The sequence below is a fragment of the Leifsonia sp. NPDC058230 genome, assembly GCF_042882245.1.
Lineage (GTDB): Bacteria > Actinomycetota > Actinomycetes > Actinomycetales > Microbacteriaceae > Leifsonia.
In genome coordinates this window covers 55,746-272,336 of record NZ_JBHVWM010000003.1, presented here as the reverse complement: position 1 = coordinate 272,336, position 216,591 = coordinate 55,746, and the positions used below count along the sequence as shown (strand labels likewise).

The following is a 216,591-nucleotide window of genomic DNA, read 5'->3' as shown; positions in this document are numbered from 1 at the left end:
GATGACCTCCGCGTGGGGGCAGGGGGGCGCCGGCGCGGCCCCCCCCCCCCCCCCCCCCGCCCCCCCCCCCCGCCCCCCCCCCCCGCCCCCCCCCCCCCCCCCCCCCCCCCCCGCCCCCCCCCCCCCCCCCGCGACTCGCGGCGCTGACCGGCTAGCGCGCCAGCGCGATCGCCGTCCAGGAGACGGGCGGAAGGGTCACCGTGAGGGTGCCGTCGGAGAGCTCGGCCGTCGCATCCTTCAGGCCCACCCGGTGCTGATCGGCGAGAGTGTTCTTCGCGTACACGTCGTCGTCGTGCAACGACACCGCCTCAGCCACGCGGGTGGCCTCGAAGCTGCGCGCGTCCACGGTCACGGTGATCGACTCGGTCTGGCTGCGGTTCACGAGGAACACCGCGCCGCGGCCGGACTCCTCGTCGAACGTCGCCACGGAGTCGACGAGATCGGCCGTTCCGTAGACCTCGGTCTCATAGGTCCCGGATGCGATCGACGGCTTGATCACGACGCCCTCTGCCAGGCGGCTGGTCACCGAGAAGGGGAAGAAGGTCGTCTGGCGCCAGGCGTCGCCACCCGGCTCCGTCATGATCGGCGCGATCACGTTGACGAGCTGCGCGAGGCTCGCCGAGGTGACGCGGTCGCTGTTCTTCAGGAGCGTGATCAGCAGGTTGCCCAGCACCACCGCATCCGCCACCGAGTAGACGTCCTCGAGCTGCCGCGGGGCGAGACGCCACTCGTCGTTGACCTCGTCGGAGGCCTGGTGCTCGTCCAGGTACCAGATGTTCCACTCGTCGAAGGAGAGGTTGATCGTCTTCTTGCTCTTGAGCTTGTGCTTCACATGGTCGGCGGTCGCGACGACCGTCTCGATGAAGTACTGCATGTCGAGCGACGACGCCAGGTAGGAGCCGAGGTCGCCCTTGCGCTCCTGGTAGTAGGCGTGGCACGAGACGAAGTCGACGTTCTCGTAGGTGTGCTCGAGCACGACCCGCTCCCACTCGCCGAAGGTCGGCATGCCCGAACCCGAGGAGCCGCAGACCACGAGCTCGAGGTCGGCGTCGGCCATCTTCATCGCGGCGGCCGTTCCGGCGGCCTTCTTGCCGTAGTCCTCGGCGCTCAGATGACCGAGCTGCCAGGGTCCGTCCATCTCGTTGCCGAGGCACCACATCCGGATGTCGTACGGCTCGGGCGAGCCGTTCGCGACTCGCAGGTCGCTGAGCGCCGTGCCCGAGGGGTGGTTCGTGTACTCCAGGAGGTCGAGCGCCTCGGCGATGCCGCGCGTTCCGAGGTTGACCGCCATCATCAGCTCGGAGCCGGTGAGCTTGCACCACCGGGCGAACTCGTCGACGCCCACCTGGTTCGACTCGAGCGAGTGCCAGGCGAGGTCGCGGCGCACGGGGCGGTTCTCGCGCGGTCCGATGCCGTCCTCCCACTTGTAGCCGGAGACGAAGTTGCCCCCGGGGTACCGGATGGTCGTCGACCCGAGCTCGCGCACGAGGTCGACGACGTCGCGGCGAAAGCCGTCGGCGTCGGCGGTCGGGTGTCCGGGCTCGTAGATCCCGTCGTAGACGCAGCGGCCGAGGTGCTCGACGAACGAGCCGAACAGCCGGCGGTTGACGGGGGCGACGACGGCGCCGCGATCGAGGGCGACGGAGGCGTTTGGCATGGAGATGGTTCCTAACTTCTTCGTGTGTTCGTGTGTTCGTGTGTTGTGTTGACTGTGATGCGGGCTACTTGACGCTGCCGAGCGACAGGCCGCCCTGCCAGTACCGCTGCAGGGTGAGGAACGAGACGACGAGCGGGATGATCGACAGCAGTGCGCCGGTGATCACCAGGTTCCACAGCGACTGACCACCCGTGTTGACCTGCGCCTGGGCCTGCAGGGCGCCCAGACCGACCGTCACCGGGAAGAGCTGCGGGTTCGAGAACATCACCAGCGGCAGGAAGAAGTTGTTCCACGTGCCCACGATGGACAGCAGCAGCACTGTGACGAGGGCCGGGCGCAGCAGCGGCAGCGCGACGCGGAAGAAGATGCGGATCTCCCCCGCGCCGTCGACCCGTGCGGCGTCGAGCATCTCGGTGGGGATCGCGTCCTGCGCATACACCTTCATCAGGTACACCGCGAACGGGTTGAGCATCGAGGGCAGGATGACCGCCCAGATCGTGTTGGTGAGGTGCGCGCCGCTCATCAGGACGAACAGTGGGATGACCAGCGCCGTCGCGGGAACCATCACCGAACCGAGCACGATCGCGAAGAACACCGAGCGACCGCGGAACGCGTATTGCGCGAAACCGTAGCCCGCGAGCACCGAGATCACTGTGGCCCCGAGGCCGCCCGTCAGTGCGTAGAGGAACGAGTTGCCCAGCCAGCGGGCGTACAGACCGCCCGAGTAGGTGAACAGCGACCCGATGTTCGAGAACAGGTCGAAATGCCCGGAGAACCAGAGGGGGCTCGTCGACCCGTCGAAGAGACTTTGCTGACTCTTGGTGCTCGCCACGATCAGCCACCAGAACGGCAGCGCGAAGTAGATGATGAACGCGGCGAGGATCAGGTGGGGAACGAGCGTGCGACCCGTGCGCCCGCCCTTCACGCGTCCGCTTGTCGTCGTCGTCGGCGCCGCTTCGCGCCGAGTCGCTGCGATGGTCATGACAGTAATCCACTTCTCTTGCGGGTCGCGACCATGAAGATGTACGACCCGATGAAGACGACGAGCCCCAGCGCGAAGGAGATCGCGGAGGCGTAGTTGAACTGGTGGTACGAGAACGCCAGCGTGTACGCGTAGATGTTCGGCGTGTAGCTGGCGGTGATCGACCCGGAGGCGAGCCCGCGCAGAATCTGCGGCTCGGTGAAGAACTGCAACGTTCCGATCAGGGCGAAGACCAGGATGAGCACCAGCGCCGACGAGATCATCGGGATCTTGATGCGCACCGCGGTCTGCCAGGCGTTGGCGCCGTCGACGCGAGCCGCCTCGTAGATCGAGGGATCGACCCCCTGAAGTGCTGCGTAGAGGATGATCATGTAGTAGCCGGCCCACTGCCAGGTGACGATGTTCACCAGGCTTCCGAAGATGTTGCCGTCGGAGAAGAAGTCGGGCGCCTGGAGCCCGAGCCAGCCGAAGACCTCCTGCGCCGGCCCGAAGCTCGGGCTGTAGAGGAAGCCCCACATGAGGGCGCCGATCACGGCGGGCACCGCGTACGGCACGAAGATCATCAGTCGCGAGAAGCGTGCGAACCGCGTCGTGATCGCGTCCAGCAGCAGGGCCGCGACGAGCGACACGAGCATCTGGATGGGGATGAGCACCAGCGAGAACCCGACCACCAGCCCGACGCCCTGCAGGAACAGCGGATCGGTGAACGCCTTCGCGTAGTTGTCGAACCACACCCAGTGGGTGCCGGTGGCGACCGTCTTGTTCTGCATGCTGAGTACGAAGGCGTACACCAGCGGCACGAGCAGGAAGAGGGTGAGGAAGACGCCGAACGGGGCGACGAAGAACCAGCCCCAGCGGGCGCGCCGCCGGGCGACGGGGTCGCGGCGTCGGTTGCGCGTGATGAGCGGGCGGGCGCCGGCCGGGGCCGGCGCGAAAGTCGTATCAGCCATGAGGTTTCCTTTCCGTGCGCGGGCGGGGCTGCCGGAGCCTGCCCCGCCCGCGCATCCGGGATGCGGCTACTGGGAGACCGTGTAGCCCTGGCCCTTGGCGTAATCGACGACGGCCTTCTGGTAGTCGTCGAGCGCTGCGGACGGCGTGGACTTGCCCTTGTTCGTGGCGTTGATCGCCACCGTGAGCTTGTCGTAGGCGAGGTTCTGGAACGGGCTGAACTGGAAGCCCTTGTAGTCCGTCGCGGCGGTGAGGAAGACGTCGTTGTTGATCTGCTGACCACCGAAGAACGGGTACTCGAGGTTCTTGAAGTAGTCGGAGGTCAGGATGGGCTTCCACAGCGGGAAGAGGGCCGCCTTCTCGATGCCGAGCTTCCAGGCCTCTTCCGTTCCGAAGATCCCCGTCGCCACTTCGGCCGCGGCCTTCTTGTCCTTCGCCTGGGTGCTCACCGCGAAGGCCGACCCGCCGATGTTGACCTGGGTCGCGTCGGAGCCCGACCACTGGGGCAGCGGGGCCGCGCGCCAGACCGCATCCTTGTCGGCGCCGGTGAAGCCCTTGAGGTAGCCGGGCAGCCAGGCCGCCGCGATCACGCTGGCGTAGGTTCCGTCGACGAGGTGGGTGTTGTAGTCGGTCGTGGAGGCGTCTTCGGTGCCGACGAGCTTCTTCTGCACCAGGTCGTTCCAGTAGGTCAGCACTTTGTTGCTCGGCTCGTCGTTCAGCTTGACGGTGACGTCGGTCTTGCTGGAGACCGTGTACGGCTGCGAACCGGCCTGGGCGAAGAGGGCCTGCTGGTAGGAGCGGCCGTTTCCGGGGAAGTTCGTCATCTTCGACTTCGAGCCGGCGTCCTTCAGCTTCTGCGCGTCGGCCGCGTACTCCTCCCAGGTGGTCGGGACGCTGAGACCGTACTTGTCGAAGATGTCCTGGCGGTACAGCATGCCCACCGGTCCACCGTCGACCGGGATGGCGTAGACGGAGCCGTTGCTCGACTCGTCCGACCATGCGCCCTCGGAGTAGTTGTCCTTGACCTTGTCGGCGCCGAGCTTGGAGAGGTTCTCGATCGCGCCCTGGGCGATGTAGCTCGGAACCACCTCGGTCTCGAGCATGACCACATCCGGTGCGCCCGATCCTGCTTCGGAGGCCGTCGAGAACTTGGTGTACTCGTCGTTGCCCGCACCCGCGTTCGTCCAGCAGATCTGCACGTCGGTGTGGTTCTTGTTGAAGAGGTCGACGACGGGCTCGAATTCGGGGTACCACGCCCACATCGTCACCTGGGTGGCGTCGGGGTTGACGATCTTGTTCTGACAGCTGGATGCTGCGGCGCCCGAGCATCCGGTGAGCCCGACGGCGGCCGCGGCGATGACCAGGCCGGCTGCGAGGAGCTTTTTCATGGAGTTCCTTTCGCGGTGTGCAGGACACCTTTGTCTGCTTCGCGCGGTGAGGGCCGGCGCGATTACAACGTTGTAGGTAAACGTTGTAGCTACATAATGCGGGCCACCGCGACTGCTGTCAAGGCGCGGGCGCTCAGCGCGCGGAGAACCCCGTCGATTCGCGCTCGACCACTCGGAAGCCCGCCTCGAACTCGCGCGGCGGCAGCGCCGCGGCGGGGTCGGCGATGCGCTCGATGAGCACCGAGACCGCGGTGCGCGCGATCTCCTCGCGGCCGGGGTCGATCGTCGACAGCGACGGCAACGAGTACCGAGTCTCGTCGATGTCGTCGAACCCGATCACCGCCACCTCGTCGGGCACCCGGATGCCCTTCTCCTGCAGCACCCGCATCGCACCGAGCGCGATCGAGTCGTTGAAGGCCACCACGGCGTCGAACTCCAGTCCGCTGTCCAGGGCCGCCCGCATCGCCTCGGCACCGTCGGAGCGATGCCAATTGCCCACGTTCACGATCAGCCGCTCGTCGACGGGACGGCCGGCGGCCTCCAGAGCCTGCCGGTAGCCGGTCAGCCGCAGCCCGGCCGAGCCGATGACTTCGTGCTCGTGGGCACCGAACGCGAGGATGCGCCGGCGTCCGAGCTCGATCATGTGCTCAGTCGCCGCCCGCGACGCCGCGACGTTCTGCATCGTGACGTGATCGGCGGGCCCGTTGAAGATCCGCTCGCCGAGCAGCACGAGCGGTGTGGGGATGTCGAGCAGCGCGGCATCCTCCTGCCCGAGCGCGAGAACGCTGAACAGGATCCCGTCGACCATGCGCATCCTCGGACCGTGCAGCACCTCGAGCTCGCGCTCGCGGATACCCCCGCTCTGCTGGATCATCACGACCAGGTCGTGTTCTGCGGCGGCGCGCATCACCGCGTCCGAGAGTTCGGCGAAGTAGGCGTTCTTGAGGTCGGGGATGATCAGGCTGATCACGCCGGTCCGTCCCGACCGCAGACCACGCGCGGACAGGTTCGGCTGATACCCGAGTTCACGGATCGCTTCGAGCACCCGGGCCTTGGTGCTCTCCCGGATGTGCGGATAGTCGTTGATCACGTTCGACACGGTCTTGATCGAGACCCCGGCGGCCCGTGCGACGTCGTGCAGCGTTACGGCCACCAACCCCTCCTCCAGCGGCAGGTCGTCGGGTCCGTGCTCGCTCAGTAGGAACCCTACAACGATGCAGACGGCGGTCGGCGATGTCGCCGACGTGTTCCAACTCGCCGCCGCATGTCCACCCCACGTTCAGATTCGCCTGCTGGGATGTGAGTCATGAGCACGCAGGCGCAGGCCACGCGAATCGCAGAGTACCCTCGGCCGAGCCATTTCCTGGTCCATCTGAGCGACACCCACCTCATCACCGGCGACGGACTCCTCTACGACGCGGTCGACGCGGACGCCCACCTCCGGCAGATCTTCGACGAATTCGAGGCGGCGGGCGCGCATCCCGAGGCCATCGTGCTGACCGGCGATCTCGCCGACAAGGGCGACCCGGCGGCCTACGCCAAGCTGCGCCGGATCGTCGAGCCGGCGGCGGCACGGATGGGCGCCGAGATCATCTGGGTCATGGGAAACCACGACAACCGCGCGGCCTTCCGCTCTGAACTGCTCGACCTCCCGCCGTCGATGCAGACGGTCGACCGCGTGCACGACGTGAACGGCCTGCGCGTCATCGCGCTCGACTCGACCGTGCCGGGCGCGCACCACGGTGAGGTCACGAGCGCCCAGCTCGACTGGCTGGCCGCGGAGCTCTCCACACCGGCGCCGCACGGCACGATCCTCGCCATGCACCACCCGCCCGTCCCGAGTGTGCTCGACCTGGCCGTCGCCGTGGAGCTGCGCGACCAGTGGGCCCTCAGCGAGGTGCTCGAGGGGTCGGATGTGCGCAGCATCATCGCCGGGCACCTCCACTACTCCACGAACGCGACCTTCGCCGGCATCCCCGTGTCCGTCGCCTCGGCCACCTGCTACACGCAGGACCTCAACGTTCCCGTCGGCGGCACGCGCGGCCGCGATGGCGCGCAGGCGTTCAATCTGGTGCACGTCTACGGGACCACGGTGCTGCACTCGGTCGTCCCGATCGGAACCTACCCGACCGTCGGCACGCGGGTGACGGCGAACGAGTCGGCTGCGATGCTGCGCGAATCGAACGTGCTCGTGCCGCCGGCCGACTTCGGCAAGCGCGTCCCTGCAGACGCCTACAACCCGCCGACCGAGCCGCTGGACATTCTCGCGGGCGTCTGACGCCGGGAGCACATCGGCGTCACTCCGCCCCTGCGGCCTTCTCCCACGGGGCGCGGATCGGGAAGTACCGTTCCAGGAACTCGACGACGATCGACGCGCGTTCCTCGGCGGAGACCTCCGGAAAGCTGCCGTCGTTGAGGCAGAACAGGTCGAACTCGCGCTTCTTGAGCATCCCGGGCAGCGAGTTCAGCGCCGAGCGTGCCGTGGTGTCGACGTAGCGCACGGTGGCGTTGTCCTGCTGCACAGCGCGGCCCGTCAGGAGCGCGTAGTAGTGGTAGAGCGAGTTGGTGACCGAGATGTCCGTCGCCGAGCGGAACTGGCTGCGCTGCGTGCGTGCGAAATCCTTGGGGAACTCCCGCTCCAGCTCGAGTAGCACGCTCTTGCGAAGCGGGGCGGCCGCGTGCTCGAGATGCCGCGTGATGAGCCGGTCGAACCGCTCCATCAGCAGACTCCGGTTGACGCGTGCGGCGTTCTCGAAACCGCTGCGCCCCGGATCGCTCTCTCCGAGCCCGATGCGCGTCTGCGCCTCGATGAACTTGGTCACGCCGCCCGGCGAGAAGAACATGCTCGGCTGCACCGGCCGGCCGAAGAACATGTCGTCGTTCGAGTAGAGGAAGTGCTCGCTGAGCCCCTCGATGTGCTGCAGCTGACTCTCGACGGCCTGCGAGTTGTGGGTCGGCAGCGCCTCCGGGTCGGTGAAGAACTCCTCGCTCCGCACCACCTGAACCGACGGATGCTCGTCGAGCCACGCCGGCCGCGGCGAGTCGGTCACGATGAAGATCTTGCGCACCCACGGCGCGAACAGGTACACGGAGCGCAGCGCGTACTTCAGCTCGTCGATCTGTCGGAAGCGCGCCTCGGAGTCGTCGCCCTCCCCCACGACGTAGCTGCGCATCCGCTTCGCGCGGGCCCGCTGGAATTCGATGTCGGCGCCGTCGACCCAGGAGAAGACGATGTCGATGTCGAAACGGACGTCGGAGGCGTGGGGATCGAACATGCCGCGCAGGGTGTTCCAGGAGCGGCCGTAGAGGTCGACCGTCGTTCGCACATCCTCGGAGCGCGGCAGGAGCCGACGGGTCAGGGAGTTCTCGACCGGGCAGTCGATGAAGTCGTCGCCGAAGCGCCAGAGCTGCAGTTCGACTCCGGTGGAGGCGCCGTAGCTCAGACCGCCGATCGGTTCGGTGCGCGGCCGGTACAGGCGGAAGATGCGTGCTTTGCGCTTGGGCGACAGCTCCCCCGAGTTGACGAGCACCGGCCCCGCCTTGCTGTCGATCGTCTTCGAGTACATGGGCTCGTCCTCGCAGGCGCGGGCGAGCACGTCCGTCAGCTTCGATTTGAGGCTCTGGTCGACGGCGATCACCGGCCGCTCGTCGTTGCCGCGCACGAGGAGGAACTCGATGCCCGCGTCGTTCAGCACGTCGCCGATGAAGAGGAGGTCTTCGACGAGCGCCTGGTGGGGCGTCAGTGTCGCGTTGACCAGGCGGGCGACGCCCTTGCGCACCACGACATCGGGTCGCTTGTGCGTGTTCGGCCACGACCTCGGAACGGCACCGATCCCTTCCGCCGGGCCGAACTCGCCCTCCGGTTCGGAGGCAGGCTCGAGCGAAAGGTTGTGGGTTGCGGCGCTCCCAGTTGTCATGGTCCCCCATCGAAGTCAGGCGCGGCCCTGGCAGCCACCCCAGAAGAGTACGGCAAGCGGCTGCGAATACGTGCAATATCAGGCGTCCGCACCGGCTAGGGTGCCAACGAGGGATCCACCCGCACGGAGGAACGAGGTGCACCGGCGATGACAGACACGACCGAGCGCACGCACACGGGCCGAACGGTCTGGTCGGGCAGCTTCGCCGGGCAGGTCAGCAGCTTTCTCCGTACGGAGTCCGGGAGCTCGGGGGTGCTCGTCGCGGCGATCGTCGCTGCTCTGATCTGGGCGAACGTTCCCGGCGGAACCTACGAGGCGGTCTGGGAGGCGCCCCTCTCGTTCGACTTCAACGGGCTGCCGCTCACCATGGACCTGCGCGAGTGGGTCAGCAGCGGGCTGATGACGTTCTTCTTCCTCGTCGTCGGGCTCGAAGCGCGGAGAGAGCTCGACCTCGGGAGCCTGCGTGACCGCAAGCAGTTCCTCATCCCGTTCGCCGCGGGCCTCACCGGCATGGTGATCCCGGTGCTGATCTTCCTGCTCATCAACCTCGGCGGTCCGGGTGCGCACGGCTGGGGCGTCGCGATGTCGACGGATACGGCACTCGCGCTCGGCCTGCTCACTCTCGTCGGCCGCCACCTGCCGGAACGGGTGCGCGGTTTCCTGCTGACCGTGTTCATCGTGGACGACCTCGTCGCGCTCCTGGTCATCGCGGTCGTATACAGCACGAACATCCAGTTCGTGCCGCTCGTCGTCGCGGTGCTCGCCTTCGCGACGATCCCGATCATGCATCGGTGGGGGCGCCTGCCCGCCGTGTTCTTCGTGATCGCCGGCGTCGTCTGCTGGGGCGCCCTGCTGTTCAGCGGCGTCGATCCGGTCGTCGCCGGCCTCGCGATCGGTCTCGCGGCCCCGGCATTCTCGCCCCGACGGGAGAACCTCCAGGAGACGAGCCTCCGCTTCCGCCAGTTCCGGGAGCAGCCGACAGCGGGAACCGGGAAGTCCGTGGTCGTCGCCATCCTCAGCACGACGTCGCCCAACGAGCGCCTGCAGGAGATCCTCCACCCGTGGACGAGCTTCGTGATCGTCCCGCTGTTCGCGCTGGCCAACGCGGGCATCCACATCAACGCCGACTTCCTCGCCGCGGCGTTCACGTCGCCCATCACGCTCGGCATCGTGTTCGGGTACGTGATCGGCAAGCCGGTCGCCGTGCTCGGCGCATCCTGGCTGATCGCCATGATCACGCGCGGCCGCGTGCGACCCCCGGTGGGCTGGGCGTCCGTGGCCGGAAGCGGCACCATCGCGGGCGTCGGGTTCACGGTGGCCGTGCTGATCGCCGGGCTGGCCTTCCAGGGCGAGCAGCTCGATCAGGCCAAAGTCGGCGTGCTCGCGGCCGCGCTCATCGCCTCGATCATCACCTGGCTGGTGTTCCAGGTCACCGCGACGCTGCCGCCCGCGATGCGCGCCCGTGCCATCCTGGGCGAGCCCACCGAACTGCTCGATCTCGCGCGACCCGTGGATCCGCGCCGGGACCACGTGCGCGGCCCGCGCAACGCATCCGTCACCGTGGTCGAGTACGGCGATTTCCAGTGCCCGTACTGCGGCCGCGCCGAGCCGGCGGTGCGCGAGCTGATGGAGGATGCGGACATCCGTTTCGTCTGGCGGCACCTCCCGATCTCCGAAGTGCACCCGCACGCGCAGCAGGCCGCCGAAGCCTCCGAGGCGGCGGCGTCGCAGAGCGCGTTCTGGGAGCTGCACGACCTCATGCTGACGCGCCAGGATCACCTGCGGGTGACCGAGCTCACCACCTACGCGGACGAACTCGGCCTGGACTCCCGGCGCTTCCAGATGGAACTGAACTCGGGCGTCTACGCATCACGCGTGGACGAGGACATCGAGTCCGCCGACCTGAGCGGCGCATCCGGCACCCCCACCTTCTTCATCAACGGCCGTCGGCACTACGGCGCCTACGACGCCGCGTCGCTGCAGATCGCCGTCGCCGAGGCCCGGGATGTTGCGCGCGGCCGGTCCCGCTCGGCCGGCCCCGAGACGCGGAAAGGGCGCGAAGCCTGATGCTTCGCGCCCTTCCGTTCCGCTCAGCCCTGGCGGGCCTTCATGCGCGGGTTCTTCTTGTTGATGACGAATGTACGTCCCCGACGGCGCACGATCTGCGCCCCGGACATCTGCTTGAGCGAGCTCAAAGAGTTGCGGACCTTCATGGCGACCTCCCGTATTGACAACTATTCTCAACAACAACGAGTGGCCGGGTTTTATTCTCGCGGCGCGCAGGTTGCCCAACTCTCCGAGGCAGCGGCGTGAGACTGGGCCGCCGAGCCGGCATCTGGGCGCTCGACTACCTCTACGCCGCCTGGCACCAGGTGCGAGCCGCATTCAGCCGCGACCGGCCAGAGTCGCTTCTCACCGGCTCCGGCTCCCTCGCCCCGGTCGTGCTGATCCCCGGCATCTTCGAGACCTGGCGCTTTCTGCTTCCGCTCGCCCGTCACGTGCACCGCCTCGGGCATCCGGTGCACGTCGTCGCCGCGCTCGGACTCAACCGGACGACCCTGAGCGAGGGCGCCGACCTCGTCGCGACGTACCTCGAGACGCACGACCTGCGGGAGGTGGCGATCATCGCCCACAGCAAAGGCGGGCTCATCGCCAAGCACCTGTTGTCGACGCCGGAGGGCGCGAGCCGCGTCGGACTCGTCATCGCGGTCAGCACCCCGTTCGGCGGCTCGGCCTACGCCCGGTACTTTCCCGTGCGGAGCGTGCGCGCCCTCGCACCGACGGACGCCGCCCTGCTGAGGCTCGCCGGCGATCGTGCAGTCAACGAGAGGATCGTGTCCGTGTACGGATGGTTCGACCCTCACATCCCGGGCGGCAGCGAGCTGATCGGCGCACGCAACGTCCGGGTGCCTGTGGGCGGCCACTTCCGCATCCTCGGGTCGCGGCCGCTGCTCGACGTCATCGACGACTGCCTGAGCCCCAGCCGTCGACCGTCCGGATGATCGGGCGCCAGACGCAATAGCGCGGCGACCGGATGGGGGAATCCGGCCGCCGCATCACCGGGGCTGCAGTTGCGTCGACCGACTCCTGCGGTTCGAGTCCGAACTCTCGGTACGACCTGCCATCCGGGATGAGGCCCAAGCTATCGGACAGGCCGCACATGTCAATCCCCCAGCGTCGACGGGCCCTGACGGATCGAGAAGGAGTTGTCGTCGGTGACCAGCAGCAGCTCCAAGCCCTGATCGTGCCGCAGGACGACGAGCGACGACTCGTCCGACTCGATCACCCGCTCCACCTGGCGGAGGAAGATCTGGGCCATCTCATCGGAGACGACGAACTCCCGTCCGAGAGCGTGCACGATGAAGCAGGGCGCTGCCGAACCGGGAGTGCCGACGTGGGTCTCCGTACGGAATTCGGCGACACGGCCGATGTCGACGGCGTGCGATGAGCGGTGGATCCGGTCGGATGTCTGAAGGGACACAGGTGACCTCCCTCGAGTGTGTGCTCCCGAGGGTACGGACGGAAGGTGCCCGGGGACAGGGGCTTGACTTCCGCCGTGTTCGCCGCATCCCGTTCGCCGCGCCCTACCTCCCGCGCCGCCGCAGCAGAACCGGCACCACGATCCACAGCACCAGGACCAGCACGAAGATCGCTGCGCCCGCGATCACCCCCGCCGGCCAGGAGAGCAGGAAGTCGAAGATGAACAGCACGATGCCGGTGAACAGCAGCGAGCTCGCTCCCAGGCAGACCATGAGGATCGTGTTCGAGGTCTTCACGAGCTGTTCCTTGGCGCCCCGACGGAAGAGGAGGCGATGCAGGCTGACCGGGGCCAGCGCGAGCAGCGTCACGATGACGGCGATGACGACGAGCACCAGGTAGACCCCGACGTCGAACGGCTCGAGCTCGGTGAAGCGTTGCTGGAACGGCAGCGTGAGAAGGAACCCGGCGAGGATCTGCGTGCCGGTCTGCAGTACCCGGAACTCCTGCAGCAGCTCGTTCCAGTTGCGGTCGTAGCGCTCGTTCGCGGTCTCTTGACGGCCGTCCCCTGGGAGCGCGTCCACGAACGCGTCGGACGGGGCTTCTCCACTCATACCCGGAATTTACGCCGTCGCGCCCTCCGGACAAACCCGTCGCGTTCGCCTTCTTGTCCGCGAACCTTGCCGCGGGTGCACCCGGGGGCGTAGTTTCGGGCCATCGGGGAAGGCACGCCGATCGCCGCGACCGGATCCCCGCGACCAAAGAAGGCCCGGCATGAAAACAGGCATCGCTCTCGTCATCTCGCTCGTGCTCTTCCTCGGCGGCCTCTACCTGATGGGCCTCGCCGTCGAGTTGCCCGCCTGGCAGGCACTGGTCTTCTTCTCGGGGATCATCGCGGTCGCGCTGTCGTTCGCGATCCCCATCCATGTGCTGCCAGCATTCGACTAGCGCGCGCCTGAGAAGACCCGAGAACGCCCGAGGGAGGTCCATCGTGACCACGACAAGAGATCCTCGTACCGGCAATGCTCCGAAGGGGCGACGCAGGCTGGCAGCCGCCGGCTCCCTCATCCTGGGCGCCGCGCTCCTCGCCGGGCTGACCGGATGCGACCTGTACGCCCCGCAGGAGACCCTGAAGATCAAGGAGGCGGCCGACGGCGTCAACGGCAGCGTCGGTGACATCACGGTCGGCAACGCCGTTCTGATCTCGAGTAACGGGAACACCGCCAACCTCGTCGTGACGTTCGTCAACGGGGGCGACGACAGTCGCAGCGTGCAGGTCGAGAAGGGGAGCGGATCGCCGCAGACGCACTCGGTGACGGTTCCTCCCGGCGCCCCCGTCGTCGTCGGGGTGCCCGGGAGTCAGCTCATCATCTTCACCGGTCTCGACGTCATCCCGGGTGCCCTGTTCCCCGTGTACTTCACGAGCGAGGGCGAGACGGGCGATCTGCTCGACGTTCCGGTGCTCGACGGCGCGCTGCCGCAATACGCAGACCTCACCCCCGCGAAGGTCACGGAGGCGAGCCAGGAGTCGGACGTTCCCTAGCCCCCGGATTCACACTTCGACACATGACTGGCGGTGACGCCCCTCGGGAGAGAGGGTTGTCGCATGACCGGCATCGAGGCGCGTCCCCTCGCGGACCTGCGAGCGCGCAGAACCAGCATCAAGTGGCACCGCTTCCCCGCGGACGTGCTGCCGATGTCGGTCGCCGAGATGGACTTCGAGATCGCCCCTGCTATCGCTCAGACCGCCATCGACCACCTGCTGCGTTCGGACACCGGATACCTCGACTCGCCCGGCCCGCTGGCCGCCGCGTTCGCCGACTTCGCCCTCAGCGCCTGGGGATGGCAGGTCGACGAATCCCGCGTGCACCTCGCCACCGATGTGACCGTGGGGGTGCTTGAGACCCTTCGGCTGGCCCTCCCGCACCTGGGCGGCCGGGTGGTGCTCACACCGCCGGTCTACGCTCCGTTCTACGAGATGGTCGGCGAGGCCCGCGCGGAGGCGATCGAGGTTCCGCTCCGCGAAGACGCAGGCTGGTCGCTCGATCTGGCCGCGCTCGAAACGGCCTTCGCCTCCGGTGCGGATGCGATCCTGCTCTGCAATCCGCACAACCCGACGGGGCGCTCCCATGGTCGTGACAGCCTGGAGGAGCTCGCCCGCCTGGCCGCCCGTTACGACGTGCTGGTGATCAGCGACGAGGTGCACGCCCCGCTCACGCATCCGGGTTCGACGTTCACTCCGTTCGGGATCGTCGCCCGCGAGGCCTCGGCCCGGTCGGTGACGGTGACGTCCGCCAGCAAGGGCTGGAACCTCGCCGCGCTCAAATGCGCGATCGCGATCGCGAACGACGCGGCGACGGCCGCGATGCTCACCCGGTTTCCCGAGGAGCTCGCGGCACGCACCAGCATCATCGGACTCCACGCGAACATCGCGGCGTTCTCCTGTCAGGCGTGGCTGAACGACACGGTCGACCGGATCGCCGACAACTACCGCCTGCTCACCCGCGAGTTGAGCATCCATCTCCCCGACGTGCACGCGCTGAGACCGGACGCCGGATACCTGGTCTGGCTCGACCTGCGATCACTCGGCTGGGGCGACGACCCCGCTGCAGAACTGCTGTCGCGAGCGCGGGTGGCTGTGAACTCGGGGCCGTCGTTCGGCCCGGGCGGTCACGGATTCGCGCGGATGAACATCGCCTGCGACCCGGCGACGATCAGCGAGGCCGTGCGCCGGATCGCCGCGGCCGTCCGTTCCGGTGAGTCGCAGCGCGAAGCGGCCGCGCTCGAACCCGCCGCGCCTCAACCCGCCGCCCTCGTCGCTGCCCGGGTCGGCTGACCCCGCCCCTCACGCCTCCGCCGCGGCGCGAAGCGCGCGCGACAGATCGGCGATGATGTCCCGCGCGCTCTCCAGCCCGATCGAGAGCCGGATGAGCCCGGGAGTGATGCCCGCATCGAGCCGCTCCTGCTCGGTGAGCTTGGCGTGGATGGTGCTGCCGAGGTGGATCGCCAGCGTGCGCACGTCCCCGATGTGCGTCATCGGGCTGACGAGTTCGAGGGCGTCGATGAAGCGGCGCGCGGCCGGCCTGCCCCCGTCGAGTTCGATCGTGACGACCGCTCCCGCGCCACGCGGGAGGTAGCGCTGTGCCCGTGCGTAGAACGGATCCGACGGGAGGCCCGGATACGACAGGGCGGCCACCTCCGGCTGGACGGCCAGCCATCGCGCGACCTCGAGCGCGTTCGCGACGTGCTTGTCCATCCGCAATGACAGCGTCTCGATGCCGTGGAGCAGGAGGAACGTACTGGTGGGCGGCACCGTCGGCCCGTATTCGAGCACGGTCACCGTGCGCAGATAGCCCAGGTACGCCGACGCCCCGAACCGCTCCACGAACGACGGGACGCCGGGCCGGGGCGGCTGCACGAGGTGCGGGAACCTGTCGCCGTTCGCCGCCCAGTCGAACCTGCCACCGTCGACGATCGCACCTCCGATCACGGAGCCGTGCCCGGCCAGCCACTTGGACGTCGAGTGGATGACGATGTCGGCGCCCCACTCGATCGGCCGGCACAGATACGGAGTCGCGACCGTGCTGTCGACCACCAGTGGGACCCCGGCGGCGTGCGCGATGCCGGCAAGCCGTTCGAGGTCGACGACCTGGTTGAGCGGATTGGGGATGGTCTCGGTGTAGATCGCCCTGGTCCGGTCGGTGACGCGCGACGCCCACTCGGATTCGTCGGCGTCGTCCGGGACGTACTCGACCTCCAGTCCCTGCCTCCGAAGCGCTCCACGGAACATCTCCCGCGTGCCCTCGTACAGCGACCTCGTGGCCAGGATGTGGTCCCCCGCACGAGCGAGCGCGAACAGGGCCGCAGCGATCGCCGCCTGCCCGCTGCTCACGACGATCCCGTCGACGCCGCCCTCGAGATTGGCGAGCCGCTGACCGGCGACGGCATTCGTGGGGTTCTCGTTCCTGGAGTACGCGCGAAACCCGCTCCGGCCGGCGAACCGCTCCTCGCCGTCGTCGAAGTCGGAGAACACGTAGCCGGCGGTCTGGTAGATCGGGGTGACCCGCGCGTTCGTCTGTGCGTCGATCACAGCACCCGCGTGGATCTGCCGCGTCTCGAAATCCTGGTCTCCATCAGCTTGGGACATGAAGAGACTGTAGAACCTGGGCCCGGCCGGCCGCTGCCTTTCGGGAAACACAAGGTCTCACGAACCGCGTCAGGAATCGATGGAAATTGCCTCTTGCGCGGTCACTATTCGGTGTTACTATCTAGTGGTAGTCAGCAACACTGAGTAGTCGAAAGGAGGGTTCCATGAGCAAGCAGATGACCGAGATGCTGAAGGGCACGCTCGAGGGCGTCGTCCTCGCGATCCTGGCGGTGCAGCCTGCATACGGATACGAGATCACGGCACGGCTGCGCGAGCAGGGCTTCTCCGACATCGTCGAAGGCACCGTCTACGCGCTGCTGGTCAGGATCGAGCAGCGGGGCTTCGTGGACGTCACGAAGGTCCCGTCCGAGAAGGGGCCGCCGCGCAAGGTCTACTCGCTGAACGCACAGGGCGGCGAGTACCTCGAAGAGTTCTGGAGGAGCTGGAGCTTCCTCGCTGAACGGATCGAACAGCTCCACCAACACACCGAACACCCGCAGCAAGAAGGAGAGTAATCATGGCCGCCAAGTGGATCGAGACCCTCACCGGGTCCCTTGAGCAGAAGAAGCAGTACAAGCAGGACAAGGCCCGCATCGACGCGCTCCCCGAGCCGTACGGAACGGCAGCGAAGGCGATGCACCGGTACTTCATGTACTACGGCGGGATCACCGACGGCGACACCCTCATCACGATGTTCGGCGACCTGGCCGACCTGTGGGAGCGGGCCGCCGTCGACGGGACGCCCGTTCGCGACATCGTCGGCGACGACCCGGTCGAATTCGCCGAGACCTTCGCGCAGGCCTACACCGGCACGCAGTGGATCGACAAGGAGCGCGCTCGCCTGACCAAGGCGATCGAGGACGCTGAGCGAGAGGAGCAGAAATGACCACCGAACCCGCGATCCGGGTGCAGGGCATCCGAAAATTATTCAAAGATCTGAACGTGCTGCAGGGCGTCGAATTCGACGTCGCGGCCGGGAGCATCTTCGCGCTGCTCGGCTCGAACGGCGCAGGCAAGACCACGCTGGTGCGCATCCTGTCGACACTGCTGAAGTCGGACGCCGGCACCGCGACCGTGCACGGCTTCGACGTCGCCGCCCAGCCGGGCGACGTGCGCCAGTCGATCAGCCTGACAGGCCAGTTCGCTGCGGTCGACGAAGTACTCACCGGCCGGGAGAACCTGGTGCTGGTCGCCCGGTTGCGTCACCTGAAGAACCCGGGTGCGATCGCCGACGAACTCCTCACCCGCTTCTCGCTCACCGACGCGGGCAACCGCAAGGCGTCGACGTACTCGGGTGGCATGCGACGCCGGCTCGACATCGCGATGAGCCTGATCGGCAACCCGCCGATCATCTTCCTCGACGAGCCGACGACAGGGCTCGATCCGCAGGCGCGCATCGAGGTCTGGCAGACCGTCAAGAAGCTCGCCGGGCAGGGGACGACCGTGCTCCTCACGACGCAGTACCTCGACGAGGCCGAGCAGCTCGCCGACCGCATCGCGATCCTGCACAAGGGCACGATCATCCAGAACGGAACCCTCTCCGAGCTCAAGCAGCTCCTCCCGCCGGCCAAGGTCGAATACGTCGAGAAGCAGCCCTCGCTCGAGGACGTCTTCCTCGCCCTCGTCGGCGAGACCGGCGAGACCGACGAGACCAACGAGTCCGGCACCTCCGACGACGACCGCACCGACAGCGCGGTCCCCGAACGAAAGGCATCCCGATGACCACCAACGTCCTCGGCGACACCGGCGTCCTCACCGGCCGCTCACTGCGCCACATCCTCCGCAGCCCCGACACGATCATCACCACCGCGGTCACCCCGATCGCGCTGATGCTCCTGTTCGTGTACGTTCTGGGCGGCGCGATCAACACCGGTTCCGACGAGTCGTACGTCGACTACATGCTCCCCGGAATCCTGCTCATCACGATCGCATCCGGCATCGCGTACACCGCCTACCGGCTGTTCCTCGACCTGCAGGGCGGGATCTTCGAACGATTCCAGTCCATGCCGATCGCGAGGTCGAGCGTGCTGTGGGCGCACGTGCTCACCTCCCTCGCGGCGAACCTGGTCTCGGTCGCGATCGTCATCGGCGTCGCGCTGATCATGGGGTTCCGTACCGGGGCATCGGTCGGCGTCTGGCTCGCGGTCGCCGGCATCCTGATCCTGTTCACCCTCGCCCTGACCTGGCTCGCGGTCATCGCCGGCCTCACTGCCAAGACCGTCGACGGCGCGAGCGCCTTCAGCTACCCGCTGATCTTCCTGCCGTTCATCAGCTCGGCGTTCGTGCCCACTGATTCGATGCCCGCTCCGGTGGCCTGGTTCGCCGAGAACCAGCCCGTGACCTCGATCGTGAACACCATCCGGGCGCTGTTCGCCGAGGAGCCGGTCGGGAACGACATCTGGATCGCCCTCGCCTGGCTCGTCGGCATCCTGGTCGTCGCGTACGCCTTCGCGATCGCCGCCTACCGCCGCAAGATCAGCTGAGGCCGCCCGCACGACGACGCCCGCCTTCCCTTCACGGGGAGGCGGGCGTCGTCGTCTGCGCGTGTTAGCCGGCGAGCGGGTAGGCGACGATCGCGATGCGCTCGCCCGCCGGATCCCAGCTCGGCACGTTCATGGTGCCCTGACCGCCGAAGACCGCGGCGAGGTCGCGGATCGCGCCGGTCTCATCCTTCAACCGCACGATCACATCGAGGTCGGCCGGGTGCCCCTCCGTTCCGGGAGGGAAGCTGACGTAGGCGATCGACCGGCCGTCCGGCGAGACGTGCGGGAACCAGTTCACGCGTTCGTCGTGGGTCAGTTGCTCCGGCTCACCACCGGCGACGGGGATACGGAAGAGCTGCGCGTGCCCTGCGGCCGTCGACCCGCGCTCGGAGTTGAAGTAGATCCACTCCCCGTCGGGGGAGAACTCGGAGCCGTCGTCGTGAAACGCGTCGTCCGTCACGTGGGAGTCGGCCCCGCCCGCGGTCGGGATCGTGTAGACGTTCGTCGTCGCCACGCCGGCTTCGTCGATCTCGAGGCCGATGTAGGCGAGCGTCAGCCCGTCGGGCGAGACTCCGTGCAGGTAGTGCCGGAAGCCCTCGCCGTTGTCGTTGGTCACACGGCGCGTAGCGCCACCCTCCATCGGCACGGCATAGATGTGGCCGTCGTCGCTCGAGACGTAGGCCGTCCCGCCGTCGGGGCTGAGCACGTGGTCGTTGTTGATCGGTGCGATGCCGTCGAGGTCGATCTCTTCGAGCCCACCGGAGTCGACCCCGATACGGAACAGGCCGCCGTCGCCGTTGATCACGAGTGAGCGCCCGTCGGGGCTCCAGTTGGGCGCCTCGAAGAGCAGTTGGTTCGAGGTGAACCGCAGCGTGGCCTCGCCCGAGCGGACATCGATCACATACAGTTCGGCACGCTGGCCTTCGCGCAGTTGTCGGGGCATAGAGGTGGTTCCTTCTGTGTAGAGGTGGGGCAGAGTGCGGCGCGCGGCGCCGCGGATCATTATTTGAGCGCGCCGGCCGAGAGCCCGCGCTCGAACAGACCCTGCAGGCAGAGATACGCGATGACCTCGGGAATGGCGGTGATCACAGCAGAGGCGAGCACCTTCGTCTGGTCGTTGCTGAACTGTCCGACGAAGAACTGCGGCAGCTGCGTGATGGTCTGCGTCGACGGATCGACGAGGAACACGAGCGGGAACAGGTAGTCGTTCCAGGCGCCGATCAGGGTGAACACGATAATCGCCGCCGCAATGGGCTTGGTCAGCGGCAGCACGATGTACCAGAAGCCCTTCAGCGTGCCTGCGCCGTCGATCCGGGATGCATCGATCAGCTCATCCGGGATGCCGTCGATGAAGTTGCGCGTGAGCAGCACGGCGAACGGCACCTGCAGCGCCGCGAGAGGCAGGATGACCGCCCAGTAGGTGTTGTAGACGTTGAGGGCGGTCGTCGTCGCGAACAACGGCGTCAGCAGCACCACACCCGGCAGGGTCAGCGTGGCCAGCAGCATCCAGAAGATGACGTTCTTGCCCCGGATGTGCAGCTTCGAGAACCCGAAGGCCGCGAGCATCGTGAGCACGTAGACGATGACGATCGTCGCCACGGCGATGATCACGCTGTTGCGGAAGAACAGGGGCAGTTCGGGCACACCGAGCACCGTGGTGTAGTTCTTCCAGCCCGCTCCTGCGAGCGAGCCCTGCACCATCGCGATGAGTGGGAACAGGAACGGCAGCACCATGAGCGTCAGCACGATCTGGAGAGTCAGTCGGCCACGCCACGTTCGAGCGCGAAGCATCAGCGCGTCGCCTCCTTCTTCTCTCGACGCCGGACATTGAGCAGGATGCCCATCACGAGCGCGATCACGACGAGGGTCACCGACAGCGCGGCACCGTAGCCGACCTGGCCGAGCGGGATGCTGGTGCGGTAGATCATCGTGCCGAGGAACTCGGTCGCGAAGTTCGGGCCGCCCACCGTGACGAGGTACGGGATGTCGAAGGTCTTCAGAGACCCGATCGCGCTGAGCGTGGCGAGCGCGATCGTCGTCCCCCGCACACCCGGCCAGATGATGCTGACCAGTTTGCGGAGATTGCCCGCGCCGTCCATCTCGGCGGCTTCGAGGATCTCAGGCTCGATCTGGCTCATCGCGGCGAAGTACAGGATCATCGTCATCCCGGTCCACTGCCAGATCGTGATCGACATGATCACCCAGAGCGCCGTGCTCGGCTGCGCCAGCCACGGCTGTGCGAGGAAGCCCAGCCCGACATGGTGGAGCAGCCAGTTGAACTGACCGTCGTTCGAGAACATCTGACGGAAGACCGGGGCGGTGATCGCCGGGGCGAGCACGACCGGCACGAACAGGATCACCTTGTACCCCACGCCGAACCACGGCTTGGAGTGCAGCATGGCGGCGAACACGATGCCGAGCACCGTCTGCGCCACGAAGGTGACCACGAAGAACAGGAGTGTGTGCTGGATCGCCATCCAGAACACCGGGTCGGCGAACAGCTTGGCGTAGTTCGCCAGCCCCACGCTGGCGGGGTCGGGGGCCGTCCCGTTCCAGTCGAGGGTCGAGATGTACCCGGTGTACCCGATGCAGTAGTAGATCAGGCCGACGGACAGGATGAGCGCCGGCAGCACCCAGGTGTAGCCCTGCGGCGCAAGGAACCGCCGTCTCTTGGCGGCGGCCCCCGCCGGCACGCCCAGAGGGCGAGCCGCGGTGCGCGGTTCCCTCCGGGACGTGCCGGCCGATGCAGCTTCGCGGGTCATGTCAGTTGCCGCCCGCAGACGACTGGAGGGTGGCGAGGGCCTTGGCCGGGGTGGCCTGACCGGCTGCGACGGATCCCGTCGCCACTCCGATCGCCTGGCCGAGCTCGGTGCCGATGTCGCCCAGGCGCGGCTCGGTGGTGTCGGCTGCGCTCTTGATGAGCGTGTCCAGCGTCGACTGCTGCTGGCCGGCATCCACCAGCTTGATGTCGCTCCACTGCGGAGAGACGTTCGTCAGCGCCGAGATGTCGTTGAGCGCGTTGGCGACGACCTGCTGCGCCTTCTCGTCGGTGGCGAGCCAGGTGACGAACGTCTGAGCCGCCTTCTGGTGCTTGGACTTGCTGTTGACCGCGAGACCGTAGTCGGCGTCTCCGAAGAGGGGCACCGGGTTGTTCGCCGCGGTGACGGCCGGGAACGGGATCGAGACGATCGGGAAGGGCTTGGCGTTCGCGACTCCGGATGCGGACACGGCCGCATCCGCGCCGGCCACGGTCGAGTACTGCATGTACCAGGTGCCCATCATGACCATTGCGGCCTTGCCGCCCATGAAGTCGTTGTTGACGTCGGGGTACTGCTGGGCTCCCTGCGCGCCCTTCTGGATGATCCCGTTGTGGAACATGTCCTCGAACGTGGTCATGGCCTGGACGAGCTTGGGGTTCGTCCACTTCGCCTTGCCCGCGACCGCGTCCGACCAGAGGCCGGGCTGGATGCTGTCGGCGATGGCGTGGAGCAGATCCTGGTTGAACCCGTTGTCACCGGCACCCTGCTCGAAGCAGGTCGCGCCCTGGGCGGCGAACTGCTTGCACACATCCACCCACTCGTCGAAGGTCTTCGGCGGGGTGAGGCCGTACTTGGCGAAGAGGTCGGGGTTGATCCAGATCGGGCCGGCGAAGGTGGAGCCGACGGACAGGGCGGCGAGTTTGCCGTCCTTGGTCGTCAGACCCGCGGGGCCGATCGCTGCGACCTTCGACTTCCAGTCGGAGCCGAGCGCCTTCGTGATCGCCGGGGTCAGGTCGATCGCCGAGCCCTGGTAGGCCTGGATCGAGCCGATTCCGCCGCCCGGTGCCATGTTGAACACGTCGGGGCCGACGGAGGAGGCCAGGGCCGGCCGGATCGCGGAGTCGTAGCTGGCCGTCGCGACCTGCTTGTAGGTCACCTTGATGTTCGGGTAGACCTTGTTGAACTCCTGGATGTACTGCTTGCCGACGCCGATCTCGGGCGTCCAGCCCCACCAGGTGATGGATCCGGATGTGGCCGAGTCGGTGGTGCTGCCACCGCCCGATCCGCTGCACCCGGTGAGGGCGAGGGCGAGGGCCGCGACAGCGGCGGCAGTCGCGATCGCTCCCTTCCGACGGCGCGCGGCGCTGAAACGCTCAAACATCTTTGTTCTCCTTGGTGAGGTCGGCGCTCCTGCGCCTTGGCTGTGATGCAATCGGCTCCGACTCGTCCGCGGGGTGTCTTCCGGGCGGGATGGTCGGGTGGACCGGTCGGATTTTGCCAACGCTAGGCGGGACGATCGAGCGTCGTCAAGTTTTTTAGAAATATCCGAAAGTTTTCGAAGAAATGAGCCTCGAAAATCACAGGAAGCCCTAGGATGATGCGCATGCCGACAGACTCCCCGGTCACCCCGCACCTGCCCCGCGCGACACTCGAAGCCGTCGCGCTCGAGGCTGCCGTGTCGGTGGCCACCGCATCCAAAGTGCTGAACGACCGCCCCGGCGTCGCCGCAGAGACGCGCGAGCGCGTCATGCACGCACTACGCCGGAACGGGTACCGCAAACGCGGGACCGAGCGAACGTACGCGCCGCAGATCGAGCTCGTCTGCGAGTCGCTCGACGGCGAGTGGGCGATCGAACTCGTTCGGGGCGCTGTTCGCATCGCCCACGAGCACGACCTCACGGTGGCGGTGTCGGAGAGCGGCGTGCGGCACGGGGTCGCACCGGGGTGGGCCAAGGCGGTGTCCCTGCGGCAGCCGGCCGGCGTCATCCTGGTGGCCTCGGACATGCCGCCGAGCGACAAGTTCGAGCTCCGCGCCCGCAACGTGCCCTTCGTGATCGTCGACCCGGCGGGCGATCCGGCGCCGGATGTCCCCTCCATCGGGTCGACCAACTGGTCGGGCGGCATGGCCGCCGCTCGTCACCTGATCGAGCTCGGGCACACCAGGATCGGCGTGATCGCCGGGCCCGACGACCTCATGGCCACGCAGGCGCGGGTCGACGGATTCCGCTCTGCGATGCGCGCTGCGAACCTCCCGGTCGACGATGCCCTGATCATCGCCCAGGAGTTCCCGATGGAGGCGAGCCCGGAGCCCGGCCGCCTGCTGCTCGACCGCGCCGACCGGCCGACCGCGATCTTCGCGACGAGCGACATCAAGGCGCTCGGAGCCTACGAGGCGGCGCGCGAGCTCGGGATCAGCATCCCGGAGGAGCTCTCGATCGTCGGTTACGACGACCTCCCGCTCGCCCGCTGGGCGGGGCCGCCGCTCACGACGATCCGGCAGCCGCTCCAGGAGATGGCCAAGGAGGCAGCGAAGCTGGTGGTCCGGCTCCGTCAGGAGCCGAGCCTGACCGTGGACAGGCTCGAGCTCATGACGTCACTGGTGGTGCGCGGCAGTACGGCCGCGCCTCGCGGCTAGACCGCGACGGGCACGGCCGGCGAGTGCCAGTTCGTGGCGCCTTCGATCTCGACGATCGAGACGAGCAGCGTGTCCTGCCGGATGCCGATCGCCGCCATGTTCTCGACCATCGACGCGTACATCCGCTGTTTCAGCTCGGGGGTGTAGCCGTAGGAGGCGAGCACCTGGATGAAGATGATGTCGTCGCGGTCCGCCTCCGGGAAGGTGCGGCTGAAGACCAGCTCGCCGGTCTCGTGGAGCGTGAAGATCTGGAAGAGGTCGTCGCTCGGCATGTCCAGACCGTCGACGAGGCTCTGGTGCAATGCATCCGAGATCTGCGCCATGCGCGGGCGGTGGGAGGTGTGCATATCGACGCGGATGTGAGGCATTGACTCGGCTTTCTGACTGACTGTTTGGGGAACGATTGCCCACGCTAACGTCGCTCGATCGCCGGAGTCAAGATTTACACGCTTTTGCGAAACTTTTCTATGACCGGCTCCCGTTCTGCTGCGCCAGAAACGCCTCGATGCGGTCGAATGCGCCGACCCACACCTGGCTCTGGAAGAAGTCGCGCACCTCGGGCACCGGGAAGCCGGACTGGACGACCGTCACCAGGGTGCCGCTCCCCTGCGGCTCGAAAGTCAGCTCGATACGGGTGGTCATCGTCATGCCGTCGGGACCCGACCCGGACGATTCCGTGACGAGGCGGTTCGGACGGTCGATCTCGAGAAAGGTCTGCGTCTCGCGGAACAGCGAATTCTCGTCCGGTCCCCAGACGGCCGTCTGCTGCCCGCCGACCCGCAGGTCGGTGGTGATCTCGACGATGCCGGGTTTCGTGTCGAGGATGCTGAACCAGATCTTCTGCTTCTCGGCGTCCGTGTATGCGTCGAACACCTCTTCCGGGGTCGCGGCGATGAGGCGCGTCATCCGCATGGCGATGGTGTCCGCATCCGGATTCGCGCTGTCTTCGGTCATTCCGGGATTCCTTTCGTGAGAGTGAAGTAGGCGTCGAGGCCGTCGAGGCGGCGCTCCCAGACCCGCTGGTAGAAGCTGATCCACGCCATGGCGTCGTCCAATCGCTCCGTGCCGAGCCGGCACTGACGCGACCGCCCGACCTTCTCGGTGATGACGAGTCCGGCGACTTCGAGCACCTGGATGTGCTTCTTCATGCCGGTCAGGGTCATCCCGGCGGGTTCGGCGAGCTCTCCCACCGTCGCCGGCCCTTCGCCGAGGCGCGCGAGGATCTGGCGCCGCGTGGAGTCGGAGAGGGCGGCGAACGCCCGGTCGAGAACGTCTTGGTGAACCATATGGTTCACAATAGAACACTGAACCGAAAAGTTCAATGAATTGTCGGGGCCGCTTTCGTGCGTGCCTTTCGCTTGGACAGCGCATCCATGCCGCCACGCACCATCAGGTACCCGGAGTAGCCGAGGAGCCCGACCCCCACGACGGGGAGGACCCAGGAACGTCGACCCTGGTCGAGCGCGCTGTTCGCATAGCCGAGCAGCGGGACGCTGTACCAGACGACCCCGCGCACCTGGGCAGGGATGACGGGAGCGTCCGCGTGCGCGTTGCTGTCGCCCTTGGTGATGAACGTGAGCGCACCGGAGGTCGACCGGGCGATGGCGGTCACGCGGTGCGAGATCACGGCCGGTTCGCCCGAGCGGAGCTGGTAGGTGATGACGTCGCCGACACGCACATCCCGAACCGGCCCCGGCTTCACGACGACCAGCGTGCCGGGCGGAAGCGTCGGCTCCATCGAGCCCGTCAGGATCGTCACCGGGGTCGCGCCCGCGATCCTGGGCACGACGATCACGGCGAGGGCGAGCAGGATGACGAGACCGAGGAGTCCCGCGCTCACACCGATCGCGATGTACTCGAGAAGCGTCTTGGACCTATGGCGGGCGCGGCGGCGCGGAGCCTCGGGTGCATCCTGTCGCCCCCTGTCCACTCCCTGCCTCGAGACGCTCATGGTTCGACCGTGTCGACGAGCGAGTCGACGAAGCTCTGGGACGCCGTGGTCGTGGCGACGGCCGACCAGGTGGTGCCCGCGGACACTCTCGTGGTGAAGGAGAGACTCACGAGCGATCCGCTCGTGATGCCGGCGGCCGCGGCGACGTTCATGGTCGACCGGAGGCAGTAGGCGAAGGATGCGCCCGGAGCGAGGGTGCCGGTCAGAGCGCCGGCGCCGGTCGCGGCGACCACGGAACTCCATGTGCCGGTGTATGCGTCCGACGGGACGGCCGCGCCGGTGGTACAGGATGCGGTGTTCGCGGTGGGCCACGCGACGAGCGAGATCGCGGCGGCCAGGGGGGCCGAGCTTCCAGGCACGAGCGTCACGGCGGAGGTGAAGGTCGTGGCGACCGTGCTCGTGTTGGTGACGAGCACCCCGCCGGTGCTCGTGGTGCGGCCGGACGTGAACACGACGTCGAGGGACGGCGTGACCGTCTCGGCGACCGCGACGGTTCCCGCGGTGACGGTCCCCGCATCCGTCACGGCGGCACCGTTCCACAGCGCGTAGCTGCCTGTTCCTGGCAGCAGCGCGACCGTGGTGAGGATGCCCGTCACAGCGGCCACGACCAGGCCGGAGGAGCCCAGGATGCGAGCCGGTCCGGCCATGATCGAAGCGCCTGCTCTCAGTACTCGGCAGCCGGCTCTACTGCTGAGCCAGCGTGAAGGCCAGTTTGGACAGGTCGATCGTGCCGCCCTGCGCCGTGGTGCCGGAGGTCGTCGAATCGAACGCAGAGGACGCGACGACCGTGAGGGTCTTGGTGCCCAGCGCGCCGGAGACCTTGTACGTGTTCGCGACCGGGCCCGCGACGATGCCGGCCGGAAGGACGCCCGGGATCGTCACGGTCATACCCTGCGCGAAGGCCGTCGCGAGCTCCCTGCTCGCGGTCGTGTTGCCGATGGTGACCGACAGCGGGTCGATGCTCAGGATCGCCGAGAGGTTGTCGCCGGTGGCCGTGATGTCGATCTTCTGCGTGAGCGTGAGAACGTCGCCGGGCACGGCGCGGAAGGTGTTGATCGACGCGATGCTCGTCGTGGTCGAGCCGTGCGTGACCGTCCACGACGGGCTCGAGCCCGGGGTGGTGGCGATCGTCATCGTTCCGGACTGGACGGTGCCGGCGGCCGCGGTGGCGGTGCCGTTCCAGAGGGCGAAGGATCCGGCGCCGCTGAGGAGGAGGGCGATGCCGGCGGCACCGGCGATGGCGCCTTTGGCAAACCTGTTCATGGCATGTGCTCACAATCTGTTCGGGTCAGATCCGGCAGTCGCAACGGGCGCGCTCTCGCAAAAGGGCGCGCCGGATGACGCGTTGTCGGGTCAACGTTCGACGCTGTGCCCCCAGGGTCAGGGCGTGGCGCGCAAGAGGACGGGTTCCTCTCGAAGGCCACCCGCGACCGATTGTCGGGTAGGTCGCGTCAGCCTTAGCGAGAGACTACGTGTCCGCATTATGGAGGACAAGACCGGTCTGTACACCCAGAACAGGGGTGAGCCTGTCGATGGGTTCCACAGGGCTAGAAATGATATCCACAGGACACTAAGCTGTGTCGTGAAGACATCGACAGGCCGCATTTCGCCGCCGGAATGTCCGATCCCGCGTTCGAAGGAGAACCCCCATGCCGATGGACGACTTCCGCCGCCCCCTCGAGAACCCGCCCATCGAGTTCCGACCCGAGCTTCGGTGGTGGCTCGCCGAAGGGCTCCACACGGATGAGACGCTGCGGTACGAGATCGACACGGCCGCGCGTCTGGGGTTCGGCGGGATGGAGTTCCTCGCGATGGACGAGGGCGACATCGACCACGCCCGCTACGGGTGGGGCTCCGAGGAATGGGTCCACGACTCGCAGATCGTCGTCGAAGAGACGACCGCGCGCGGCATGTCGGTGAGCTTCACCTCGGGCACGAACTGGTCGAACGCGAACCTCCCCACGATCGATCCCGACCATCCTGCGGCTTCCAAGGAGCTCAACGTCGTCAGCGAAGACCTCGCAGCCGGAGCGACGCGCGAGGGCGCGCTGCCGCGGATCGACCTCGACGGACTCGTGGCAGAGGGCATCCTCCCCGGCCACCGTGGCGAGGTGCACGACCAGACCTTTGTGGCCGCCATCGCCGTCAGGGTTCTGGAACCGACCGTGACCGGCGCGATCCTCGATGCCGACTCCGTCGTCGATCTCACCGGTCGGGTGCGCGACGGCGACCTCGACTGGACAGCCCCCGACGACGGAACGTGGCGGCTCTTCAGCTACTGGATGCACGGCACCGGCCAGACCGCGTCGCCGTCGGCCTCGGTGAACTACACGATCAACTACCTCGACCCCGACGGCATCGAAGCACTGACCGACTACTGGCACACGGTCGTGCTCACCCCGGCCCTGCAGGAGCAGATCGCGAAGAACCCGCGGGCGCAGATGTACATGGACTCGCTCGAACTGTCGACGTTCGGCGCGGCCGGGCTGTTCTGGGGTCGTACGGTCGCCGACGAGTTCCGCGCTCGTCGCGGGTACGACATCCTTCCTTGGCTGCCCTTCCTGACGCGGAGTGTGCTGATGATGGCCGCCGGTACGACCTACCACAACGAGCCGCTCGAAGCGCAGCAGCTCACGGTGGAGAAGGTGCGTTTCGACTACGTCCGCACGCTGACCGACCTCTACATCGAGAACATGCTCCGCCCGTTCGCGACGTTCCTGCACGAGAACGGATTGACCCTCCGTGCCGAGATCAGCTACGGCCTGCCGTTCGAGCTCACGCGACCGGGGCCCGAGGTCGACGGGATCGAGACCGAGTCCCTCGAGTTCGCCTCGCAGATCGACGCGTACCGGTTGCTCGCGGGACCGGCGCATCTCTTCGGCAAGCAGTACTCGTCCGAGACCGGTGCGACCACCCGCAACCACATCCTCGACCACCGGTTCTACGATCAGATCATCGCGACGCAACTCGCTGCGGGCATCACGAAGACCGTGCTCCACGGCTGGGCCAGCCCCGCTGGAGCGGAGGGCGTCACCGAATGGCCCGGGCACGAAGGCATGTGGCCGATGTTCTCGGAGCGCTTCGACACGCGGCAGCCGGCAGCCGAGTTCTATCCCCTGTGGAACGACGCGATCGGCCGCTACCAGTACGTGCTCCGGCAGGGGCGACCGAGAATCGACATCGGCATCCTGCGCACCGACCACTTCACCGACAACATGTCCGGTTTCGCCTTCAGCGACGGTCGGGGCCACCGCATCCCCGATGAAGACGCCTACGGGCGCCTCTGGATGCGCAACCGGGAGAACCACTGGTGGCAGGACCTCGGCATGCAGGACGCCGGCTGGAGCTACGAGTTCTTCGACGGCTCACTGCTGCTCCGCGACGAGGTGTCGTTCGGCGACGGTCTCGTGCAGCCCACGGGCCCCGGCTACCAGGCTCTCATCGTCTATCAGAGCGCCTTGGATCCGGATGCGGCGGCTCAACTTCTGGCGTGGGCGCGAGAGGGTTTGAAGGTCCTCTTCGTGCACGGCGCGCGCGAACTCGAGTTCCTCCTCGACGGCCGATACGCCACGCATGATCGCGCGGCGGCGCGCACTCCTGGGCTCGACGGGCGGGACGAGGAACTCGCCGCGACCGTCGCCGAGCTGCTCTCCCTGCCGACCGTGTCGGCCATCGACGACCCCGCACGCACCGTCGGGGCGCTGCGCACCCTCGGGGTGGTCGGCCGTGCCGAGTTCGCGGGCGTGAACCGCAGCGTGCTCACGCACCTCCGCGAAGACGGGGATCTCCTCCACCTGTACCTCTATCACTTCCTCTACGAGACCGGTGGGCCGACCGAGGTGGAGGTCGCACTGGCGGGGGCCGGGCAGGTGCATCGGATCGACGCGTGGTCCGGGACGGTTCGCCCGCAGGCAGGGGTGCGTCGCGATGGGGACCGGACGCTGGTGACTGTCGCCCTCGCGCCGGGTGAGACGGCCCTGCTCACGTTCGACAGGTCCTCCGGGGCCGCACTCGATTCTCCGACGCCGACAGAGACCGTCGCCGAGCTCTCGGACTGGGCGATCGCGGTCGAGAGCTGGGATGCCGGAGAGCCGCGACTCATCGCCGAAGACCGCGGTCTCGGCTACGAGACGCGCGAAGTGCGTCCGACCACCGCGATCACCCGACTCGAGGCGGGCACCGGTCCGCTCCGATCGTGGAAGGACATCCCCGAAGTCGGTCCCGAGGTGTCCGGCGTGGGCGAGTACACCGCATCCTTCACGCTCGACGGCGAGCTCGGAGCCGGAGACCGCTACGTCCTCGATCTCGGCTCGACGGCGGGTGGCCTCGGCTCCCTGCGGGTGAACGGCGGCGACGCCCGGGGCTTCGACACCTCGCGCCCGCGCGTCGACATCACCGAAGGGATGCGAGCCGGGGAGAATACGGTGACCGTCCGGGTGGCGAGCTCGCTCAACAACCGTCTGCTGGCGCGCGGGTACTACGACAAGGTGGTGGACATCGCGATGTCCATCTTCGACGGAGAGAGCACGCTCACTCAGCGCACCGACGTGCACGACCACGGCCTGCTCGGCCCGGTGCGCCTCGTCCGGGAGCGCCACCAACCGGAGTCCGGTTCGATCAAGGAAGGGTGACCATGGCACGTCCCGGGCAGGATCGGCTGGACACCAGCGGGTCGATCGACCTCTCCCCCGTCATCGACGCAGACCCACTCGATCTGCGGGTCTCACTGGCCTCCATCGTGCACTGGGCGGACAGCGACGAAGTGCGGCGCCGCCTCATGGACGCGATCGACTTCCCGGTCGACGACATGGCCATGTTCCTGATCGTCAACCAGCTCTCGTACCGCGGAGCGATGCGTCCGAGCGATCTGGCACTGGTCCTCGGGACCGGTCGGGCCAACCTCACCAAGATCGCGCATCGCCTGACCGAGCACGGTCTCGCCGTGCGCGCGCCGGCACCGGGGGACGACCGGGGCGTGCTGATCGCGCTGACGCCGGCAGGCCGCGAACTCGGTGAACGCATCATGGAGACGAACCGACGGTCCCTCGCGTCCGTTTTCGCCGCGTGGAGCGACGACGACCTCGCGACGCTCAGGCAGATGCTCGCGCGTCTGGCCCGTGATGCGGCGTGGGACCTCCGAGGGAAGCCGTAGCCTCCGCGCCCCTCGCGCGGCCGTCCCTATCCCTGCGGCGCAGGCACCAGGTTCTCCTGCACCGGGATCAGCCGCCGCAGCTGGGTGACATGCTTCGGGGTCAGCTCGTCGAGCGAGCGGACCTCGAGCAGCTGCATCGTGCGTACGATCTGGTCCGTGAGGATCTCGATCGTGCGGTCCACTCCGGCGCGGCCTCCGGCCATGAGCCCGTAGAGGTAGGCGCGCCCGATGAGGGTGAACTTCGCCCCGAGGGCGTAGGCGGCGACGATGTCGGCCCCGTTCATGATCCCCGTGTCGATCGCGATCTCGGTGTGCGCACCCACTTCCGTGACCACCTGCGGCAAGAGGTGGAACGGGATCGGCGCGCGGTCGAGCTGGCGGCCTCCGTGGTTGGAGAGCACGATGCCGTCGACACCGAGATCGACGAGACGGCGGGAGTCCTCGACGTTCTGCACGCCTTTGACCACGATCTTGCCCGGCCACATCCCGCGGATGACGTCGAGGTCGTCGAAGCTGATCGAAGGGTCCATCGCCGCATTGAGCAGGTCCCCGACCGTTCCGCCGGTGTCGGACAGGGAGGCGAACTCGAGCTTGGGGGTCGTGAGGAAGTCGTACCACCACCAGGGACGCGGGATGGCGTTGATGATCGTGCCGACGGTGAGCTGGGGCGGGATGGAGAACCCGTTGCGCTTGTCGCGCAGCCGCGCACCGGCGACCGGCGTGTCCACGGTGAAGAACAGGGTGTCGAAGTCGTTCGCGGCGGCCCGGCGGACGAGCTCGTATGAGATCTCCCGGTCGCGCATCACGTAGAGCTGGAACCAGTTGCGTCCGCTCGGGTTCGCCTCTTTGACGCCCTCGATCGAGGTGGTCCCGAGAGTGGAGAGAGTGAACGGGATGCCCGCCGCCGCGGCCGCACCGGCGCCGGCGGTCTCTCCCTCGGTCTGCATCAAGCGGGTGAAGCCCGTCGGAGCGATCCCGAAGGGCAGAGCCGAGTGTCCGCCGAAGATCTCGCAACCCGTGTCGACCGTCGAGACGTCGCGCAGGATCGACGGGTGGAATTCGATGTCCTGGAACGCCTGCCGGGCGCGCGACAGCGAGATCTCCCCCTCGGCCGCTCCCTCGGTGTAGTCGAACGCCGCCTTGGGGGTGCGACGCTTGGCGATCGTGCGGAGGTCCTCGATGGTCAGGGCGCCCTGGAGCCGGCGCTTCTTCGCGTCGAGCTCCGGCTTCTTGAACTTCATGAGATCGAGCAGCTCTGCCGGCTTCGGAAGTTGACGAGTGACCATTCGTGACACCTAACGGGAGGGGTGGGCGGAGGTGGAGGGCAGGAAGGCAGCATCGCGGTAGTAGCCGCTGATGTGGTCGTGGATCCGGGTGCGTGCCGCAACCGGGTCGCCGTCGGCGATCGCCGCGAGCACACCCCGGTGCTCGGCGCGCAGCCGCGTCGCCATCGACGGCCAGTCGGCGATGCCGGCGAGACCGGCGACGACGTAGCCCTCGATCGCGCTGCGGAGTCCGGCCATCGTCGCCGAGATGACCGTGTTTCCGGAGGCGTTCGCGAGCGAGAGATGAAACTGCGCATCCAGTGCGAGGAACTCCACCGGCGTGAGAGCAGGGTCGTCCATGGCGTCGAGCAGATCGTTTGCGTCGCTCACATCGACCGAGGACGCGCGATCGGCCAGGTCGCCGGCGACCGACGACTCGAGCAGCAGACGGGCGCTCACCACGTCTTCGACCGGGAATCCGCTGGCGGCGACCTGAAGTCTCATCAGCACCTGCATCCCACCGACCGGACGCGCCACGATGATGGCTCCCGATGTGGGACCGGAGCCGGTCTGGGTGCGTACGAGTCCCATCACCTCGAGGACGCGGATCGCCTCCCGAACGCTCGACCTCGCGACACCGAGGTCGACCGCGAGAGCGCGCTCGGCGGGCAGGTGATCCCCCGGACGCAGCGTGCCGTCAACAAGGAGCGCCTCGATGTGGGCGAGCACACTCTCCCACGCTCTCGGCTCCGAACCCATCGTGACTCCTCGGCGGTCGGGGATGTGGTCCGACCATGTGGTCCGGCCACACTACCACGACGGGTCGACGGGGCGCTCCGCCTACTTCTTGCTCGGGTCGGGCCCGCCTGGGCGGGCATTCGCGTCGTCGCGGATGTCGATGCGTTTCGTGCCGGCATCGGTTTCGGAGACCTCGATGCGTGGCTTGGCATCGGCTTCGGTCGACTTGGGCGCCGTGGTCAGCTGGTCCTCACGCTTCTCGTCGTGCGACATGTCTTCAGCGCTCTGCTGCTCGGTCATGGTCGGGTTCTCCTTCTGCGGACGGTATCGGTCTGGCCGCCGAGCTCGCCGGTCAGTTCTGAGAGCGCGGCGACTCCTCCCCTGGCGAAAGCCTGCCGCTGTCGTGTCGCACCGTTGCCTGTGCTCAGGATGCGATCGACGGTCGACTCGACCAGTTCCGTGTCGCCGTGTTCGGCCAACCCGCGTGCGGCCTCATCCAGCAGCGTCGCCACGACGACGGCGGCAGGCTGCAGCCGTCCGGTGCACGGTTGCAGAAGTTCGCCGCTCAATCCGTTCCTGGCCGCGTGCCACAAGGCCGAGTCGAGAAGCTCCGGATCCGCGAGCGGAGGCTCTGTTCGGGGCTCCGTGACGACGAGACCGCGGACAAGCGCCGCCAGGGCGACGCTCGAGACCGCATCCAGCTGGGCGTCGAACACCCGCACCTCGACTGTCGGATACCGTGCGGATGGCCGAACGACCCAGTTGAGGGTTCCGGCATCCGACGTGCCGCCCACGCCGTGCAGCGCGGAAATGCGTCGGTCGTAGTCGGCGGCGTCGTGGAAGGGCGGCGGTACGCCGTAGGTCGTCCAGCGCCTGCTGTGGATAGCGCGCCAACTGTCGAAGCCCGTGTCGGCCGCCTGCCAGAACGGCGAGTTGGCCGATAGCGCGAGCAGGGACGGCAGCCAGGGCCGCAGACGATTCAGGGCGCGGATGGCCCGTTCCCGGCTGTCCACGCCGACGTGAACGTGGAGGCCGTTGATCTGGTGATCCGGAACGATCAGGCCGAAATGCGAGGCGATGTCACGGTATCGCTCCCCACCGGTGACATGGGCGTCGGAGAGGACACGGTACGGCATCCCGACGCCGGCGGCCTGGAGTCCGGCTCCCGCTGCCCACCCCGCCAGATCGCTGCGGAACTCTCGAAGCGAGTCGAGTGCTTCAGCGGTCGTCGTGCAGACCGGAGAGGCGTACTCGATCTGTGACAGGAAGAACTCCCCGGTGACCGTGCCCGGGCGATCGCGTCGCCGACCCAGTTCGTCACGGGCGTCCTCGGCACGCTCGACCGGCGTCAACGTTGCCGGGTCGAGCAGCACGAACTCCTCCTCGACCCCGATCGTCGTCGGCATGCACCGCCCCCTTTCACGCTCCGCCGCACACGGTACGCATGAAAAGGCGTGTCCCACAACGGCTTGACTCGACCCGTTGTTCGGCAGACCGTCGAAGCATGACACCACCGATCACCGCCCGCGGTCCTGTCAGCGCACAGCTGATGGACGCGCTCTCGTCCCCAGTGGAGACCGGCGCGTCCGCCATGGCGCGCGCTCTCGACCTGACCCGCGAATCCTTGGACGCCGACCCGGATGTCGTCACCGACGACGACCTCCAGCTCGCACTCCTGCTCAGCTACGGACTCTCCTACGGAGGGTTCACCGAGAGCGACGACCTGTGGGAGTGGGACCCTGAACAGGTCGCGCTTCGCACATCCATCGAGCGCCGATTCGAGGAACAGCTCCGGGACAGGATCGGCCCGGCCGACCTCCCCGACGCCGACGCCGAGTCGGTCGCCGCGTACCTCTTCGACCTCACGTCCGCCGACAGCGGCCCCAGTCTCTCCCGGTACTTCGCCAAGAAGGCGACCGAGGATCAGGCGAGAGAGTTCGTCGTGCAGCGCTCCATCTACACGCTGAAGGAAGCAGACCCGCACTCGTGGGCGATCCCCCGGCTCACCGGCCGCGCGAAGGCGGCCCTCGTCGAAGTCCAATCGGACGAGTACGGCGGGGGCAGGCCCGAGCGGATGCACTCGGCGATCTTCGCCCGCACGATGCGCGCCCTCGGGCTGGATGACACCTACGGCGCCTATGTCGACCGGGTGCCGGCGGTGACCCTGGCGTCGTTCACCATGATGTCCATGTTCGGCCTGAACCGCCGGCTCCGCGGCGCGATCGTGGGTCACCTGGCCGCCTTCGAGATGACGTCGTCGATCCCGAACCGTCTCTACGGCAACGGGTTCCGCCGCCTCGGCTACGGCGAGGACGTCACGCGGTATTTCGACGAGCACGTCGAAGCGGATGCGGTGCACGAGCAGATCGCGGGTCGTGACCTCGCGGGCGGACTCGCAGAGCAGCATCCCGAACTGCTGCCCGACATCGTGTTCGGGGCTCGTGCCTGCCTCTACATCGACGGGCTCGCCGGGCAGCACCTCCTCGACAGCTGGCAGTCCGGCCGCAGTTCGTTGCGCGAGTCCGCGGGGATGCGCGCATGACCCGCGCACGCGAGGATCGGCCCGTCATCGTCGCGTGCACTGACGGTCCACTCCTCGTGCGTGGTCCGGTCACGCTCGTCTCGGCCGATGGCGAGGAGATCGAACAGAGTCGGCGCACGGTCGCCCTGTGCCGCTGCGGAGTGTCCACGATCAAGCCCTTCTGCGACGGGACGCACAAACTGATCCACTTCAAGACCAGCCCGCAGCTGGAAGAGTGACCGTCACACCCGCGTGTCCGGTGCGGTTCCGCGTGCCAGGTCCAGCGCGCTTCGCCGCGACATCTCGCGTCCCCGCTCGCGTGCCGCCTCGAAGTCGGCGGCCCTCTCTGAGGCGAGCATCCGTTCGATGAAGGGCTGGAAGGTGATGTACGAACGCTGTTCGATCATCCCGGTGCGTTTCCGTGCGGTCTCCGCGGCACCGAGGAGGACACCGGCGCGGTCGGCATCGCCGAGGAGGGCTGCGCAGGCGGCCAGTCCCTCGAACGCGTAGCCGACGCCGTCCTCGTTCCCGATCTGCAGCGAGAGTTCCAGGTGGCGCGCGAACAGCTCAGGGCACGCCTCACCGAGCGCGAGCCGCGCCCATCCGGCGTTGGTGAGCGCGATGCTCTCGACGAAGCGGTCGCCGATGCGGATCGCATCCTCGAGCACGGCGTCGAAGATCGCGAGGGCGTCTGCCGCCCGCCCGCGGAACAGCTCGACGCTGCCGAGCGAGCCGCGGAAGAGACCCTGAAAGGTCGGGCGATCGTGCACGAGTTCGATCGCACGCCGCTGGGACTCCTCGGCGCGGTCGAGCTCGGGCGGGGACGCCGCTGTGCAGGCGATGCAGAGAACGGTGAGCGCGCAGGCTTCACCGAAGTCGTCGCCCGCGTCGTGGAACAGGGCCACGCTCTCCTCGATCGGCCTCGGATCGGCGACGGTTCCCGGTTGCGACAGTGCGACCCAGGACGAGAAGGCGAGGGCGATCGCGCGGGAGCGGTCCGCCAAAGGCACCCCCGCAGCGAGGATGCCCTCCGCCCAGGCCCTCGCCTCGGGAAGGAGGTCGCGAATCCACCAGTAGAGGAGCAGACGCCACACGGCGTCGGCGACGACGTCCACCTCGCCGATCGAGATCAGGTGACGGAAACCGGCTCGCAGGTTCTGACGCTCCGCCTCGAGCCGCCGGAGAGCGGCCAGCTGCGTGGCCCCGACCAGCAGAGGCTCGGCGTCCATGGCGAGGGTGACGTAGTAGTCGGCGTGTCTGCGGCGGGCCGCCGTCGCATCCGGACCCTGCTCGAATCGTGCGGTCGCGATCTCGCGCACAGGGGCGAGCATCGAGAACAAGGGCAGGCCGTCGGCGTCGTGCTGGCGCACGAGGCTTCCGTCGACGAGTTCGAGCAGCGTACCCAGCAGGTCCGCGGCCCACGGGGCGTCCGCAGCCACCGCCTCGACCGCATCGAGGCTGCAGTCGCCGGCGAACACGCCGAGGCGAGTGAACAGGGCGCGCGCGTCGGGGCTGAGCAGATCGATGCTCCACTCGACCGTCGACTCGATCGTCCGCTGGCGTTCCGGCACATCCCGGGCGGCCGTCACCAGCAGGGGCAGCACACGATCGAGCTTCGCGAGCATGGTGGCGGGGGTGAGTGCCCGGATGCGCGCCGCCGCGAGCTCGATGGCCAGCGGCACACCCTCCAGCGCCTGGCAGATGCGCGCCACGTCCTCGGCGTTGCCGGTCGTCACGTCGAATCGCGGGTCGGCTGCGCGCGCACGGTCTCGGAACAATTGCACCGATGGCGCGTCGAGAACCTCTTCCAGGGATGCCCTGGCCGGATCCGTGGGCACACTCAGCGGCTCGACATCGAAGACGTGCTCCCCGCGCACCCGCAACCGCGCCCGGCTGGTCACGAGGAGAGTCGCGCCGGGCAGCTCGGTGAGAAGCGACACAACGAGCGGGGCGGCGGCGATGACCTGCTCGAAGTTGTCCAGCACGATCAGGTCGCGGCGGCCGGAGCGCGCGATCCCGAGCAGGTCCAGCAGTGAGCGGTCGCCGCCCTCGCGCACGCCGAGCTCGCGCGCGATCGCCGGCAGCACATCGTGGGCGGCGCGAACGTGCTCCAGCGCCACGAACGTCACCCGGTCGAAACGGTCGCCGGCCAACTGGGCGACCTCGATGGCGAGCCGGCTCTTGCCGATTCCGCCGGGACCGGCGAGCGTGACCAGCCGCCGCGCATCCTCGCCGAGCCAGGCGAGTACCGTCGCCACCTCGCGCTCCCGGCCGACGACCTCCGTGTAGGGAGCAGGTAGGCGACCTGACGCCGGGTCCTCTTCAGGACTCGAAACGGTCGGCTGCCGCGACGCGTCGAACCGCTCCGCGAGCAGGGTCGCCAGGTCGGCTTCGATCAGTTCCGCCAGTTCCTCGACGGTCGAGAACGACTTGTACGAGGCCGTGTCGTCGTCCCGGATGCGCATCATCAGTCCGTCGAGTCGTTCGTCGCGCTGAGCCGGCTGCTTCACATAGATGAGCTTCGGCATCTCGCGACGCGCGAGCCGATACTCATCCTCGAGACCCGAGAACTCCTCACCGGGGGCGATCCAGCCGTACTGCTGCCAGTAGACGCCGACGAACACGTCACTCTGCTCGAGGTACGCCCGGTAGAGCTCCCGCGGCGGATGCGGCCGCGCACCGAGCTCGAACATCACGGGCGCGAGCCGCAGCCGCTCGATCGCCCCACGCGCCGCCCGCCGTTCGGGTTCGAGTTCGCGGAGCGTCGAGCTCACGAAGACGCGGAGACGCTGGTCGGGCGTGCGGATGAGCGGCGCGTCGGTGAGACCGCTCACGACGGCCCCTCGATCCTTCGGGTGCATCCGGGTGTGCGCCGCATGCTGCCATTCTCTGGCTCCGGATGGGCGCCGTCCACCCCGAGCAGCGTCCGCGGCTACCTGGCCGAGGCGGACAGCCAATCCTCGAAGGTCGTGTCGGAGCGGATGGCGTCGTCTCCCGGAATGAGCTCGCTGTCGCTCAGCCGCGCCCCGAAGTACGTCGCGTCGGGATCGGCGATCACCTCGCGCGGATCGTCGTGAGCGGCGAGACCGCGGCGGATGAGCTCATCCAGCCGGAATTGCTCCGGTCCGACGATCTCACGCCTGCCGTTGAGGGGCTCACCGACCGAGACGCTCGCGACCGCCGTGGCGACGTCGTCGGCAGCCATCGGCTCGATCTTCACCGGGGCGAGCCGGACGGTGGTGCCGACGGTGGCGGCATCGGCGATCGAATTCACGAACTCGTAGAACTGGGTAGCGTGCACGATCGAGTACGGCACCCCGGATTCTTCGATGAGCCGCTCCTGCGCGACCTTCGCTCGGAAGTATCCACTGTCGGCCAGACGCTCGGTGCCCACCACCGACAGCGCGACGTGGTGGTTCACGCTGGCGGCCTTCTCGGCATCCAGGAGGTTCCGGGTGGAGGTGGTGAAGAAGTCCATCACGGCGTCGGCTTCGAAGGACGGGGAGTTGGAGACGTCGAGAACCACGGATGCTCCCGCGAGCGCCTCGGCGAGTCCTTCGCCGGTGAGGGTGTTGACGCCGGACTTCGGCGATGCTGCCACCGCCTCGTGCCCCTGCGCGGTGAGTTTGGCGACGACCTTGGACCCGATGAGTCCGGAGCCGCCGATGACGACGATCTTCATTGTGAGCCTTTCGTTGGTTGCCGGGCATCCGTTGCTCCGGTCACCAGCTATGACCGGACGCGTCGGGCCATTGTGACAGGTGGGCTGAGATCATCTCCGGCCGGAACCGGCCGCTGATCGCCGGTGCCGAGCAGGCGCAGGCGCTCGTCCTCGTCGAGCGGCTGGTGGACCTCGACGTACTCGCCGCCCGGAAGGCGCACGATGCGGCCGGTCTCGTATCCGTGGAGGAGGATCTCGCGGTCCTTCCTCTGCAGTCCGAGGCACACTCGGCGGGTGACCACGAACGCGATGATCGGCCCGATCACCACCGCCACCTGGTAGAACGCGACGACGGCCTCCACTCCGAGGTGGAAGTGGGTCGCCACGAGGTCGGCGCTTCCCGCTCCCCACAGGCCGGCGTAGAAGGTCATCCCCGCGACACCGACACCCGTGCGCGTCGGGGTGTTGCGCGGACGATCGAGCAGATTGTGGTCGCGCGTGTCCCCGGTGATCCTCTCCTCGAGAAACGGGTACAGCACGACGGCTGCGAGATACGCACCGACCACGGCGAGCGGCACCACGACGGCGAGCGTCCAGGTGTGACCCAGCCAGACGAACTCCCAGCCCGGCGGAACGAGACGGAGCGCACCGTCGAGGAACCCGGTGTACCAGTCTGGCTGGCTGCCGGCGGATGCATCCCCGCCCGATGACGGTCCGTAAAGCCAGATCGGGCTGACCGTGACGGTCGCCGAGACCAGGAAGAGCAGACCTGTCACGATGAGGAACAGACCGCCGGCGCGGACAGCGGCATTCGGAAGCACCGGCACGCCGACGACGTTCTCCTCGGTTCGCCCCGACGCGGCGAACTGCGCGGGCTTCTGCAGATAGCCGACCCGGATGCGCAGTGCCAGCAGCGCGATCAGGACCACCGGGACGACGACCACGTGCACGGGATAAAGATGTTCGATGATCTCACCGGGGAACTCGCCGCCGAACAACAGCATCGACAGCCACGTCCCGATGACCGGGATGCCGAGGACGATCCCCTCCACGATGCGGAGGCCCGTGCCGGAGAGCATGTCGTCGGGAAGCGCGTAGCCGCTCCATCCCCCAACGAGAGCAGTGATGAGGATCAGGAAGAGCAGCACCCAGCCGAGGCGGCGGGGTCTGCGGAACGCGCCCGTGAAGAACGTCGTCAGCAGCTGGAGGATCACGGCGGCAGGAAGCAGGAGAGCGGCCCAGTGATGCGCCTGCCGAAGGAGGAGCCCCCCTCGCACGTCGAACGAGATCGCCAAGGTCGACTGCATCGCCTTCGACATCGTGGCTCCGTCGAGCGGGGTGTACGCGCCGTGGTATCCGACCGGCGTGCTCGACGGTGAGTAGAAGAACATCAGGAAGACGCCGGTGACGACGATGACCGCGATGCAGGCGAGGGAGACGACGCCGAACAGGTTCGACCAGTGCAGTGGCACCCGCCGGTGTTCGAGCTCGGCGGCCAGAGTCGCCACCTTCCGGCCCGCCGCGGTTCTGCCGAGCCGCCGTGCCGCCCGGTCGGTCAACGACGTCGCTGCGCCGCTGCCGCTGGATTGCCCCCGAACCTTTCGCACGATGTCCTCCTGTCTCACTCACTAAGACCGGATTCGAGGCGAATTTGTGACAGTCAGCCCGCGATCAGAGGGACGCGCGTGAGCTTTTCGGGGTTCATGACCCACAGCACCTGGTCGATTCCCTGCGCGGTGAAGGTGACGGTCGCCACGGCGAGCACCGCGCCGTCGCGCACCAGAGAGATCGCCGGCAGACCATTGAGCTCGATGGGCCGCAGGGCGACGCCCACCCAGAACCGGTTCGCGAACGCGTGGTAATACTTGGCGACGGTCGTCCGTCCGTGTACGGGGATGCGCGAAGCGCGCGCCAGGCCTCCGCCATCGGAGTAGCTGACGACGTCGGCCGCGAAAACGTCCTCCAGCCGGCCGACGTCCCCGGATCTCGCGGCTGCGACGAAAGCGTCGAGCACCCGGCGCTGCTCGATCGGGTCGACGGCTCCGACGGGGCGCTCGGCTGCCAGATGCTTGCGGGCCCGGCTCACCAGCTGCCGCGCGTTCGCCTCGCCGACCTCGAGGATCTCGGCGATCCGCGGGTACGGGTAGTCGAACGCCTCACGCAGCACGTAGGCCGCGCGTTCCGCCGGGGGGAGCTTCTCCATGAGGAGAAGCACGGCGAATTCGAGTGCTTCTGCGCGCTCAGCGCCGAGGGTCGGGTCGGCGCTCGTGTCGACGGGCTCCGGCAGCCACGGGCCGATGTAGGTCTCGCGCCGCACTCGAGCGGACTGCGCGAAGTTGATCGCGAGCCGCGTCGTCGTCGTGGCGAGGAAGGCGCGCGGCTCCTCCACCGACGATCGATCGGCGCCCTGCCAGCGCAGCCAGGCGTCCTGCACGATGTCCTCCGCGTCGGAGGCGCTGCCGAGCATCCGGTAGGCGATCCCGAACAGCCGCGGCCTCACTTGGAGGAACACCTCGGCAGCATCGTCGAGATCGGTTCCCCGCGACGGCTGACCAGGCATGCATCGATGCTACCGAGCTATGCGGACCGCGACAGTCGCCGGAAGAACTCCGCCAGGCCGCTCGTGTCCGCCAGTGGAAGCACGTTCGCCACATACTGGTCCGGACGGACGACGACGATCGCGCCCGCACGGCTCACACCCCGCGCCTCGAAGATGTCATCGCGAGGGTCGGCCGCGTAGACCTTCTCGTAGTCGCGTAGCCGGAACGGACCGGTCTCGGGCCAGAAGACGAGCGGAACCGACGGGATGTCGATGTCGTTGTGCGGCTCCTGATAGACGACCTTGACGTCGAACCACGCGTCGAAATCGACCCCGTCCGGCACCGCTTTCAGCGGCGACGCGGGGTCTGAGCCGAGCCACTCTGCGAGACGCGCGGCCTCACCGTCGACGTCGGCGAAGACGTAGATGCGCCAACGACCGTCCGCGCGCGCATGATGACCGAGCTGGACCGGAATCCCGTCGCACACCCGCATGACGGGCGCCGATCGGAAGCGCTTGCCGATGCCGAATCCCGTCGCGAGCTGCTGGTGCGTCGCTTCGGCCGTGATCATCGACGGGGCGTACTCGGTCATGAACCCGGCGGGGAACTCGGCGGTGCGCACGTAGAACTCCTCGAGCTCGGAGGGGTCGGCCAGGTCCTCCGGTCTGGTGGCCATCAGGGTCGACCACTTCCTGTCGAAGTCGATGAGGTTCTTTGCCACGACCTGCCGCTCGGCCGAGTACGTCGCGAGCAGCTCCTCCGGAGACCGGCCCTCGAGCACGTGTCCGAGCTTCCAGCCGAGGTTGAAGCCGTCTTGAAGGGAGACGTTCATGCCCTGTCCCGCCTTCGCGCTGTGGGTGTGGCACGCATCCCCAGCGATGAAGACCCGCGGTGTGCGGGAGCCGCCGTCGTCGACCACCACGTCGTCGAAGCGGTCCGTGAGCCGGTGACCGACCTCGTACACGCTGTGCCACGCGACGTTCTTCACGTCCAGCCGATAGGGGTTGAGGATCTCGCGTGCCTTGGCGATGATCTCCTCGATCGTCGTCGCCCGCACCGCGCCGCTGTCGTGGGGGTCCACCTCGCCGAGGTCGACGTACATCCGGAAAAGATGTCCGCCCTCGCGCGGAATGAGCAGGATGTTGCCCGCCTCCGACTGGATCGAGCACTTCGTGCGGATGTCCGGGAAGTCGGTGACGGCCAGGGTGTCCATGACCCCCCAGGCGTGGTTGGCCCGATCGCCTGCCATGGTGCAGCCGATCGAATCCCTGACTCGGCTGTGGGCACCGTCTGCGCCCAGAACGTATCGGGCGCGGACCGTGCGTTCCTCGTCACCGTGCTTCAGCCAGACGACGACCGGATGCTCGCCCGCCTCCTCGATCTCGAGGTCGGTGAACTCGTAGCCGTAGTCGGGCCGGAGCCGCGCCGGCCCGTCGGCCATGTATTCGGCGAAGTAGTCGAGCACCCGGGCCTGGTTCACGATGAGATGCGGGAACTCGCTGATCCCGGTCGGATCATCGACGGCCACCGAAGCCCGATGGATGCGACTGACGTCGGCGGGGTCGGGCTTCCAGAACGCCATCTCCGTGATGCGGTACGCCTCCTGGGTGATGCGCTCCGCGAATCCGAAGGCCTGGAACGTCTCCACGCTGCGCGCTTGGATCCCGTCGGCCTGGCCGATGACGAGGCGCCCCTCCCGTCGCTCGATGATCCGGGTGCTGATGCCGGGGAACTGGGACAGCTGGGCGGCCGCGATCATGCCGGCCGGCCCGGTTCCCACGATGAGCACGTCGACCTCGTCCGGAAGCTCCTCCGGACGGTGGACACCGAGACCGGCCGCGGGCTGGATTCGCGGGTCTCCGGATACATAACCGTGGTCGTGGAACTGCACGAGTGTCCTCACATCTTTGTGGCCTTGACGACTGTGGCTGATTGTATATCATTTCAGATACGCACCGCGAGACGAGGAAGTCATGGCAGGTTTGGCCCCGGGCAAGATCATCGCTCTCCACCTGAACTACCCGTCGCGCATCGCACAACGGGGTCGCACGCCGGCCCAGCCCTCCTACTTCCTGAAGCCCGGCACGTCCGTCGCCGCCTCCGGCGCTCCGCTCGAACAGCCGGCGGGCACCGAGCTCCTCGCGTTCGAGGGCGAGATCGCGATCGTCATCGGGCGCGAAGCACGCCGGGTACCCCCTGCGGACGGCTGGTCCTACGTGAGCCACGTGACCGCTGCGAACGACTTCGGTCTCTACGACCTGCGGTCGGCCGACAAGGGCTCCAACCTCCGGTCGAAGGGGGGAGACGGATTCACGCCCCTCGGCCCCGACCTCATCCCGGCCGCCGGCCTCGACCCGTCGGCCCTCCGGGTGCGGACGTGGGTCAACGGTGAACTCGTGCAGGACGACACCACGGCTGAACTGGTCTTCCCGTTCGGCCGGCTGGTCGCAGACCTCTCGCAGTTGATCACACTCGAACCCGGCGACGTGATCCTCACCGGCACACCCGCCGGCTCTTCCGTGGTGGGCCCCGGCGATATCGTCGAAGTCGAGGTCGATGCGCCGACGGCACCGGGCGCGCCCAGCTCCGGACGCCTCGTGACGCCGATCGTGCAGGGCACGGTCGCGTTCGGCGACTTCGGCGCGACGCCCGCGGTCGACGATTTACAGCGTGCTGAAGCCTGGGGATCGCGGGAGGCGGCCGGACTCGCGCCGCGCGCCGACATCCTCACCGAAGACCTCAAGGCGCGAATCGGTTCCGTGGGCACCGCGACGTTGAGTGCCCAGTTGCGCAAGCACGGGTACAACAATGTGTCGATCGACGGCCTGCAGTCGACGCGACCGGGCACCCGCTTGCTCGGCGTCGCCCGCACCCTGCGATTCATCCCCAACCGCGAGGACCTCTTCGAGTCCCACGGGGGCGGATACAACGCGCAGAAGCGCGCGTTCGACACCCTCGGCGTCGACGAGGTGCTCGTCATCGAGGCACGCGGTGAAACCGGCACGGGCACGGTGGGCGACATCCTCGCGCTGCGCGCTCAGGTGCGCGGTGCTGCGGGAATCGTGACCGACGGTGGCGTGCGCGACGTGGTGGCCGTCGCCGCTCTCGACATCCCGACGTACTACGCCAACGCGCATCCGGCGGTGCTCGGCCGCCGGCATGTGCCGTGGGACACGGACCTGACGATCGCGTGCGGCGGCGCCGCGGTTCAGGTGGGCGACATCATCGTGGGCGATGCCGACGGTCTGCTCGTCATCCCGCCGGGCCTCGTCGAGTCCGTGGTCGATGGCGCGATCGAGCAGGAGCGCCAGGAGACCTTCATAGCGGAGATGGTCGCGGCCGGGGAGAGCGTCGACGGGCTGTACCCGCTCGCAGGCGAGTGGAAGGACCGGTACGCCGCGTGGTCTCCGAAGAAGTGACCGTCAGCAAATCGCAGCTGGCCTACGACTGGCTCAAAGCGCGCATCAGCGATGGCACCTTCGTGCCCGGATACCGTCTCGTGCTGGGTCAGATCGCGAAGGAGCTCGGCGTGAGCGTCGTTCCCGTCCGCGAGGCGATCCGTCTGCTCGAGGCGGAGGGACTCGTCACGTTCGAACGCAACATCGGTGCGCAGGTCGCCCTCATCGAGGAGACCGAGTACCTGCACACCATGCAGACCCTCGCCGTCGTCGAAGGCGTCGCGACCGCGCTCTCGGCTCCGTTCATCACACCGGACGACATCGCACGGGCGCGAGCGATCAACGCGGAGATGATCGCCTGCCTCGACCATTTCGACCCTCCGCGTTTCACACAGCTCAACCTCGACTTCCACTCCGTGCTGTTCGAGCACTGCCCCAACCCCCACCTCCTCGATCTCGTGCACCGTGGGTGGAACCGGATGAAGGTGCTGCGCGACTCGACGTTCAGCTTCGTGCCCGGCCGGGCCCGCGAATCCGTCGCCGAACACGAGGCGCTGCTCCGCCTGATCGAAGCCGACGCGGGCGAGCTCGAGATCGAGCTGGCCGCGCGCTCGCACCGAACTGCGACCCTCGACGCCTTCCTCGCCTACCAGTCCGAGAAGAAAGCAGGACGAGTATGAGATTCCGTTCCGACCCGCGCCTGATCGCGGGCTCCATCGCTCCGCTCATGACACCGTTTCTGCCGACGGGCGAGGTCGATCACGAGAGCCTCACGAACCTGGTGCACTGGCAGCTCGCGAACGGCACGCACGGGATCTCGCTCGGCGGATCCACGGGCGAGCCGAGTTCCCAGTCCATCCAGGAACGCGCAGCCGCGATCCGCACGGTCGCGACGGCGATCGACGACCGGGTCCCGTTCATGCCCGGGACCGGCACGGAGAAGCTCGACGAGACGCTCGAGCTGACGTCGGCCGCGAAGGAGGCCGGCGCCGACGCCGTGCTGATCATCACGCCGTACTACGCACGCCCCACGCAGGAGGCGCTCTACGTCTGGTACCGGACCGTGGCACGCGAGTTCCCCGATCTGCCCATCGTCGCGTACAACGTGCCGAGCCGCACGGCGGTGGACATCGCGCCGGAGACGGTTGCGCGCCTCTTCCGCGACGTCGACAACTTCGTCGGCATCAAGGAGACCACGAAGGACTTCGAGCACTTCTCGCGAGTACTCCAGCAGTGCGGCGACGAGCTGCTCGTCTGGAGCGGGATCGAACTGCTGTGCCTCCCCCTGCTCGCGCTCGGGGGTATCGGATTCATCAGCGCGACGTCGAACATCGCGCCGCGCGCGCACGCCGACCTGTACGAGGCGTGGGTGGCGGGCGACATCGACCGGGCCCGCGCCATCCACTTCGGACTCCACCCGCTCGTCGACCTGCTGTTCGTCGAGACCAACCCGGCGCCCGGCAAGTGGGTGCTGGAACAGCGTGGGCTCGTGACGTCGGGCTTCGTCCGGCCGCCGCTGATCACCCCAACCGACGGCGGTATCGCGAAGATCCGGGCGCACCTGGCCGAGGGCGAGCAGTGGCTCAGCCCGGTCGGCGACTTCACCATGAGAGCCGCCTGACATGGCCGCCCACACCCCCGTCGATCTCCCGTCCCGCCTCCAGCACTATATCGGCGGCGCGTTCGTTGACAGCATCTCAGGCGCGACCTTCGACGTGCTCGAGCCCGCGGGAAACACGGTCTACGCGACCGCCGCCGCCGGGCAGAAGGAGGACATCGACCGCGCCGTCGCTGCGGCGACCGAGGCCTTCGTCCACGGACCGTGGCCGCGCATGGTGCCCCGCGCCCGCTCGCGGGTGCTCAACAGAGTCGCCGACCTCGTCGAGGCCCAGGACGCCCGTCTCGCCGAACTCGAGACCTACGACACCGGCCTTCCGATCACCCAGGCCCTGGGCCAGGCTCAGCGCGCCGCGGAGAATTTCCGCTTCTTCGCGGGTCTCATCGTCGCGCAGGCCGACGACACCTACAAGGTTCCCGGTCGGCAGGTGAACTACGTCAACCGCAAGCCGGTGGGCGTCGCCGGCTTGATCACACCGTGGAACACGCCGTTCATGCTCGAGAGCTGGAAGCTGGCGCCCGCACTCGCATCCGGATGCACGGTCGTGCTCAAACCCGCCGAGTTCACACCGTTGTCCGCCAGCCTGTGGGCCCAGATCTTCCGGGAGGCCGGCGTCCCCGACGGCGTCTTCAACCTCGTCAACGGGCTCGGCGAGGAGGCGGGGGATGCTCTGGTCAAGCACCCGGGCGCCCCGCTCATCTCGTTCACCGGCGAGACCACGACGGGTCAGACCATCTTCCGCAACTGCGCGACGAACCTCAAAGGCATGTCGATGGAGCTGGGCGGCAAATCGCCCGCCGTTGTCTTCGCCGACGCAGACCTCGACGCCGCCATCGACTCCACACTGTTCGGGGTGTTCTCCCTCAACGGCGAGCGCTGCACCGCCGGCTCCCGCATCCTCGTCGAGCGTCCGATTTACGACGAGTTCATCGAGCGCTACGCCGCGCGTGCGAGGAACATCGTCGTCGGAGACCCGAACGACCCGAAGACCGAGGTCGGCGCCCTCGTGCACCCGGAGCATTTCGCGAAGGTGATGAGCTACATCGAGCTCGGCAGGACCGAGGGTCGTCTCCTGGCGGGTGGCGGCCGTCCCCCGGCTTTTCCCGACGGCAACTACGTGCAGCCCACCGTGTTCGTGGACGTGCCACCGGATGCGCGCATCTTCCAGGAGGAGATCTTCGGTCCCGTCGTGGCCATCACCCCGTTCGACACCGACGAGGAAGCCCTCGAACTCGCCAACGGCGTCAAATACGGGCTCGCGGCCTACATCTGGACCTCGAACCTCGAGCGGGCGCACACGTTCGCACACGCTGTGGAATCGGGCATGGTCTGGCTGAACTCGCACAACGTCCGAGACCTGCGCACGCCTTTCGGCGGAGTCAAGGCCTCGGGCCTCGGCCACGAGGGCGGCTATCGCTCCATCGACTTCTACACCGACCAGCAGGCCGTCCACATCAGCCTGGGCGCCGTGCACACCGCGCGATTCGGAGCAGCATCATGAGCCTTCCTCCCATCCCCACCCCCTCGGTGACTCCGCCCGACATCGTGCGCAGCGCCTACATGGATGTCGTGGTCACCGACCTGGCGGCATCGCGCGCCTTCTACGTCGACGTGCTGGGCCTCGTCGTCACCGAGGAGAGCGACACCGAGATCTACCTGCGCACCTTCGAGGAGTTCATCCACCACAACCTCGTGCTGCGGCAGGGGCCGGTCGCGGCGGTCGCGGCACTCGCCTACCGCGTCCGGACGCCGGAGGACGTCGATCGCGCCCAGGCGTACTACGAGGCGATGGGGTGCCGCACGGAACGGCGTGAGAGCGGGTTCGTGCGCGGAGTCGGCGACACCGTGCGCGTTGAGGATCCGCTCGGCTTCCCCTACGAGTTCTTCCACCGGGTGGATCACGTCGAACGTCTCGCCTGGCGCTACGACCTCCACAACCCCGGCGCGCTCGTGCGACTCGACCATTTCAACCAGGTGACCCCCGACGTCCCCCGCGGACTGGCGTACCTGGAGGCTCTCGGCTTCCGCGTGACGGAGGACATCGAGGACGAGGACGGCATCGTCTACGCCGTGTGGATGCGCCGCAAGGACACCGTGCACGACACCGCCCTCACCGGCGGGAACGGCCCGCGCGTGCACCACCTCGCGTTCGCGACCCACGAGCAGCACAACATCATCCACATCTGCGACAAGCTCGGCGCGCTCCGGATGTCCGATCGAATCGAACGCGGACCCGGCCGTCACGGCGTCTCGAACGCGTTCTACTTGTACATCCTCGATCCCGACGGACACCGGGTCGAGATCTACACGCAGGACTATTACACGGGCGACCCCGACAACCCCGTGGTCCGGTGGGACGTGCACGACAACCAGCGCAGAGACTGGTGGGGCAACCCGGTGGTGCCGAGCTGGTACACCGAAGCCTCCCCCGTGCTCGACCTGGGCGGCAACGTGCGGGAGATCGAGCTGCGCGAGGAGCCGACCGAACAGGCGGTCACGGTCGGCGCGGACGGCTTCTCCTACACCCGCGAGGGCGACAGGGAGCAGGGCTTCAAGCTCGGGAACACCCTGTAGCCCGGACGGGCGCGGAGCGGGCGTGCCAACCTGAACGTCCGCCGCATGCTTTTTCCGCGCAATGGGCGTACCTTGGCCGAAACGCGATACATCGCGTTACCCGGTGCACACCACGAGCCGACCGACGAAAGCGGACAGATGGACGTGAACAAGGCGTACTGCTCCCCGACCGAACACGCCCGACACCGGGCACGACCGCGAGGAGGACGACGATGAGCGTTCTCGCCGGAGTACTGATCGGACTTCTGGTCATCGCGCTGCTAGGGATCCTCACGGGCGTTCTCATCGTGCGTGCGATCTACAAGCGCATCCGACGCAACCGAGGCGTGAACAGAGCCGTGCTGCGCACCCGCGCCACCTTCGCCTGGGGGCCGCAGCAGCAGGTGCTCAGGCTCCGGATGCGCCTCAACGACTCGCTCGACAGCGGCAGGTCCGCGGTCGACCTGTCCCTGCGCAGCGCCGGCCCGCGGGGCGAACTCGTTCGGCTGTTCCGCCGCGTCCAGGAGGAGGGCGCGACGCTCGAAACGCAGCTGCGGCTCATGGAGAGCGAGACCGACACGACCGTTCTCACCGCGGAACTCCCCACCGTCCGCGACCGGGTCGAGCAGGTTGAAGCGCTGGTGCGCCGGCTCCGCGCGGCCGTCGCATCCGGAATCGGGGCACTCAGCGACGACACCCTGGCCGCACTGCGATCCGACGTCGATCGCGAGGTCGCCGCCCTGCACGCCGGAGTGCAGGAGCTTCACACACTCAACTCCTACGACGGCCTGCCCGAGCCTCGCCGCCAGCCATCCACCAACCGCATCTCCAGGGGGAACGAATCGTGAGCAACAGCAACAGCAACGGCAGCAGCAACACGGCACGGATGCGCGACCTCTTCCGCATCAAGACCTCGCGCGCGCTCGACCGGATGGAAGACCCGCGCGACGCACTCGACGACAGCTACGACCAGCAGGTCCGGATGCTGCAGCAGGTGCGCCAGGGACTGGCCGAGGTCGCGACCGCGAGAAAGCGGATCGAGCTGCAGGGCCAGGAGATGGGAGCGCGCTATCAGCGTCTCGCGCAGCAGGCTCAGGAGGCGCTGAACCAGGATCGCGAGGACCTCGCCCGCACAGCACTGGAGCGCCGCTCGCTCCTCGAAGGCCAGGTCGCCGCGCTCCGCGAGCAGCACGCGGCACTGCAGAAGCAGCAGTCGCAGTTGCAGGAGAACGAACGGCGTCTCGCCGAGCGCATCGAGGCCTTCCGCGTCGAGAAGGAGACGATGAAGGCGACGTACACCGCGTCGCAGGCGCAGGCCAGAGCGAATGAGGTGGCGGCCGGGATCAGCACTCAGATGAACGCGGCGGGGGCCAGTCTCGACCGGGCGAAAGACAAGATCGCCCAGATGCAGGCCCGAGCGGCCGCCACGGAGGAGCTGCTCGCGAGCGGGGCGCTCAACGACCTGACCGCCCCGGCCGATTCGGACCTCGAACGGCAGCTGGCGGCAGGAGCGACCAGAGCGGACATCGAACGTCAACTGCAGTCGATGAAGGATGCCGGCGGCACGGCGAGCTCCCGGGCCGACGATCCCGACGGCTGGCTGAGCATCGGTCGCGGCCCGGCCGCGCCCTGACCCCATCCCGAAGCCGTCGTATCAGGAGCTCAGGTCGCTCCGGGTCCCCTGGTGGTAGAGCACGATCCACCTCTCGCCCTTGCGTTGCCAGAGCGTTGACCGGCGGGAGAATGCATCGGCCTGGGTGAGCAGATACGTCGCCAGGTAGATCGGATCCGCTAGCTCGTGGACCTCGAACTCGTCGACGGTCCACGCGTCGTCGTCCGGCTCGAGCCCGTTCGCGTAGCGGGAGGAGACGATATCGATCACGAAGCGGCGGCCGTACCGTTTTCCGGATGCGCCGACTTCGAAGAACTCCGGCGCGGCGACGCGATCCACCGCGGCGCGATCGGAACCGGTCGGCAGCCGATGGAAGAGGGGTTCTCGTGCGAGGAGCTGAGCTACGCGGGCGTCGGAACGGTCGAGGAGCTTCATTCCCGCGCGGTCGCGTTCTCGTAGAGGGTCAGGGCCACGTGCTGCGTGTCGAAATACTCGCGGACTTTCGCAATGCGTCCGTACTCGATCACGAAGACTCCGCAGTACGCGTTGTCGTACGCCGATCCTGTCGCGGTTCCGATGCCCGTTACGGTCCACTCGAGCACAGCGACGTCGTTCTCCACCACGAGGTCGCCCAGCTCGAACCGTTGCGTGCCCGCTGAATACAAGCTGCCGGCGCTGATCAGGAACTTCATGATCGCGCTCCGACCGCGGTATTCACCGGAGAGCGGCAGCGTGCCATGAATCGTCCACGTGGCATCCTCCGCGAAACTGTCGGCGATCGTCGGCAGATCGCCCGAGAGGAGGGCGTCGAGGTAGCGCTGCATGGTCGTACGCGTGTTGGTCGAGTTCGTCATTTCGTTTCCTCCGCCGTATGAGGGTCTGCCATGAAGTCGTAGCGCCGCTCCACCCGGCACACCTCGATCTCGTAGCGCGAGTACCACCGTTCTCGCCCCAGCTTCTGCGCCTCTCGGTGCTCGTCGTGCCGATACCAGGATCGGATGGACTCCTCGTCGCGGTAGTAGAAGATCGAGACTTCTCGGCCCTCGCCGCCGGACATCGAAGCGTTGCCGAGATAGCCGGGCTGCGCCGCTCCCAGCTCAGCCATCCGGCGCGCCATCGCCGCATAGCCTTCGTCATCGCCCGACGACTCCGTCGTGATGATGACGGCGTAATAGGGCGTGTCTATCGCCTGGTGCGCGAACATGATCCGATTTTGGCTGATTGACAGGATCCTGTCAATCCGGCTAATCGATTATGTACCCCCGCTTCAGTTGCGCGCCGGAAGCGAGAATCGCGACGGCCGCCAGCGGGAGATGTCGATCTCGCTGGTGCCGTCGGCGCCCAGTTCGGCGAGGATTCGGCCGATGACCGGTGCCATCTTGAAGCCGCGCCCCGAGAAGCCGGCGGCGACGAAGATCCGGCCGCCGTCGTCGATCGGGCCGATGAGCGGCTGACCGTCCGGGGTGTAGGCGTCGAGGTGCGTTCCGGTCCGGACGACGGTCGGAACCAACCCGGGGATGAGGTCGGCGACGAGCCTCTGGATCGCGTCGATCTCGTGTCGAGGCACGATGGAGCGCTCCAGGATGTCGGGGTCGGCGAATCGGGATCGGGGCCCGGCGAAGCCCACACGGGCCGTACTCGACCAGAGACTCGGAAGGCCGTAGATCACCACGCCGTCGATGTCCCGGGTGAAGGTCGGGTAACGATCCGGCGAGAAGGCCGCGTCGTCCCTCGTGGGGAACCAGGTCAGCAGCAACCGGCCGAGGTCGCCGCCGGGTACCAGAGTCCGGGGTAGGAGACGCCAGATCCACGGGCCCGCCGTGACGATCGCGCGCCGCACCCGCCAGGAACCCCCCTCGGACCGGATCACGACATGGTCGTCGTGCGGTTCGAGTTCGGTGATCGCGCATCCCTCGACGATCTCGGCGCCCATCGCGCGCGCCGTCGTGCTGGCAGCGGCGACCGAGATCTCGGGGCGGATGAACCCGGAACGATCGTTCCAGAGCACGACATCGTCCTCGCGGAGAACATGCTGGGGATACCGGTCGTGCATCTCGGAACGGCCGAGGAACCGGGCGTCATCGCCCGCTGCTGCCATGCGTGAGGTGAGCTCCCTGATCACCGGCGAATCCTCGGCGCCGATCGTCAGTCCCCCGGTCAGCGTGAGGAGCGACAGACCGCTTTCCTCCTCGAGCTCACGGTATTCGTTCTCCGCGTGCGTCATGATCTCGCGCACGTCGTCTTCGAGATAGTTCGCCCGAAACTGCCGGGCCTCGCCGACGCCGGCGCCGAGTTCGTGACCGACCCGGAACTGTTCGAAGCCGATCGCGGGGATCCCCCGCCGCGCCAGCTGCCAGAGCGCCATGCTCCCCATCGTCCCCACACCGACGACGCCGACCTGTGCATCCAGTTCCATCACGGTTCCCTTCCTTCGATGAAGCGCGAGCCCTGCCGCCGACGCAACTCAGCTGGCGGCGGTTCGCGCCGCGATGACGGAGAAGTCGTCGTCACCGTGGCCCGCGTCGCGTGCCGCCGTCAATGCTGCGTATGCGGCGACGAGTGCGGGGAGTGGACGGTCGACCGCGCCCAGCATCAAGCCGATGTCCTTGACCAGCAGATCCGTGGAGAACTGTGTCGCGCCGAAACCCCTCGAACGAATCGTCTGGCCCTTCATCCCGGCGATCATGCCGAGACCGGTCCCGGTCAGCGTCGTCAGTACCTCCTCCGTACTCAGCCCGGAGGCGTGCCCCAGGTCGAGGGCTTCGACGAGGCCCTGCATCGAGACAGCGAGCGCGAGGTTGGCGACCAGCTTGCCGGCCGCGGCCTTCCCGGGTGCGTCGAACTGCCAGAGGCGCGACGGGTCAGCCCAGAGCGAGACGATCGGGAGCACGACCTCTCGGTTCTCCGGGTCGCCGCCGACGAGCACCCCTAGCGAGCGGTTCGCCGCTGGTGCGAGCGAACCGATGACCGGCGAGTGGACATAGCGCACACCGGCAGCGCGCGCCCACGCCGCGAACGCACCGGCGTCGTCGGGCGAGACGGTGGTGATGTCGACCCAGACCGTGTCCGGGCCGAACGGCAGCTCGCCCCCGATCACCACTTCGCGCACGGCGGCGGGACCGAAGAGTGCGGTGACGACCACGTCGGCGCCGGCCACGGCATCCTTCGCCGTTGTCGCGAATCGGGCGCCGGCCTCGACCAGCTCGTCGGCGTTCGACGGAGTGCGGTTCCACACCGTGAGGTCGTGGCCCGCATCGATGATGTGCGTGGCGAGTACCCGGCCCATGCGGCCGAGCCCGAGGAAGGAGACGTTCACGAGATTTCCGTTCGTTGGTGAGTAGTAGCTCAGGAGGTCACGCCGTGACGAGCGGAGTCTGCTCAGCGTCGTCGGCGAACCGCCCGATGGCGGGGGTCTGGAGGTAGAACCGTTCGGGGCGCGCCGCGGCCAGCTCCGGCACGTCCTCCCCCTGCAGCAGTTCGCGCACAGCCAGGTCTGCCCAGACGGGCCCCCAGCCGATGCCCCCGTGGGAGAGCACATGGTAGAGCCCGGGCGTCCACGGGAGTTCGCCCACCACGGGTCCGCCGGGCGGGATCGGCCGCACACCGACGCTGGTGCGCGCGACTCCGACCTGCTCGAGGGCCGGCAGCGTCGTGGCGATGTCGGCGAGGATGCGCTCAGCCGACCACCCGTTGGCTCCGTGGACCTTGGACATGCCCTCACCGCGCCAGTGGATGGCGAGACCGCCCGAAGGGTCGGGTCGGCTGAGCCAGGTCGGCGCGTCCAGCACGCATCCGGGGACCGCCGCCGGGTCGATCGGGTCGGTGTAGATCATCAGACCCGGCACGAGGTCGAGCGGGATGGCGACCCCGGCGAGCGCCGCGAGGTGGCTCCCCCAGCTCCCTGTCGCGTTCACCACCACATCCGCCTCGATGGTCTCGCCCTGGCCGGTCACGACACCGCGCACCGCATCGCCGGAGCGTACGAGTTCGACGACCGAGGAGTTCCGCCGCAGCGAACCTCCCTGTGCCTGGAACCGGGCGAGCAGGCGGTCGATCAGCGCGGGCGCGTCCACCCAACCGCTGTCCGACTCGAAGACGAACTCGTCATCGTCGTCGACACGGAGTCCCGGAAACCGCCCTCCGACCACGGCCGCATCGAGAAGGTCGAGGTCCACGCCGCGCTCGCGGCAGGTGAGGGCGGACTCGCGCAGCGCAACGCGTTCTTCAGGCGCACCCCAGGTGAGCGTGCCGACCCAATGGATCCAGTCTCCGCCGAGCTCGCTGCTGAGTTCGTGGAAGCGCGGATGGACGGTGCGTCGCAGCGCAGCGCGCCCCGGCTCCTCCGACCAGCTCATCTGCGGAAACGACGAAAGCCAGGCGAAGGACGACGAACTCGTTCCGCCTGCCGGCGCCCCCGCCTCGACGAGCACCACGTCGGCACCGTGCTCCCGCAAGCGGTAAGCGACGTTGGCGCCGATCGAGCCCGCGCCGACGACGACGATTCTCACGAAGCGTCCCGGAACACGGCCGGCGAGAGCTCGGCGATCCGGGAGACCCCGAGATGGCCGAGTGTGGTCCACAGCTCCTGCTGAAGCAGCTCGAGGGTGCGGAGTACTCCCCGCTCGCCATCGGCTGCCAGCCCGAGGGCCACGAGACGACCGAGGGCGACCGCGTCCGCGCCGAGCGCAATGGCCGTGGCGATGTCGCTGCCGCGCCGGATGCCGGAGTCGAGGATGATCGGCACGTTCGGACCGGCCGCAGCCCGGACCTCGGGGAGGATGTCGATCGTGGCAGCGGTGCGATCGATCGTGCGCCCGCCGTAGTTGGAGACGTAGAGTCCGACCGCGCCGGCGTCGAGGGATGCGCGTGCGTCTTTGGCGCTCTGCACGCCCTTGACGATGCACGGAAGCGGGGAGCGTGCGATCGCGCGCTGCGCCTGCTCCCAGGTCCAGCGCGGCTGCGTGAAGTCGAGGAGCTCGACCAAGGGCGCGGGGTTGGATCCGCCCGGCCCGAAGTTCGACTCGGCGAGGTTCGTTCGCGGTGAGAACCGGTCTTCGAGCAGGCGCTCGCGCCACTGACGGATCGGTGAGTACGTCACACAGATGTACTGGTATCCGGCCTCGGCCGCACGGTGCATCATCTCGACGACCTGGTCTTCCTCGCCCACGAACGTCATCTGGAAGATGGAGGCCGCACCCGAAGCCGCAGCCACATCCTCGAGCGAATACGAAGCCGCGACGGGGACCATCTGCCGGATGCCTGCCGCCTCCGCCGCTCGGCCGATCGCGGGGTGCCCGCCGAGGTGGAAGGTCGCCTCCCCACCGAAGGGCGCGATGAACGCGGGGAAGCTGAGGTCGTAGCCGAGCACGGAGGTGCTCGTGTCCGGGTTCTCGATGCCGGCGAAGAGGGGGGTGTCGAAGAGACGCCGGTCGAAGGCTGCAGTGTTCTCATCGACCGTGCGTTCGTCGCCGGTGCCGCTCCAGAGGTAGTTCCAGGCCGCCTTCGACAGCTGCCGTTTGGCCTCGCGGCGAATGCCACGCAGCGTGGTGAATCTCTCCGCCGACGCGAACCGGTCGTCTATCGTGGTGCCGACCCGGCCGGTCGGCGTGCCCACCATCAGGCTGCCGCCTCTTCGGATATGAAGGCGGCCACGATCTCGGCCACCGTACGTACGCGGCCGATGTACGGGAAGACATTCGCCAGCGATCCTTCGTGCATCGTCAGTGACGACGTGCCCATCGCATCCTCTGCGAAGACGACGTCGTATCCGTGGTTGTACGCAGTGCGCGCCGTGCCTTCCACACCGAAGTTCGTCGAGATGCCGGCGATGACGATCGTGTCGATGCCGTGACGGCGCAGCTGCAGGTCCAGATCGGAGCCGTAGAAGGCGTCGAAGCTGCGTTTGGTGATCACCGGTTCGGTGGCGAGCGGCTGCATCTCTGGGACGAGCTGATCCCAACCTGCCGGGCGCACCGGCTTCGCGGGGCGGGACACGTCCAACTTGGGGTGCAGAGCATCCGACTCATCCGGGAGGAAGCTCGTGCGCACGTAGACGACGAGGCCGCCGCCGATACGGGTGGCGTCCACCAGCTCGGAGACGCGCGCGATCACATCCTTCGCGGAGTTCGGCACGGAATCGTGCGAGGCCACTCCGTTCTGCATGTCGATGGAGATGAAGGCGGTTCGGGCGGGGTCGAAGAGACGGTCGGCCATGGTGCGGTTTACTCCTTGCGATGGGACTCGATTGACGACTCGAATTGTGCGGGTGGCGGCGTGCACAGTTCGCCGCCACCCGGGTTCTGGTTACTTCTCGGTGATGTGGTCGACCCACTGCTCCGAGTAGTACATGCCGTTGTAGTTGCTGTACTGGTACGGAGAACGGATCGCCATCAGGGTGCTCGGCCAGTAGAGGTTGACGTTCGGCACGTCCTTCGCCACGGTCTGCAGGATCGAGGTCATGAGCTTCACGCGCTCGGCCGAGTCGGTCGACGCGAGTTCGCTGTCGATCATCGCGTCGACCTCGGGATTCTTGTAGTTGGAGAGGTTGTACTGGTTGGGCACGGCGTGGCTCGACGGGTACTGGCTCAGGATGAAGTCGCTCGGGTCCGGGTAGTCCGGGTTCCACTGGGCGATCTGGATGGTGAGGTTGTCGTGGCTGCCGCTGATCAGGGTGACCCACTGCTGGTACGGGATCTCCTTGACGTTCAGTGTGATGCCGATCGACTTCAGGTTCTCTGCCAGCACCTGAAGCGCTTGTCCGAGCTCGGGGCGCGAGTCCGGGTAGCTGATGGAGGTGGTGAAGCCGTCGGGCACGCTCGACTTGGCCAGCTCAGCCTTCGCGGCCTTCAGGTCGAACGGGATGGTCGGGATGGAGTCGTAGATTTTCGCCACCTCGTCCTTGTCCGCCAGGTTGGTCCAGAATCCAGGCGAAGCGATCGCGTTCGCCGGCTTGGCATAGCCGCCGAGGACGTTCTTCGTGAAGCTCGCAGCATCCCAGGCGGAAGCGATCGCCTTGCGCACGTGGATGTCGTCGAACGGCTTGGTCTGCACGTCGAACATGAGCGAAGCGGTGGCCAGCCCCTCACCCTGAACGATGCTGACACCCGAGACGTTCTTGAATTGAGACACCTTCGACAGGGGGACGCCGAAGAAGCCGTCGACGTCACCGGAGCGCAGGGCCAGAGAGAGGGCGCTGGGGTCGGCGATGTAGCTGAAATCGATCGAAGCGACGGCCGGCTTCTTGCCCCAGTACTTGTCGTTGCGTTTCAGTGTGATGCCCGTGGATGCGTCGAACGACGTCACTGTGTACGGGCCGGAACCGACGATGGTCGTGCCCGGAGCACCGTACTCGGCGCCGGCCTCCTCCACGACGCTCTTCTCGACGATCGGAGCGAACAGCGGGTCGTAGATCCAGGTGGCGTCGGGCTTGGTGAGCTCGATCGTGACCTCGTCCTTGCCCGTGACGGTCGCCTCCTTGAGCGTCTTCAGGTGCGAGACGCTCGCCGAGGTGGAGCCCTCGGCGATGTGCCGATTGAACGAGTATGCGACGTCGTCGGCGGTCACGGGGTTGCCATCGGAGAAGGTGGCGTCGTCGCGCAAGGTGTAGACGTAGGTGGTCGGAGTCTTGGCGACCCACTTGGTGGCGATCGACGGCTCGAGCTTGAGGTTGTCCAACTTGACGAGGGACTCGTAGACGAGGCTGTCGACGACATTCGCGTTGGAGCTGAAGTCGGCGTACATGTCGATACCGCGCGGTGCGGCGGCGAGCGCCCATTTGAGATTGATGTCGTGGGAGCCTGCTGCGGCATCCTTCGACCCTCCCTGCGAGCAGGAGGTCAGTGCGAGGGCGGCCGTGACCGCGACTGCCGCGGCGGCGAGGATCGTCCTTCGACGGGATGTGGTCATGCGACGTTCACTTTCTCGAGGGGGAATGGTGCGGACTAGGGCAGGGCGACGGCGTTCTGCGGCACAGAGGCCACGAGCGACCGGGTGTACTCCTCTCGTGGTTCGTCGAGCACCCGACCGGTGGGGCCGTGCTCGACCAGTCGACCGCGGTGGAGTACATAGACACGGTCGGTGATCTGGCGCACGACCGCGAGGTCGTGCGTGATGAAGACGTACCCGACGCCGAGTTCGGCGCGCAGCCGGTTGAGGAGATTGAGGATCTGCGCCTGCACGGACACGTCGAGCGCGGACACGATCTCATCGCACACGATCAGTCGGGGCTTACGGGCGAGAGCACGGGCGAGAGCGACCCGTTGACGTTCGCCTCCCGACAGCGCGGCCGGCTTGCGGCGGGCATACGATCCCGGCAGGCCGACGAGTTCGAGCAACTCGACCACATCGCCGGCGGAGGCGGACCGATCGTCGAGCCGCAGTGCTTCGCGAAGCACGGAGCCGATCGCCCGGGCGGGGCTCAGTGTCGAGTACGGGTCCTGGAACGCCATCTGCACGTCCGAGCGCAGCTCGGCGACCTGGGCACGTCCGAGTGCCTCATAGTCGGATGCGTCGACACCGCCGATGCGGATGCTGCCGGCTGTCGGCGTCTCGAGGCCGACGATGCTGCGGCCGAGAGTGGTCTTGCCCGAGCCGGATTCGCCGACGATCCCCACGCTTTCGCCCTCCGCGACCTCGATCGAGACACCGTCGAGCGCCACGACCGTGCGCCCCCCGCGGGTGAACTCCTTGCGGAGGCCCTCCACCGCGAGAAAGGCGCCCGCACTCGGCAGCTCTGCGCGCCCCTGCACGACTGCGGTGGCTGTCGAGGGAGTCGAGGCCGCAGCGACCTGGGGGCGGATCTCCTCGATCCGGATGCACGCGGAGAGCCGGCCCGGCTCACCCCCGACCTCGCGAAGCGCCGTCGCCTCCGAGCGGCACGAGTCGGTCACCCACGCGCAGCGGTCGGCGAACGGGCAGCGGTGAAGGACGCTCGACGCTTGAGGAACCGAGCCCGGCATCGAGTGCAGCGTCGTCGCGCGATAGCCGAGCGGCGGGTCGGATTCGAGAAGTCCGCGCGTGTAGGGATGGAGCGGCTCGGCAAGCATCCGAGAGCTCTGCGCCTGCTCCAGCACCTGCCCTGCGTACAACACGTAGACGCGGTCGGCCATCGAGAACGCAACGCTCAGGTCGTGGGTGATCAGGATCATCCCGATGTTCCGGGCGCGCTGAACGCTCTTGAGGAGTTGCAGGATCTCGGCCTGGGTGGTGACGTCGAGGGCGGTGGTCACCTCGTCGGCGATCAGCACCGTCGGGTTCGAGGCGAGTGTCGCCGCGATTCCGACGCGCTGCCGCATCCCGCCGGAGAGCTCGAACGGATAGCGCGTCGCGACACTGGGGTCCAGGATGCCCACCTCGGCGAGGCGCTCGAGCTCGATCGCGCGCGCGGCGGCCCCGCGGAGACGCCGGCCTTTCGCGTCGCGCAACGTCTCGCTGATATGCCGGCCGCTGGGCATCAGCGGATTGAGCATCGTGAACGGGTCCTGGAAGACCATCGCGAAATCGTCGTGCAGACGTCGTCCGCGACCGCCGGGGAGGAGTTCGCTGCCGCGGTAGCGCACGCTCCCTTCCGTGGTGACTCCCGGGGGCAGCAGACCCATCAGTGCGCGGGCCGTCATGGACTTGCCCGAGCCGGACTCGCCGACGATCGCGATCGTCTCACCCGCGGCGACGCTCAGGTTGATGCCAGACACGAGAGTGCGCTGCTCTCCGTCGACCGAAGCAGTGACCCGCAGGTCTGTGACCTCGAGGAGCGGTTGGGTTGCAGCCGTCATGCTCGTGCCTTTCCCCGGGCGCCGAGCCGCTCGAGCAGCCAGTCGCCGACGATGTTCATACTCGCCGCCGTGAGGGCGATGGCGAGACCGGGTCCGACGGCTGCCCACGGGTTGACCGCGACGAGATCACGGCCTTCTGCGAGCATCCGTCCCCAGTCGGCCGCGCCCGGGGCGACGCCGAGACCCAAGAACGAGAGTGAGGCCAGTGTCACGATGCTGGTCGCGAAGTTGAGGAACGTCTGGGCGACGGTGAGCGGCATCAGCGTCGGCCAGACATGACCGACCAGGATGCGCCGGGAGGGCACGCCCACCACCCGCAGCGCCTCGACATAGGGGAGGTTGCGCTGTGCCACCGTTGCGCCGCGAAGCAGCCGGGTGTCCGCAGGCGCCGTCAGAACGATCAGCACGAGCACTGCCTCCCAATACGTGCCCTGGAGCACGCCGACCACGACGATCGCGATCAGCAGTTGCGGAACGGCGAACATGAGGTCGACCCAGCGCATGACGAGCGTCTGATACCAGCCGCCCCGATACCCGGCGGTGAGTCCGAGCACGGTGCCGATCAGCATTGCGCCGAACGCGATGATGACGGGCCCGATGAGTGCCGAGCGGGCGCCGACGATGATGCGGGAGAACACATCCCTGCCGAGGTCGTCGGTGCCGAGCAGGTGAGCGAGCGACGGCCCCGCGAGCGTTTCGTTCAGGTTCTGGGCTCCGGCGGGGTACGGCGCGATGAGCTGCCCGAACAGCGCGCAGAGCACGACGAGCCCGACGACCACGAGGGAGAACCCGACGAGAACGGAGCGCTTGCCACGTCTGGTTTTGACGAGGCCCTCAGGGACGGCGGCGAGTGCGGTCATGCGAGCGCTCCCCTCATTCTCACGCGCGGATCGATGACGAAGTAGCTCAGGTCGACCAGGAGGTTCACGACGACCACCAGCACGGCGATGAGCATGGTCGTGCCTTGCACCACGGGGATGTCCTTGTTGTTGATCGAGGAGATGAGCAGTGAGCCGATCCCCTGCAGGCTGAAGGTCTGTTCGATGAGCACCGATCCGGTCAGGGTCGTCGCGATCACCAGCCCCGCTGCTGTGACGATGGGGATGAGAGAGTTGCGCAAGCCGTAGGCGAAGAGGATGCGCATCCCGCCGACCCCACGGCTGCGCGCGAAGTTGATGTAGTCCTGGTCGAGACTCTCGATCAGGGCGGCTCTCGTCATCTTGGTCATGAGGGCCGTTCCCGTGATACCGAGAGCCAGGGCCGGAAGGCTGAGGTGCCAGAAGCGGTCGCCGAATTCCGCGTCACCGGCACCGATGACCGGGAACCAGCCGAGCTGGATGGCGAACACCCAGAGCAGGATGAGCCCGGTCGCGAACGTGGGCGCGCTGACACCGAAGATCGCGATGCCCACCGCTCCCCGATCGGTGGCGGTTCCTCGCTTGAGAGCGGCGGCGGTCCCCAGCACCAAGCCTGCGACGGCCGCGACGATGAACCCGTAGATGCTGAGAAAGAGAGTGACCGACATGCGTGCCGCGATCGCGGTGGTGACCGGCTGGTTGAGCATGATCGACCGGCCGAAGTCGAAATGGACCGCGTTGCCGAGCCAGATGAGGTACTGCACGAAGAACGGGTCGTCGAGGTGGTACTGCTGGCGGATCGACGCGACGACCTCGGGCGATTTCTCGCCGAGACCGAGGAGCACGTCCACCAGGTTGCCGGGCGCGAGGTAGATCAGCGAGAAGACCAGGAACGAGATGATCAGCAGCAGCACCACGAGGCCGAGCAGTCTCCGGGCGATGAATACGCCGACGACGCGGATGTCCATACTTTCGTCCTTTCGGAGCTCGTGGATGAGTTGTGATTTGTATGGACAGTAGTGCGAGACAGATTTGTGCGTCAATACTGGACGGCATTTGTTTACATGGCTGTGATATTGGCACCGAAGCCAGGTTCGTGTCCAGTATTGACGATGGAATCTGTGCAGAATATGCTCGTGCCAACAACGCGACGATCTGGTTGACCATCCGGTTGAATGGAGCCGTTCGTCGCCGATGAACACCGCACGTCCGAAGGTTAGGAGGAACCCGTGACGATCGACACCGGCGCGACAGGCGTCTCCATCGAAGACGAGCACTTCGCATTGCCCGACGATGCCGCTGACAGCGACGAGAGGTTCGCGTCCTCGCTGGTCGCCGTCGGTTCGCGCCTCCGTGACATCCGCCGGGAGGCCAAGCTGTCGCTCCGCGACCTGGCCACCGAGTCGGGGCTGTCGCCGAGCTTCCTCTCCCTGGTCGAACGCGGTGAGTGCTCGCTGTCGTTGACCTCGCTGTTCTCGATCGCGCACGCCCTGAAAATCGACCCGAGCGCGGTGCTCAACGCGGCCTCGACCCCGCCGCAGCCGAAAGCCGAGTACGGCCTCTGGCGCGGAGTCCAGCGATCGGTGAAGCATACGGTCGTCGGCGAACGTGAATACTTCCCCTTCGCCGCGGACATCGCGGGCGGAACGATGAACCCGATGTACTTCCGGATGCAGCCCACCTCGACGATCGCGCCCGCCGCGGTGCACGAGGGCGAAGAAGTGGCGTATGTCGTCTCCGGAACCCTGTGGATTCGTCTGCGCGAAGACGAGATCGACCTGGGCCCGGGCGATGCGATCCACTTCTCGTCGATGACACCCCACTCGATCGCAAACCGCACGAGCCAGGTGGTCGAGGCCCTCTGGCTCACCACCAACAGGTCGGACACCGCCCAGCACCACCGTTCCTGAAACCGCTCGACACCGACGAACTCTCGATCCAGCCCGCCGGGGACCACCGGTCCGGGCCATTCGACCATGCTGAGGCGACGCGATCCGTCGCCGGAATGAGGAAGAACCATGCCCGCCAGAACTGCGATCGTCATCGGAACCGGCGTTGCCGGCGCCGGCACTGCATTCGCTCTCGCCCGACGCGGCATCGCCGTCACGATGGTCGAAGCGGATCTCGTCGGCAGTGCGACAGCGGCCGGCGCCGGCATCATCCAGCCATGGAGCTCATCGGTCGATGGCGAGTTCTACCGCCTGTACGCAGCCGGGGCCGACTACTACGACGAACTGATCGGTCAGCTCGCCGCGACCGGCGTCCACGACATCGGCTACCGCCGGGCCGGCGCCCTCGTCGTCAACCAGGACAGCGAGCTGCTCGACGCGGTCGAGGCCCGTGTCGCATCCCGAGCCTCGGACGCCCGCGCAATGGGCGAGGTCTCGCGGATCTCCAATGAGCGCGCCCGAGAGCTGTTCCCACCGCTCGGTCCCGGATTCAGGGCTCTTCACATCGAAGGCGGAGCACGAGTGGATGGCCGCTCTCTCCGCGCCGGGCTCCTCGCCGGGGCGCAGACGCTGGGAGCGGTCGTGCTGCCGGGCACCGCATCCGTCGTCGGCACGGACTCGGGTGACTGGGCCGTCAGGCTCGATGGCGCCGACGGCCGCGAACTGACCGCGGACATTCTCGTGATCGCCGCCGGTGCCTGGACGAACCAGGTGCTCGAACCACTCGGACGCCGAATTCCGATCGAGCCGCAGCGCGGCCAGATCACACACCTGCGCGTCGGCACCGCCGACACCACATACTGGCCCTCGGTGCATCCGATCGCCAGCCACTACATGGTCGCCTTCGACGACTCGAGGGTCGTCGTCGGGGCGACGCGAGAGTTCGGCTCCGGTTTCGACCCTCGGGTCACCGCGGCAGGCCAGCGGCAGGTTCTCGACAACGCCCTCTCGGTCGCACCTGGGCTCGCGGATGCGACCCTCATCGAAACGCGGGTCGGCTTGCGACCGCTCCCCGACGGCGAGTTGCCGAGCGTCGGGCCTCTCGAGGGGATGCCGGGCGTCTACCTCAACGCGGGCTTCGGCGCGGCCGGGCTGACGATGGGACCGTTCATCGGAGAACTCCTCGCGACCCTCATCGCCGATGAGACGACGGCCCCGTCAACGGGATTCCTCTCACCCATCGCTTGAGCCGGCGATAGCGGGGAACTGCTCAAGCCAGAGAAACCGTGCTCGCGCCAAATCCGAGCCTCAGAGCCGCCGCACATAGGTTTGCGAGAACGCACCGCTAAGGCTATGCGGTGCCGGCCGCCCCAGCGGATGCCATCCGTGCTCTCTGTACAGCCGTACCGCCCTGACGTTCGACAACAGGACATGAAGTACGAGCATCCGATGACCAGCCGTGCGCGCCCTCGCAGTGACGTCATCGAGCAGTAGCGAACCCAGACCGGCGCTCTGACGTTCCGGCGATACGGCGACCATCGCCAAATACGCTGCCTCCGGGGGATCTTCAGGCACGCCAGAACCAGGAACGGTCACCAGCGCGAACCCTGCCGGGCCGGGCCCACTGTCAGCGACAGCGAAAGCGACGTGCGTGCGCTCGAACTTCTCACGCGCTCGCTCACCAGTCCCCTCGGGCGCCGACCGTTCATCCCGGGCTGACACGGCCGCGACCCACAAGCCAACGCACGTGTCGATATCCGAAGGGGTGCCCGGTCGGATGCCGCGAGCAGGATCATCCAGGACCACGGCTCCCACCCTCTCGTTCCAATGTCCAAGGAGATCTGTATCTGTGGCGTTTGCACAACAGTCGCCACTGTGTTGCTTTCCGCGGCTTCTCGCGGATCAGAAGAGCCGGCCACGGGACTCGAACCCGTAACCTTCGCTTTACAAGAGCGGTGCGCTACCAATTGCGCCAGGCCGGCCGAAGACGGCAGGGCCGTCTCGCCCCACCATCCTAGAGGATGCTCCGCCGGTGGCTCAGCCCGCCGACGGGGACGGCGACGGGGTCGATGTCGAGTACGAGTCGCCCTGCGCCTGCAGCACGAACGCCTTGAAGTCGGATGCGCTCTTGAGCGAGCCCGTGTACTGCTTGCCATTGACCAGCACCAGCGGCGCGATGGTCAGCTTGCTCACGCTCGAGTTCGGGATGGGTCCCGCGAGGGCGCGGTCGCTCGCATCGGTCACCCAGTTCTTGTAGGTGCCGTCGTCGATGCACGAGCCGATCGAGGTGGTCTCCTTCGCACCCGCGGAGGCCACGCGGTCTTTCAACTGCGCATCCGTCAGACCGCTCCCGCCCTCCTTCGGCTGGTCCTCGAAGAGCGAGTTGTTGAAGTTCCAGAAGCTGTTGGGCGAGTAGTTCGCCACGCAGGCGGCCGCGTTCGCCGCCCGCAGCGAGTATCGGGTGCCGTTGGAGTGGCTGGTCAGAATGGCGATCGGGTGCACTTCCATGGTCACCGCGCCGTCTTTCACGAGCGGCTCCAGCTGGTCGGCGTTGGTGCGCTGGAAGTCGCCGCAGAGGGCGCAGAGGTAGTCCACGTACACCCGGATGTTGACCACGCTTCCGCTCGGATCCGGCGTCGAAGCGACGGGTGCCGCATCCGCCGCCAGAGACGGGGTGGTCTGAACCTTCAGGCCTGCGCCGATGACGACACCGTCGCTGGCCATGTTCTTCGGACCGGGAACGGTCGGGCGGATGGCGGTGACGATGATGACGGCGACGACGGCGATGATCGCGAGCGCTCCGACGACGATGCCTCCGGAGAGGAGAAACTTGTTGCGACGATCCTTCCGCTGCTGCGACGTACGCAGCTGAAGGGCCTTCTCCCTCGCTGCAGCACGCCGTTCGTTCTCGGGGCGGCTGTCTTCGGGACCGTCGGTCATGGATGTCACTTTCGGGGGTTGCTCGTCTCGCTGCCGGGGGTGCAGCTCAGGGGTCGTGCGCTGACGCACCGAAGAAGCGTATTTCGCCAGTCTGGGAATCCCCTAACCAGCGGCTGAACGCTGCGGGTGGCGTGGGTGATGAGCTGTGGTCACGACCCTCTCGCCGATGCCATACTATGGGGTCGTGGTCGCTGTCGCCCTCGGCGGTGGCACCGCATCATCCATCACTACGGATCGTCCGGCACGTACCTGCCGGTGAAGGAGTAAGAAAACCATGGCTACGGTCACCTATGACAAGGCAACCCGTCTGTACCCGGGTTCCACTCGCCCCGCTGTCGACCAGCTCGACCTCGACATCGCAGACGGCGAATTCCTCGTTCTCGTCGGCCCCTCCGGCTGCGGAAAGTCCACCTCGCTGCGCATGCTCGCCGGCCTCGAAGAGGTCAACGACGGCAACATCTTCATCGGAGAGCGCAACGTCACCGACGTTCCCCCGAAGGACCGCGACATCGCGATGGTCTTCCAGAACTACGCGCTGTACCCGCACATGACCGTGGCCGAGAACATGGGCTTCGCGCTCAAGATCGCCGGCGTCAACAAGGACGAGCGCGCCACCCGCGTTCTCGAGGCCGCCAAGCTCCTCGACCTCGAGCCGTACCTCGGCCGCAAGCCGAAGGCCCTCTCCGGTGGTCAGCGTCAGCGCGTCGCGATGGGCCGCGCCATCGTGCGCAGCCCCCAGGTGTTCCTCATGGACGAGCCGCTGTCGAACCTCGACGCCAAGCTCCGCGTGCAGACCCGCACCCAGATCGCATCGCTGACCCGCCGTCTCGGCGTCACCACGGTGTACGTCACGCACGACCAGACCGAGGCGCTGACCATGGGCGACCGCATCGCGGTGCTCAAGGATGGCGTGCTCCAGCAGGTCGGCACCCCGCGCGATCTCTACGCACAGCCGAACAACGTGTTCGTCGCCGGCTTCATCGGCAGCCCGGCCATGAACCTGTTCTCGGCCGACGTCACCGACGGCGGCGTCAAGTTCGGCACCTCGGTCGTCCCGATCGAGCGCGAGATCATCGCGAACGCCGGCTCGTCCGTCACGATCGGCGTTCGCCCGGAAGACGTCGTCGTCTCCACCAGCGAGGGAACCGGCCTCAAGGTCACAGTCGACCTCGTCGAGGAGCTCGGCGCCGACGGCTACCTGTACGGCCACTCCGAGATCGACGGCAAGCGCACCGACATCGTCGGTCGCGTCGACGGTCGCATCCACCCGAACGCGGGCGACACCGTGTACATCACCCCGAAGCCGGGCCACGTCCACGTCTTCCACGCGGAGAACGGCGAGCGCCTCGGCGGTGCCGTCATCGACTGATCCGTCGAGACAACAGTTCCTCACTCTGCCGCAGTCCGGTCCCGGGCTGCGGCAGAGTGCTTTCACGATAGGTTTTCCTCATGGCCGGCTCCCTGAACATCACTGCGGCAACCGTCGATCCTGCACTCCTCGACCTCCCCTGGAATCTCCCCCTCGACGAGTGGTCGAACGAGCACATCGCGATCCTCCCCAAAGGCATCTCACGCCACCTGGTGCGTTTCGCCAACCTCTCCGGCTACGTCATCGCCATCAAGGAGACCACCGCTGAGATGGCGAAGCGCGAGTACGAGATGCTCCGCACCCTGCAGCGCATGGACATCCCCTGCGTCGACCCTGTCGCCGTGATCACCAACCGCACCGACGACGAGGGCGATGCGCTCAAGGCGGTGCTGGTGACACGGCACCTCAAGTTCTCGCTCCCCTACCGCGCGCTGTTCTCCCAGACCCTCCGGCCCGACACCGCGACCCGCCTGGTGGACGCACTCGCGGTGCTGCTGGTCCGCCTCCACATCGTCGGATTCTTCTGGGGTGACGTCTCGCTGTCGAACACCCTCTTCCGGCGCGATGCCGGATCGTTCGCCGCCTATCTCGTGGATGCGGAGACCGGCCAGCTCTACGAGGGCGGCCTCTCCAACGGCCAGCGCGAGAACGACCTCGAGATCGCCCGCGTCAACATCGCCGGCGAGCTGATGGACTTGGAGGCCGGCGGCAGAATCGACGAGGAGCTCGACCCGATCAAGGTCTCGAACGGCATCGTCGCGGCCTATCGCTCGCTCTGGAAGGAACTGACCGGCAGTGAATCGTTCTCCTCATCGGAGCGCTGGCGTATCAGCCGTCGCGTCGACCGTCTGAACGAGCTCGGTTTCGATATCGAGGAGCTGGCCATCAAGACCTCGGATGAGGGGACGACCGTGCGCATCCAGCCGAAGGTCGTCGACGCCGGTCACCACCAGCGGCGCCTCTTGCGTCTGACCGGACTCGACACCGGGGAGAACCAGGCCCGCCGCCTGCTCAACGACCTCGACTCGTACTCGGCCACCCTCGGCAAGCAGGGTCTCGACGAGGAGGCGATGGCCCACGAGTGGCTCATGCGCGTCTTCGAGCCCGTCGTGCGCGCCATCCCCGCCGATCTGAAGGGCAAGCTCGAGCCCGCCGAGGTGTTCCACCAGTTGCTCGAGCACCGCTGGTTCATGTCCCAGGCGGAGGACCGGGATGTGCCCCTCGCCGAAGCGCTGACGTCGTACATCAACGACATCCTGCGACACCGCCGCGACGAGGCGACCGTCATCGATCCGCCGACCGAGACCATCAGCATCCCCGTGCTGGCCTCCGAGGCCGGCACCGCCGCGCCCGACGACTCGGACGAGGACGACTGGCGCTCGAAGGTCTGACGGCGGCGCGCTACTTCTTCGCTTCGGCCCGGAGTTTGGCGATCTCGTAGAGCGTCACGCTCGTCGCGATGCCCGCGTTGAGCGACTCCGTGGTGGCGGTGATCGGAATGGAGACGATCGCGTCACAGGTGTCGGTCACCAGACGGGAGAGTCCTTTGCCTTCGCTGCCGACGACCACCACGACGGGGCGGTCGGCGAACGACAGACCGGGAAGCTGCACGTCGCCACCGCCGTCGAGCCCGAGCACGAAGACTCCTGCCTCTTTGAAGGTCTTGAGGGTCTGCGTAAGGTTCGCGGCCATCGCGACGGGAGTGCGTGCAGCCGCGCCGGCCGAGGTCTTCCAGGCCGATGCGGTCATGCCGACCGAGCGGCGCTGCGGGATGATCACACCGTGGCCACCGAACGCCGCGGTCGATCGGATGATCGCGCCGAGGTTGCGCGGGTCGGTGATGCCGTCGAGCGCGACGAACAGCGGTGTCTGCCCCTTGCGCAGGGTGAGCTCGAGCAGGTCGACCGGATGCGCGTACTCGTACGGCGGAACCTTCAGCGCCACGCCCTGGTGCACCGAGTCGCGTCCGGCGAGACGGTCGAGCTCCGGCCTCATCACCTCGAGGATCGGGATGCCCTTGCCGGTCGCGATCGTCAGGATCTCCTTGACCCGCTCATCCACTTCGACCCGGGCTGCGATGTAGAGCGCAGTGGTGGGGATGTTCGCGCGCAGCGCTTCGAGCACCGAGTTGCGGCCGGTGACCACCTCGGTCTCGTCGCCGCTCTTCGGACGCCGCGAGGCCCCGGATGCGCCCCGGCCCGTGTCGCCACCGGCGCGGCTGGGCGCCCGCCCGTAGCCGTCGTCCCGCCGCTGCTGCGCAGGCTTGCCCTTTCCACCGGCGGCCGCGTATCGCTCGCGGGCGGCCTTGGCCTTGCCCGCGGGGTGATATGGCCGGTCCTCGGCCTTCGGCGTCGGCTTCTTGCCCTCGAGCGCCTGTCGCCCCTGACCGCCCGACCCGACCTGGGGTCCCTTGCGGCTTTTGCGCACGGCCCCGGCACGGGGCTTTCCACCCGAGTTCTTCATTGTTCAATGCTCCAATGCGACCCCGTCGGGGTGTCTTCGATAGTGATTCCCGCGCTCGTGAGTTCGTCGCGGATGCGATCGGCGGCCCCGAAATCGCGGCCCGCCCGCGCGGCTTGCCGATCGGCGAGGAGCCGATCGACGAGTTCTGCGAGTGCCGCGTCGGCCGCCGACGATCCGGCGGACTTCCACTGCGGGGACAACGGGTTGATTCCGAGCACCTCGGTCATCGCGAGCGCGTGCCCGCGAGCCGTGGCTGCGGCTTCCAAGTCTTCCGCATCGAGTGCCGCGTTTCCTGTACGTATCGTGTCGTGCAGCACGGCGAGGGCCTGTGGGACGGCGAGGTCGTCGTCCATCGCCTCCTCGAACGCCTCCGGCACCACCTCGACGCCGCTCCCCGCGAAGCGTGTCGATGCAAGCCGGCGGTCGACGCGCTCGAAGAAGCCGGCGATGCGATCGAGGGCCGCCTCGGCCTCGGCGAGCGAGGTACTGGTGAAGTCGATGGTCGAGCGGTAGTGGGCGGAGCCCAGGTAGTACCGCACGACGAGCGGACGCGCTGCGCCGAGCAGGTCGGATGCGTAGACGGAGTTGCCGAGCGATTTGCTCATCTTCTGGCCGTTCACGTTCACGAGGCCGTTGTGCACCCAGTAGTTGGCGAACGCATCCCCGGCCGCCGTCGACTGGGCGATCTCGTTCTCATGGTGCGGAAACCGCAGGTCGAGTCCGCCGCCGTGGATGTCGAACTGGGCGCCCAGGTACCGACGCGACATGGCCGAGCACTCGATGTGCCAGCCCGGGCGGCCGTCGCCCCACGGCGAGGCGAAGGATGCCGACTCCGGCTCTTCGACTTTGCGCCCCTTCCAGAGCGCGAAGTCGCGCGCATCGCGTTTGGCCCGCGGATCGGCGTCGGCCGCCGCCTCCATGTTCTCGATGCTCTGCCGGGTGAGCTCGCCGTAGGCCGGCCAGCTGCGGACGTCGAAGTACACGTCGCCCGATCCGTCTGGTGCGGGATAGGCGTGCCCGCGTTCGATCAGCCGGGCGATGATCTCCTGCATCTGCGGGATGCTCGCGGTCGCGCGCGGCTCGTACGTGGGCGCCTGGATGCCCAGCGCCGTGTATCCCGCGGTGAACTCGAGTTCGACCCGGTAGGCGAGCGCCCACCACTCCTCGGAGCTGTGTTCCAGCTGGGCGGCGTTCAGGATCTTGTCGTCGATGTCGGTGACATTGCGCACGAGCGTGACGGTGTAGCCGCGATAGCTCAGCCAACGTCGCAGCTGATCGTAGACCAGCGCCGAACGCAGATGCCCGATGTGCGGCGACGACTGCACGGTGGGACCGCAGACGTACATGCCGACTTCGCGTTCGCGCAGCGGGATGAAGTCTCGAAGGGCGGCGGCCTTCGTGTCGTAGAGTCGCACAGTCACGGCATACAGCCTACGGGCCGAGCCCCGTCCTGCGGCGCGCCTCCTCGATGATGTCAGTAACTCGGGCTGTGGAAGACGAGCGCCGTCGCGACCGCCGCGATCCCCTCGCCGCGCCCCGTGAACCCCAAGCCGTCCGTCGTCGTCGCGGTCAGCGAGACCGGGGCGCCGAGGATGCTCGTGAGCAGCACCTCGGCCTCCGCGCGCCGCGGCGAGAACCGGGGCCGGTTGCCGACGATCTGCACCGAGACATTCCCGATGCGGAATCCTGCCTCCTCGACGCGTCGCCGCGTCTCCGTGAGGAATACCTCGCCGTGTGCGCCGACGAACCGCGGATCGCTCGTGCCGAACACGCTGCCGATGTCGCCGAGCCCGCACGCCGAGAGCAGCGCATCCGTGATCGCGTGCGCGACCGCATCCCCGTCGCTGTGGCCGGCCAGACCGACCTCCTCCGGCCAGTGGAGGCCGGCGAGCCAGAGCTCGGTCGACGGATCGAAGCCGTGTGTGTCCGTTCCGATCCCGATGCGCGGGAGGGGTGCGTCGTTCGTACCGCTCTCATCGAGCAGAACGAGCTCGGCACGGCGGAGATCGGCGGGTGTGGTGACCTTGAAAGCGAGCTCGTGACCCGGGATGACCGACACGTCCAAGCCGAGTGCGGTCACGAGTCCGGCGTCGTCCGTCTCCTCAGAGGTCGCTGCCGCATAGGCGGCGACGAGATCGGTGCGGGGGAAGCCTTGTGGGGTCTGGACGGCCGACAGCACGGAGCGGTCGACGGTCTCGTGGATGTCTCCGGCGGCACCGACCCGCTTGATCGTGTCGCTGACAGCAAGTCCCGGGATGACGCCGTGACCCCGCGCGTCCACTTCGTCGACGACGGCGTCGAAGAGTGCGCTTGGAGTGAGCGCCCGCGCGGCATCGTGGACGAGCACGACCTCGACGGAGTCGGCCACCGCGGCCAGACCGCGTGCCACCGATTGCTGGCGGGTCTCGCCGCCGGGCACGACCGTCGCCCCGCCGCCGAACGCGGCGGACGCGAGAGCAGTCGCTTCAGAGACCAGGGGTTCTGGCGCCACCACGATCAGCTGTGCACGCTCGCGCATACCGGCGACGGCATGCAGCGATCGTTCGAGCAGCGTCGAGCCGCCGAGCGCGACGAACGCCTTGGGCACCTCAGCGCCCAGGCGTGTGCCGCTGCCGGCGGCCACGACGATCACCGAAACCCGTGGCACAGCGTTCGACGTCATGCCACGAGATTACGGGAGTCAGGAAGCGAGTACCTCGTCGAGCAGGCTGGAAGCCTTCTCGTCGTCGGTCTTCTCTGCCAGTGCCAGCTCGGAGATGAGGATCTGGCGTGCCTTCGCAAGCATGCGCTTCTCACCCGCGGAGAGTCCGCGATCCTGGTCGCGGCGCCACAGGTCGCGAACGACCTCGGAGACCTTGATCACATCGCCGGAGGCGAGTTTCTCGAGGTTCGCCTTGTAGCGACGGGACCAGTTGGTGGGCTCCTCGGTGAACGGAGCGCGAAGCACCTCGAAGACGCGGTCGAGCCCCTCTTTACCGATGACATCGCGAACGCCGACCAGGTCGACGTTCTCAGCCGGAACCTCGATGGTGAGGTCGCCCTGCGTCACGTTGAGCTTGAGGTATAGCTTCTCTTCACCCTTGATGATTCGTTTCTTGACTTCGGTGATCGTTGCCGCCCCGTGGTGCGGGTAAACGACGGTTTCGCCAACCTCGAAAAGCATAGATTGATGTCCCTTCAGCAACTACTAGGATACCACACGAGGCACGTGCTAAGGTTCGCCCTCACGCGCCTGGGCCCTCGCGCGCATACGCTAAACTCGAAGCGCATTCCGCTCCTCTCACGGCTGATTCGGCCAGCGGAACGATCTGGAGGGTCATCAGTGAAAGCTCGCGTCGCGGCAACCATCGTCCTTGCTTTGGCAGTCGCGTTCGGAACCACGGGCTGCGGGCTGTTCGCCCCGCAAGCCACCACGAAGCACTACGACGCGAGTGACGGAGTGAGCGGGAACGTCGGGCAGATCGACGTGCGCAACGCCATCATCATCACCGACGGCGCAGACGGCGAGGTCGGCAACCTGGTCGTGACGCTCGTGAACAACGACTCGAAGAGCCACCGCCTGTCGATCAAGGCCGGCGACAACACCACCTCGACCGCAGCGGTCACCGTGCAGCCCGGCCAGGTCAAGCTCGTCGGGCAGAACCCGAAGGCCGCGAGCGGCAACGTCTTCCTCCCCGACTTCAGCGCGCAGCCGGGCAGCCTCTACAAGGTCTACTTCCAGTACGGCGACGAGACCGGGCTGCAACTGCAGGTCCCCGTGCTCGACGGCCAGCTGCCCGAGTACTCGGCGCTCGTTCCGCCGGCGATCATTCCCGAGACCCGCTAGACCACGCCGACAGGCATACACGAGAGGGCCGGCATTCGCGATGGATGCCGGCCCTCTCTCATGCGTCTGCTCCCAGGCGGCAGACGTCAGCCGTTGAACCGGTAGCCGAGCCCGCGGACCGTCACCAGCATCGTCGGGTCGGAGGGACTCTCCTCGATGCGCGACCGGATGCGCTTGATGTGCACATCCAGCGTCTTGGTGTCGCCGAAGTAGTCGCTCCCCCACACCCGGTCGATCAACTGTCCACGCGTGAGCACGCGACCGGCATTGCGCAGGAGCAGCTCCAGCAGTTCGAATTCCTTCAGCGGCATGGAGATCTCACCGCCGTTGACGGCCACCGTGTGACGGTCGACGTCCATCCGCACCGTCCCGGCTTCGAGGATGCCGTCGTCCAGCGACTCCTCCGCCTCGACCCGGCGACGCATCACGGCCCGGATGCGCGCGAGCAGCTCGCGCGACGAGTACGGCTTGGTCACGTAGTCGTCGGCGCCGAGTTCGAGCCCGACCACGATGTCCACCTCGGAATCCTTCGCCGTGAGCATGATGATCGGCACCGATGAGCGGGTGCGGATCTCACGGCAGACCTCTGTTCCCGGAATCCCCGGCAGCATCAGGTCGAGCAGCACGAGGTCGAAGCCGCCCTTCTCGAATTCGCCGAGCGCGGTCGGGCCGTCTTCTGCCACGGTCACGTCGTAGCCCTCGCGCTTCAGAAGGTAGGCGAGCGGCTCGCTCAGAGCGGCTTCATCCTCGACGAGCAGGATGGATGTCACTTGGGTTCTCCTATCGGGGGGCGGGACACGGTTGATGCTTCGGGAAGTCTGATGGTGAAGGTCGATCCGCGGCCGGGCTGCGACCAGACGCGCACATCGCCGCCGTGGTTCTGCACAGCGTGCTTGACGATCGCGAGGCCGAGGCCCGTGCCGCCGGTGTGCCGCGACCTGGCCTGGTCGACACGGAAGAACCGCTCGAACACGCGGTCGAGATCGTCCTCTGGGATGCCCTCCCCCTGATCCGTGATCGCGATCTCGACCACTCCGTCGATGGAGCGCACGCCGATCCCCACGCGCGAATCGTCGGGCGAGTACTGGATGGCGTTGGAGATCAGGTTGTGCACGGCGGTCACGAGCAGGGCCTCGCTGCCGATCACCTGGGCTCCCTTCTCCCCGCGCATCGCCAGCTCGATGTGCCGCGCCTCGGCGGCGACCTTGTTCTGATCGATGGCTGCGGTGACCACCTTGTTGGCCGAGAGGCGCGCGGGGTTGCTCAGCGCATCCGCCGCCTGCAGCCTGCTGAGCTCGATGATGTCCTGGGTGATGCGCGCGAGCCGGTGCGCCTCTTCGCTGAGTCTGGCTGCGAACCGTCGCACCTGAGCCGGGTCGTCGGATGCGTCGTCCAGCGCCTCGGCGAGCAGCCCGACCGCGCCGATCGGCGTTTTGAGCTCGTGGCTGATGTTGGCGACGAAGTCGCGCCGCACGGTCTCCAGCCGGAACGACTCCGTGCGGTCCTCGGCCAGCAGCAGGATGTAGCGGGTTCCCAGCCGCGCGACCCGCACGCTCAAGTTGATGTTCGCATCCCCGAACGGTCCTCGAGCGAGCTCGGCGTCCTCGGTGACCGGCTCACCTGTGCGGCGAACCTGGTCGACGAGCTCGACCAGATGCGGATGCACGAGAGCGCCGTTCCAGACCAGGCCGATCGCATGCGCCCCCGGGGATGCTTTGATCACGTTGTTCGACGGGTCGAGCACGACACCCGCGGATTCGAGTGCGTCGAGCACCTGATCGACTCCGTCGGGCACGGTCGGACTCGCCACCTGAACGGCGTGGTCGCCACGGCGAGCGGCGATATGAAGGAGCCAGACGAAACCGGCCCCGACCAAGAGGCCGAGTGCCAGAGACAGCAGCACCAACCAGGTGGAGTCCATGATTCCAAGAGTACGCACGCGCGCAACATGAACACGACCTGAACGAACCGTTGGCCGCGCAGTTTCGCGGGTACTTTAGACAGTGTTCAGGCTGCGGGCACCAACCGTTAACCTGTTGAAGGGAACATGCTGAGCGTGGCCAGACGGCCGCGCATCTCGCGTGCGCACGCACGCCAGGAAGGACCTACCCCCATGCGCGAAGTATTCCAGCAGGAGCTGAAGGAAGTTCAGGACCGTCTCGTCGAGATCGCCGAACTTGTCGTCATCTCCATCCAGAATGCGACGCAGGCTTTCAACAAGTCCGATGTCACCCTCGCCGAAGAGGTCATCGCCAACGACAACAAGATCGACGAGCTCACGGTGCTGCTCGACGAGTTGTCCATCCAGATCCTCGCCCGACAGCAGCCGGTCGCCCGCGACCTGCGCATCGTCGTCAGCGCGCTGCGCATCAGCGCGTCGCTGGAGCGGATGGGCGACATGGCCGAGCACATCGCCCAGCTCGCCCGCTACCGCTTTCCCGACAAGGTCGTCCCGAAGAGCCTCCGCAGCACCTTCGCGGAGATGGGCCGCCTCGACGTGCTGATCGCCACGAAGCTCGCTGAGCTCCTGCGCACCCAAGACCTCGCCCTCGCGGACGAGATCCGCAACGAGGACGACGAGATCGACGAGCTGCACGTGAGCGTGTTCGACAAGGTGCTCGGCGAGACCTGGAAGGGCGAAGCCGTCGACACCGTCGACGCCACGCTCGCCAGCCGCTACCACGAGCGCTTCGCCGACCACGCCGTCTCCATCGCCAAGAAGGTCCAGTACCTCGGCACCGGCGACTGGGCTCCCGAGCTCGCCTCCTGACGTCCTGACGCCCGCGCGCGCGCAACGCAATCGAGTCCAGCCGAAGTCCCCTCATCCGCTTGTCGGAAGGGGGATTTCGGCTGGACTCGATTGCGTTTCAGCGCAGCGGGATGAGCGCGGCGATCCGGCGCGAGCCGGGAAGGCCCGCCGGTGCGCGATCGACGAGCGCCAGCGAGTCGACCACGACCGAGTCTCCGGCGCGTAAGCGGGCCGAGCCCTGAACGGTCGCGTGCGGGCGGTAGCCCCCGCGGATGTGCTTCTGATCCCGGATGCGCGCCCCGGCCTCCTCGAGGGCGTCCACCAGGGCGTCGTGCAGCTCCGACAGCACTGTCGAGGGTCGGATGAGCGTCACCGGCACCGATCGCCGCGGGCCGAAGAGCGCTTCGTCACCTGCGCTCACCGTGAACGGCCCGAGGTCGATCTCGAACGGCGGCACCACAGTCAGGTGAAGGGGCCAGTCGGACGCCGGAAACACGTCGTCGCCGCGCTCGGTCAGGAACGCGACGACGACGAAACGGTTGGACGTCGTTACTTCTTTCCCTGCGCGGCGACCGCGGCGGCGCCGGCGGCGGCCGCCTCGGGGTCGAGGTAGCGCGCCGGCTCGGTCGGCTTGAAGTCGGCGTCGAGCTTGTAGACGAGCGGGATGCCGGTCGGGATGTTCAGCTCGGCGATGTCGTCGTCGGAGATGCCGTCGAGGTGCTTCACCAGGGCGCGCAGGGAGTTGCCGTGCGCGGTGACGAGCACGGTCTTGCCGGCCGCGAGGTCGACGGTGATGTCGGACTCCCAGTAGGGCAGCATCCGCGCGATCACGTCTTTCAGGCACTCGGTGCGCGGGAGGAGGTCGCCGAGACCGGCGTAGCGCGGGTCGCCCGCCTGCGAGTAGGGGCTGTCGTCGTCGATGGGCGGCGGCGGGACGTCGAACGAGCGGCGCCACAGCTGGAACTGCTCGGGGCCGTACTTCTCCAGCGTCTCCGCCTTGTCGAGGCCCTGCAGCGCACCGTAGTGACGTTCGTTGAGGCGCCAGGAACGCTTGACGTCGATCCAGAGCCGGTCGGCCACGTCGAGGGCGATGTCGGCGGTCTGGATGGCACGGGTGAGCACCGACGTGTACAGGATGTCGGGCGTGAGTCCCGACTCCGCGATCAGTTCACCGGCGCGCGTCGCCTCGGCGACACCCTGCTCGCTCAGCCGGACGTCCACCCATCCGGTGAACAGGTTCTTCTGGTTCCACTCACTGTTGCCGTGGCGGAGGAGGATCAGTGTGTAAGGCGCGGCCATGCCTCCAATCTACCGGTCGTTCACAGCTGGCTTGAAACGTGCACCACTGCACGTTTGGCACACTGGATGCATGGCAGCGAGCGGCACGATCGGCACAGTGACCCGCGGCACCACCAACACGAACCGCCTTCGCCGTGTCGATCGCTGGATCGGAACGCTTCCCGCACTCCGTCGCACGGCTGACCCGCTCGTCGTCGATCTCGGCTACGGCGCCAGCGGTGTGACGGCCTTGGAGCTGCACCAGCGGCTGGCGAAGACGCGCCGGGATGTCGAAATCCTCGGGCTGGAGATCGAGCCGGGTCGGGTGCTCACGGCACTCGACCAGCTGGCCGTCGTGCGTGCGGGCGGCACCGGATTCGCCGCGGATGCGCGCATCGGCTTCGCGCTCGGCGGGTTCGAGGTTCCGACGCCGGGCGCACGCCGGCCCGCGGTCATCAGAGCGTTCAACGTGCTGCGCCAGTACGACGAGTCCGAAGTGGTGCCGGCCTGGCGGCGTCTCGTCGATCGCCTGCAGCCCGGCGGCGTCCTCATCGACGGCACCTGTGACGAGATCGGCCGCATCGCCAGCTGGGTGGATGTGACCGCCGAGGGGCCGCAGCACCTCACGATCTCCCTGCGCCTCACCGCACTCGAGTCGCCGTCGATCGTGGCGGAGCGGTTGCCGAAGGCGCTCATCCACCGCAACGTCCCGGGCGAGCGCGTGAACGACCTGATGCGCGACCTCGACCGGCTGTGGCGCATCCACTCGCCCCTCGCCGCGTACGGTCCCACCCAGCGCTGGATCGCGGTCGCGAACGGGTTGCGCGACGCCGGGTGGCCGGTGCGCGCGGACAAGTCGCGCTGGCGCCTCGGCGAGCTCACCGTCGACTGGGCGTCAGTCGCTCCCTCCGGCTTCGTCTGGTCGTAGCCCGCAGGTCAGCGGCTACGCGCGTGGCTGCCGCGTGACCGCTCCGAGTCGCGGCAGGCGCGGCACGTGGGCCTCGGCGCCGGCCTCCGGGGGCACGACGACCTCCTGTGCGGCCGCGACCACGGTGCCGTCGGCGTCGACCGTGAGGGTCGCCGCCGCATCCGCGGAACGCTTCACCACCGCGAGTGCGATCGGGCCCAACTCGTAGTGCAGCGCACTCGAGGTGACGAGCCCGATCTCGCGCCCGTCGAGGGAGACGACGCTTCCGCGTACCGGATGCACGCCCTCCGAGCCGTCGAGGTGCAGCATGACGAGTCGGCGCGGCGGATGCCCGAGGTTGTGCACCTTGGCGACCGTCTCCTGGCCGCGGTAGCAGCCTTTGGTGAGGTGCACGGCGGTGCGGAGCCAGTCGAGCTCGTGCGGAATCGTCTTCTCGTCGACCTCGGTGGCGAAGCGCGGACGCCATGCGGCGATGCGGAGCGCCTCGACCGCGAGCAGGCCGGCGACGGGGAACTCTCCTGCGGTGACGCGCGCCACGATCGACGGAAGCGCATCCCGCGGCACCAGTCGCTCGCTCCACGACCAGGACGCTCCCGGATGCTCGCCCTGCGCATACTGGTGACCGCCGGCTGTCACTGCGTGCCAGGGGTCGCGCCAGATGAGGGGAACGCCGTTGGGGGCCGCGATCGGAAGCGCGGGCTCGCCGAGCGTGCCGATCGTAGCGAGGTCGTCCGAGCGATCGGCGAGTTCGACCCGCAGCATGAAGCGCATCTTCTGCAGCCAGGCGAGCAGCCCCTCCGCCTCGTCGTGCTCGACGAGCAACCAGAGGGTCTCGCCGTCCTCGATCAGACGGACGGCGTACTCGAGGCGGCCGTTGACGTCGAGCAGCAGCGTCTCCGACGACTCCCCCGGCTGCAGCCCGGTGACGCTCTGGCTGGTGATCGAGTTGATCCAGCTGAGCCTGTCGGGGCCGGTGATGCTGAGCACGGCGCGGTCGGAGAGGTCGACGATCGCCCGACCCTCGGCGAGCGCGCGCTGCTCCCCCAGCGGATTGCCGTAGTGAGCGGGGATGCCCGCGTCGTGCCCCGCACCGAGGCTCGACACATCGACCGCCGCGGGCAAGGAGAGGAACGGTGAGTCGGCTGCCATCAGTCGACCTTCGCGAGCCGGCCGGACGCGTGGGTTCGCAGTTCCTGGCCGAGTGCGGCGATGTCCCACGCCCACAGCAGGTGGTTCTCGACGAGGCCGTAGAGACGGGTGGCGGCCGTGTACTCCTTGGCGCCCGCGGTGCGGACCACCGCATCCGTCGCCAGGTCGATGCGGGGGCCGGCCACCTGGCCGACGTAGACCTCGGCGACGCCGTCGGGATGCAGGATCGAGACGTCGAGGTCGAACCCGCCGTGCGAGTTGCGGAGGGCCTCGACGGACTGTGCCGTGGTGAAGGGCTGAGCGCCTACGCCCGGCAGCATCGCCGGGCCCTGGTCGCCTTCGATCAGCTTGCGGCTGAGCCGCCAGTAGCCGGTCTCAGTGGCGAGCGGGGTGTGGGTCTCGTCGAGCTTCCAGCTGAACGAGGTGTAGCTGAGGTACGGCAGCCCGTCGTGGCTGAAGCTGATGCGCTGCCCGAACTCGAGCTGCGTGTGCTCCTCGCCGATCGCATAGTCGAGCACGCCGGTGCCCTCCCACACTCCGATCAACCAGGAGAGCGGGACCAGTTCGGCGGGCAGGTCGGTGGGGATCTCGATCAAGGCCACTCCGATCTCGATGATGTCTGCGAGGTCTTAGCGCTGCCCTCGGAAGAGGTTGTAGACGACGACCACGGAGACTCCCGCGATGGCCAGCGTGGCCAGACCGAGGAGTCCGACGAAGAAGAGTTCGAGGGCAACCAGCATGAGACGAGTCTAACGCCGGGATCAGCGCGCTGCGGCGACGATGGCGAGGACCGCCCCGGCGATGCCGAGGATCACGAACGCGCCCGACACGCTCGCCGCCAGCCGATTGACGAAACCGTCCTTCTGCTGGGTGGCCAGCTGGGCGCACATGCTCGCGACCACGCACGCCGCGAGTGCCAGGGACAGCCAGGATGCGTACTGGCCGCTCGGCGATATCGTGCCGATCACGATGGAGAAGACCAGCGCGAGCACCCAGATCGACCCGACGCTCAGAAAGCGGGCGCCGCGGCTCAGTCCGGTGCCGGACTCGGAAGGGGTCGTCGCATCGCTCACGTCTCCATTGTGCCCCGACGGGAGGAGGAAAGGCGACGATTGCATTTCGGGTAGCATTGCGGCACAGCACGTTCAGGAGGCTTGAGTGGCGCAGTTGTTGATCCTCACCTCTTCGCCAGACGCGGAGGTGCTGCCGTCGCTCGCGTTGCTCAGCCACCGAACGCGCCAGATCCCCGCGGAGCCGGCCTCTCTGGTCAACGCACCGAGCTGCGATCTGATCTTCGTCGACGCGCGCCGCGACCTCGCGAGCGCCAAGTCGCTGTGCAAGATCCTGACGACGACGGGCATCACCGTTCCGCTGCTGCTGGTGCTCACCGAGGGCGGCCTGACCGCGGTCAGCGCCGACTGGGGCGTGAACGACGTCGTGCTCGAAACGGCCGGGCCGGCCGAGGTGGATGCCCGGGTGCGGCTCGCGATCGGCCGTCAGGCCCAGGAGCACTCGCAGACGAAGATCCAGGCCTCCGGCGTCACCATCGACGAGGCCAGCTACTCGGCCAAAGCGCACGGCCGTCAGCTCGACCTGACCTTCAAGGAGTTCGAGCTCCTCCGCTTCTTCGCCACGCACCCGTCGCGGGTGTTCACGCGCGAGCAGCTGCTGAGCGAGGTGTGGGGGTACGACTACTTCGGCGGTACGCGAACCGTCGACGTGCACGTGAGGCGCCTGCGGGCAAAGCTGGGCGACCTCGAGTCCCTCATCGGAACGGTCCGCAATGTCGGCTACCGCTTCAACGTGTACGAAGAGGACAATGAGCGACTCCCTTCGCCTCTCCGTCCCTGACTTCGGCGACCCGGCGCAGCGCGCATCCTTCTTCGACGTGGCGGCAGCCGCGATCGACGTCGACGGCTACGACCCGTTCAACGAGCAGGCGCGGCTCGACGTCGAGTCGGGCCGCCGCTCCCCGATCGTCGTGCGACTCACCACGGGCGACGCGACGGAGCCGCTGGAGCGGCCGGTCGGTGCGGCGATACTCGGGCGTGGAGAGCTCGACTTCGTGATCGACCCGCTCTTCCGCGGCAAGGGATACGGCGAGCAGTCGGTGCGCGGACTGCTCGCAACCGCGCGCGGCACATTGACGGCGTGGTCTCACGGCGACCATCCGGCCGCGCGCCGGCTGGCCGAGCGCCACGGCTTCGCACTGGTCCGCACGCTGCTTCACCTGGTCGCGCCCCTCGATGCCGGTGACAATGCGGCCGGGCACGCGTACGCGCTGCCGGGCGGATTCACGCTCGGACCCATGCGCCCGGGCGACGAGGAGGAATGGGTCGAGCTCAACGCCCGCATCTTCGACCGGCATCCGGAGCAGGGCAGGCTGACCGTCGACGATCTGCGGGCGCGGCAGGCCGAGCCGTGGTTCGACGCGGGCGATGTGCTGATGCTGCGTGACGCATCCGGTCGCCTCGTCGGCTATGACTGGGTGAAGGTCGAGCCGGACTCCCCCGAGGGCGAGATCTACGTGCTCGGCGTGGATGCGGCGCTCGCGGGCCGCGGGCTCGGCCGGCTGCTGCTGCGCGCCGGTCTCGAGCGACTCGCGGCCCGAGGACGCACGCACGCGGGACTGTACGTCGAAGCGGACAACGAGACGGCTGTGCACCTCTACCGTTCGGCGGGGTTTCTGGAACACACGGTGGATGTGCAGTACCGGCGCGCGATCGAGTCCACAGATCCGTTTATCCACAGTTAACCGCTGACGGTTCTCCCCTCCGCCGCCGGGTGCGATGATGTTGGGATGGACGGCGACAACATCCTTCTCGACAACGGGCTGAGCGGCAGTTTCGGCAGCGACTTCGACGACGACTTCGCGCCGTTCGTCTACGAACCCGATCCGACCATGCCCGAGAACCGCTACCTCGACCGCGAACTCAGCTGGCTGGCCTTCAACCAGCGGGTGCTCGAGTTGGCCGAAGACCCGATGCTGCCGACGCTCGAACGCGCCAACTTCCTCGCCATCTTCGCGACGAACCTCGACGAATTCTTCATGGTGCGCGTCGCCGGGCTGAAACGGCGCATCCTCACCGGTCTCGCCGTGCCGACCAACGTGGGCCGGGCGCCGACGGATGTGCTGGCCGACATCTCCGAGAAGGCGCACGAACTCCAGACCCGCCATGCCGCCGTCTACCGCGACCAGGTGCTCCCTGCGCTCGAGAAGGCCGGCATCACGGTGGCACGCTGGGAGGAGCTCGACGAGGCCGATCGCGCGCAGATGCGCGAGATCTTCTCTCAGCAGATCTTTCCGGTACTGATGCCGCTGGCCGTCGACCCGGCGCATCCGTTCCCCTATATCTCCGGCCTTTCGCTCAACCTGTCGGTGCGCGTGCGCAACTCGCGCACGGGCAAAGAGCAGTTCGCGCGCCTCAAGGTGCCGCAGATGCTGCCGCGCTTCGTGCGCATCGACCAGCGCGAGACGGTCGACCAGATGCGGTTCATCGCGCTCGAAGACCTCATCGCGAACCACCTCGGCGATCTCTTCCCCGGCATGGAGATTCTCGACCACCACGTCTTCCGGGTCACCCGCAACGAAGATGTCGAGGTCGACGAAGACGAGACGGAGAACCTGATCCAGGCGCTCGAACGCGAGCTCCTGCGCCGCCGCTTCGGTCCGCCCATCCGGCTCGAAGTCACCGACGACATGGACGACGTGACGCTCGGACTGCTCGTCCGCGAGCTCGACGTGACCGAGCAGGAGGTCTACCGGCTGCCGTCGCCCCTCGACCTCGGCGGCCTGTTCGTGCTCGCCAAGATCGACCGGCCCGATCTGCACTACCCGAACCACGTTCCGACCACCCCGCCGCAGCTCATGCCGAACGAGCCCAACGCCAAGCCCGACATCTTCGCAGCGGTCGCCCGGCAAGACGTGCTGCTGCACCACCCGTACGAGTCGTTCGCCACGAGTGTGCAGGCTTTCCTCGAGCAGGCAGCTGCCGACCCGCACGTGCTCGCCATCAAGCAGACGCTCTACCGCACCTCCGGCGACAGTCCCATCGTCGAGGCTCTCATCGACGCGGCCGAATCGGGCAAGCAGGTGCTCGCGCTGGTCGAGATCAAGGCACGATTCGACGAGCAGAACAACATCTCGTGGGCGCGCAAACTCGAGAAGGCCGGCGTGCACGTGGTCTACGGTCTCGTCGGGCTGAAGACCCATTGCAAGCTCGCGCTCGTCGTGCGCCAGGAGAAGGGCGTGCTCAAGCACTACAGCCACATCGGCACGGGCAACTACAACCCGAAGACCTCGCGCATCTACGAAGACCTGGGGCTGCTGACCGCCGACGACCAGGTGGGCAAAGACCTCACCCGGTTGTTCAACGAGCTGTCCGGTTACGCCATCGAGAAGAAGTTCAAGCGGCTGCTCGTCGCTCCTCTTCACCTGCGCAAGGGACTGCTCAAGCTGATCAAGACCGAGACGGCGAACGCGGCGGCCGGCAAGCCGTCGGGCATCCGCATCAAGCTCAACTCGATCGTCGACGAGGCGATCATCGACGCGCTCTACCGGGCGAGCGAGGCCGGCGTTCCCGTCGACCTCTGGGTGCGGGGCATCTGCGGCCTGAAGCCGGGACAGCCGGGACTGTCGTCGAACATCCGGGTGCGCTCCATCCTCGGCCGCTACCTGGAGCACTCTCGCATCTTCTCGTTCGTCAACGACGGCGACCCGCAGGTCTACATCGGCAGCGCGGACATGATGCACCGCAACCTCGACCGCCGTGTCGAAGCGCTCGTACGACTCGTCGATCCGGAACACCTCACCGAGCTCGACTCACTCTTCGACCGCGCGTTCGACGACCGCACCTCGGCGTGGACGCTCGACGAGAACGGGGTCTGGACCAGGCACCACCTCGACGAGAACGGCAACCCGCTCGACGACCTGCAGAATAGGCTCATGCAGCAGCTCAGCCACCGTCCGCGCACGACCCGCACAGGCACGAGGCGGTGAACTCGGCCATCTACGCCGCGGGTGCCGTCTGCTGGCGCATCGTGGACGAGAAGATCGTCGTGCTCGTGGTGCACCGGGCGAAGTACGGCGATGTGACCATCCCCAAGGGAAAGGTCGACCCGGGCGAGACCCTGCCCCAGACGGCCGTGCGGGAGATCGCCGAGGAGACCGGGCTGCGCATCGCGCTCGGGGTTCCGCTCGGCGTCTCGACCTACCCGCTTGCGAGCGGCCGCGACAAGATCGTGCACTACTGGGCGGGCGAGGTCACCGACGACGCCATCGCCCGCTCCACGTTCGTGCCCAACAGTGAGATCGCCGCGATCGAGTGGGTCACGCTCAAGAAGGCTCGCGGCTACCTCACCTATGAGCGCGACCTCGAGATCCTCGAGGCCTTCGCCAAACTCGTCGCTGAAGGGGTCACCACCACCTTCGCGATCATCGCCCTGCGCCACGGAAAGGCGGCCCCCCGCGGTACCTGGAGCGGCGATGACGCCTCGCGCCCTCTCACTGCGCGGGGTGTGAAGCAGGCAGCGACGGATGTGCCCACCATCGAGGCCTGGCGCCCGCGCCGCATTGTCACCAGCGACGCCGTGCGCTGTGTCGCCACCGTCGCTCCGCTGGCCGCGTCCACCGGCATCAAGGCGCGGCGCGACGAGGGGATCAGCCAGGACGCATACGAAGCGGGCCAAGGCCGGGTCAGGGAGATCATCGGCAAGCGCGTGCGCTCCCGCAAGACAGCGGTGCTGTGCACCCACGGTCCCGTTCTGCCCGAGATCATGCGCGAGATCGCGCTCGCCACCGGCACGATGCCGGGCGCGTACCTCAGCGACGCCGCCGACCTCGACACCGGCGGCTTCTCCGTCGTACATCTCTCTGCGACCAACCCCAGCTCGGGGATCATCGCGATCGAGACCTACGAACCCGTCGCCTGACGAATCCCGAATCCCCCGTATCCACTTGCCGGGTTCACAGCCTTCCACCCCAAGAGCACACCCCTCGTTAACCTCCCGTTTACCGCTGCGGGGGACTCTGGTCAGACACCGGGAATAGCGTCGCACGCGGGTCGCACCGACCCCGTCCTGTTGTTACTGATCCCCGGAAGGGACAACTGTGAAACTCAAGCGTCTTGGCGCTCCTCTGGCCATCCTGGCCGCAGCTGCCATCTCTCTCACGGCGTGTGCGTCGAACGAGGGCAGCACCCCGTCGACCACGACGGCCGCCCCGTCGAACCTCTCCGGCACCCTGAACGGCATCGGCTCGTCGGCGCAGGGCGCCGCACAGACCACCTGGATCGCCGGCTTCCAGCAGGAGAACCCCAAGGTCACCGTCAACTACGACCCGCAGGGTTCGGGCGCGGGCCGCACCAGCTTCATCTCCGGTGCAGCCGACTTCGCCGGCTCGGACGCCGCCCTCAAGGACACCGAGCTCGCGGGCGACTTCGCCCTGTGCGCCGCCGGGACCAAGGGCATCGACCTCCCCGTCTACATCTCCCCGATCGCCATCGCGTACAACGTCGACGGCGTCAAGGACCTGAAGCTCGACGCCGCGACCATCGCCGGCATCTTCAGCGGCAAGATCACGACCTGGAACGACCCGAAGATCGCGGCACTGAACTCCGGCGCCACGCTCCCCTCGGACGCCATCACGGTCGTGCACCGCTCCGACGACTCGGGCACCACGCAGAACTTCACCGAGTACCTCTCGGCCAACGCCCCCGACGTCTGGACGGCCCCGTCCGGACAGACCTTCCCGTTCCAGGTCGGTGACGCTGCGAAGGGCACCTCTGGTGTCGCAGACGCCACGAAGAACGCGAAGAACTCGATTACCTACATCGACGAGTCCGGTTCCGCCGGCCTCAGCATCGCGCAGCTCAAGGTCGGAGACAACTTCGAGAAGATCAGCGCCGACGGTGCTGCCGCTGTCGTCGCCGCGTCGCCGATCGCCTCGGGCCGCGAGGCCAACGACCTGGCCATCCAGATCAACCGCAAGGACACCTCCAAGGGTGCCTGGCCGCTGGTGCTCGTCAGCTACGTGATCGCCTGCCAGGAGTACCAGGACTCGGCCAAGGCCGACCTGGTCAAGGGCTACGTCAACTACATCGTGACGGAAGCCGCTCAGAAGGCTGCCGCCGAGCAGGCCGGTTCGGCTCCGCTGTCGACCGACCTCGCCTCGAAGGTCACCAAGGCTGTCGCTAGCATCAAGTAGCACTCCCTGACCGCTCGGCTCGGGATGCGTGAGCACCCCGAGCCGAGCGGCGCATCAGCCCCACTCCTCCCACACCCGATGAGAGAAAGCAAGGAATGACTGCCGGAACCGCAGGTGCCATCAAGCCGAAGGCGAAGATCCGCCTCGGTGACCGCGTCTTCTCCACCAGCACCGTCGTCGCAGGCTCGCTGATCCTCGCAGTGCTCGCCGCTGTCGCAGTCTTCCTCATCGTCCAGAGCATCCCCGCCCTGACGGCCAAGCCCGGCGAGCTCCCCAACGATGCGCCCAACTTCTGGACCTACGTCTGGCCGCTCGTCTTCGGAACCATCTGGGCCGCCCTCATCGCCCTGATCATCGCGACGCCGCTCTCGATCGGCATCGCGCTCTTCATCTCGCACTACGCGCCCCGCCGCGTCGCCCAGACGCTCGGCTACATCATCGACCTGCTCGCCGCGGTGCCGTCGGTCGTGTTCGGCCTGTGGGGCATCGCGACCCTCGCGACCTTCGTGCAGCCGTTCTACGTCTGGCTCGGCGAGAACCTCGGCTGGATCCCCTTCTTCGCACCGCCCGTGTCCGGCACGGGCCGCACCATCCTCACCGCCGCCATCGTGCTGGCCGTGATGGTCATCCCGATCATGACCGCGATCTGCCGCGAAGTCTTCCTGCAGACCCCGCGACTGCACGAGGAGGCCGCGCTCGCGCTCGGCGCCACCCGCTGGGAGATGGTGAGGATGGCGGTGCTGCCGTTCGCCCGCTCGGGCATCATCTCCGCCATCATGCTCGGCCTCGGCCGGGCGCTGGGTGAGACACTCGCCATCGCGATGGTGCTCTCGCCCGCCCTCATCGTGAAGTTCGCCGTACTCCAGGCGCAGAGCCCCAACACGATCGCTGCCAACATCGCGCTGCAGTTCCCTGAAGCCACCGGGATCTCCACCAACGCGCTCATCGCATCCGGTCTCGTGCTGTTCGTGGTCACCCTGCTGATCAACATGCTCGCCCGCTACATCGTCAACCGCCGCAAGGCCTTCTCGGGAGCGAACTGATGACCACCGCGACGTTGAACCGCCCGATGACCAACTCGTTGACAACGGGCAAGCTTCCCCGCGGCTCCGCGTGGATGATGCTGGTCGGGTCCTGGATCGTGTTCGGCGCGGTCTTCGCCATCCTGGCCGCCAGCGGCGCGACCAAGGACTTCAACATCGTCGGCGCGATCTTCTTCGGGACCGTGCTGTTCGACGTCGTGATCTTCTGCACCTCCCTGCTGGTCGAGGGTTCGCGCAAGGCGAAGGACCGCCTGGTCACCTCGCTCGTCGCGACGGCCTTCATCATCGCGCTCCTGCCGTTGATCTCGCTCATGTACACCGTGATCGCCAGCGGTCTCGCGCGATTCGACATCACGTTCTTCTCGGAGTCGATGCGCAACGTCATCGGCGACGGCGGCGGCGCGCTCCACGCGATCGTCGGAACCCTCCTGGTCACCCTGATGGCCGCGATCATCTCGGTGCCGATCGGTCTGCTCACCTCGATCTACCTGGTCGAGTACGGTCGCGGGATGCTCGCCCGCGGAATCACCTTCTTCGTCGACGTGATGACGGGCATCCCCTCGATCGTCGCCGGCCTGTTCGCGTACGCGCTGTTCGCGCTCTTCTTCGGCCCGGGCATCCGGAGCGGTTTCATGGGATCCATCGCACTGTCGGTGCTGATGATCCCCGTGGTCGTGCGCTCGAGCGAGGAGATCCTGCGACTCGTCCCGAACGAGCTGCGGGAGGCCTCGTACGCGCTGGGCGTGCCCAAGTGGCTGACCGTCCTGAAGATCGTGCTGCCGACCTCCCTCGCCGGCCTGACCACGGGCATCATGCTCTCGATCGCCCGCGTCATCGGTGAGACCGCCCCGCTGCTCATCGTCGCCGGCTTCACCACCAGCATGAACTACGACCTCTTCTCCGACCGGATGATGACCCTTCCGGTGTTCGTCTACACCCAGTACACCCAGGCGGCCGGCCTGCACGCGCAAGCGTCCATCGACCGCGCCTGGACGGGCGCCCTCACCCTCATCATCATCGTGATGCTGCTGAACCTCATCGCCCGCATCATCGCCAAGATCTTCGCCCCCAAGTACGGCCGCTGACCCCCGCACCGTCCTGCCAAACCCAAGGAACCCATAGTGTCCAAGCGCATCGAAGTCTCCGACCTCAACGTCTACTACGGCAACTTCAAGGCCGTCGAGGATGTCTCCCTCAAGATCGAACCCCGCACGGTCACCGCGTTCATCGGGCCGAGCGGATGCGGCAAGTCCACCTTCCTGCGCACGCTCAACCGCATGCACGAGGTGATCCCCGGCGCGTACGTCGAGGGCGAGGTCAACATCGACGGCAACAACCTGTACGGCCCCGGCGTCGACCCGGTGCTCGTGCGCCGTCAGGTCGGGATGGTCTTCCAGCGTCCCAATCCGTTCCCCACGATGTCGATCCGCGACAACGTGCTCGCCGGCGTGAAGCTCAACAACCGTCGCATGTCGAAGAACGAGTCCGACGAGCTCGTCGAGGCGTCGCTGCAGGGTGCGAACCTCTGGAACGAGGTCAAGGACCGTCTCGCGCTCCCCGGCTCGGGGCTCTCGGGCGGGCAGCAGCAGCGCCTCTGCATCGCGCGCGCCATCGCCGTCTCCCCCGATGTGCTGCTGATGGACGAGCCGTGCTCGGCGCTCGACCCGATCTCGACCCTCGCCATCGAGGACCTGATCGAAGAGCTCAAGAACGACTACACGATCGTGATCGTCACGCACAACATGCAGCAGGCGTCGCGCGTCTCCGACCGCACCGCCTTCTTCAACATCGCGGGCACCGGCAAGCCGGGCAAGCTCATCGAGTACAACGACACCAACCTGATCTTCTCGAACCCGTCGGTGCAGGCGACCGAGGACTACGTGTCCGGCCGCTTCGGCTGATCCACTCCCCCGGCCTGGAACGCTGTCAGGAGTCGATGGCCACGATGGGCTGGGTGGTCGGCTGCTCGGAGCCGCCGCGCGGTTCGACGGTGACGCCGACGGTGTCGCCGTCGGAGATCGTTCCGTCGAGGACCCGCCAGGTGGCCGAGTCGCCGGAGGTGGGAGTCATGGTTCCGGCCGCGGTGGCCTTGCCGTCCCGGATGTACCAGAGTTCGTAGGTCTTGTCGCTCGGCAGGCTGGGCAGGTCCTTCGCGATCAGCGCGGACCGGCCGAGACTCCCCGACCAGACGAGCGTCGCCGTTCCGCCGCCCGCGACGTCCGCGGTCGTGCGCTGCGCATCCGGAGCGGCATTGATCGCGGCGAGCGCGGACGCCTGCTGCACCTCGAAGGAGTTGTTGCCGGCGATCGTGCTGCCGAGAAGTGCTCCACCGATGAAGATCACGACCGCAGCTGCTGCGGCGGCCACGATCGCGATCGGACGGGTGAACCAGCGCGCGCGGGCCGTGGCTTCGGCGGGGCGCGCATCCGGGGCGGCTTCACCGTTCGTCGCCTCGTCAGTCGCGTCGATCGGCGCGAGTTGCGGGGTCGAGGCGAGCTTCGCGAACAGGTCCGCCTTGAGCGACGCGGGCGGCGTCACCGGATCGGCACGGAGCCCGAGTTCGGACGCGGTCGCTTCGAAGTCGCGGGCCTCGTCGTCGTCGTGCGCGCCGAGCTCGTAGCCGAGGCGCGGCGAGCGGCCGTCTCGATCGGTCATCTCGTCACCCCCAGCTCTTTTCTCAGCCGTATCATCGCATCGCGCAGCCGTGTTTTCGCTGTACCCAGCGGGATGCCGAGTCTGTCTGCGACCTCGCTCTGGCTGTAGCCGCCGAAGTAGGCGAGGGTGACCGCGTCGCGCTGGGCGTCCGACAGCGTCGCCATGGCCTCCTCCACCCTCTCGTGCTCGACGCGCACCTCGACGGTCTCGGCGACCTGGTCGTACGCCGTGGGGAGATCACGGAGTCCGACGACCCTGTCCCGGTTCCGCGAGGCCTGCGCTGAACGGATGCGGTCGATCGCGCGTCGATGGGCCATCGTCATGATCCACGTCAGCGCTCGTCCCTTATTCGGATCGAACCGCGCAGCGGATTGCCAGACCTCCAGGAACACCTCCTGGGCGACCTCCTCCGACTGTGCGGCGTCGATCATCACACGGCGGATGAGGCCGAGAACCCGAGCCGCCGTGTTGTCGTAGAGCTCGGAGAAGGCGGCCTGGTCGCCCGTGGCCGTCTGCATGAGAAGACCGTCGAGATCGACAGCGATGGTGTCATCCACGTCGTCTCCGTCCTCTTCGCGCACGGCACCAGCATTGCAGTCCGCGGATGCTTCGGAGTGAAACGCCCCGGGCAAAGGAAAAGCCGGGCCGCAGAACGCCTCTCGGCGCGAGGCCGCTCGAAGCGGCTGATTTTGGAGCCCGGGGTTACTGCGGCCCGGCAGTCAATAAGTTTACCCGAGCGCAGCACCGATCACGCGGCGTGGCGTTCGCGGGCCGAGAACATGGCTGCGTCCGCCCGGGCTTGACGTCGGCTCACGCCGGGTCGCCCGCTCACCTCAGTCGAGCGATTCGTGCCGCCACAGCCGGGCGCACGATGTCAGCTCCTCCGCGGTGCGCGAGAACCGCAGTGCGCGTGTCGTCAGCTCGCTCGCCCGCTCGGGCTGGGTCGTGTCCTGGTCGTCGGCGACGGATGCGCATCCCGCCGCCGTCACCCGGCAGAACGCGGCCGCGCGGTCGAGCGCGACGGCGAAGTCGCCCTCGAACAGCCCCCTCAGGATGCGGTCGGCCAGCTCGGTGATCTCCGCCGGCCCGGTCGGCGCCGAGGCTCCCGCGACCACGGGGTCGATCGTGGAGACGACCTCAGTGCCCCGCTGGAACAGGTAGCTCGTGCCCTCGGCATCCTGCCGGATCAGCAGCCGCAACAGGTAGATGCGCCACAGGGCACCCGGCAGGCTTTTCGCGTTGGAGCGCGACCAGAGTTCCGCGATCGCGTCGATGCCGTGCGTATCCGTGAAGGAGACGAGTTTGTCGACCACGTCGGAGTCGGGGTCTTCACGCACCCGCGACAGCAGCGCGTGCGCGGTCTCGTGCGCCACCCGGCTGATCTGCGCCGGATCCTCCCCACCCATGAACGCCTCGAACATCCCGCTCGGGAAGTTGGTCGGCTTGTGGAAATGCTCGGTCATGTGTCCATTCTCCGCCCGGCACGGCGGTAACCAAATCCACGATAGATTAGACACGTATGGGCCTGTAGCTCAGTTGGCAGAGCATCGGACTTTTAATCCGCGGGTCGTGGGTTCGAGCCCCACCGGGCCCACCTAGTGAACGCTCGCCGTCCCACTCGTCGCAGGTGTCCGACTTTGGTGCGATCGTCGCCGCCCAATGGTCGGAACATACGTTGAGATGCAGGCGCGTAGGCGGCAGCGCCTCTACTGTCGCAGCATGCGCTCTGTTCGTTTCCGAGTCTCGGATTGGCTCCCATTCGCGGTTGCGGCCGCGTTCCTAGCAGCATGGTGGTGCTTGGCGGGAAAGGTGGTTGATGTCGTTCCGTTGCGCACGGAGACATTCGACACGAATCCGTACGCCGTGCTGATCGCGATCGGTATCGCCATCGCAATCGCCATCGCGAGAATCACCGCGTCGACCTCTCTCGTTCTGGTGACTCTCCTGCTTGCGCTGCAGCTGTTGTTCTGGCCGACTCGCTTCTCCCAAATCAGCTGGGTCGCCTACCTCGGGCTGCTCCTCGTCGCAGCAGGCCTTTTCGCGTCGAATCGATCACAGGTTCGACTCGTCGGCCTCGTTGCAGCATGCGTCTGGGCTGTCGCAGCCGCCGCGCTTCTCACGTGGCCATCGCTGTCGCTGTCCGGGATCTGGGGCACCATCAATGGGAAGACCGCAGAATCACCGGAAGTGTCGCAGGGGTTCGCCATCTGGAGTGTCGTCGGCCTGCTTGCGACAGGCTATCTGTGGTTCTTGTCTCATAGAATCCGCGCCAGACGTGCACGTGTCGGCAATTCCACGACCGAGGCGGCCGCTACGACTGCGCCGGTGCCTCGCCCAGACGCCGCCGCCTCGTTCGGTCGGCTGTCAAGCCGCGAGCAAGACATCTTCGAGCTCGTGGTGCGCGGAATGAGCAACGCCGAAGTTGCTCGCTCAGCCCACATCGAAGAATCGACGGTGAAGACGCACCTCACGAGCATTCTGTCGAAGCTGGGCCTCAGCTCGCGGGTCCAGCTGGTGGTCTACGCGTACGAGCACGGCCTTCGCGCCCCTCTCGGGACCCCGAGCGAGTGAACGGCTAGGGCTGCGGGGTCAGCGCGATCCGTCTCGTCGAGGTGCGCGCATCCGCCCACGCCTGTTCGACGGCTGCGAGGGGCACCGGATGCGCGTCGACGGTGAACGTACCCGCCGTGATCGCCTGCGTCAGGGCGGGCAGTTCCGCCAGGATCTCGCGCGCGGTGACCGAGCCCTGGCCGCTGCCCGCGAGTTGGAGACGAGCGGCCCGCAGAGCTGCCGAGCAGGTCGACCTGCGCGCCCTGCTGGAGCGGATGCTCGGCCCGCGCGCCTCCTGAGGCCGGGAGCGCGCATCCGGAAGCCGGGGTCAGCCGGCGATGGCGTTCAGCTCGTCGACCGCATCCGCCGGCAACTCGAGCGCTGCGCCGGCGACGTTCTCGCGCAGGTGCGCCACCGACGAGGTGCCCGGGATCAGCAGGATGTTCGGCGAACGCTGCAGCAGCCAGGCCAGGGCGACCGACATCGGTGACGATCCGAGCCGCGCAGCCACGCGGGTGAGGGTGTCGGACTGGAGCGGGGAGAAGCCGCCGAGCGGGAAGTACGGGACGTAGGCGATCCCCTGCGCAGCGAGCGAATCGATCAGGGCGTCGTCCTGGCGGTTGGCGATGTTGTAGAAGTTCTGCACGGTCACGATCGGAGCGATCGCCTGCGCTTCGGCCACCTGCTCCGCGTCGACCGTGCTGATTCCGAGGTGCTTGACGAGCCCCTCCCGCTGCAGTTCGGCGAGGATGGTGAAGGGCTCGGCGATCGACCCGGGGGTCGGGCGCTCGAAACCGCCGACGCGCAGGTTCACCACGTCGAGGGCGTCCACGCCGAGGTTGACGAGGTTGTCGAGCACGCTCTGCCGCAGGGACTCACGGGTGAGGGTCTGCACCCAGTTGCCCTCGTCGTCGCGCACCGAGCCGATCTTGGTCACGATCCGAACGTCTTCGGGATACGGATGCAACGCCTCACGGATGATCTGGTTCGTCACGTGCGGGCCGTAGAAGTCGGCGGTGTCGATGTGGGTGATGCCGAGCTCGACCGCCTCGCGCAGCACGGCCACAGCCGCGGCGCGATCGGCGGGCGGGCCGAAGACGTGCGGGCCGGCCAGCTGCATCGCGCCGTAGCCGATGCGGGTCAGAGCGAGGTCATCGGTGAGGGAGAAGGTGCCCCCGGCAAGAGCTGTAGATTCCATGCCTCCACTCTGCTGCTGCTTCGCCCGCGGCGGGAGTACCCCGTCGTTCCTAGGAGTGAGAGGGCCAGGCATCCTCGGCGCAGGCGGGTTAGCGTAGGGATATGGCGGATGCGAACGCACTGGGCGACTACCTCAAGGCCCGCCGCGAGCTGGTGCAGCCGGAAGATGTGGGCATCCCGGTCGCGGGCATCCGCCGGGTCGCGGGGCTACGGCGCGAAGAGGTGGCCATGCTCGCCGGGATCAGCTCCGACTACTACCTGCGCCTCGAACAGGGCCGCGACCGCAACCCCTCGCTCCAGGTCGTCGAGGCGATAGCGCACGTGCTCCAGCTCGACGCGGCCGCGACGGGGTACCTCGTCAGCCTGGTGCAGGCGCACCCGCGAACGCCGTCCGGGCAGCGCCGCGAGGTCGTTCCGACCGGGATCCTGCAGCTGCTGAACACCATCGACCTTCCGGCCTTCGTCGAGGGGCGGTACTTCGACGTTCTCGCCTCCAACCGGCTTGCGGTCGCGCTCTCGCCCGCTCTCGCCGTCGGAACGAACCGCCTCCGGTCGATCTTCCTGGATGAGGCGGAACGCGCCCTCTACCCTGAATGGGACCAGGCCACGGCCGGCCTGGTCGCCGGTTTTCGCACGTCGGTCGGAACCGACACCAAAGACCCCGGATTCGTACAGCTGGTCGGCGAGCTCTCCCTGGAGAGCGAGCGGTTCCGGCAACTCTGGGCACGCCACGACGTCCAGTCCCACGAAGGCGCGCCCGTGCTCATCCATCACCCGGAGGTCGGCGACCTCCGGCTACGGCGGGAGAAACTCGCCATCGGAGGAACGGACGGCCAGCTCCTCGCGATCTATCACGCCGAGCGCGGCTCGGACGCGGCCGGACTGCTCGCCCTGCTGGGGTCGGCCGCAGAATCCGGGATGGGCCCGGCCGGCTCGAGGCCGCGCTCAGCCGATCGGCAGGCCTGACGCTCTCGGCCGATTGCCGTCCGAGTCACTTGCCGCCTTTGCCCTTGTCTTTGCCTGGACCCTTGCCGGGATCTTTACCGGGATCTTTGCCGGGCCCCGAATCCGCGGTTGGAGCGACGACCGGGACGGGAGCCGACGACACGGTCGGCGTCGGCCGTGGCGGTTCAGAGCCCACCGGCGCGACGGGCACGCTCGTCTGCGAAGGGGCGGGAGTGGGATCGCTCTGGTGGCTGGGTGCGTTGGCCGCGACAGCAGCGACGACGATGACTCCGGCAACACCGAGAACCGTCACCGTCGACACCACCGTGACGAGCATCCGCCTCTTGCGCACCTCACGAGGTTGCTCGAACCGAGCCGTCAGCGCACGAGTCGGAGTCGCATCCGCTGCACGTGGAGACGTCCACCCGGCGAGTTCGCCCGCGTGTTCGCGGGCACTCAGCGCCACGGCAAGGGCGTCCGGCCGGGCTTCCGGGTCGCGCGCGGTCATGTCCGCGAGCAACCGCGCCCAGGCGTCGGGAAGACCGGCGGGGATGGACGCATCCTGAACCAGCCGGGCCCCGATCGCCTCCGCAGGAGTCCCGACGAACGCGCGCTCACCGGTGAGCGCCTCGATGAGGATGAGGCCGAGCGCGTAGATGTCCGAGGGCGCACCGGGCTCGACGCCGCGAGCCTGCTCCGGGCTCAGGTAGGCGGCGGTTCCGATGACGACGCCGTCGGTCGTGATCCGTTCGGAGCCGACCAGGTGCGCGATACCGAAGTCCGCGAGTTTGCCGCGGTACGGCTGCGAAGGCAGGCCGGTGAGGGCCAGAAGGATGTTCGCGGGCTTCAGATCGCGGTGCACGATGCCGGCCGCGTGAACCGCGACGAGCGCCTCCGCCAGCTCGGCGGTGAGCACGGCGACCTCCTCGGCGGGGAGAGGCCCGCGGTCGAGCTCATCGCGCAGGCTCGGCCCATCCACCAGTTCCATCACGATGTAACTGGGGTCGGCGGAGCCGGGCGCGGCGAGGTGGGCGTCGAAGAGGGTGACGAGGTTCGGGTGATTCAGGCGGGCGAGCGTCTGCGCTTCGGCCTCGCGACGCGCGTCGTCGCTCGCCTCGCCCGCCGCGAAGACCTTGACCGCCACGATCCGATCGAGTTGTGTGTCACGCGCCCGGTAGACCGCTGCCATTCCGCCGCGTCCGATGACGTGGAGGAGCTCGAACCGGTCGCCGAGGGTGATCCCGTCCAGGTCGTCGATGGTGTGCTCCTCTCGGGTCGGAATGCCTCAGCAACAGTAGCCGCCTTGCCCGAACCTGGCCACCCGCCGAGAATGCCTAGATTAACTAGGGAATTGGTGGTCTGAATGGATGCTATGAGCGACTCCCCAGCAGACGCCGACGCGGGAACGCGCAGCGTGCTCGACGCCCTGCGCGCCTACCGGGCCGCCGAGGCGGCGATGCGCCGCCGACGCGGGGTCGCGATGAACATTACGGAGAACGACTTTCTCGCGCTCCGGTACATTCTCGCCAACGACGACGCCGGTCGCGTGACGAACGCCAAGGACATCGCCCACTATCTCGGCATCTCGAGCGCATCCACGACAACCCTGATCGGCCGGCTGGTGCGCGACGGCTATGTGCAGAAGCGCGCGAGCACGACGGATCGCCGCTCGATCGAGATCGTGCCGTTGCGCCTGTCGGAGCCGCCCATCCGCGAAGCCGTCGGCGACACCCACGAGCTCGTCATCCAGGCCGCTGCGTCGCTCAGCCCGGAAGAGCGGCTGACGGTCGCCGGCTTTCTGAAGCGGCTGCAGTCGGCGGTCGACGGGATCGATCAGCAGGGCGACGGGCACGCCACGCGCGAATAGCGCTTACTCCTCAATTTCCCGCAATTCAACGGTCCGACCCCGTTGCTAGTTCGGTGAACTAGTTGTTGTGTGGAAGCCGCCAAGGGTTCGCAACCGCGATCCCCATCCCAAAAGGAGCACCATCACATGAACATCCTGCTGATCGTCATTGCGATCATCGCCATCATCCTGCTGCTCACCGGCGGGTTCGTGCAGTCGCTCAACTTCTTGCTGTGGGTTGGAATCGTGCTGCTGGTCATCGCCGTCATCGTCTGGCTGGTACGGATGCTGTCAGGCAGCCGCCGAGCCTGACACCGCGACAACGACAAGGAAGGACAACACACCATGAGCTTGGGAACCGGAATCGTCCTGTTCGTCATCGGCGCGATCCTCGCCTTCGCCGTCAACGTTCAGCTCGAATGGGTCGACCTGCACATGATCGGGTACATCCTGATGGTCGCCGGAGTCGTCGGCATCATTCTCGGGATCGTGCTACTGACTCGGCGTCGCACGTCGGTCTCGACCAGCCGCACAGCGGTCGACCCCGCAACGGGCGAGCGCGTCAGCCGCCGTGAGAGCGACATCGACGAGCCGCGGGTCTGATCCGCCACGCACCACCGGTGGGGGAGGGAGCGGCCAGGCGCCACCCCTCCCCCACCGCCTCTTCTCCGCCAACCCCTCCCACGTACGAATCCGAGAGCGTGATGACCGATACCGCAGCTGACGCGTCGCAGGACCCCCAGCCCACCACCGTCCCCGAGCCGGACCCCGAGTACTCCTACGGCGGGTTCACCGTGAGCATCGAGCCGATCGCGGGCACCGAACGACGCTGGCGGGTCTCCGCCGACGATCAGTACTTCGGCCAGCTCGCGACAGCGGATCCCGTCAACGGCGATCCAGGGATCCACTTCGCCAGTCACTTTCCCGGCGAGGAGGACATCCCGCCCACCACTGTCGACGGCGACTGGACCAAAGCCGTCCGGTTCCTCATCGACGCGAAAGACTGAAGGGCTCCAGCGGCGGCCGGCGCTCAGACGGTCGTCACCGTTTGGCTGCCGGGGTGCGGTTCTCCGCGCCGACCATCCACGCGTATTGCTCGAGCGTGGCGATGATCTCGTGCAGGATGTCTGCGGAGGTCGGATCTTCTTCGTCGACCTGATCGTGAACCTCGCGCATCGTAGCCACGACGGCTTCGAGGCGCTCGGTGATCAGGTCCACCGTCTCCGCGGTGTCGACCTCGCCGTTCGGGTACTCGGGCAGGCTGGTGCTCTTCGCGACCGTGGCACTGCGCCCATCCGGCGTCGCGTGCAGGGCGCGGAGGCGCTCGGCGACCACATCGCTGAACTCGCGGGCCGACTCGACGATCTCGTCGAGCTGGAGGTGCAGGTCTCGGAAGTTCTTCCCGACGACGTTCCAGTGCGCCTGCTTGCCCTGGAGGTGCAGTTCGACCAGGTCGACGTGCACGCGCTGCATGCTCTGCGCCAGATCGGGCGAGGCGACGAAGCCGTGCTCCGCTCGCTCGCGGCGGGTCGTAGCGACGCCGGAGGACCTGGTTGTCGAGCTGCGGGTCGGCGCACTCTTTCTCGTGGTGGACTTGGCGGTTGCTGCCATTGCCATCGTGTTCCTTTCGCTGAGTGACTGAACCCCGCACAGTAGGCCCGTATTGGATACGGGGCGCGGGGTTGACAGCGAAATCGAGCGGGCTACCGACTCGGGCGGGTCAGGCCGCGTTGGCTCGGGGCTCGGCCTCGCGCGCCTGAAGCTCGCCGATCAGCGCGCGATACTGCTGCGGCTCGAGCCCGAAGGTGCGGCGGATGGCCTCATCTTTGACGACGGCATCGCCCGTCTCCGGATGCTCGGCCTCGAAGAGGAGGAGGAGTCTCTCGCGCGGCGTCGGCATGCCGCCATCCTGTCGCATGCCACCGACATCGCGGCCCGCGCCTGGCCGGTCGGCGCAAAGCCGACGAGAAGTCGCTGCGGAGCTCCGGGCCAGATCAGAGGCCGGTCAGGGTGCGGTGAGCGCGGAGACCTGGAGCAGCGTGGGCGCCGCCGGGTTCGTGCACGCCGTGACCGTCGCATCCTTGACGAAGAGGGACTCCTTCGACCCGGGAGGGTACACGCGGAAGCCGTCGGCCTGTTTGGGCAGGCAGTCCGCATCCGGGTAGTTGAGAGCGTCCGTGATCAGCAGAGCCGCCTGCGCGGTGCCGCCGGGAGCCAGAGTGACGGTCGGATGCGGCGTCGAGCGGTCGAAGTCCGCCGGCTTGCCCAGCTGGGTGCCGTTGCCGTCGCCGACGAACGAGACGCCGGGCCAGCCCTGCAACGCGCACTCGGAGGTGCCGTTGTTGGTGAGCACCAGGGTCACCCCGACGCTGCCTGCCGCTCCGCCCGTTCCCTGGGCGATCGTGCCGGTGAGGGAGGAGGTGACGCACTGCCCCTCGATCGGCACGGCCGTGCTGGTGCCGGTCGGTCGCGGCGAGCTCGAGGCGGTCGTGGAGGACGACGAGGTCGGGGAGGCGGAGGACGATCCCGAACCGCCGGCGCATCCGGTCAGCACGAGGGCTGCGGAGGCGACGAGGGCTGCGGAGGCGACGAGCAGTGACAGTCTGACGGGTCGAGTGGTGGCCATGCCCCTATCTGACCATCAACGGAACGCGAATGACCATACTGAAACACGTTTCCAGGCGAACCGTTACCGGCGGAGAGGACTGGAAGGATGGGGATATGAAAGCCGTCGCCGCCTGGTCCGTCCGTTTCTGGCCGATCGTCGTTCCCGTTGTCGGCATCGTGCTCCTGGTGGCGGTGTGGAACGTGCCGTTCGGCCCCGTGCTGATCACCGTCGTGTCGATCGTGCTGGCGGGCACCGTGCTCGCCGCGGTGCAGCACGCGGAAGTCGTGGCGCACAAGGTCGGTGAGCCGTTCGGATCGCTCGTTCTCGCGGTCGCGGTCACCGTCATCGAGGTCGCCCTCATCGTGACCCTGATGACGAGCGGCAAGGATGCGGGAACGCTTGCCCGCGACACCGTCTTCTCCGCCGTGATGATCACGATGAACGGGATCGTCGGGCTGTCGCTGCTGCTCGGCGCCTCCCGCCGGGGAACGACCAGCTTCAACGCCGAAGGCACCGGCGCCGCCCTCGCCACCGTGACCGCCCTCGCAACACTGACCCTCGTTCTGCCGACCTTCACCGAGACGGCGGGACCGCAATTCTCCCCCGGGCAGCTCGTGTTCGCGGCCATCGCATCCGTCGCCCTCTATGCGATGTTCGTGTTCACCCAGACGGTCGCGCATCGCGACTTCTTCCTGCCCGTCAAGTCGAACGGCAGGCCTCACGACGAGGACAGCCACGCGGAGGCGCCCTCGACCCGCACGGCGGTGGTCAGCGTCGTTCTGCTGCTCGTCGCCCTCGTCGCGGTGGTCGGGCTTTCGAAACTCGAATCGCCCTCGATTGAGCGGGGGATCGCCGCGATCGGGTTCCCGCAGTCGTTCGTCGGTGTCGTGATCGCTCTGCTGGTGCTGCTGCCCGAGGGGATCTCGGCCGCGAAGGCGGCAGCGCGCAACCGCGTTCAGACCAGCCTCAACCTGGCTCTCGGCTCAGCGATGGCCAGCATCGGCCTGACGATCCCGTCGATCGCGATCGCGTCGATCTGGCTGACCGGCCCCCTGCTGCTCGGCCTCGGCGCGAGTCAGATCGTGCTGCTCATCCTCACCGTGATCGTCAGTGTGCTGACCGTCGTGCCCGGACGCGCGACCCGCTTGCAGGGCGGCGTGCACCTCGTGCTGTTCGCCGCGTTCATCTTCCTGGCGATCGTGCCGTAGGGGCCCTGTTCAGCGTCCCGCTCCGGTCGTAGGGTGAACCATGTCCTACGCCGAGGATCCACGCGTCGACGACTACCTGGCGGGCCTGCCCGACTGGCAGCGCGAGCTGTTCGGCGAACTGCGGGAGCTCATCCACGAGGCCGATCCCGACATCCAGGAGACCATCAAGCGCAGCGTGCAGCCGTACTTCGTGCTCGACGGCAACGTCTGCGCGTTTCTGGCGGCGAAGGACCACATCAACCTGTTCGTCTACGACGGCGCCATCGTGCCCGACCCGGCCGGTCTGATCACCGCCGGGAGCGGCAACCAGACCGCCCGCACGATCGGGTTCGAGCGGGGAGACGCGATCGACCGGCCGGCTCTGCTGGCATTCCTGCGCCGGATCGTAGCGAACAATCGGGCCGGCGGGTGGCGCAAGCTCAAGGAGTCGGCGCAAGCTGGACGTGGAGGTGATAGCGATGACCACAGAACGTGAGCCGATCGAGTACCCGGATCGCGCGGGCTACCCGGACGGAAAGGGTTTTCTCGACGAGGGCACCGAGGCGGACGACGGGCCGCAGGCTCCGCCGTTGGACGACCTCGAGGAGTTCGCGATGAGCGACGCGGAGGACGACGAGTCCAACCTCTGAGCCGCGGGGGATGTCACGCGCGGTTCTGGGCGGCCTTCGCGACGGCGGCGTCGAAGAGCGTCTCCGCCGCGAGTCTCGCCGCCGGGGATGTTCCCCCGCGCATAGCCGCGCCGGCAGCGGCTCCGTCGAACAGCATCGTCAACTGCACGGCTAGCACGTCCGGCGACGCCGCGCCCGCGGCGACCGCCTGACGCTCGAAGAAGTCGGTGAGCTGCTGCTTGAAGTCCTGCGCGACCACGGCGGCCGGATGCGCGCGGTCACGTAGCTCCGTGGCCACGTTCACGAAGGGGCAGCCGAAGAAGTCGCCCGCCTCGGCGTCGGCGTGGAGCGCGTCGTAGACGTGCAGCACGCGCTCACGCGGAGCGAGGTCGCCGCTCGTCTCGAAGTATGCGGCGACCACGTGCGGACCGTATTCGCGCAGCATCTGGGCAACGATCGCATCCTTGCCCTCGAAGTGCTGGTAGATCGAGCGCTTCGAGACGCCGGCCTCGACCGCGAGCCGGTCGACGCCGACCGCGTGGATGCCGTCGCGGAGGAACAGTTCTGCCGCCGCCCCGAGCACCCGCTCGCGCGGCTTCAGCTTGGGCTGCGGCTGTGATCCGGGGTGCGCTCCCGACGTCGCGGAGGCCGATGCGGTGGTTGTCATGAACCGATTCTAGGAACTGTCTTGCAAAAAGTAAACCGATCTGTGTATTGTCGGGTAAACAGATCGGTTTACATCCTTTGGAAGGAATCTCCCATGACTGACATCACCGGACAGGTCGCCCTCGTCACCGGCGCCAACCGCGGACTCGGAGCGGCCTTCGTCGCCGGTCTGCTCGAGCGCGGCGCCAGCAAGGTCTATGCGGCCGCTCGCAATCCCGAAACGGTCGAGGTGACCGATCCCCGCATCGTTCCGATCGCGCTGGACGTGACGGACGAGGCGAGCATCGCGGCCGCGGCTGCGGCGGCCGGCGACGTCACCGTCGTCGTGAACAATGCCGGCGTCTGGGCCAACGATTCGCTGGTGACCGGCGACCTCGCGACGGCCCGCGGCGAATTCGACACCAACTTCTGGGGGCCCGTGCTCGTCACGCGCGCGTTCGCATCGGCCATCGCCGCGAACGGCGGAGGTGCCGTCATCAACATGCACTCGGCCCTGAGCTGGTACGGAATCGGCTCGTACAGCGCCACCAAGGCAGCGCTCTGGTCGGCCACCAACTCGGCCCGCGTCGAGCTCGCTCCCCAGAACATCCAGGTGGTCGGGGTGCACGTCGGCTGGGTCGACACCGACATGGCAGCCCATGTCACCGATCCCAAGGTCGCGCCCGAGCAGGTCGTCGCCGAGGCCCTCGATGTCACCGAAGCAGGCGGCGCCGAAGCAGTCGTCGGAGACTTCGCGCAGCACGTCAAGTCGAAGCTCGACCAGGACGTGCGGGTGCTCTACCCGCAGCTGGCGACCGCCTGACGACAGGATGTCGACGCCTCGGGCTCCGCCAACCTGACTCTCAGGGCGTCGGGGCTCCGGGCTCCGGCGACTCGAGTTCGGGAGCCGCATGGCGGCCTCGGGGGCGATGGGGTGCGAGCAGGTGGCCGTCGTGGAGTTCGAGCACGCGGTCGGCTCGTGCCATGAGGAGCGGGTCGTGCGTGGTGATGACGGCCGCGACCCCGGTGCCGTGCACCAGGTGGACGAGCAGGTCCATCATGGCGGCACCGGTCACACTGTCGAGCTGGCCGGTCGGCTCGTCGGCGAAGAGGATGCGCGGGCGGGCGGCGAGCGCCCGCGCGATCCCGACGCGCTGCTGCTGACCGCCGGAGAGCTCGGTCGGGCGCTGCTTGGCGTGGCCCGTGAGACCGACGGATTCGAGCAGCTCGGCGACCCGCGCATCCCGTTCGCCGGGCGGTGTGCCGAGCAGGCGGAGCGGAACCTCGACGTTCTCGGCCGCGGAGAGCACGGGCACCAGACCGAACGCCTGGAAGACGAAGCCGATCCTCGATCGGCGTAACGACACCAGTTCGGCCTCGCTCGCGGCCGTCAGCTCGACGTCCTCCAGCCAGACGCGCCCCTCGGAGGGCGCGTCGAGTCCCCCGAGGATGTTCAGCAGCGTCGTCTTGCCGGAGCCCGAACGTCCCTTGATGACGAGCAGCTCCCCCGGATGCACGTCGAGCGTCACCCCGGACACCGCCGTGACCGCGCCCGCGGCCGACTCGAACACCCGGGTGACACCCTCGGCGCGCAAGATCGCCGCCGCGGCACCCTCGTCGCGAACGCCGGAGGTGTCTTCATCCGCAGCGCCTGCCGCCTCCGTCGTGTCAGCGAGCGTCATCGTGTTCCTCCTCCTCGTGCGGCCAGACCCCGACGTGATCGTTCTCGAGTGCGAGGCGCACGCGGTCGCGCATCCGGAGGCTGGTCAGGTACTCCGGCGGCAGCTGCAGTCGACCGACCCGGTCGAGCACCGCGAACTCCTCGGCGATCGTGTGTTCGTCTCCGCTCTCGCTGATGCCGGTGCGGCGCAGGACCTCGGTCGACGTGCGTCCGTCGCGGATCTGCACGGTGCGGGCGACGTGCTCCGACACCGCAGGGTCGTGGGTGACGATGAGCGTGGTGACCCCGAGCTCCCGGTTCACGCCGCGCATCGCCTCCAGAACCTGCGCCGAGGTCGCCTCGTCGAGCTCACCGGTGGGCTCGTCGGCGAGCAGCACGCGCGGGTCGTTGGCGAGCCCGACCGCGATGGCGACGCGCTGCTGCTCGCCGCCGGACATCTCGTCGGGCCGGCGGTCGGCGCAGTGCGACACCTCGAGCAGGTCGAGAAGCTCTGTCGAGCGACGCTGGCGGCCCGGCGTTCCGGCAAGCGACATCGTCAGGGCGATGTTCTCCCGTGCGGTCAGATAGGGCAGAAGGTTGCGTGAGGTCTGCTGCCAGACGAAGCCGACGGTGTGCCGCCGGTAGTCGACCCGCTGTTTGGCCGTCAGAGCGAGCAGGTCGCGTCCGGCGACGCTCGCCGATCCCGCGGTCGGCTTGTCGAGACCGGAGAGGATGCCGAGCAGTGTCGATTTGCCCGACCCTGAGGCGCCGACGATCGCCACGAGCTCGCCCGTGCGAACGCGGAGGTTGAGCCCCTGCAGCGCTTGCACCTCGACGCCTTCTGCGGTGAAGATCCGCACCAGGTCTGAGCACAGGATGCTCGCATCCGGTCTCGGTGCCGCCGCGGCCGGCTGCGCCCCGACCTGCGCGGCCACGACCTCCCGCACCGTTCCGGTCTGGTCTGCTGTCTGGGTCATTCCTGTCCTCCTGCCCGGAGCACGGTGGCCGGCGATCTGCGCCGTGCGCCCGTGAGTGCGATGAGTGTAGCGACGACGGTGACGGCCGCGAAACCCGCAGCGGCGAACGCGATCAGCAACGGGTCGACGACGATGGCCGGCTTGACGGGCCCGCCGGTGAATCCGCTGAGGTCGACGGGCGCGAGCACGACGGCCGGGAGAGCGATGCCGACGAGGATGCCGGCGACGAGCCCGACGACCAGGATCGGCCCCAGCTCCCACGCCAGCAACCCGCCCGTCTGCCGCGCAGTGAACCCGATCGTGCGGAGCGTGGCGACGAGGCGGGTGCGGGCCGCCGTGTTCATGACGAGAGTCAGCAGCAGCGCGCCGACGCACATGAGTGCCGCGAGCGCGATCGACACGAGGGCCAGCAGTTCCAGTCCGGAGACGAGTGGTGCCTGTCGCAGCGCGGCCTGTTCCTCGACGGCGTCGCCGACGATCGCGCCGTCGCCACCGATCCGGGCGAGCGCGTCGTGGACGGCCCGCGCATCCGCCCCCGGCGCCAGAGCCACGAGCACGGTGGCGGGCTGCCCGGTGACCTGCGCCGACGCCGGCAGGGTCGTCTTGTCGATGATCGCCCACTGCTCGTCGCGGATGTAGACGCCCGGCGCGTAGTCGAACTGCGTCACGGCGAGATGCACGTTGGACTGGGCGGTGAGGATCGCGCTGGTGATCGGGATCTCGGTGTTCCACCCGCCGATGACCGCCCCGGTGCGGTTCGGCAGCCCCGACGTCAGTGCGGTCGAGACACGTGCCTGCTCCGGGATGCCCTGCTGAACCTCCGCAAGCTCCTTCGGGTCGACCAGATAGCTCGACAGGTCACCGCCCTGGGTGCCGCCCTGGATCCGCAGGCCGCCCGCCCACTCCACGACGGCCGAATGCGCTACTCCTGGGACGTCGCGCAGTTGCGCGACCTGCTCGTCGCTGAAGTGCGTGGCGGCGGTCACGCTGAGGTCCGCGCCGACCTGGGCGCGTGCGCCCTCCGCGATTCCGGCGCGTTCGGTCGTGAGCACACTCACCGAGAACACGGTGATACTGACTCCGACGACGATGGCGAACACGGGCCAGAGCCCGCCGGCACGCGACCGCACGGCGCTCACAGCACCCACGTAGGCCACCGGGCCCGGGCGCCCGTGCAGGGTCCGCGCCAGCAGACCGAGTGGGAAGGCGTAGATCCGGAGGACGATCAGGCAGGCCGCCAGGGCGATCAGGATGGGCGTGACGGCGAGCAGCGGATCCACGCCGAGCCCCGCATCCCGAGGCGCGAGCCCCCGCTGGAAGAGCGCGACGACCCCGACCACGGCCAGACCGACCACGAGCACTTCGACCACCCAGCCCCAGCGGCGGCGGGCCAGACTCTCGCCACGGAGATCATCGCGCGGGCCGAGTGCGCCGGCCGCGATGGCGAGCACAACGGGCGGCGCGAGCGCGCAGAGCACCGCCAGAACGGTCGCCGTGCCCGTCGACCCACCCCGCGGGGTCAGGAGAAGGGCCGCGATGAGACCGAGTGCAGCCGCCGGTACGGAGACGATCGCCCCCTCGAGCGCGAGTCCCGTGCGCAGCCGGCTCGCGGATCCGCCGCGCGCGGCCATGAGCGCCAGGGCGTCACGCCGGCGACCGAGAACGAGACGCACGCCCAGGATGAGCACCGCGAGTGCGACCCCGAGGGGTCCGGCAGCGAGGATCGCGAAGAGCGTGTTCGCCGGCTGCGCCCGGCTGAGGAAATCGTCGAACGTGCGCGCGAGCGCAGTGCTGAAGCGCATGGCCGTCGGCGTGCCGTCGAGGGAGATGGTCGGGGCGGTGGCGAGGAAGTTGGCCAACGCGCCCTGCACGGCCGGCAACTCTTCGACCGTGACGCTCGACGGATCCACGGGGAACCAGCCCGCCGTCGTGGTGAAGTCCATGTTCTGGGCCGCTCGAGGCCACGATCCGGGGTCGAGCCACGCGACCGCACCGGAGACCGTGCCCCCGTCGCCGTTGTCCTCGAAGTGACCGCGCTCTCGCGTGGCATCGAGGTTCCAGAAGTCCGCGTCTCCGTCGCGCGGATGCACGGTGCCGGCCAGTTCGAGCCGCACCGGAACGCCGAGGGATCCGCCGCGGAACTGTCCGACCTTCCAGCCGAGCAGCTCCGCCGCCGTCGTGGAGAGCACGACCTGGACGGTCGCCCCGTCGGCGAGGGTCGGCGGCAGGGGCGACGGCCAGGTGCCCGCGTCCAGCACCGACACCTCCCGAAGGCGGTTGTACGCCTCATACCGCACCTGGTACCGGCTGTTGCTGAGGGCACCCGCCGGCTGCTGGATCCCGTAGTCGGCACTGCTGGCGGAGAAGTCCCCCGGCTCGGTGACCGCACGCAGCGGCGGCTTCATCCCGGCCCGCACGCTCTTCAGGGCTGCGGGCATCGCCGTCCAGGCCGCCTCCGGTGCGACCGGCGCGACGGAGTACACCCCGAAACCGGCGTTGACCGTGGTGAGCAGGTCGCGGTTGACCGCGTTCGCATTCGTGACCCGGTACTGAAGGTCGTCGGTCAGCAGGGTGCTCGAGAAGCGCGGCCAGGCGGCGAGCGCGGTCGTGGCGACGAGCACGACCACGCCGAGCAGGATGAGCCCGCCGCGGAAGGCGGACATCGCCCGGAGAGCGAGCCCGGCCGACGTGAGGGACGACGCGCGTGGGCTCACCGCGTCTCCTCCCGGTATGCGGTGTCCGCCACCTGGCGGCGCACGGCTGCGCCGTAGAACCAGAGCACGAGGCCGATCGCGACACCGACAGCACCCAGAGCCGCCGACAGTCCGGCCAGATCGACCCGGCCCTGCACCGCCAGCGTGCTCGGTGCCGTGACGACCGAGAGACGCGCCAGCGCGTTTCCCGCGAGCAGGAAGACCGTCACCCCACCGGCGAGGCCGAAGACGGCGGCGGCCAGAACGACCCCGAGCACCTCGACCCGGCGGCCTCGCGCCTGCTCGCGGCCGCCCATCCCGACCGCTCTGAGCACCATGACCTCGCCGCGCCGTCGTCGCAACAGGGCGGCGATCGCCGCGCCGAGAGCGACCAGGGCGAGCGCTGCGCAGCCGGCCGTGCCCAGCCACAGGCTCACGACCGCGCTCGACATGAAGCGGGAGACGAAGGTTCCGGATGCCGTGGTCACCACCGCATCCGGGCCCGCCGTCTGCCGCGCGGCCGTCGCCGCCCGCTCGGTGTCGCCCGCGGCGATCCACACCGTGCCCAGCCGCGGTGCGTTCGGGGACGTCCGGAGCACCTGGTTGTCGAGCGAGCGCAGGTCGACGAGGGCAGCGGTCTCTTCGTCGGTTCCGGGGATGGCCGGCACCGTTCCGACGACCTTCGCCTCGAGGTCGACCCAGGCGCCCTCCAGCTGGATGCTCTGACCGGCCTCCAGCGCACTGCCGTCGGCTGCCGCCCGGGTGAAGACCACGGGGACGCTCGTATCGCCACCGGCCATGAACCGCACGGCGTTGTCCGCCCCGGCCGGAATCAGCGCTGCGCGGTAGCCGATCGTTTCGTCGGCGAGCGCGTCCAGGGCGAAGGTGTCGCCGAACGCGGCACGAGACGGCGCCCAGTCCTGCGCGGCGGGGAGCTCGACGGGAGTGAGCTCGGCTCCCGGCGCCGAGCGGGTCGCGATCGACTGGACGGCGATGTCGGCGGCAGTGGCGGTCTCCGCGGTGTCGACGTGGGTGTCGACGGCCACGAGCGTCCACGGACCGCCGGCGGGAAGGTCGGCCGCGATCATGCCACCGGCCGCAGGCGAGGCCGCAGGCGAGGCCGCCGCGACGAGGGGGATCAGCTCGCCCTGCGCATCCGCGACCCAGAAGGTCACGGCGAGTTCCGGAGGGGCTGCGCCCTCGGGCACGACGACCGACGCCTGGGCCACGAGGGACTTCGCGTTCGTAGGAAGCTCCGCGCCGCGAAGCGTCCCTCCGGCGCGCAACTGCTTCGACACCTCCTGCGCGTCGAACATGTACCCGCCGACGCGGGTGAGGTCTGTCAGCCGTCGCGCATCCACGCCGATCAGGCCGATCGTGCCCTGGCCCAGGCCGACCTCCGTGTCGAGCACCGGGGCAGCAGCGGAGACCGACGGGATGCGCGCGAACCCCGGGACGCCGGCCGCATCCCCGGTACCGCGCACGGTGCCGGCCACCCCGAGGTCGACGCGCACGTCCGAACCGTTCACGAGCTGCGACGAGTCGCGCAAGAATCCGCTCCAGGTGCCGACGTAGCCGGCCGCGAAGGTGGCGGCACCGACCGTCAGCACGACCAACGCGACGGGTGCGGCGAAGAGCGCCAACCCGCGGCCGACCTGTCGCGCCGGAAGAACGGCGGCCAGCCCGCGGCCCCGAGCCGCCAGTCCTTCCACACCGCCCGCGGCCGGCCCGAACAAGAGCAATCCGAGCATCGCGATCGCGCACAGCACGGCCGCGGGGGCGATCACGCCGACGGGGTCGATTCGCCCGTCGGCGGCGACGGGCGAGCCGAACGCGACGAACCGCCACACGGTCACGCCGGCCGCCGCGAAGGCGATGACCGCGAGCCCGCCCGATACGGCGGAACGGCCGCGTCCCGCTTCGACCGCCCCGGGTGCTCCGGTCGCAGAGCGGGCGGAGAGTCCGCCGATGAGCAGGGCGGCTGCGACCGAGGCGAGCACCACGATGAGCGCAGGAACGGCGACCTCGACCGCTCCCGTCGGGGCCCCCACCGTGGCGAGCAGCACGGCCTGTGCGGCCGCGAGTCCGATCGACGCGCCGGCTACTGCGACCGCGGCCGACTCGACGGCGCCGGCCGCGAGCAGGTCTCCGACGGTCGCGCCGCGAGCGCGGAGCAGCCGCGTCTCGACGAGCCGCGAGCGGGCGAGCAACTGGGCGAGCAGGATGAACGCGATCGCCGAGCAGACCGCCAGCACCGCGAGCGGCACCGGAACGACCGCCGTGAGCGCGCCGACCGACTGCTGCATGGCGACCACTGTCGCGGCCGCACCCCCGAGGGACGAGAACGGCGACGGCGATGCGGCGTCGTCTTCGGTGAGGGCGTCGGTGATGCCGGTGAAGGCCGCGTGGAGCCTGGCGAGCTGACCGGCCGTGGTGCGCTGCGCATCCGGTGCCACCACCCATTGCGCCGCCGGCGTGGTCGACAGCGCTTCGAGTGCCGCGGGGGCGATCACGAGCCGGCCGTCGGTGCCGCCCGCTCCCGCGGTCACCCCGAGCCAGGCCGGGGAGGAGGGATGCGCGGCGCGCCACACGCCCGAGACCGTCAGACTCACGGCGCCCTCCGCTCCGGCGACCGTGAACGACTGTCCCGGTGTCAGAGCGAGAGCGTCGGCGAGCTCGCGGTCGACGGCGACCGGGAACGGCGAGTCTGCTGTTCCGGACCCCGTGGCGGTCGGCCAGTCGCCGGACGTCAACGCGATGCGGGACTCCAGCGCATCGTCGGCGGCGAGGGCGAGCACGGATCGTTCAGCCGCTGCTTCGCCCGCCCCGCCCACCGCGACGCTGGGCACGAACGCCGTACGGTCGACGCCGACAACAGTGCCCGCGAACCGTTTCGCGATGATCGACCGCACGGTGCGATCCTGCTCCCGGGTGTCGGACGCGAGCGATGCCTGCAGCGCCAGCGATACCGACGAGGCGGGGCCGGCCGCGATGCTCTGCCGCACGGCCACGGTCGGGGAGCGCATGGCGAGCCCGACCATCGCGCTCGCCAGGAAGGTGACGACGAGGACCGTCACCGCCGTCGCGGCGAGCACACCGGCCTGAGCCCGGGAACGGACCGGCCAGAACGCGCGGGATCGACTCTCCGACCCGTCCCCTGCACGCATTTGTCGACTGTACCAACCACCGCCCCGCAACCCGGTCACTCAGCGGGGTCGGGTCGTCAGACGGCGAAGCCCTCGTGCCGGATGCCCCACGCGACACTCCAGCTCGCGCCCGGCTCCAGCCAGCGCAGCCCGCGCCCGGTGTTCAGCGCGTTGGCCGGAGCGGTCATCGGCTCGACGGCGATCGCCACGTCCGACGACGTGTCGGTGGCGAATGTCCTCGAGGTGTACACCTGCACGTACGCGAAGGCCTCGTCGCCCCAGACGATCACGCGCCGCCCGTCGGGCGCCGCGAGAACGTGCGCCGCACGCCCGTCGGCGACGGCCACATCCGCGAACCCGTCGTCGAGTTCGAGCTCGCCCACCACGCGACCCGCCCTCAGATCGAACCGCGTGCCGTCCACCGGCGACTCGCCCACGACGTTCAGCCGCTCGTCGACATCGAGGTGTGTCGCGGCGGCCACAGTCACGGTCAGCTCGCCGGTCGGCACGCCACCGATCTTGGGGTACGGATGCGAGCCGATCGCCACCGGCGCAGCCGCGTCCCCCACATTCTCGATGGTGTGCGTGACGGTCAGTCCCTCGGCGTCGACTTCGCGCCTCACCGTCGTGCGCAGCTCGAACGGATACCCGAGCTCGGGGAAGATCGACGCCGCTTGCGTCACGGACGACCCGGTGAGTTCGACCAGCTCGTACGGCCGGTACCGGAGCAGGCCGTGAATGGCGTTCGCCCGCGCGGGCTCGGTGAGCGCGAGCTGCCGGATCGCGCCGTCGTGCGGCCACGCGCCGTCCTTCACCCGGTTCGGCCACGGGACAAGGACGATGCCGCAGCCCGACGGCGGAGTCGCATCCGCGGGAAAGGGCTCGACGATGTCGACTCCGCCGACCCGCAGGGTGCGCAGCCCGGCGCCGACTTCCGTGACCGTGGCGCTCACTGCGTCGGACGAGAGCTCGTACTGTTCTCCGGTGGGTGCTCGCATGGCCTCAAGAGTATTGCGCAAGGCCCTGGACCCGCGAGCACACTACCCGGCGACGACGACGGCGAGACCGGCGGCGCGCAGCTCCGCGACGTCGGACTCGGGCGCGGACGCACCGGTGATCAGCCCGTCGACCTCGTCGAGCGAGGCGATGCGGCCGAGGTGGGTGCGGCCCAGCTTCGAGCCGTCGGCCACCACGATCGCACGCGTCGCGGCGCCGACCATGACGCGCTTGAGGTCGGCCTCGGGCAGGTTGACGTTCGTGATGCCGCCCGCGGGATGCACGCCCGTGCAACCGACGAAGGCGACGTCGGCGTGCATCCGGTCGAGCAGAACGGAGGCGAGAGGCTCGACCAGCGAGTGCTGGAGCGGGCGGAGCGTGCCCCCCGTCACGATCACCTCGAAGCGCGGGATGGCACGCTCCAGCTCCAGGGCGATGGTCAGCCCGTTGGTGATCACGGTGACGTCGTCGAGGTCGGTCCGCTCCACCAGGGCCCTCGCGATCGCGGTCGTGGTCGTGCCGACGTCGAGGATGACGCTCGCACCCGATTCGATCGAGGCCGCGGCCGCCAGTGCGATGCTGCGCTTCTCGTCAGCGGACGCTTCGAGCGCCTCCTCGAAGCTCGGCTCGCGGATCCCGCTCCCGCGCAGCACCGCTCCCCCGTGCACACGGCGGATGCTCTGCTGCTGGTCGAGCAGGTCGAGGTCGCTGCGAACGGTGACGTCGGAGACCTGGAACGCTTCGCTGAGGTCGCCGACGCGGACGAACCCGTGACGCCCGATGAGGTCGAGCATCCGGTCGCGCCGGACGGCGGCTGGCAGCGGTTCGGTCATGCGGCAATCGTCCGCCGCTTGCGTTTACTTGTCAATACGAAAGGCAACGGCTACATTTGCTTTCGAAAACGAAAGGTGGCCATGTCTTCGATAACGAAGCGCGAGTACCGGCTCTCCGATGGGCGCGAGCTGCTGTACTACGACGACGCGGACACCACGCTCGAGCCCGAGCGCGCTCCCGACCTCCGCGAACCGGCGCCGCGCCCGGCCACGGCTACGATGCGGCAAGACCCGCTGACCGGCGAGTGGGTGTCCATCGCTGCCGCACGTCAGAACCGCGTCTTCCTCCCGCCGGCCGAACTCGATCCGCTCGCCCCTGCGACACCGGGCAACCCGTCCGAGGTGCCGAGCCTGTACGACGTCGCCGTCTTCGAGAACAAGTCACCGTCGTTCGGGCCGCTCCTGCTCGACGAGAACGCGCCGAGCGGACTCGAGGACCTCGCGGCGATCGGGCTGGGCCGCACCCGCACATCCGTCGGCCGCTGCGAAGTCGTCTGCTTCAGCCCCGAGCACACCGGATCCTTCGGCAGCCTCGCTCCATCCCGCGCGCGCACGGTCATCGAAGCCTGGGCCGACCGCACCGCAGCACTCTCGGCGATGCCGGGCGTGCGCCAGGTCTTCCCGTTCGAGAACCGCGGCGAGGCCATCGGCGTGACCCTGCACCACCCGCACGGACAGATCTACGCGTACCCGTACGTGACTCCGCGAACGAGCGCGCTCATCCGCTCGCTCGAAAACTACGGGCCCACGCTGTTCGCCGACATCCTCGACCGCGAGCGCACCTCTGAGCGCGTCGTGCTGGCCGGCGAGCACTGGACGGCGTTCGTGCCGTTCGCTGCGCGCTGGCCGGTAGAGATCCACATCCTCCCCCACCGGCACGTCGCCGACCTCGCCGAGACCTCGGCCGAGGAACGCGACGAACTCGCCACGCTCTACCTGCGGGTGCTGCGGGGCGTGGACGCGCTCTACGACTCCCCGACGCCGTACATCGCCGCCTGGCACCAGGCACCGGTGGGCATCCGCCGCGACGAGATCCGCCTCATGCTGCAGCTCACCTCGCCCCGCCGGGCCGCCGATAAGCTGAAGTACCTCGCCGGGTCGGAGTCGGCCATGGGCGCCTGGATCGGCGACATCCCACCCGAGCTCGCCGCCGACCGGATGCGCGACGCCATCGCCCGCGCCGCCGCGGAGAACCCCGTCGGGGAGCTGCCGACCGGGCTGCTCGGCCTGAACGGAATGGCCTGACGCGGCTCCGACGTTGCCCCCGATAACACTGAAACCGCAACATCCCCGAAAGGCCCACCGATGACCGACCTCCGCACGGACACCCTCGACAGTTTCGCCGAGGTCTTCGGCCGCCCCGCCGACGGACTCTGGTCCGCCCCCGGCCGGGTGAATCTCATCGGCGAGCACACCGACTACAACGAGGGATTCGTCTTCCCCTTCGCCATCAACCGCCGAACGGTCGTCGCCCTCGGTCTGCGCGACGACCGCACGGCACGGGTCGGCAGCTCGTTCGCCGACGAGCTCGTCGAGATCGACCTCGACGACCTGACCCCCGAGGCGCTCGGCGGCTGGGCGGCCTACCCGCTCGGGGTCGCGTGGGCGCTCAGCGAGTTCGGCGCCGACCTGGATGCGGTGCCCGGCTTCGACATCCTGATCGACTCGAACGTGCCGGTCGGCGCAGGGCTGTCGTCGTCCGCGGCGATCGAGAGCGCCGTCGCGGTCGCCCTCAACGACGTCTGGCAACTCGGTCTCGACCGCCGCACGCTGGCCCGGGTCGGACAGCGGGCGGAGAACGTCGCCGTCGGCGCCCCGACCGGCATCATGGACCAGTCCGCCTCCCTGCTCGGCGAGAGCGACGCGGCGGTCTTCCTCGACTGCCGCTCCCTCGAGGCGCAGATCGTGCCCCTCGGGCTCGAGGCCGCGGGGCTGGAGATCGTGATCATCGACACCGGGGTGGAGCACTCCCATGCGACCGGCGGGTATGCCGAGCGCCGCGCATCCTGTGAGGCCGGCGCCAGGGCCCTCGGCGTCGAGTCCCTGCGCGACGTGAGCGTGGACGACCTCCCGCGCGCACGCGAGCTTCTCGACGACGTGACCTTCCGCCGCGTGCGGCACGTCGTCACCGAGGACCAGCGCGTCCTCGACACCGTGCGCACACTGCGCGAGCACGGACCGACCGCGATCGGCGAGCTGCTCGACGCCTCGCACCGGTCGATGCGCGACGACTTCGAGATCTCGGTTCCCGAACTCGACCTCGCCGTCGAGACCGCGCAGGCCAACGGGGCGATCGGCGCACGGATGACGGGCGGCGGCTTCGGCGGCTCGGCGATCGCACTCGTGCCGAGCCACGCAGTCTCCCGTGTGCTGGTCGCGCTCGACGGAGCGTTCGCCGAGAACGGATTCGGTCAGCCCGATCTCTTCACCGTCTCCCCGTCGGAGGGCGCGAAGCGAGAGAATTGACGGCATGACCGCTGCCGAAGTGACCTGGCTCGACGACGACACCGTTCAGATCCGTCAGCCGAAGTCGTCGCACTGGGAGGCGCCGTTCCTCTTCCTGTTCTTCGGGAGCGAGCGGGCGATGCTCCTCGACACGGGTGCAACCGGTGACGAGGCGGTCTTCCCCCTGCGCGGAACGATCGACCACCTGATCGAGAACTGGCTGCGGCGGCATCCCGCGCTGTTCACTCGGCCGTACGAGCTGGTCGTCGCGCACACGCACGGACACGGCGACCACAAGGCCGGCGACGCCCTCCTCGCCGACCGCCCGGGAACCACGGTCGTCGGCACGACGCCCGCCGAGGTCATCGCCTTCTTCGGCTTCCGGAACTGGCCCGACGAAGTGGTCGAGGTCGACCTCGGCGGACGCGTTCTCGACGCCATCGGCGCACCCGGCCACGAGGCCTCGGCGGTCACGTTCTTCGACCGGGCGACGGGCATCCTGTTCACCGGGGACACGGTGTGTCCCGGCAACCTGTACGTGCGCGACCGGGTCGAGTTCGTGCGCACCATCGACCGGCTCATCCGGTTTCGGGATTCACACCCCAAGCGTGTGCGCAGCATCCTCGGCGCCCACATCGAGATGTCGAAGAAGAAGGGCGTGGACTACCCGCCCGGAACGGTGCATCAGCCGCACGAGGCGCCGCTCGCGCTTCCGCCGAAGATCCTCGACGAGGTGCGGTCGGCGCTGGACGAACCCGGCAAGCGAGTCGTCCACGACCGCTTCATCGTGGCGAACGAGGGCTGAGGCGCCGTGACTAGGCTGGCGGGATGAGCATCCTGCCCCTCGCCGACGGCACCGCCCCGACCGTCGCACCCACCGCCTGGGTCGCTCCCGGCGCGGTCGTCGTCGGCCGCGTGCACCTGCTCGACCGCGTCAGCGTCTGGTACAACGCGGTGCTGCGCGCCGAGGCCTCAGACATCGTGATCGGCGAGCGCAGCAACATCCAGGACAATGTGTCGTGCCACGTCGACCGCGGCTTCCCGCTCACGCTCGGCGCCGACGTCTCGGTCGGCCACAACGCCGTGCTGCACGGGTGCACGATCGAAGACGGCGTGCTGGTCGGGATGCACGCCACCGTCCTCAACGGCGCAATCGTCGGCGCCGGCTCACTGCTCGCCGCCGGCACGGTCGTGCTCGAAGGCGCGGTCATCCCGCCCGGCTCGCTCGTCGCGGGTGTTCCCGGCAAGGTGCGACGCGAGCTGACGGCGGAGGAGCGTGCGGGCATCCGCGCGAACGCCGCCGGTTACCTCACCCACACGACCGAGCACCGCGGCAGCTGACCCTCGGCCCTCCCCGACGGAACAGCTAGACCTCGGAGGGTTCCACCGGTGTCGGCTCGCCGCCGGTGAGCCGCACCAGCTCGTCGAACGTGGTGGGGAAGACCGTGTGGGCGTGGCCCGCGGCCGCCCAGATCTCCGGGAAGCCGGCGAGCGCCACATCCACCACCGTGCGGATGGGGGCCGGATGACCGACCGGCGCGACCCCGCCGATCGTCTGCCCGGTCGCGGCCTTCACGGTGTCGGCGTCGGCACGGCGGATGCGCCCGCCGAGCCGGGCGCCGAGAAATGCGGTGTCGACCCGGTGCGCGCCCGAGGTCATGACCAGCAGCGGCTCGCCGTCGATCGTGAACACCAGCGAGTTGGCGATCGCGCCGACCTCGACCCCGAGTTCGGCGGCGGCAGATACCGCGGTCGGTGTCGCTGTCTCGAACCACCGGATGCGCGGCTCGACGCCTCCCGCCACCAGCACGTCCTTCACCCGCTCGACGGCACCGTGCGTCCGCACGCCCTGCCCGCCCTGCTCACCTTCGCCCGACCCGCTCACCTCGCCCACCTCTCCGAATCTGCCGAGTCGCGGCGAATCGACGTTCCCGAGCTCTGGGAAGGTCGATCTGCCGCGACTCGGCGCCTGCTTACTCTGCCAGAGCCCGCTCGGCCGACTCCACCACGTTCTGCAGGAGCAGCGCGCGCGTCATCGGGCCGACACCGCCCGGGTTGGGCGAGATCCAGGATGCGACCTCCGCCACATCCGCAGCCACATCCCCCGCGACCCGGCTCTTGCCGGTGACCGGGTCCTCGATGCGGCTCACACCGACATCGAGCACGATCGCACCCGGCTTGACGTTCGCAGCAGTGACGAGACCGGCCACCCCCGCGGCGGCGACGATCACGTCGGCGCGACGCAGGTGCGCATCCAGGTCGACGGTGCCGGTGTGGGTCAGCGTGACGGTCGCATTGACGTCGCGGCGGGTGAGCAACGAGCCGATCGCACGGCCGACGGTGACGCCGCGGCCGACGACCACCACATCCTTGCCGTTCAGGTCGATGCCGTGTCGCTGCATCAGGTCGATCACTCCGCGCGGCGTGCACGGCAGCGGCGTGGTGATCGGCCGGTTGACGTTGAGCACGAGGCGGCCGAGGTTCGTCGGGTGCAGGCCGTCCGCATCCTTCGCCGGATCCACCAGCTCGAGGATCGCATCGGTGTCGATGTGCGGGGGCAGCGGCAGTTGCACGATGAACCCGGTGCAGTCCGGGTCGCCGTTCAGCTCCTCGATCACGGCCTCCAGCTCGGCCTGCGAGACGTCCGCCGGCAGGTCGCGGCGGATCGACGAGATGCCGACCTCCGCACAGTCGCGGTGCTTGCCTGCGACGTACCACTGCGAGCCGGGGTCGTCACCGACGAGCACCGTGCCGAGGCCGGGCACGACGCCGCGCTCGCGCAGATCGTCCACCCGCACCTTCAGTTCGGCCTTGATCTCCCCGGCCGTCTTCTTCCCATCCAAAATTCGCGCGGTCATACTCTCCCTCTCCCTCACTCTTCCCAGCTCTCCCAGCTCTCCCAGCTCTCCGAGCTCTCCCAATCCCCATGCCATCCGCCGAGTCCACGAATTGTCCGTGTACTCGAGCCGTTTCAGGCGAGTTCGCGCGTACTCGGCGAGTACTTCTCGCGGACTCGACTGCGGCAGAGCGGTCAGATCGAGGAGGGGAGCTCGACCTCGAACGCGTCCTGGCCAGACGGGGTCAGCCCGGGGTAGAGCGGGAAGGCGCCCGTGAGGGTCGCGACGCGCGCGCGCAGTCCCGCGGTGTCGGCACCCGGCTGCAGCGCAGCGGCGATGATCTCGGCGACCTCGACGAACTCGGCGTCGCCGAACCCGCGGGTCGCGAGCGCCGGCGTGCCGATGCGCAGACCCGACGTGACCATCGGCGGGCGGGGATCGAACGGGACCGCGTTGCGGTTGACGGTGATGCCGACCTCGTGCAGCACGTCTTCCGCCTGCTTGCCGTCGAGCTGCGAGTTGCGCAGGTCGGCGAGCACGAGGTGCACGTCGGTTCCGCCGGTGAGCACATCCACGCCGCCCGCGCGCGAGTCGTCTGCGGTGAGGCGGTCGGCGAGGATCTGGGCGCCCCGGATGGTGCGCTCCTGCCGGTCGCGGAACTCGTCTGTCGCTGCGAGCTTGAACGCGGTCGCCTTGGCGGCGATCACGTGCATGAGCGGGCCGCCCTGCTGACCCGGGAACACGTTGGAGTTGAGCTTCTTGGCGAGCTCGGTGTCACGCGCCACGATGAAGCCCGAGCGGGGTCCGCCGATGGTCTTGTGCACGGTCGAGCTGACGACATCGGCGAAGGGGACGGGCGAGGGATGCAGTCCAGCAGCCACGAGACCGGCGAAGTGCGCCATGTCCACCCACAGCTTCGCGCCCACCTCGTCGGCGATGGCGCGGAAGGCGGCGAAGTCGAGGTGCCGCGAGTATGCCGACCAGCCGGCGATGATGACCTGCGGCTTGTGCTCGAGCGCCTTGTCGCGCACGACGTTCATGTCGACGAGGAAGGACTCGGGGTCGACTCCGTACGACACGGCGTTGTAGAGCTTGCCCGAGAAGTTGAGCTTCATGCCGTGGGTCAGGTGGCCGCCGTGGGCGAGCTCGAGACCGAGGATGGTGTCGCCCGGCGTGGCGATCGCCGACAGCACGGCCGCGTTGGCGCTCGCGCCGGAGTGCGGCTGAACGTTCGCGTACTCGGCGTTGAACAGGCTCTTCGCCCGGTCGATGGCGAGCTGCTCGGCGATGTCCACATACTCGCAGCCGCCGTAGTAGCGGCGGCCGGGGTAGCCCTCGGCGTACTTGTTGGTCAGCACCGAGCCGACCGATTCGAGCACCGCGCGCGGTACGAAGTTCTCGGATGCGATCATCTCGAGGTAGTCGCGCTGACGGCCGAGCTCGAGCTGCAGCACCTCGGCGATCTCGGGATCGACCTCCGCGAGGGGAGCGGTGAAGCTGGAGGGAAGAGTGTCAGTCAAAACTGGCTCCTTAATGACAGGGATGGGAACAGGATTCCATGTCGACCCAGGCGCGCGGCCGAATCCGCCCCCGCTGATCAAAGGCTTTTGTCGCTCCCCAATGGTGACCATTTGAGCGCCAGTCGCGACGCGGCCCAGCTTAGCAAAGGCCGCTGCCCGGTCTAGACCTTGCTCATTAGTTAGGAGCCCTGCAATACTCGCTCTTGGCCGTCCCGCGGGCGGGCAGCGTCGGCCTCCTACCCCCAAGCTCTTACCCAGCAGAAGGAGAACGCGTGTCCGCGAACGACGATGTCCCGGTGATTCCGCGGCCGGTGGAGGCTGAACGACTGGACGGGGCGCCATTCACTCTCGCCCCCGGCGCGCGCGTGAGCGTTGCCGGTGCGGGTGCCGCCGACGTGGCCGAGCTGCTCGTCGCCGAGCTCGCATCCGACTGCCGGCGCGACCTGTCGATCGTCCACGAGCCGCCCGCCTACGGCGACATCGCGATCGTGATCGCCCCCGACGAGACCCCCGAGCCGCACCGGGCCGAGGGCTACAGCCTCGCAGTCACCGCGGAGGGTGTGAGGATCGGCGCGGCCAGCGCGGCCGGTGCCTTCTGGGGCGTGCAGACCCTTCGCCAGCTCGTTCCGGTGGAGTGCGCATCCGATCCGCTGACGATCGCGCCCGTGAGCATCCACGACCATCCCCGCTTCGGCTACCGCGGCGCCATGCTCGACGTCGCCCGCCACTTCTTCACCCCGGATGAGGTCAAGCGCTTCATCGACGCCATCGTGCTCCTCAAGGTGAACCACCTGCACCTGCACCTGACCGACGACCAGGGCTGGCGCATCCACATCGAGAGCTGGCCGAACCTCACGGCGCACGGCGCCTCAACCGGCAGTGACGGCAGCGCGGGCGGGTTCTACACGCAGGACGAATTCCGCGACCTGGTCGCCTACGCCGCGGCACGCCAGGTGACCATCGTTCCCGAGCTGGACATGCCCGGCCACACGAACGCGGCACTCGCGTCGTATCCCGAGCTGAACGCATCCGGTATCGCGCCCTTGCTCTACACGGGCTCGAAGGTCGGCTTCAGCACCCTGCTGAGCGACGACGAGACCACGAAGCGCTTTCTCGCCGACGTCATCGGCGAGGTCGCGGCGCTGACGCCTGGCCCGTACCTGCACATCGGCGGAGACGAGTGCCTGAGCACCTCGCCCGCCGACTTCCTGACGTTCATCGCGCACGCCGCAGCACTCGTCGCCGCCACCGGCAAGACGCCCGCAGGCTGGCACGAGATGGGCACGAGCGACCAGCTTCCCGAGGGAACGGTCGGCCAGTACTGGGACTTCGTCGTTCCCCGCGGCTCGTCCGCCGACGAGACGCTGTCGTTCGTGCGCCAGGGCGGCGCCGTGATCATGTCCCCCGCCGACGTCGCCTACCTCGACATCGTGTACGAAGACGGTGACCGGCTCGGCCAGGACTGGGCCGACGGCCCGACCACCGTGCGCGGAGCCTACGTCTGGGACCCGGCGCGCATCGTTCCCGGGCTCGGGGATGCGCACATCCTCGGCGTCGAGGCCCCCGTCTGGACCGAGACCCTCGCTACCATCGACGACGTCGAGGAGATGGTCTTCCCCCGCCTGGCCGCCGTGGCCGAGGTGGGCTGGTCGACCGCCCCCACCGACACCGAGAGCGTGGAGACGGCCCGCGACTTCGACGCGTTCGCGCCGCGGCTCGCCGCCCTCGGCCAGCACTGGGCCGCTGCGGGGACGAACTTCCGGCGCGTGCCGGAGGTCCCCTGGCGCGAGTCCGTCACGGTCTAGCCGACGGCGCGCCCGACCCCGGACAGCGTTGGGGCCCGGCGCGATCAGGCACCGATTTAACTGGTAGTGGCGCTACCGGTAGTGTTACTATCAGTGCGTGATCATCTCCGAACTCGCCTCCACGTCGGGCACCCCCGCCGCCACCATCAAGTTCTACGTGCGCGAGGGCCTCCTGCCCGCCGGCGAGCGCGTCGGCGGCAACCGCACCGAATACACCGAGGAGCACGCACACCGATTGCGGCTCATCCGCGCGATGCTCGAGGTCGGCAGGTTGTCCATCGGCTCGATCGGCCAGGTGCTCGCAGCACTCGATCGACCGGATGCGCCCATCGCCGAGACCTTCGAGGTCGCGCAGCGGGCCCTCGCCCGCAGCACGGCCTCCGACACCTCCGCGCCGTCCGCCCGCGCGCTCGATCGGGTCGACGCGCTCATCGACCGCGTCGGCTGGGCAGCGGACTGCCACGACAATGTCGGCCGCGGCATCGCCGCCCAGGCCGTCGATGCCTTCGCCAACGCCGGCTACGAACTCCCCGACTCCTACCTCGACGCGTATGCGGATGCGGCCCAGCGCGTGGCCTCCGCCGACCTGACCGCGGTCGGCGAGCTCGCCGACCCGTCCGACATGGCCGAGCTCATGGTGGTCGGCACCGTGCTCGGCGACTCCCTCTCCCTCGGCCTGCGACGGATCGCGCAGGCCCACGTCACTTCTGAAAGGCGACTCCCATGAAGACCGTCTTCGCCTGGCACCGTCCTCTGATGACGGTCGCCGCGCTCATGGTGCTCTGCACCGTCATCTGCCTCGTCGGCGTCGCCGTCGACCACCGGCAGGTCACGGGCGTCGACACCTGGCTCAAGCCGCTCAAGTTCTCGCTGTCGATCTTCCTCTACTGCATCACGTGGGCCTGGCTCATCGCGCACCTGCCGAAGTGGCGCCGCGTCGCACACGTCACGGGCACGGTCGTCGCGGTCGCCCTGATCGTCGAGCAGGCCCTGATCGTCGGCGCCGCCGCGGCCGGCACGACCAGCCACTTCAACGTCTCCAGCGGGTTCGCGACGACGGTCTGGGCCGTCATGGCGGTCTCGATCACGGTGCTCTACGTGTGCACGTTCCTCACGACCGTCCTCGTCTTCTTCCTGCGCCTGCCGACCCCGTCGCTGACGTTCGCCGTGCGCGCCGGCGCCCTGATCGCGCTCGCCGGAATGGGGCTCGCGTACCTGATGACCGGCCCGACCGCGGCCCAGCTGGCCGACTTCCGGGGAATCGCCGGCGCGCACACGGTGGGCCTCGACGACGGCGGTCCGGGTCTGCCCCTCCTCGGCTGGAGCACCGTCGGAGGCGACCTGCGCATCCCCCACTTCATCGGGATGCACGCCCTGCAGCTGCTGCCCCTCTTCGCCATCCTGCTCGGCTGGCTCGGCCGGCGCTGGAGGGTGCTTGCCGACGACCGCACCCGGTTCGCCCTCGTCGTCGTCGCGACCGCGACCTACGCGGCGGTCCTCGTCCTGGTGACCTTCCAAGCCCTCGCCGGCCAGTCGATCGTGCACCCCGACGGCGTCTTCCTGGTCGCGGGATGCGCAATCGCGGCCTCAGCGCTCGCCGCGGTCATCGCCGTCCCGGCGACCACTACCCGACTCCGTCGCCGCGAGCCCGCGATTCAGGGGTAGCCGAGGTACCAGAGCAGCAGGAGCGCGACCGGCTGCAACGCGATCCCGCAGATCAGCACGATCATCCGTGCCCTCCGGTTGTGCGTCAGCCCGGGCGCACCGCCGAGCGGGGCCAGCGGCATCAGCAGCCGGAACAGGCTCTGCTGCGGCAGGAAGACGGCGAACAGGTACAGGGCATAGCTCGCCGAGAACGCGATGACTTCGACTCCGAGGGCGCGAACGGACGGCCGGGTCAGCATCCACACGAACGCCGCGATCACGACGGCGACCAGCAAGGCACCGAACACCCCCGCGTACTTCCAGGTGAACAGCAGCCAGGGCGTCAGCGGCACGAACTCGACCCGACCGACGAAGCCTGTCCACCACGACAACTCGGTCTTGACGTACGCATCCGGAAAGCCGGTGACAGCGGTGGCGATGACCGGCCAGGCGAACCCCGCCACTGCGGTCACGACACCCGCCACGATCATCGCCGCCCGCTCGCGCCCGGGGAAGGGGATGCGCGCCCGGCGCCACTGGACGAACCGCACCACGAAGACCACGGCGAGCGCGAGCGGCAGCGCCAGCTCCCCCGGCTTCGTGAACGCTGCAGCGACACCGAGCGGGATGATCCACCAGTAGCGGCGGGACATCATCGCCCAGAGGGCGGAGAACATGAGGAAGAAGAACAGACTCTCGGCGTACGCCACCTGCAGCACGAACGAGAGCGGTCCGAAGCTGAACAGGAGCACGGCCCAGAGTCCGCTTGTCGGCCCGACGCGCGATGCGACGAGCCGGTAGAGCACCAGCGTCGCTGCGGCGCCGAACACGGTCGCGACGATCACCGCCGCCGGGTAGAACCCGAGCCCCGTGACGAACGTCAGCCCGCGGATGATCCAGGGGAACAGCGGCAGGAACGCCCAGGCGTTCTGCACCACGTTCCCGTCGGCGTCGGTGGGGATGACCGTCGGATAGCCGTGCTCGGCGATGCGGCGGTAGTACGACGCATCCCACGAGCCGGAGAACGTGAAGAAGCTCGGATCCGCGCGCGAGCTCTCGAAATGCCAGTGCCCCGCCGAGGCTGCGACGAACAGCGTGAGCATGAGCGTAGTGGTGAACACCCGCGAGGCCGCGAACACGACCAGCACGACGACCCACCAGCGGTACTCGCGTCCGGCGACCCGGATGCGCGCCCGAGTGGCCACGACCCCCTCAGTGAGCACGCCGATCCGTTCCTTCACACCCATTCGACTCAGTCTGCCAAGACTTGCGCGTTCATTCCAACGCGATCGTACGCCCGTCGCGCGCGCTCGCCGCGCGGAATCGGATCCGGGGTGCCGCATCGCGCCACGCGAGCCGGCACCCCGTATCCAGCTTGATCGGCTCCCGGCCTACTTGACGCTGCCCTGCGTGAGTCCGCCGACCAGGCGCTTCTCGATGAGCATGAACAGCACCACGACCGGGATGACCGCGACCACGGACACGGCGAACACGTACTGCCAGGCCGCGTCGTACTGGCCGACGAACTTGGTGAGGGCCACCGAGAGCGGCTGGTTCCCATCGGTCGACAGGATCACGAGGCTCGCCGCGAACTCGTTCCACGACGCGACGAACGTGTAGATGATCGCGGTGACGATTCCCGGCCAGACCAGCGGGAGCTGCACACGGAACAGCACGGTCCACTTGCCGGCGCCGTCGAGCTGAGCCGCCTCGTCGATCTCTTTCGGCACTCCGGCGAAGAAGTTGTGCATGATCCAGATCGCGAACGCCAGGTTGAACGCGGCGTTGATCAGGATCATCGCGAGCCAGGTGTCGTTGAGTCCGAGCGCGACCATCTCCTTGAAGAGACCGGTCGCCAGCACGGTCGGCTGCAGCATCTGCGTCACGATCACCAGGAAGAGGAACACTCCCCGCCCGGGAAAGCGGAACCGGGCCGTGTAGTACGCGGCGGGCACGCAGACCAGCAGCACGAGCGCCGTCGCGAACACCGAGATGACGATGGTCGAGATCAGGTTCTGGGGCAGCGGCGTCTCGGGTGTCGACCACATCGTGATGTAGTTCTCCGGATGCCACTCGGTCGGCCAGTACGTCGGCGGCACCGTCAGGATGTTGAACCGGCTCTTGAACGAGCCGATCAGCATGATCAGGTACGGGATGACGAAGATGAGCGCGATGATCAGCCCGGCGACCATCCGGCCGACGACGCGGCCCGTGATGCGGGAGTCGCTCGGCCGGCGCGTACGCGGCTCGCGCTGGACCGGGGCGATGAGCGTGGGGGCGGGCGCGGTCACGCGACCTCCTTCATCGGCTTGACGACCCAGAGGTAGAGGGCGACGACCACGAGCACGATCACGAAGTTGATCACGCTGAGCGCGCTCGAGAGGTCGATCCGCTGTTCGCCCTGCAACAGCTTGAACACGTAGGTCGTCGTCGTGTCCGCCTTGTAGCCCGGGATCGAGCCGGTCATCAGTTTGAGGATCGGCAGGGAGTTGAACACGTTGATGATGTTGATCAGGCTGGCGAGCGCGATCGCGCCGCGAAGGTTCGGCAGGGTGACGCCGAAGTAGGTGCGCGCGGCGCCCGCCCCGTCGACTTTCGCCGCCTCGAGCATGTCCCCCGAGATGCCCGCAAGCCCCGCGAGCAGCGTGTACGTCGTGAACGGCAGCGATACGAACACCGCGATCGCGATGGACGACAGGAACGCCGGCACCGGCTCCTTCGTGAACCCGAACGGCTCGGCGAGGATGTGCACATCCACCAGGAACTTGTTGATGATGCCGTAGAACGGGTCGAGGCCGTACACGAACACCGTGGTGGTCATCACGACGCTCGCTGCCCAAGGGATCAGGATCGCCATGCGCACCCACTGCCGGCCCGGGAAGTTCTTGTTGAGGAACTGCGCGAGCGCGAGCGAGATCACCACGGTGATCACGACCACGGACACGACCCAGAGCAGCGTGTTGAACAGGATGCCCGGAAGCTCCGGGCGCGAGAGCACGGTCGCGTAGTTGGCGAAGCCGACCGAGCCGTGGTCGACGCCGGCCACCGAGATGCGCCTGGTCGAGTTGAAGATCATGTAGCCGGCCGGGAAGAGCACGACACCGAAGATCAGGATGAGCGCGGGCAGTGTCCACGGAACGGCACGGAAGAGGTCGGACGCTGCTGCGCCCGGTGGGCGGTGGGCCCGAGGGCCGCCGCGCGCCCCGGAGCGGAGGCGGCTGTCCGCCGCCTCCGCTGGGGTCGATGCTGGATCGATGGTCTGACTCATACTGTGCGGACTACTGACCGTCGGCCTTCGCCTGGATCGCCTTCAGCAGTTCCGCCGGACTCGCTCCCTGGCCCAGCTGACCGATCTGGGTCTGGATGGCGCCCTGTGCGGCCGTCCAGTTCGGGTTCGTCGACGGGTAGAACTTCGCATCCGGAAGCAGGTCGAGGAACGGCTTGAGGGTCTCGTTCGAGGCCATCGCCTCCGCTCCCGACTTGGTGGTCGGCAGGAAGCCCTCGGCCGTGACCCACTTGCTGTAGACGTCGCTCGAGTAGAAGTAGTCCAGGAACTTCTTGATCGATGCCGTCTTGTCGGTCTTGTTCTTGAAGGCCATCAGGTGGTCGGCGACACCGAGGGTGAAGGCCGAACCGTCCTTGGTGGGGATGGGCGCGATGCCGTAGTTGAGGCTCGCGTTCTTGTCCTTGATCTGACCGACGGTCGGCGGGAGGCCGACCTGCATGCCGATCTGGCCCTGCACGAACACGTTGAGCAGCGGAGTGCGGTCGGTCGAGCCGGGGTTCTGCTCGGTGAGACCGCCGGTGATCAGCTTCTGCATCTCGGTGGCGCCCTCGAGGTTCTCGGGGGTGTCGATCGTCAGCTTGCTCGCGTCGCCGTAGCCGCCGCCGGCTCCGTAGAACCAGATCGCGGTCTCGGCCTGAGCTTCCTCACTGCCGAGCGGCATGCCGTAGCCGATCGCGCCGGAGGCCTTGATCTTGGCGGCCGCGGCTTCGAGCTCGGCCCAGGTCTTCGGCGGAGCCGAGACACCGGCCTTGGCGAAGATGTCCTTGTTGTAGAACAGCGCGCGGGCGGATGCGATGAACGGCAGGCCGTACTGGGTGCCGTCGATGCTCGCGTTCTTCGCGAACGCCGGCTGGAAGTCGTCGAGAGTCTTCGCCGAGACGATGTCCTTCGCCGGGTACAGCAGGTCATCGGATGCGAATCCGGCGAACGCGTCGATGTTGAGGATGTCGGGCTGCTTTCCCGCCTGCACCCGCGTCTTGATGACGTCGTTGATGTCGTTCCAGGACTGGACGTCGAGGCTGACCTTGATGTCGCTGTTCTTGGCCTCGAAGTCCTTGATGATCTGCTGCCACTCGGACTTGGTGTTGTCGGAGTAGCTGGCGACCATCAGGGTGAGCGACTTGTCGTCGCCGGACGAGTTGCTCGAGCCGCCCCCGAACCCGCAGGACGCGAGCGTCATCGTGGCGACCGTTGCGGTCGCGACCGCCGCGCCCCATCGCAGAGACTTCTTCATTGACTTCCTCACTCTCGGATGAAACGAACCGTCACTTCAAGGAGGTGCATTCTGCGCGACGGTGCGTCAGGGATGATGCTTTGTGATTGATTTATGAACGTAGCGAACACTTGCATTCAATCGATGATCGAATCATTGCGCGCTCGCCCGCATCCGTCAAGCAGGGGCGACAAGATCGTTACACGGCGTTTACACGCGGACGACCTGGCGGACATACAACGCCGATCAACGATTGAAGATGATCACTAGACAGGCGTATCGCTCATAAGCAATCATTGACACATCACCACGAGACAGGAGACGAATCAGTGACGGATCGATCACACCTCGGCGCACACATGGAGGCCGAACTGCGCTCGCAGCCCGAGACCTGGGCGCGCGCCGTCGAACTCCGCACTGAGCAGGCGTTGCTCCCGGCCGCCGGCGAGCGCATCGCCGTCGTCGGCTGCGGCACCTCCTGGTTCATGGCCCAGTCGTACGCCGCGCTGCGCGAGACCGCCGGCGTCGGCATCACCGACGCGTTCGCCGCCTCCGAGGCCTTCGTCGACCGTGACTACGACGCGATCGTCGCCATCACCCGCTCCGGCACCACGACCGAGGTGCTCGAGCTGCTCGACCAGGTTCGCGCATCCGGGAGCCGCGCCCGCACGGTCGGGATCGTCGGCGATCCGCAGACCCCGCTCGTCGACCTCGTCGACGACGTCGTGAAGCTCCCGTTCGCCGACGAGCGATCGGTCGTGCAGACCCGGTTCGCCACGACCGCGCTCGCGTTCGTGCGCGCCGCGCTCGGGGAGAACCTCGACGGCGCGATCGCGGATGCGGCTGCGGCCGTCGACGAGGAACTCCCCGACACACTCGTCTCGGCCGACCAGTACAGCTTTCTCGGCACGAACTGGACCGTCGGGCTCGCCCACGAGGCCGCACTGAAGATGCGCGAGGCCTCCCAGTCGTGGACCGAGTCGTATCCGGCCAAGGAGTACCGCCACGGTCCCATCGCGATCGCTGCTCCCGGCCGCGTCACCTGGATGTTCGGAGAAGCCCCCGAGGGCCTGGCCGGCGACGTCGCGACCACCGGAGCGCACTTCGAGAACTCCTCGCTCGACGGCCTCGCCGACCTCGTGCGCGCACAGCGTGTGGCCCTCGCCCGCGCCCGCCGGTTCGATCTCGACCCGGACCACCCCCGCAATCTCACGCGATCTGTCATTCTGGCCTCGTGAGTTCACTGTCGTCGACCGCTGCCGGTGCCGTTCTCGGTGCCGGCGGCGCCGTGCTGGCCTTCGATGTCGGCGGCACGGATATGAAGGCCGCGCTGATCGACGGCGAAGGGCGCATCCGTGCCCTTGAACGCCGGCCCACCCCGCATGACGGCGATCGCACGGCGGATGCCGTGGTCGCGGCGGTCGGCGAGCTGGCGGCCCGGTTCCGCGCCGCGCATCCGGACGTCGAGCCCCTGGCCGCCGGTCTGCTCGTCCCCGGGCATGTCGACGACGAGGCCGGCATCGGCGTGTTCTCCGAGAACCTCGACTGGCGCGACTACCCGTTCCGCGACAATGTTGAGGCCGTGATCGGCCTGCCCGTCTCGTTCAGCCACGACGTCCGCGGCGCGGGCGAGGCCGAGCATCGCCTCGGCGCAGCGGCTCCCTTCGACGACGTCGTCGTCATGGCGATCGGAACCGGCATCGCGGGTGCCATCTTCATCGGCGGCAGGTTGCACGCCGGTGGAGGCATGGCCGGCGAGATGGGCCACTCCCGAGTGGCGGACGGCCCCGAGTGCGCGTGCGGCGGCTTCGGCTGCCTCGAAGCCGTGGCCTCGGCGGCAGCGATCGCCCGCCGCTACACGGCCCTCACGGGCAACCCTGTCGCGGGCGCCAAGGACGTGCTCGACCGTGCCCGCGCCGGCGACGAGCACGCGGCCGCCATCTGGGAGAGCGCCCTCGACGCGCTCGCACTCGACCTCTCGCACACCGTCGCGCTGCTCGCCCCCGAGGCGATCGTGATCGGCGGCGGCCTCTCCCAGGCCGGTCCCGCGCTCTTCGAGCCACTGGCCGCCAAGCTGGACGCGATCCTCACCTTCCACCGCCGGCCTCTGCTCCTCCCCGCCAGCATCGGCGAGGACGCCGGCGTCATCGGCGCGGCCCTCCGCGCTCGCGACCTCCTCGCCGCGGGCGGGCGCGCCGCCCACGCGGCGGACTCGACTCACCCGGCGCATCAGAGGGCATCGGCGTGATCCTCACCGTCACCCCGAACCCCGCCATCGACCTCACCTACCGGGTGCCGTCGCTCGAGGTGGGCGAATCGCACCGCGTCCCGGCGCCCGCATCCCGCGCAGGCGGCAAGGGCATCAACGTCGCACGCGTGATCGCCCAGACCGGCGGGCACTCGTTCGCGCTGACCACCGCGGGCGGCCCGACCGGCCTCCAGCTGGTGGACGACCTCCTCGCCGGAGGCGTGCCGCACGAGGTGGTGCCGGTCTCCGCTCCGACCCGCAGCAGCGTCGCGATCGTCGACGACGGCAGCGGGCTCACCACGATCTTCAACGAGACCGGCGCCCCGCTCGAGCGTGCCGAGTGGTTCGCGCTGGGCGACGCCGTCGAGCGTCTCGCTGTGCCCGCATCCTGCCTGGTCGGCTCGGGCAGCCTGCCCCCGGATGCGCCCGAGGACTTCTACGCGCACCTCGTCGCGATCGCGTCCGCCCGCGGCATCCCCAGCATCGTGGATGCGACGGGTCCGAGCCTCCTGCTCGCCGCCGAAGCGGGCGCGACCGTTCTGAAGCCCAATCGCCGCGAGCTGCGCGAGAGCACCGGTGAGTCGGATCCCGTCGCTGGGGCCTCGCGACTGCTGGAACGCGGCGCCGGCTTCGTGCTCGTCTCCCTGGGCGAGGCGGGGATGCTCGGGGTCGGCACCAGTGCATCCGGTGACCCCGACGTCGTCGGCGCGCGACTGCCGGAACCGCTGCGAGGCAATGCCACCGGCGCCGGGGATGCAGGGGTCGCTGCCGTCGCGAGCTGTCTCGCTGCAGGGATCACCGATCCCGGCACGATCGTGCGGCGTGCGACCGCGTGGTCGGCCGCCGCCGTTCTGGCCCCGCTCGCCGGGGAACTCGATCCCTCGTACGCCGAGCTGGAGTCCCGGCTCGTGCTCTCGTCCTGACCACCGACCACCGACCACCGACCACCGCCCGAAGAAAGCCGCCCGATGCCGCTCATCCCCACCGCCGACCTCCTTCACGCCGCCCTCGCCAACCGCACGGGCATCGGCGCCTTCAACGTGATCCACCTGGAGACCGCCGAGGCCCTCGCCGCTGCCGCCGAGGACGCCGGACTGCCGGTGATCCTGCAGATCTCCCAGAACTGCGTCGCGTATCACGGAGGTCTCGAGCCGATCGCGCGGGCGACGCTCGCCATCGCCTCGGCATCGCAGGCCCACGTCGCCGTGCACCTCGACCACGCCGAAGACGAAGAGCTCACACGGCAGGCGATCGACCTCGGGTTCGGCTCGGTCATGTTCGACGGGGCGAAGCTCGACTACGAGCACAACGTCGAGGCGACCGTCCGTGTCGTCGAGTACGCCCACGCCAACGACGTCTTCGTCGAAGCCGAGCTCGGTGAGATCGGCGGCAAAGACGGTGCGCACGCACCGGGAGTGCGCACAGACCCCGGCGAGGCCCGCCGTTTCGTCGACGAGACCGGCGTCGACGCCCTCGCCGTGGCCGTCGGGAGTTCGCACGCGATGACCGAGCGCACCGCATCCCTCGACCTCGGCCTGATCGCCGCGCTCTACACGGCTGTGCCGGTTCCCCTCGTGTTGCACGGCTCGTCGGGGGCGTCGGATGAGACGATCGTGTCGGCGATCCGTTCCGGCATCACCAAGGTCAACGTCTCCACCCACCTCAACGGCTTCTTCACAGATGCCGTGCGCCGTTCTCTGGCCGAGCATCCCGAGGTCGTGGACTCGCGCAGGTACCTGCGCGAGGGGCGGGCCGCGGTGGCGTCCGAAGCGGCGCGGCTCCTGACGCTGTTCGCCGTGTCGGGGTCGAGCACAGGCGAAGGAGCCACCAGATGACGACACAGACGCAGAGGGCGCAGCGATGAACAGGGCGGAACGGTTGAACGCGGTGCTCGACCTGCTCGCGGAGACGGGCCAGGTGGAGGTCGACGACCTCGTCTTCAAGCTCGACGTGTCTGCGGCGACCGCTCGCCGCGACCTCGACGCCCTCGCGTCGCAGCAGCTGCTCACGCGTACGCGCGGCGGCGCGATCGGGCAGTCCGTGGCCTACGACCTGCCCATCCGGTACAAGCGCGAGCAGCACGCCCCCGAGAAGCTGCGGATCGCCCAGGCGGCGAGCGCCCTCGTCCCGCGCGGCGCCGTCGTCGGTCTCGTCGGCGGAACGACCAGCACCGCCGTGGCGACCGTGCTCGGTTCGCGGCCCGACCTCATGGAGACGTCGCCGCATCCGAACCTGACCGTGGTCACCAACGCGATCAACATCGCCGCTCAGCTCGTCATGCGCCCCCAGATCAAGACGGTCGTCACCGGCGGGGTGGTCCACGCGCGCTCCTACGAACTCGTGGGGCCGTACAGCGACGTCGTGCTCGAGAAGATCACCATGGACATCGCCTTCATCGGTGTCAACGGCATCGACCCGATCGTCGGAGCCACCGTGCACGACGAGGGCGAGGCCAGCGTCAACTCCCTGATGGCCCGCCGCGCGACGCGCGCGATCATCGTCGCCGACTCCAGCAAGATCGGGCGCAAGGCGTTCGCCACCCTCAGCGGGCCGCGAGTGCTCAGCACCCTCATCACCGACAGCGGCATCACCGCCGAACAGCGCGCCGCCTTCGCCGAGCACGGCATCGAGGTCATCGTCGCATAATGCCCGCCACCGTCATCCACTCCGCGCGGCTCGTCACCGGCGGGCGCATCCATCACGACGGCTGGGTCCGGTTCGAGGGCGGAACGGTCGCTGAGACCGGTGCCGGCGACGGCTGGCGCGCCACCGTCTCCGACGACCCGTCGACCACCGTCGTCGACGCGGCCGGAGCCTGGCTCACTCCCGGCTTCGTCGACATCCACGTGCACGGCGGCGGAGGCGCATCCTTCGACGACGGCGCCGAGAGCATCCGCACCGCCCTCGACCTGCACCAATGGCACGGCACCACGCGGTTCGTCGTCTCGCTCGTGACGGCGCCGGTCGATGCCCTGTGCGAGCGGGTCGCGACCGTCGCCGCCCTCATGCCCGACGACCCGCGCATCCTCGGCAGTCACCTCGAGGGCCCGTTCCTCGACGTGGCGCACAAGGGGGCGCACGATCCGGCACTGCTGCGTCCGGCCGCCCCCACCGACATCGAGCGGCTGCTCTCCGCCGCCGACGGCACGCTCCGCCAGATCACGCTGGCGCCGGAGCTCCCCGGCGGGATGGCTGCGGTGCGAGCGTTCAGCGACGCGGGCGTCGCCGTCGCCGTCGGGCACACCGCCGCCGACTACCAGCAGACCCTCGACGCCTTCGAGGCCGGGGCGAGCATCCTGACGCATGCCTTCAACGGCATGGACGGGATCCATCACCGGGCGCCCGGCCCTGTCGCCGCCGCCACCCGCACGGCGGGCGTCACGCTGGAGATCATCGACGACGGCATCCACGTGCATCCCGAGGTCGTGCGGATGATCTTCGCCGCCGCACCGGGACGCGTCGCCATGATCACGGATGCCATGGCCGCGGCGGGCTCCACCGACGGCGACTACATCCTCGGCTCCCTCGCCGTGACCGTGCGTAGCGGCATCGCCCGCCTCGCCGACGGGGGCTCGATCGCCGGCTCGACCCTGACGCTCGACGCGGCCCTACGCCGTGCCGTGCTGGAGGTCGGCGTCACCGTCGAGGATGCCGTGCGCGCGCTCACCGAGACGCCCGCGGGTGCCGTCGGCCGCGGCCACGACCTCGGCCGCCTGGCCCCCGGCTTCGCCGCCGACGCCGTGCTGCTCGACGACGACTTCACCGTGCTGCAGGTCTGGACCGCAGGCGAGCCGGTCGAGCGTTAGACCTCGACCTGTTCGAAGCCGCCCCGAGCGGCCGCCACGAACCGGGCGATCAGCGCGGGCGACTTGCGGCCCGGCGCCGTCTCGACGCCGCTCGAAACGTCGACACCCCAGGGCCGCAGCTCGCGGATGCGCCCGGCCACGTTCCCGGGCTCCAGCCCACCCGCCAGCACCCACGGCCGGCTCGGCGGACGCTGTGCCAGGTACGCGCCGTCGAAGAGCTCCCCCGCGCCCGGCTCGGGCGCATCGAGCAGCAGATAGTCCGACGGATGCGCGCCCGCGTCGACCTCGGCCGTGTACTCGCGCGCCGCCATCGCCCGGATCGTCGGCCATCCGGCCGCCCGCACCGCCTCGTGGTCGACGGCCGACTCCGAACCGTGCAGCTGCACCGCATCCACCCCCGCCTCGGCCGCCGTACGGATGACCTCGGCGATGGGCTGATTGCGGAACACCCCCACCGTGAGCGTTCCGGATGCGCCGGAGATCAGCGAGCGGGCCAGCGTCGCGTCGACGACGCGCGGGCTGCCCGGCGCGAAGACGAAACCGATCGCATCCGCGCCCGCTTCGGCCGCTGCCGCCACCGACTCCGGATCGCGGAGCCCGCACACCTTCACCCACATGAGTTTCAGGCTACCGGCCGCAGGATCACGCCGTGCGCGCCGACGCCGCCGCCGCCGCGCGAGCGCGGGTCATCCGCCCGATCACGAGCACGAGCACGATCGACACGACGAGCAGGCCGACGTAGACATACGGAAGCACCAGCAGTCCACCCATGTCGTAGACGATCGAACCCAGCAGCGCGCCGCCGCCGATCCCGATGTTGAACGCTGTCGTGTAGAGCGCGCTCGACGTGTCGCGGAACGCGGGCGACGCCGTGTGCAACAGCCGTGTCTGCAGCAGCGGCGGAAGGGCCCCGAACGCGAGACCCCAGACGACGAACGCGGCGATGGCCAGGATCGGCATCGCGGCGAACACCGACAGCGCGACCACCGAGATCCCGGTGACCACCAGCGCCAGGATGAGTCCCAGCTGCGGCCGCGGACCGAACACGGACCCGGCAAGCACCAGACCGGCCGCACCCGCGATCCCGTAGAAGAAGAGCAGCCCCCCGACGTTGCCCGCCGGAACGCCCATCGCATCCGTCAGGAACGGCACCACGAACGTGTAGAACGCGTAGTGGCCGATCATCGTGACGGCGGCGACCAGACACACCATGACGACGGCGACGACCGTCGCGTCCTTCGGACGCTTGGCACCGCGCTCGCGACGCGGATGCGCATCCGATTCCCGCTCGACCGCCGGCAGGAACCTCCACACCAGCACCGCACCGACCAGCATGAGCACCGCAAGGAAGCCGAACGACAGCCGCCAGCCGAACACGTGACCGGCGAACGTGCCGAGCGGAACGCCGAACACGAACGCGAGCGTTCCTCCGCCGAGTGTGATCGAGACCGCCCGGCCGATCTGCTCCTTGGGTACGAGGTGGCCGGCGTACGCTCCGACGATCGACCAGAACATGCCGTGCGCGATCCCGCCGAGGATGCGTGAGCCGACCACGAAGCCGTAGTTCGGCGCGATGGCGGTCAGCAGGTTGCTGATGGCCAGCACGACGAGGATTCCGACGATCATCCCGTGCCTCGGCCACCGCTTCGTGAGCGCGGTGAGCGGCGTACTGGTGATGACCACGGTGAAGGCGAAGACCGTCACGAGCAGCCCGATCTGAGCCTCGCTGACGCCCAGCGACTGGCTCATGTCGGGCAGCAGCCCGGTCGGGATCATCTCGCTGGTGACCGAGAGGAACACGGCTCCGGCGAGCGCGATCAACCCCACCCAGGGAAACTTGGGTACAACTGAAATCGGCGACGTTGAAGTGGCAGACATGACGAGACTGTCCAACGAACGGCGTTCCCCGCCCATTCCGAGTGTCTCGCGAACGGCAGGTCGACTACGCGCCCATGTGCGCGCCCAGGGCCGCGCGACAACCGGCGACCACCATCGAGTTTAGCGGATGCCGTCGAGCACGGTCGAGGAGTCCGTGATCTCGATCAGCGGGCCGTACAACGCCATGGCGTCGAGGGCTCGCTGGTGGTCCGTCTCGCTGAGGCCCGCGCATCCGTCGGCGGCGACGCGAACGTGCACGCCCGCATCCGACGCCCCCAATGCGGTCGAGAGTACGCAGCAGTCGGTCGAGACGCCGGCGAGCACGATCTCGCGACTCCCGCCGAGCGCGGCACGGAGGTTCCCGCCCCACTTGCCGAAGGTCGTCTCGGTGACCACCGTCCGCGCGCGATCGCGGAACACCGGGACGAGGTCGTACAGCGCGTCGTCGGCGGGCACGAGCGCGAACGGCCACTGCTCGTAGTAGGGGATCCAGGCGCCCTCGGGATGCTCGGGGGCGACGAACCGGGTGAAGATCACGTTGTCGCCGAAGCCGGGCAGCATCCGCTCGATCACACCGGCCGCACGGTCGAACTCCGGCGTGAACCAGCCGCTGGCCGGATCGCCGAAGACCCGCTGCATGTCGATCACGACCAGATACGGCGCGTCCTCCTCGCTCCGCGCATCCGTCACGCCGCCTCCTCCTGCCGCTTGACGGCCGCCCGGCTGAAGATCAGCGTGCCGAGGTAGCCGATCAGCAGGGCGACGAGCACGCCGAGGTTCGCGAACGCCCAGTCGCCCTCCTTGCCGCCGAGCCCGAGCGGGCCGAGCAGATACCCCTGCCAGCTGAGCCACTCGGCGGAGCCGTTGGTCACCAGCCCCCAGCCGACGACGGTGCCGATCACGATCAGCGAGATCGGCAGCCACCGGATGCTCCCGTAGCGTCCCCGGCGGTCGTACAGCTCCTCGTCGTGGTAGTCCCGCTTGCGCAGCTGGATGTCGGCGATGAAAATCCCGCACCAGGCCGCGATCGGAACGCCGAGCGTGATCAGGAAGCCCTGGAACGGCCCGAGGAAGTCGGTCGCGAAGAAGACGACGTAGATCGCTCCGGCGATCATGATGATTCCGTCGATCCCCGCGGCGAGGTAGCGCGGCACCCGCAGGCCGGCGCTGAGCAGCGCCAGACCCGAGGAGTAGATGTCGAGAACCGCTCCCCCGACCAGCCCCAGAACGGCGACGATCACGAACGGCACCAGGAACCAGGTCGGCAGCAGCGACGCCAGGGCGCCGATCGGGTCGGCCGCGATCGCCGTGTTCAGCTCCTTCGACGAACCGGCGAGAAGAACACCGAAGATCAGGAGGATGACCGGGGCGAGCGCCGCACCGAATGTGGTCCAGCCGACCACCCCGGAACTGCGCGTCGACCGCGGGAGGTAGCGCGAGTAGTCGGCGGCGGCGTTCACCCAGCCGAGCCCGAACCCGGTCAGCATGAACACGAATCCGCCGATCACGCGGGGCGCGTCGCCCGCGGGCAAGGCTGCGACCGCGCCGAGGTCGATGTGGCCGAGCACCAGCACGATGTAGATCACCGTGAGCACGCCCGTGACGATCGTGATGATCTTCTGCAGCCGCATGATCAGGTCGAAACCGATCACTCCGGCAGCGACGATGAGAGCCGCGACCACGATCAGCGCGACGACCTTCGTGGCGACCCCGCCCTCCCAGCCGAGCTGCGTGAACACGGTCGCGGTGGCGAGCACGGCCAGCGACGTCAGCACGGTCTCCCAGCCGACGGTCAGCAGCCACGACAGCAGCGACGGCAGCCGGTTGCCGTCCACGCCGAACATGGCACGGCTGAGCACCATCGTCGGCGCCGACCCGCGCTTTCCGGCGAGCGAGATGAATCCGCAGAGCAGGAACGAGATCACGATGCCGAGAACCCCGATGATGGTCGCCTGCCAGAACGAGATCCCGAACCCGAGCAGGAACGACCCGTAGCTCAGCCCGAACACCGAGACGTTCGCCCCGAACCATGGCCAGAACAGGTCGCGCGCCCGCCCTTTGCGTTCGCTCTCGTGGATGGTGTTGAGCCCGTTCAGCTCCACGCCCAGGCTCTGGGCGGGTGCGTTCGGAACATCGGGTCTGTTCTCGCCTACGCTCGTCATGCGTCGATCCAACTTCACGCGGAGCATGGCGTCAATGGTGCAGCGTCACAACGTCGTGACCGCATCCCGCTACCCTGAACTGATGACCGACTCGACCGCCTCGCCCGCTGCTTCCGCCGAGCTCCAGCCGAATCACTGGGTGCTGACCTTCAGCTGCGCCGACATGCCCGGCATCGTGCACGCGGTCTCTGGTGCGATCGTCGCGGCCCGCGGCAACATCACCGAGAGCCAGCAGTTCGCGAGCACCGACACCGGTCGCTTCTTCATGCGGTTGCAGGTCGAGTCGGAGGCGACGCGCGAGGAGTTCGAGCAGGCGCTCGCGCCGGTGATCGACAGGTTCGGGATGTCGCACCGTGTCGACATCGTCGGCCGTCCGCTGCGCACGCTGGTGCTCGCATCCACCGCCGCCCACTGCCTCAACGACCTGCTGTTCCGCCAGCGCGCCGGACAGCTGCCGGTGCAGATCCCGCTCGTGCTCTCCAACCACGGGGCGCTGCGCGACCTGGCCGGCTTCTACGGGGTGCCGTTCGAGTCGCGACCGGTGACGGATGCGCAGAGCAAGGCCGGATTCGAGGCTCGAGTCCTCGAGGCGGTCGAAGAGCACGACATCGAACTGGTCGTGCTCGCCCGCTACATGCAGATCCTCTCCCCCGAACTGTGCGAGCGCCTCGCCGGCCGGGCCATCAACATCCACCACTCCTTCCTCCCGGGCTTCAAGGGGGCGAACCCGTACCGCCAGGCTCACGCCCGCGGTGTGAAGCTCATCGGCGCGACGGCGCATTTCGTGACGAGCGACCTCGACGAGGGTCCGATCATCGAGCAGAACGTAGTGCGCGTCGACCACTCCCGCAGTGTGGGCGAGCTCGTCGCCATCGGGCAGGACGAGGAGAGCCGCACGCTCACGCAGGCCGTCAAGTGGTTCGCGGAAGACCGCGTCCTGCTCGACGGCGCACGCACGATCATCTTCCGCTGAGCCCGCGCACGGTCGGCGTGCGCCGCAACCGGTGTTTGGCCCGGCGGCGTGCGGCGGACCGCCCCTAGAATGAGAGCGTGACTGATGCGAGACGCACCGACGACGTGAAGGTGGGGCCGAACGACATCCTCCGGTTCCTGCTGGAGTTGTTCGCGATCTTCTCGCTCGGTTTCTGGGGATTCGTGGCCTGGCCGCTGCCCTGGAACATCGTCGTCGGCATCGCCGCCCCCGCGATCGCCATCGTGCTCTGGGCGCTGTTCCGGTCGCCGAAAGCCGTGTTCCACATCGATCCGTTCGGCCGGGCGATCGTCGAGGTCATCGTGATGGCCGCGGCCGCGTTCGCCTGGTGGGATCTGGGTCAGCCGGTGATCGCGATCGTGTTCGCCGTCGTCGCCGCGGTGAGCGGCGTCATCAACGGGCGAAAAGAATTCCGATGACGGGCCTGGTCGTCCACAGCGCCCGCAAAGTGGATGCGGACGGCCTCGTCGATGATTTCTGGTTCGTCGCCGATGACGGCGTCATCATCGCGACCGGCAGCGGGACCGGCTGGCACGCTGCCGCGCAGAGTCCCGGCCGTGACGTCGTCGACGCGGGCGGCCACTGGCTCACACCCGGCTTCATCGACCTCCACTGCCATGGCGGTGGCGGGCATCCGTTCGACGACGGTCCCGAGCAGATGCTCGACGCGCTCGCGACCCACCGCGCCCACGGAACGACCCGCTCGCTCGTCAGCCACGTCGCCAACCCGCTCGCCTCGCTCCGAGAGAGCCTCTCGATCGTCGCCGATCTGGTCGCGGTCGACCCGCTGATCCTCGGCTCGCACCTCGAGGGCCCGTTCCTCGCACCCTCCCGTCGTGGGGCGCACGATGGAGCCTTCCTCCGCGAGCCCGGTCCGGAGATGGTCGAAGAGCTGATCGGAGCGGCCCGCGGCACCATGCGTGTGGCCACGATCGCCCCCGAGCTTCCGAACGCGCTCGAGACCATCGGCGTGCTCATCGAGGCCGGCGTCGTCGTCGCGGTCGGCCACACCGACGCAGACTACGACCAGGCCGCCCTCGCGTTCGAGGTGGGCGCCCGCATCCTCGGCCACGCCTTCAACGCGATGAACGGCATCCACCACCGCGCCCCCGGCCCCATCGTCGCCGCGTTCGAGAACCCCGATGTGACCCTCGAGCTCATCGTCGACGGCCTGCACGTGCATCCGAAGGTCGCCAAGCTCGCCTTCACCGCGGCGCCCGGTCGTGTTGCCCTGGTGACGGATGCGATGGCCGCGGCCGGCGCGCACGACGGCGACTACCGGCTCGGCGGCCTCAACGTCACCGTGCGCGACGGTCTCGCCGTGCTCTCGGGCACCTCGACCATCGCCGGCTCGACCCTCACGCAAGACGTCGCCCTCCGCAACGCGGTCTCGCTCGTGGGCCTGGATCCCGTGCACGCCGTCGCAGCGCTCACCCTCACTCCGGCGCGCGCGCTCGGCGAAGACCACCGCCTCGGCCGCCTCCACGCGGGCTACGCGGCCGACGCGGTCATCCTCGACCACGACTGGACCGTCCGCCGGGTCTTCGCCGCCGGGCTCCCCCTGCTCTGACCCAAGCCGTCCCGAAACGCCCATCCCGCAACGAGGGGACGCAACACGCCGCGCGTGACGCGACGCCCGCAACGAGGGGACGCAACACGCCGTTGACGCGTCGCGCGAGACGGCGTGTTGCGACCCCTCATTCGAATGCGCGAGCGCGCGGGCAGGCACGGAGCGGCGCGCGAGCGTGCACGCGGGCGAAGCGCTACAGCGTCTGCCAGGCGGGCTTGTTCGCGTAGGCGTAGCGGTAGTAGTCGAGGTTCCGGAGGCGCGAGGCGGCTGCCTCGTCGACGATCACGGTCGCGTGGGGGTGCAGCTGGATGGCCGATCCCGGATTGCTCGCCGTGACCGGACCCTCGACCGCTCCGGCCACCGCTTCGGCCTTGCCCTCGCCGAAGGCCAGCAGCAGCAGGTGACGGGCGCGCAGGATCGTGCCGAGTCCCTGCGTGATGCAATGCATCGGCACGTCCGCTTCCGACGGGAAGAACCGCGCGTTGTCGCGGCGGGTCTGCTCGGTGAGCGTCTTCACGCGGGTGACGGATGCGAACGAGGAGCCGGGCTCGTTGAAGCCGATGTGGCCGTCGGTGCCGATCCCCAGGACCTGCACGTCGACGCCGCCCACGGCCAGGATCGCCGTTTCGTAGTCGGCCCCCGCGTGCTCGATCCCCTCGAGCGACCCGTTCGGCACGTGGATGAGCGAGGGGATGAGTCCGAGCGGCTCCACCACATCCCGGGTGATGACCGCGCGATAGCTCTCCGGGTGCCCCTCGGGCAGGCCGACGTACTCGTCGAGCGCGAAGCCGCGCACGCGCGACACGTCCACGTCCTGAGCGGCGACCTGGGCTGCAAGGGCCCGGTACAGCGCGAGCGGCGTCGAGCCGGTCGCGAGGCCGAGCACGGCATCCGGTCGGCGCTGGATGAGGTCGACCATGCTCTGCGCCGCAAGCGCTCCTGCAGCCTGCTGGTCGGATACGACGACGATCTCTGCCACTTAGCTCTCTCCTACAAGCGCCGCGCCGATGGCCGCGGCCAATGAACCTTCTGGAACGAGGCGCACTCGCGCGGGCAGCGACAGCGACGCCAGGAACGGCGAGGCCTGCGCCCACTCTTCGAGCACCTCGTGGACATCGCAGAGCAGCCTGTCCCCGAGGTGGCTCAGGCCGCCGCCGATGACGACGGTTTCGACATCGACGGTGAGGACGAGGACACGGACCGCAGAGGCGATGCCCTCAGCAAGCCTAGCCTTGATCCGCCGCGCATCCTCGTCGCCGTCGGCCGCCGCCGCGAACAGTGCGCGAACGGGAAGTGGATCGTCGGTGCGCCACTGACGGGCGACTCCGGATCCGCTGGCCACGGTCTCGAGACACCCTCGCTGACCGCAGGCGCACAGCGAGCCGTTGGGGTCGACCGGGATGTGCCCGATCTCGCCGGCGATCCCCCGCGATCCGCGCCAGAGCTTGCCGTCGACGACGATCCCCGCCGCCAGACCGGTGCCCAGGTTGAGGTATGCCATGGTGCCGTCGAGCCCCATCAGGTGATACGCGCCGAGCGCCGCCGCCTTCACATCGTTCTCGATGCGCACGCCGACCCCGAGCCGGCCGGCGAGCTCGCCGCCCAGTTCGAGCCGGTCCAGGCCCAGGTTCACCGCGTGGGTGACGTGGCCGGATGCGCGGTCGACCATCCCGGGGATCCCGATCCCGATCGAGTCGAAGCCCGCCGCGGCCAGCCCGGTGAGTTCGCCGATGCGGGCGACGGCGGTGACGGCGGTCTCGACGACCGCGACCGAGCCGAAGCCCGTGGCGAGCCGGATGCGCTGGGCCAGACCGCCCTCGTCGTCGATGGCGACCGCATCCGTCTTGGTCCCACCGATGTCGATGCCGAGTCTCACGAGCGCAGGCCCGGTTCGTCGGAGTCCAGGTACGCGAGCAGTGCACGTCCGATCAGCCGGGACGCCCCGAACGTGGCGAGGTCGGCGTAGGCGCGGTCGTCGCTCGGCCAGCCCATGTCGACGACGAGCACGCTGTCGCGTTCCGCACGCAGCCGGTCGATGGCGGCCCGCGCGAACGCGTGGCGGTGGTTGTCCTTGCCGATGACGAGAACGGGCGACTTGGCGGCGAGCACGAGGTCGGGATCGTCGTCTTCGGTGAACACGACGGTCGGATTCGCCTCGAACGCCAGCGCCGGGCCCGCCTCGGGATCCGCCGCCGTCTCCGCGAAGGGGCCCCACGGGGCGATTCCGACGGCGATGTTCGCCTCCGTGTCGATCCGGACGACCGAGTACGGCCCGCGGTTCGTCCGCACCCAATCGGCGGCGTGCGAGGAGATCTCGAACGTGTCGATGGCGACTGCGACGTCCGCAGCGGCGAGCGATCCGGCGACGTCGTCGTCGGGAACCGGGATGCTGTCCCGCTCGGCGTGCAGTTCGCCCGCGAGGGCGAGCACCCGCTCCGCCGCCTCGATCACCCGTTCCGCGCGCAGCCGGCCTGACTCGACCGCCCTGGCGATCGCGAGCTCGATCGCGTCGAGCTCCTCATCCGTGTTCTCCGTGCCGATGCAGAGCAGGTCGCAGCCCGCGACGAGCGCGAGCACGGCTGCCTCCGGGATGCCCTTCTCGCCGCTCGCGCCCTTCATGTCGAGGGCGTCGCTGACGACGACACCCTCGAACCCGAGCTCGTCGCGCAGCAGTCCCTGCACGATCGTCGGGCTGAAGGTCGCGGGGCGCTCCGCATCCAATTGGGGCAGCAGGATGTGCGAGGTCATGATCGTGCGCGCCCCGGCCTCGATCACCGCACGGAACGGGCGGAGCTCGCGCTCACGCAGCTCGTCGAGCGAAAGGTCGACCACCGGCAGCACGAGGTGCGAGTCCTGAGCGGTGTCGCCATGCCCCGGAAAGTGTTTCGCGCAGACCGCGACCCCGGCGGACTGCAGTCCCCGCGTCCATGCTGCGCTCTGCTCCGCGACGAGCTCGGGCGAGGAGCCGAAGCTGCGCACGCCGATCACGGGATTGTCCGGGTTCGAGTTGATGTCGACATCCGGGGCGAAGTCGAGGTTGCAGCCCGCGCGACGCAGTTCCCAGCCGACGCGGCGAGCGACCGCCTCGGTGTACGACGTGTCGCCGAGGCGCCCGAGAACGGCGTTTCCCGGGTACGGCGATCCGGCCTCGTAGTACAGGCGCGTGACGTCGCCGCCCTCCTCGTCGATCGCGATGATCGCATCCGGATTCGCGGCGTAGATCGCGTCGGTCAGCTCGCGCAGCTGTGCAGCCGAGGTGATATTCGGACCGAACACGCACACCCCGCCGAGGCCGTCGCGCAGGCGGCTCTCCAGCCAGCCGGGCAGAGTCGTCCCCACGAAACCGGGAAGCAGAGTGGCTGCGACCTGCCGGCGGATGCTGTCTGTGAGGAGCCTCTGTTCGGTGGCGGACGGCCCGCTCACCCCTTCACCGCCCCGCTGACGAGCCCGCTGGTCATGCGGCCCTGCACGATGAGGAAGAAGATGATGACGGGAACGGCGACGAGTGTGGATGCGGCCATCACCTGCCCCCAGTCGGTCGCCCGGGATGCGGACTGCTGGATGAACCCGCGCAGCCAGAGCGGAAGCGTCTGACTCGAGTTCTCCTGCAGGATCACGAGTGCCACCGTGAACTCGTTCCACGCCTGGAGGAACGCGTACACGCCCGACGCGACCAGTCCGGGGGCGAGGAGTGGGAAGGTGATCCGCATGAACGCCTGCGTGCGGCTGAGCCCGTCGACCATCGCGGCCTCTTCGAGGTCGGCGGGGATGCCGGCGACGAAGCCGCGCAGCATCCAGATCGTGAACGGCACGACGGCCGCGATGTAGATGATGCTGACGCCGAGCACCGTGTTGAGCAGGTTGAGGCTGCCCATCAGCTTGTACTGGGCGATGAACAGTCCCTCGGCGGGCAGCATCTGGATGAGCAGCACGGCCAGCACGAACGACTTGCGTCCGCGGAACTTGAAGCGGCTGATCGCGAGAGCCGCGAGGAAGGCGAACAGGATGCAGAACACGACGGTCACCACGGCGATGATGAGGCTCATCCCGAGGGCCGGGAAGAAGGTGCCGCCGTTGATCACTGCGGAGAAGTTGTCCCACGATCCGCCGAACGGGAGCCAGGTCGGCTTCGTGTTCTGCAGCACCACGTTGGGCAGCAGCGACGAGTTGACCATCCAGTAGACCGGGAAGATCCAGATCAGCGAGATGACGATGGCGACGACACCCAGGATCACCCGCGACGGCTTGATGCGCTGACGGCGCAGCTTGCGGTCGACCCGCTTGTCCGTCACGAGTTCGGTCTGGGCCGGAGTCAGTGTGGTGCTCATGACTCGTCCTCCTTCAGAAGGTTGCGCACGTAGAACCAGCTGATCGCGATCGTCAGGATGAGCACGAACACCGAGACGGCGCTGGCCATCGCGAAGTCGCTCGACCCGACGCCGAGCTGGTAGATGTAGGTGCCGAGCAGGTTGGTCTCGCTGGCGATGGAGCCCTTGTCCTGCAGCAGCTTGATCTGGGTGAAGACGCGCAGGTCCCAGATGATCTGCAGCAGCAGCACGATCCCGAGAACCGGCCGGATCATCGGCAGGATGATGTAGCGCGTGCGCTGGAACGGCTTCGCGCCATCCATCTGCGCCGCCTCGAGAACCTCGCCCGACACCTGCGTCAGGCCGGCGAAGACCGAGAACGCCACGAACGGCACGCTCATCCACACCACGATGACCATCGCGACGAAGAAGAACGAGAGCGGATTCTGGAGCCAGTTGTGGTTCTGGAAGTCGAGGCCCCACGACGTGAGGGTGTAGTTGACCACGCCTCGGCGCCAGTCGAAGAGCCAGTTCCAGACGGTCATTGCCGCGACCACGGGCATCGCCCAGGCCAGCAGCATCGAGATCTGGAGAACGATGCGTACGCCCCTGTTCACCGCGTTCATCAGCAGCGCGAGCGCGACCCCGATGACCACGGTGACGGCCGCGGTCACCAGGCAGAAGGCGATGGACCGGCCGACGACGACCCACATGTATGGGTCGGAGAAGAGGGTGATGTAGTTCTCGAACCACACGAACGGCGCGGGCTGCCCGAACTGCTGGGCCAGCCCGAAGCTCTGCATCGAGGTGATGAGCTGCCACACGATGGGGTAACCCAGCGCGAGGATGAGGATGGCGACGGCGGGGATCAGCAGGGCGTACGGGGTGAACTGGAACTTCTTCTTTCGCGGTGCCCCGCCCTGCGGGCTGAGGCCGGCGGCGGTCGCGGTGTCCTGAATCGTGGTCACGTCTGTCCTCCTTCCTGAGTAGTTCTGTCTTGCTGAGTATGGCTGAGGGCAGGCGCAGGGGCGCGGAAGGTCTTTCCGCGCCCCCGCCTGCTTGGTGCTTCGTTTGGTGCTAGCCGTTCTTGACGTTCATCAGAGCGTTCAGCTTGGTGTTGTACTCCTGCGCGAGGGCCTTCAGGTCGGTGGAGTCCTTGATCTTGCTGAAGAACTCTTCCATGACGTTGCCGGCCTCGACCGCGGCCCATCCGGGAGCCGCCGGGGTCAGCTTCGAGTTCGAGGCGGACTCGATGAGAGCCTTCGCGAACTGGTCGTCGCCGAGCGAGGAGGTGTACTTGCTGTTCGCCGGGCCGAGACCGTTCTTGCCGAGCATCTCCTGGTACTCCTTGGAGAAGATGATCTTCAGGAGGGTCTTGGACAGGCCCGGGTTCTTGGTCTTGGCCGAGATCCCGATGTTGGAGCCACCGGCGAACACGGGAGCCGGCTTGCCGTCGTTGCCCGGGAGCACGAAGGTGCCGAAGGTGCTGTCGTTCCAGGTGCGGACGACCTTGCCGTCGGCGTCGGTGGTTGCGTCGCCGATCGACCAGTGCGCCCATCCCGGAGCCATGATGGTGGCAGCCGAGAGCGAGGTGTCAGAGGTCTTGTTGCCGTCGGCGTCGAGAATCTGGTCGCTGTCGTTCAGGTAGATGTACTGGTTCGAGTCCTTGGCGTCGTTCGGTGCCTTGGACGCGTTCTTGTACAGGTCCTGCAGCTGCTGCAGACCCTTCAGCGATCCGGCCGAGTCGAGCGTGCCGACCCACTTGCCGTCCTTCTCCTTCGCGATGTCGCCTCCGTTGGCGAAGATCCACGAGATGCCGTTGCGCCAGTCCTGACCACCCAGGTAGAACCCCGAGAAGTCGGCGATCCCCTTCGGGTTCTTGGCCGTGATCGTCGCGACGTCGGTGTTGAACTCATCGAGCGTGGTGGGTACCTGCACGCCCGCAGCCGACCAGACATCCTTGCGCATGAACGCGTACCGCGACCCGAAGTAGTAGGGCAGCGTGTAGTTCTTGTCGGCGACCTTGCCGGCGTCCACGAACGACTGGAGCAGGTCGGATCCGCCGAGATCCTTGTACATGTCGGAGATGTCGAGGAACGCGCCCACGTTGGTGAACGTCGGCGACTGGGTGTTGCCGATCTCGGTCACGTCGGGCGTGTTGTTCGCGTCAGGAAGCGAGGTCGTCAGCTTGGTGACGATGTCTCCCCAGTCCTGCTGCTGGATGTTCAGCGTCGCGCCGGTCTCCTTCTGGAACTCCGTCTTGAGGTAGTTCCGCAACGGATCCGGCGTGTCGGCTCCGACGAGCCACAGGGTGACCGTCTTGCCTTTGCCGTCCGTGCTCGGTGCGCTGGCGCCGCCTCCGGCGGAACATCCGGCGAGCACGAGAGCGGAAGCTGTAGCCACAGCGGCGAGGCCAACGAGCTTTCTCTTCATTGCGCTGTCCTTTCTAAGTGTTCTGTCTTTCATGGTGGTCGATGTGTGCGATTGCCACACCGTCGGTGCTGGGGTCGGTTGATGGTTTGAGGTGCTGTGTTAGGAGACCCCGAGTTGTCCTGAGAGGACGAGAACGGCCGCGCCGCGCAGGACGATGTCCTGCCCGAGCGTGGTCATCCGCAGCTTGACGCTGCCGTGGAATTCGGCCATCGTCCTGCTCCGGAGCGTGTGGATGGTCGCCTCGGCGAGGGGACCATCGAGTAGTTCGGTCGGGCCGCTCAGAACGATCTCCGAGAGGTTGAGGGCTCCGACGACGGGGGTGAGGGCGATGCCGAGGCGCTGGCCCGCTTCCCGCAGGATGGGCGTGGCGTCCTGTCCCGCCGCCTCGGCGTCCCGGATGCGCTGCTGCAGCTGCGGCACCGACAGCCAGTGCTCGAGGACCTGGTCGCGGTTGTACGTCGCCTCGAGCCCGAGGTCGGTGCCGACCATCACCTGCCCGATCTCGCCGGCCGCGAAGCGGCTTCCGTAGACGAGTGCACCCGCCACCAGGAGCCCGGCGCCGACACCGTGGCCGACCGTGACGAGCATCATGTCGCCCGCGGCGTCGCCGTAGCCGTGTTCGGCGAGCACCGCCACATTGGCGTCGTTCGCGACCACGACAGGCAGGCCGGTGCGGGTGTGCAGCTCTTCTTGGAGGGCCTCGTCCACCCACCCGAGGTTCGGCGCGGTCAGGACGGTTCCGCTCAGGTCGACGACACCGGGCGAGCCGACCCCGACACCGAGGATGGGTGCGGTCGCGAGCGCGACCAGGCGGTCGACGAGGTCGAGGACCTTGCGCGTCGCATCCGGACCGACCGCGCCTTCGAGCGGCACCTCTGCGCGCTGCAGGATCACGCCGCCGAGGTCGAGAACCGCGCCACGGAACGTCGCGTGCTCACTGAGGTCGACGCCGATGATCTGGTACGCCGTGCGGTTGATGTCGAGCAGCACCGCCGGTTTGCCGGGGCGTGCGGATTCGCGCTGCCCGAGCTCGACCACCAGCCCCTCGGTGAGGAGTTCGGCCACCAGATCGGAGATCGTGACACGAGTGAGGCCGGTCTCGCGGGCGATGTCGGCCCGGCTGCGCTGGCCGGAGCGGTACAGCGTCTGGAGGACGAGCGAGCGGTTGTGACTCCGTGCGTGTTCGGGGAGAACTTTGGCCTTCGGACGCAACGCACGACCTGGCGCGAAGCCGGGGCTGCTCTGCACATCCGATGTGGTCATGTTTGTTAGTAAAGCTTACGAACAAAATGAATGCAAGCCCTTCCTCACGTTTTCAGGCGGGATTTACCGAGTTGTAACATCGGCGTGCATACCGAAACGGGAGCGAAACGTGTCGGTGGGTTACGTTCCTCCACAGGTGGTGTGGTTTCGGAGTTGTCCACAGGTAAATGGCTGGTCAGCGGGTGTTTTAGCGGGTTGGAATGTCGGTGGGTCGTGATGGACTTGACGCATGACCACCACTCCTGACCCGGCTACCGTGTTGCGGGATGCGCTCGCCTCCTTCAGTACGCCGGGCCAGTTGGGTCGGGATGAGCTCCTGGACCTGTTGACCGTGTTGGGTGATGTGCAGGCGGTGTTGGATGCGGTGAAGCTGCGGGCCGCCGGGGAGTTGGTGGCCCGGTCGGTGCTGGCCGGGGAAGAGAACCCGGTGACCCGGGTCGGGCACAGTAGCCCGGCCGTGTTGCTGGCGGAGCGGTGGCAGGTCCCGGTCCCGGCCGCCCGACATTACTGCGTCGTCGGGGACGCCACCGCACCCCGGGTGAGCCTGGCCGGGGAGGTGCTGCCGGCGACGTACCCGGCGTTGGCCGAGTCCGTCGCGACGCCGCTGGCCTCGAGTAACGGGGCGGTGGGTTGGGTGAGCGTGGAGCAGGCGGCGGTGATCGTCCGTGAACTAGGCAAAGCCGCGCCGGCCTGTGCTGCGAGCGACCTGGCCGCGGGTGAACGAGTTCTGGTGGAGCATGCGCCGAGTCTGACCGTCACCGACCTCCGTGCCTTGGCCGGGCAGGTCCGCGACCGGCTCGACCAAGACGGGATCCTCCCCCGAGACCACCGGCAACGACAACGCCGGTCGTTGACGATCAGCACCACGAGTGATGGGATGACCCACCTCGACTGGTATCTGGACCCGGAATCCGCCGGCTACGTGATCACCGCCATCGACACCCTCGTCGGACACGAGTTGCGGAACGTCCGATTCCACGACACCAACACCGCCACCGCCACCGCCACCGGTGACACCACTGGTGACGATGTGCCGGAGTCTCGGAGCATCGCGCAGATCCGCTCCGACACCGCCGTCGACGTGTTCCGGCACCTCGCCACCTGCACCGCGACCGGAGTGAACAGCAAGCCGCCGGTGACCGTGATCGTCCGCATCCCGCTGGACACGTTGCAGTCCGGGGTCGGTGCCGGCAAGATCGACGGGATCCGTACCCCGGTCAGCGCCGGCACGATCCGGCGGATGGCTGCCGACGCCCAGCTCATCCCCACCATCCTCGGCACCCACAGTGAAGTCCTCGACCTCGGCCGCAGCCACCGCCTCTTCACCCGCGCACAAAAACTCGCATTAGCTGAACGCGACGGCGGCTGCGCCTGGACCGGCTGCCCCCACCCACCCGCCTACACCGAAGCGCACCACATCCGTTGGTGGGACAACCACCACGGCCCCACCGACCTCGACAACGGGATCCTGCTCTGCAGCCGCCACCACCACCGCGTGCACGATGACAGGTGGGGCATCGAGGTGCACGAGAACGTGCCCTACTTCACCCCACCCGCCCACATCGACCCCCACCGAAGACCCCGAGCGGGTGGCCGCATCCGCCTGCCGGGCGCTGCCTGACCGTGCAACCGCACCGAGCGGCGGCACATCGAGCGCGAAAGCGGTGGGCCCTGGTACTTAGGGGGCAGATAGGCGGGCTGGCGACCTTACGCGCACTCCTTCTGCACCGCTTCGTACTTCGCGCCCAACTCCTCGGCCTTGGTCTGCACCTTCGTGACGTCGACCGAGAGTGGGTTGCTGATCGCGTCCCGGATGTACTTCGCGAACTCGTCCGTGGCGTTTCGAGCATCGGAAACGACCTTCACCACGTCCGCGTTGCCGATCTTCTCGTCCATGGTTTTGACCTTGTCGGCCAGTTCGTCCATGAGGGCCGACGCCTTCGCCGGGTCGCCCACGACCTCGCCCGCCCGGTCTCGCAAGGCCAAGGCGGCCTGCAGGCCGTCGTTCACGATGCCGCAGGCCTCTTCGTGCGTCTGAGTCGCCGGGGGCCGCTGTACCGCGGCGGTCGTGCTGGGGTTGGAGGGGCCGTCCGCAGTACATCCGGTCAAAGCGAAAACGGCGGCGAGCACGGCGGCGGCCGCGAACGCGGAGCTGGTTGCGTTCTTGTTCATCCGACAGACCCTAGCAAAGACGACGCAAAAGGCCCGGTGGATGCATCCACCGGGCCTTCACGAGAGCTATCCGCTCAGACTGCGACTAGCCGAGGCGAGCCTTGAGGTTGTCGCCCAGGGTCGCGAGGAACTCCTCGGTCGTCTGGTACGGCTGCTCGGGGCCGACGAGGAGCGCGAGGTCCTTGGTCATCTTGCCCGACTCGACCGTCTTGATGACGACGTCCTCGAGGGTGTGCGTGAAGTCGATCAGCTCCTGGTTGCCATCGAGCTTGCCGCGGTGCGCGAGACCGCGCGTCCAGGCGTAGATCGAGGCGATCGGGTTGGTCGAGGTCGGCTTGCCCTGCTGGTGCTGACGGTAGTGACGGGTGACGGTGCCGTGCGCGGCCTCCGCCTCGACGACCTTGCCGTCGGGGGTGGTGAGCACGCTGGTCATGAGACCGAGCGAGCCGAAGCCCTGCGCGACGGTGTCGGACTGCACGTCGCCGTCGTAGTTCTTGCACGCCCAGACGTAGCCGCCCTCCCACTTGAGGCTGGAGGCGACCATGTCGTCGATGAGGCGGTGCTCGTAGGTGAGGCCCGCGGCGTCGAACTGGTCCTTGTACTCGGCCTCGAAGACTTCCTGGAACAGGTCCTTGAAGCGACCGTCGTAGGCCTTGAGGATCGTGTTCTTGGTCGACAGGTACACGGGGTACTGGCGGTCGAGACCGTAGTTGAAGGATGCGCGCGCGAAGTCGCGGATCGACGCATCCTGGTTGTACATCGCCAGCGCGACACCGGCGCCCGGAGCCTGGTAGACCTCGAACGACTGGGCGTCGCCGCCGTCGGACGGCTGGAAGCTCAGGGTGAGGGTGCCGGGGCCGTCGAAGGTGAAGTCCGTGGCACGGTACTGGTCGCCGAAGGCGTGACGGCCGATGACGATCGGCTTGTTCCAGCCGGGAACCAGGCGCGGGATGTTCGAGATGATGATGGGCTCGCGGAACACGACACCGCCGAGGATGTTACGGATCGTGCCGTTCGGGCTGCGCCACATCTTCTTGAGGCCGAACTCCTCCACGCGCGCCTCGTCGGGCGTGATCGTGGCGCACTTGACGCCGACGCCGTGCTTCAGGATGGCATTGGCCGCGTCGACCGTGATCTGGTCGTCGGTCTCGTCGCGCTTCTGGATGCCGAGGTCGTAGTACTCGAGGTTCACGTCGAGGTACGGGTGGATGAGCGAATCTTTGATGGCCTGCCAGATGATGCGCGTCATCTCGTCGCCGTCGAGCTCGACGACGGTGCCTTCAACCTTGATCTTTTCCAATGGGGCTCCTCAAGTCTCTGCCAAGTTTTGGCCGACAACAGCTTACCTGAGCCGAGCAACTATCTTGACATCGAGATAGTTTCTCTCAGGCGATGGTCGGCCGCCGCGACTATGCCCGCATCGCCGGCGCACGTTACCCTGTGGTCATGGCTGAGTTGAGACTGGAAGAGTTGAGTGCGTCGAACGTTGTGGCGGCCAACGCCCTCACATTGAAGCCGGGCCAGGAGCAGTTCGTCGCGCCCGTCTCGTACTCGGCAGCGGCCGCTGTGTCGAACCCGGCGACCGCGTGGCAGCGGGTCGTCCGCGACGGCGACGAGGTCGTCGGATTCATCATGGGCAACTTCGACCCGGATTCCGAGCACGAGGAGTTCCACTCGATCCTCTGGCGCATCAATGTCGACGCCGACGATCAGGGCCGCGGCATCGGAACGTTCGCGGTGCATTCGCTGGCCGACGAAGCACGCTCGCGCGGTCTCGCCCGGCTCTACGTGATCTGGGAACCCGGTGAGCTCGGTCCGGAGCAGTTCTTCCTCCGCAGCGGCTTCAAGCCGGTGGGTGAGACCCAGTACGGCGAGACGGTCGGTGCCCTCGAACTCTGAGGACTCGTTCGTCGAACGCGTTCTCGCGGTCGTCGACTCGATCCCGCCAGGCCACGTCATGACCTACGGCGACGTCGCTGCGACGCTCGGATCGCGCGCAGCGAGGATGGTCGGCCAGATCATGGCGTACTACGGCTCCGACGTGCCGTGGTGGCGGGTGGTGCGCGCCAGTGGGCATCCGCCGGCCAACCACGAGCACATCGCGTTGCAGTTCTACCGCGCGGAGGCCACACCCCTCCTCGGCGGCGGAACGGCCCAGTACCGCGTCGACCTTCGCAAGGCGCGATACTCTCCCTTCAACGAAGATCATCCCCTGGGTCGATGACGCGCCCAGCTCGATCCGCTTGACTCACATTCCACCTTTCGTTTCACCAGGAGACCACGTGCACCGTATCCGCCTCGCCGGTCTGGCCGTTGCCGCGACAGCGGCGGCCGTGACCCTCACCGGATGCTCGGTCATCACCGCCTTCGTCCCTCACGTCGATTCCGCCATCTACGCCGACATGAAGGAGTTCACCCCCTCTGCGACCTCGGCGTTCGGATCGCCGACGTTCCTGCCGGACGACGCCACGATCATCCGGGTCGACTACGACACGCAGGGCAGAGGGGCCATCATGACGTACGCGTCTCCCACCCACTTCAAGGCGGGAACCTGCGACAAGCCGGCGAAGATCGCGACACCGGACATCAAAGACAGCTGGTGGCCGCTCGAAGGAACCGCCACCGACGGCTTCAGCTGCCCCGGCGGCTGGACGGCCGTCGCCATCGGCGCACAGGTGTACGCCTCGATCCCGACATCACCGACGAGGTAGGCGGCACAGTCACGACACGGTGACGCCGACCGGGATCGTCAATTCGATGATCGTCCCCAGACCCGCGACGGACTGCACCTCGGCGTAGCCGTCGACCGCTTCGACACGGTCGCGCACGCCCTCCAGGCCGCCTCCGGCCTCCACGCGGGCTCCGCCCTGCCCGTCGTCCTTCACGACGACCGACACGGTTGCACCGGTGCGGGTGACCGTGACGGCGCAGTTGCGTGCGCGCGAGTGCTTGGCGGCGTTCGCGAGGCACTCCGCAACGCAGTAGTAGATGGTCTCCTCGACGACTTCGCTCAACCGTTCGGGCACGTCGACCTGCACCTCGACCGGCAGGTGACTCCGCTGCGCGAGCTCGTCGATGGCCGAGCGCAGGTCCCCGTCGGTGAGCACGGTGGGGTGGATGCCGCGGGCCAGCTCTCGAAGCTCGCGCAGCGCATCCGCCAGCTGGGCCGACGCCCGCTCGAGATCGGCCGCGACCTCGTCGTTCCCGGCGGCCTGAGCCTTTGTGGTCGCGATCCTGAGCCCGATCGCCAGGGACACGAGCTGCTGCTGCGAGCCGTCGTGCAGGTCGCGTTCGAGCCGGCGCCGGGCCAGGTAGCCCTCCTCGACGATACGCAACCGGGAGTCGCGGACTTCCTGAAGGGTTCGCTCCAGCCGATGGCGGAGCCGGTCGTTGTCGACAGAGAGCAGCAACGCGGAAGACACGGCGTCGAGGAGGCGGTCGTCCTGGGTGAGGGCGACGTCGTGCTCGATCAGGGCGATGGGTCCCTGATCGGAGTCGATGGCGAGCATCGAGCGGCCCGGACGGTCGATGGGATCGCCCTCGGGCATCCGGTCGCCGTCGGAGGTCTCGTAGCCCTGCAGCTGCTCGTCCCACCAGAAGACCCGGAGAGAGCTGTCGTGCAGGGTGCGCGCCAGACTCGACTCCCACAGGGCGCGGTCGACCTTGTCGCGGGCGACGATCACGAGATCTGCGACGCGCGAGCGAAGGCCGCGCGCGTAGAAGACACCTCCGACGAACGCGGGAGGGATCAGGGCGATCGCGATCGGCGGAATGTACTGCAGCCAGCCGCTGTCCCAGCCGAGCGTGAAACTCAGCGAGTCCTGGATGGTGCCGTAGCACCAGATGAGCAGGGCGAGCGGCATCACGAACGCCACCCTGCGGGCGGGGAGGGTGCTCGTGAACCAGCGCATCGTCAGCCGTACGGCCACGATGAGCAGGAGAGCGAGCCCGGCACCACGCCAGGCGACCCCCAGCCAGAAGTCCGCGCCGTCGCTCGGCAGCACGGCGTATGCGTTCGGCGCGCAGCCGCACTCGGCCGGGGACGGCGACGAGAACAGCAGGATGCCCGCGAATCTCACGAGGAAGGCGACGAGCACCGCGTAGACGAGCACCCGGTCGAATCGCGCCACGAGCGTCCCGCCGGGGTAGCAGAGCACGAGGATGCCCACGAGCACGGCCCAGAGGTCGGTCACGCCTGCGAGGAGCGGCCAGAGCCAGCCGTAGTCGCGCGTCAGCGGATACCACGCGCCGGCGGCCCAGAAGATCGAGGCGCCCACCATCAGCCAGCCGGCGAACGAGCTCCGCACGACCCTCCAGGCGATGATGGCGCAGGTGGCGTAGTCGATGCCGACCACGATGAAGATGATCGCCCAGCCGATCCCCGATGGCCGCGGGCCGTAGTTGTCGGTGACCGCGCTCCACACCTGGGCGAGCACGTTCGAGGCGATCGCGACGACCACGGCGAGCGCGCGGAGCGCGATGCGCGCGGCCCTCATCTCAGTCGTCCCGGCCGAGGAACCGCAGCACGGCGAGCACGCGCCGGTGGCCTTCGGCGGAGTCCTCGACGTCGAGTTTCGCCATGATGTGCCCGATGTGGGACTCCACCGTGCGCAGGCTGAGGTGCAGGTCGGTGGCGATCTTGACGTTCGACTTGCCCTCCGCCATCAGACGGATGACGTCGCGCTCGCGAGCGGAGAGAGCGTCGAGCGACGCCTCCCCGTTGCGACCGGAGACGAGGAGCGCGACGACCTCGGGGTCGACGACGGAGCCGCCCGCGGCGACGCTCCGCACGGCGTTGACCAGTGTGCCCGCATCGGCGACGCGGTCTTTCAACAGATAACCGGTGCCGCTGCCGGCGCTCATCGCGCGGATGGCGTACGCGGCGGTCGTATACATCGACAGCAGCAGAACACCGACCGTCGAACCGGATGCGCGCAGCTGCTCGAGCGCGCGGAGCCCCTCGTCGGTGTGGCTCGGCGGCATCTTGATGTCGAGCACGACGGCATCGATCAGCGGGTCGGCGTCGACGATCGCGAGCAGCTCCTCGGCCGAGCCGACCGACGATACGACGTCGATGCCTCCGGCGCGCAGAATCTGGCCGATTCCCTCGCGCAAGAGCACGGCGTCGTCGGCGACGGCTACCCGAAGCTCACGTGAACCCCTGCTCTCACCCGCCCCCACGCGCTCACCTTAGCAGGCTGCGGATCGCCTCGCCGCTCAGCTCCGACTTGCTGATGAAGCCCTCTGCCCCACTGTCTTCGATGCGCCGGCCGTAGTCGCGGGATGCGCGGCTGGAGGTGAGGACGACAGCCGCACCGGTGGCGTGCATGGCGGGAACGAGATCGAAACCGTTCGCATCCGGGAGGCCGACGTCGAGGAGCACCACGTCGGGGGCGAGCCGACGGCTCAGTTCGACGCCGCTCTGCCCGGTGTCGGCATCGCCGACGACGAAGAAACGCTCGAGCTTCAGCAGCTCCGCGGCTTGAGCGCGAAAACGTGCGTGGTCGTCGACGATCACAACACGGAGGCACATGCTGACAATCATGGCCTCCGCGGCCCCATCCGTGCATCCGTGCTACCACCGACCTAAATGCGGTGACCCCCCGGATGTGGGCTGGTGCGCCGGGGACGAGCATGAGTAGCACGCCGGCCAGAACCCGAGGATGGCCGCCTGACCCGACAGGCGGCATCCCCTGGCCCGAGCGGAACAGCGAGGAGAAAGGCCCATGTTCACCGCAACCCGACCAGTCCGCACGAACGACGCACTGCCCGGCAGTGCGCAGCGGGTGACGGACCTGGGCATGGACATGGACCGCCTCCCGTTCGAGAACCCGGCCTACGACTCCGAGCTCGCGCGGCTCGTGGAGCGGCACGGCCTCCCCCTCGTCGTGCTCGACATCCGCCGGGCCGCCCGGCAGTACCGCGCGCTCCGTGCGGCGTTCGCCGAGGTCGACGTGCACTACGACGTGAGCGCGCTCGCCCATCCCGCCCTCATCGCGGCAATGGACGCAGACGGAGGATACTTCGAGGTCGCCCACGACGGCGCCCTCGCCGCGCTCACGGAGGCGAGCGCCGATCTCACGCGGGTGCTCCACGCGACGTCGGTGACGCATCCGCACGAGGTGCTCGCTGCCTACAACGCAGGCGTCCGGCGCTTCGTCGTCGACGGTCCCGCCGATGTCGAGAAGTTCGTCGGCTACCCTGCCGACCTCTGCCTGATCCTGCGACTGCGCCCCGCAGCGGGTCAGCGGGCGCATGTGCTCCCCCGCGGCATCCGATCCGGCGACGCCCTCCGCATCGTCCGCTTCGCGGCCAGCCTCGGAGTGCGGATCTCCGGATTCTCGCTCAACCTCTCCGACGACGCCGCGCCACAGCACTACGTCGCCGAGATCGCCGCCGCTGTCGGTCTGATGGCCGACATCGAGGCGGCCACCGGCATCCGGTTCGACACACTCGACCTCGGTGGCGCCTTTCCCGGAGCCGCCGGGCGGCGGGATGCCGGCAGGGCGGAGTTGGCGAAGGCCATCACCGCCATCGTTTCGCCCGCGACGTCGCACGTGAGTGTGACAGCGTCCGCCAGCCGAGCAGTGACGGCGGGATGCATAACCATCGTCGCCGGAACCGTCGAACGCGACGCGGACCCGCTGCTCGCCAGCGACTGCATCGACGACGGGGCGAACGTCGCCATCGTGGGAGCGGACGAGTCCCTCCCGTTCGCCATCGCACCGCTCTTCCGCGCTTTCGCCCAACCGCGCCACCGCACCGTGCGGCCCGGGAGGCGCGGACTTCAGACCGGGTCATCGGCAGGCTGATCAACTCAACCCTTTCAGCCGCCGGAACCACGGCGGTGAGGGCAGAGAGGTGGCTTCCCTCCTCTGCCCTCACCGGCACCACCCGCACGCGAAGGACCCCGGAGCGAACAGCCCCGGGGTCCTTCGTCGTGTCGTGATCTGACGGTTAGACCAGCGAATCCCGCCACGCCGCGTGCAGCTGCGCGAACCGGCCGGTGCCGCCGATGAGGTCGGCGGGCGTACCGTCTTCGACGATCTTCCCGTGCTCCATCACCAGCACCCGGTCGGCGATCGCGACCGTCGACAGGCGGTGCGCGATGATGACCGCCGTGCGATCGGCGAGCAGCGTCTGCAACGCGTCCTGAACCAGCCGCTCGCTCGGGATGTCCAGCGAGCTCGTCGCCTCGTCCAGGATGAGCACGGCCGGGTTCGCGAGGAAGGCACGCGCGAACGAGATCAGCTGACGCTGACCCGCCGAGACGCGTCCGCCGCGCTTGTTCACGTCGGTGTCGTACCCGTTCGGCAGACTCCGGATGAACTCGTCGGCGCCCACGGCACGGGCTGCGTCCACGATCTCCTCGCGGGTCGCATCCGGCTTGCCCAGGGCGATGTTGTCGGCCACGGATCCGCTGAACAGGTACGCCTCCTGCGTCACCATCACGATGGCGCGGCGCAGATCTTTCGGGTGCAGATCGCGCAGATCCACACCGTCGATCGTGACCGAACCGTCGCTGGGGTCGTAGAACCGCGAGATCAGCTTCGCCAGGGTCGACTTTCCCGCGCCGGTCGAACCGACCAGTGCGATGGTCTCCCCCGCTGGGATGTCGAGCGTGAAGTTGGGCAGGATGACGCGATCCTTCTTGTAGGCGAACGTCACCTCGTCGAACCGGACATGGCCCGACGCCTCCCACAGGTCGACGGCCTTCAAGGGGTCGGGAACGGTCGGCTCCTCCTCCAGCACGCCCGAGATCTTCTCCAGCGCCGCCGCAGCCGACTGGTAGGAGTTGTAGAACATCGCCATCTCCTCCATCGGGTCGAAGAACCGGCGGGTGTAGAGCAGCGTGGCGAGCAGCACACCGATGGCGAGCTGACCGTCTGCCACTCGGAAGCCGCCGACGAGCAGCACGACACCGACCGTCACGTTGCCGATCATCACGAGGCCGGGGTCGAAGATCCCGAACAGCTGGATGACCCGCGCGTTGACGTCGCGGTAGTCCTCGACGAGGCCGCCGAACTCCTTCTCGTTGCGCTTCTCCTTGCGGAACGCCTTGACTGCGCGGATTCCGGTCATGGTCTCCACGAACTGGACGATCAACTTCGCCGACGCCACCCGCGAGATGCGGAACAGCACCTGCGAGCGCTTCTGGAACCAGCGCGTCAGGAAGTACAGCGGAACGAGCGAGCACAGCAGCACCACGCCGCTCACCCAGTCGAGGGTGAACAGTGCGATCGCGATGAACAGCATGTAGAGGAAGCCCTGCACGAGCTGGTTGATGCCCGAATCCAGAAGTTCGCGGATCGAGTCCAGGTCGCTCGTCTGACGCGAGATGATGCGCCCCGACGTGTACGACTCATGGAACTCGAGGCTGAGCTTCTGAGTGTGCAGGAACACCCGCTTGCGCAGATCGATCAGGATGGCCTGGCTGATCCGGGCGCTGAGCACGGTGTACCAGGCGATCAGCACGGCACCGATCACTCCGGTGAACAGGTAGGCCGCACCGGCCATCGCGAGCGGGAACCAGTCCTCCTTGAGCAGCGCGGGCAGCCCGTTGTCGATGCCGTACGCGATGATCGCGGGGCCGGCGACCTGTCCTGCCGTGCTGATCACGACCACGATCGCGGTCAGGATCAACCGCGTGCGCAGCGGACGCATCAGGGAGCCGAGCAGGTGCAGCGAGCGCCGGCGGATCTGCCGACTCTCCTCTTTCGTGAAGTCGTTGCGCTCTTCGCCTTCGACTCCCAATACGGTTGCGGTGCTCACAGGTTCACCTCCTGAAGGATCTCTTCGTTCTGTTCGTCTTCCAGGCTCGAGATGACGAATCGGTAGTGCTCGCTCGTTGCGAGCAGGTCGTGGTGCGTACCGACGGCCGTGATGCGACCGTTCTCGAGCAGTGCCACGCGATCGGCCAGCATCACCGTCGACGGACGGTGCGCCACGACGAGCCCCGTGGTGGCCGCGAGCACCCGGCGCAGGGCCGCCTCGACGAGCGCCTCGGTGTCGACGTCCAGAGCGGAGAGCGGGTCGTCGAGCACGAGCACCGACGGATTGGCTGCGACCGCACGGGCGAGCGCCAGTCTCTGCCGCTGCCCGCCCGAGAGGCTGAGCCCCTCCTCTCCGACCTTCGTCTCGACACCCTCGGGGAGGTCGTAGACGAAGCCGGCCTGGGCGATCTCGAGCGCCTCCGTCAGCACGGCCTCGGCTTCGGTCGAGTGCACGTCGAGGTCGTCGCGGCCGAGCAGCACGTTCTCACGGACCGATGCCGAGAACAGCGTCGCGTCTTCGAACGCCATCGCCAGGCTCTTGCGCAGGTCGTACCTGGTCAGGTCGCGCACATCCACGCCGTCGATGCGGATCGAACCGCCGGTGACGTCGTACAGCCGGGTGGTGAGGGCCGTGAGCGTCGACTTCCCGGATCCGGTGAGCCCCACCAGGGCCATCGTCTCGCCGGGCACGATCGTGAGATCGATCCCGTCGAGCAGATCGGGGTAGCGCTCGGGCGAGTCCTGGTAGCGGAAGTGCACATTGTCGAACACGAGCTCGCCACGCGGGTTCGCGATCTTGTGCGGGTGCTCGGGATCCTGGATCGCGTTCACCTCGTCCATCACCTCGAAGAAGCGGTCGGCGGCCGTGCGGGTGTCGAACGTCATCGACAGCAGGAAGCCGATCGACTCGACGGGGAACCGCAGCACGGTCGCGGTCGCGAAGAACGCCACCAGCTCGCCGACGGAGAGCTCGCCCTGCGAGGCCAGCCAGACGCCGACGACGAGGCAGATGCCGAACGCCACGTCCGGCACCAGCAGCAGCCAGAGCCAGATGCCCGCGATCGCCTTGGCTTTCTCGATCTCCGTGCCGCGCAGCTGCTCGGCCTGAGACTCGAAGTTCTTCAGGGCGTACTTGCCGCGGCCGAACGCCTTGAGGACGCGGATGCCGTGCACCGACTCCTCGACGGCGGTCGCGAGGTCACCGGCCTGGTCCTGGCTGCGGCGCGCGATCGTGGAGTACTTGCCCTCGAACACGAAGCCGTAGATCCAGAGCGGAATCGAGCAGACCAGGAAGATCAGCCCGAGGATCCAGTTCCAGGAGATCAGGATGGCGAAACCGACCACGATCGTGACGACGTTCACCACGAGCAGCACGATGCCGAACGAGATCCAGCGGCGGATCAGGTTCAGGTCGCTCACGGCGCGCGAGAGCAGCTGGCCGCTCGGCCAGCGGTCGTGGAACGCGACCGGGAGATCCTGCAGCTTGGCGTACAGGCCGTTGCGCATCTTCGCCTCGACGTGCGTGCCCGGCGTGAGCACGAACCAGCGACGCAGCGAGATGAACACGGCCTCGGCGGCGCCGAGACCGACCACGAGCAGTGCCGCCGGCCAGACCTGGGCGGAGTCGCCCGTCGACAGCGGACCGTCGACCAGCCAGCGGAGCACTTGCGGAATGCTCAGTGCGACGAGGCTGGCGAAAAGCGCTGCGACCATGCCGAGCGCGATGCGCGGCGCGGCCGACTTGGCGAAGGGCAGGATCCGCAGCAGGGTGCGTACGGTGCCCATCCTCGCCTTCTTGTCTTCTTGAGGGGGGTGCTGATGTTCAGCGATTGACATTCTCGATCCGATTTCTTGTGGAGTGTGCAGTTTTCTTGTCGGCTCCCGGGGATGCCCGGATCGCCGCTCGGCGCTGTGTCGGTCGGCACAGATGGACGCCGAGTGCGTCTTCGATGACGCGGAGAGAGGTCGCCAGAGATCCCTCTCGAGGGATCGTGGGAACCGTGGGGCCCGAACCGGACCCGCACCATCCGCCGGCGACGTTCAGCCGGAATCGCGTTACAGCTTGGGACCTACCAGGCTGGGGCGAGGTGCGGGGACGCAGCGCCAACGGCGGCGGCGACGGGTTCGAACACGGTCACGGTTCGTTCGATACCTGTCGTTGTCATGGCGTCCTCCTCAGCCCGAAGCGATCAATAGGGCCGCGCCGGTGGTTTCCCGCCGCACGGCAGCCCTACAGCCTATGACTGAAGCTCAGCTGCGCACAAGAGGAACTTGCAAGAAAATGTCAACGAATGCGCACCGAGAGGCAGGTCACGCATCCCTCGAGCTTCTCGAACTCCGAAATGTCGACCTGGACGACCGTGTACCCGAGGTCTTCGACGAGCGCGACCGACTGCGGCGCCGACGAGGACATCAGCACGGTGTCGTCGGACAGGACGACGACGGCGGTGCCGTGAGCCTCGGGCACCGCCAGGAACCGCTCGAAGACCGTCACGTTGTCGACCAGAGGCTCGTAACCGATGACGGTGCCGTCGGGCAGCGCCGTGACGGCGGTCTTCAGGTGCAATGCCTTGGTGACGGGAACCGCGACGACGGTGTAGTCCAGCGGCGCGAGCAGCGCGCGGAGCTGGCGGATGCCCTCGGCGTTGGTGCGGCCGCCGCGACCGACGTAGACGGTCGAGCCGACCTTGAGCACGTCGCCGCCGTCGAGCGTCCCCGGAGCCTCGATGCGCTCGATGCGGAGGCCCTGCGCGCGCAGTGCGGCCTCGGTGCCCGCGGTCTCGGGACGGCGCGACTCCGCGCCCGGCAGGGTGACGACGGCGGTGTCGCCGAAGATGACAGCGGTGTCCTCCACGAACACCGAGTCGGCGAGCTGGTCGGCCGAAGTAACCTCGACGGTCTGCCAGCCGGCGTTGGACAGAGCGGCGACGTAGGCGTCCCACTGCTGGTCGGCGAGCTCCGCATCCACCGGCTCGCGGTCGATGTGGGTGACGAGCCCCTCAGCCAGGTTCGAAGCCGGGATGCGCACGAGGGCGACCTTGCGATCGGTTGCGAACCGGCTGCGGCCGCCTTCGACGACGCGGAACAGCCACCGGCCGAAGGTCGGCGTGAGAGCAACGATGACGATCGCGTACAGCAGGTTGATGCCGAGGAGGGTGCCGAACACGGCGCCGATCAGCTCCCCGCTGAACGGCGAGCCGCCGGAGGTCGCCGTGATCAGTGTGCCGACGGCGGGCGCGAGCACAGCGACGACGACGCCGGCGATGAGGGCCGTCCACCACCGGTCGAAGGCACCAACGATGCCCGCGATGAGCAGAAGCACGAGAGCGAAGACACTCGTCAGGGCGAAGTAGTTGCTGACGGCGACGATCAGCGAGCCCGACGGCGGCGTCGACGCTCCGAGGCTCCCGATGAAGAAGAAGCCGATCATCGCGAAGTGCGCGACGAGAGCGACGACGAAGGCCGACAGAACGGATGCGATGAGCCGGCGGCCCCACGAGATGGTCATGGGAACCCACCCTAGCGGAGCGTTTCTATGCGTTGGCTGGTTCGCGCAGTCGCTCCAGCGCGATCTCCTCGGCGGCCTCGAGCGTCGTGATTCCGCGCTCCTCGGCGACGTCGAAGATCTCGGTGACGGTGTCGCCGATCCGGTCGACGCGCTCGGCGGTCGCCGCGGCGGACGGCTCGTCCTCGCTCATCATCGAGAGGAAGATCACGCCACCGGCGTTGACCACGAAGTCGGGGGCCCACAGGATGCCGCGGGCGGCGAGCCGTTTGGCTCCCGAGCGGTGCGCCAGCTGGTTGTTCGCCGGTCCGACGACGGCCTTCACCCGGAGCTCGTCGATCACCTGATCGGTGAGCACCCCGCCGACGCCGGCCGGGACGAACAGGTCGCCCTCGACGGCGTGCGCCTCGTGCGGTTCGACCCAGGTGGCGCCGATGGCCTCGGCCAGCGTTCGCTTGGCGGAGTTCACATCCGTCACCGTCAGAACGGCGCCCTCGGCAGCCAGGCGCATCGCGATGATGGAGCCGACATGACCGAGCCCTAGCACGGTGACCCGACGGCCGGCGACCGAACGGCTGCCGACGGCACGCTCGAGCGTCGAGAGAAGGCCGGCGTACACACCCGCCGCGGTCGCGTCGCTCGGCTCCCCGACGCCACCCTGCGAGGAGGGGAGACCGCAGACGTGAGACGTGCGGGTGGCGACGACGGCCATGTCCTCGGCGGACGTTCCGACGTCTTCAGCGGTCATGTACGCGCCGCCCAGGCTCTCCACGGCGTCGCCGAGATCGAGCATGGCGTCGTGTCGCTGCTCCGGGGTGAGCACCGTGCCGCGGGGAACGTAGACGACGGTCTTGCCGCCGCCGCGGTTGAGGCCCGCCGCGGAGTTCTTGAGGGTCATGCCCTCCGCCAGACGCAGAGAGTCGTTGACCGCATCCACCCAGCTGTCGTAGGTCCACACCCGGCAGCCGCCGAGAGCCGGGCCGAGAACGGTGGAGTGCACGGCGATGCTGATCGTGAGACCGCTCCGCCTCCCCTTCACCACGTGCAACGTTTCGTGCGGCAGATTCGTGCCGGTTGCTTCGACCAGGTGTGCGGGCAGGACAGACATCGGTGTCTCCTCGTGGGATCAGGGTTCATGCTGGGCGGCCTTATGGGCCGCCGACCATTTTGCCACGCCCCGCGCCCGCGCGCATCCGCGACGGCGCGCGCGTCCGCGCGCACCGCCGGAACGGATCAGTGGAAGAAGTGGCGCTCTCCGGTGAAGTACATCGTGACCCCGGCCGCCTGCGCAGCTGCGATCACCTCGTCGTCGCGGATGGATCCGCCCGGCTGCACGATCGCACGCACACCGGCGGCGATGAGGATCTCCGGGCCGTCGGCGAAGGGGAAGAACGCGTCCGACGCAGCCACCGACCCGGCAGCCCGCTCGCCCGCGCGGGTGACCGCCAGGTTGCACGAGTCGACACGGTTGACCTGACCCATTCCGACGCCGACGGATGCGCCGTCGTGCGCGAGCAGGATCGCGTTCGACTTCACGGAACGGCACGCCTTCCAGGCGAACTCGAGGTCGGCGCGGGTGGCCGCATCCGCCTCGCCGCCGGCGACGAGCTTCCAGCCGGCGGAGCCGCCGGTCGTCAGGTCGAAGCGGTCCGCATCCTGAACCAGCACGCCGCCCGAGATCTGACGGAACTCGGTGACCTTGCGGGCGTACCCCTCGGGCAGCTGCAGGATGCGCAGGTTCTTCTTGGTCTGCAGCAGCTCGAGCGCCTCCGGCTCGTACCCGGGCGCGATGAGCACCTCCGTGAAGATGCCCTTCACGGTCTCGGCCATCGCGAGGGTGACCGTGCGGTTGGCCGCGATCACACCGCCGTAGGCGGAGACGGGGTCGCAGGCGTGCGCCTTCTCGTGGGCGACGGCGATGTCGTCGTCCACGGCGATGCCGCACGGGTTCGCGTGCTTGATGATGGCGACCGCGGGCTCGGCGAAGTCGAACGCGCTGCGGAGGGCCGCATCCGCGTCGACGTAGTTGTTGTACGACATCTCTTTGCCGCCGAGCTGGATCGCCTGGGCGATCCCGTGTCCGGTCGGGTCGACGTAGAGCGCGGCCGCCTGGTGCGAGTTCTCTCCGTAGCGAAGGGTCTGCTTGAGCTCGGCCTGCACTGCGAACCGTGCCGGGAACTCCTCGGTCGTCGGGGCATCCCCGGCGAACCAGGCTGCGACCGCGCCGTCGTAGGCGGCGGTGTGCGCGAAGGCCTCGGCAGCGAGCACGCGGCGCTGGTCGAACGTGGTGCCGCCCGCGGCGAGCGCCTCGACGATCTGCCCGTAGTTATCCGGCGACACGACGATCGCGACGTTGGCGTGGTTCTTCGCCGACGCGCGGACCATCGCCGGACCGCCGATGTCGATCTGCTCCACGACGTCGTTGCCCACCGCACCGGATGCGACGGTCTCGACGAACGGGTAGAGGTTCACGACCACGAGCTCGAACGGCTTGATCTCGAGGTCCTTGAGCTGGGCTTCGTGCGATTCGAGCCGCAGGTCGGCGAGCAGTCCCGAGTGGATCGCGGGGTGCAGCGTCTTCACGCGGCCGTCGAGCGACTCCGGAAAGCCGGTGACGCTCGCGACATCGGTGACGTCGAAGCCGGCGCCGCGGATGGTCGAAGCAGTGGTTCCGGTCGAGACGATCTCGACACCGGCTCCGGCGAGCGCCGTGGCGAGCTCGAGAAGCCCGGTCTTGTCGCTGACCGAGATCAGCGCTCGGCGGATGGGGACGATGTCCCGTTCACGGTAGAGGCTGGAGTCGTGGCTGGGTCCACTCATACTCGTGCGAGCTCCTTGAGGTCGATGTGTCCATTGGCGATGTCGAGGACGGCGTCGATGAGCAGCCGTCGCTCCACAGGTTTGATGCGCTCGTGCAGCGCTGCTTCGGTGTCTCCCGGATGCACGGGCACGCGCTGCTGGCTGATGATCGGTCCGGCGTCCACGCCGTTGTCGACCACGATGAGGCTCGCGCCGGTCTGCGTCGCGCCGGCGGCCAGCGCATCCCGCACCCCGTGCGCCCCGGGGAACTCGGGGAGGTAGGCCGGATGGGTGTTGATCAGGTACGGCGAGAACGCGGCGACGATGCTCGGGGGCACCAGGCGCATGAAGCCGGAGAGGATGACGAGGTCGGGCTCCCATTGCCGGATCTGCTCGAGCAGGGCGTTCCCCCACGTTTCCCGGTCGTCGTACGACGAGAACGGGACGGTGAACGACGGGATGCCGAACTCTTCGGCGTGCGCGAGGCCTTCGGCGTCGCGGTCGGCTCCCACCGCCACGACCCGGGCCGGGAACTCGGCGTCTTCCGACGCCTCGAGCAGAGCGCGAAGGTTCGACCCACCGCCCGAGATCAGCACGACAATCGAGAGCACGCCCCCAGCCTACCGGCCGCCCCGCACCGGGTCAGACCAGCCGGAGTCTCCAGCGGGCCGGGGCGATCCGGAAGATCTGGCGGTAGAGAGCGGTGCCCGAGAGCACACCGAGGGCGATCGAGACGATGGAGCCGACGAGGGCCGTGAGGGTGCTCGCGTCGATGTCGGTGCCCGCGGCGCTCTGGGTGAGGCCGATGAGTCCGGTCGCGCCCGGTACGAGCAGCCAGAAGGCCGGGAGGAAGCAGACGACGGCCGGCGGTGCACCGGGGATCGACTGCACGAGATACGCGACGAGGGTGAGCGCCAGTGCGCCGAAGAACCCGCTGAACGCGCTGCCCATGAGCGCGTTGCCGAGAAGCTGACCGCCGTACGCGACGAGCAGCACCAGGGTGAGGAAGTAGAACGAACGGCGCGGACCGCAGTAGTAGAAGAAGAGACCGAGTGAGAACAGCAGGACCCCGAGCCACGGCTGGAAGGCTCCGAGCGGGGGATGCGAGGAGAACAGCGCGATCGACGCCGGGACACCGGTGATCGTCAGTGCCGCGATGATCCCGAATGCCAGGAACAGCAGTTGCGCGATCCCTGAGACGAGGCGGCTCGAACCGGCCACCATGTCGCCGGCTGCGAGCTCCTGGATCCCGGTCGTCAGCACCGCACCGGGCAACAGCGTCACGAGTGGCGGCACCAGCACTTGGAGCGGTTCGGCGACGAACCCCGCTCTGGCGGCGGCGAACACGATGAGCGCGAGGGCGAACGCCGTGAGGATCGGCAGCAGGATGGCGGCGTACGTCCCCGGCCTGACCAGCAGCTTCGCGACTCCCACCAGAACGCCGAGCACGAATGCGTAGAGCATGCTGATCGGATCGGCGCCGAGCAGCACGAGGCCGACGCCCGCGGCCGCCAGACCGTGGCCGAGAACCCGGAGAACTCTGTTGAACCGTGGCTTGGCCGCGAGAATGGCGTCGATCGCGGCGATCCCCTCCGACGCCGTTATCGTGCCGGCGGTGGCCTGGTCGACGACCGTGTAGATACGGGCGGCGCGGTCGAACCGTACTTCGCCGCCCTGGGACTCGGCGACTTCGAACCGGGTCTCCTTCTCGTCGGGCATCCCGACGAAGATGATGGTCGGAAAGACGATCAACGCCGTGTGCGGGGAACCGAGGGCGACGGCAACCCACTTCAGGGTGCGCTGGATGTCGGTGGACGCCGTTCCCACGGAGAGCAGAGCACTGCCGAGCTTCACGAGAAACTCCTGCAGCTGGGCGGACGGACTCTCGACATACTGCGTCGCCTCGATCGACCGGGCGTGGAAGTCCAGCCTCGGGATGCGCAACTTCGGCCGCCACGCGTTCATCGCCTCGCCCGACCTCCCGTCACCAAACCGATGATCGCGGCGACGGCGACTTCCGCCGCTGCGATCGAACCCACCAGCCACGGATTCGGTCCGACGTCGTGGAGTCGGCCCGGCCCGATCGCGCCCGACGACCACCACGCGAGCAGGCCGAGTTCGATGCCCGCAACGATACCGATGCCCAGAGCGGTCAGGAAGAGCCAGCCCGTTCCGTGCTTCGCCCGTCCCTCGGCGATCGTCGACCGCAATAGGGCGGCCGCGAGAAACCCGGCGACGAGGGGAACGAGCACGCCCACGAGCCCGAATGCGAATCCCCCGGTCGGAATCACGCCGAACAACGGAAGGCCGGGAAGGGGACCGAGGTCGGTTCCGATGGGGCTCACCGCGGATCCGGTGCCGATGGCGAAGCCGGGGCCGATCAGCCAGGACGCCATCCAGATGACCAGGTTCGGGAGCAGAGCGAGCTGCCCGATCGTGAGCGCTGCGCCACCGAGAGCGCCGGCTTGAAGTTGCTCGTACAAGCCGATGATGCTGCCGAAGTTGCCGAAGATGAGCAGCGCCAGGATGATCGCGGCACCGGCGATCACCAGGGCGGCGGCGGCCGTTCCGGCACGGAAGGCGGCACCGGATGCGGTCCGCACTCCGAGCGGGACGCCATCGAGCCAGCGGCGAACGGCGCCTGCCGCGGGGCGTGCCGTCGTCGTGGTCGTCTGAGTGGACGGGGATGTCGTGGTTGCTGCGCTGCCGCGGGATGCGGTCTCACTCCGCTCTCCCGCGCCCTCGATCGCCTGTCCACCACGACCGCCCGCGCGGAGAGCCGCGAAGCCGAGACCGCTCGCCACACCGAGCCCATAGACGAACGCCGGCAGCACGATCCCCTGCCAGAGCGAGGGCTGGACTGGCGCACTTCGCGCCGTCAACGTGACGATCGTCGACAGTGCCGCGAAGGTGGCGACCGCGGTGACCGCGCCCGTCATGCGGTACGGCGTCTCGGCGGCCCTCGTGCCCGTGCGCACCCCGAGGCCCGCTGTGAGGAAGGCGAATCCGAGCGCGGCGATGGTGATCTGGAACGGAAGGGTCGCCGAGGGCAGGCCGAGGGCGGCGCCGAGCTGCGCATCCAGGACCACCGTGAGATTCACGCCGTGGCCGACCAGCCAGACGTCGGCCGCCGCTCGCCAGAAGACGAACCAGTCGGCGGCGAGATGGTACTGCGCAGCCCAGAGCACGGTGAGCGGAACCAGGCAGATCGCGAGACCGATCGCAAGAACGACGACCGCCTCCAGAGCGGCGAGCAGAGCGACGGTTGTGCGATTCATGACCGAATGGAGACTACCGGTCCGTCTCCGCTCCGGCCGCTCGACACTTCGCCCGGGCGTGTGACGCTCAGGGAGCGGTCACCACGGGGGTGTCCTCATCGACCGTCTCGGGGATGGTGATCACCGGCCGCTGCACGAGTTCGAGGATGGCGATGACGACCGCCGCGATCACCAGGGTCCAGATGATCACGCCGGCGCTGAGCGGCCGAAGGAACAGCAGCACGACAGACGCGATCACGGCGACGGCGGCGCGTAGGAGGGCGCGCTGGGCGTAGATCCACTCGCCGGTGCGCCCCGTGCTGATCCCGTGGCGTTCGGCCGCCTCACGCACCCAGGTCACTCCCGCACCGAAGAACCCGCGCAGCCGTCGCGGCACCGCAAACGGCCCCGAGTACCAGGCGACGAGGGCCACCACGATCGCGAGCACGAGGACGGCGACGCCCGTGTCCCTCATCGCCGTGGTCACGGTGTCGAAGACGGTTCGCGCGACTCCGGACGGGAGGAGCGACGGCGAGACGGAGCCGACGAACACGAGGCGACCGATTCCGATGCCTGCGACGATCACGATCATCCCGATCGCAAGGGCGACCGCGGCCCAGATGAGAGCAAGGGAACGGCGGCGAGCCACGAGCACACCCGCGGCGAGGAAGAGCAGCGCGATCCACGGCAGCCACGCACCAGCGCCGACGGCGAGACCGTAGAACAGCTGGATCGTGGGCAGCGAAGAGTTCTGCGCGACGGTGATCGTGCGGTCGACGGACGGGATCTGCGATGCGAAGGTCAGCCCCCGCTGCACCAGCAGTTCCTTGACCCGCTCGATGATCGGCCCGAGCTGGATGCCGACCGATCCGTCCTCCCCGATGGCGATGGCCGCCTTCGGATCGCCCTGCATGGTGGCCACGAGTTGGGTGTGGCTCCGCCTCAGCGCCTGCTGCCACACCTCCTCGAAGGCATCGGAGGCGACGAAGGTTCCGACCGTCGAGTGGATGAGGGAGACGATCCCCTGCGCCGCCGGCCCCTTCAGCGACTCCAGGGCTCTCGTCGCCGCCGGCCCCGTGCCGAGCGAAGCGATGCCGTCGAACACCTGCGACACGACACCGGGGATGTCGACGTTCTCCTGGATGACCGACACGGCCTCGTCCGTCACGAAGGCCTGCACGGCCGGGTCGCTCGCAAGCGGCGCGTACGTGGCGACGAACGAATCCGTGTCGGTCAGCTGGACCTTGGCCCAGGATGCGACGACAGCGGCCGGCGCGAGCACCGCGCCGATGACGATCAGCGCCGTCGCGAGCACCGTCCAGCCCCAGCCGCGCTTGTGCTTCGGCGGCGGGGTGATCGACGATCCGTCGACGATCACCGGAACGGTTGCGTTCGTCTCGTTCTCGATCGTTTCGCGCAGTGCGGCGTTCTCGCTCTCGAGTTGAGCGATCTTCGCGAGGAGCTGCGTGCTGGTAACCCGTGCCATGTCGTCCCCGATCCCTGACTGATGCTCACTGTAGCGCCGCATCCGATCGGCCGGGGATAAAAGATCGGGCCCCGTGGACAAACTCCACGGGGCCCGAGGTTGTGCAGGAGACGCGGCTAGAGCGCGGCGTACACCTCGCGCAGCAGCGCGGCGGTCTCGCTCGGCGTCTTGCCGACACGCACGCCGGCGGCCTCGAGGGCCTCCTTCTTGGCCTGCGCGGTGCCCGCCGAGCCGGAGACGATGGCGCCGGCGTGGCCCATCGTCTTGCCCTCGGGAGCGGTGAAGCCGGCAACGTATCCGACGACCGGCTTGGTGACATTCGCCTTGATGAAGTCGGCCGCGCGCTCCTCGGCGTCGCCACCGATCTCGCCGATCATGACGATCGCCTTCGTCTCGGGGTCGGCTTCGAACGCGGCGAGCGCGTCGATGTGCGTCGTGCCGATGATCGGGTCGCCGCCGATGCCGATGGCGGTCGAGAAGCCGAGGTCGCGCAGCTCGTACATCATCTGGTACGTCAGGGTTCCGGACTTGGACACGAGACCGATCGGTCCCTTGCCGGTGATGTTCGCCGGGGTGATGCCGACGAGAGACTCACCCGGGGTGATGATGCCGGGGCAGTTCGGCCCGATGATGCGGGTCTTGTTGCCCTTCTCCTGCGCGTAGGCCCAGAACTCGGCCGAGTCTTGCACGGGGACGCCCTCGGTGATGATCACGAGGAGGGGGATCTCGGCGTCGATGGCCTCGATGACCGCATCCTTGGTGAACGCCGGCGGGACGAACGCGATGGACACGTCGGCACCGGTCTTCTCGATGGCCTCGGCGACCGTGCCGAACACGGGCAGCTCGACCTCGCCGTGAGTGACGGTCGTGCCGGCCTTGCGGGCGTTCACGCCGCCGACGACCTGCGTGCCGGCCTTCAGCATGAGGGCGGTGTGCTTGGTGCCCTCACCACCGGTGATGCCCTGCACGATGACCTTGGAATCCTTGTTGAGGAAGATAGACATTGTTCTCTCGCGCCCTTACTTCGCTGCCAGTTCGGCGGCCTTGTCGGCGCCTTCGTCCATGGTGAGCGCCAGCGTCACCAGCGGGTGCGCGGCTTCGATGAGGATGCGGCGACCCTCTTCGACGTTGTTGCCGTCGAGACGCACCACGAGCGGCTTGTTCGCCTCGTCGCCCAGGATCTCGAGAGCCTTGACGATGCCGTTCGCGACCGCGTCGCACGCGGTGATGCCACCGAACACGTTGACGAACACGCTCTCGACCTGAGGGTCGTTGAGGATGACGTCGAGACCGGCGGCCATGACCTCGGCGGATGCGCCACCACCGATGTCGAGGAAGTTGGCCGGCTTGACGCCCTTGTGCTTCTCGCCGGCGTACGCGACCACGTCGAGGGTGCTCATCACGAGCCCAGCGCCGTTGCCGATGATGCCGACCTGCCCGTCGAGCTTGACGTAGTTGAGGTCGCTCTCCTTGGCCTTGGCCTCCAGGGGGTCGGCCGCGGCCGCATCCTCGAGCGCCTCATGGGCCGGGTGGCGGAAGCCCGCGTTCTCGTCGAGCGTGACCTTTCCGTCTAGGGCGATGATGTCGCCCTCCTCGGTCAGGACGAGCGGGTTGACCTCGACGAGAGTCGCGTCCTCGCCCTTGTAGACGTCGTAGAGCTTCACGAAGACGTCGGCGACCTTCTCGACGAGCTCGTCCGGGAATCCGGCCGCCTTTGCGATCTCGGTGGCCTTCGCAGTGTCGACGCCGGTGATCGGGTCGACCTCGATGCGTGCGAGCGCCTCGGGCTTCTCGACCGCGAGCTGCTCGATCTCCATTCCGCCCTCGACGCTGGTCAGCGACAGGTACGAGCGGTTGGCGCGGTCGAGGAGCACGGAGAAGTAGAACTCTTCGGCGATGCGGGCGCCACCGGCGACCATCACCCGCCGAACGACGTGACCCTTGATGTCGAGCCCGAGGATGGCGCGAGCCGCCTCTTCGGCCTCGTCGGGGTTCTTCGCGACCTTGACGCCGCCGGCCTTTCCACGACCACCGACCTTCACCTGCGCCTTGACGACGACAACGCCGCCGAGCTTCTCGGCTGCTGCGCGCACCTCCTCGGGAGTGTCCGCGACGATGCCCGGGAGGACCGGGACGCCGTACTGCTCAAACAGGTCTCTGGCCTGATACTCGTATAGATCCACGGTTATCCAATCCGCTGGTGCCGGGCGCGCTCGTGGCGCTGCCTTGTGGTTTTTGCTGGGTGGTCTCCGACGCTAAATAGCTCGACGCCGAGATAAATTCGCCAGTGAGAACTCTAGCGCGTCCTCCTGAACGCCCGCGCAACCCGTGACGACCGAACGGTGCGATCTCCTCCACAACCCGTGTCTCTCGGGAGTTGTCCACGATTCCCCGCTCCGGCGCCCGGCAGCGCCGCTGGTCGAAGACCGTGGTCGCATGACACATCGCATCACAACCTTCACCACGGCGCTCTCGCTCGGCGGGCTGCTGTTCTTCCTCTCCCTGATCTTCAGCGTTCCGGGGGCCCGCGCCCTCACTTCGAGCGACCACGGGGTCGGTTACACCTCGAGCACCGGCTGGTGGTTGGGCACGTATTCGCTCGACGACGGTACCCGAGGGTTCTGCCTGCAGGCCGGGCGGCCGAGTCCCGTCGGGCATCCTGCCGACTACGTCGAGGGCGATCAGCTCGGCTGGTTCAGCCCGGCGCAGTCGGCTCAGCTCGCGTACATCTCCCGCAACTGGGCGGCGACCGACGACCGGCTCACCGCTGCCGCGGGTCAGATCGCCACCTGGATGGTCGCCGGCATGAACGACCAGACCCCCGACTTCTACGCCGCCCGCGCCGGCGCGGATGCCGCGGGCGTGCTCGATCGCGCGAACGCGATGGTGGCCGAGTCGTCGCGGGAAGCCTCACTCGGCGTCACAGCCACCGCAGACGTGCGGCTGTCAGACCAGGGGCCGAGCTCGGTGAGAGTCGAACTCATGGTCGATCGGCTCTCCGGGCCGCATGAGCTCGCCCCCTCGACTCACACCGGGCGGCTCGACCTCACCGGCGCGACCTTCGAGGACGGATCGACTTCGGCGACGATCGAGAACGGCGTGGATGTGCCCATCCTTCCGACGGGCGATGAGCAGACGGTGTCCGTGTCCGCGACCGCCGTCTTCGCTGCACTGCCGTACGGCGATCGGATTCGCGTCGCCGTCTCCCACGACGACGTGCAATCCCTCCTCGTGGCCGTTCCCGCGAGCGCAGCGGCTCACGCGGGCGGCGAAGGCACCGTCGTCTCTCCCCTCCCGTTCCAGCCCACCGTGCGAACCGTGACCAGTGCGACGGATGCGCAGCCCGGGGCAACGATCAGCGACCACCTCGTCGTCGACATCGAGAAGGGGGAAGGTCTGCTTCCGCATTGGGGCCTGAGGCTGGATCCCCAGGTGGACGATGCTTCAGACGCAGTCGGCGCCCTGTTGCCGGTGGAGGCTGTCGTCGAGAGTTCGCTGCTCGGACCGTTCGCCGACGAGATCGTCGCCGCCCCGGCCGCTCCCGCCGACGCCCCCGTGGTCTGCACGGTCGAGGTCCTGGTCTCCGGACCGGGCGAGTACGACACCCCTGAATGCACCCTGGCCGCGCCCGGCTATTACGTCTGGGTCGAGAAGATCGATCCTTCCCGCACGCCCGCCGACCAGGGAGGCACCCGGATGCGCCCCTGGCAGTCGACCTTCGGGATCGCCTCGGAGATCACCCGCGTGACCGCTCCCGTACCGGCCGCGACACCCGCCATGCTGGCGAAGACCGGTATCGACCCCGTCGGCGCGGCTTGGGCCGGTGGCGTGGCCCTGGCCGCTGGAGCGTCGGCGATCATTCTCGGCTCGCGCCGACCTCGGGTGAGAGCTTCGTGACGGCCAGGAGCGTCTCGGCGGCCCGCGACCTTCGGTACGGGTCGGGCGGATTGCGCGCATCGTGCGCATCGGGCGGCGCATTTCCCGACTCTTCGCAGGCTTTCGCGACAGAATGGCGCCGTGCAGCAGACACCGACCGGCCACTCCCTCACCGCGAAGGACATCGCGGGCGAGGCGCTGTACCTCGCCGGCGGGGGGCGCGCGCTGCTGCTGCAGATAGCGCATCCGGCCGTGGGGCGCGGGGTCGTGGAGCACAGCGACTTCGCCAACCGGATGCTCGACCGCCTGCACGCGACGATGACCTACGTCTACGCCTCGGTCTATGCGACACCCGAGGAGTTCGCGGTGGTGCGGCGCTCGGTCAACCGGGCGCACGCGCCGGTGCACGCCGAGGCCGAGGGGGACCAGCCCGCGTACAACGCGTACGACCCCGGTCTGCAGCTGTGGGTGGCCGCGACCCTCTACGAGACCATGATCGGGCTCTACAACCGGGTCTTCGGCCCGCTGCCACCGAACGACGCCGAACGCCTCTACCGCGAATTCACTGCGATCGGGTCGGCGCTGCAGGTTCCGGCCGAGGCGTGGCCGGCCGATCGCGCGGCGTTCGCCTCGTACTGGGAGCAGATGCTCACAACGCTCCGCCCGAACGACGCCACACGAGCCGTGGCACGCCAGATCCTCTACCCGCGGGCGATCCCGGTCTGGATGAGGATGCTGTTCCCGGGTGCGCGCCTGGTCACCGCCGGCCTCCTCCCGGAGCAGCTGAGGCAGGACTTCGGCCTCCCGTGGACCGAGCGAGCCGCACGCTCCTTCGACAGGTGGATGCGCTGGGCGGCGGTGGTCTACCCGCGCATCCCCGCATCCTGGCGCCATCGCCCCCGCGAGGTGTACCTGAATCGGCTTCGCAGACAGGTCGCGGCCGGCAAGGCGGCGGAGGCGTCGGCGCGGACGGCCACGCAGACCGCGGCGGACTCACTGCCGGGCTCTGTGCCGGGCGCGGACTAGGGGCCGAGTGCCTTCGCCCGCTCCAGACCGCGCGCGGCGAGCATGAGCATGATGCCGACCGCCGCTCCCAGCACCGTTTCGAGCACCCGGTCGATAGCGAGTTCGCTGAGCGGTACCGGAGTCGCCAGATACGACACCGACAGGGCCATCGGAGTGATGAACACGAGCGCCGACCCGTAGTGACGCCCGACGAGGATCTCGGCGAACACTTGACAGACCACGATCACCCCGATGACGACGATGGGCGGCGGCGACCAGAAGAGCACGAGCACCGTCAACCCGACTCCCACGATCGTTCCGATGATCCGGTGCAGCGATCGAGAGATCGAGTGCGCGGCACGCGGCGGAGGGATCACGGCGACCAGGCTCACGACAGCCCAGTACGCGTGACCGAGGCCGAACAGCATCGCCACCCCTCCGACGATCAGCACGCCGATCACGCTCTGGCCGACCGTGAGCCACACCCGCGGATCCCGGATTGCAGCGGCGTCCGTGCGCGGGCGGCGGGCCAGGTTCTTGAAGAACACCGAACCGAGACGGCCCTCCGCGGCACTCCCGCGCGCCAGCGCGGAGCGGCGCACCACCCATCCCGACATCGTGAGCAGCCAGGAGAACGCCGCCGCTCCGAGGGCGATCCCGAGCCGCAACGGCACTTCGCCGACCGTGGTCGGAACGGCTGCACAGACCAGGAGCGCGAACACGAAGAACAACGGCTGAGCCGGGATGAGCTGGAAGGTCGCGGCGAGCAGGATTCCTCCCGTGACGACGAGAACGAGCAGCGGAACGAGAAGCCCGATCGGCTCCCCCAGTACTGCGACGAGAATCCCGAGGGCGATGGTCGCGAGCAGCGCGACCCCGGCGATCGACACGCTGCGGATGCGGGTGCGGTACGGCTCGTTCCGCCCGTACAACGCGGTGAAAGCGCCGAACGTCGCGTACGCGGTCAGATCGAGCCGGCCGACGGCGAGCAGCACCAGCAGCGGAACGGCCACCGCTAGTCCTGCGCGCACACCCACTTCCACGCTCAGGCCCGCCGGGCCCGCCGGTCCCGCCGCCCGCGCCGGATCGGCGCCCGGCGAGGCGGGAGCGGCCGCCATCACAGCTTTTCGATGGGAGCGATCTTGATGAGCAGCTTCTTTGCGCCCGCCTTCTCGAACTGCACGTGGGCGACCCGCTTGGCGCCGAGGCCGGTCACGGTCGTCACTCGTCCCTCGCCGAAGTCGGAGTGCCGGATGCGATCGCCGGCAACGAGCTCCAGGTCGCCGTTGTCGCGCACCTGACCCGTCACCCGGTTGGGCCATTCCGTCTTCGGCTTGGACGCGAATCCGCCCGACGTCATGCTGTCGTTCCAGCGCGATCCCGAACCGCCGGACCCACCCGAACCGTAGCCCGACCCGCCCGAGCCCGAGTCGCCCGAACCGGAACCGAGCCCCGGCCGGCGCGCGTTGAGCGCCCTCGACTGGCTCCCGCCTCGTCCGTTCGCGGTGCCCGGCGACTGCTTCCAGTCGATCAGGTCGGCGGGGATCTCCTGCAGATACCGGCTCGGCATGGCGACCGCCGTCTCGCCGAACTGAGCCCTGGTCATCGCCAGCGAGAGGAAGAGCCGCTTCTTGGCACGCGTGATGCCGACGTAGAACAGCCGTCGCTCCTCGGCCGGGCCACCGGGCTCGTTCGCCGACATGCGGTGCGGCAGCAGGTCCTCTTCGATACCGGTGAGGAACACGGCGTCGTACTCGAGACCCTTGGCGGTGTGGAGAGTCATCAGCGAGACGGTGCCGCTGGAGTCGTCGATCTCGTCCGCTGCCGCGACGAGCGAGACCTCGGTCAGGAAGTCGACGAGTCCGCCGTCGGGGTTGTTGCGCGCGAATTCGCGGGTCACGGCGACGAGTTCGTCGACGTTCTCGGCGCGTGCCTCGTCTTGAGGGTCACGACTGTTGCGCAGAACGTCGAGATAGGTGCTCTTGTCGAGCAGGTAGGTGAGCACGTCTGCCACGGGCGACACACCCGCCGGGTTGGCGGGATCGACCATCGCGCCCGCCTCGTCGAGCAGTGCGGCAAGCTGCAGGATCGCGGCGGTCACCTTGGGCCCGAGTCCGAGCGACCCGGCGTCGCGCATCGCCTGGCGGAAGTTGATGCCGTTGTCGTCGGCGTAGCTCTGCAGCTGGGTCTCGGTCGCCGGGCCGATCCCGCGCTTCGGGGTGTTGAGGATGCGACGCAGCGCGAGGGTGTCGTCGGGGTTTGCCACCGCGATGAGGTAGGCCATCGCATCCTTGATCTCGGCGCGTTCGTAGAATTTGGTGCCGCCCATGATGCGATACGGCAGGGCCGAGCGGATGAAGATCTCTTCGAGCGCACGCGTCTGCGCGTTGGTGCGGTAGAAGACGGCGATGTCTTTGTAGTCCATGCCGGCGCTGTGCAGCTTCTCGATCTCGTCGGCCACGAACTGCGCCTCGTCGTGCCCCGAGTATCCGGTGAAGCCGACGATCTTGTCGCCATCGCCGACGGCGGTCCACAGCTTCTTGTCTTTGCGGTCGAAGTTGTTGGCGATCACCGAGTTGGCAGCGCTCAGGATGTTCTGGGTCGACCGGTAGTTCTGCTCCAGCAGCACCACCTTGGCGCCCGGGAAGTCGCGCTCGAACTCGACGATGTTGCGGATGTCCGCCCCGCGGAATGCGTAGATCGACTGGTCGGAGTCACCCACCACCGTCAGCGAGGCGCCAGGGATGACCCCCACCGCATCCCGCATCGACTCGACATGGTGGCCTTGCGCCTCGAGCTCGTCGGCGACGGCGGGTGCGATCGGCATGGTCAGCTCGCGGATGAGCGCGTACTGCGCATGGTTCGTGTCCTGGTACTCGTCGACCAGGATGTGGCGGAATCGCCGCTGATACAGTGCGGCGACCTTCGGGAACGCACGGAAGAGGAAGACCGTTTCGGCGATGAGGTCGTCGAAGTCGAACGCGTTGGCGGTGCGCAGGGCGCGCGTGTACTGGCGGAAGATCTCGAGGAACATCACCTCTTGCGGGTCGCTGAGGTTCGCCGTGCGCGCGAGCGTCTCGATGTCGGTGAGCTCGTTCTTCAGCTTGGAGATGCGCCCGGCGGCGCCTGCAACCGTGAACCCGAGCGTGTCGGCGTCGAGGCCCTTGATGATCCGCTTCAGCAGAGCGCGCGTGTCGCCCGAGTCGTAGATCGTGAAGCTCTGCGTCTTGCCGATGGTCTCGGATTCGCGGCGGAGGATGCGCACACAGGCCGAGTGGAACGTCGAGATCCACATGCCCTGGGCCTTGCCACCGAGAAGGACCTCGACGCGCTCACGCATCTCGGCCGCTGCCTTGTTCGTGAACGTGATGGCGAGCACCTGGCTCGGCCACGCCTCACGGCTCTCGATGAGGCCGGCGATGCGGCGGGTGAGCACGCTCGTCTTGCCCGATCCAGCGCCGGCGACGATGAGCAGCGCGGCACCGCGATACTCGGCCGCGATGCGCTGCTGCGGATTGAGGCCGTCGAAGAGCGAATCGTGCGGAGACGCGCCCGAGCCGCCCGCGCCGTTTCCGGGGTGGCCGGGGCCCTGCCGACCGTCGAGGATGATCGGGGTGGCGGAGTTCGCGGCGGAGGGGTCGGAGAGGCTCGTCATGTCCTTACGATTTTACCCGCCGCCACTGTCATCCGGAGCCGCGTCCGCTCCTGGCGAGTATCGCGTTCCGTTCGCCGTCCGGCGGGGGTCAGTGCCCGTCTCGAACGGCGACTGCGAGATCCGGATGGTCGGCGAACACGCCGTCGACACCCGACCGCATGACGACTGCGAACATCCGGGCCCAGTCGCCCCACGCGTCGTCGCCGCCCTCTCTGCGGAACTCCGACCGCAGGAACGTGTTCTCGGGCCGAAGCGTCCAGCAGTAGACGCCGAGTCCGGCGGCGTGCGCGGTGTCGACGAGATCGGAGGTGAGCTCGGCCTCGTCCTCGACGTCGTCGAGCGCCGCCGAGACCGTCCGCTGGGAGAGCAGCAGGGACGTCTCGACACTGATCCCGTCGACCCGGTCGGCGGGGAGACCGGATGCGAGCGCGTACAGCCCCATCTCGGTGAGGTCGCTCTGGTAGTCGGGCGCCGCCGAACCGAGCGAGGCCACCCGGTCCGCGGGCGCGCCTTCCTCCTCGAGGAGGTAGACGCGGCGCCCCCGGAATCCGCGCCTGTGGAGCTGCCCGAGCACCGTCTTCTCGAAACTCTCGACGACCAGTTCGGGGTTGTCCGACCAGCCGGCATCGGCGAGTTCGATCGAGAAGAGCTCGTCGAGGGGCAGGCCGATCGACTCGAAATAGGTCGCGTGCTTCAATTCGGCGACGATGCCGAGCAGCCGCGCGACGTCCTCGGAGGCGCGCTCGACGACGTCGAACAGGTCGCGCATCCGGAGCAAGGGGTAGCGCCCGTCGAACGTCGAACTCGCCTGACGCACCGCGCCCAGCCGTTCGCGCGCGCGCAGTGTCGAGAGCTCGGCCCAGGTGAAGTCCTCGGTGAACCAGCCGGTCAGCGTGACGCCGTCGATCTCCTTGGTCGTGCGGCGGTCGACGAACTCCGGATGCGCGGCCACGTCGGTCGTGCCCGAGATCTCGTTCTCGTGCCGCAGCACCAGAACTCCGTCTTTCGTCGCCACCAGATCGGGCTCGACGGCGTCGGCGCCGAGGGCGAAGGCGAGTTCGAAGGCAGCGCTCGTGTGCTCGGGGCGGTAGCCGGAAGCCCCGCGGTGCCCGATGACCACCGGGGCTGTATGCGCGCGCATGGACCGATCCTAGCCCGCGGTCGGGGGCTGTTCCCCCGCTCATCCGGGTGACAGAATCGACGGGTGTCAGCCCCGGAGCCACCCATCCCGGAGCCGCCCGTCCCGGAACCGCGTGTCGCCTCCGGCTGGGTCGAGCCCGCCAGCCTGCTCGACCTGCATTGGGGTTCGTACCGCGCGCGATCGGCGGCGGGTCTCGCACTCATCGTCGTGGGAACGGGCTTCGTGCTGATGACCAGCGCATACAGCCTGCCGCTGCTCCTGCTCGGCTCCCTGATGCAGCCGGCCGGCTGGGCGATCCTGCCGAGCACGATCGGACGGCGCGTGGCCGTGGTCGTGCCCGCCCTCGGGTTCACCTGGCTGATCCTCGGCGGCTCCGGATTCGCGTGGTGCTTCGCCGTGCTGCTCGCGGCCTGGCTGCTCGTGCGGCTGCGTCCGCTCGCGTCGTATGCGGTGCTGGTGCTGCCGATCGTGTCGAGCATCATCCTCGCCGCCACAGTTCCCGACTACTCGGTGGGCTGGGTGTCGATCCTCGTCAGCACCCTGGTCATCGTGTGTGCGGCCTGGCTGGCGAGATGGACGGCGATCCTGGCCAGTTCAAGGCAATCTGTCAGATCCCTCAGAAAATAACTCGATAGATTGGGTGCAACCAATTCGGTCATCCCCGACCCACGAAGTGAGCGCAGGAATATGGCTACCTCCAACCCGGCATTCTCGCAAAGCCCGGCCTTTCAGAACAAGTCTGCGGCCGACGCGAGCCTGAGCGCCGAGAACCTTCAGCAGATGTACGAGTCGCCGTCGGCCAACGCGGTCGACACCGACCGCATGACCGTCGAAGACACCATCGTCAAGACCGCCGCAAGCTTCGGCGTGCTCCTCGTCGGGGCAGTCATCGGCTGGATCGTGCCGGCCCTGTGGATTCCGGCCGCGATCATCGGTCTCGTCCTCGCGTTCGTCAACATCTTCAAGAACCGCAAGAAGCCGTCCCCGGCGCTCACGCTGGCCTATGCCGGCGCGCAGGGCATCTTCATCGGCGGCATCTCGCTCTTCTACGAGAACCTGTGGGGCGGCGTCGTGCTGCAGGCGGTCATCGGCACGCTCGTCGTCGTCGGCGTGACCCTCGCACTCTTCGCCACCGGCAAGATCCGTGCCTCGGCGCGAGCGACCAAGGTCTTCTTCATCGCGATGATCGGCTACGGACTGTTCTCGATCATCAACCTCGTGCTGATCTGGACCGGCGCCAACAGCGACCCGTGGGGCCTCAACGGATCGGTCCACATCGTGGGCATCCCGCTCGGGCTGATCATCGGCGTTCTCGTCGTCATCATGTGCGCGTACTCGCTGGTGCTCGACTTCGACGCCATCCAGCAGGGCGTCAAGAACCGCGCTCCTCGCGTGTTCGGCTGGGCCGGCGCCTTCGGCATCATGGTCACGGTCGTCTGGCTGTACCTCGAGCTGCTGCGCATCTTCGCGATCTCGCGCAACTGACGCACAGACACAAGAAGGGCCGGGATGCTGCTGCAGCATCCCGGCCCTTCTCGCGTTCACTGGCACGCGCCCAGCTCCGTCGCAAAACACAGGAAGGGGAGGCTCACTCCCACTCGATGGTTCCCGGTGGCTTCGAGGTGACGTCGAGCACGACGCGGTTCACGCCGTCGACCTCGTTGGTGATGCGGTTGGAGATCTTCGCCAGCAGGTCGTACGGGAGGCGGGTCCAGTCGGCGGTCATCGCGTCTTCGCTGGAGACGGGACGCAGCACGATCGGGTGACCGTAGGTGCGGCCGTCGCCTTGCACGCCGACCGAGCGGACGTCGGCGAGGAGGACGACCGGGCACTGCCAGATCTCGTTGTCGAGACCGGCGGCGGTCAGCTCCTCACGCACGATCGCATCCGCGTCGCGCAGCAGCTCGAGGCGCTCGTGGGTGACCTCGCCGACGATCCGGATGCCGAGGCCCGGTCCCGGGAACGGCTGGCGGCCGACGATGGCCTCGGGCAGACCGAGCTGTCGGCCGATCGCGCGCACCTCGTCTTTGAAGAGGGCGCGCAACGGCTCGACGAGCTCGAACTGCAGGTCTTCGGGGAGGCCGCCGACGTTGTGGTGGCTCTTGATGTTGGCGGTGCCGCTGCCGCCGCCCGACTCGACCACGTCGGGGTAGAGGGTGCCCTGCACCAGGAAGCGGATGGGGTCGCCCTCGGCTTGCGACTCGAGGATGAGGTCGGCCTGCGCCTGCTCGAACGTGCGGATGAACTCGCGGCCGATGATCTTACGTTTGGTCTCCGGATCGCTCACCCCTTCGAGCGCGTCGAGGAACTGCTTCTCGGCGTCGATGGTGATGAGTCGCACGCCGGTGGCCTTGACGTAGTCCTCCTCGACCTGACGACGCTCGTCTTTGCGCAGAAGGCCGTGGTCGACGAACACGCAGACGAGCTGGTCGCCGACGGCCTCGTGCACCAGGGCCGCGGCGACAGCCGAGTCGACGCCGCCGGAGAGACCGCAGATGACCCTGCCCGATCCGACCTGGGCGCGGATCGCCGCCACCTGGTCGGCGATGACGTTGCCGCTGTTCCAGTCGCCGGGGATGCCCGCGGCGCGGTGCAGGAAGTTCTCGAGCACCGCCTGGCCGTAGGCGGAGTGCTTGACCTCGGGGTGCCACTGCACGCCGTACAGTCGGCGCTCGTCGTTCGCGAACGCCGCGACGGGCGTGGATGCGGTGGACGCGAGAACCTCGAAGCCCTCGGGAGCGCGCGAGACGGAGTCGCCGTGGCTCATCCACGCCGTCTGCTCCACGGGCTGGCCGCCCAGCAGGCTGCTCGAACCGTCGCTCGCCGCTTCGCTCACGCGCACGGCCGTCGAGCCGTACTCGCGCTGACCGGTCTGCGACACCTCGCCGCCGAGTGCGGTGGCCATCACCTGGAAGCCGTAGCAGATGCCGAGCACCGGAACGCCCAGGTCGAAGATCGCCGAGTCGAACGCCGGGGCGCCCTCCTCGTACACGCTCGAGGGTCCGCCCGAGAGCACGATGCCCGACGGATTCTTCTGCTCGATCTCGGCGGCGGTGACCGTGTGGGGCACGATCTCCGAGTACACGTTCGCCTCGCGCACGCGGCGCGCGATCAGCTGGGCGTACTGGGCGCCGAAATCGACGACGAGAACGGGTCGATTGGTGACGGGCTCGGTGCTAATTTGATGCCTCCACGAGGGTCGCTTGCTCGGCCTCCCGGCCGGCCAGATAGGACTTCACCTGCTTGGTGATGCGGGCTTCGACGAAGAACGACAGGAACGGGATGACACCACCGAGGGCGATCGCGACGAACCGGCCGAAGTTCCACCGCATCAGGCTCCAGAGCCGGAAGTCGGAGAAGAGGTACAGCACGTACAGCCAGCCGTGGGCGATCAGGATGCCCGTGCTCACGTCGACGCCCGTCGGTTCGACCGGGTCGTTGACCGGAACGAAGGCGATGACGCCGTGGTTGCCGAACGCGAAGAGCTGGTAGCCCATCCCGTACTTGACGATCATCTCCGCGCAGAGCAGCAGGAGCATGATTCCGGTGATGTAGGCACACACCTGATAGAGCCGGAGCGCCCCGCGGATCTTCGGGAAGGCTTCGGGCTTGGGGGCGAGGGGCATGGTTCTAGTCTACTTTCCCGAGCTGGGCGGCGGATTCTTCGAGCTCTCTCAACTCGTCCTCCTTCTCCTTCGCGTCCTTCACCAGTCGGAACCAGAAGAAGATCGCGAAACCGGCGAACACGATCCATTCGGCGGCATAGAAGAGGTTGAGCCAGTTGAGGGTGCTCTCCTGGATGGGCGGCGGCGAGTCGATCTTCACGAGCCCGGCGGGTGGGGTGGCCTCGACGACGTACGCGGAGTAGACGTCCTGGCCGTCGACGCCGCTCCAGAGGTTGTAGAGCGCGGCGGCCGACATCGTCGTCATGACGAACGGATGCGACTTGTCTTTCGGGACCTCGGGCGCCTCGGTCGGCAGCAGCCGGCCGACGATGGTCTGCTGAGTCTCAGGCTGGTCCGCCAGGCGCGCCATCGCAGACTTCGCGGTGTTCTCGTCGGCGGCCCAGCCGCGCGCGACCGCCAACGCGACGGGCTCCGAGTCGGTGGCGGTTCCACCGACCGTCACGTGCGCGACCACCCACCATCCGGCCGTGCCGTGGTTGAGGCGTCCCTGAAGCAACTCGTAATCGGTGGGCACGAAGGAACCCTCGAGAGTCACGAGCTGACCGGTTGCCTTGTCGGTGATCGGTCCGCCCGGCTTCGCCACCTGGGCGAGCGGTAACACGGTCTCGCTCGGCGCATCCACCACTTTTCCGGATTCGACGGCGCGCTCAAGCTGCCACTGGCCGAGCAGGGCGAACCCGGCGGCGAGCGCGAGTGAAAGGATGAGCGCGCCGATCCAGCGCGGGCGCAGCATCATCTGGAGCAGCGTCGTCTCCGCGCTGCCGGTGGTCTCGCTAATGGTTCAGTCCCGCTTTCCGTCCCCGGTGGTGTCCTGCTGTTGCATGGCCTGCTCGACCACGCGGTCGATGGCGTGGCGCGTGCCCTCTGATCCGGTGTCCGGATCGAGGTCTGCGGTCGCCGCCTCGACGAGCGCGATCTCTTCGTCGAGCATGGGATCGCGGAGCTTCTCTTCGGCCCGCTTCTTCGAGGAACGACGCTTGGTCTTGCCGGTCCGCAGAATCATCGCACCGATCTTCTCGGAATTAGCTGCGAGGACCGGCCCCAGCACCGCCATGATGAGCACGTAGAGGCCCGCGAACGGCTGGATGCGCGCATCCAGTCCCGCGCTCAACGAGAGTGTGGCGAGGATCAGCGCGAACTCTCCGCGGTTCTGCAGGATGACCGTCGTGTTGATGCCGGCCTGCGCGCCGAACCCGTTGAGCCATGCCACGAACTGGCCGGCGGCGATGTTCAGCACGATCGTGAGCAGAACGGCGAGCAGCACCGGCACCAGCACTTCGGGGAATTGCGCCGGGTTGAGCGCCAGACCGAAGTTCAGGAAGAAGAACGCCGCGAAGACATCGCGCAGCGGGATCGCGATGTGCTCGATCTTGTTGCGGTACTTGGTCGCGCCGAGCACGAGGCCGATGAGGAACGCACCGATCGCATCCGTGACCCCGAGCACCTCGCCGATACCGGCGAACAGCACTGCGAACCCGAAGAACAGGATGGTGAAGAGCTCGTCGTCCTTGGTGCGGAACAGCCGCGAGACGAACCGGCCACCCCAGCGCGCGATGGTGAACATCACGACCAGGAAGGTGAACGCGATGGCGAGCCTGCCGGCGATCGGCCAGAAGTCGGTCTCTCCGCTGAGGACGACCGAGACGATGGCCAGGTAGATCGCGATGAAGATGTCTTCGACCACGGTGACGCCGAGGATCATCGGCGTCTCTTTGTTGGCCAGCCGGTTGAGCTCGATCAGCAGCTTCGTGACGATGGCGCTCGACGACGTGGCGGTCATTCCCGCCACGATGAGGGCTTCGCGGGTTCCCCATCCGAGCATGAACCCGAAGACGAGCCCGACGCCCATGTTGACGACGATGTACGAGCCGCCGGAGATGATCAGCTTGCCGAAGTTGCCGAAGAACTCGTCTTGATCGAATTCGAGTCCCAGGTTGAACAGCAGCAGGATGAGTCCGAAGATCGCGATCAGCTCGATGTAGTTCGACTCGAAGTTGAGCGGGAACCATCCGGTGTGCGGGCTGGCCAGCAGTCCGACGAGCATGTATACGGGGATCGCGGGGAGACCCACCAGCTTGCCGAGACGCCCGAGCACATACGCCACGAGCAGGAGGAGGCCGAGAACGATGAGGTCTTCGCCGAGATGCATGGCTACCCCCCGGGCGGAGCGTCGACGACGGAGCGCACCGGCAGCTGGCCGGAGCGGAAGAAGTTGAACGCTTTGGCCACCTTCTCCGGCGATCCGGCCACGACGAGCGTGTCACCCGGGAAGACCTTGAAATCGGGAGAGGGCGCCGGATTGGCGGACTCACCCCTCACCACGGCGACCACGGTGAGTCCGACCATGCCACGATCGGCCGGGCTGCCGAGCGGCTGGCCGGCTATGTAGTCGTCGTAGTCGACCGAGAACCAGTCGATGCTGAGGCCCGGGATCTGGTCGAGAGCGGTCAGCGACTCGGTGATCTGCGTTCCGCCGAGCAGTTCGGCGAGGGTGTGGGCTTCATCTTCGCTGAGGCGCAGCGAGACCTTGGTCACGTCGGCACCGTCTTCGTTGTCCGAGAAGGTGATCAAGTCGTTGTGGCCGGAGCGGTGGGCGATGACTCCCACCTTGCCGCCATCGTCGGTGACGAAGGTGTGCAGCACCCCGACCCCGGGGAGCTTGACCCGTCGAACGTCAACCATTGTTCCGTCTCCATCAGCTTCGGGGGCAGTCAGACAAGCCTACCCGAGCGCCCTGAAGGCGGCTTTGGGGTTGATGGTGTAGTGGACTAGTTCGGAGCGGCACCCGTTGCTGCCGCAGCTGCCTCCGCATCCACATCCACGATGTCGGGCGCTTCGAGCCGGATGCGGTCGGCGGACTGGTCGTCGGGTTGCAGCTGGCTCGCGCGCTCGGCCGCGACCCGCTTGAGATAGGTCTGCACCTCGCGCTCCTCGCGCGCCTTGTCCCAGCCGAGCACGCCGGCCATCAGCGCTGCGGCGACCGGGGCCGCCGAGACGCCTCGGTCCCACGCCTCGATCGAGATGCGCGTGCGACGGGCGAGAACGTCCTCCAGGTGGAGGGCGCCCTCATTGGTGGCCGCGTAGACGACCTCGGCTCCGACGTAGTCGTCGGCGCCGGGCAGCGGATCGGCGAGGGACGGATCGTCGCGGATGAGGTCGAGGATGTCCTCGATCATCGTGCCGAACCGGTTGAGGAGGTGCTCGATCCGGGCGACATGCAGACCGCTCGTCTCCGCTATGCGGGCGCGCTTGTTCCAGAGGGCCTGGTAGCCCTCCGCGCCGACCAGGGCGATCTCTTCGGTGGTGCTCTCGGGGATCTTGCCGTCGAGCGCGTCGACGGCCGCGTCGATCGCGTCCTTCGCCATCACGCGGTAGGTGGTCCACTTGCCGCCTGCGATGACGACCAGGCCGGGCACGGAGTGGGCGACGAGGTGCTCGCGCGAGAGCTTGGAGGTCTGCTCCGACTCACCCGCGAGCAGCGGGCGGAGCCCGGCGTACACACCCTCGACGTCCTCGCGGGTCAGCGGGACGGCCAGCACGGCGTTCACGTGCGCCAGGATGTAGTCGATGTCGGCCGCGGTGGCTGCCGGATGCGCTTTGTCCAGGTTCCAGTCGGTGTCGGTCGTTCCCACAAGCCAGTGGCGACCCCACGGGATGACGAAGAGCACGCTCTTCTCGGTGCGCAGAAGCAGCCCCATCTTGGACTGGAAGCGGTCGCGCGGGACCACGAGGTGCACGCCCTTCGACGCGCGCACCTTGAACTGGCCGCGCTCCCCCACCATCGACTGCGTGTCGTCCGTCCACACGCCGGTCGCGTTGACGACCTGCTTGGCGCGGATCTCGAACCGCTCGCCGGATTCGAGGTCGTGCGCCTGCACGCCCACGACCCGTTCGCCGACCTTCACGAAGCCCTCGACACGAACCCGGGTCGCCACGTGCGCGCCGTAGTGTGCCGCCGTGCGTGCGAGGTTCGCGACGTACCGGGCGTCATCCACCTGGGCGTCGTAGTACGTGATGCCACCGATCAGGGCGTCTGATGCGAGGCTCGGCACGGCCCGCATCACCTGGCCCTTGGAGAGGTGGCGGTGGTGCGGAACACCGGGCGGGCGAAGGCCCGTGTACGAGAAGATGTCGTACAGCAGCATGCCCGCGCCGACGTAGACGCGCTCGATCACGCGCTTCTTGAGCGGGTAGAGGAAGCGCACCGGTTTGACCAGGTGCGGAGCGATCCGCTGGAGCAGCAGCCCGCGCTCGATCAGCGCCTCCCGCACCAGCCGGAAATCGAGCTGCTCGAGGTAGCGGATGCCGCCGTGGACCAGCTTCGACGACCGGCTCGACGTTCCCGACGCGAAGTCCCTGGCCTCGACGAGACCGACGGTGAGCCCGCGCGTGACGGCGTCGACGGCACTGCCGGTGCCGACGATGCCGCCGCCGACCACGAGGATGTCGAGTTCGGTCTCTTTGAGCGCTGCGATCGCGTCCGCACGTTCGGCGGGGCCGAGCCGTGACGGTGACGTCACCGTCGAGTTGGAGGTGGATCCGGTCGTGACCATCGTTCTCTCCCTCTCCCGGCCGCCATCGGCCGGGTACTTATCGCGCGTTGTACGGCGCGACGACGACTTCGACGCGCTGGAACTCCTTCAGATCCGAGTAACCCGTGGTGGCCATCGAGCGGCGCAGCGCACCGACGAGGTTGGCGGTGCCTTCGGCGACCGGCGCGGGACCGTAGAGGATCTCCTCCAGCGGTGCGACCTGGCCGACCGCGACCCGGTTGCCGCGGGGCAGCTGTGCGTGGTGCGCTTCGGTGCCCCAGTGCCAGCCGCCGCCGGGGGCGTCGGTGGCTCGGGCCAGCGTCGAACCCAGCATGACCGCATCCGCGCCGCAGGCGATCGCCTTGACGATGTCGCCCGAGCTGCCGAGGCCGCCGTCGGCGATCACGTGCACATAGCGCCCGCCCGACTCGTCCATGTAGTCGCGACGTGCACCGGCGACGTCGGCCACCGCGGTGGCCATGGGCGCGTGGATGCCGAGGGTCGAGCGGGTCGTGGACGCCGCGCCTCCGCCGAACCCGACGAGCACGCCGGCGGCACCCGTGCGCATGAGGTGCAGGGCGGCCGTGTACGTGGCCGCGCCGCCGACGATGACGGGCACATCCAGTTCGTAGATGAATTTCTTCAGGTTCAGGGGGGCGACGTTCTTCGACACGTGCTCGGCCGAGACGGTGGTGCCGCGGATGACGAAGAGGTCGACACCGGCTGCGACGACCGTCTCGTACAGCTCCTGGGTGCGCTGCGGCGAGAGCGCACCCGCGACCGTGACACCCGCCTCGCGGATCTCGGCGAGGCGGCTCGTGACGAGCTCGGGCTTGATCGGCTCGGAGTAGATCTCCTGCATGCGAGCGGTCGCCTTCGCTGCGGGGAGTTCGCGGATCTCGGCGAGCAGCGGCTCCGGGTCTTCGTAGCGGGTCCAGACGCCCTCGAGATCGAGCACGCCGAGGCCGCCGAGCTGACCCATCATGATCGCTGTGCGCGGCGACACGACGGAGTCCATCGGGGCCGCGAGGAACGGGATCGAGAACTGGTAGGCATCGATCGACCAGGAGACCGAGACGTCCTCGGGGTCACGGGTGCGCCTGCTCGGCACCACCGCGATGTCGTCGAAGGCGTAAACGCGGCGAGCGCGCTTGGCGCGCCCGATCTCAATCTCCATACTCACGGGTTCAGTCTATGGCGCGCCCATGATGGATGCGCCTTCGGGGCAACGGGGGCAGAGTGGGTGCATGACGATCGAAGCCGAGCCTCTCGAGAAACTCCGCGCCAGGACGAGCGAGAAGTGGCGCGCCTACCCCGACGACGTGCTGCCGCTCTTCGTGGCCGAGATGGACTACCCGCTCGCCGACCCGATCGCGGATGCGCTGATCGCAGCCGTGCACCGGTCGGACACCGGATACGTCGGTCCTGACGACCGGGTGCAGCGCGCGTTCGCCGGGTTCGCTGCGGACTCCTGGGGCTGGGAGGTCGACGCCTCCCGCATCCACACGACCACGGATATCAGCGTCGTCATCGTCGAGTCGCTGCGGTTGGCCATCCGCCCGGGCGACCGTGTCATCATCAACCCGCCCGTCTACGCTCCGTTCTTCGAGATGGTTCCGGAGGCCGGCGGCGTCATCGACGAGGTGCCGCTCCTGTTCGACGAGGGCACCGGATGGGCGCTCGACCTCGCCGGGATCGAGCTCGCCTTCGAGGGCGGCGCCCGGGCGTTCCTGCTGTGCAATCCGCACAACCCGCTCGGCCTGGTGCACACTGCGGACGAGCTTCGCGCCGTGGCCGACCTGGCGGCCCGCTATGACGCGATCGTGGTGAGCGACGAGGTGCACGCACCGCTCACCCATTCCGACGCCGTGTTCACGCCGTTCCTCAGCGTCTCCGATGCGGCGCGCGAGCACGGGATCGCCGCGCACTCCGCCAGCAAGGGGTGGAACATCACGGGCCTCAAGTGCGCAGCGTTCGTCACCCAGAGCGAACGGATGTCCGGGCTCCTCACGGCCCTCCCCGGCGAGGTCGAGACCCGCACCGGCACGTTCGGCCGCATCGCGAACGAAGCGGCCTACCAGGATTCGCGCGACTGGCTCGCCGGCGCACTGGCCGCCATCGAGTCCAACCGCGCGCTGCTGACCAGCCTGCTGGCTCAGTACCTGCCCGAGGTGCGCTACCGCGAGCCGCAGGCTAGTTACCTCGCCTGGCTCGATTTCCGAGAGCTCGGCTGGGGCGACGACCCCAGCATCCACTCGCTCGAACAGGCACGGGTCGCGCTCGTCGCCGGCCCGGACTTCGGTGAGCAGGGCGCCGGATTCGCACGCCTCAACTTCGCATGCTCGCCCTCCGTGCTGACGGAGGCGGTACTCCGGCTCGCGGCGGTGACGCCCTGAACAGCAGCGGCATCAGCGGGAGCGGGACACCCGGTTCTCGTCCCACACCGGCTCGTCTGACTCGTAGACCGCGCCGTCGGCTCCGAACACCAGGAACCGGTCGAAACCGCGCGCGAACCAGCGGTCGTGCGTGACGGCGATCACGGTGCCCTCGTATCCGCGGAGTCCCTCCTCCAGCGCCTCGGCCGAGACCAGGTCGAGGTTGTCCGTCGGCTCGTCGAGCAGCAGCAGCGTCGCCCCCGACAGCTCCAGCAGGAGGATCTGCAAGCGCGCCTGCTGACCGCCCGAGAGCGATTCGAAGGTCTGCTCGCTCGACGCCGACAGGCCGTACCGGTCGAGCACCCGGCTGGCCGCATCCCGAGGCAGACCGCTGCGGAACTCGTCGCCGCGGTGCAGGATCTCCAGCAACGTGCGACCGATGAGCTCGGGATGCTCGTGAGCCTGAGCGAACAGCCCAGGAACCACGCGCGCGCCCAGCTTGGCGACACCCGTGTGCGCCACGGGCGCACCCACCTGGTCGGCGGATGCGAGGTGCCCGGCGGCCGGGTCGGGATCCGTGCCCCCCGACGCGAGCAGTCGCAGGAAGTGGGACTTGCCCGAACCGTTGGAGCCCAGCACGGCCACGCGTTCGCCGAACCAGATCTCCGCGTCGAACGCGCGCATCAGCCCGGTCAGCTCGAGGTCGAAGCATTCCACGACGCGACGACCCGTACGGGCTCCGGCGAGACGCATCGTCACGTTCTGCTCCCGGGGCCGAGCCTGGGGAGGCCCGGCGGCCAGGAACCGGGCCAGCCGCGTCTGCGCCGCCTGATAGGCATTCGCGAGGTCGCTGTTGTACTTCGCCTTCTCCTTGAAACGCAGCACGAGCGCCTTGAGTTTGGCGTGCTCCTCATCCCAGCGGCGGCGCAGCTCGTCGAGTCGGGCCATCCGGTCGTCGCGGGCGGCGTGATACGTGCCGAACCCGCCGCCGTGCGTCCAGGTCGTGTTGCCGGCCGCGCCGAGTTCCAGTGTGACGATGCGATCCGCCGCATTCGCCAGCAGTTCCCTGTCGTGGGAGACGACCAGCACGGTCTTCGGCGTCGCCCGTAGCTGCTCCTCCAGCCACCGCTTGCTCGGAACGTCGAGGTAGTTGTCCGGCTCGTCGAGCAGGAGCACCTGTTCCGGACCCCGCAACAGCGCCTCCAGCACGAGCCGCTTCTGCTCGCCGCCCGAGAGCGTGCTCACGTCCCGGTACTGCGCACGCTCGAACGGGATGCCGATGGCCGCCATCGTGCAGTGGTCCCAGATCACCTCCTGGTCGTACCCGCCCGCATCCGCGTACTCGGCGAGCGCCGAGGCGTACGCCAGCTGCGTGTCGGTCTCGTCGCGCTCGATGATGGCGTCCTCCGCCTGAGACAGTGCCTCAGCGGCCGTGCGCACCGGGCCCGGCGCAACCGATACGAGGAGGTCGCGCACCGTACGCCCGTCGCGCACGTGGCCGACGAATTGGTCCATCACGCCGAGGCCGCCGTCGATGCCGACGCTTCCCGCATCCGGCTTCAGCTCGCCCCGGATGATGCGCAGCAGCGTCGACTTGCCGGCACCGTTCGCGCCGATCAGCGCCGAGACGCTGCCCTCTCCGACCCGGAACGACACGGTGTCGAGCAGCGGCCGGCCGTCCCCCAGCGCATAGGAGATCCCCGACACGTCGATGTAACCCACGGAAGTCCTTCATCCGGTGCGAGCCCCATCAGGAGCGCCCGCTTCAGAACGAGCCTTCCAGTCTAGATCAAACCGGCATCGCGGAAGGCTACCGGCGGTAGTTCGGCGCCTCGACCACCATCTGCACGTCGTGCGGGTGCGACTCCTTGAGCCCCGCCGCGGTGATCCGGACGAACTTGCCGCGCTCCTTGAGCTCGGGGATGGTGCGCGCACCAACGTAGAACATCGACTGGCGCAGGCCGCCGATGAGCTGGTAGGCCACGGCCGACAGCGGTCCGCGGTAGGGGACCTGCCCCTCGATGCCCTCGGCGATGAGCTGCTCGTCGCTCGGCACATCCGCCTGGAAATAGCGGTCGCGCGAGTACGAGGTCTTCTTTCCCCGAGTCTGCAGCGCACCAAGCGAGCCCATACCGCGGTAGTTCTTGAACTGCTTGCCGTTGACGAAGACGAGGTCGCCGGGCGACTCGGCGGTTCCGGCCAGGAGCGAGCCGAGCATCACGGTGTCGGCGCCGGCCACGAGGGCCTTGGCGATGTCGCCGGAATACTGCAGACCGCCATCCGCGATCAGAGGGACGCCGGCGGCGCGTGCCGCGAGAGACGCCTCGTAGACCGCCGTCACCTGAGGGACCCCCACCCCGGCGACGACGCGCGTGGTGCAGATCGAGCCGGGACCGACGCCCACCTTGATGGCGTCAGCGCCCGCGTCGATCAGTGCCTGCGCGCCCGAACGGGTCGCGACGTTGCCGCCGATGATGTCCACGTGGGATGCGCGCGGCTCGGCCTTGAGGCGGCGGATGATGTCGAGCACTCCGGCGCTGTCGCCGTTGGCGGTGTCGACCACGATGACGTCGACGCCCGCGTCGACCAGGGTCATGGCGCGGTCCCAGGCGTCGCCGAAGAAACCGATCGCCGCGCCGACACGGAGGCGGCCCTCGTCGTCCTTGGTGGCGTTGGGGTACTTCTCGCTCTTGTCGAAGTCCTTGACCGTGATGAGACCGCGGAGCTTGCCGTCGGCGTCGACCAGGGGGAGCTTCTCGATCTTGTGCTGCGCGAAGATGGCGACAGCCGAATCCGGGTCGATGCCGACCGGGGCGGTGATGAGCGGCTGACGGGTCATCACGTCGCGCACGTAGGTGCTCGTGCGCTCGAACGGCGACACGAAACGCATATCGCGGTTGGTGATGATGCCGACGAGCGTTCCGTCGCCCTCGACCACGGGGAGACCGCTGACGCGGAACTGGCCGCAGAGCGCATCCACTTCTTCGACGGTGGCGTCGGGGGTGGTGGTGACCGGATTGGTGATCATGCCCGACTCCGAGCGCTTCACCTTGTCGACGTGCGCGGCCTGGTCTTCGATCGAGAGGTTGCGGTGCAGGATGCCGATGCCGCCGTTGCGCGCCATGGCGACGGCCATGCGCGACTCGGTCACGGTGTCCATAGCGCTCGACACCAGCGGGGAGCTCACGGTGATGCGCTTGGTGAGACGAGAGGACGTGTCCGCCTCGCTCGGGATGACGTCTGTGTGCCCGGGAAGGAGCATCACGTCGTCGTAGGTCAAACCGATGAAGCCGAACGGATCGTTCTGATCCATTTCACCCCTTAAGCGTCGAGAGGATGGGAGAATCCGCCCGCCACCATTGCCAACGGATATCCCATGCTAACGGCAGAACGCTGTGGATTTATTCCACAATCCGCTCACTCGATCGTGGCCACGTCCAACTCGACCTCGCGGCGGCCCGCTCGCGCCGCGACGATCATGTCGACGGTGAGGATGAGCAGTGCCAGCCACACGATCGCGAACCCGAACCAGCGCTCCGGCGGCATCGCCTCATGCAGGATCGCCACACCGACGATGAACTGGATGAACGGTGCGAAGTACTGGATGAATCCCATGTACACGAGCGGCAGCCGTCGCGATGCCGCAGCGAAGAACAGCAGCGGCACGGCGGTGATCACTCCGGCGCCGGCCAGGAGGACGGTGTGCCACACACTGATCGTTCCGAGGGTGATGCCCACGGTCGCACCGACGACGATGAGCTGCACGATCGCCACCGGGGTCAGCCACATCGTCTCCAGCGTCAGCCCGGAGACGGCATCCACCGAACCTCCGACGCGCTTCTTGATCAGCCCGTAGAGCCCGAACGAGAAGGCGAGGATGAGCGCGATCCACGGCAGCGACCCGTAGCCGACCGCGAGCACCACGACCGCGACGATGCTGACGCCGACAGCCACCCACTGCGCGACGCGCAGCTTCTCGCGCTGAACGATCACGCCGAGGAAGACGGTGACGATCGGATTGATGAAGTAGCCGAGCGCCGCCTCGACGACGTGACCCGACACCGTGGCGAGCACATACGTCTGCCAGTTGACGTAGATCAGGGCTCCTGCGACGCCCATCGTGAAGACGACCCGTTTGTTGAGCAGCAGGGCCCCGAAGGCACGCCACTTGCGGGTGACCGTCAGCAGGATCGCGCAGAAGACCAGGGAGAACAGCACGCGCCAGGCGACGATCTCGAACGCGCTCGCGGGAACGAGTGACAGGAAGTAGATCGGGAGGATGCCCCACAGCACGTACGCCGAGATCGCATAGATCAGTCCCGAGCGACGGTGTTCGGTCAGTGGCTTCTCGACGGCTACGGATGACTCGCCACTGGTGGGCGTTACGGCGCTCTCTGACACTCCCCCGATCATACGCGGCGGCACCGACGCAGCGAGCGGGCGCCCGCTGTCCGCGGCATCCCGACACCTTCGACAGGACGAATCAGCCGACGCGCCGAGCAAACCTCCGCTCGAACGGAGACTCATGGCGACAACGCGACGATTCTCCGACATCGGCGGTGTGCGGCGTGGGTGGGAGGACCGGGTGGGGTGAGTGGGTGGGAGGACCGGGTGGGGTGAGTGGGTGGGATGCGAGAGAGCGGGCGCACGAGAGGCCCGGATGCTGTGCGCATCCGGGCCTCTCGGGTGGTTCTGGTGTACGTGCTTAGCGGACGACGACCGCGAGAACGTCGCGAGCCGACAGCACGAGGTAGGTGTCGCCACCGAAGGTGACCTCGGTTCCGCCGTACTTGGAGTAGAGCACCTTGTCGCCGATGACGACGTCGAGCGGTACGCGGTTGCCGTTGTCGTCGATGCGACCGGGGCCAACTGCGATGACCTCGCCCTCCTGGGGCTTCTCCTTGGCGGTGTCGGGGATGACCAGACCAGACGCAGTGGTCTGCTCGGCCTCGACCTGCTTGATAACGATGCGATCCTCGAGCGGCTTGATGGAGACCGACACGGTTGACCTCTTTCTCATGACAATGACTGGCTTGGAACCAAGACTGGGAGTTAGCACACTCGTAGCGAGAGTGCTAATGAGAGTTTAGAGGGTTGGTTAGCAGTCACGCAACGTGAGTGCCAAAGGGGTAGCGTGAACGCATGGACCGGTCGGAACTCCTCGAGGTTTTGTCCCCCGAGGGGCTGCGGCTGCTCGACTCGTTGCCGCCGTACCACTCGGAGCGCGACGTGCTGCGGATGGTCAGCGACCTGCGCAAGGCCGGCTATTCGCCCGGCCTGGTCGCCGCTGTACTCACTCAGGCGAAGCTCCGTTCGAAGGCTCACGCCAAGTTCGGCGAGTTCGCCGACCGGATGCTGTTCACCGAAGCCGCCCTGGAACAGGCGACCCGCCTCCCGGTCGCCGCTCGTCACGCCGGCCGGTTCGCCGCCGCGGGCCTCGACCAGGTGGTCGACCTCTGCTGCGGGATCGGCGGGGATGCGATGGCACTCGCAGCCCTCGAGCTCGACGTGACCGCGGTCGAGGCCGACGAGGTCACCGCCGCGATCGCCAGCTACAACCTGGCGCCGTTCCCGAACGTCACCGTGGTGCACGGCCTCGCCGAGAAGACGGACCTGCGCGGGCTCGACGGCGTCTATCTCGACCCCGCCCGTCGCACACCCGGCCACGGCCAGACGTCGCGGCTCACGAATCCCGACGACTACTCGCCCTCGCTCGATTTCGCCTTCGAGATCGCCCATGGCCGGTCCGTCGGCATCAAGCTCGGGCCCGGTTTCGATCGCGACCTGATCCCGTCGACAGCGGAGGCACAGTGGGTATCGGTCGACGGGCAGCTGGTGGAGATGGGGCTGTGGTTCGGCGCCCTGGCCAGACCGGGCATCCGTCGCGCAGCGCTCGTGCTCGACGGGGACAGGGCCAGCGAACTCACGGCTCCCGCCGACAGCGACGACGTCGAGCCCGGCCCGCTCGGGGAGTACCTCTACGAACCGAACGGCGCGGTCATCCGCGCCCGCCTGATCGGCGACCTGGCCCGGATCGTCGGCGCACGGATGCTGAGCGAGGGCATCGCCTATCTCACCGCGGACGACGCCGTCAGCACACCGTTCGCCGCCGGTTTCCGCGTGCTCGAGACCCTGCCGTACCAGGAGCGCGATCTGAGACGGGCGCTGAAAGAACGCGGCATCGGCACCCTCGAGATCAAGAAGCGGGGGGTGGATGTGGATCCAGCCACCCTGCGCAAGCGCCTGTCCCTGAGCGGGTCGCGTTCGGCCACCCTCGTGCTCACGCGGGTCGCCGGCAAGCACACGGCGCTGCTGGTCGAGCGTCTGGCCGACTGAGCCGGACACGACGAAGCCGGGCCGCGCATCCGCACGGCCCGGCTTCGATCGACGCGATCAGTAGTTGTAGGTGCCGTAGCCCGCCGACGAGAACGCGATCAGCGCGATGATCAGGATCGCCCAGGCGAACAGCGAGAACGCGATGCTGACGAAACCGGTGATGATGCCGGTCAGCCAGAATCCCTTCGCGGCGGGCTCCTTCTTGCGGCCGATGAAGCCGAGGATGACCGCGGCGACGCCGAACGGGAAGCCGATGCCCCACACCCAGCCGAGCACGACTCCGATGATGCCGCCCACCATCGACAGGATGCTGAGGATGGGCGACTTCGCCTGCGGAGCGTACGGCTGCGCGTATCCCGGTGCGGGCTGCCCGTACGCGGGGGCGCCGTAGCCGGGAGCGGCGCCATAAGGCTGCTGGCCGTAGGGCTGCTGCTGCTGCTGCTGGCCGTACGGTTGCTGGGGCTGCCCGTACGGCTGCTGCCCATACGGCTGCTGGGGCTGACCGTACGGCTGCTGGGGCTGGCCGTAGTCGGGGGCGGGCGGCTGCTGGCCGTACGGGGCCGCCGGGGGAACCGGAGCCGCCGGCGGGGCGGTGGGAGCTGCCGGCTCGGTGGGGGCGGCAGGAGGTACGGGAGGAACGGCCCCGGCGTTCTGATCTGGCGCGGGAGAGTTCGGGTCCGCCGGATCGGCGGGCGCATTCGGATCGGTCATGAGGCCAATCTCCTTTTGTCGAGAATCTGGTGTGGCGGTGCCGTCGTGGCAGGCTTCTCATGGGGTGCCGTCGAAAGCGTCCCCCCGGTCGGCCACGTCTCTAGAGTATTGCTTCGGCCAGGCGAACACAGGGTTGCGGCCGAATTGCATACCTGAGTACGACCCGCTGTCGCACCACGGCACCCCTCAGCGGGCGACCTGGATCTCCGTCGCCGGAAGGGTCGAATCGGCCCCGAACGAGAGGGCGCTCGGTTCACGCCCCGCCATGATCAGCTGGGCGCCGAGCGCCGCGATCATCGCGCCGTTGTCGGTGCAGAGGGAGAGGGCGGGGATGCGCAACTCGACCCCCGCGGCCGCCGCGCGTTCTGCGGCGACCTCGCGCACGCGGGCGTTGGCGACGACACCGCCGCCGAGCAGCAGGCGTGGCACGTCGTGGTCGTTGCACGCCGCCAGTGCTTTGGTGATGAGCACATCCACGACGGCCTCGCGGAAGCTCGCCGCGACGTCGGCGACGGGCACCGGCTCGCCGGCATCCTGCCGCTGCTCGACCCAGCGGGCGACCGCGGTCTTGAGCCCGGAGAACGAGAAGTCGTAGCGGTGAGCCTCGAGGTCTTTGGGTTTGGTGAGTCCGCGCGGGAAGCGGATCGCCTTCGGGTCGCCGCCGGCCGCCACCCGGTCGATCTGCGGGCCGCCCGGATACGGGAGCCCGAGCACTCGCGCGACCTTGTCGAAGGCCTCACCCGCAGCGTCGTCGATCGTCTCACCCAGCAGGAGGACATCGGACACCAGGTCGCGCACGAGCAGCAACGAGGTGTGACCACCCGAGACGAGCAGAGCGATCGTCGGCAGCTCGATCGGATGCCCGGGGCCGCCGGATGCGTCGAGCAGGTCGGCTCCGACGTGACCGACCAGGTGGTTCACCGCGTAGATCGGCTTGCCGAGCGAGACCGCGAGCGCTTTCGCCGCCCCGACGCCGACCATCAGCGCGCCCGAGAGCCCCGGCCCGCTGGTGACGGAGACCGCATCGATGTCGGCGAGGTCGATGCCCGCATCGGCGACGGCCGTGCGCAGCGCCGGGGTGAGCGCCTCGAGGTGCGCACGCGCCGCGACCTCGGGCACGACACCGCCGTAGCGGGCGTGCTCGTCCATCGACGACGCGATCGTGTTGGCGAGCAGCGTCGTTCCGCGCACGATGCCGATGCCGGTCTCGTCGCACGAGGTCTCGATGCCGAGCACCAGCGGGTTCTCGCGGTTCATGCGATGGTGGTCTCCGGGTCGGGGACGACGAGACGCATCACGAGTGCATCCACACCGTCGGGCTGGTAATAGCGAGGGCGCACGCCGATCTCCTCGAAGCCGAGCTGCCGATAGAGGGTCTGAGCGCCCGGATTGTCCGCGCGCACCTCGAGGAAGACCTCGCGCGCGCCCCGTTTGCGCGCTTCGCCGATCAGCGCCAGCATCAGCGTGCGACCGAGGCCGTTGCGACGGGCCGCCGGCGCAACGGCGATCGTCTGGATGTCCCCCTCGATGGCACCGCGCGGCGCGAGGAGCCCGGCATACGCGTCGATGCGCTCGGGATGCTCCGGCTCGAAGGCGACCAGGTAGTACCCATACTCCCCCGCGACCTCCGTGCGCATCGACTTCTCCGACCAGGCGTCGGTCGTGAACGTCGACTTCTCGAGCTCCATGATCGCAGGCACGTCGTCGAGCGTCGCCCGCCGCAACTGCCAGGTGGTCACGCGCTCACCCGCTTCGGGCCGTTCGAGAGGGTCACATCCGGCGACCGCAGGTACAGCGGCTCGTCGGCGGCGAAGGGGCGGCCGTTGGCGTAGAGGAGTTCTGCGAGCATCCCGAGGGCACCGGCCGACACCTGGTGCGCGTCGAATCGCGCGAGCGCCGGATGCGGCAGCGCGTCGGGCTTGGACAGCCCCGGCCCGTCCTCCCGGATCGGGAGCCCCGCTTCGTCGATGCCGACGTAGGCGGACCAGTACAGTTCCCGACGGCGCGCATCCGTCACGACGAGCAGGCCGCCCTCGTGGCCGGCGCCGTACCGCTCGAACGCGACCGCATCGTGGCTGACCACCGGGACGAGCGGCTTGTGCGCGCCGAATGCGAAGGCCTTCGCCGCGGCGATCCCGACCCTCAACCCGGTGAACGGACCGGGTCCCATTCCGGCGACGACGCCCGAGAGCGCCTCGACCGCGACGCCGGATTCGCGCAGCACCGCGTCGATCAGTTCACCGATGACCTCGGCGTGACGCATCGTGTCGGACTGGGAGCGCTCGGCCAGGACCCCGCCATCACGGTCGACGACGGCGACACTCGTGCCTGCAGAGGTGTCGATGGCGAGAAGCATGCTTCCAGCCTAGGCGAGCCAGCGAGGACCGTAGCCGGTGACGGTCACCCGCCGGGGCTCGTCGGCATCGAGGCCGTATTCGGTTTCGCCTTCCCCCGCGACCTCCTCCTCGATGTCCTCGTCCTCGCCGGGATCGTCGTCGTCCGCCAGCGGGGGCTGCTCGGTGCCGCCCGTCGGACGAGCGATGTCGATCTCGAGCCAGGACTCGGCGACGCCGTCGAGCATCCCGGAACCCCACTCGACCACGACGATCGACGTCGCGAAGTCGATGTCGAGATCGTCGAGTTCGAGAGCGCTGCTGAGCCGGTAGGCGTCGACGTGCACGAGGGGAGCGCCGCCGACGAGGCTCGGATGCGTACGGGCGAGCACGAACGTCGGGCTCGTGACCGGCCCGCGCACCTGCAGGCCGTCGCCGATGCCGCGCGTGAGGGTCGTCTTGCCCGCGCCGAGGGGACCGCTCAGCACGACGAGGTCACCGGGCTGCAGGATCGCAGCGAGCTCGATGCCGAGCGTGTGCATGTCGGCCGCGGCCGGGATGACCCGCGTCGCCGGCGGCCAGAGGTACCCGGTCACGTCCGACCCACGTAGGTGCGGCGAACGCGCGGGCCGATGCGGGTGACGATCTCGTAATTGATGGTGCCCGCGGCGTCGGCCCAGTCGTCCGCCGACGCGACGCCCGCGGCCGGGTCGCCGAAGAGCACGACCTCGTCGCCGACCGCGACGGCGTGGTCGCCGACATCGACCACGAACTGGTCCATCGCGACGCGGCCGCTGATCCGGAAGGGCCGGCCGCCGATCGTCACCGTCGCCCGGTTCGAGGCATGCCGCGGGATGCCCTCGGCATACCCGAGCGGAACCAGAGCGAGCGTCGTGGCGCTCTTCGTGCGGTACGTGTAGTCGTAGGAGACACCGGTGCCGCCCGTGACCCGCCGAACCGCGGCGACGCGGCCGCGCAACGTCATGACGGGCGTGAGCCCCAGGTCGGCGCTGCTCGCATCCTCGAACGGCGAGAGGCCGTAGATACCGATCCCGAGCCGCACCAGGTTGAAGCGGGCGTCCGGGATGCGCAGGGCCGCCGCCGAGGCGGCCAGGTGCCGCAGCTCCGGAGTGAGCCCCGCCGCCTCCGCAGCCTCGAGCCCGCGCGTGAATGCCTGGAGCGCGGCGGCGTCGTCGTGCGGCGAGGCGTTGGACACATGGCTGAAGATCCCGCGCACGACGATGTCGCCCGCGTGCTCCAGCTCTCTGGCGCGCACGAACGCGGGCTCCCAGTCGGGCTCGGAGATGCCGTTGCGGCTGAGGCCGGTCTCCAGCTTCAGCTGCACCAGGGCCTGTCCGTGGAGGCGACCCTCGGCGAGCAGGGCGCGGCGGGTGGCCGCCACCGCCTCGAGCTGGGACACCGAACTCACACCGATGTCCACGCCTGCTGCCACGGCCGGCGCGAAGTCCGCATCCGGATCATGCAGCCAGGCGAGCAACGGCGCATCGATTCCAGCGTCACGCAGTTGCATCGCCTCGGTCAGGTCGGCGACGCCGAGCCAGTCGGCACCGCCCGCCAGGGCGGCACGGGCGCACTCGACGGCGCCATGGCCGTAGGCGTTCGCCTTCACGACCGCCATCACGTGCTCGGTGCCGACCACCGCACGCAGGTGGGCGACGTTCGACGCGAGCGCGCCGAGGTCGATCACGGCTTCGCGGAAGACCGCTGACTCAGCCACGGTCGTCCCGCTCGGTGATGACGAACGCCGTCGCGACGCCGGCATCGTGGCTCATGGTGACGTGGATGTGCGTGATCCCCCGCTCGCGCACATCCCGTTCGATCTCGTTGTGCAGCACGAAGCCGGGGTTCCGCTCATCGTCGGGAACGATCTCCAAGTCGTGCCAGCGCATGCCCTCCGAGCCGCCGAGCGCCTTGATCAAGGCCTCCTTGGCCGCGAACCGGGCGGCGAGCGAATGCACCGGCAGGCCGCGCTCGGCTTCGGTGAACAGCCGCTCGCGCAGCCGGGGCGTGCGCTCGATCGCGAGGGTGAACCTCGCCAAATCGACCACGTCGACCCCGATGCCCGCGATCATGTCGACCGTGCTATTCGACCGTGACCGACTTGGCCAGGTTGCGGGGCTGGTCGACGTCGAGGCCCTTGGCGGCCGAGAGCTCCATCGCGAAGATCTGCAGGGGGACGACGGCGAGCAGCGGCTCGAACAGCGGCTCGGCCAGCGGGATGCGGATGACCTCGTCGGCGAACGGCAGCACTGCGGCGTCACCGGCCTCGGCGATCGCGATCACGCGGGCGCCGCGGGCGCGGATCTCCTGGATGTTCGAGACGACCTTCTTGTGCATCTCGTCGGACCAGCGCGGGCTGGGCACGACGACGAACACGGGCTGACCCGGCTCGATGAGCGCGATCGGGCCGTGCTTGAGCTCACCGGCCGCGAATCCCTCGGCGTGGATGTACGCCAGCTCCTTGAGCTTGAGCGCGCCCTCGAGGGCGATCGGGTAGCCGACGTGACGCCCGAGGAAGAGTACGGAACGCGTGTCGGACATCCACCGGGCCAGCTGGGCGATCGCCTCGTGCGACTCGAGAACCGTCGCGATCTTGCCGGGAACGGCGGCGAGCTCGTCGATCGCTTCGCGCTGCGCTGCGTCGCTGAGGGTTCCGCGCACACGGGCGAGGTGCAGGCCGAACAGGTAGAGCGCTGTGATCTGCGCGACGAACGCCTTGGTCGACGCGACGGCGACCTCGGGACCGGCGTGCGTGTAGAGAGCGGCATCCGACTCACGCGGAATGGTCGCGCCCTGGGTGTTGCAGATCGAGATCGTCTTCGCGCCCGCCTCACGGGCGTACTTGACGGCCATCAGCGTGTCCATGGTCTCGCCGGACTGGCTGATCGAGATGACGAGCGTGCTGTCGCTGATCACAGGCTCGCGGTAGCGGAACTCGTGACTGAGCTCGACCGAGACGGGAACGCGCGACCACTTCTCGATCGCATAGCTGCCGACCATGCCGGCGTACGCGGCCGTGCCGCAGGCGATGATCGTGATGCGGTCGATGCCGGCGAGCAGCTCGTCGCCGACGGCCTCCAGCTCAGGGATGTGCACGGCACCGTCGACGAGGCGGCCACGCAGGGTGTTCGCCACCGCATCCGGCTCCTCGGCGATCTCCTTCGCCATGAACGACGACCAGCCGCCCTTCTCGGCGGCGGACGCATCCCAGGCGACCTCGAACGGCTCGACCTCGACGGGCTCGCCGGAGAAGTCGGTGACGCTGACCGAGTCGGGGGTGATCGTGACGATCTGGTCCTGACCGATCGCCATCGCGTTGCGGGTGTGCTCGACGAAGGCGGCGACGTCGGAGCCGAGGAAGTTCTCACCGTCGCCGAGACCGATCACGAGCGGCGAGTTGCGGCGGGCGCCGACGACGACGTGCGGCGCGTCCTGGTGCAGGGCGAGGAGGGTGAACGCACCCTCCAGACGGGAGACGACACGGCGGAAAGCCTCGTTGAGGTCGCCGGTGGCGCGGTACTCGCGGCCGAGGAGCACGGCGGCGACCTCGGTGTCGGTCTCCGACTCGAAGGAGAACCCTTCGGCGAGCAGCTCGTCTTTCAGTGCAGAGAAGTTCTCGATGATGCCGTTGTGGATCACCGCGAGGCGACCGTCGTCGCCGAGGTGCGGATGCGCGTTGCGGTCGGTCGGCCCGCCGTGCGTCGCCCAGCGGGTGTGGCCGATGCCCGTGCCGCCGTTCGGGATGGGGTGGCTCTCGAGGTCTCCGCTCAGCGCCGAGAGCTTGCCCGCCTTCTTCGCCGTGTGGAGGGCTCCATCGGGCGCGATGATCGCGATCCCGGCGGAGTCGTACCCGCGGTACTCCAAACGCTTCAGCCCACCGAGGAGCACCTCGAGGCTCTTATCCGTACCGACGTACCCGACGATTCCACACATGCACCCGATTTTAGCCTGGGCCGACGCCCTAGACTTGACGCCTATGGCGGAGCACGGCACAGCACAAGGCGGATCCACAGGCAACGGCGACTCGTCCCCCTTCGTGGAACTGTCCCGCTCCGACTGGGCCGAGTTGGCGCAGAGCACCCGGCTTCCCCTGCAGGAGACCGAGATCGTGCAGCTCCGCGGGCTCGGCGATCCCCTCGATATGCGCGAGGTCGAGGAGGTCTACCTGCCGCTGAGCCGGCTGCTCAACCTGTATGTAGGCGGCGCCAAGCAGCTGCACCGGGTCACCAGCCAGTTCCTCGGCGAGCGGGCGGCGAGCACGCCGTTCGTGATCGGCGTCGCGGGGTCGGTCGCGGTCGGCAAGTCCACGATCGCCCGCCTGCTGCGCGAACTGCTCTCGCGCTGGGACGACACGCCTCGTGTCGAACTCGTCACGACCGACGGGTTCCTGCTGCCCAACGCCGAACTCGCGCGTCGCGGCCTGATGGAGCGCAAGGGCTTTCCCGAGTCGTACGACCGGCGCTCCCTCCTGCGCTTCGTGACCGCGGTCAAGAGCGGCGCTCCCGAGGTTCGCGCGCCCTTCTATTCGCACCTCAGCTACGACATCGTGCCCGACGCCGAGATCGTCGTGCGCCGTCCGGATGTGCTGATCGTCGAGGGGCTCAACGTGCTCCAGCCCGCCGGTGGCGGCAACCGTCTCGCCGTGAGCGACCTCTTCGACTTCAGCGTCTACGTGGATGCGCGCACCCGGGACATCGCCCGCTGGTACGAGGAACGCTTCCTCAAGCTGCAGCGCGGGGCGTTCGCCAACCCCAAGTCGTTCTTCCACCGCTTCGCGGAGCTCACCGAAGAGCAGGCGCGCGAGCGGGCCGCCGGCATCTGGGCCGGCATCAACGAGCCCAACCTGATCCAGAACATCCGGCCCACCCGCTCCCGCGCCAAGCTGGTGCTGCGCAAGGATGCGGACCACACGGTGAGCTCGGTCCTCCTCCGCAAGCTCTGAGCCCGGCGTCTGCGCTTGAGGCTGTTAAGCCACAAGCCTTGAAGCTCTGGATCGTTCGACTGGGGTGCCGTAGTCATGAGGTATGCCCGCCTCCCGCTCCCGTGCCGCCGAGCTCTTCGGCGCCCGCGTGCGCGAGGCCCGGGTCGCCCTCGGCTTGAGCCAGGAGGACATCGCGCACCTGGCCGACATGCACGTCACCAACTACGGCCGGGTGGAGCGCGGCGAGGCCAACTCCGAGCTGCACACGATCGTGCGGCTGGCGACGGCGCTCAACGTCGACCCCGCGAAGCTGCTCGCCGGTCTCTACGGTCCCGAGATGCTGCCGGGGCGCGCACGCGCGTACTCGGTCGTCGACTTCCTCGCCGCCCAGAAGGCCGCGGACCAGAAGTAGCCCGCGCCGCCCCCGTCATCGCACGAGGGGTCGGTCGTGTCGGCGGCTAGAGCGCCAGGCGTTCCCGCACGACGTCGGCGAGCTCGTGGGAGAGACGCTCAGCGGTCTGCTGATCGGCGGCCTCCACCATGACGCGGACGAGCGGTTCGGTTCCGGATGGGCGCAGCAGCACCCGTCCGGTGTCGCCGAGCGCGGCCTCGGCCGCCTCGACAGCCGCCTGCAGCACCTCGTCGGTGTGCACGGCGTGGTGGTCGACGTTCTTCACGTTCACCATGAACTGCGGGTACACGGTCATCGCCTGCGCCAGTTCGGCGAGCGACTTGTGCTGGCGCGCCATCTCGCTGAGCAGGTGCAGCCCGGTGAGGATGCCGTCGCCGGTCGTCGCGAACTCGCGCATGATGACGTGACCGGACTGCTCGCCGCCGAGGGAGAAGTCGTGTTCGTTCATCTCTTCGAGCACGTAGCGGTCGCCCACGGCCGTCTCGACGACGCGGATGCCGTTCTCGCGCATGGCGAGCTTGAGGCCCAGGTTGCTCATCACCGTGGCGACGAGGGTGTCTTCACGGAGCTTGCCGCGGTCTTTCATGCCGAGCGCGAGGATCGCCATGATCTGGTCGCCGTCGACGATGTTGCCGTTCGCATCGATGGCGAGGCAGCGGTCCGCATCGCCATCGTGGGCGATACCGACGTCGGCGCCCGCGGCGAGCACGGCCCTCGCCAGGTTGTCGAGGTGGGTGGAACCGACGCCGTCGTTGATGTTCATGCCGTCGGGCGAGTCGCCGATGACGGTGACGCGAGCGCCCGCATCGGTGAACACCTCGGGCGAGACGCCGGCCGCGGCACCATGGGCGCAGTCGAGAACGACGTGGATGCCGTCGAGGCGGTGCGGCAGGCTCGCGAGGAGGTGCACGACATAGCGGTCTTCGGCGTCGGCGAAGCGACGGATGCGTCCGACAGCCGCGCCGGTCGGCGCGAGCTTCTCGAGGCCCAGGTGCTCCTCGATGCGGTCTTCGACCTCATCCGGGAGCTTCGTGCCGCCGCGGGCGAAGATCTTGATGCCGTTGTCGGGCGCCGGGTTGTGCGATGCGGAGACCATGACGCCGAAGTCGGCGTCGCTGTCCGCGATCAGGAACGCGACCGCCGGGGTCGGGATGACACCGGCGTCGAGCACATCGATGCCCGAGCTCGCGAGGCCCGCCGAAACAGCGGCGGAGATGAACTCGCCTGAGACCCGCGGGTCGCGGGCGACGATCGCCACCGGGCGTTTGCCGGCGGCCCGCCGCGCCTCGGCGCTGCGGCCTTGCGTCAGAACAGCAGCAGCTGACTGAGCAAGACCGAGCGCGAGGTCGGCGGTGAGTGAACCGTTTGCGAGTCCGCGGACTCCGTCGGTTCCGAAGAGACGAGGCATGGACCGGAGCCTAAGCGCTCGGGGCGCTTAGCGCTTGGAGAACTGCGACGCCTTGCGGGCCTTCTTGAGACCAGCCTTCTTGCGCTCGATGACGCGAGCGTCACGAGTGAGGAAGCCGGCCTTCTTGAGGATGGCACGGTTGTTCTCGCGGTCGATCTCGTTGAGCGCACGAGCGATCGCCAGACGCAGAGCGCCCGCCTGGCCCGAGGGGCCGCCGCCGGTGATGCGGGCGACGACGTCGTAGCCGCCGATGAGGTCGAGGACCTTGAACGGGTCGGTGATCAGCTGCTGGTGCAGCTTGTTGGGGAAGTAGTCGGCGAACTCACGGCCGTTGACCGTGATGGTGCCGGAGCCCGGAACCAGGCGCGCGCGGGCGATGGCCTCCTTGCGGCGGCCGACGGCCGCACCGGGAACGGTGAGGACGGGACGCTGGGCCTGGGGGGCCTCGCTGGCCGGGGTCTCGGTCGAGTAGGACTCGACGTTGTCGGCCTGAGCCGACTCGATGCTGTCTGCGATCTTCGCCACGATGGTGGTAATCCTTGTCTCTTCTAAGTCAGAAAGGTCTGTCGGCGCGCTACTGCGCGACCTGGCCGAGGGTGTACGGCTTCGGCTGCTGGGCGGCGTGCGGGTGCTCGCTGCCCGTGTAGACCTTCAGCTTGCGGAGCTGGGCGCGGCCGATCGAGTTCTTGGGGAGCATCCCGCGAACAGCCTTCTCCACGGCGCGGATCGGGTTCTTCTCGAGGAGCTCGGCGTAGGTGACGGCCGAGAGGCCACCCGGGTAGCCCGAGTGACGGTAGGCCTTCTTCTGGGCTGCCTTGGCACCGGTCAGGGCGACCTTCTCGGCGTTGACGATGATGACGAAGTCACCGCTGTCCATGTGGGGAGCGAAGGTGGGCTTGTGCTTTCCACGGAGGAGAGCGGCGGTGTGGCTGGCGAGACGGCCGAGCACGACGTCTGTCGCGTCGATGACGACCCAGTCGCGCTGGATCTCGTCTGCCTTCGGGGTGTAAGTGCGCGTCACAGTAGTGGCTGCTTTCTGTATCGAACGGAGGTGTTCGTGAATCCCACTCCAGGGCGGTTCTCAGCTCGATGAGGCGAGAACCGAACGTTCGGAGGGCTCACGTTCGTGTGTCATGCCGCAGAGGCACGGACACCAAGGGTCTATAGTACGCGAGCCCGCTCGGCCCCGTCAAACGCGGCCGCATCCCGTTCGCCCGCAGGTCGCCGTGCATTCGCCGCCCGGCAAGCTCGCGGCTACCCGCCGATCCTAGCGTTGCGCCCGTGCCCATCCCTCCGAACGTCGTCGCGGTCATCCCTGCGCGCGCAGGATCGAAGGGCATTCCCGAGAAGAATCTGGCCAGGGTCGCGGGAAGGCCCCTCATCGCCCGTGCGGTCGCCGCCGCCGTCGCCGCCCGCACGATCGACTCGGTGTATGTGACCACGGACGGCCCCGGCATCGCAGCCGAGGCGAAGCGCGCGGGCGCCCAGATCGTCGATCGCCCGCAGGCGATCGCCGGCGACCTCGCCACCTCCGAGTCGGCCCTCCTGCACGCGCTCGACCTCCTCGCCTGCGACGGCGTCGAGCCGGATGTGCTGGTCTTCATCCAGGCCACCTCGCCGTTCATCGACCCCGACGACCTGGACGCAGCCGTCGAGCGGGTGCGGTCGGGCGACGCGGACGTAGTGTTCTCGGTGGTGCGGTCGCACGCCTTCCTCTGGCGGATGCTGGACGGCACGGCGACGGCGGTCAACCATGACGCAGCGACGCGTCCCCGCCGCCAGGACAGGGAACCCGAGTATCGGGAGACCGGCGCCTTCTACGTCATGGACGCCCGCGGCTTCCGCGAGCACGGGCACCGCTTCTTCGGGAGGGTCGCAGTCGCCGAGGTCTCCGCGACCGGGTCGATCGACATCGACGATCCCGCGGACCTGCTCGCCGCCTCCGCGATCGCCCCTCTGCTCGGCACCACCGACCGGATCGACGTCGATGCGGTCGTCACGGACTTCGACGGCGTGCACACCGATGACCGCGCATCCGTGCACACCGACGGCACCGAGACCGTCGTGGTCAATCGGCGTGACGGGATGGGCGTGCGGCTGCTGCGTGAAGCCGGCGTGCCGGTGCTGATCCTCTCGACCGAGACCAATCCCGTCGTCGCGGCGCGCGCGGCCAAACTGCGGGTCGAGGTACTGCACGGCGTCGACGACAAGGCGACCGCGCTCCGTGAGTGGGCGGCCGCATCCGGAATCCCCCTCGACCGCGTCGCCTATCTCGGCAACGACATCAACGACCTCGGAGCCCTCGGCATCGTCGGCTGGCCCCTCGCGGTCGCGGATGCGCATCCCCTCGTCATCGGCGCGGCACGCAGAGTGCTCGATCGCCGTGGCGGCGACGGCGCCGTACGCGAACTCGCAGACCTCGTCCTCATCCAACGGAGCGGAGCATCATGACGGTGACAATCGGACGTTCGACCATCGGCGGCGGCGCGCCGGCGTACCTGATCGCGGAGATCGGGCTGAACCACAACGGCGACGTCGACATCGCCAAGCAGCTGATCGACGTGGCCGCCGATGCCGGCGCCCAGGCGGTCAAGTTCCAGAAGCGCACCCCCGAGATCTCCACCCCGGAGCACATGAAGGCCGTGCCGCGCAGCACGCCCTGGGGCGAGATGACCTACCTCGAGTACCGCTACCGGGTGGAGTTCGACCGCGACCAGTACATCGAGATCGGCGACCACGCGACGATGCGCGGGCTGGACTGGTTCGCGTCCCCGTGGGACGGGCCCTCGGTCGACTTCCTCGACAGCCTCAACGTCGTGGCCTACAAGATCGCGTCCGCGTCGGTGACCGACCTGAGCCTGCTCGCGGCCGTCGCGGCAACCGGGAAGCCGGTGATCCTCTCGACCGGGATGTCGACGATCGAGCAGATCGACCGGGCCGTGGAGACGCTGGGAACCGAACGTCTCGTGATCCTCCACGCGACCTCGACCTACCCTCTGCCCGCCGAAGAGGCGAACCTGCGCATGATCGCCACCCTCGGCGACCGCTACCCCGGGATTCCCATCGGGTACTCGGGCCACGAACCGGGCCTGCAGATCTCGCTCGCGGCCGTGGCACTCGGCGCCGCCGCCGTCGAACGGCACATCACCCTCGACCGCACGATGTGGGGATCGGACCACGCCGCCTCGCTCGAGCCCCAGGGGCTCAGCCACCTGGTCCGCGACATCCGCATCATCGAGACCGCGCTCGGCGACGGCGTGAAGAAGATCTTCCCCGGTGAGCTCGCACCGCTGTCGAAGCTGCGACGGGTGGGAGCCTGAGCGTGCCGCGCCGCGTTCTGGGCATCGTCGACACGGACTCGTTCGCGAAATGGGGAGCCCACCTCCTGTCGGCGTCCCCCGTCGAATGGGAGCTCGACATCGCGACGGTGGCCACCCCGGTCTCCGCGAGCCGTGCGCAGCTGGCGTCGGCGTTCCGCGGCGTCGATGAGAGACTCGCCGCGTCGGTGCGCACGCTGCCGGCGACTCGCAGCGTCGACGATGTGGTGGAGCGCATCCGCCTCGACCCACCGGATGCGGTGCTCGTCGCCACGCTCGGACCGGTCGCCGAGCTGCTCATCGACGAGATCCACCGCCGCGTGACGCCGCGGCCCGTGCTGATCACGGGCCTCCCCGGCATCTCCTACCCGGCCAAGTGGAAGGGATTGTTCCTGCGCGCCCGCGCCGACCTCTTCGTGCTGCACAGCCGCCGGGAGGTGCGGGAGTACACCGCCCTCGCCGAAGACGGCGGGGTCGTGCCGCACTACGGGCTCGCGACGCTGCCGTTCATCGACGGCGAGCGCGACCGGGCAGGGCGGGATGCTCCCGCGGCTCCCGCGGCGCTCCTCCGCGACAGCGTCGTGTTCGCCGCCCAGCCGAGCGTTCCGGCGGCACGCGAAGACCGGGAGCGGATCGTCGGCTGGCTCGCTGCCACGGCGACCGCGCACCCGGACTGGCGGGTCGTCATCAAGACCCGGGCGGTGCGGGGCGAACAGCAGACGCACCATGAGACGTTCCCGTACGCCGAGCTGCTTCCGGCTGACGCTCCCGCGAACCTCGTCGTCGAGACCGGGCCCATGAGCCAGCACCTCGATCGCGCGCTCGCACTCGTGACCGTCAGCTCGACCGCGCTGATCGAGGCGATCGGCCGGGGCATCCCGGGGCTGGCGCTCACCGACTTCGGCGTCTCGCGCAGCATGATCAACGAAGTCTTCGTCGGCAGCGGCCTGGACGGCACCTCGGCCGATCTGGTGGCGGGCCGCTTCCCCACCGTCGACTCCGGCTGGCTGGACGACAATTACTTCCACCCCGCCTCGTCCGACGATTGGGCGGCGCGGGCGGCCCGGCTCTTCGAGCTGCGGGACCGCGGCGAGCTCCCCCGGCGTGCGGTGGTGCGCCAGAGCCGTGGTGGCGCGCTGAGACGCGCCTGGGAGCGCAAGATCGCTCTCGGCGCGAACGACCGAAGCGGCCTCGGACGGATAGCGCTCGCGATCGGCACACCGATCCGCGGCACGAAACGCCTCACCCGCCGTGTGCTGCGCGCGCTCCGAGGGGCGCAACCCTCGACTCCTCAGAGCTGAGCCCTGGGAGCGTCAGAGCGAGCGCAACGCCCGCGTCTGCTCCGCGCGGATCGCCAGCCCGATGTCGTCGGGGTAGCCCACCTGCATCAGAGTGAGCCCACGGGCCGGCATCACGCGGAACGCGCTGGTGCGCTCGCGCTCGTCGCGAAGCGTGACCAGGTCCTCGACCCCGAGCTTGTCCTCGCCCACGGTCACGCAGCCGCCGACCAGCGCGCGCACCATGCTGTGGCAGAACGCATCCGCCTTCACCTCCGCCACGAGCACACCGTCGGTGTCTCGGCGCCAGCCGAACCCGAGCAGGGTGCGGATCGTCGTCGACCCTTCCCTGGGCTTGCAGTAGCTGGCGAAGTCGTGCAGTCCGAGCAGGCTCAGCGCCGCCGCATCCATCGACTCCACATCCAGTTCGGTCGGCACCCACGCGGTGCGATGGCGCTGGAGCGGGTCGCGCAGCGAGAGGCTGTCCGCGACTCGGTACTCGTAGCGGCGCCACAGCGCCGAGAACCGTGCATCGAATCCTTCGGGAGCCTGCGCGGCGGCCGTCACCACGATGTCCGGAACCGGGCCCAGGATGCCGTTGACCCGGCGTGCGAGCGCGGTCCCCGCATCCGTCACCACCGCCTTGCCCCTCGGCTTGAGCAGCGCTGCGACCTGCTCGCCGGTCAGGTCGACGTGCGCGACCTGACCCACGGCGTGGACGCCGGCGTCGGTTCGCCCGGCCACGATGAGGGAGGGCGGTGCACCGTACCGGCGGAAGATCGTGGCGAGGGCGGACTCGAGCTCGCCCTGCACGGTGCGCAGGCCCGGCTGCAGAGCCCAGCCGTTGAAATCCGTGCCCTGGTAGGCGATGTCGAGCCGGAATCGGGTCGTCGCCTGGGTCGTCACGGAGACAATTCTAGGCAGACCACGAAGCTGTCAGCATGCGGTTGTTAGGGTGGAGGCTTCGTCCCGCTACACCCGGCCTCCCATGACTGTCACGACTACTCCCCAGCGCCTCCCGATCCCTCTCGCGATCGACCCCGATGCGGTCGCCACGCGCCCTGCTCCCGGCGCGCGGCACTACGCCGGGCTCGACGGTCTGCGGGCGATCGCGGTCGCCGCCGTGCTGGTCTACCACCTCTTCCCCGGGCTGCTGCCCGGGGGTTTCATCGGGGTCGACGTCTTCTTCGTGATCAGTGGCTTCCTCATCACCAGCCTGCTCATGCGTGAGCGTGCGACGACCGGTCGCATCGACCTCAAGCGGTTCTGGGTGCGGCGGGCGAGACGCCTGATGCCCGCGATCGCACTGCTCGTCGTCGTCTGCTCGACGGCTGCCCTCTTCGTCGGCGGGGACGTGCTCGTCGGCCTCGGCCGGCAGGTGCTCGGAGCGGCGACGTTCAGCGCCAACTGGCTCTCCATCGCAGCCGACAGCAGCTACTTCGCCCGGGATGCGCCCGAACTGTTCAAGCACCTCTGGTCGCTGGCGGTCGAGGAACAGTTCTACCTGGTGTGGCCGCTCGTGATCCTCGCGCTCGCCCTCCTGCGCGCCTGGTGGGCGAGGCTCGCCATCGTAAGCGCGGTGGCCGTCGCATCCGCTGTCGCGATGTTCGTGCTCTACACGCCGGGCGGAGACCCGACGCGCGTGTACTTCGGCTCCGACACCCACAGCTTCGGCCTCGCTGCCGGCGCCGCCCTCGCCCTCGTGGTCGCCCGCCTACGACCGCTCCACCTCGACGCGGGAGAGACCGCCCTGCAGCTGTTCGCGCGACGCTGGCTTCCCACGCTCGGCCTCCTGTCGCTCGCGGGGCTGGCCTGGGCCGCCTGGGCCCTGCACGACGACGCGACCTTCACCTATCGAGGCGGACTGGTGATCGTCAGCGTGCTCACCGCACTCGTGATCTTCGCTGCGGTCATCCCGGGAGCGCGGTTCGGCCGGATGATCGACCTGCGCCCCCTGCGCTACCTCGGCGTGCGCTCCTACGGCCTCTACCTCTGGCACTGGCCCGTCTTCGTGCTCGCGTGCGCGCTCGTGCCCGACGAGCACGACCCGGCGATGTCCGCTGTCGTCGGGTTGGCGTCGCTCGCCATCGCCGTCGCCGCGACGCTGCTGTCGTATCGCTGGCTCGAGACCCCCATCCGGCGGTACGGGATGATCGGGGTGCTTCGCCACGCCCGCCGCCGGATGCGCGCATCCGCCCCCGCCCGCATCACCGGCATCGCGCTCACCGGCGTCGCCGTGCTGCTCGTCGCGGGCACGGTCGCCGCCATCGCCGCCGCCCCGGCTGCCACCGGCGCGCAGGCCTTCATCGAACGCGGCAAGGCGTCACTGCGGCAGTCCGCGACGGGTCCCGCCGACCCCGCCGGCAAGCCCGAGTCCTCCCGAAGCGATCTGCGCATCCCGCCCGACCCGCATCCCGTCGCCACCGGCGCTGACATCTCCGCGTTCGGCGATTCGGTCATGCTCGCGTCCGCCCCCGCGCTGCAGGAGAAGCTGCCCGGCATCGCGATCGATGCGGTCGTGTCCCGCCAGATGAGCAAGGCCCCCGACCTCGTCGAAGCGGCCAGAACGGCAGGAACGCTGCGCAAGGTCGTGCTGGTCGGGCTCGGAACCAACGGCTCGACCTCTGCCGACACGCTCGACCGCCTGCTTCTCGCGGCGGGTCCGGACCGGCAGCTGATCGTCGTCACCGTGCAGGCACCGCGGCCCTGGACCGACGGGGTGAACACTGCCCTCCGCGACTTCGCTGCCGCGCATCCGACGAGAGTCACCCTGTCCGACTGGCAGACCGCGATCGCGCCCCACCTCGACCTGCTGGCCTCCGACCAGATCCACCCGGGCCTGAGTGGCGGGCGACTCTACGCGGATGCGCTGCACCAGGCGCTGATGAGGCTCGCGGAGCACTCGTCGGTGCGAGTCGCCGACCCGTGGGACCAGGCAGGGCCGCGCCCGCAGTGACCCCGGCGCTCAGAATTCGCGGATCAGGCAGGTCTCCGAGTTGGTCTGAGTGAAGCCCATCCCCGTGTAGAGCCCGAACGCACCCGTCGGATTCTCCGCATCCACGTCGAGTGTGACCTTCTCCCAACCGAGGTCGGCGCAGGCTTGCAGCGTCCGGCCGAGCAGAGCGGGTGCGATCCGCTTGCCCCGCCACGCTCGCGTCGTTCCGACCATCCCGATGTACGCGCCCGTGAAGCCCTGGCTCTCCCAGTCGTCCTCGGTGACCTGGCAGAGCACGAACCCGACGACCTCGTCGCCGTTCTCGCCCTCCGCGACGGCGAGGAACGAGATGTCCGGTCGAAAGGTCCCGCCGAGCCACGACGTCCACTGCTCCTCGCTCAGCGGCTGACTGGCCCAGTGGTCGCGAAACGAGTCGGTGCGGGCGGCGAGTGTCGCCGCAGACCACTCCGGCGAATAGGGCACGATCCGGATGCCCTCCGCCGGCTCCACCGTCGGCACGGGTTCGCGCAGCTCCCGCTCGAGCGCCACGAAGTAGCGCGCGACGCGGAAACCGGCGCGCTTCAGCAGGTGTACGTTCTGCGGCGCGCGCTCGTCGGCGTAGGCCAGTATCCAGGCGGGCAGGGTCTTGTCGGAGCCGGCGAGCTGCTGCTGGGCGCGCGCTTGCTGCCACGCCAGGAGTTCGCGTCCGATCCCGAGACCGCGGAACTCGGGATGCACGCCGCCGTTCAAGAACGAGCGCACCAGGGTCTCCTGCAGCGGCGGCATCACCACGATCGTCGCCGCGACCGCGCGACCGTCCGCCGTGAACGCGATCAGCGAATCCCTTTCGAGGTCGACGAACGAGTAGCCCATCTCCTCCTCGACCTCCTCACGGGTGGCCAGCCAGTTCGGATGGTCCGCCGCGTCGATCGACTGCTGCAGCCCGACGACGACGTCGAGATCCTCCGCGGTGAGGGGACGCCATTCGGCGATGAGCGGATGCTGCGGCTGGTACGTGGCCGGGGCGTGCATCCTCTCGCGCACCGGTTTCAGGTCGTCGGTCGTCTCGGACATGCCGACAGCCTATTGGTCGCGCGAGCCGACACGCGGAACAGCGAAGGGCCCCGCATCCGAAACGGATGCGGGGCCCTTCGCTGACCTGCAGGAGAGGGACTAGGCCTTCTCGGCCTCGGCCTCAGCGGTGGTCTCCTCCGACGCGGTGGCGTCAGCGGTGGACTCCTCGACGACCTCGGCCTCAGCGGCCTCGGTCTCGGCCGAAGCCTCGACGGGGGTCTCCTCGGCGGCGGTCTCCTCGACCGGCGTCTCCTCGACCGGCGCGGCGGCCGGAGCTGCCTTCGACGACGACTTGGTCGACTTCACCTTCGGGGTGACGGGCTCGAGCACGAGCTCGATCTGCACCATGGAGGCGTTGTCGCCCTTGCGGAAGCCCAGCTTGGTGATGCGGGTGTAGCCACCCTCGCGCTCCGCGAGGAGCGGCGCGATCTCGGTGAAGAGCTCGTGCACCACGCCCTTGTCGTGGATGACGGTGAGCACGCGGCGACGGGCGTGCAGGTCGCCACGCTTCGCGAACGTGATGAGACGCTCTGCGAGCGGACGAAGGCGCTTCGCCTTGGTCTCGGTCGTCTTGATGCTCTTGTGGGTGAACAGCGCTGCGGCCAGGTTGGCGAGCATCAGGCGCTCGTGCGCGGGACCGCCTCCGAGGCGGGGGCCCTTGGTGGGCTTAGGCATGATCGGTTATCTCCAGTGTTGAAAGTCGGTGTTGATCGGTGACGTCGTCAGAAGACGAGTCTCAGA

212 protein-coding genes and 2 tRNA genes (1 of these 214 cut by a window edge) are annotated in these 216,591 nt (G+C 68.3%); 81 read left to right on the top strand and 133 right to left on the bottom strand.

Annotated elements, in window-relative coordinates; translation table 11 throughout:
• Positions 1 to 151 precede the first annotated feature (151 nt).
• The 5 genes from ACFVV0_RS11150 to ACFVV0_RS11130 form a co-directional block, all read right to left on the bottom strand.
• Entirely contained in the window at positions 152 to 1,657 is a 1,506-nt protein-coding gene (locus ACFVV0_RS11150) for an alpha-N-arabinofuranosidase (RefSeq protein ID WP_387062539.1), read from the bottom strand.
• A gap of 64 nt (positions 1,658 to 1,721) precedes the next feature.
• The gene (locus tag ACFVV0_RS11145) at positions 1,722 to 2,639 is read right to left on the bottom strand and encodes a carbohydrate ABC transporter permease (RefSeq protein ID WP_387062537.1); all 918 of its coding nucleotides are present in this window, start codon (positions 2,637 to 2,639) and stop codon (positions 1,722 to 1,724) included.
• Positions 2,636 to 3,589, bottom strand: a complete 954-nt coding sequence (locus tag ACFVV0_RS11140) for a carbohydrate ABC transporter permease (RefSeq protein ID WP_387062534.1) — start codon at positions 3,587 to 3,589, stop codon at positions 2,636 to 2,638. The genes ACFVV0_RS11145 and ACFVV0_RS11140 overlap by 4 nt, the downstream gene beginning before the upstream one ends.
• A gap of 66 nt (positions 3,590 to 3,655) precedes the next feature.
• Positions 3,656 to 4,975: an ABC transporter substrate-binding protein gene (locus ACFVV0_RS11135; protein WP_387062532.1), complete on the bottom strand. Its 1,320-nt coding sequence runs from the start codon at positions 4,973 to 4,975 to the stop codon at positions 3,656 to 3,658.
• A 133-nt stretch (positions 4,976 to 5,108) separates the two neighbouring features.
• On the bottom strand, positions 5,109 to 6,128 hold the full coding sequence (locus ACFVV0_RS11130) for a LacI family DNA-binding transcriptional regulator (protein WP_387062526.1): 1,020 nt from the start codon (positions 6,126 to 6,128) through the stop codon (positions 5,109 to 5,111).
• Positions 6,129 to 6,281: 153 nt separating this feature from the next.
• Here ACFVV0_RS11130 and ACFVV0_RS11125 point away from each other — a divergent pair, with 153 nt between their 5' ends.
• A complete protein-coding gene (locus ACFVV0_RS11125; RefSeq protein ID WP_387062523.1) occupies positions 6,282 to 7,253 on the top strand; it encodes a phosphodiesterase in 972 nt (323 codons plus the stop codon).
• A 19-nt stretch (positions 7,254 to 7,272) separates the two neighbouring features.
• Here the strand turns inward: ACFVV0_RS11125 and ACFVV0_RS11120 are convergent, their stop codons facing one another.
• Positions 7,273 to 8,892, bottom strand: coding sequence for a stealth family protein (locus tag ACFVV0_RS11120; protein ID WP_387062520.1), 1,620 nt, complete (start codon positions 8,890 to 8,892; stop codon positions 7,273 to 7,275).
• A 147-nt stretch (positions 8,893 to 9,039) separates the two neighbouring features.
• On the opposite strand from ACFVV0_RS11120, the gene ACFVV0_RS11115 reads away from it, so the two are divergent.
• Positions 9,040 to 10,959, top strand: a complete 1,920-nt coding sequence (locus ACFVV0_RS11115; RefSeq protein WP_387062517.1) for a Na+/H+ antiporter NhaA — start codon at positions 9,040 to 9,042, stop codon at positions 10,957 to 10,959.
• Positions 10,960 to 10,982: 23 nt separating this feature from the next.
• Here the strand turns inward: ACFVV0_RS11115 and ykgO are convergent, their stop codons facing one another.
• Positions 10,983 to 11,105, bottom strand: coding sequence for a type B 50S ribosomal protein L36 (gene ykgO, locus ACFVV0_RS11110; RefSeq protein ID WP_387062514.1), 123 nt, complete (start codon positions 11,103 to 11,105; stop codon positions 10,983 to 10,985).
• Between the two features lie 96 nt (positions 11,106 to 11,201).
• Here ykgO and ACFVV0_RS11105 point away from each other — a divergent pair, with 96 nt between their 5' ends.
• Complete coding sequence (locus tag ACFVV0_RS11105) at positions 11,202 to 11,894, top strand: esterase/lipase family protein (protein WP_387062511.1); 693 nt, start codon at positions 11,202 to 11,204, stop codon at positions 11,892 to 11,894.
• A 161-nt stretch (positions 11,895 to 12,055) separates the two neighbouring features.
• Here ACFVV0_RS11105 and ACFVV0_RS11100 read toward each other — a convergent pair whose 3' ends face one another.
• Together ACFVV0_RS11100 and ACFVV0_RS11095 are read right to left on the bottom strand one after the other, a co-directional pair.
• A complete protein-coding gene (locus ACFVV0_RS11100; protein ID WP_387062509.1) occupies positions 12,056 to 12,373 on the bottom strand; it encodes a TetR family transcriptional regulator in 318 nt (105 codons plus the stop codon).
• 103 nt (positions 12,374 to 12,476) lie between these two features.
• Entirely contained in the window at positions 12,477 to 12,983 is a 507-nt protein-coding gene (locus tag ACFVV0_RS11095) for a DUF6328 family protein (protein ID WP_387062506.1), read from the bottom strand.
• 160 nt (positions 12,984 to 13,143) lie between these two features.
• Here ACFVV0_RS11095 and ACFVV0_RS11090 point away from each other — a divergent pair, with 160 nt between their 5' ends.
• The 3 genes from ACFVV0_RS11090 (at position 13,144) to ACFVV0_RS11080 (ending at position 15,205) form a co-directional block, all read left to right on the top strand.
• On the top strand, positions 13,144 to 13,317 hold the full coding sequence (locus tag ACFVV0_RS11090; protein WP_387062503.1) for a hypothetical protein: 174 nt from the start codon (positions 13,144 to 13,146) through the stop codon (positions 13,315 to 13,317).
• Between the two features lie 43 nt (positions 13,318 to 13,360).
• Positions 13,361 to 13,912, top strand: a complete 552-nt coding sequence (locus ACFVV0_RS11085) for a hypothetical protein (protein ID WP_387062501.1) — start codon at positions 13,361 to 13,363, stop codon at positions 13,910 to 13,912.
• Between the two features lie 63 nt (positions 13,913 to 13,975).
• Complete coding sequence (locus tag ACFVV0_RS11080; RefSeq protein ID WP_387062498.1) at positions 13,976 to 15,205, top strand: MalY/PatB family protein; 1,230 nt, start codon at positions 13,976 to 13,978, stop codon at positions 15,203 to 15,205.
• 9 nt (positions 15,206 to 15,214) lie between these two features.
• On the opposite strand, the gene ACFVV0_RS11075 is transcribed toward ACFVV0_RS11080, so the two are convergent.
• A complete protein-coding gene (locus ACFVV0_RS11075; protein ID WP_387062495.1) occupies positions 15,215 to 16,516 on the bottom strand; it encodes an O-acetylhomoserine aminocarboxypropyltransferase/cysteine synthase family protein in 1,302 nt (433 codons plus the stop codon).
• A gap of 164 nt (positions 16,517 to 16,680) precedes the next feature.
• Here ACFVV0_RS11075 and ACFVV0_RS11070 point away from each other — a divergent pair, with 164 nt between their 5' ends.
• From ACFVV0_RS11070 to ACFVV0_RS11055, 4 genes are read left to right on the top strand one after another with little or no spacing between them, the layout of a single operon-like run.
• Positions 16,681 to 17,031 (top strand): PadR family transcriptional regulator, encoded by a 351-nt coding sequence (locus ACFVV0_RS11070; RefSeq protein ID WP_387062492.1) that lies wholly within the window; start codon positions 16,681 to 16,683, stop codon positions 17,029 to 17,031.
• 2 nt (positions 17,032 to 17,033) lie between these two features.
• Positions 17,034 to 17,402, top strand: coding sequence for a DUF1048 domain-containing protein (locus tag ACFVV0_RS11065; protein WP_387062489.1), 369 nt, complete (start codon positions 17,034 to 17,036; stop codon positions 17,400 to 17,402).
• The gene (locus ACFVV0_RS11060) at positions 17,399 to 18,238 is read left to right on the top strand and encodes an ABC transporter ATP-binding protein (RefSeq protein ID WP_387062486.1); all 840 of its coding nucleotides are present in this window, start codon (positions 17,399 to 17,401) and stop codon (positions 18,236 to 18,238) included. The genes ACFVV0_RS11065 and ACFVV0_RS11060 overlap by 4 nt, the downstream gene beginning before the upstream one ends.
• Positions 18,235 to 18,999: an ABC transporter permease gene (locus ACFVV0_RS11055; protein ID WP_387062483.1), complete on the top strand. Its 765-nt coding sequence runs from the start codon at positions 18,235 to 18,237 to the stop codon at positions 18,997 to 18,999. Before ACFVV0_RS11060 ends, ACFVV0_RS11055 begins: the two co-directional genes overlap by 4 nt.
• 64 nt (positions 19,000 to 19,063) lie before the next feature.
• On the opposite strand, the gene ACFVV0_RS11050 is transcribed toward ACFVV0_RS11055, so the two are convergent.
• Genes ACFVV0_RS11050 through ACFVV0_RS11035 form a run of 4 tightly spaced genes read right to left on the bottom strand, consistent with a single transcriptional unit; the run spans position 19,064 to position 23,139 of the window.
• Positions 19,064 to 19,942: a TolB family protein gene (locus ACFVV0_RS11050; protein WP_387062480.1), complete on the bottom strand. Its 879-nt coding sequence runs from the start codon at positions 19,940 to 19,942 to the stop codon at positions 19,064 to 19,066.
• 59 nt (positions 19,943 to 20,001) lie between these two features.
• Positions 20,002 to 20,790: a carbohydrate ABC transporter permease gene (locus ACFVV0_RS11045; protein ID WP_387062477.1), complete on the bottom strand. Its 789-nt coding sequence runs from the start codon at positions 20,788 to 20,790 to the stop codon at positions 20,002 to 20,004.
• Positions 20,790 to 21,761 carry a carbohydrate ABC transporter permease gene (locus ACFVV0_RS11040; RefSeq protein WP_387062474.1) on the bottom strand — a complete coding sequence of 324 codons (972 nt, stop codon included), beginning with the start codon at positions 21,759 to 21,761 and terminating at the stop codon, positions 20,790 to 20,792. Before ACFVV0_RS11040 ends, ACFVV0_RS11045 begins: the two co-directional genes overlap by 1 nt.
• A gap of 1 nt (position 21,762) precedes the next feature.
• On the bottom strand, positions 21,763 to 23,139 hold the full coding sequence (locus ACFVV0_RS11035; protein WP_387062471.1) for an ABC transporter substrate-binding protein: 1,377 nt from the start codon (positions 23,137 to 23,139) through the stop codon (positions 21,763 to 21,765).
• Positions 23,140 to 23,361: 222 nt separating this feature from the next.
• Between ACFVV0_RS11035 and ACFVV0_RS11030 the strand changes: the two genes are divergently transcribed.
• Positions 23,362 to 24,393: a substrate-binding domain-containing protein gene (locus ACFVV0_RS11030; protein WP_387062468.1), complete on the top strand. Its 1,032-nt coding sequence runs from the start codon at positions 23,362 to 23,364 to the stop codon at positions 24,391 to 24,393.
• Here ACFVV0_RS11030 and ACFVV0_RS11025 read toward each other — a convergent pair.
• The 6 genes from ACFVV0_RS11025 to ACFVV0_RS11000 all read right to left on the bottom strand — a co-directional run bounded on the left by ACFVV0_RS11025 (position 24,390) and on the right by ACFVV0_RS11000 (position 27,607).
• Positions 24,390 to 24,761 carry a tautomerase family protein gene (locus ACFVV0_RS11025; RefSeq protein ID WP_387062465.1) on the bottom strand — a complete coding sequence of 124 codons (372 nt, stop codon included), beginning with the start codon at positions 24,759 to 24,761 and terminating at the stop codon, positions 24,390 to 24,392. The genes ACFVV0_RS11030 and ACFVV0_RS11025 overlap by 4 nt on opposite strands.
• Positions 24,762 to 24,858: 97 nt before the next feature.
• The gene (locus ACFVV0_RS11020; protein ID WP_387062462.1) at positions 24,859 to 25,347 is read right to left on the bottom strand and encodes an SRPBCC domain-containing protein; all 489 of its coding nucleotides are present in this window, start codon (positions 25,345 to 25,347) and stop codon (positions 24,859 to 24,861) included.
• Positions 25,344 to 25,679: an ArsR/SmtB family transcription factor gene (locus ACFVV0_RS11015; protein WP_387062460.1), complete on the bottom strand. Its 336-nt coding sequence runs from the start codon at positions 25,677 to 25,679 to the stop codon at positions 25,344 to 25,346. Before ACFVV0_RS11015 ends, ACFVV0_RS11020 begins: the two co-directional genes overlap by 4 nt.
• 32 nt (positions 25,680 to 25,711) lie before the next feature.
• Entirely contained in the window at positions 25,712 to 26,344 is a 633-nt protein-coding gene (locus ACFVV0_RS11010; protein WP_387062457.1) for a signal peptidase I, read from the bottom strand.
• Positions 26,341 to 26,991: a hypothetical protein gene (locus tag ACFVV0_RS11005; protein WP_387062454.1), complete on the bottom strand. Its 651-nt coding sequence runs from the start codon at positions 26,989 to 26,991 to the stop codon at positions 26,341 to 26,343. Before ACFVV0_RS11005 ends, ACFVV0_RS11010 begins: the two co-directional genes overlap by 4 nt.
• Before the next feature lie 37 nt (positions 26,992 to 27,028).
• Positions 27,029 to 27,607, bottom strand: a complete 579-nt coding sequence (locus ACFVV0_RS11000; RefSeq protein WP_387062451.1) for an alternate-type signal peptide domain-containing protein — start codon at positions 27,605 to 27,607, stop codon at positions 27,029 to 27,031.
• Positions 27,608 to 27,993: 386 nt separating this feature from the next.
• Here ACFVV0_RS11000 and ACFVV0_RS10995 point away from each other — a divergent pair, with 386 nt between their 5' ends.
• Positions 27,994 to 30,975: a glycosyl hydrolase gene (locus ACFVV0_RS10995; protein WP_387062448.1), complete on the top strand. Its 2,982-nt coding sequence runs from the start codon at positions 27,994 to 27,996 to the stop codon at positions 30,973 to 30,975.
• Positions 30,976 to 30,977: 2 nt separating this feature from the next.
• Positions 30,978 to 31,496, top strand: a complete 519-nt coding sequence (locus ACFVV0_RS10990) for a MarR family winged helix-turn-helix transcriptional regulator (RefSeq protein ID WP_387062445.1) — start codon at positions 30,978 to 30,980, stop codon at positions 31,494 to 31,496.
• A 26-nt stretch (positions 31,497 to 31,522) separates the two neighbouring features.
• Here ACFVV0_RS10990 and ACFVV0_RS10985 read toward each other — a convergent pair whose 3' ends face one another.
• From ACFVV0_RS10985 to ACFVV0_RS10970, 4 genes are all read right to left on the bottom strand, one after another.
• Positions 31,523 to 32,782: an alpha-hydroxy-acid oxidizing protein gene (locus ACFVV0_RS10985; protein WP_387062442.1), complete on the bottom strand. Its 1,260-nt coding sequence runs from the start codon at positions 32,780 to 32,782 to the stop codon at positions 31,523 to 31,525.
• 9 nt (positions 32,783 to 32,791) lie between these two features.
• Positions 32,792 to 33,520, bottom strand: coding sequence for a FadR/GntR family transcriptional regulator (locus tag ACFVV0_RS10980; protein WP_387062439.1), 729 nt, complete (start codon positions 33,518 to 33,520; stop codon positions 32,792 to 32,794).
• Between the two features lie 81 nt (positions 33,521 to 33,601).
• Positions 33,602 to 33,799 (bottom strand): multidrug transporter, encoded by a 198-nt coding sequence (locus ACFVV0_RS10975; protein WP_387062436.1) that lies wholly within the window; start codon positions 33,797 to 33,799, stop codon positions 33,602 to 33,604.
• The gene (locus tag ACFVV0_RS10970; protein WP_387062433.1) at positions 33,796 to 34,905 is read right to left on the bottom strand and encodes a YbdK family carboxylate-amine ligase; all 1,110 of its coding nucleotides are present in this window, start codon (positions 34,903 to 34,905) and stop codon (positions 33,796 to 33,798) included. The genes ACFVV0_RS10975 and ACFVV0_RS10970 overlap by 4 nt, the downstream gene beginning before the upstream one ends.
• A gap of 98 nt (positions 34,906 to 35,003) precedes the next feature.
• On the opposite strand from ACFVV0_RS10970, the gene ACFVV0_RS10965 reads away from it, so the two are divergent.
• Both ACFVV0_RS10965 and ACFVV0_RS10960 read left to right on the top strand, forming a co-directional pair.
• Positions 35,004 to 36,041 carry an iron-containing redox enzyme family protein gene (locus tag ACFVV0_RS10965; RefSeq protein ID WP_387062430.1) on the top strand — a complete coding sequence of 346 codons (1,038 nt, stop codon included), beginning with the start codon at positions 35,004 to 35,006 and terminating at the stop codon, positions 36,039 to 36,041.
• Entirely contained in the window at positions 36,038 to 36,259 is a 222-nt protein-coding gene (locus ACFVV0_RS10960) for a CDGSH iron-sulfur domain-containing protein (protein ID WP_387062427.1), read from the top strand. Before ACFVV0_RS10965 ends, ACFVV0_RS10960 begins: the two co-directional genes overlap by 4 nt.
• Before the next feature lie 3 nt (positions 36,260 to 36,262).
• Here the strand turns inward: ACFVV0_RS10960 and ACFVV0_RS10955 are convergent, their stop codons facing one another.
• The 5 genes from ACFVV0_RS10955 to ACFVV0_RS10935 form a co-directional block, all read right to left on the bottom strand.
• Positions 36,263 to 38,854 carry an ATP-binding protein gene (locus ACFVV0_RS10955; protein ID WP_387062425.1) on the bottom strand — a complete coding sequence of 864 codons (2,592 nt, stop codon included), beginning with the start codon at positions 38,852 to 38,854 and terminating at the stop codon, positions 36,263 to 36,265.
• A gap of 98 nt (positions 38,855 to 38,952) precedes the next feature.
• Positions 38,953 to 39,702 (bottom strand): SDR family oxidoreductase, encoded by a 750-nt coding sequence (locus ACFVV0_RS10950; RefSeq protein ID WP_387062422.1) that lies wholly within the window; start codon positions 39,700 to 39,702, stop codon positions 38,953 to 38,955.
• A 47-nt stretch (positions 39,703 to 39,749) separates the two neighbouring features.
• Positions 39,750 to 41,288: a cytochrome bc complex cytochrome b subunit gene (locus ACFVV0_RS10945; RefSeq protein ID WP_387062419.1), complete on the bottom strand. Its 1,539-nt coding sequence runs from the start codon at positions 41,286 to 41,288 to the stop codon at positions 39,750 to 39,752.
• A 53-nt stretch (positions 41,289 to 41,341) separates the two neighbouring features.
• Positions 41,342 to 42,241 carry an RNA polymerase sigma-70 factor gene (locus ACFVV0_RS10940; RefSeq protein ID WP_387062416.1) on the bottom strand — a complete coding sequence of 300 codons (900 nt, stop codon included), beginning with the start codon at positions 42,239 to 42,241 and terminating at the stop codon, positions 41,342 to 41,344.
• A gap of 17 nt (positions 42,242 to 42,258) precedes the next feature.
• A complete protein-coding gene (locus tag ACFVV0_RS10935; RefSeq protein WP_387063542.1) occupies positions 42,259 to 44,112 on the bottom strand; it encodes an FAD-binding monooxygenase in 1,854 nt (617 codons plus the stop codon).
• A gap of 82 nt (positions 44,113 to 44,194) precedes the next feature.
• Between ACFVV0_RS10935 and ACFVV0_RS10930 the strand changes: the two genes are divergently transcribed.
• From ACFVV0_RS10930 to ACFVV0_RS10900, 7 genes are all read left to right on the top strand, one after another.
• Positions 44,195 to 45,640, top strand: a complete 1,446-nt coding sequence (locus ACFVV0_RS10930) for a fumarylacetoacetate hydrolase family protein (RefSeq protein ID WP_387062414.1) — start codon at positions 44,195 to 44,197, stop codon at positions 45,638 to 45,640.
• Entirely contained in the window at positions 45,622 to 46,299 is a 678-nt protein-coding gene (locus ACFVV0_RS10925; protein WP_387062411.1) for a GntR family transcriptional regulator, read from the top strand. Before ACFVV0_RS10930 ends, ACFVV0_RS10925 begins: the two co-directional genes overlap by 19 nt.
• Entirely contained in the window at positions 46,296 to 47,240 is a 945-nt protein-coding gene (dapA, locus tag ACFVV0_RS10920) for a 4-hydroxy-tetrahydrodipicolinate synthase (protein WP_387062409.1), read from the top strand. Before ACFVV0_RS10925 ends, dapA begins: the two co-directional genes overlap by 4 nt.
• A 1-nt stretch (position 47,241) precedes the next feature.
• Positions 47,242 to 48,738 (top strand): 5-carboxymethyl-2-hydroxymuconate semialdehyde dehydrogenase, encoded by a 1,497-nt coding sequence (gene hpaE / locus ACFVV0_RS10915; protein ID WP_387062406.1) that lies wholly within the window; start codon positions 47,242 to 47,244, stop codon positions 48,736 to 48,738.
• Entirely contained in the window at positions 48,735 to 49,811 is a 1,077-nt protein-coding gene (gene hpaD, locus ACFVV0_RS10910) for a 3,4-dihydroxyphenylacetate 2,3-dioxygenase (RefSeq protein WP_387062402.1), read from the top strand. Before hpaE ends, hpaD begins: the two co-directional genes overlap by 4 nt.
• Before the next feature lie 212 nt (positions 49,812 to 50,023).
• Positions 50,024 to 50,638, top strand: coding sequence for a hypothetical protein (locus ACFVV0_RS10905; protein WP_387062399.1), 615 nt, complete (start codon positions 50,024 to 50,026; stop codon positions 50,636 to 50,638).
• Positions 50,635 to 51,423 carry a PspA/IM30 family protein gene (locus ACFVV0_RS10900; protein WP_387062396.1) on the top strand — a complete coding sequence of 263 codons (789 nt, stop codon included), beginning with the start codon at positions 50,635 to 50,637 and terminating at the stop codon, positions 51,421 to 51,423. Before ACFVV0_RS10905 ends, ACFVV0_RS10900 begins: the two co-directional genes overlap by 4 nt.
• 21 nt (positions 51,424 to 51,444) lie before the next feature.
• Here ACFVV0_RS10900 and ACFVV0_RS10895 read toward each other — a convergent pair whose 3' ends face one another.
• From ACFVV0_RS10895 to ACFVV0_RS10840, 12 genes are all read right to left on the bottom strand, one after another.
• On the bottom strand, positions 51,445 to 51,837 hold the full coding sequence (locus ACFVV0_RS10895; protein WP_387062393.1) for a DUF4440 domain-containing protein: 393 nt from the start codon (positions 51,835 to 51,837) through the stop codon (positions 51,445 to 51,447).
• Positions 51,834 to 52,256 (bottom strand): nuclear transport factor 2 family protein, encoded by a 423-nt coding sequence (locus ACFVV0_RS10890; protein WP_387062390.1) that lies wholly within the window; start codon positions 52,254 to 52,256, stop codon positions 51,834 to 51,836. The genes ACFVV0_RS10895 and ACFVV0_RS10890 overlap by 4 nt, the downstream gene beginning before the upstream one ends.
• The gene (locus ACFVV0_RS10885) at positions 52,253 to 52,606 is read right to left on the bottom strand and encodes an antibiotic biosynthesis monooxygenase family protein (protein ID WP_387062388.1); all 354 of its coding nucleotides are present in this window, start codon (positions 52,604 to 52,606) and stop codon (positions 52,253 to 52,255) included. Before ACFVV0_RS10885 ends, ACFVV0_RS10890 begins: the two co-directional genes overlap by 4 nt.
• Before the next feature lie 63 nt (positions 52,607 to 52,669).
• Positions 52,670 to 53,818 (bottom strand): FAD-dependent oxidoreductase, encoded by a 1,149-nt coding sequence (locus ACFVV0_RS10880; protein WP_387062386.1) that lies wholly within the window; start codon positions 53,816 to 53,818, stop codon positions 52,670 to 52,672.
• Between the two features lie 48 nt (positions 53,819 to 53,866).
• Entirely contained in the window at positions 53,867 to 54,718 is an 852-nt protein-coding gene (locus ACFVV0_RS10875; RefSeq protein WP_387062384.1) for an NAD(P)-dependent oxidoreductase, read from the bottom strand.
• Positions 54,719 to 54,755: 37 nt separating this feature from the next.
• Positions 54,756 to 55,910, bottom strand: coding sequence for an NAD(P)/FAD-dependent oxidoreductase (locus ACFVV0_RS10870; RefSeq protein ID WP_387062382.1), 1,155 nt, complete (start codon positions 55,908 to 55,910; stop codon positions 54,756 to 54,758).
• The gene (locus ACFVV0_RS10865; RefSeq protein WP_387062379.1) at positions 55,907 to 57,019 is read right to left on the bottom strand and encodes an alpha-hydroxy acid oxidase; all 1,113 of its coding nucleotides are present in this window, start codon (positions 57,017 to 57,019) and stop codon (positions 55,907 to 55,909) included. The genes ACFVV0_RS10870 and ACFVV0_RS10865 overlap by 4 nt, the downstream gene beginning before the upstream one ends.
• Positions 57,019 to 57,615, bottom strand: coding sequence for an isochorismatase family protein (locus ACFVV0_RS10860; protein WP_387062376.1), 597 nt, complete (start codon positions 57,613 to 57,615; stop codon positions 57,019 to 57,021). The genes ACFVV0_RS10865 and ACFVV0_RS10860 overlap by 1 nt, the downstream gene beginning before the upstream one ends.
• Before the next feature lie 90 nt (positions 57,616 to 57,705).
• Positions 57,706 to 59,307 carry an ABC transporter substrate-binding protein gene (locus ACFVV0_RS10855; protein WP_387062373.1) on the bottom strand — a complete coding sequence of 534 codons (1,602 nt, stop codon included), beginning with the start codon at positions 59,305 to 59,307 and terminating at the stop codon, positions 57,706 to 57,708.
• A gap of 35 nt (positions 59,308 to 59,342) precedes the next feature.
• Complete coding sequence (locus tag ACFVV0_RS10850; RefSeq protein WP_387062370.1) at positions 59,343 to 61,172, bottom strand: dipeptide ABC transporter ATP-binding protein; 1,830 nt, start codon at positions 61,170 to 61,172, stop codon at positions 59,343 to 59,345.
• Positions 61,169 to 62,032, bottom strand: coding sequence for an ABC transporter permease (locus tag ACFVV0_RS10845; protein WP_387062367.1), 864 nt, complete (start codon positions 62,030 to 62,032; stop codon positions 61,169 to 61,171). Before ACFVV0_RS10845 ends, ACFVV0_RS10850 begins: the two co-directional genes overlap by 4 nt.
• The gene (locus ACFVV0_RS10840; RefSeq protein ID WP_387062364.1) at positions 62,029 to 62,997 is read right to left on the bottom strand and encodes an ABC transporter permease; all 969 of its coding nucleotides are present in this window, start codon (positions 62,995 to 62,997) and stop codon (positions 62,029 to 62,031) included. The genes ACFVV0_RS10845 and ACFVV0_RS10840 overlap by 4 nt, the downstream gene beginning before the upstream one ends.
• Positions 62,998 to 63,258: 261 nt before the next feature.
• Here ACFVV0_RS10840 and ACFVV0_RS10835 point away from each other — a divergent pair, with 261 nt between their 5' ends.
• A complete protein-coding gene (locus tag ACFVV0_RS10835) occupies positions 63,259 to 63,939 on the top strand; it encodes a helix-turn-helix domain-containing protein (RefSeq protein ID WP_387062361.1) in 681 nt (226 codons plus the stop codon).
• A 108-nt stretch (positions 63,940 to 64,047) separates the two neighbouring features.
• Positions 64,048 to 65,166: an NAD(P)/FAD-dependent oxidoreductase gene (locus ACFVV0_RS10830; protein ID WP_387062358.1), complete on the top strand. Its 1,119-nt coding sequence runs from the start codon at positions 64,048 to 64,050 to the stop codon at positions 65,164 to 65,166.
• A 60-nt stretch (positions 65,167 to 65,226) separates the two neighbouring features.
• On the opposite strand, the gene ACFVV0_RS10825 is transcribed toward ACFVV0_RS10830, so the two are convergent.
• The 3 genes from ACFVV0_RS10825 to ACFVV0_RS10815 form a co-directional block, all read right to left on the bottom strand.
• Entirely contained in the window at positions 65,227 to 65,640 is a 414-nt protein-coding gene (locus tag ACFVV0_RS10825; protein ID WP_387063539.1) for a GNAT family N-acetyltransferase, read from the bottom strand.
• 187 nt (positions 65,641 to 65,827) lie between these two features.
• A tRNA-Thr gene (locus tag ACFVV0_RS10820) sits at positions 65,828 to 65,900 on the bottom strand.
• 55 nt (positions 65,901 to 65,955) lie between these two features.
• Positions 65,956 to 66,858 (bottom strand): DsbA family protein, encoded by a 903-nt coding sequence (locus ACFVV0_RS10815; protein WP_387062355.1) that lies wholly within the window; start codon positions 66,856 to 66,858, stop codon positions 65,956 to 65,958.
• Positions 66,859 to 67,132: 274 nt separating this feature from the next.
• On the opposite strand from ACFVV0_RS10815, the gene ACFVV0_RS10810 reads away from it, so the two are divergent.
• Both ACFVV0_RS10810 and ACFVV0_RS10805 read left to right on the top strand, forming a co-directional pair.
• A complete protein-coding gene (locus tag ACFVV0_RS10810; protein WP_387062353.1) occupies positions 67,133 to 68,227 on the top strand; it encodes an ABC transporter ATP-binding protein in 1,095 nt (364 codons plus the stop codon).
• 80 nt (positions 68,228 to 68,307) lie between these two features.
• On the top strand, positions 68,308 to 69,618 hold the full coding sequence (locus ACFVV0_RS10805; protein WP_387062350.1) for a DUF4032 domain-containing protein: 1,311 nt from the start codon (positions 68,308 to 68,310) through the stop codon (positions 69,616 to 69,618).
• Positions 69,619 to 69,628: 10 nt separating this feature from the next.
• On the opposite strand, the gene rlmB is transcribed toward ACFVV0_RS10805, so the two are convergent.
• From rlmB to ACFVV0_RS10785, 4 genes are read right to left on the bottom strand one after another with little or no spacing between them, the layout of a single operon-like run.
• A complete protein-coding gene (gene rlmB / locus ACFVV0_RS10800; RefSeq protein WP_387062347.1) occupies positions 69,629 to 70,690 on the bottom strand; it encodes a 23S rRNA (guanosine(2251)-2'-O)-methyltransferase RlmB in 1,062 nt (353 codons plus the stop codon).
• On the bottom strand, positions 70,687 to 72,111 hold the full coding sequence (gene cysS, locus ACFVV0_RS10795) for a cysteine--tRNA ligase (RefSeq protein WP_387062344.1): 1,425 nt from the start codon (positions 72,109 to 72,111) through the stop codon (positions 70,687 to 70,689). Before cysS ends, rlmB begins: the two co-directional genes overlap by 4 nt.
• Positions 72,112 to 72,164: 53 nt before the next feature.
• Positions 72,165 to 73,352, bottom strand: a complete 1,188-nt coding sequence (ispD, locus tag ACFVV0_RS10790) for a 2-C-methyl-D-erythritol 4-phosphate cytidylyltransferase (protein WP_387062341.1) — start codon at positions 73,350 to 73,352, stop codon at positions 72,165 to 72,167.
• A gap of 18 nt (positions 73,353 to 73,370) precedes the next feature.
• Positions 73,371 to 73,853, bottom strand: coding sequence for a CarD family transcriptional regulator (locus ACFVV0_RS10785; RefSeq protein ID WP_021763858.1), 483 nt, complete (start codon positions 73,851 to 73,853; stop codon positions 73,371 to 73,373).
• A gap of 159 nt (positions 73,854 to 74,012) precedes the next feature.
• Here ACFVV0_RS10785 and ACFVV0_RS10780 point away from each other — a divergent pair, with 159 nt between their 5' ends.
• Positions 74,013 to 74,516, top strand: a complete 504-nt coding sequence (locus ACFVV0_RS10780) for a hypothetical protein (RefSeq protein WP_387062337.1) — start codon at positions 74,013 to 74,015, stop codon at positions 74,514 to 74,516.
• Between the two features lie 86 nt (positions 74,517 to 74,602).
• Here the strand turns inward: ACFVV0_RS10780 and ACFVV0_RS10775 are convergent, their stop codons facing one another.
• Both ACFVV0_RS10775 and ACFVV0_RS10770 read right to left on the bottom strand, forming a co-directional pair.
• A complete protein-coding gene (locus ACFVV0_RS10775; protein WP_387062335.1) occupies positions 74,603 to 75,286 on the bottom strand; it encodes a response regulator in 684 nt (227 codons plus the stop codon).
• Positions 75,283 to 76,437 (bottom strand): sensor histidine kinase, encoded by a 1,155-nt coding sequence (locus tag ACFVV0_RS10770; RefSeq protein WP_387062332.1) that lies wholly within the window; start codon positions 76,435 to 76,437, stop codon positions 75,283 to 75,285. Before ACFVV0_RS10770 ends, ACFVV0_RS10775 begins: the two co-directional genes overlap by 4 nt.
• 192 nt (positions 76,438 to 76,629) lie before the next feature.
• On the opposite strand from ACFVV0_RS10770, the gene phoU reads away from it, so the two are divergent.
• Complete coding sequence (gene phoU, locus ACFVV0_RS10765; protein ID WP_387062329.1) at positions 76,630 to 77,286, top strand: phosphate signaling complex protein PhoU; 657 nt, start codon at positions 76,630 to 76,632, stop codon at positions 77,284 to 77,286.
• Between the two features lie 97 nt (positions 77,287 to 77,383).
• Here the strand turns inward: phoU and ACFVV0_RS10760 are convergent, their stop codons facing one another.
• Complete coding sequence (locus tag ACFVV0_RS10760; protein WP_387062327.1) at positions 77,384 to 77,722, bottom strand: 2'-5' RNA ligase family protein; 339 nt, start codon at positions 77,720 to 77,722, stop codon at positions 77,384 to 77,386.
• A 92-nt stretch (positions 77,723 to 77,814) separates the two neighbouring features.
• Complete coding sequence (locus ACFVV0_RS10755) at positions 77,815 to 78,564, bottom strand: phosphoglyceromutase (RefSeq protein ID WP_387062324.1); 750 nt, start codon at positions 78,562 to 78,564, stop codon at positions 77,815 to 77,817.
• Between the two features lie 70 nt (positions 78,565 to 78,634).
• Here ACFVV0_RS10755 and ACFVV0_RS10750 point away from each other — a divergent pair, with 70 nt between their 5' ends.
• Positions 78,635 to 79,471 (top strand): class I SAM-dependent methyltransferase, encoded by an 837-nt coding sequence (locus ACFVV0_RS10750; protein ID WP_387062321.1) that lies wholly within the window; start codon positions 78,635 to 78,637, stop codon positions 79,469 to 79,471.
• A gap of 15 nt (positions 79,472 to 79,486) precedes the next feature.
• On the opposite strand, the gene ACFVV0_RS10745 is transcribed toward ACFVV0_RS10750, so the two are convergent.
• The 3 genes from ACFVV0_RS10745 to ACFVV0_RS10735 all read right to left on the bottom strand — a co-directional run bounded on the left by ACFVV0_RS10745 (position 79,487) and on the right by ACFVV0_RS10735 (position 81,693).
• Positions 79,487 to 80,620: a YgfZ/GcvT domain-containing protein gene (locus tag ACFVV0_RS10745; protein ID WP_387062318.1), complete on the bottom strand. Its 1,134-nt coding sequence runs from the start codon at positions 80,618 to 80,620 to the stop codon at positions 79,487 to 79,489.
• On the bottom strand, positions 80,620 to 81,216 hold the full coding sequence (locus ACFVV0_RS10740) for an FABP family protein (RefSeq protein WP_387063536.1): 597 nt from the start codon (positions 81,214 to 81,216) through the stop codon (positions 80,620 to 80,622). Before ACFVV0_RS10740 ends, ACFVV0_RS10745 begins: the two co-directional genes overlap by 1 nt.
• Positions 81,217 to 81,381: 165 nt before the next feature.
• Positions 81,382 to 81,693, bottom strand: a complete 312-nt coding sequence (locus tag ACFVV0_RS10735; protein WP_387062315.1) for a hypothetical protein — start codon at positions 81,691 to 81,693, stop codon at positions 81,382 to 81,384.
• A gap of 85 nt (positions 81,694 to 81,778) precedes the next feature.
• On the opposite strand from ACFVV0_RS10735, the gene ACFVV0_RS10730 reads away from it, so the two are divergent.
• The 8 genes from ACFVV0_RS10730 (at position 81,779) to pstB (ending at position 90,768) form a co-directional block, all read left to right on the top strand.
• Positions 81,779 to 82,471, top strand: coding sequence for a DNA-binding response regulator (locus tag ACFVV0_RS10730; RefSeq protein WP_387062312.1), 693 nt, complete (start codon positions 81,779 to 81,781; stop codon positions 82,469 to 82,471).
• Positions 82,440 to 83,375, top strand: a complete 936-nt coding sequence (mshD, locus tag ACFVV0_RS10725; protein WP_387062310.1) for a mycothiol synthase — start codon at positions 82,440 to 82,442, stop codon at positions 83,373 to 83,375. Before ACFVV0_RS10730 ends, mshD begins: the two co-directional genes overlap by 32 nt.
• 45 nt (positions 83,376 to 83,420) lie before the next feature.
• Positions 83,421 to 85,619, top strand: a complete 2,199-nt coding sequence (locus ACFVV0_RS10720) for an RNA degradosome polyphosphate kinase (RefSeq protein ID WP_387062307.1) — start codon at positions 83,421 to 83,423, stop codon at positions 85,617 to 85,619.
• Positions 85,616 to 86,551 carry an NUDIX domain-containing protein gene (locus tag ACFVV0_RS10715; protein ID WP_387062304.1) on the top strand — a complete coding sequence of 312 codons (936 nt, stop codon included), beginning with the start codon at positions 85,616 to 85,618 and terminating at the stop codon, positions 86,549 to 86,551. The genes ACFVV0_RS10720 and ACFVV0_RS10715 overlap by 4 nt, the downstream gene beginning before the upstream one ends.
• Before the next feature lie 178 nt (positions 86,552 to 86,729).
• The gene (gene pstS, locus ACFVV0_RS10710) at positions 86,730 to 87,824 is read left to right on the top strand and encodes a phosphate ABC transporter substrate-binding protein PstS (RefSeq protein ID WP_387062302.1); all 1,095 of its coding nucleotides are present in this window, start codon (positions 86,730 to 86,732) and stop codon (positions 87,822 to 87,824) included.
• Between the two features lie 95 nt (positions 87,825 to 87,919).
• Positions 87,920 to 88,867: a phosphate ABC transporter permease subunit PstC gene (pstC, locus tag ACFVV0_RS10705; protein ID WP_387062299.1), complete on the top strand. Its 948-nt coding sequence runs from the start codon at positions 87,920 to 87,922 to the stop codon at positions 88,865 to 88,867.
• On the top strand, positions 88,867 to 89,952 hold the full coding sequence (gene pstA / locus ACFVV0_RS10700; protein WP_387062296.1) for a phosphate ABC transporter permease PstA: 1,086 nt from the start codon (positions 88,867 to 88,869) through the stop codon (positions 89,950 to 89,952). Before pstC ends, pstA begins: the two co-directional genes overlap by 1 nt.
• A 36-nt stretch (positions 89,953 to 89,988) precedes the next feature.
• Positions 89,989 to 90,768 (top strand): phosphate ABC transporter ATP-binding protein PstB, encoded by a 780-nt coding sequence (gene pstB / locus ACFVV0_RS10695; protein WP_387062293.1) that lies wholly within the window; start codon positions 89,989 to 89,991, stop codon positions 90,766 to 90,768.
• A 25-nt stretch (positions 90,769 to 90,793) separates the two neighbouring features.
• Here the strand turns inward: pstB and ACFVV0_RS10690 are convergent, their stop codons facing one another.
• From ACFVV0_RS10690 to ACFVV0_RS10680, 3 genes are all read right to left on the bottom strand, one after another.
• Complete coding sequence (locus ACFVV0_RS10690; RefSeq protein WP_387062290.1) at positions 90,794 to 91,522, bottom strand: anti-sigma factor domain-containing protein; 729 nt, start codon at positions 91,520 to 91,522, stop codon at positions 90,794 to 90,796.
• Positions 91,519 to 92,079 (bottom strand): ECF RNA polymerase sigma factor SigK, encoded by a 561-nt coding sequence (gene sigK / locus ACFVV0_RS10685; RefSeq protein ID WP_387063534.1) that lies wholly within the window; start codon positions 92,077 to 92,079, stop codon positions 91,519 to 91,521. The genes ACFVV0_RS10690 and sigK overlap by 4 nt, the downstream gene beginning before the upstream one ends.
• Before the next feature lie 276 nt (positions 92,080 to 92,355).
• A complete protein-coding gene (locus ACFVV0_RS10680; protein ID WP_387062287.1) occupies positions 92,356 to 92,985 on the bottom strand; it encodes a DNA-directed RNA polymerase subunit beta in 630 nt (209 codons plus the stop codon).
• Between the two features lie 58 nt (positions 92,986 to 93,043).
• Between ACFVV0_RS10680 and ACFVV0_RS10675 the strand changes: the two genes are divergently transcribed.
• Together ACFVV0_RS10675 and ACFVV0_RS10670 are read left to right on the top strand one after the other, a co-directional pair.
• Positions 93,044 to 93,116: transfer RNA gene (locus tag ACFVV0_RS10675), tRNA-Lys, on the top strand.
• Positions 93,117 to 93,331: 215 nt separating this feature from the next.
• The gene (locus tag ACFVV0_RS10670; RefSeq protein WP_387062284.1) at positions 93,332 to 94,093 is read left to right on the top strand and encodes a response regulator transcription factor; all 762 of its coding nucleotides are present in this window, start codon (positions 93,332 to 93,334) and stop codon (positions 94,091 to 94,093) included.
• Between the two features lie 307 nt (positions 94,094 to 94,400).
• Here ACFVV0_RS10670 and ACFVV0_RS10665 read toward each other — a convergent pair whose 3' ends face one another.
• A complete protein-coding gene (locus ACFVV0_RS10665; RefSeq protein WP_387062281.1) occupies positions 94,401 to 95,270 on the bottom strand; it encodes an aldo/keto reductase family oxidoreductase in 870 nt (289 codons plus the stop codon).
• Positions 95,271 to 95,371: 101 nt separating this feature from the next.
• Between ACFVV0_RS10665 and ACFVV0_RS10660 the strand changes: the two genes are divergently transcribed.
• The gene (locus ACFVV0_RS10660; protein WP_387062278.1) at positions 95,372 to 96,235 is read left to right on the top strand and encodes a helix-turn-helix domain-containing protein; all 864 of its coding nucleotides are present in this window, start codon (positions 95,372 to 95,374) and stop codon (positions 96,233 to 96,235) included.
• A gap of 25 nt (positions 96,236 to 96,260) precedes the next feature.
• On the opposite strand, the gene ACFVV0_RS10655 is transcribed toward ACFVV0_RS10660, so the two are convergent.
• Positions 96,261 to 97,454: a serine/threonine-protein kinase gene (locus tag ACFVV0_RS10655; protein ID WP_387063531.1), complete on the bottom strand. Its 1,194-nt coding sequence runs from the start codon at positions 97,452 to 97,454 to the stop codon at positions 96,261 to 96,263.
• Positions 97,455 to 97,586: 132 nt separating this feature from the next.
• Here ACFVV0_RS10655 and ACFVV0_RS10650 point away from each other — a divergent pair, with 132 nt between their 5' ends.
• The 4 genes from ACFVV0_RS10650 (at position 97,587) to ACFVV0_RS10635 (ending at position 99,067) form a co-directional block, all read left to right on the top strand.
• A complete protein-coding gene (locus ACFVV0_RS10650; RefSeq protein WP_387062275.1) occupies positions 97,587 to 98,081 on the top strand; it encodes a MarR family winged helix-turn-helix transcriptional regulator in 495 nt (164 codons plus the stop codon).
• Positions 98,082 to 98,207: 126 nt separating this feature from the next.
• On the top strand, positions 98,208 to 98,372 hold the full coding sequence (locus ACFVV0_RS10645; RefSeq protein ID WP_387062272.1) for a hypothetical protein: 165 nt from the start codon (positions 98,208 to 98,210) through the stop codon (positions 98,370 to 98,372).
• Between the two features lie 33 nt (positions 98,373 to 98,405).
• Positions 98,406 to 98,663, top strand: coding sequence for a DUF6458 family protein (locus ACFVV0_RS10640; RefSeq protein ID WP_387062269.1), 258 nt, complete (start codon positions 98,406 to 98,408; stop codon positions 98,661 to 98,663).
• A 101-nt stretch (positions 98,664 to 98,764) separates the two neighbouring features.
• Positions 98,765 to 99,067 carry a hypothetical protein gene (locus ACFVV0_RS10635; protein ID WP_387062267.1) on the top strand — a complete coding sequence of 101 codons (303 nt, stop codon included), beginning with the start codon at positions 98,765 to 98,767 and terminating at the stop codon, positions 99,065 to 99,067.
• A gap of 34 nt (positions 99,068 to 99,101) precedes the next feature.
• Here ACFVV0_RS10635 and ACFVV0_RS10630 read toward each other — a convergent pair whose 3' ends face one another.
• From ACFVV0_RS10630 to ACFVV0_RS10620, 3 genes are all read right to left on the bottom strand, one after another.
• Positions 99,102 to 99,677: a Dps family protein gene (locus ACFVV0_RS10630; RefSeq protein WP_387062264.1), complete on the bottom strand. Its 576-nt coding sequence runs from the start codon at positions 99,675 to 99,677 to the stop codon at positions 99,102 to 99,104.
• 103 nt (positions 99,678 to 99,780) lie between these two features.
• Entirely contained in the window at positions 99,781 to 99,960 is a 180-nt protein-coding gene (locus ACFVV0_RS10625) for a hypothetical protein (RefSeq protein WP_387062261.1), read from the bottom strand.
• A 105-nt stretch (positions 99,961 to 100,065) separates the two neighbouring features.
• Entirely contained in the window at positions 100,066 to 100,686 is a 621-nt protein-coding gene (locus ACFVV0_RS10620; RefSeq protein WP_387062258.1) for a DUF4232 domain-containing protein, read from the bottom strand.
• Between the two features lie 95 nt (positions 100,687 to 100,781).
• On the opposite strand from ACFVV0_RS10620, the gene ACFVV0_RS10615 reads away from it, so the two are divergent.
• From ACFVV0_RS10615 to ACFVV0_RS10605, 3 genes are read left to right on the top strand one after another with little or no spacing between them, the layout of a single operon-like run.
• Positions 100,782 to 101,876, top strand: a complete 1,095-nt coding sequence (locus ACFVV0_RS10615; RefSeq protein ID WP_387062255.1) for a calcium:proton antiporter — start codon at positions 100,782 to 100,784, stop codon at positions 101,874 to 101,876.
• Positions 101,877 to 101,916: 40 nt separating this feature from the next.
• The gene (locus ACFVV0_RS10610; RefSeq protein ID WP_387062252.1) at positions 101,917 to 102,351 is read left to right on the top strand and encodes a DUF1801 domain-containing protein; all 435 of its coding nucleotides are present in this window, start codon (positions 101,917 to 101,919) and stop codon (positions 102,349 to 102,351) included.
• Positions 102,335 to 102,505: a hypothetical protein gene (locus ACFVV0_RS10605; protein WP_387062249.1), complete on the top strand. Its 171-nt coding sequence runs from the start codon at positions 102,335 to 102,337 to the stop codon at positions 102,503 to 102,505. Before ACFVV0_RS10610 ends, ACFVV0_RS10605 begins: the two co-directional genes overlap by 17 nt.
• A gap of 13 nt (positions 102,506 to 102,518) precedes the next feature.
• Here the strand turns inward: ACFVV0_RS10605 and ACFVV0_RS10600 are convergent, their stop codons facing one another.
• A complete protein-coding gene (locus ACFVV0_RS10600; protein ID WP_387062246.1) occupies positions 102,519 to 103,151 on the bottom strand; it encodes a TetR/AcrR family transcriptional regulator in 633 nt (210 codons plus the stop codon).
• A 93-nt stretch (positions 103,152 to 103,244) separates the two neighbouring features.
• Here ACFVV0_RS10600 and ACFVV0_RS10595 point away from each other — a divergent pair, with 93 nt between their 5' ends.
• Positions 103,245 to 103,952 (top strand): SDR family oxidoreductase, encoded by a 708-nt coding sequence (locus tag ACFVV0_RS10595; RefSeq protein ID WP_387062243.1) that lies wholly within the window; start codon positions 103,245 to 103,247, stop codon positions 103,950 to 103,952.
• A gap of 40 nt (positions 103,953 to 103,992) precedes the next feature.
• Here the strand turns inward: ACFVV0_RS10595 and ACFVV0_RS10590 are convergent, their stop codons facing one another.
• The 6 genes from ACFVV0_RS10590 to ACFVV0_RS10565 are packed head-to-tail and all read right to left on the bottom strand — an operon-like array spanning position 103,993 to position 113,434.
• A complete protein-coding gene (locus ACFVV0_RS10590; protein WP_387062240.1) occupies positions 103,993 to 104,811 on the bottom strand; it encodes an ABC transporter ATP-binding protein in 819 nt (272 codons plus the stop codon).
• Positions 104,798 to 105,766, bottom strand: coding sequence for an ABC transporter ATP-binding protein (locus ACFVV0_RS10585; RefSeq protein WP_387062237.1), 969 nt, complete (start codon positions 105,764 to 105,766; stop codon positions 104,798 to 104,800). The genes ACFVV0_RS10590 and ACFVV0_RS10585 overlap by 14 nt, the downstream gene beginning before the upstream one ends.
• The gene (locus ACFVV0_RS10580; protein WP_387062234.1) at positions 105,763 to 108,480 is read right to left on the bottom strand and encodes an ABC transporter permease; all 2,718 of its coding nucleotides are present in this window, start codon (positions 108,478 to 108,480) and stop codon (positions 105,763 to 105,765) included. Before ACFVV0_RS10580 ends, ACFVV0_RS10585 begins: the two co-directional genes overlap by 4 nt.
• On the bottom strand, positions 108,477 to 111,626 hold the full coding sequence (locus tag ACFVV0_RS10575) for a hypothetical protein (RefSeq protein ID WP_387062231.1): 3,150 nt from the start codon (positions 111,624 to 111,626) through the stop codon (positions 108,477 to 108,479). Before ACFVV0_RS10575 ends, ACFVV0_RS10580 begins: the two co-directional genes overlap by 4 nt.
• Positions 111,627 to 111,682: 56 nt before the next feature.
• Positions 111,683 to 112,603: an aldose 1-epimerase family protein gene (locus ACFVV0_RS10570; protein WP_387062228.1), complete on the bottom strand. Its 921-nt coding sequence runs from the start codon at positions 112,601 to 112,603 to the stop codon at positions 111,683 to 111,685.
• 42 nt (positions 112,604 to 112,645) lie between these two features.
• A complete protein-coding gene (locus ACFVV0_RS10565; RefSeq protein ID WP_387062225.1) occupies positions 112,646 to 113,434 on the bottom strand; it encodes a DeoR/GlpR family DNA-binding transcription regulator in 789 nt (262 codons plus the stop codon).
• A gap of 81 nt (positions 113,435 to 113,515) precedes the next feature.
• Between ACFVV0_RS10565 and galT the strand changes: the two genes are divergently transcribed.
• The 4 genes from galT to ACFVV0_RS10545 are packed head-to-tail and all read left to right on the top strand — an operon-like array spanning position 113,516 to position 117,220.
• The gene (gene galT, locus ACFVV0_RS10560) at positions 113,516 to 114,679 is read left to right on the top strand and encodes a galactose-1-phosphate uridylyltransferase (RefSeq protein ID WP_387062222.1); all 1,164 of its coding nucleotides are present in this window, start codon (positions 113,516 to 113,518) and stop codon (positions 114,677 to 114,679) included.
• A gap of 60 nt (positions 114,680 to 114,739) precedes the next feature.
• Positions 114,740 to 115,900, top strand: coding sequence for a galactokinase (gene galK / locus ACFVV0_RS10555; RefSeq protein WP_387062219.1), 1,161 nt, complete (start codon positions 114,740 to 114,742; stop codon positions 115,898 to 115,900).
• A 4-nt stretch (positions 115,901 to 115,904) separates the two neighbouring features.
• Positions 115,905 to 116,684 carry an MBL fold metallo-hydrolase gene (locus tag ACFVV0_RS10550; RefSeq protein WP_387062216.1) on the top strand — a complete coding sequence of 260 codons (780 nt, stop codon included), beginning with the start codon at positions 115,905 to 115,907 and terminating at the stop codon, positions 116,682 to 116,684.
• 23 nt (positions 116,685 to 116,707) lie between these two features.
• Positions 116,708 to 117,220, top strand: coding sequence for a gamma carbonic anhydrase family protein (locus ACFVV0_RS10545; RefSeq protein ID WP_387062214.1), 513 nt, complete (start codon positions 116,708 to 116,710; stop codon positions 117,218 to 117,220).
• A gap of 25 nt (positions 117,221 to 117,245) precedes the next feature.
• Here the strand turns inward: ACFVV0_RS10545 and ACFVV0_RS10540 are convergent, their stop codons facing one another.
• The 3 genes from ACFVV0_RS10540 to glyA form a co-directional block, all read right to left on the bottom strand.
• Positions 117,246 to 117,698 (bottom strand): YbaK/EbsC family protein, encoded by a 453-nt coding sequence (locus tag ACFVV0_RS10540; RefSeq protein ID WP_387063528.1) that lies wholly within the window; start codon positions 117,696 to 117,698, stop codon positions 117,246 to 117,248.
• Between the two features lie 154 nt (positions 117,699 to 117,852).
• Positions 117,853 to 118,737 carry a bifunctional methylenetetrahydrofolate dehydrogenase/methenyltetrahydrofolate cyclohydrolase gene (locus ACFVV0_RS10535; RefSeq protein WP_387062212.1) on the bottom strand — a complete coding sequence of 295 codons (885 nt, stop codon included), beginning with the start codon at positions 118,735 to 118,737 and terminating at the stop codon, positions 117,853 to 117,855.
• Positions 118,738 to 118,910: 173 nt separating this feature from the next.
• Complete coding sequence (gene glyA / locus ACFVV0_RS10530) at positions 118,911 to 120,236, bottom strand: serine hydroxymethyltransferase (RefSeq protein WP_387062209.1); 1,326 nt, start codon at positions 120,234 to 120,236, stop codon at positions 118,911 to 118,913.
• 272 nt (positions 120,237 to 120,508) lie between these two features.
• Here glyA and ACFVV0_RS10525 point away from each other — a divergent pair, with 272 nt between their 5' ends.
• The 3 genes from ACFVV0_RS10525 (at position 120,509) to ACFVV0_RS10515 (ending at position 123,706) form a co-directional block, all read left to right on the top strand.
• Positions 120,509 to 122,041 (top strand): beta-N-acetylhexosaminidase, encoded by a 1,533-nt coding sequence (locus tag ACFVV0_RS10525; RefSeq protein ID WP_387062207.1) that lies wholly within the window; start codon positions 120,509 to 120,511, stop codon positions 122,039 to 122,041.
• 97 nt (positions 122,042 to 122,138) lie between these two features.
• Positions 122,139 to 122,768, top strand: a complete 630-nt coding sequence (locus tag ACFVV0_RS10520; RefSeq protein WP_387062204.1) for a MerR family transcriptional regulator — start codon at positions 122,139 to 122,141, stop codon at positions 122,766 to 122,768.
• On the top strand, positions 122,765 to 123,706 hold the full coding sequence (locus ACFVV0_RS10515) for a hypothetical protein (protein ID WP_387062201.1): 942 nt from the start codon (positions 122,765 to 122,767) through the stop codon (positions 123,704 to 123,706). The genes ACFVV0_RS10520 and ACFVV0_RS10515 overlap by 4 nt, the downstream gene beginning before the upstream one ends.
• Here the strand turns inward: ACFVV0_RS10515 and ACFVV0_RS10510 are convergent.
• From ACFVV0_RS10510 to ACFVV0_RS10495, 4 genes are all read right to left on the bottom strand, one after another.
• The gene (locus ACFVV0_RS10510) at positions 123,697 to 124,932 is read right to left on the bottom strand and encodes a mannosyltransferase family protein (RefSeq protein ID WP_387062198.1); all 1,236 of its coding nucleotides are present in this window, start codon (positions 124,930 to 124,932) and stop codon (positions 123,697 to 123,699) included. The genes ACFVV0_RS10515 and ACFVV0_RS10510 overlap by 10 nt on opposite strands.
• A gap of 144 nt (positions 124,933 to 125,076) precedes the next feature.
• Positions 125,077 to 125,976, bottom strand: a complete 900-nt coding sequence (locus ACFVV0_RS10505) for a carbohydrate ABC transporter permease (RefSeq protein WP_387062195.1) — start codon at positions 125,974 to 125,976, stop codon at positions 125,077 to 125,079.
• Positions 125,973 to 126,953 carry a carbohydrate ABC transporter permease gene (locus ACFVV0_RS10500; RefSeq protein ID WP_387062192.1) on the bottom strand — a complete coding sequence of 327 codons (981 nt, stop codon included), beginning with the start codon at positions 126,951 to 126,953 and terminating at the stop codon, positions 125,973 to 125,975. The genes ACFVV0_RS10505 and ACFVV0_RS10500 overlap by 4 nt, the downstream gene beginning before the upstream one ends.
• Positions 126,954 to 126,963: 10 nt before the next feature.
• Positions 126,964 to 128,205, bottom strand: a complete 1,242-nt coding sequence (locus tag ACFVV0_RS10495) for an extracellular solute-binding protein (RefSeq protein WP_387062190.1) — start codon at positions 128,203 to 128,205, stop codon at positions 126,964 to 126,966.
• A 338-nt stretch (positions 128,206 to 128,543) separates the two neighbouring features.
• On the opposite strand from ACFVV0_RS10495, the gene ACFVV0_RS10490 reads away from it, so the two are divergent.
• Genes ACFVV0_RS10490 through nagA (ACFVV0_RS10465) form a run of 6 tightly spaced genes read left to right on the top strand, consistent with a single transcriptional unit; the run spans position 128,544 to position 134,238 of the window.
• Complete coding sequence (locus tag ACFVV0_RS10490) at positions 128,544 to 129,422, top strand: SIS domain-containing protein (protein WP_387063525.1); 879 nt, start codon at positions 128,544 to 128,546, stop codon at positions 129,420 to 129,422.
• On the top strand, positions 129,419 to 130,432 hold the full coding sequence (locus tag ACFVV0_RS10485) for an ROK family protein (protein ID WP_387062188.1): 1,014 nt from the start codon (positions 129,419 to 129,421) through the stop codon (positions 130,430 to 130,432). Before ACFVV0_RS10490 ends, ACFVV0_RS10485 begins: the two co-directional genes overlap by 4 nt.
• Positions 130,429 to 131,355 (top strand): 1-phosphofructokinase family hexose kinase, encoded by a 927-nt coding sequence (locus ACFVV0_RS10480; RefSeq protein WP_387062185.1) that lies wholly within the window; start codon positions 130,429 to 130,431, stop codon positions 131,353 to 131,355. Before ACFVV0_RS10485 ends, ACFVV0_RS10480 begins: the two co-directional genes overlap by 4 nt.
• 45 nt (positions 131,356 to 131,400) lie before the next feature.
• Entirely contained in the window at positions 131,401 to 132,267 is an 867-nt protein-coding gene (locus tag ACFVV0_RS10475; protein WP_387062182.1) for a ketose-bisphosphate aldolase, read from the top strand.
• A 25-nt stretch (positions 132,268 to 132,292) separates the two neighbouring features.
• Positions 132,293 to 133,078 carry a DeoR/GlpR family DNA-binding transcription regulator gene (locus ACFVV0_RS10470; protein ID WP_387062179.1) on the top strand — a complete coding sequence of 262 codons (786 nt, stop codon included), beginning with the start codon at positions 132,293 to 132,295 and terminating at the stop codon, positions 133,076 to 133,078.
• A complete protein-coding gene (gene nagA, locus ACFVV0_RS10465; RefSeq protein ID WP_387062176.1) occupies positions 133,078 to 134,238 on the top strand; it encodes an N-acetylglucosamine-6-phosphate deacetylase in 1,161 nt (386 codons plus the stop codon). Before ACFVV0_RS10470 ends, nagA (ACFVV0_RS10465) begins: the two co-directional genes overlap by 1 nt.
• On the opposite strand, the gene ACFVV0_RS10460 is transcribed toward nagA (ACFVV0_RS10465), so the two are convergent.
• From ACFVV0_RS10460 to ACFVV0_RS10445, 4 genes are all read right to left on the bottom strand, one after another.
• Positions 134,235 to 134,855, bottom strand: coding sequence for a phosphoribosylanthranilate isomerase (locus tag ACFVV0_RS10460; RefSeq protein WP_387062173.1), 621 nt, complete (start codon positions 134,853 to 134,855; stop codon positions 134,235 to 134,237). The two genes, nagA (ACFVV0_RS10465) and ACFVV0_RS10460, sit on opposite strands and share 4 nt — an antisense overlap.
• A gap of 25 nt (positions 134,856 to 134,880) precedes the next feature.
• A complete protein-coding gene (locus ACFVV0_RS10455) occupies positions 134,881 to 136,065 on the bottom strand; it encodes an MFS transporter (protein WP_387062171.1) in 1,185 nt (394 codons plus the stop codon).
• A gap of 171 nt (positions 136,066 to 136,236) precedes the next feature.
• Positions 136,237 to 136,806 carry a cysteine hydrolase family protein gene (locus ACFVV0_RS10450; protein WP_387062168.1) on the bottom strand — a complete coding sequence of 190 codons (570 nt, stop codon included), beginning with the start codon at positions 136,804 to 136,806 and terminating at the stop codon, positions 136,237 to 136,239.
• On the bottom strand, positions 136,803 to 138,278 hold the full coding sequence (locus ACFVV0_RS10445) for a purine-cytosine permease family protein (RefSeq protein ID WP_387062165.1): 1,476 nt from the start codon (positions 138,276 to 138,278) through the stop codon (positions 136,803 to 136,805). The genes ACFVV0_RS10450 and ACFVV0_RS10445 overlap by 4 nt, the downstream gene beginning before the upstream one ends.
• A gap of 82 nt (positions 138,279 to 138,360) precedes the next feature.
• Here ACFVV0_RS10445 and purU point away from each other — a divergent pair, with 82 nt between their 5' ends.
• The 3 genes from purU (at position 138,361) to nagA (ACFVV0_RS10430) (ending at position 140,839) form a co-directional block, all read left to right on the top strand.
• A complete protein-coding gene (gene purU / locus ACFVV0_RS10440; protein ID WP_387062162.1) occupies positions 138,361 to 139,251 on the top strand; it encodes a formyltetrahydrofolate deformylase in 891 nt (296 codons plus the stop codon).
• Positions 139,252 to 139,328: 77 nt separating this feature from the next.
• The gene (locus ACFVV0_RS10435; protein ID WP_387062159.1) at positions 139,329 to 139,688 is read left to right on the top strand and encodes a YrdB family protein; all 360 of its coding nucleotides are present in this window, start codon (positions 139,329 to 139,331) and stop codon (positions 139,686 to 139,688) included.
• Positions 139,685 to 140,839 (top strand): N-acetylglucosamine-6-phosphate deacetylase, encoded by a 1,155-nt coding sequence (gene nagA / locus ACFVV0_RS10430; RefSeq protein WP_387062157.1) that lies wholly within the window; start codon positions 139,685 to 139,687, stop codon positions 140,837 to 140,839. Before ACFVV0_RS10435 ends, nagA (ACFVV0_RS10430) begins: the two co-directional genes overlap by 4 nt.
• A gap of 193 nt (positions 140,840 to 141,032) precedes the next feature.
• Here nagA (ACFVV0_RS10430) and nagB read toward each other — a convergent pair whose 3' ends face one another.
• From nagB to ACFVV0_RS10395, 7 genes are all read right to left on the bottom strand, one after another.
• Complete coding sequence (gene nagB, locus ACFVV0_RS10425; RefSeq protein WP_387062154.1) at positions 141,033 to 141,818, bottom strand: glucosamine-6-phosphate deaminase; 786 nt, start codon at positions 141,816 to 141,818, stop codon at positions 141,033 to 141,035.
• Positions 141,819 to 142,715 (bottom strand): ROK family protein, encoded by an 897-nt coding sequence (locus ACFVV0_RS10420; protein WP_387062152.1) that lies wholly within the window; start codon positions 142,713 to 142,715, stop codon positions 141,819 to 141,821. It lies immediately after the preceding gene.
• Positions 142,712 to 144,262 carry a beta-N-acetylhexosaminidase gene (gene nagZ / locus ACFVV0_RS10415; protein WP_387062150.1) on the bottom strand — a complete coding sequence of 517 codons (1,551 nt, stop codon included), beginning with the start codon at positions 144,260 to 144,262 and terminating at the stop codon, positions 142,712 to 142,714. The genes ACFVV0_RS10420 and nagZ overlap by 4 nt, the downstream gene beginning before the upstream one ends.
• Positions 144,259 to 145,167, bottom strand: coding sequence for a carbohydrate ABC transporter permease (locus ACFVV0_RS10410; RefSeq protein ID WP_387062148.1), 909 nt, complete (start codon positions 145,165 to 145,167; stop codon positions 144,259 to 144,261). The genes nagZ and ACFVV0_RS10410 overlap by 4 nt, the downstream gene beginning before the upstream one ends.
• A complete protein-coding gene (locus tag ACFVV0_RS10405; RefSeq protein ID WP_387062145.1) occupies positions 145,164 to 146,114 on the bottom strand; it encodes a carbohydrate ABC transporter permease in 951 nt (316 codons plus the stop codon). The genes ACFVV0_RS10410 and ACFVV0_RS10405 overlap by 4 nt, the downstream gene beginning before the upstream one ends.
• A gap of 109 nt (positions 146,115 to 146,223) precedes the next feature.
• Positions 146,224 to 147,579 carry an extracellular solute-binding protein gene (locus tag ACFVV0_RS10400; RefSeq protein WP_387062142.1) on the bottom strand — a complete coding sequence of 452 codons (1,356 nt, stop codon included), beginning with the start codon at positions 147,577 to 147,579 and terminating at the stop codon, positions 146,224 to 146,226.
• A 99-nt stretch (positions 147,580 to 147,678) separates the two neighbouring features.
• Positions 147,679 to 148,842, bottom strand: a complete 1,164-nt coding sequence (locus ACFVV0_RS10395; protein ID WP_387062139.1) for an ROK family protein — start codon at positions 148,840 to 148,842, stop codon at positions 147,679 to 147,681.
• Positions 148,843 to 149,071: 229 nt separating this feature from the next.
• Here ACFVV0_RS10395 and ACFVV0_RS10390 point away from each other — a divergent pair, with 229 nt between their 5' ends.
• A complete protein-coding gene (locus ACFVV0_RS10390) occupies positions 149,072 to 150,463 on the top strand; it encodes a DUF222 domain-containing protein (protein ID WP_387062136.1) in 1,392 nt (463 codons plus the stop codon).
• Between the two features lie 86 nt (positions 150,464 to 150,549).
• Here ACFVV0_RS10390 and ACFVV0_RS10385 read toward each other — a convergent pair whose 3' ends face one another.
• A complete protein-coding gene (locus ACFVV0_RS10385; protein ID WP_387062133.1) occupies positions 150,550 to 151,014 on the bottom strand; it encodes a hypothetical protein in 465 nt (154 codons plus the stop codon).
• Between the two features lie 85 nt (positions 151,015 to 151,099).
• Positions 151,100 to 152,314, bottom strand: coding sequence for an NADP-dependent isocitrate dehydrogenase (locus tag ACFVV0_RS10380; protein WP_387062130.1), 1,215 nt, complete (start codon positions 152,312 to 152,314; stop codon positions 151,100 to 151,102).
• Positions 152,315 to 152,460: 146 nt separating this feature from the next.
• Here ACFVV0_RS10380 and ACFVV0_RS10375 point away from each other — a divergent pair, with 146 nt between their 5' ends.
• From ACFVV0_RS10375 to ACFVV0_RS10365, 3 genes are read left to right on the top strand one after another with little or no spacing between them, the layout of a single operon-like run.
• Positions 152,461 to 152,913 carry a GNAT family N-acetyltransferase gene (locus ACFVV0_RS10375; protein ID WP_387062128.1) on the top strand — a complete coding sequence of 151 codons (453 nt, stop codon included), beginning with the start codon at positions 152,461 to 152,463 and terminating at the stop codon, positions 152,911 to 152,913.
• On the top strand, positions 152,897 to 153,238 hold the full coding sequence (locus tag ACFVV0_RS10370; RefSeq protein WP_387062126.1) for an MGMT family protein: 342 nt from the start codon (positions 152,897 to 152,899) through the stop codon (positions 153,236 to 153,238). Before ACFVV0_RS10375 ends, ACFVV0_RS10370 begins: the two co-directional genes overlap by 17 nt.
• Positions 153,239 to 153,296: 58 nt before the next feature.
• A complete protein-coding gene (locus ACFVV0_RS10365) occupies positions 153,297 to 153,725 on the top strand; it encodes a hypothetical protein (RefSeq protein WP_387062122.1) in 429 nt (142 codons plus the stop codon).
• Positions 153,726 to 153,734: 9 nt separating this feature from the next.
• Here the strand turns inward: ACFVV0_RS10365 and ACFVV0_RS10360 are convergent, their stop codons facing one another.
• Genes ACFVV0_RS10360 through ACFVV0_RS10350 form a run of 3 tightly spaced genes read right to left on the bottom strand, consistent with a single transcriptional unit; the run spans position 153,735 to position 156,547 of the window.
• Complete coding sequence (locus ACFVV0_RS10360; protein ID WP_387062119.1) at positions 153,735 to 155,510, bottom strand: sensor histidine kinase; 1,776 nt, start codon at positions 155,508 to 155,510, stop codon at positions 153,735 to 153,737.
• Between the two features lies 1 nt (position 155,511).
• Positions 155,512 to 156,195: a LuxR C-terminal-related transcriptional regulator gene (locus ACFVV0_RS10355; RefSeq protein WP_387062116.1), complete on the bottom strand. Its 684-nt coding sequence runs from the start codon at positions 156,193 to 156,195 to the stop codon at positions 155,512 to 155,514.
• Positions 156,196 to 156,199: 4 nt separating this feature from the next.
• Positions 156,200 to 156,547, bottom strand: a complete 348-nt coding sequence (locus ACFVV0_RS10350; protein ID WP_387062113.1) for a response regulator — start codon at positions 156,545 to 156,547, stop codon at positions 156,200 to 156,202.
• 193 nt (positions 156,548 to 156,740) lie between these two features.
• Between ACFVV0_RS10350 and ACFVV0_RS10345 the strand changes: the two genes are divergently transcribed.
• Complete coding sequence (locus tag ACFVV0_RS10345) at positions 156,741 to 157,826, top strand: hypothetical protein (protein ID WP_387062110.1); 1,086 nt, start codon at positions 156,741 to 156,743, stop codon at positions 157,824 to 157,826.
• A gap of 145 nt (positions 157,827 to 157,971) precedes the next feature.
• On the opposite strand, the gene ACFVV0_RS10340 is transcribed toward ACFVV0_RS10345, so the two are convergent.
• The 11 genes from ACFVV0_RS10340 to sucC form a co-directional block, all read right to left on the bottom strand.
• Complete coding sequence (locus tag ACFVV0_RS10340) at positions 157,972 to 159,786, bottom strand: ABC transporter ATP-binding protein (protein ID WP_387062108.1); 1,815 nt, start codon at positions 159,784 to 159,786, stop codon at positions 157,972 to 157,974.
• Positions 159,783 to 161,573 carry an ABC transporter ATP-binding protein gene (locus ACFVV0_RS10335; protein WP_387062105.1) on the bottom strand — a complete coding sequence of 597 codons (1,791 nt, stop codon included), beginning with the start codon at positions 161,571 to 161,573 and terminating at the stop codon, positions 159,783 to 159,785. The genes ACFVV0_RS10340 and ACFVV0_RS10335 overlap by 4 nt, the downstream gene beginning before the upstream one ends.
• A 499-nt stretch (positions 161,574 to 162,072) precedes the next feature.
• Entirely contained in the window at positions 162,073 to 163,296 is a 1,224-nt protein-coding gene (ddaH, locus tag ACFVV0_RS10330) for a dimethylargininase (protein WP_387062102.1), read from the bottom strand.
• A 25-nt stretch (positions 163,297 to 163,321) separates the two neighbouring features.
• A complete protein-coding gene (locus ACFVV0_RS10325; RefSeq protein ID WP_387062099.1) occupies positions 163,322 to 164,401 on the bottom strand; it encodes a Glu/Leu/Phe/Val dehydrogenase dimerization domain-containing protein in 1,080 nt (359 codons plus the stop codon).
• A 125-nt stretch (positions 164,402 to 164,526) separates the two neighbouring features.
• Entirely contained in the window at positions 164,527 to 166,113 is a 1,587-nt protein-coding gene (gene purH / locus ACFVV0_RS10320; protein WP_387062096.1) for a bifunctional phosphoribosylaminoimidazolecarboxamide formyltransferase/IMP cyclohydrolase, read from the bottom strand.
• Entirely contained in the window at positions 166,110 to 166,703 is a 594-nt protein-coding gene (purN, locus tag ACFVV0_RS10315; RefSeq protein WP_387062093.1) for a phosphoribosylglycinamide formyltransferase, read from the bottom strand. The genes purH and purN overlap by 4 nt, the downstream gene beginning before the upstream one ends.
• 31 nt (positions 166,704 to 166,734) lie before the next feature.
• Complete coding sequence (locus ACFVV0_RS10310; protein WP_387062090.1) at positions 166,735 to 168,057, bottom strand: threonine/serine exporter ThrE family protein; 1,323 nt, start codon at positions 168,055 to 168,057, stop codon at positions 166,735 to 166,737.
• Positions 168,054 to 169,370: a DUF6350 family protein gene (locus ACFVV0_RS10305; protein WP_387062087.1), complete on the bottom strand. Its 1,317-nt coding sequence runs from the start codon at positions 169,368 to 169,370 to the stop codon at positions 168,054 to 168,056. Before ACFVV0_RS10305 ends, ACFVV0_RS10310 begins: the two co-directional genes overlap by 4 nt.
• Positions 169,371 to 169,437: 67 nt before the next feature.
• A complete protein-coding gene (locus ACFVV0_RS10300) occupies positions 169,438 to 170,835 on the bottom strand; it encodes a hypothetical protein (protein WP_387062084.1) in 1,398 nt (465 codons plus the stop codon).
• A gap of 116 nt (positions 170,836 to 170,951) precedes the next feature.
• The gene (gene sucD, locus ACFVV0_RS10295) at positions 170,952 to 171,839 is read right to left on the bottom strand and encodes a succinate--CoA ligase subunit alpha (RefSeq protein ID WP_387062081.1); all 888 of its coding nucleotides are present in this window, start codon (positions 171,837 to 171,839) and stop codon (positions 170,952 to 170,954) included.
• A 15-nt stretch (positions 171,840 to 171,854) separates the two neighbouring features.
• Entirely contained in the window at positions 171,855 to 173,018 is a 1,164-nt protein-coding gene (gene sucC / locus ACFVV0_RS10290) for an ADP-forming succinate--CoA ligase subunit beta (protein ID WP_387062079.1), read from the bottom strand.
• A gap of 253 nt (positions 173,019 to 173,271) precedes the next feature.
• Here sucC and ACFVV0_RS10285 point away from each other — a divergent pair, with 253 nt between their 5' ends.
• On the top strand, positions 173,272 to 174,732 hold the full coding sequence (locus ACFVV0_RS10285; RefSeq protein WP_387062076.1) for a hypothetical protein: 1,461 nt from the start codon (positions 173,272 to 173,274) through the stop codon (positions 174,730 to 174,732).
• Positions 174,733 to 174,852: 120 nt separating this feature from the next.
• On the top strand, positions 174,853 to 175,737 hold the full coding sequence (locus tag ACFVV0_RS10280) for an oxygenase MpaB family protein (protein WP_387062073.1): 885 nt from the start codon (positions 174,853 to 174,855) through the stop codon (positions 175,735 to 175,737).
• Here the strand turns inward: ACFVV0_RS10280 and ACFVV0_RS10275 are convergent.
• The 3 genes from ACFVV0_RS10275 to ACFVV0_RS10265 all read right to left on the bottom strand — a co-directional run bounded on the left by ACFVV0_RS10275 (position 175,734) and on the right by ACFVV0_RS10265 (position 180,512).
• Positions 175,734 to 176,834 carry an FUSC family protein gene (locus ACFVV0_RS10275; RefSeq protein WP_387062070.1) on the bottom strand — a complete coding sequence of 367 codons (1,101 nt, stop codon included), beginning with the start codon at positions 176,832 to 176,834 and terminating at the stop codon, positions 175,734 to 175,736. The genes ACFVV0_RS10280 and ACFVV0_RS10275 overlap by 4 nt on opposite strands.
• Positions 176,834 to 179,371: an ATP-dependent helicase gene (locus tag ACFVV0_RS10270; RefSeq protein WP_387062067.1), complete on the bottom strand. Its 2,538-nt coding sequence runs from the start codon at positions 179,369 to 179,371 to the stop codon at positions 176,834 to 176,836. The genes ACFVV0_RS10275 and ACFVV0_RS10270 overlap by 1 nt, the downstream gene beginning before the upstream one ends.
• Positions 179,372 to 179,459: 88 nt before the next feature.
• Positions 179,460 to 180,512 carry a glycerophosphodiester phosphodiesterase family protein gene (locus ACFVV0_RS10265; RefSeq protein ID WP_387062064.1) on the bottom strand — a complete coding sequence of 351 codons (1,053 nt, stop codon included), beginning with the start codon at positions 180,510 to 180,512 and terminating at the stop codon, positions 179,460 to 179,462.
• Positions 180,513 to 180,575: 63 nt separating this feature from the next.
• Here ACFVV0_RS10265 and ACFVV0_RS10260 point away from each other — a divergent pair, with 63 nt between their 5' ends.
• The gene (locus ACFVV0_RS10260) at positions 180,576 to 181,139 is read left to right on the top strand and encodes a hypothetical protein (RefSeq protein WP_387062061.1); all 564 of its coding nucleotides are present in this window, start codon (positions 180,576 to 180,578) and stop codon (positions 181,137 to 181,139) included.
• A gap of 60 nt (positions 181,140 to 181,199) precedes the next feature.
• Positions 181,200 to 181,997: a Bax inhibitor-1/YccA family protein gene (locus ACFVV0_RS10255; protein ID WP_387062058.1), complete on the top strand. Its 798-nt coding sequence runs from the start codon at positions 181,200 to 181,202 to the stop codon at positions 181,995 to 181,997.
• A gap of 103 nt (positions 181,998 to 182,100) precedes the next feature.
• Here the strand turns inward: ACFVV0_RS10255 and guaA are convergent, their stop codons facing one another.
• The 7 genes from guaA to ACFVV0_RS10220 form a co-directional block, all read right to left on the bottom strand.
• Positions 182,101 to 183,693: a glutamine-hydrolyzing GMP synthase gene (gene guaA, locus ACFVV0_RS10250; protein WP_387063522.1), complete on the bottom strand. Its 1,593-nt coding sequence runs from the start codon at positions 183,691 to 183,693 to the stop codon at positions 182,101 to 182,103.
• Positions 183,689 to 184,138 carry a DUF3817 domain-containing protein gene (locus ACFVV0_RS10245; RefSeq protein ID WP_387062056.1) on the bottom strand — a complete coding sequence of 150 codons (450 nt, stop codon included), beginning with the start codon at positions 184,136 to 184,138 and terminating at the stop codon, positions 183,689 to 183,691. The genes guaA and ACFVV0_RS10245 overlap by 5 nt, the downstream gene beginning before the upstream one ends.
• Positions 184,139 to 184,142: 4 nt before the next feature.
• Positions 184,143 to 184,934 carry an SURF1 family protein gene (locus ACFVV0_RS10240; RefSeq protein ID WP_387062053.1) on the bottom strand — a complete coding sequence of 264 codons (792 nt, stop codon included), beginning with the start codon at positions 184,932 to 184,934 and terminating at the stop codon, positions 184,143 to 184,145.
• Positions 184,935 to 184,979: 45 nt separating this feature from the next.
• Positions 184,980 to 186,347, bottom strand: coding sequence for a cation:proton antiporter (locus ACFVV0_RS10235; protein WP_387062051.1), 1,368 nt, complete (start codon positions 186,345 to 186,347; stop codon positions 184,980 to 184,982).
• Positions 186,348 to 186,349: 2 nt separating this feature from the next.
• Complete coding sequence (locus ACFVV0_RS10230; protein ID WP_387062048.1) at positions 186,350 to 186,880, bottom strand: cation:proton antiporter regulatory subunit; 531 nt, start codon at positions 186,878 to 186,880, stop codon at positions 186,350 to 186,352.
• 86 nt (positions 186,881 to 186,966) lie between these two features.
• Positions 186,967 to 188,751, bottom strand: coding sequence for a glycerol-3-phosphate dehydrogenase/oxidase (locus ACFVV0_RS10225; RefSeq protein ID WP_387062045.1), 1,785 nt, complete (start codon positions 188,749 to 188,751; stop codon positions 186,967 to 186,969).
• A 37-nt stretch (positions 188,752 to 188,788) separates the two neighbouring features.
• Entirely contained in the window at positions 188,789 to 189,907 is a 1,119-nt protein-coding gene (locus tag ACFVV0_RS10220) for a GuaB3 family IMP dehydrogenase-related protein (protein ID WP_387063519.1), read from the bottom strand.
• 70 nt (positions 189,908 to 189,977) lie between these two features.
• Between ACFVV0_RS10220 and ACFVV0_RS10215 the strand changes: the two genes are divergently transcribed.
• Positions 189,978 to 191,126: a MalY/PatB family protein gene (locus ACFVV0_RS10215; protein WP_387062042.1), complete on the top strand. Its 1,149-nt coding sequence runs from the start codon at positions 189,978 to 189,980 to the stop codon at positions 191,124 to 191,126.
• 12 nt (positions 191,127 to 191,138) lie between these two features.
• Here the strand turns inward: ACFVV0_RS10215 and ACFVV0_RS10210 are convergent, their stop codons facing one another.
• From ACFVV0_RS10210 to groES, 4 genes are all read right to left on the bottom strand, one after another.
• Positions 191,139 to 192,827, bottom strand: coding sequence for an ABC-F family ATP-binding cassette domain-containing protein (locus ACFVV0_RS10210; protein ID WP_387062040.1), 1,689 nt, complete (start codon positions 192,825 to 192,827; stop codon positions 191,139 to 191,141).
• Positions 192,828 to 192,915: 88 nt separating this feature from the next.
• Positions 192,916 to 194,418, bottom strand: a complete 1,503-nt coding sequence (gene guaB / locus ACFVV0_RS10205; protein ID WP_387062037.1) for an IMP dehydrogenase — start codon at positions 194,416 to 194,418, stop codon at positions 192,916 to 192,918.
• 104 nt (positions 194,419 to 194,522) lie between these two features.
• A complete protein-coding gene (gene rarD / locus ACFVV0_RS10200) occupies positions 194,523 to 195,506 on the bottom strand; it encodes an EamA family transporter RarD (protein ID WP_387062034.1) in 984 nt (327 codons plus the stop codon).
• A 304-nt stretch (positions 195,507 to 195,810) separates the two neighbouring features.
• A complete protein-coding gene (gene groES, locus ACFVV0_RS10195; RefSeq protein ID WP_387062031.1) occupies positions 195,811 to 196,125 on the bottom strand; it encodes a co-chaperone GroES in 315 nt (104 codons plus the stop codon).
• Positions 196,126 to 196,247: 122 nt separating this feature from the next.
• Between groES and ACFVV0_RS10190 the strand changes: the two genes are divergently transcribed.
• Positions 196,248 to 197,441, top strand: coding sequence for an SAM-dependent methyltransferase (locus ACFVV0_RS10190; protein ID WP_387062028.1), 1,194 nt, complete (start codon positions 196,248 to 196,250; stop codon positions 197,439 to 197,441).
• A gap of 57 nt (positions 197,442 to 197,498) precedes the next feature.
• On the opposite strand, the gene ACFVV0_RS10185 is transcribed toward ACFVV0_RS10190, so the two are convergent.
• The 8 genes from ACFVV0_RS10185 to glmS form a co-directional block, all read right to left on the bottom strand.
• A complete protein-coding gene (locus ACFVV0_RS10185; RefSeq protein ID WP_387062025.1) occupies positions 197,499 to 198,152 on the bottom strand; it encodes a DUF4190 domain-containing protein in 654 nt (217 codons plus the stop codon).
• Between the two features lie 186 nt (positions 198,153 to 198,338).
• The gene (tsaD, locus tag ACFVV0_RS10180) at positions 198,339 to 199,409 is read right to left on the bottom strand and encodes a tRNA (adenosine(37)-N6)-threonylcarbamoyltransferase complex transferase subunit TsaD (protein ID WP_387062022.1); all 1,071 of its coding nucleotides are present in this window, start codon (positions 199,407 to 199,409) and stop codon (positions 198,339 to 198,341) included.
• Positions 199,406 to 199,891 (bottom strand): ribosomal protein S18-alanine N-acetyltransferase, encoded by a 486-nt coding sequence (gene rimI, locus ACFVV0_RS10175; protein WP_387062019.1) that lies wholly within the window; start codon positions 199,889 to 199,891, stop codon positions 199,406 to 199,408. Before rimI ends, tsaD begins: the two co-directional genes overlap by 4 nt.
• Positions 199,888 to 200,508, bottom strand: a complete 621-nt coding sequence (gene tsaB / locus ACFVV0_RS10170; protein WP_387062017.1) for a tRNA (adenosine(37)-N6)-threonylcarbamoyltransferase complex dimerization subunit type 1 TsaB — start codon at positions 200,506 to 200,508, stop codon at positions 199,888 to 199,890. Before tsaB ends, rimI begins: the two co-directional genes overlap by 4 nt.
• Positions 200,509 to 200,517: 9 nt before the next feature.
• Positions 200,518 to 201,027, bottom strand: a complete 510-nt coding sequence (gene tsaE / locus ACFVV0_RS10165; RefSeq protein WP_387063516.1) for a tRNA (adenosine(37)-N6)-threonylcarbamoyltransferase complex ATPase subunit type 1 TsaE — start codon at positions 201,025 to 201,027, stop codon at positions 200,518 to 200,520.
• Between the two features lie 50 nt (positions 201,028 to 201,077).
• The gene (alr, locus tag ACFVV0_RS10160; RefSeq protein WP_387062013.1) at positions 201,078 to 202,268 is read right to left on the bottom strand and encodes an alanine racemase; all 1,191 of its coding nucleotides are present in this window, start codon (positions 202,266 to 202,268) and stop codon (positions 201,078 to 201,080) included.
• On the bottom strand, positions 202,216 to 202,578 hold the full coding sequence (locus ACFVV0_RS10155; RefSeq protein WP_387062010.1) for a holo-ACP synthase: 363 nt from the start codon (positions 202,576 to 202,578) through the stop codon (positions 202,216 to 202,218). Before ACFVV0_RS10155 ends, alr begins: the two co-directional genes overlap by 53 nt.
• 10 nt (positions 202,579 to 202,588) lie before the next feature.
• A complete protein-coding gene (glmS, locus tag ACFVV0_RS10150; protein ID WP_387062007.1) occupies positions 202,589 to 204,439 on the bottom strand; it encodes a glutamine--fructose-6-phosphate transaminase (isomerizing) in 1,851 nt (616 codons plus the stop codon).
• Positions 204,440 to 204,482: 43 nt separating this feature from the next.
• Here glmS and coaA point away from each other — a divergent pair, with 43 nt between their 5' ends.
• Positions 204,483 to 205,448 carry a type I pantothenate kinase gene (gene coaA, locus ACFVV0_RS10145; RefSeq protein WP_387062005.1) on the top strand — a complete coding sequence of 322 codons (966 nt, stop codon included), beginning with the start codon at positions 204,483 to 204,485 and terminating at the stop codon, positions 205,446 to 205,448.
• An 82-nt stretch (positions 205,449 to 205,530) separates the two neighbouring features.
• Positions 205,531 to 205,839, top strand: a complete 309-nt coding sequence (locus ACFVV0_RS10140; protein WP_387062002.1) for a helix-turn-helix domain-containing protein — start codon at positions 205,531 to 205,533, stop codon at positions 205,837 to 205,839.
• A gap of 46 nt (positions 205,840 to 205,885) precedes the next feature.
• On the opposite strand, the gene glmM is transcribed toward ACFVV0_RS10140, so the two are convergent.
• Genes glmM through rplM form a run of 3 tightly spaced genes read right to left on the bottom strand, consistent with a single transcriptional unit; the run spans position 205,886 to position 208,268 of the window.
• Positions 205,886 to 207,247 carry a phosphoglucosamine mutase gene (gene glmM / locus ACFVV0_RS10135; RefSeq protein ID WP_387061999.1) on the bottom strand — a complete coding sequence of 454 codons (1,362 nt, stop codon included), beginning with the start codon at positions 207,245 to 207,247 and terminating at the stop codon, positions 205,886 to 205,888.
• 27 nt (positions 207,248 to 207,274) lie between these two features.
• On the bottom strand, positions 207,275 to 207,772 hold the full coding sequence (gene rpsI / locus ACFVV0_RS10130) for a 30S ribosomal protein S9 (protein ID WP_387061996.1): 498 nt from the start codon (positions 207,770 to 207,772) through the stop codon (positions 207,275 to 207,277).
• A 49-nt stretch (positions 207,773 to 207,821) separates the two neighbouring features.
• Positions 207,822 to 208,268, bottom strand: coding sequence for a 50S ribosomal protein L13 (gene rplM, locus ACFVV0_RS10125; RefSeq protein ID WP_387061993.1), 447 nt, complete (start codon positions 208,266 to 208,268; stop codon positions 207,822 to 207,824).
• A gap of 260 nt (positions 208,269 to 208,528) precedes the next feature.
• Here rplM and ACFVV0_RS10120 point away from each other — a divergent pair, with 260 nt between their 5' ends.
• Genes ACFVV0_RS10120 through ACFVV0_RS10110 form a run of 3 tightly spaced genes read left to right on the top strand, consistent with a single transcriptional unit; the run spans position 208,529 to position 211,865 of the window.
• Positions 208,529 to 209,698 (top strand): cytidylyltransferase domain-containing protein, encoded by a 1,170-nt coding sequence (locus tag ACFVV0_RS10120; protein WP_387061990.1) that lies wholly within the window; start codon positions 208,529 to 208,531, stop codon positions 209,696 to 209,698.
• Complete coding sequence (locus ACFVV0_RS10115) at positions 209,695 to 210,567, top strand: N-acetylneuraminate synthase family protein (RefSeq protein ID WP_387061987.1); 873 nt, start codon at positions 209,695 to 209,697, stop codon at positions 210,565 to 210,567. The genes ACFVV0_RS10120 and ACFVV0_RS10115 overlap by 4 nt, the downstream gene beginning before the upstream one ends.
• A 2-nt stretch (positions 210,568 to 210,569) precedes the next feature.
• Positions 210,570 to 211,865 (top strand): DUF6716 putative glycosyltransferase, encoded by a 1,296-nt coding sequence (locus tag ACFVV0_RS10110; RefSeq protein ID WP_387061984.1) that lies wholly within the window; start codon positions 210,570 to 210,572, stop codon positions 211,863 to 211,865.
• A gap of 12 nt (positions 211,866 to 211,877) precedes the next feature.
• Here the strand turns inward: ACFVV0_RS10110 and truA are convergent, their stop codons facing one another.
• Entirely contained in the window at positions 211,878 to 212,747 is an 870-nt protein-coding gene (gene truA / locus ACFVV0_RS10105) for a tRNA pseudouridine(38-40) synthase TruA (protein ID WP_387061981.1), read from the bottom strand.
• 82 nt (positions 212,748 to 212,829) lie between these two features.
• Here truA and ACFVV0_RS10100 point away from each other — a divergent pair, with 82 nt between their 5' ends.
• Positions 212,830 to 214,797: an acyltransferase family protein gene (locus tag ACFVV0_RS10100; RefSeq protein WP_387061978.1), complete on the top strand. Its 1,968-nt coding sequence runs from the start codon at positions 212,830 to 212,832 to the stop codon at positions 214,795 to 214,797.
• 9 nt (positions 214,798 to 214,806) lie between these two features.
• On the opposite strand, the gene ACFVV0_RS10095 is transcribed toward ACFVV0_RS10100, so the two are convergent.
• From ACFVV0_RS10095 to ACFVV0_RS10085, 3 genes are all read right to left on the bottom strand, one after another.
• Entirely contained in the window at positions 214,807 to 215,850 is a 1,044-nt protein-coding gene (locus ACFVV0_RS10095; RefSeq protein WP_387061976.1) for a GNAT family N-acetyltransferase, read from the bottom strand.
• 99 nt (positions 215,851 to 215,949) lie between these two features.
• Complete coding sequence (rplQ, locus tag ACFVV0_RS10090; protein ID WP_387061973.1) at positions 215,950 to 216,525, bottom strand: 50S ribosomal protein L17; 576 nt, start codon at positions 216,523 to 216,525, stop codon at positions 215,950 to 215,952.
• Positions 216,526 to 216,586: 61 nt separating this feature from the next.
• On the bottom strand, positions 216,587 to 216,591 hold the 3' end of the coding sequence (locus ACFVV0_RS10085) for a DNA-directed RNA polymerase subunit alpha (RefSeq protein ID WP_387061970.1). It continues 991 nt past the right edge of the window; only the last 5 of its 996 coding nucleotides appear in the window; its start codon lies off the right edge, out of view — the gene reads right to left on this strand; the stop codon is at positions 216,587 to 216,589.

Excerpts from the sequence above, each read along its gene's own strand:
- ACFVV0_RS10095 (WP_387061976.1), bottom strand. The coding sequence starts at position 215,850 with ATGTCCGAGACGACCGACGACCTGAAACCGGTGCGCGAGAGGATGCAC.
- ACFVV0_RS10140 (WP_387062002.1), top strand. The coding sequence starts at position 205,531 with ATGCCCGCCTCCCGCTCCCGTGCCGCCGAGCTCTTCGGCGCCCGCGTG.
- ddaH (WP_387062102.1), bottom strand. The coding sequence starts at position 163,296 with ATGACCATCTCGTGGGGCCGCCGGCTCATCGCATCCGTTCTGTCGGCC.
- ACFVV0_RS11000 (WP_387062451.1), bottom strand. The coding sequence starts at position 27,607 with ATGAACAGGTTTGCCAAAGGCGCCATCGCCGGTGCCGCCGGCATCGCC.
- ACFVV0_RS11020 (WP_387062462.1), bottom strand. The coding sequence starts at position 25,347 with ATGACCGAAGACAGCGCGAATCCGGATGCGGACACCATCGCCATGCGG.
- ACFVV0_RS10805 (WP_387062350.1), top strand. The coding sequence starts at position 68,308 with ATGGCCGGCTCCCTGAACATCACTGCGGCAACCGTCGATCCTGCACTC.
- ACFVV0_RS10535 (WP_387062212.1), bottom strand. The coding sequence starts at position 118,737 with ATGACCGCGCGAATTTTGGATGGGAAGAAGACGGCCGGGGAGATCAAG.
- ACFVV0_RS10245 (WP_387062056.1), bottom strand. The coding sequence starts at position 184,138 with ATGCCCCTCGCCCCCAAGCCCGAAGCCTTCCCGAAGATCCGCGGGGCG.
- ACFVV0_RS10595 (WP_387062243.1), top strand. The coding sequence starts at position 103,245 with ATGACTGACATCACCGGACAGGTCGCCCTCGTCACCGGCGCCAACCGC.
- mshD (WP_387062310.1), top strand. The coding sequence starts at position 82,440 with ATGAGCGACTCCCTTCGCCTCTCCGTCCCTGACTTCGGCGACCCGGCG.
- ACFVV0_RS11045 (WP_387062477.1), bottom strand. The coding sequence starts at position 20,790 with ATGCTTCGCGCTCGAACGTGGCGTGGCCGACTGACTCTCCAGATCGTG.
- ACFVV0_RS11050 (WP_387062480.1), bottom strand. The coding sequence starts at position 19,942 with ATGCCCCGACAACTGCGCGAAGGCCAGCGTGCCGAACTGTATGTGATC.
- ykgO (WP_387062514.1), bottom strand. The coding sequence starts at position 11,105 with ATGAAGGTCCGCAACTCTTTGAGCTCGCTCAAGCAGATGTCCGGGGCG.
- ACFVV0_RS11015 (WP_387062460.1), bottom strand. The coding sequence starts at position 25,679 with ATGGTTCACCAAGACGTTCTCGACCGGGCGTTCGCCGCCCTCTCCGAC.
- tsaD (WP_387062022.1), bottom strand. The coding sequence starts at position 199,409 with ATGAACCGCGAGAACCCGCTGGTGCTCGGCATCGAGACCTCGTGCGAC.
- ACFVV0_RS10275 (WP_387062070.1), bottom strand. The coding sequence starts at position 176,834 with ATGGCGGCCGCTCCCGCCTCGCCGGGCGCCGATCCGGCGCGGGCGGCG.
- ACFVV0_RS10605 (WP_387062249.1), top strand. The coding sequence starts at position 102,335 with ATGACCACAGAACGTGAGCCGATCGAGTACCCGGATCGCGCGGGCTAC.
- ACFVV0_RS10830 (WP_387062358.1), top strand. The coding sequence starts at position 64,048 with ATGCCCGCCAGAACTGCGATCGTCATCGGAACCGGCGTTGCCGGCGCC.
- ACFVV0_RS10115 (WP_387061987.1), top strand. The coding sequence starts at position 209,695 with ATGACGGTGACAATCGGACGTTCGACCATCGGCGGCGGCGCGCCGGCG.
- ACFVV0_RS10755 (WP_387062324.1), bottom strand. The coding sequence starts at position 78,564 with ATGGCCGCGCCTTACACACTGATCCTCCTCCGCCACGGCAACAGTGAG.
- ACFVV0_RS10610 (WP_387062252.1), top strand. The coding sequence starts at position 101,917 with ATGTCCTACGCCGAGGATCCACGCGTCGACGACTACCTGGCGGGCCTG.
- ACFVV0_RS11140 (WP_387062534.1), bottom strand. The coding sequence starts at position 3,589 with ATGGCTGATACGACTTTCGCGCCGGCCCCGGCCGGCGCCCGCCCGCTC.
- ACFVV0_RS10690 (WP_387062290.1), bottom strand. The coding sequence starts at position 91,522 with ATGACCGATCGAGACGGCCGCTCGCCGCGCCTCGGCTACGAGCTCGGC.
- ACFVV0_RS10940 (WP_387062416.1), bottom strand. The coding sequence starts at position 42,241 with ATGCCTGGTCAGCCGTCGCGGGGAACCGATCTCGACGATGCTGCCGAG.
- alr (WP_387062013.1), bottom strand. The coding sequence starts at position 202,268 with ATGCCGGCGTCGCGACGGCGTTCGTCATCACCGAGCGGGACGACCGTG.
- ACFVV0_RS10620 (WP_387062258.1), bottom strand. The coding sequence starts at position 100,686 with ATGGCCACCACTCGACCCGTCAGACTGTCACTGCTCGTCGCCTCCGCA.
- ACFVV0_RS11115 (WP_387062517.1), top strand. The coding sequence starts at position 9,040 with ATGACAGACACGACCGAGCGCACGCACACGGGCCGAACGGTCTGGTCG.
- ACFVV0_RS10390 (WP_387062136.1), top strand. The coding sequence starts at position 149,072 with ATGACCACCACTCCTGACCCGGCTACCGTGTTGCGGGATGCGCTCGCC.
- ACFVV0_RS10570 (WP_387062228.1), bottom strand. The coding sequence starts at position 112,603 with ATGCGAGCACCCACCGGAGAACAGTACGAGCTCTCGTCCGACGCAGTG.
- ACFVV0_RS10785 (WP_021763858.1), bottom strand. The coding sequence starts at position 73,853 with ATGCTTTTCGAGGTTGGCGAAACCGTCGTTTACCCGCACCACGGGGCG.
- ACFVV0_RS11030 (WP_387062468.1), top strand. The coding sequence starts at position 23,362 with ATGCCGACAGACTCCCCGGTCACCCCGCACCTGCCCCGCGCGACACTC.
- ACFVV0_RS10585 (WP_387062237.1), bottom strand. The coding sequence starts at position 105,766 with ATGACCCAGACAGCAGACCAGACCGGAACGGTGCGGGAGGTCGTGGCC.
- ACFVV0_RS10490 (WP_387063525.1), top strand. The coding sequence starts at position 128,544 with ATGGAGGCCGAACTGCGCTCGCAGCCCGAGACCTGGGCGCGCGCCGTC.
- ACFVV0_RS10995 (WP_387062448.1), top strand. The coding sequence starts at position 27,994 with ATGCCGATGGACGACTTCCGCCGCCCCCTCGAGAACCCGCCCATCGAG.
- ACFVV0_RS10230 (WP_387062048.1), bottom strand. The coding sequence starts at position 186,880 with ATGGTTGACGTTCGACGGGTCAAGCTCCCCGGGGTCGGGGTGCTGCAC.
- ACFVV0_RS10750 (WP_387062321.1), top strand. The coding sequence starts at position 78,635 with ATGGCAGCGAGCGGCACGATCGGCACAGTGACCCGCGGCACCACCAAC.
- ACFVV0_RS10970 (WP_387062433.1), bottom strand. The coding sequence starts at position 34,905 with ATGCCGACGACGATCGGGGTCGAGGAGGAGTTCGTGCTGCTCGACCCG.
- ACFVV0_RS10635 (WP_387062267.1), top strand. The coding sequence starts at position 98,765 with ATGACCGATACCGCAGCTGACGCGTCGCAGGACCCCCAGCCCACCACC.
- ACFVV0_RS10625 (WP_387062261.1), bottom strand. The coding sequence starts at position 99,960 with ATGCCGACGCCGCGCGAGAGACTCCTCCTCCTCTTCGAGGCCGAGCAT.
- ACFVV0_RS10865 (WP_387062379.1), bottom strand. The coding sequence starts at position 57,019 with ATGGTGGGCACGCCGACCGGCCGGGTCGGCACCACGATAGACGACCGG.
- ACFVV0_RS11090 (WP_387062503.1), top strand. The coding sequence starts at position 13,144 with ATGAAAACAGGCATCGCTCTCGTCATCTCGCTCGTGCTCTTCCTCGGC.
- ACFVV0_RS10770 (WP_387062332.1), bottom strand. The coding sequence starts at position 76,437 with ATGGACTCCACCTGGTTGGTGCTGCTGTCTCTGGCACTCGGCCTCTTG.
- sucD (WP_387062081.1), bottom strand. The coding sequence starts at position 171,839 with ATGTCTATCTTCCTCAACAAGGATTCCAAGGTCATCGTGCAGGGCATC.
- glmM (WP_387061999.1), bottom strand. The coding sequence starts at position 207,247 with ATGCCTCGTCTCTTCGGAACCGACGGAGTCCGCGGACTCGCAAACGGT.
- ACFVV0_RS10975 (WP_387062436.1), bottom strand. The coding sequence starts at position 33,799 with ATGACCGAGCAGCAGAGCGCTGAAGACATGTCGCACGACGAGAAGCGT.
- ACFVV0_RS10845 (WP_387062367.1), bottom strand. The coding sequence starts at position 62,032 with ATGACCGCACTCGCCGCCGTCCCTGAGGGCCTCGTCAAAACCAGACGT.
- ACFVV0_RS10990 (WP_387062445.1), top strand. The coding sequence starts at position 30,978 with ATGGCACGTCCCGGGCAGGATCGGCTGGACACCAGCGGGTCGATCGAC.
- purH (WP_387062096.1), bottom strand. The coding sequence starts at position 166,113 with ATGAGTGGACCCAGCCACGACTCCAGCCTCTACCGTGAACGGGACATC.
- ACFVV0_RS11120 (WP_387062520.1), bottom strand. The coding sequence starts at position 8,892 with ATGACAACTGGGAGCGCCGCAACCCACAACCTTTCGCTCGAGCCTGCC.
- tsaB (WP_387062017.1), bottom strand. The coding sequence starts at position 200,508 with ATGCTTCTCGCCATCGACACCTCTGCAGGCACGAGTGTCGCCGTCGTC.
- ACFVV0_RS11005 (WP_387062454.1), bottom strand. The coding sequence starts at position 26,991 with ATGGCCGGACCGGCTCGCATCCTGGGCTCCTCCGGCCTGGTCGTGGCC.
- ACFVV0_RS10980 (WP_387062439.1), bottom strand. The coding sequence starts at position 33,520 with ATGGGTTCGGAGCCGAGAGCGTGGGAGAGTGTGCTCGCCCACATCGAG.
- ACFVV0_RS10225 (WP_387062045.1), bottom strand. The coding sequence starts at position 188,751 with ATGGTCACGACCGGATCCACCTCCAACTCGACGGTGACGTCACCGTCA.
- ACFVV0_RS10545 (WP_387062214.1), top strand. The coding sequence starts at position 116,708 with ATGAGCATCCTGCCCCTCGCCGACGGCACCGCCCCGACCGTCGCACCC.
- ACFVV0_RS10510 (WP_387062198.1), bottom strand. The coding sequence starts at position 124,932 with ATGGGTGTGAAGGAACGGATCGGCGTGCTCACTGAGGGGGTCGTGGCC.
- ACFVV0_RS11065 (WP_387062489.1), top strand. The coding sequence starts at position 17,034 with ATGGCCGCCAAGTGGATCGAGACCCTCACCGGGTCCCTTGAGCAGAAG.
- ACFVV0_RS10215 (WP_387062042.1), top strand. The coding sequence starts at position 189,978 with ATGACGATCGAAGCCGAGCCTCTCGAGAAACTCCGCGCCAGGACGAGC.
- guaB (WP_387062037.1), bottom strand. The coding sequence starts at position 194,418 with ATGGATCAGAACGATCCGTTCGGCTTCATCGGTTTGACCTACGACGAC.
- ACFVV0_RS11080 (WP_387062498.1), top strand. The coding sequence starts at position 13,976 with ATGACCGGCATCGAGGCGCGTCCCCTCGCGGACCTGCGAGCGCGCAGA.
- galK (WP_387062219.1), top strand. The coding sequence starts at position 114,740 with ATGACCGACCTCCGCACGGACACCCTCGACAGTTTCGCCGAGGTCTTC.
- ACFVV0_RS10395 (WP_387062139.1), bottom strand. The coding sequence starts at position 148,842 with ATGACCACATCGGATGTGCAGAGCAGCCCCGGCTTCGCGCCAGGTCGT.
- ACFVV0_RS10385 (WP_387062133.1), bottom strand. The coding sequence starts at position 151,014 with ATGAACAAGAACGCAACCAGCTCCGCGTTCGCGGCCGCCGCCGTGCTC.
- ACFVV0_RS10645 (WP_387062272.1), top strand. The coding sequence starts at position 98,208 with ATGAACATCCTGCTGATCGTCATTGCGATCATCGCCATCATCCTGCTG.
- ACFVV0_RS11070 (WP_387062492.1), top strand. The coding sequence starts at position 16,681 with ATGAGCAAGCAGATGACCGAGATGCTGAAGGGCACGCTCGAGGGCGTC.
- ACFVV0_RS10590 (WP_387062240.1), bottom strand. The coding sequence starts at position 104,811 with ATGACGCTCGCTGACACGACGGAGGCGGCAGGCGCTGCGGATGAAGAC.
- pstC (WP_387062299.1), top strand. The coding sequence starts at position 87,920 with ATGACTGCCGGAACCGCAGGTGCCATCAAGCCGAAGGCGAAGATCCGC.
- ACFVV0_RS10880 (WP_387062386.1), bottom strand. The coding sequence starts at position 53,818 with ATGGAACTGGATGCACAGGTCGGCGTCGTCGGTGTGGGGACGATGGGG.
- ACFVV0_RS10345 (WP_387062110.1), top strand. The coding sequence starts at position 156,741 with ATGTTCACCGCAACCCGACCAGTCCGCACGAACGACGCACTGCCCGGC.
- ACFVV0_RS10960 (WP_387062427.1), top strand. The coding sequence starts at position 36,038 with ATGACCCGCGCACGCGAGGATCGGCCCGTCATCGTCGCGTGCACTGAC.
- coaA (WP_387062005.1), top strand. The coding sequence starts at position 204,483 with ATGGCGGAGCACGGCACAGCACAAGGCGGATCCACAGGCAACGGCGAC.
- ACFVV0_RS10470 (WP_387062179.1), top strand. The coding sequence starts at position 132,293 with ATGAACAGGGCGGAACGGTTGAACGCGGTGCTCGACCTGCTCGCGGAG.
- ACFVV0_RS11010 (WP_387062457.1), bottom strand. The coding sequence starts at position 26,344 with ATGAGCGTCTCGAGGCAGGGAGTGGACAGGGGGCGACAGGATGCACCC.
- phoU (WP_387062329.1), top strand. The coding sequence starts at position 76,630 with ATGCGCGAAGTATTCCAGCAGGAGCTGAAGGAAGTTCAGGACCGTCTC.
- ACFVV0_RS10930 (WP_387062414.1), top strand. The coding sequence starts at position 44,195 with ATGGCAGGTTTGGCCCCGGGCAAGATCATCGCTCTCCACCTGAACTAC.
- ACFVV0_RS10950 (WP_387062422.1), bottom strand. The coding sequence starts at position 39,702 with ATGAAGATCGTCGTCATCGGCGGCTCCGGACTCATCGGGTCCAAGGTC.
- ACFVV0_RS10475 (WP_387062182.1), top strand. The coding sequence starts at position 131,401 with ATGCCGCTCATCCCCACCGCCGACCTCCTTCACGCCGCCCTCGCCAAC.
- ACFVV0_RS10630 (WP_387062264.1), bottom strand. The coding sequence starts at position 99,677 with ATGGCAATGGCAGCAACCGCCAAGTCCACCACGAGAAAGAGTGCGCCG.
- ACFVV0_RS10895 (WP_387062393.1), bottom strand. The coding sequence starts at position 51,837 with ATGAAGCTCCTCGACCGTTCCGACGCCCGCGTAGCTCAGCTCCTCGCA.
- ACFVV0_RS10360 (WP_387062119.1), bottom strand. The coding sequence starts at position 155,510 with ATGAGGGCCGCGCGCATCGCGCTCCGCGCGCTCGCCGTGGTCGTCGCG.
- ACFVV0_RS10650 (WP_387062275.1), top strand. The coding sequence starts at position 97,587 with ATGAGCGACTCCCCAGCAGACGCCGACGCGGGAACGCGCAGCGTGCTC.
- rplQ (WP_387061973.1), bottom strand. The coding sequence starts at position 216,525 with ATGCCTAAGCCCACCAAGGGCCCCCGCCTCGGAGGCGGTCCCGCGCAC.
- ACFVV0_RS10190 (WP_387062028.1), top strand. The coding sequence starts at position 196,248 with ATGGACCGGTCGGAACTCCTCGAGGTTTTGTCCCCCGAGGGGCTGCGG.
- ACFVV0_RS10445 (WP_387062165.1), bottom strand. The coding sequence starts at position 138,278 with ATGACGAGCGTAGGCGAGAACAGACCCGATGTTCCGAACGCACCCGCC.
- ACFVV0_RS10100 (WP_387061978.1), top strand. The coding sequence starts at position 212,830 with ATGACTGTCACGACTACTCCCCAGCGCCTCCCGATCCCTCTCGCGATC.
- ACFVV0_RS10660 (WP_387062278.1), top strand. The coding sequence starts at position 95,372 with ATGGCGGATGCGAACGCACTGGGCGACTACCTCAAGGCCCGCCGCGAG.
- nagA (WP_387062176.1), top strand. The coding sequence starts at position 133,078 with ATGCCCGCCACCGTCATCCACTCCGCGCGGCTCGTCACCGGCGGGCGC.
- ACFVV0_RS10495 (WP_387062190.1), bottom strand. The coding sequence starts at position 128,205 with ATGAAGAAGTCTCTGCGATGGGGCGCGGCGGTCGCGACCGCAACGGTC.
- ACFVV0_RS10265 (WP_387062064.1), bottom strand. The coding sequence starts at position 180,512 with ATGCGCGCGCATACAGCCCCGGTGGTCATCGGGCACCGCGGGGCTTCC.
- ACFVV0_RS10965 (WP_387062430.1), top strand. The coding sequence starts at position 35,004 with ATGACACCACCGATCACCGCCCGCGGTCCTGTCAGCGCACAGCTGATG.
- ACFVV0_RS10500 (WP_387062192.1), bottom strand. The coding sequence starts at position 126,953 with ATGAGTCAGACCATCGATCCAGCATCGACCCCAGCGGAGGCGGCGGAC.
- hpaD (WP_387062402.1), top strand. The coding sequence starts at position 48,735 with ATGAGCCTTCCTCCCATCCCCACCCCCTCGGTGACTCCGCCCGACATC.
- nagA (WP_387062157.1), top strand. The coding sequence starts at position 139,685 with ATGACGGGCCTGGTCGTCCACAGCGCCCGCAAAGTGGATGCGGACGGC.
- ACFVV0_RS10680 (WP_387062287.1), bottom strand. The coding sequence starts at position 92,985 with ATGACCGAGCATTTCCACAAGCCGACCAACTTCCCGAGCGGGATGTTC.
- ACFVV0_RS11040 (WP_387062474.1), bottom strand. The coding sequence starts at position 21,761 with ATGACCCGCGAAGCTGCATCGGCCGGCACGTCCCGGAGGGAACCGCGC.
- purU (WP_387062162.1), top strand. The coding sequence starts at position 138,361 with ATGACCGACTCGACCGCCTCGCCCGCTGCTTCCGCCGAGCTCCAGCCG.
- tsaE (WP_387063516.1), bottom strand. The coding sequence starts at position 201,027 with ATGCACACGCTCGGCATCGAGCTCGCTGCGATCCTGCAGCCCGGTGAC.
- ACFVV0_RS10185 (WP_387062025.1), bottom strand. The coding sequence starts at position 198,152 with ATGACCGATCCGAATGCGCCCGCCGATCCGGCGGACCCGAACTCTCCC.
- ACFVV0_RS11060 (WP_387062486.1), top strand. The coding sequence starts at position 17,399 with ATGACCACCGAACCCGCGATCCGGGTGCAGGGCATCCGAAAATTATTC.
- ACFVV0_RS10410 (WP_387062148.1), bottom strand. The coding sequence starts at position 145,167 with ATGAGCACCACACTGACTCCGGCCCAGACCGAACTCGTGACGGACAAG.
- ACFVV0_RS10890 (WP_387062390.1), bottom strand. The coding sequence starts at position 52,256 with ATGACGAACTCGACCAACACGCGTACGACCATGCAGCGCTACCTCGAC.
- ACFVV0_RS10305 (WP_387062087.1), bottom strand. The coding sequence starts at position 169,370 with ATGAATCGCACAACCGTCGCTCTGCTCGCCGCTCTGGAGGCGGTCGTC.
- ACFVV0_RS10665 (WP_387062281.1), bottom strand. The coding sequence starts at position 95,270 with ATGGAATCTACAGCTCTTGCCGGGGGCACCTTCTCCCTCACCGATGAC.
- ACFVV0_RS11125 (WP_387062523.1), top strand. The coding sequence starts at position 6,282 with ATGAGCACGCAGGCGCAGGCCACGCGAATCGCAGAGTACCCTCGGCCG.
- ACFVV0_RS10335 (WP_387062105.1), bottom strand. The coding sequence starts at position 161,573 with ATGGGCACCGTACGCACCCTGCTGCGGATCCTGCCCTTCGCCAAGTCG.
- ACFVV0_RS10325 (WP_387062099.1), bottom strand. The coding sequence starts at position 164,401 with ATGTCTGTCCTGCCCGCACACCTGGTCGAAGCAACCGGCACGAATCTG.
- pstA (WP_387062296.1), top strand. The coding sequence starts at position 88,867 with ATGACCACCGCGACGTTGAACCGCCCGATGACCAACTCGTTGACAACG.
- hpaE (WP_387062406.1), top strand. The coding sequence starts at position 47,242 with ATGGCCGCCCACACCCCCGTCGATCTCCCGTCCCGCCTCCAGCACTAT.
- ispD (WP_387062341.1), bottom strand. The coding sequence starts at position 73,352 with ATGACGTCGAACGCTGTGCCACGGGTTTCGGTGATCGTCGTGGCCGCC.
- ACFVV0_RS10270 (WP_387062067.1), bottom strand. The coding sequence starts at position 179,371 with ATGACGAGCCTCTCCGACCCCTCCGCCGCGAACTCCGCCACCCCGATC.
- ACFVV0_RS10285 (WP_387062076.1), top strand. The coding sequence starts at position 173,272 with ATGACACATCGCATCACAACCTTCACCACGGCGCTCTCGCTCGGCGGG.
- ACFVV0_RS10155 (WP_387062010.1), bottom strand. The coding sequence starts at position 202,578 with ATGATCGCGGGCATCGGGGTCGACGTGGTCGATTTGGCGAGGTTCACC.
- dapA (WP_387062409.1), top strand. The coding sequence starts at position 46,296 with ATGAGATTCCGTTCCGACCCGCGCCTGATCGCGGGCTCCATCGCTCCG.
- ACFVV0_RS11135 (WP_387062532.1), bottom strand. The coding sequence starts at position 4,975 with ATGAAAAAGCTCCTCGCAGCCGGCCTGGTCATCGCCGCGGCCGCCGTC.
- ACFVV0_RS10810 (WP_387062353.1), top strand. The coding sequence starts at position 67,133 with ATGGCTACGGTCACCTATGACAAGGCAACCCGTCTGTACCCGGGTTCC.
- ACFVV0_RS10615 (WP_387062255.1), top strand. The coding sequence starts at position 100,782 with ATGAAAGCCGTCGCCGCCTGGTCCGTCCGTTTCTGGCCGATCGTCGTT.
- rlmB (WP_387062347.1), bottom strand. The coding sequence starts at position 70,690 with ATGAAGAACTCGGGTGGAAAGCCCCGTGCCGGGGCCGTGCGCAAAAGC.
- ACFVV0_RS10310 (WP_387062090.1), bottom strand. The coding sequence starts at position 168,057 with ATGAACGCGTGGCGGCCGAAGTTGCGCATCCCGAGGCTGGACTTCCAC.
- ACFVV0_RS10600 (WP_387062246.1), bottom strand. The coding sequence starts at position 103,151 with ATGACAACCACCGCATCGGCCTCCGCGACGTCGGGAGCGCACCCCGGA.
- ACFVV0_RS11150 (WP_387062539.1), bottom strand. The coding sequence starts at position 1,657 with ATGCCAAACGCCTCCGTCGCCCTCGATCGCGGCGCCGTCGTCGCCCCC.
- ACFVV0_RS10515 (WP_387062201.1), top strand. The coding sequence starts at position 122,765 with ATGAAGACCGTCTTCGCCTGGCACCGTCCTCTGATGACGGTCGCCGCG.
- ACFVV0_RS10350 (WP_387062113.1), bottom strand. The coding sequence starts at position 156,547 with ATGTGCCTCCGTGTTGTGATCGTCGACGACCACGCACGTTTTCGCGCT.
- ACFVV0_RS10640 (WP_387062269.1), top strand. The coding sequence starts at position 98,406 with ATGAGCTTGGGAACCGGAATCGTCCTGTTCGTCATCGGCGCGATCCTC.
- ACFVV0_RS10460 (WP_387062173.1), bottom strand. The coding sequence starts at position 134,855 with ATGTGGGTGAAGGTGTGCGGGCTCCGCGATCCGGAGTCGGTGGCGGCA.
- ACFVV0_RS10855 (WP_387062373.1), bottom strand. The coding sequence starts at position 59,307 with ATGACCACATCCCGTCGAAGGACGATCCTCGCCGCCGCGGCAGTCGCG.
- ACFVV0_RS10720 (WP_387062307.1), top strand. The coding sequence starts at position 83,421 with ATGGACGGCGACAACATCCTTCTCGACAACGGGCTGAGCGGCAGTTTC.
- ACFVV0_RS10550 (WP_387062216.1), top strand. The coding sequence starts at position 115,905 with ATGACCGCTGCCGAAGTGACCTGGCTCGACGACGACACCGTTCAGATC.
- ACFVV0_RS11035 (WP_387062471.1), bottom strand. The coding sequence starts at position 23,139 with ATGTTTGAGCGTTTCAGCGCCGCGCGCCGTCGGAAGGGAGCGATCGCG.
- ACFVV0_RS10255 (WP_387062058.1), top strand. The coding sequence starts at position 181,200 with ATGGCTACCTCCAACCCGGCATTCTCGCAAAGCCCGGCCTTTCAGAAC.
- galT (WP_387062222.1), top strand. The coding sequence starts at position 113,516 with ATGTCTTCGATAACGAAGCGCGAGTACCGGCTCTCCGATGGGCGCGAG.
- ACFVV0_RS10840 (WP_387062364.1), bottom strand. The coding sequence starts at position 62,997 with ATGGACATCCGCGTCGTCGGCGTATTCATCGCCCGGAGACTGCTCGGC.
- ACFVV0_RS11145 (WP_387062537.1), bottom strand. The coding sequence starts at position 2,639 with ATGACCATCGCAGCGACTCGGCGCGAAGCGGCGCCGACGACGACGACA.
- ACFVV0_RS11095 (WP_387062506.1), bottom strand. The coding sequence starts at position 12,983 with ATGAGTGGAGAAGCCCCGTCCGACGCGTTCGTGGACGCGCTCCCAGGG.
- ACFVV0_RS10400 (WP_387062142.1), bottom strand. The coding sequence starts at position 147,579 with ATGAAGAGAAAGCTCGTTGGCCTCGCCGCTGTGGCTACAGCTTCCGCT.
- ACFVV0_RS10220 (WP_387063519.1), bottom strand. The coding sequence starts at position 189,907 with ATGGAGATTGAGATCGGGCGCGCCAAGCGCGCTCGCCGCGTTTACGCC.
- ACFVV0_RS10815 (WP_387062355.1), bottom strand. The coding sequence starts at position 66,858 with ATGACCGACGGTCCCGAAGACAGCCGCCCCGAGAACGAACGGCGTGCT.
- ACFVV0_RS10235 (WP_387062051.1), bottom strand. The coding sequence starts at position 186,347 with ATGCATCTCGGCGAAGACCTCATCGTTCTCGGCCTCCTCCTGCTCGTG.
- ACFVV0_RS10885 (WP_387062388.1), bottom strand. The coding sequence starts at position 52,606 with ATGTTCGCGCACCAGGCGATAGACACGCCCTATTACGCCGTCATCATC.
- ACFVV0_RS10575 (WP_387062231.1), bottom strand. The coding sequence starts at position 111,626 with ATGCGTGCAGGGGACGGGTCGGAGAGTCGATCCCGCGCGTTCTGGCCG.
- ACFVV0_RS11075 (WP_387062495.1), bottom strand. The coding sequence starts at position 16,516 with ATGTCCCAAGCTGATGGAGACCAGGATTTCGAGACGCGGCAGATCCAC.
- ACFVV0_RS10860 (WP_387062376.1), bottom strand. The coding sequence starts at position 57,615 with ATGGCCGACCGTCTCTTCGACCCCGCCCGAACCGCCTTCATCTCCATC.
- groES (WP_387062031.1), bottom strand. The coding sequence starts at position 196,125 with ATGAGAAAGAGGTCAACCGTGTCGGTCTCCATCAAGCCGCTCGAGGAT.
- ACFVV0_RS10240 (WP_387062053.1), bottom strand. The coding sequence starts at position 184,934 with ATGATGCTGCGCCCGCGCTGGATCGGCGCGCTCATCCTTTCACTCGCG.
- ACFVV0_RS10565 (WP_387062225.1), bottom strand. The coding sequence starts at position 113,434 with ATGACCGAACCGCTGCCAGCCGCCGTCCGGCGCGACCGGATGCTCGAC.
- ACFVV0_RS10905 (WP_387062399.1), top strand. The coding sequence starts at position 50,024 with ATGAGCGTTCTCGCCGGAGTACTGATCGGACTTCTGGTCATCGCGCTG.
- ACFVV0_RS10850 (WP_387062370.1), bottom strand. The coding sequence starts at position 61,172 with ATGACGGCTGCAACCCAACCGCTCCTCGAGGTCACAGACCTGCGGGTC.
- ACFVV0_RS10300 (WP_387062084.1), bottom strand. The coding sequence starts at position 170,835 with ATGGCACGGGTTACCAGCACGCAGCTCCTCGCGAAGATCGCTCAACTC.
- ACFVV0_RS11025 (WP_387062465.1), bottom strand. The coding sequence starts at position 24,761 with ATGCCTCACATCCGCGTCGATATGCACACCTCCCACCGCCCGCGCATG.
- ACFVV0_RS10375 (WP_387062128.1), top strand. The coding sequence starts at position 152,461 with ATGGCTGAGTTGAGACTGGAAGAGTTGAGTGCGTCGAACGTTGTGGCG.
- ACFVV0_RS10745 (WP_387062318.1), bottom strand. The coding sequence starts at position 80,620 with ATGGCAGCCGACTCACCGTTCCTCTCCTTGCCCGCGGCGGTCGATGTG.
- glmS (WP_387062007.1), bottom strand. The coding sequence starts at position 204,439 with ATGTGTGGAATCGTCGGGTACGTCGGTACGGATAAGAGCCTCGAGGTG.
- ACFVV0_RS11055 (WP_387062483.1), top strand. The coding sequence starts at position 18,235 with ATGACCACCAACGTCCTCGGCGACACCGGCGTCCTCACCGGCCGCTCA.
- ACFVV0_RS10985 (WP_387062442.1), bottom strand. The coding sequence starts at position 32,782 with ATGGTCACTCGTCAACTTCCGAAGCCGGCAGAGCTGCTCGATCTCATG.